General features: G+C 64.2%; 177 protein-coding genes, 1 tRNA gene and 1 pseudogene. 83 read left to right on the forward strand and 96 right to left on the reverse strand.

The features are described 5' to 3' along the window. Positions 1-44: 44 nt before the first annotated feature. The 3 genes from AAE027_RS16685 to AAE027_RS16695 form a co-directional block, all read right to left on the reverse strand. A complete protein-coding gene (locus AAE027_RS16685; protein ID WP_370987918.1) occupies positions 45-992 on the reverse strand; it encodes a fatty acid desaturase in 948 nt (315 codons plus the stop codon). Further along, positions 989-2023, reverse strand: coding sequence for an alpha/beta fold hydrolase (locus tag AAE027_RS16690; RefSeq protein ID WP_370987917.1), 1035 nt, complete (start codon positions 2021-2023; stop codon positions 989-991). Before AAE027_RS16690 ends, AAE027_RS16685 begins: the two co-directional genes overlap by 4 nt. A gap of 136 nt (positions 2024-2159) precedes the next feature. After that, positions 2160-2963, reverse strand: coding sequence for an MBL fold metallo-hydrolase (locus tag AAE027_RS16695; RefSeq protein WP_370987916.1), 804 nt, complete (start codon positions 2961-2963; stop codon positions 2160-2162). Between the two features lie 185 nt (positions 2964-3148). Between AAE027_RS16695 and AAE027_RS16700 the strand changes: the two genes are divergently transcribed. Beyond that, positions 3149-4345 carry an MFS transporter gene (locus AAE027_RS16700; protein ID WP_370988016.1) on the forward strand — a complete coding sequence of 399 codons (1197 nt, stop codon included), beginning with the start codon at positions 3149-3151 and terminating at the stop codon, positions 4343-4345. Positions 4346-4636: 291 nt separating this feature from the next. Here the strand turns inward: AAE027_RS16700 and AAE027_RS16705 are convergent, their stop codons facing one another. Beyond that, positions 4637-6250 (reverse strand): acyl-CoA synthetase, encoded by a 1614-nt coding sequence (locus AAE027_RS16705; RefSeq protein ID WP_370987915.1) that lies wholly within the window; start codon positions 6248-6250, stop codon positions 4637-4639. A 115-nt stretch (positions 6251-6365) separates the two neighbouring features. Beyond that, positions 6366-7133 carry a FadR/GntR family transcriptional regulator gene (locus tag AAE027_RS16710; protein ID WP_370987914.1) on the reverse strand — a complete coding sequence of 256 codons (768 nt, stop codon included), beginning with the start codon at positions 7131-7133 and terminating at the stop codon, positions 6366-6368. Between the two features lie 167 nt (positions 7134-7300). On the opposite strand from AAE027_RS16710, the gene AAE027_RS16715 reads away from it, so the two are divergent. The 4 genes from AAE027_RS16715 to AAE027_RS16730 all read left to right on the forward strand — a co-directional run bounded on the left by AAE027_RS16715 (position 7301) and on the right by AAE027_RS16730 (position 13709). Further along, positions 7301-8506: an ABC transporter substrate-binding protein gene (locus AAE027_RS16715; RefSeq protein WP_249758298.1), complete on the forward strand. Its 1206-nt coding sequence runs from the start codon at positions 7301-7303 to the stop codon at positions 8504-8506. Between the two features lie 249 nt (positions 8507-8755). Further along, the gene (locus AAE027_RS16720; protein ID WP_370987913.1) at positions 8756-9823 is read left to right on the forward strand and encodes an HlyD family secretion protein; all 1068 of its coding nucleotides are present in this window, start codon (positions 8756-8758) and stop codon (positions 9821-9823) included. Further along, entirely contained in the window at positions 9820-12594 is a 2775-nt protein-coding gene (rbbA, locus tag AAE027_RS16725; protein WP_370987912.1) for a ribosome-associated ATPase/putative transporter RbbA, read from the forward strand. Before AAE027_RS16720 ends, rbbA begins: the two co-directional genes overlap by 4 nt. A gap of 2 nt (positions 12595-12596) precedes the next feature. Further along, on the forward strand, positions 12597-13709 hold the full coding sequence (locus AAE027_RS16730) for an ABC transporter permease (protein WP_370987911.1): 1113 nt from the start codon (positions 12597-12599) through the stop codon (positions 13707-13709). Positions 13710-13725: 16 nt separating this feature from the next. Here AAE027_RS16730 and AAE027_RS16735 read toward each other — a convergent pair whose 3' ends face one another. The 3 genes from AAE027_RS16735 to AAE027_RS16745 form a co-directional block, all read right to left on the reverse strand. Then, positions 13726-14214: a DUF2059 domain-containing protein gene (locus AAE027_RS16735; protein WP_370987909.1), complete on the reverse strand. Its 489-nt coding sequence runs from the start codon at positions 14212-14214 to the stop codon at positions 13726-13728. A 36-nt stretch (positions 14215-14250) separates the two neighbouring features. After that, positions 14251-15468, reverse strand: a complete 1218-nt coding sequence (locus AAE027_RS16740) for an OpgC domain-containing protein (RefSeq protein ID WP_370987908.1) — start codon at positions 15466-15468, stop codon at positions 14251-14253. 326 nt (positions 15469-15794) lie between these two features. Next, positions 15795-18851 carry an ATP-binding protein gene (locus AAE027_RS16745; protein ID WP_370987907.1) on the reverse strand — a complete coding sequence of 1019 codons (3057 nt, stop codon included), beginning with the start codon at positions 18849-18851 and terminating at the stop codon, positions 15795-15797. Between the two features lie 266 nt (positions 18852-19117). On the opposite strand from AAE027_RS16745, the gene AAE027_RS16750 reads away from it, so the two are divergent. The 9 genes and pseudogenes from AAE027_RS16750 to copD all read left to right on the forward strand — a co-directional run bounded on the left by AAE027_RS16750 (position 19118) and on the right by copD (position 25750). After that, the gene (locus AAE027_RS16750; RefSeq protein WP_370987906.1) at positions 19118-19612 is read left to right on the forward strand and encodes a hypothetical protein; all 495 of its coding nucleotides are present in this window, start codon (positions 19118-19120) and stop codon (positions 19610-19612) included. Positions 19613-19918: 306 nt separating this feature from the next. Beyond that, positions 19919-20560, forward strand: a pseudogene (locus AAE027_RS16755) (thermonuclease family protein); the annotation flags it as partial. 781 nt (positions 20561-21341) lie between these two features. Continuing rightward, complete coding sequence (locus AAE027_RS16760) at positions 21342-22205, forward strand: DUF6662 family protein (protein ID WP_370987905.1); 864 nt, start codon at positions 21342-21344, stop codon at positions 22203-22205. A gap of 18 nt (positions 22206-22223) precedes the next feature. After that, positions 22224-22679 (forward strand): FMN-binding protein, encoded by a 456-nt coding sequence (locus AAE027_RS16765; RefSeq protein WP_370987904.1) that lies wholly within the window; start codon positions 22224-22226, stop codon positions 22677-22679. A gap of 2 nt (positions 22680-22681) precedes the next feature. Beyond that, on the forward strand, positions 22682-23497 hold the full coding sequence (locus AAE027_RS16770) for an FAD:protein FMN transferase (protein WP_370987903.1): 816 nt from the start codon (positions 22682-22684) through the stop codon (positions 23495-23497). A 3-nt stretch (positions 23498-23500) separates the two neighbouring features. Then, on the forward strand, positions 23501-24004 hold the full coding sequence (locus AAE027_RS16775; protein WP_370987902.1) for a cytochrome b/b6 domain-containing protein: 504 nt from the start codon (positions 23501-23503) through the stop codon (positions 24002-24004). Between the two features lie 132 nt (positions 24005-24136). Further along, positions 24137-24430 carry a hypothetical protein gene (locus tag AAE027_RS16780; RefSeq protein ID WP_370987901.1) on the forward strand — a complete coding sequence of 98 codons (294 nt, stop codon included), beginning with the start codon at positions 24137-24139 and terminating at the stop codon, positions 24428-24430. A gap of 31 nt (positions 24431-24461) precedes the next feature. Beyond that, a complete protein-coding gene (gene copC / locus AAE027_RS16785) occupies positions 24462-24836 on the forward strand; it encodes a copper homeostasis periplasmic binding protein CopC (protein WP_370987900.1) in 375 nt (124 codons plus the stop codon). A gap of 2 nt (positions 24837-24838) precedes the next feature. After that, positions 24839-25750 carry a copper homeostasis membrane protein CopD gene (gene copD, locus AAE027_RS16790; protein WP_370987899.1) on the forward strand — a complete coding sequence of 304 codons (912 nt, stop codon included), beginning with the start codon at positions 24839-24841 and terminating at the stop codon, positions 25748-25750. Between the two features lie 411 nt (positions 25751-26161). On the opposite strand, the gene AAE027_RS16795 is transcribed toward copD, so the two are convergent. Then, positions 26162-26238, reverse strand: a tRNA-Met gene (locus AAE027_RS16795). 311 nt (positions 26239-26549) lie between these two features. On the opposite strand from AAE027_RS16795, the gene AAE027_RS16800 reads away from it, so the two are divergent. Beyond that, positions 26550-28019 carry a coniferyl aldehyde dehydrogenase gene (locus AAE027_RS16800; protein ID WP_370987898.1) on the forward strand — a complete coding sequence of 490 codons (1470 nt, stop codon included), beginning with the start codon at positions 26550-26552 and terminating at the stop codon, positions 28017-28019. Between the two features lie 268 nt (positions 28020-28287). Here the strand turns inward: AAE027_RS16800 and AAE027_RS16805 are convergent, their stop codons facing one another. Next, complete coding sequence (locus AAE027_RS16805) at positions 28288-29049, reverse strand: SDR family oxidoreductase (RefSeq protein WP_128936733.1); 762 nt, start codon at positions 29047-29049, stop codon at positions 28288-28290. Positions 29050-29184: 135 nt separating this feature from the next. Here AAE027_RS16805 and AAE027_RS16810 point away from each other — a divergent pair, with 135 nt between their 5' ends. Both AAE027_RS16810 and AAE027_RS16815 read left to right on the forward strand, forming a co-directional pair. Then, entirely contained in the window at positions 29185-29697 is a 513-nt protein-coding gene (locus AAE027_RS16810) for a CvpA family protein (RefSeq protein WP_370987897.1), read from the forward strand. 127 nt (positions 29698-29824) lie between these two features. After that, entirely contained in the window at positions 29825-30607 is a 783-nt protein-coding gene (locus AAE027_RS16815; RefSeq protein ID WP_128955614.1) for an SDR family oxidoreductase, read from the forward strand. 207 nt (positions 30608-30814) lie between these two features. On the opposite strand, the gene AAE027_RS16820 is transcribed toward AAE027_RS16815, so the two are convergent. Further along, positions 30815-31291 carry a DUF3775 domain-containing protein gene (locus tag AAE027_RS16820; protein WP_370987896.1) on the reverse strand — a complete coding sequence of 159 codons (477 nt, stop codon included), beginning with the start codon at positions 31289-31291 and terminating at the stop codon, positions 30815-30817. A 126-nt stretch (positions 31292-31417) separates the two neighbouring features. On the opposite strand from AAE027_RS16820, the gene AAE027_RS16825 reads away from it, so the two are divergent. The 8 genes from AAE027_RS16825 (at position 31418) to AAE027_RS16860 (ending at position 39627) form a co-directional block, all read left to right on the forward strand. Then, on the forward strand, positions 31418-32269 hold the full coding sequence (locus AAE027_RS16825; protein ID WP_370988015.1) for an MBL fold metallo-hydrolase: 852 nt from the start codon (positions 31418-31420) through the stop codon (positions 32267-32269). A 188-nt stretch (positions 32270-32457) separates the two neighbouring features. Beyond that, positions 32458-33300: a fumarylacetoacetate hydrolase family protein gene (locus AAE027_RS16830; RefSeq protein WP_370987894.1), complete on the forward strand. Its 843-nt coding sequence runs from the start codon at positions 32458-32460 to the stop codon at positions 33298-33300. Between the two features lie 164 nt (positions 33301-33464). After that, positions 33465-34076 carry a glutathione S-transferase family protein gene (locus AAE027_RS16835; RefSeq protein WP_370987893.1) on the forward strand — a complete coding sequence of 204 codons (612 nt, stop codon included), beginning with the start codon at positions 33465-33467 and terminating at the stop codon, positions 34074-34076. A gap of 15 nt (positions 34077-34091) precedes the next feature. Further along, positions 34092-34961, forward strand: a complete 870-nt coding sequence (locus tag AAE027_RS16840) for an MBL fold metallo-hydrolase (protein ID WP_370987892.1) — start codon at positions 34092-34094, stop codon at positions 34959-34961. Between the two features lie 214 nt (positions 34962-35175). Next, positions 35176-36324 carry an alpha/beta hydrolase gene (locus AAE027_RS16845; protein WP_370987891.1) on the forward strand — a complete coding sequence of 383 codons (1149 nt, stop codon included), beginning with the start codon at positions 35176-35178 and terminating at the stop codon, positions 36322-36324. Between the two features lie 65 nt (positions 36325-36389). Continuing rightward, complete coding sequence (mbfA, locus tag AAE027_RS16850) at positions 36390-37361, forward strand: iron exporter MbfA (RefSeq protein ID WP_370987889.1); 972 nt, start codon at positions 36390-36392, stop codon at positions 37359-37361. A gap of 251 nt (positions 37362-37612) precedes the next feature. Continuing rightward, positions 37613-39085: an amidase gene (locus tag AAE027_RS16855; protein WP_370987888.1), complete on the forward strand. Its 1473-nt coding sequence runs from the start codon at positions 37613-37615 to the stop codon at positions 39083-39085. A gap of 188 nt (positions 39086-39273) precedes the next feature. After that, a complete protein-coding gene (locus AAE027_RS16860; RefSeq protein WP_370987887.1) occupies positions 39274-39627 on the forward strand; it encodes a nuclear transport factor 2 family protein in 354 nt (117 codons plus the stop codon). A gap of 214 nt (positions 39628-39841) precedes the next feature. On the opposite strand, the gene AAE027_RS16865 is transcribed toward AAE027_RS16860, so the two are convergent. After that, positions 39842-40930 (reverse strand): Zn-dependent alcohol dehydrogenase, encoded by a 1089-nt coding sequence (locus tag AAE027_RS16865; RefSeq protein WP_370987886.1) that lies wholly within the window; start codon positions 40928-40930, stop codon positions 39842-39844. Positions 40931-41086: 156 nt separating this feature from the next. Further along, positions 41087-42871, reverse strand: coding sequence for an acyl-CoA dehydrogenase family protein (locus tag AAE027_RS16870; RefSeq protein WP_370987885.1), 1785 nt, complete (start codon positions 42869-42871; stop codon positions 41087-41089). 222 nt (positions 42872-43093) lie between these two features. On the opposite strand from AAE027_RS16870, the gene AAE027_RS16875 reads away from it, so the two are divergent. Beyond that, the gene (locus AAE027_RS16875) at positions 43094-43795 is read left to right on the forward strand and encodes an SDR family oxidoreductase (protein ID WP_128936745.1); all 702 of its coding nucleotides are present in this window, start codon (positions 43094-43096) and stop codon (positions 43793-43795) included. A 167-nt stretch (positions 43796-43962) separates the two neighbouring features. Further along, positions 43963-44793, forward strand: coding sequence for an enoyl-CoA hydratase (locus AAE027_RS16880; RefSeq protein ID WP_370987884.1), 831 nt, complete (start codon positions 43963-43965; stop codon positions 44791-44793). A 45-nt stretch (positions 44794-44838) separates the two neighbouring features. Here AAE027_RS16880 and AAE027_RS16885 read toward each other — a convergent pair whose 3' ends face one another. Together AAE027_RS16885 and AAE027_RS16890 are read right to left on the reverse strand one after the other, a co-directional pair. Continuing rightward, positions 44839-45462 (reverse strand): GNAT family N-acetyltransferase, encoded by a 624-nt coding sequence (locus tag AAE027_RS16885; RefSeq protein ID WP_370987883.1) that lies wholly within the window; start codon positions 45460-45462, stop codon positions 44839-44841. Between the two features lie 68 nt (positions 45463-45530). Continuing rightward, a complete protein-coding gene (locus AAE027_RS16890) occupies positions 45531-45734 on the reverse strand; it encodes a DUF1127 domain-containing protein (protein WP_091890623.1) in 204 nt (67 codons plus the stop codon). A 110-nt stretch (positions 45735-45844) separates the two neighbouring features. Here AAE027_RS16890 and AAE027_RS16895 point away from each other — a divergent pair, with 110 nt between their 5' ends. Further along, a complete protein-coding gene (locus tag AAE027_RS16895) occupies positions 45845-46744 on the forward strand; it encodes a transcriptional regulator GcvA (protein ID WP_091890626.1) in 900 nt (299 codons plus the stop codon). A 142-nt stretch (positions 46745-46886) separates the two neighbouring features. After that, the gene (tcuC, locus tag AAE027_RS16900) at positions 46887-48215 is read left to right on the forward strand and encodes an MFS transporter (protein WP_370987882.1); all 1329 of its coding nucleotides are present in this window, start codon (positions 46887-46889) and stop codon (positions 48213-48215) included. Between the two features lie 199 nt (positions 48216-48414). On the opposite strand, the gene AAE027_RS16905 is transcribed toward tcuC, so the two are convergent. Genes AAE027_RS16905 through AAE027_RS16915 form a run of 3 tightly spaced genes read right to left on the reverse strand, consistent with a single transcriptional unit; the run spans position 48415 to position 51020 of the window. Then, a complete protein-coding gene (locus AAE027_RS16905) occupies positions 48415-48828 on the reverse strand; it encodes a Rieske (2Fe-2S) protein (protein WP_370987880.1) in 414 nt (137 codons plus the stop codon). Continuing rightward, positions 48828-49937 (reverse strand): amidohydrolase family protein, encoded by a 1110-nt coding sequence (locus tag AAE027_RS16910; RefSeq protein ID WP_370987879.1) that lies wholly within the window; start codon positions 49935-49937, stop codon positions 48828-48830. Before AAE027_RS16910 ends, AAE027_RS16905 begins: the two co-directional genes overlap by 1 nt. A 24-nt stretch (positions 49938-49961) precedes the next feature. After that, positions 49962-51020 carry an amidohydrolase family protein gene (locus AAE027_RS16915; protein ID WP_370987878.1) on the reverse strand — a complete coding sequence of 353 codons (1059 nt, stop codon included), beginning with the start codon at positions 51018-51020 and terminating at the stop codon, positions 49962-49964. Between the two features lie 174 nt (positions 51021-51194). Here AAE027_RS16915 and AAE027_RS16920 point away from each other — a divergent pair, with 174 nt between their 5' ends. Continuing rightward, positions 51195-51677, forward strand: a complete 483-nt coding sequence (locus AAE027_RS16920) for a CinA family protein (RefSeq protein ID WP_128942421.1) — start codon at positions 51195-51197, stop codon at positions 51675-51677. Positions 51678-51912: 235 nt separating this feature from the next. Here AAE027_RS16920 and AAE027_RS16925 read toward each other — a convergent pair whose 3' ends face one another. The 13 genes from AAE027_RS16925 to AAE027_RS16985 form a co-directional block, all read right to left on the reverse strand. Further along, entirely contained in the window at positions 51913-52179 is a 267-nt protein-coding gene (locus AAE027_RS16925; protein ID WP_244551202.1) for a DUF1488 family protein, read from the reverse strand. A gap of 177 nt (positions 52180-52356) precedes the next feature. Continuing rightward, the gene (locus tag AAE027_RS16930; RefSeq protein ID WP_370987877.1) at positions 52357-52965 is read right to left on the reverse strand and encodes a tetratricopeptide repeat protein; all 609 of its coding nucleotides are present in this window, start codon (positions 52963-52965) and stop codon (positions 52357-52359) included. A 154-nt stretch (positions 52966-53119) separates the two neighbouring features. Beyond that, on the reverse strand, positions 53120-54589 hold the full coding sequence (locus AAE027_RS16935) for an AMP nucleosidase (protein ID WP_370987876.1): 1470 nt from the start codon (positions 54587-54589) through the stop codon (positions 53120-53122). Positions 54590-54750: 161 nt separating this feature from the next. After that, positions 54751-56085 (reverse strand): HlyD family type I secretion periplasmic adaptor subunit, encoded by a 1335-nt coding sequence (locus AAE027_RS16940; protein WP_370987875.1) that lies wholly within the window; start codon positions 56083-56085, stop codon positions 54751-54753. Beyond that, positions 56082-57830: a type I secretion system permease/ATPase gene (locus tag AAE027_RS16945; protein WP_370987874.1), complete on the reverse strand. Its 1749-nt coding sequence runs from the start codon at positions 57828-57830 to the stop codon at positions 56082-56084. The genes AAE027_RS16940 and AAE027_RS16945 overlap by 4 nt, the downstream gene beginning before the upstream one ends. A gap of 254 nt (positions 57831-58084) precedes the next feature. After that, complete coding sequence (locus AAE027_RS16950; protein ID WP_091890659.1) at positions 58085-58354, reverse strand: GlsB/YeaQ/YmgE family stress response membrane protein; 270 nt, start codon at positions 58352-58354, stop codon at positions 58085-58087. Positions 58355-58514: 160 nt separating this feature from the next. Beyond that, positions 58515-59492 carry an ABC transporter ATP-binding protein gene (locus tag AAE027_RS16955; protein WP_370987873.1) on the reverse strand — a complete coding sequence of 326 codons (978 nt, stop codon included), beginning with the start codon at positions 59490-59492 and terminating at the stop codon, positions 58515-58517. Further along, a complete protein-coding gene (locus AAE027_RS16960) occupies positions 59489-60904 on the reverse strand; it encodes an amidase (RefSeq protein WP_370987872.1) in 1416 nt (471 codons plus the stop codon). The genes AAE027_RS16955 and AAE027_RS16960 overlap by 4 nt, the downstream gene beginning before the upstream one ends. Beyond that, entirely contained in the window at positions 60901-61098 is a 198-nt protein-coding gene (locus AAE027_RS16965) for a hypothetical protein (protein ID WP_091890669.1), read from the reverse strand. Before AAE027_RS16965 ends, AAE027_RS16960 begins: the two co-directional genes overlap by 4 nt. After that, positions 61095-62156 carry an ABC transporter ATP-binding protein gene (locus AAE027_RS16970; protein WP_370987871.1) on the reverse strand — a complete coding sequence of 354 codons (1062 nt, stop codon included), beginning with the start codon at positions 62154-62156 and terminating at the stop codon, positions 61095-61097. The genes AAE027_RS16965 and AAE027_RS16970 overlap by 4 nt, the downstream gene beginning before the upstream one ends. Positions 62157-62392: 236 nt before the next feature. Then, positions 62393-63295 carry an ABC transporter permease gene (locus tag AAE027_RS16975; RefSeq protein WP_370987870.1) on the reverse strand — a complete coding sequence of 301 codons (903 nt, stop codon included), beginning with the start codon at positions 63293-63295 and terminating at the stop codon, positions 62393-62395. A 210-nt stretch (positions 63296-63505) separates the two neighbouring features. Beyond that, positions 63506-64459: an ABC transporter permease gene (locus AAE027_RS16980; RefSeq protein WP_370987869.1), complete on the reverse strand. Its 954-nt coding sequence runs from the start codon at positions 64457-64459 to the stop codon at positions 63506-63508. A gap of 224 nt (positions 64460-64683) precedes the next feature. Next, complete coding sequence (locus AAE027_RS16985) at positions 64684-66345, reverse strand: ABC transporter substrate-binding protein (RefSeq protein ID WP_370987868.1); 1662 nt, start codon at positions 66343-66345, stop codon at positions 64684-64686. Between the two features lie 200 nt (positions 66346-66545). On the opposite strand from AAE027_RS16985, the gene AAE027_RS16990 reads away from it, so the two are divergent. After that, positions 66546-68141: an ABC transporter substrate-binding protein gene (locus tag AAE027_RS16990; RefSeq protein WP_370987867.1), complete on the forward strand. Its 1596-nt coding sequence runs from the start codon at positions 66546-66548 to the stop codon at positions 68139-68141. 207 nt (positions 68142-68348) lie between these two features. Here the strand turns inward: AAE027_RS16990 and AAE027_RS16995 are convergent, their stop codons facing one another. Together AAE027_RS16995 and AAE027_RS17000 are read right to left on the reverse strand one after the other, a co-directional pair. After that, positions 68349-70580, reverse strand: coding sequence for a CHASE2 domain-containing protein (locus AAE027_RS16995; RefSeq protein WP_370987866.1), 2232 nt, complete (start codon positions 70578-70580; stop codon positions 68349-68351). Positions 70581-70717: 137 nt separating this feature from the next. Further along, on the reverse strand, positions 70718-76606 hold the full coding sequence (locus AAE027_RS17000) for a VCBS domain-containing protein (protein ID WP_479714225.1): 5889 nt from the start codon (positions 76604-76606) through the stop codon (positions 70718-70720). A gap of 622 nt (positions 76607-77228) precedes the next feature. Between AAE027_RS17000 and AAE027_RS17005 the strand changes: the two genes are divergently transcribed. Both AAE027_RS17005 and AAE027_RS17010 read left to right on the forward strand, forming a co-directional pair. Next, positions 77229-77960 (forward strand): transglutaminase-like cysteine peptidase, encoded by a 732-nt coding sequence (locus AAE027_RS17005; RefSeq protein ID WP_370987864.1) that lies wholly within the window; start codon positions 77229-77231, stop codon positions 77958-77960. A 187-nt stretch (positions 77961-78147) separates the two neighbouring features. Next, a complete protein-coding gene (locus AAE027_RS17010) occupies positions 78148-79251 on the forward strand; it encodes a lysozyme inhibitor LprI family protein (protein ID WP_370987863.1) in 1104 nt (367 codons plus the stop codon). Between the two features lie 198 nt (positions 79252-79449). On the opposite strand, the gene AAE027_RS17015 is transcribed toward AAE027_RS17010, so the two are convergent. From AAE027_RS17015 to AAE027_RS17040, 6 genes are all read right to left on the reverse strand, one after another. Continuing rightward, positions 79450-80649, reverse strand: coding sequence for an ABC transporter substrate-binding protein (locus AAE027_RS17015; RefSeq protein ID WP_370987861.1), 1200 nt, complete (start codon positions 80647-80649; stop codon positions 79450-79452). Positions 80650-80749: 100 nt separating this feature from the next. Continuing rightward, a complete protein-coding gene (locus AAE027_RS17020; protein ID WP_370987860.1) occupies positions 80750-82588 on the reverse strand; it encodes an AMP-dependent synthetase/ligase in 1839 nt (612 codons plus the stop codon). 78 nt (positions 82589-82666) lie between these two features. After that, entirely contained in the window at positions 82667-83455 is a 789-nt protein-coding gene (locus tag AAE027_RS17025) for an ABC transporter ATP-binding protein (protein ID WP_370987859.1), read from the reverse strand. Positions 83456-83459: 4 nt separating this feature from the next. Continuing rightward, entirely contained in the window at positions 83460-84218 is a 759-nt protein-coding gene (locus tag AAE027_RS17030) for an ABC transporter ATP-binding protein (RefSeq protein ID WP_091885373.1), read from the reverse strand. Further along, a complete protein-coding gene (locus AAE027_RS17035) occupies positions 84215-85366 on the reverse strand; it encodes a branched-chain amino acid ABC transporter permease (protein ID WP_091885371.1) in 1152 nt (383 codons plus the stop codon). The genes AAE027_RS17030 and AAE027_RS17035 overlap by 4 nt, the downstream gene beginning before the upstream one ends. A gap of 5 nt (positions 85367-85371) precedes the next feature. Further along, entirely contained in the window at positions 85372-86247 is an 876-nt protein-coding gene (locus AAE027_RS17040) for a branched-chain amino acid ABC transporter permease (RefSeq protein WP_091885368.1), read from the reverse strand. Positions 86248-86498: 251 nt separating this feature from the next. Between AAE027_RS17040 and AAE027_RS17045 the strand changes: the two genes are divergently transcribed. The 5 genes from AAE027_RS17045 (at position 86499) to AAE027_RS17065 (ending at position 91654) form a co-directional block, all read left to right on the forward strand. After that, a complete protein-coding gene (locus AAE027_RS17045; RefSeq protein ID WP_370987858.1) occupies positions 86499-87248 on the forward strand; it encodes an ABC transporter ATP-binding protein in 750 nt (249 codons plus the stop codon). After that, entirely contained in the window at positions 87245-88771 is a 1527-nt protein-coding gene (locus AAE027_RS17050; protein ID WP_370987857.1) for a permease, read from the forward strand. Before AAE027_RS17045 ends, AAE027_RS17050 begins: the two co-directional genes overlap by 4 nt. Positions 88772-88877: 106 nt before the next feature. After that, positions 88878-89693, forward strand: coding sequence for an MBL fold metallo-hydrolase (locus AAE027_RS17055; protein ID WP_370987856.1), 816 nt, complete (start codon positions 88878-88880; stop codon positions 89691-89693). A gap of 65 nt (positions 89694-89758) precedes the next feature. Next, on the forward strand, positions 89759-90280 hold the full coding sequence (locus AAE027_RS17060; protein WP_370987854.1) for a hypothetical protein: 522 nt from the start codon (positions 89759-89761) through the stop codon (positions 90278-90280). Between the two features lie 321 nt (positions 90281-90601). After that, complete coding sequence (locus tag AAE027_RS17065) at positions 90602-91654, forward strand: amidohydrolase family protein (RefSeq protein ID WP_370987853.1); 1053 nt, start codon at positions 90602-90604, stop codon at positions 91652-91654. An 83-nt stretch (positions 91655-91737) separates the two neighbouring features. Here AAE027_RS17065 and AAE027_RS17070 read toward each other — a convergent pair whose 3' ends face one another. The 3 genes from AAE027_RS17070 to pcaB all read right to left on the reverse strand — a co-directional run bounded on the left by AAE027_RS17070 (position 91738) and on the right by pcaB (position 95285). After that, positions 91738-92193 carry a cupin domain-containing protein gene (locus AAE027_RS17070; RefSeq protein ID WP_370987852.1) on the reverse strand — a complete coding sequence of 152 codons (456 nt, stop codon included), beginning with the start codon at positions 92191-92193 and terminating at the stop codon, positions 91738-91740. 360 nt (positions 92194-92553) lie between these two features. Continuing rightward, positions 92554-93810, reverse strand: coding sequence for an aminopeptidase (locus AAE027_RS17075; protein WP_370987851.1), 1257 nt, complete (start codon positions 93808-93810; stop codon positions 92554-92556). A gap of 113 nt (positions 93811-93923) precedes the next feature. Further along, a complete protein-coding gene (gene pcaB, locus AAE027_RS17080; RefSeq protein WP_370987850.1) occupies positions 93924-95285 on the reverse strand; it encodes a 3-carboxy-cis,cis-muconate cycloisomerase in 1362 nt (453 codons plus the stop codon). Between the two features lie 445 nt (positions 95286-95730). On the opposite strand from pcaB, the gene AAE027_RS17085 reads away from it, so the two are divergent. Beyond that, positions 95731-97290 carry a winged helix-turn-helix domain-containing protein gene (locus AAE027_RS17085; protein WP_370987849.1) on the forward strand — a complete coding sequence of 520 codons (1560 nt, stop codon included), beginning with the start codon at positions 95731-95733 and terminating at the stop codon, positions 97288-97290. A 42-nt stretch (positions 97291-97332) separates the two neighbouring features. On the opposite strand, the gene AAE027_RS17090 is transcribed toward AAE027_RS17085, so the two are convergent. Further along, complete coding sequence (locus AAE027_RS17090; RefSeq protein WP_128956882.1) at positions 97333-97755, reverse strand: GFA family protein; 423 nt, start codon at positions 97753-97755, stop codon at positions 97333-97335. An 85-nt stretch (positions 97756-97840) separates the two neighbouring features. Continuing rightward, positions 97841-98626, reverse strand: a complete 786-nt coding sequence (gene mddA / locus AAE027_RS17095) for a methanethiol S-methyltransferase (RefSeq protein WP_370987848.1) — start codon at positions 98624-98626, stop codon at positions 97841-97843. A 133-nt stretch (positions 98627-98759) separates the two neighbouring features. Between mddA and AAE027_RS17100 the strand changes: the two genes are divergently transcribed. Then, on the forward strand, positions 98760-100322 hold the full coding sequence (locus tag AAE027_RS17100; protein ID WP_370987847.1) for a winged helix-turn-helix domain-containing protein: 1563 nt from the start codon (positions 98760-98762) through the stop codon (positions 100320-100322). Positions 100323-100378: 56 nt separating this feature from the next. Here the strand turns inward: AAE027_RS17100 and irr are convergent, their stop codons facing one another. The 4 genes from irr to AAE027_RS17120 all read right to left on the reverse strand — a co-directional run bounded on the left by irr (position 100379) and on the right by AAE027_RS17120 (position 103297). Beyond that, entirely contained in the window at positions 100379-100858 is a 480-nt protein-coding gene (gene irr / locus AAE027_RS17105; RefSeq protein ID WP_370987845.1) for a Fur family transcriptional regulator Irr, read from the reverse strand. A 273-nt stretch (positions 100859-101131) separates the two neighbouring features. Next, a complete protein-coding gene (locus AAE027_RS17110; protein WP_370987844.1) occupies positions 101132-101701 on the reverse strand; it encodes a DUF2147 domain-containing protein in 570 nt (189 codons plus the stop codon). Positions 101702-101733: 32 nt separating this feature from the next. Then, on the reverse strand, positions 101734-102396 hold the full coding sequence (locus AAE027_RS17115; protein WP_091885328.1) for a DUF3313 domain-containing protein: 663 nt from the start codon (positions 102394-102396) through the stop codon (positions 101734-101736). A 271-nt stretch (positions 102397-102667) separates the two neighbouring features. Then, entirely contained in the window at positions 102668-103297 is a 630-nt protein-coding gene (locus AAE027_RS17120) for a TetR/AcrR family transcriptional regulator (protein ID WP_370987843.1), read from the reverse strand. A 216-nt stretch (positions 103298-103513) separates the two neighbouring features. Here AAE027_RS17120 and AAE027_RS17125 point away from each other — a divergent pair, with 216 nt between their 5' ends. From AAE027_RS17125 to AAE027_RS17155, 7 genes are all read left to right on the forward strand, one after another. Continuing rightward, entirely contained in the window at positions 103514-105064 is a 1551-nt protein-coding gene (locus tag AAE027_RS17125) for an ABC transporter substrate-binding protein (protein ID WP_370987842.1), read from the forward strand. A 205-nt stretch (positions 105065-105269) separates the two neighbouring features. Further along, positions 105270-106241 carry an ABC transporter permease gene (locus tag AAE027_RS17130; RefSeq protein ID WP_370987841.1) on the forward strand — a complete coding sequence of 324 codons (972 nt, stop codon included), beginning with the start codon at positions 105270-105272 and terminating at the stop codon, positions 106239-106241. Next, positions 106238-107077 carry an ABC transporter permease gene (locus tag AAE027_RS17135; RefSeq protein ID WP_370987840.1) on the forward strand — a complete coding sequence of 280 codons (840 nt, stop codon included), beginning with the start codon at positions 106238-106240 and terminating at the stop codon, positions 107075-107077. The genes AAE027_RS17130 and AAE027_RS17135 overlap by 4 nt, the downstream gene beginning before the upstream one ends. A gap of 2 nt (positions 107078-107079) precedes the next feature. Beyond that, positions 107080-108699: an ABC transporter ATP-binding protein gene (locus tag AAE027_RS17140; protein ID WP_370987839.1), complete on the forward strand. Its 1620-nt coding sequence runs from the start codon at positions 107080-107082 to the stop codon at positions 108697-108699. A 357-nt stretch (positions 108700-109056) separates the two neighbouring features. Continuing rightward, positions 109057-109227, forward strand: a complete 171-nt coding sequence (locus tag AAE027_RS17145; protein ID WP_370987838.1) for a hypothetical protein — start codon at positions 109057-109059, stop codon at positions 109225-109227. Next, positions 109224-109433 (forward strand): hypothetical protein, encoded by a 210-nt coding sequence (locus tag AAE027_RS17150; protein ID WP_091885309.1) that lies wholly within the window; start codon positions 109224-109226, stop codon positions 109431-109433. The genes AAE027_RS17145 and AAE027_RS17150 overlap by 4 nt, the downstream gene beginning before the upstream one ends. Positions 109434-109558: 125 nt before the next feature. Beyond that, positions 109559-110515 carry an AEC family transporter gene (locus tag AAE027_RS17155; RefSeq protein WP_370987836.1) on the forward strand — a complete coding sequence of 319 codons (957 nt, stop codon included), beginning with the start codon at positions 109559-109561 and terminating at the stop codon, positions 110513-110515. An 11-nt stretch (positions 110516-110526) separates the two neighbouring features. On the opposite strand, the gene AAE027_RS17160 is transcribed toward AAE027_RS17155, so the two are convergent. Then, entirely contained in the window at positions 110527-110811 is a 285-nt protein-coding gene (locus tag AAE027_RS17160; protein ID WP_370987835.1) for a hypothetical protein, read from the reverse strand. Positions 110812-111000: 189 nt separating this feature from the next. On the opposite strand from AAE027_RS17160, the gene AAE027_RS17165 reads away from it, so the two are divergent. From AAE027_RS17165 to AAE027_RS17180, 4 genes are all read left to right on the forward strand, one after another. Next, positions 111001-111321, forward strand: a complete 321-nt coding sequence (locus tag AAE027_RS17165) for a helix-turn-helix domain-containing protein (RefSeq protein ID WP_128956889.1) — start codon at positions 111001-111003, stop codon at positions 111319-111321. Positions 111322-111545: 224 nt separating this feature from the next. Further along, positions 111546-112271, forward strand: a complete 726-nt coding sequence (locus AAE027_RS17170; protein WP_370987834.1) for an outer membrane protein — start codon at positions 111546-111548, stop codon at positions 112269-112271. Between the two features lie 164 nt (positions 112272-112435). Continuing rightward, a complete protein-coding gene (locus AAE027_RS17175) occupies positions 112436-114577 on the forward strand; it encodes a methyl-accepting chemotaxis protein (protein WP_370987833.1) in 2142 nt (713 codons plus the stop codon). Positions 114578-114864: 287 nt separating this feature from the next. Further along, a complete protein-coding gene (locus AAE027_RS17180) occupies positions 114865-115926 on the forward strand; it encodes an MBL fold metallo-hydrolase (protein ID WP_370987832.1) in 1062 nt (353 codons plus the stop codon). Between the two features lie 169 nt (positions 115927-116095). On the opposite strand, the gene aroQ is transcribed toward AAE027_RS17180, so the two are convergent. Then, a complete protein-coding gene (gene aroQ, locus AAE027_RS17185; RefSeq protein WP_091885287.1) occupies positions 116096-116527 on the reverse strand; it encodes a type II 3-dehydroquinate dehydratase in 432 nt (143 codons plus the stop codon). 335 nt (positions 116528-116862) lie between these two features. Here aroQ and hemA point away from each other — a divergent pair, with 335 nt between their 5' ends. Together hemA and AAE027_RS17195 are read left to right on the forward strand one after the other, a co-directional pair. Then, on the forward strand, positions 116863-118092 hold the full coding sequence (gene hemA / locus AAE027_RS17190) for a 5-aminolevulinate synthase (RefSeq protein ID WP_370987831.1): 1230 nt from the start codon (positions 116863-116865) through the stop codon (positions 118090-118092). 344 nt (positions 118093-118436) lie between these two features. Further along, positions 118437-121946, forward strand: coding sequence for a PAS domain-containing hybrid sensor histidine kinase/response regulator (locus AAE027_RS17195; protein WP_370987830.1), 3510 nt, complete (start codon positions 118437-118439; stop codon positions 121944-121946). Between the two features lie 36 nt (positions 121947-121982). On the opposite strand, the gene AAE027_RS17200 is transcribed toward AAE027_RS17195, so the two are convergent. From AAE027_RS17200 to AAE027_RS17210, 3 genes are all read right to left on the reverse strand, one after another. Further along, on the reverse strand, positions 121983-122546 hold the full coding sequence (locus AAE027_RS17200; RefSeq protein ID WP_370987829.1) for a cytochrome P460 family protein: 564 nt from the start codon (positions 122544-122546) through the stop codon (positions 121983-121985). Between the two features lie 73 nt (positions 122547-122619). Then, complete coding sequence (locus tag AAE027_RS17205; protein ID WP_370987828.1) at positions 122620-123648, reverse strand: alpha/beta fold hydrolase; 1029 nt, start codon at positions 123646-123648, stop codon at positions 122620-122622. Between the two features lie 33 nt (positions 123649-123681). Beyond that, complete coding sequence (locus AAE027_RS17210; protein WP_370987827.1) at positions 123682-124101, reverse strand: organic hydroperoxide resistance protein; 420 nt, start codon at positions 124099-124101, stop codon at positions 123682-123684. 199 nt (positions 124102-124300) lie between these two features. Here AAE027_RS17210 and AAE027_RS17215 point away from each other — a divergent pair, with 199 nt between their 5' ends. Next, positions 124301-127141 (forward strand): ATP-binding protein, encoded by a 2841-nt coding sequence (locus AAE027_RS17215; protein WP_370987826.1) that lies wholly within the window; start codon positions 124301-124303, stop codon positions 127139-127141. 122 nt (positions 127142-127263) lie between these two features. Here AAE027_RS17215 and AAE027_RS17220 read toward each other — a convergent pair whose 3' ends face one another. Together AAE027_RS17220 and AAE027_RS17225 are read right to left on the reverse strand one after the other, a co-directional pair. Further along, positions 127264-129294, reverse strand: coding sequence for a DUF3857 domain-containing transglutaminase family protein (locus AAE027_RS17220; protein ID WP_370987825.1), 2031 nt, complete (start codon positions 129292-129294; stop codon positions 127264-127266). A gap of 159 nt (positions 129295-129453) precedes the next feature. Further along, positions 129454-130125 (reverse strand): response regulator, encoded by a 672-nt coding sequence (locus tag AAE027_RS17225; RefSeq protein ID WP_091885267.1) that lies wholly within the window; start codon positions 130123-130125, stop codon positions 129454-129456. A gap of 339 nt (positions 130126-130464) precedes the next feature. On the opposite strand from AAE027_RS17225, the gene AAE027_RS17230 reads away from it, so the two are divergent. After that, positions 130465-132054, forward strand: coding sequence for an MFS transporter (locus AAE027_RS17230; protein ID WP_438110512.1), 1590 nt, complete (start codon positions 130465-130467; stop codon positions 132052-132054). A gap of 69 nt (positions 132055-132123) precedes the next feature. Here the strand turns inward: AAE027_RS17230 and AAE027_RS17235 are convergent, their stop codons facing one another. Beyond that, the gene (locus tag AAE027_RS17235) at positions 132124-132597 is read right to left on the reverse strand and encodes a secondary thiamine-phosphate synthase enzyme YjbQ (RefSeq protein WP_370987824.1); all 474 of its coding nucleotides are present in this window, start codon (positions 132595-132597) and stop codon (positions 132124-132126) included. A 154-nt stretch (positions 132598-132751) separates the two neighbouring features. Further along, positions 132752-133273 carry a hypothetical protein gene (locus AAE027_RS17240; protein WP_370987823.1) on the reverse strand — a complete coding sequence of 174 codons (522 nt, stop codon included), beginning with the start codon at positions 133271-133273 and terminating at the stop codon, positions 132752-132754. Positions 133274-133631: 358 nt separating this feature from the next. Between AAE027_RS17240 and AAE027_RS17245 the strand changes: the two genes are divergently transcribed. From AAE027_RS17245 to AAE027_RS17265, 5 genes are all read left to right on the forward strand, one after another. Next, positions 133632-134006: an AtpZ/AtpI family protein gene (locus AAE027_RS17245; RefSeq protein WP_370987822.1), complete on the forward strand. Its 375-nt coding sequence runs from the start codon at positions 133632-133634 to the stop codon at positions 134004-134006. Between the two features lie 108 nt (positions 134007-134114). Continuing rightward, positions 134115-134864 carry a F0F1 ATP synthase subunit A gene (locus tag AAE027_RS17250; RefSeq protein ID WP_091885258.1) on the forward strand — a complete coding sequence of 250 codons (750 nt, stop codon included), beginning with the start codon at positions 134115-134117 and terminating at the stop codon, positions 134862-134864. A gap of 53 nt (positions 134865-134917) precedes the next feature. Further along, positions 134918-135148, forward strand: a complete 231-nt coding sequence (locus AAE027_RS17255; protein WP_007599451.1) for a F0F1 ATP synthase subunit C — start codon at positions 134918-134920, stop codon at positions 135146-135148. A gap of 65 nt (positions 135149-135213) precedes the next feature. Next, positions 135214-135780 (forward strand): F0F1 ATP synthase subunit B family protein, encoded by a 567-nt coding sequence (locus AAE027_RS17260; RefSeq protein ID WP_091885256.1) that lies wholly within the window; start codon positions 135214-135216, stop codon positions 135778-135780. A 5-nt stretch (positions 135781-135785) separates the two neighbouring features. Then, positions 135786-136271, forward strand: a complete 486-nt coding sequence (locus AAE027_RS17265; RefSeq protein WP_370987820.1) for a F0F1 ATP synthase subunit B family protein — start codon at positions 135786-135788, stop codon at positions 136269-136271. 189 nt (positions 136272-136460) lie between these two features. On the opposite strand, the gene AAE027_RS17270 is transcribed toward AAE027_RS17265, so the two are convergent. The 5 genes from AAE027_RS17270 to AAE027_RS17290 all read right to left on the reverse strand — a co-directional run bounded on the left by AAE027_RS17270 (position 136461) and on the right by AAE027_RS17290 (position 141779). Continuing rightward, positions 136461-137111, reverse strand: a complete 651-nt coding sequence (locus AAE027_RS17270) for a hypothetical protein (protein WP_370988013.1) — start codon at positions 137109-137111, stop codon at positions 136461-136463. A gap of 146 nt (positions 137112-137257) precedes the next feature. Further along, positions 137258-137845, reverse strand: a complete 588-nt coding sequence (locus AAE027_RS17275) for a GNAT family N-acetyltransferase (protein WP_091885248.1) — start codon at positions 137843-137845, stop codon at positions 137258-137260. Between the two features lie 36 nt (positions 137846-137881). Next, positions 137882-139171: a M16 family metallopeptidase gene (locus tag AAE027_RS17280; protein ID WP_091885245.1), complete on the reverse strand. Its 1290-nt coding sequence runs from the start codon at positions 139169-139171 to the stop codon at positions 137882-137884. After that, positions 139168-140586 (reverse strand): threonine synthase, encoded by a 1419-nt coding sequence (gene thrC / locus AAE027_RS17285; protein ID WP_164935108.1) that lies wholly within the window; start codon positions 140584-140586, stop codon positions 139168-139170. Before thrC ends, AAE027_RS17280 begins: the two co-directional genes overlap by 4 nt. 548 nt (positions 140587-141134) lie before the next feature. Further along, complete coding sequence (locus tag AAE027_RS17290; RefSeq protein ID WP_091885239.1) at positions 141135-141779, reverse strand: response regulator transcription factor; 645 nt, start codon at positions 141777-141779, stop codon at positions 141135-141137. A gap of 86 nt (positions 141780-141865) precedes the next feature. On the opposite strand from AAE027_RS17290, the gene AAE027_RS17295 reads away from it, so the two are divergent. Beyond that, complete coding sequence (locus AAE027_RS17295; protein WP_370987819.1) at positions 141866-143206, forward strand: histidine kinase; 1341 nt, start codon at positions 141866-141868, stop codon at positions 143204-143206. 97 nt (positions 143207-143303) lie between these two features. Here AAE027_RS17295 and AAE027_RS17300 read toward each other — a convergent pair whose 3' ends face one another. The 9 genes from AAE027_RS17300 to coxB form a co-directional block, all read right to left on the reverse strand. Beyond that, on the reverse strand, positions 143304-143669 hold the full coding sequence (locus AAE027_RS17300) for a nuclear transport factor 2 family protein (RefSeq protein WP_370987818.1): 366 nt from the start codon (positions 143667-143669) through the stop codon (positions 143304-143306). A gap of 114 nt (positions 143670-143783) precedes the next feature. Continuing rightward, positions 143784-144536: an SURF1 family protein gene (locus AAE027_RS17305; RefSeq protein WP_370987817.1), complete on the reverse strand. Its 753-nt coding sequence runs from the start codon at positions 144534-144536 to the stop codon at positions 143784-143786. Continuing rightward, positions 144533-144934, reverse strand: coding sequence for a DUF983 domain-containing protein (locus AAE027_RS17310; RefSeq protein ID WP_370987816.1), 402 nt, complete (start codon positions 144932-144934; stop codon positions 144533-144535). Before AAE027_RS17310 ends, AAE027_RS17305 begins: the two co-directional genes overlap by 4 nt. Positions 144935-145033: 99 nt before the next feature. After that, positions 145034-145930 (reverse strand): cytochrome c oxidase subunit 3, encoded by an 897-nt coding sequence (locus AAE027_RS17315; protein ID WP_091885221.1) that lies wholly within the window; start codon positions 145928-145930, stop codon positions 145034-145036. A gap of 79 nt (positions 145931-146009) precedes the next feature. Further along, positions 146010-146648 carry a cytochrome c oxidase assembly protein gene (locus AAE027_RS17320; protein ID WP_370987815.1) on the reverse strand — a complete coding sequence of 213 codons (639 nt, stop codon included), beginning with the start codon at positions 146646-146648 and terminating at the stop codon, positions 146010-146012. Positions 146649-146653: 5 nt separating this feature from the next. After that, a complete protein-coding gene (locus tag AAE027_RS17325; protein ID WP_018644977.1) occupies positions 146654-146818 on the reverse strand; it encodes a hypothetical protein in 165 nt (54 codons plus the stop codon). Positions 146819-146825: 7 nt separating this feature from the next. Beyond that, positions 146826-147770, reverse strand: a complete 945-nt coding sequence (locus tag AAE027_RS17330) for a heme o synthase (protein WP_370987814.1) — start codon at positions 147768-147770, stop codon at positions 146826-146828. A 60-nt stretch (positions 147771-147830) separates the two neighbouring features. Next, positions 147831-149447, reverse strand: coding sequence for a cytochrome c oxidase subunit I (gene ctaD / locus AAE027_RS17335; protein WP_091885212.1), 1617 nt, complete (start codon positions 149445-149447; stop codon positions 147831-147833). Between the two features lie 87 nt (positions 149448-149534). Further along, positions 149535-150374 carry a cytochrome c oxidase subunit II gene (gene coxB, locus AAE027_RS17340; protein WP_370987813.1) on the reverse strand — a complete coding sequence of 280 codons (840 nt, stop codon included), beginning with the start codon at positions 150372-150374 and terminating at the stop codon, positions 149535-149537. Positions 150375-150822: 448 nt separating this feature from the next. Between coxB and AAE027_RS17345 the strand changes: the two genes are divergently transcribed. Beyond that, positions 150823-151356: an invasion associated locus B family protein gene (locus AAE027_RS17345; protein WP_370987811.1), complete on the forward strand. Its 534-nt coding sequence runs from the start codon at positions 150823-150825 to the stop codon at positions 151354-151356. A gap of 107 nt (positions 151357-151463) precedes the next feature. Here the strand turns inward: AAE027_RS17345 and AAE027_RS17350 are convergent, their stop codons facing one another. Continuing rightward, complete coding sequence (locus AAE027_RS17350; protein WP_370987809.1) at positions 151464-151751, reverse strand: hypothetical protein; 288 nt, start codon at positions 151749-151751, stop codon at positions 151464-151466. A 169-nt stretch (positions 151752-151920) separates the two neighbouring features. On the opposite strand from AAE027_RS17350, the gene tldD reads away from it, so the two are divergent. Genes tldD through AAE027_RS17365 form a run of 3 tightly spaced genes read left to right on the forward strand, consistent with a single transcriptional unit; the run spans position 151921 to position 154707 of the window. Next, a complete protein-coding gene (gene tldD, locus AAE027_RS17355; protein ID WP_370987808.1) occupies positions 151921-153348 on the forward strand; it encodes a metalloprotease TldD in 1428 nt (475 codons plus the stop codon). After that, positions 153345-154124, forward strand: coding sequence for a signal peptidase I (gene lepB / locus AAE027_RS17360; RefSeq protein ID WP_091885205.1), 780 nt, complete (start codon positions 153345-153347; stop codon positions 154122-154124). The genes tldD and lepB overlap by 4 nt, the downstream gene beginning before the upstream one ends. Before the next feature lie 16 nt (positions 154125-154140). Continuing rightward, positions 154141-154707, forward strand: coding sequence for a nucleotidyltransferase family protein (locus AAE027_RS17365; RefSeq protein ID WP_370987807.1), 567 nt, complete (start codon positions 154141-154143; stop codon positions 154705-154707). Positions 154708-154826: 119 nt separating this feature from the next. Here AAE027_RS17365 and AAE027_RS17370 read toward each other — a convergent pair whose 3' ends face one another. The 3 genes from AAE027_RS17370 to AAE027_RS17380 all read right to left on the reverse strand — a co-directional run bounded on the left by AAE027_RS17370 (position 154827) and on the right by AAE027_RS17380 (position 157472). Further along, the gene (locus AAE027_RS17370) at positions 154827-155393 is read right to left on the reverse strand and encodes a PAN domain-containing protein (protein WP_370987806.1); all 567 of its coding nucleotides are present in this window, start codon (positions 155391-155393) and stop codon (positions 154827-154829) included. 112 nt (positions 155394-155505) lie between these two features. Then, complete coding sequence (locus AAE027_RS17375) at positions 155506-156876, reverse strand: glutamate--cysteine ligase (RefSeq protein WP_091885199.1); 1371 nt, start codon at positions 156874-156876, stop codon at positions 155506-155508. 98 nt (positions 156877-156974) lie between these two features. After that, complete coding sequence (locus tag AAE027_RS17380; RefSeq protein ID WP_018644966.1) at positions 156975-157472, reverse strand: MarR family winged helix-turn-helix transcriptional regulator; 498 nt, start codon at positions 157470-157472, stop codon at positions 156975-156977. 126 nt (positions 157473-157598) lie between these two features. On the opposite strand from AAE027_RS17380, the gene gstA reads away from it, so the two are divergent. Both gstA and AAE027_RS17390 read left to right on the forward strand, forming a co-directional pair. Continuing rightward, entirely contained in the window at positions 157599-158213 is a 615-nt protein-coding gene (gene gstA / locus AAE027_RS17385; RefSeq protein WP_091885197.1) for a glutathione transferase GstA, read from the forward strand. Between the two features lie 241 nt (positions 158214-158454). Continuing rightward, positions 158455-158763 carry a hypothetical protein gene (locus AAE027_RS17390; protein ID WP_370987805.1) on the forward strand — a complete coding sequence of 103 codons (309 nt, stop codon included), beginning with the start codon at positions 158455-158457 and terminating at the stop codon, positions 158761-158763. A 421-nt stretch (positions 158764-159184) separates the two neighbouring features. On the opposite strand, the gene AAE027_RS17395 is transcribed toward AAE027_RS17390, so the two are convergent. The 4 genes from AAE027_RS17395 to AAE027_RS17410 form a co-directional block, all read right to left on the reverse strand. Then, positions 159185-161398 (reverse strand): FAD-dependent oxidoreductase, encoded by a 2214-nt coding sequence (locus AAE027_RS17395; protein ID WP_370987804.1) that lies wholly within the window; start codon positions 161396-161398, stop codon positions 159185-159187. A gap of 176 nt (positions 161399-161574) precedes the next feature. Further along, positions 161575-162783 carry an acetyl-CoA C-acetyltransferase gene (locus tag AAE027_RS17400; RefSeq protein WP_370987803.1) on the reverse strand — a complete coding sequence of 403 codons (1209 nt, stop codon included), beginning with the start codon at positions 162781-162783 and terminating at the stop codon, positions 161575-161577. Between the two features lie 57 nt (positions 162784-162840). Continuing rightward, the gene (locus tag AAE027_RS17405; protein WP_091885189.1) at positions 162841-164631 is read right to left on the reverse strand and encodes an acyl-CoA dehydrogenase C-terminal domain-containing protein; all 1791 of its coding nucleotides are present in this window, start codon (positions 164629-164631) and stop codon (positions 162841-162843) included. 101 nt (positions 164632-164732) lie between these two features. Further along, positions 164733-165116 (reverse strand): nuclear transport factor 2 family protein, encoded by a 384-nt coding sequence (locus tag AAE027_RS17410; protein WP_370987802.1) that lies wholly within the window; start codon positions 165114-165116, stop codon positions 164733-164735. A 195-nt stretch (positions 165117-165311) separates the two neighbouring features. On the opposite strand from AAE027_RS17410, the gene AAE027_RS17415 reads away from it, so the two are divergent. From AAE027_RS17415 to AAE027_RS17430, 4 genes are all read left to right on the forward strand, one after another. Further along, positions 165312-165899, forward strand: coding sequence for a PadR family transcriptional regulator (locus tag AAE027_RS17415; RefSeq protein ID WP_091885184.1), 588 nt, complete (start codon positions 165312-165314; stop codon positions 165897-165899). Between the two features lie 358 nt (positions 165900-166257). Continuing rightward, positions 166258-169653: a hypothetical protein gene (locus AAE027_RS17420; RefSeq protein ID WP_370987801.1), complete on the forward strand. Its 3396-nt coding sequence runs from the start codon at positions 166258-166260 to the stop codon at positions 169651-169653. A 335-nt stretch (positions 169654-169988) separates the two neighbouring features. After that, positions 169989-170906, forward strand: a complete 918-nt coding sequence (locus tag AAE027_RS17425) for a sulfite exporter TauE/SafE family protein (protein WP_370987800.1) — start codon at positions 169989-169991, stop codon at positions 170904-170906. Next, positions 170906-171673: a TIGR02186 family protein gene (locus AAE027_RS17430; protein WP_370987799.1), complete on the forward strand. Its 768-nt coding sequence runs from the start codon at positions 170906-170908 to the stop codon at positions 171671-171673. Before AAE027_RS17425 ends, AAE027_RS17430 begins: the two co-directional genes overlap by 1 nt. A 174-nt stretch (positions 171674-171847) precedes the next feature. Here AAE027_RS17430 and AAE027_RS17435 read toward each other — a convergent pair whose 3' ends face one another. Together AAE027_RS17435 and AAE027_RS17440 are read right to left on the reverse strand one after the other, a co-directional pair. Further along, positions 171848-172621, reverse strand: a complete 774-nt coding sequence (locus AAE027_RS17435) for an MBL fold metallo-hydrolase (protein WP_370987798.1) — start codon at positions 172619-172621, stop codon at positions 171848-171850. A 12-nt stretch (positions 172622-172633) separates the two neighbouring features. Continuing rightward, a complete protein-coding gene (locus AAE027_RS17440) occupies positions 172634-173545 on the reverse strand; it encodes a DMT family transporter (RefSeq protein WP_370987797.1) in 912 nt (303 codons plus the stop codon). A 100-nt stretch (positions 173546-173645) separates the two neighbouring features. Between AAE027_RS17440 and AAE027_RS17445 the strand changes: the two genes are divergently transcribed. Continuing rightward, positions 173646-174509: a LysR family transcriptional regulator gene (locus AAE027_RS17445; protein WP_164939629.1), complete on the forward strand. Its 864-nt coding sequence runs from the start codon at positions 173646-173648 to the stop codon at positions 174507-174509. 11 nt (positions 174510-174520) lie between these two features. On the opposite strand, the gene AAE027_RS17450 is transcribed toward AAE027_RS17445, so the two are convergent. The 5 genes from AAE027_RS17450 to AAE027_RS17470 form a co-directional block, all read right to left on the reverse strand. Then, a complete protein-coding gene (locus AAE027_RS17450; protein WP_370987796.1) occupies positions 174521-174928 on the reverse strand; it encodes a hypothetical protein in 408 nt (135 codons plus the stop codon). A 10-nt stretch (positions 174929-174938) separates the two neighbouring features. Beyond that, positions 174939-175637, reverse strand: coding sequence for a ligase-associated DNA damage response endonuclease PdeM (gene pdeM / locus AAE027_RS17455; RefSeq protein ID WP_370987795.1), 699 nt, complete (start codon positions 175635-175637; stop codon positions 174939-174941). Between the two features lie 116 nt (positions 175638-175753). Further along, entirely contained in the window at positions 175754-178339 is a 2586-nt protein-coding gene (locus AAE027_RS17460; protein WP_370987794.1) for a ligase-associated DNA damage response DEXH box helicase, read from the reverse strand. A 212-nt stretch (positions 178340-178551) separates the two neighbouring features. Continuing rightward, positions 178552-179781 (reverse strand): ABC transporter substrate-binding protein, encoded by a 1230-nt coding sequence (locus AAE027_RS17465; protein ID WP_370987793.1) that lies wholly within the window; start codon positions 179779-179781, stop codon positions 178552-178554. A gap of 116 nt (positions 179782-179897) precedes the next feature. Continuing rightward, positions 179898-180824, reverse strand: coding sequence for a class I SAM-dependent DNA methyltransferase (locus tag AAE027_RS17470; RefSeq protein ID WP_370988012.1), 927 nt, complete (start codon positions 180822-180824; stop codon positions 179898-179900). A gap of 138 nt (positions 180825-180962) precedes the next feature. Between AAE027_RS17470 and AAE027_RS17475 the strand changes: the two genes are divergently transcribed. The 5 genes from AAE027_RS17475 (at position 180963) to AAE027_RS17495 (ending at position 186463) form a co-directional block, all read left to right on the forward strand. Next, a complete protein-coding gene (locus AAE027_RS17475; protein ID WP_370988011.1) occupies positions 180963-182000 on the forward strand; it encodes a ligase-associated DNA damage response exonuclease in 1038 nt (345 codons plus the stop codon). Continuing rightward, positions 181997-183658, forward strand: a complete 1662-nt coding sequence (locus AAE027_RS17480) for a cisplatin damage response ATP-dependent DNA ligase (RefSeq protein WP_370987792.1) — start codon at positions 181997-181999, stop codon at positions 183656-183658. The genes AAE027_RS17475 and AAE027_RS17480 overlap by 4 nt, the downstream gene beginning before the upstream one ends. A 339-nt stretch (positions 183659-183997) precedes the next feature. Next, positions 183998-184303, forward strand: a complete 306-nt coding sequence (locus AAE027_RS17485; protein ID WP_091885415.1) for a DUF6460 domain-containing protein — start codon at positions 183998-184000, stop codon at positions 184301-184303. Between the two features lie 98 nt (positions 184304-184401). After that, entirely contained in the window at positions 184402-185136 is a 735-nt protein-coding gene (locus AAE027_RS17490; protein ID WP_370987791.1) for an MBL fold metallo-hydrolase, read from the forward strand. Between the two features lies 1 nt (position 185137). Continuing rightward, entirely contained in the window at positions 185138-186463 is a 1326-nt protein-coding gene (locus AAE027_RS17495) for an MATE family efflux transporter (protein ID WP_370987790.1), read from the forward strand. A 100-nt stretch (positions 186464-186563) separates the two neighbouring features. On the opposite strand, the gene AAE027_RS17500 is transcribed toward AAE027_RS17495, so the two are convergent. Together AAE027_RS17500 and AAE027_RS17505 are read right to left on the reverse strand one after the other, a co-directional pair. After that, a complete protein-coding gene (locus tag AAE027_RS17500) occupies positions 186564-187661 on the reverse strand; it encodes a quinone-dependent dihydroorotate dehydrogenase (protein WP_370987789.1) in 1098 nt (365 codons plus the stop codon). After that, positions 187658-188002: a DUF952 domain-containing protein gene (locus AAE027_RS17505; RefSeq protein WP_091885138.1), complete on the reverse strand. Its 345-nt coding sequence runs from the start codon at positions 188000-188002 to the stop codon at positions 187658-187660. Before AAE027_RS17505 ends, AAE027_RS17500 begins: the two co-directional genes overlap by 4 nt. A 295-nt stretch (positions 188003-188297) precedes the next feature. Here AAE027_RS17505 and AAE027_RS17510 point away from each other — a divergent pair, with 295 nt between their 5' ends. Then, on the forward strand, positions 188298-188951 hold the full coding sequence (locus tag AAE027_RS17510) for a S24 family peptidase (protein WP_370987788.1): 654 nt from the start codon (positions 188298-188300) through the stop codon (positions 188949-188951). A gap of 117 nt (positions 188952-189068) precedes the next feature. Beyond that, entirely contained in the window at positions 189069-189821 is a 753-nt protein-coding gene (locus tag AAE027_RS17515; RefSeq protein ID WP_370988010.1) for a carbonic anhydrase, read from the forward strand. Positions 189822-190094: 273 nt separating this feature from the next. Here the strand turns inward: AAE027_RS17515 and AAE027_RS17520 are convergent, their stop codons facing one another. From AAE027_RS17520 to AAE027_RS17540, 5 genes are all read right to left on the reverse strand, one after another. Further along, entirely contained in the window at positions 190095-191738 is a 1644-nt protein-coding gene (locus AAE027_RS17520) for a lysine--tRNA ligase (RefSeq protein ID WP_370987787.1), read from the reverse strand. Positions 191739-191968: 230 nt separating this feature from the next. Continuing rightward, on the reverse strand, positions 191969-192904 hold the full coding sequence (locus tag AAE027_RS17525) for a transporter substrate-binding domain-containing protein (protein WP_370987786.1): 936 nt from the start codon (positions 192902-192904) through the stop codon (positions 191969-191971). Between the two features lie 239 nt (positions 192905-193143). Next, positions 193144-193734: an SCO family protein gene (locus AAE027_RS17530; RefSeq protein WP_370987785.1), complete on the reverse strand. Its 591-nt coding sequence runs from the start codon at positions 193732-193734 to the stop codon at positions 193144-193146. 23 nt (positions 193735-193757) lie between these two features. Then, positions 193758-193952, reverse strand: a complete 195-nt coding sequence (locus tag AAE027_RS17535) for a hypothetical protein (RefSeq protein ID WP_370987784.1) — start codon at positions 193950-193952, stop codon at positions 193758-193760. A 110-nt stretch (positions 193953-194062) separates the two neighbouring features. Then, entirely contained in the window at positions 194063-194584 is a 522-nt protein-coding gene (locus AAE027_RS17540) for a Clp protease/crotonase-like domain-containing protein (RefSeq protein ID WP_370987783.1), read from the reverse strand. A gap of 264 nt (positions 194585-194848) precedes the next feature. Between AAE027_RS17540 and AAE027_RS17545 the strand changes: the two genes are divergently transcribed. After that, positions 194849-196507, forward strand: coding sequence for an FAD-binding dehydrogenase (locus tag AAE027_RS17545; protein ID WP_370987782.1), 1659 nt, complete (start codon positions 194849-194851; stop codon positions 196505-196507). Between the two features lie 37 nt (positions 196508-196544). On the opposite strand, the gene AAE027_RS17550 is transcribed toward AAE027_RS17545, so the two are convergent. From AAE027_RS17550 to AAE027_RS17560, 3 genes are all read right to left on the reverse strand, one after another. After that, on the reverse strand, positions 196545-196847 hold the full coding sequence (locus tag AAE027_RS17550) for a hypothetical protein (protein ID WP_370987781.1): 303 nt from the start codon (positions 196845-196847) through the stop codon (positions 196545-196547). Between the two features lie 45 nt (positions 196848-196892). Beyond that, positions 196893-198998, reverse strand: coding sequence for a methyl-accepting chemotaxis protein (locus AAE027_RS17555; RefSeq protein WP_370987780.1), 2106 nt, complete (start codon positions 198996-198998; stop codon positions 196893-196895). 514 nt (positions 198999-199512) lie between these two features. Then, positions 199513-200517, reverse strand: a complete 1005-nt coding sequence (locus AAE027_RS17560) for a PAS domain-containing protein (RefSeq protein WP_370987779.1) — start codon at positions 200515-200517, stop codon at positions 199513-199515. A 212-nt stretch (positions 200518-200729) separates the two neighbouring features. Here AAE027_RS17560 and AAE027_RS17565 point away from each other — a divergent pair, with 212 nt between their 5' ends. The 3 genes from AAE027_RS17565 (at position 200730) to AAE027_RS17575 (ending at position 202598) form a co-directional block, all read left to right on the forward strand. After that, entirely contained in the window at positions 200730-201653 is a 924-nt protein-coding gene (locus AAE027_RS17565; protein ID WP_370988009.1) for a CE1 family esterase, read from the forward strand. Positions 201654-201767: 114 nt separating this feature from the next. Next, complete coding sequence (locus AAE027_RS17570) at positions 201768-202118, forward strand: RidA family protein (RefSeq protein WP_027575148.1); 351 nt, start codon at positions 201768-201770, stop codon at positions 202116-202118. Positions 202119-202232: 114 nt separating this feature from the next. Further along, a complete protein-coding gene (locus AAE027_RS17575; RefSeq protein WP_370987777.1) occupies positions 202233-202598 on the forward strand; it encodes a nuclear transport factor 2 family protein in 366 nt (121 codons plus the stop codon). Positions 202599-202744 lie beyond the last annotated feature (146 nt).

The raw sequence follows: 202744 nt of genomic DNA on the forward strand, positions 1-202744 counted from the left end.
ACGACAAAGCTCCGGTCGCAGCGCGACCGGAGCTTTGCGTTGAGTTAGCCCTCTTGCCGCTGCCGCCGAAACCAGGCCCAGGTCTCGCGTGTCGTTCTGATGTAGCCGCGGCCGCGATGGACGATCTCGCCATCGACGAGCTCGTTCAGCTTCGGCAGCGCATGAAAGGGGATCGAGGGATAGGCGTGATGCTCGACATGATAGGGCATGTTCCACGCAAACCATTTGACGATCGCGCCGGTATAGGTCGTGCGGGTATTCTGGAAGGCGCTGCGGGTGCGGTCGCAGCCGGTATGCTCGGCGTAGAGATAGGGCCGCAGGAAGAACTGCCCGATCGCAAGCGGGACGATCCAGACCCAGAGCAGCAGCGCTGACGAGAGCCACAGCGACAGCGCAAGCAACAGCGCGTAGAGCGCGACATAGGCGCGCGCCTCGGTCACGATGATGGCGCGCTTGCTCTCGGGGATCCAGGGCACGACGACCTTGCCGCTGACGGCGTGGCCGAGCATCAGCCGCAGACGCCCGGCGACCTGGAGCAGACCGCTATAGGCGATCGCGAGCTGGGTGTCGGAGGTCGGCTTCACGCCAACGATCAGCTCAGGATCCTTGTCCGGATCCTGGGTGTAGCGGTGATGATCCCAGTGAAACAGGCAGTAATATTCGTAAGGCAATCCGATGATGAAGGCCGAGAGATAGCCCACAGTGAGATTGAGGCCGCGGCTTTTGAACGCGGTCTTGTGCGCGGTCTCGTGCACCGCCATGAACAGGAAGGCGACGACATAGCCCTGCACCGCCATCAACGGCAGCGCCCAGAGCACGCCATGGCGCGAGACGACCATCCAGATCAGCGCGCCCACCAGCACAATCGCGCCGTAATGGCCGAGGCTCTGCGCCGCGCCCCTGAGGTCGGAGCGGACCGACAATTGGCGCAGCATCGCCGGTGTCAGCGGTTTCAGGCGATGGCCGGGCTCTGAAACGGTTGTGTCAGTCATGACCGGATGCCTGCGTATCGGCTGAGAAGCGCTGCGATCTCGGCCTTGATGAAAGCCTGATCACGCGGATTGTTCACGGGGTTGCCGGCCCGATGGCCGTGCTGCGACGGGATCGGATGCAACAGCGCGGATTTTGCGCTGGTCAACCGGCCGAGCTCGTCCTCGTTGTCGCGGACGTCGAAATAGCGATCGGTCGCGCCCGGCATCAGCAGCATGTGGGCCTTGATCGCGGCAAGCGCGCGGTCGAAATCGCCACCGAATGCGGTGCAGCGGCTGACGTCACCATTCTGCCAGATCTCGATCTGCGCCAGGAGGTCATTGGCGTCGCGCCGCGCAAAGGCCGCATCCCAACCACGGACGAGATAATCCTCCAGCGAGGTGAAACCGGCTTCGCGCCAAATCTCGTCGCGATAGAAGCTGTGCGACATCGCCCAGCCGGCATAGACGCGTCCCATCGCGCGGTAGCCGGCAACGGGCTTTTCGACGAAGCGGCCATCGCGGAACGCGGGATCGGCGGTCAGGGCGGCCTTCACGCTTTCGAGAAAGACATGATTGTAAGGCGCGCAGCGCGCGCTGCCGCAGACGATCGCTGCGCGCTCGACCATATCGGGGTGCAGCGCCGCCCAATGATAGGCCTGCATGCCACCCATCGACCAGCCATAGACGAGCGCGAGCGTCGAGATGCCGAAACGTTCGGTGAGCAGCCGATGCTGGACCGCGATCGCGTCGTGATAGGTCACCTTCGGGAACGGCCCGGCGGTATTCGACGGCGATGACGACAGGCCGTTGCCGAACAGGTTCGGGATGATGATGAAGTAGCGGGTGGGATCGAGCACGCCGTCGGGCCCGATCAGCCATTCGGTGTCGACGTGCTGCGCGCTGAACGAGGTCGGATAGAGGATGACGTTGTCCCTGGCCGGGCTCAGCGTTCCATAGGTCTTGTAGGCGAGCTTCAGCGCGGGAAAGACGGTGCCGGACTGGAGCGCGACGTCGCCGGCCTCGAATATCTCGTAGTCGCGTTGCGCCGTCATGGCCCCAACTCCCGCTCACTGACCGCAATGCGCGCGGCGTTTGGCAATGCATCGATCATGCCGAAACTCGCGCTCAATAATGTACTTATAGTACAGTTATTCGGGCACATCAAGCGCTCCCAAACCGGCATGAGGCTCAGGCAATGGCCGCCAGATAACGCGCGACAGACGCCGCAAACGCGGCCTTGGCGCCTGCGCCGATGTTGCGGTCCCACCAAGCGCCATAGATGCGATCGAAGGCGAGCGGCTCCACCGCCGCCGCGATCCGCCGCACCGCGGCGGCGTTGAGCGGCATGTAGTTGGGGTAGGAATACATGAAGCTGACGAAGCGGCGATCCATCGTCACCTGCGCAATATCGCCGGTGAGCAGCGCGCCCCTGCCGTCCGCACCGTGCCGCCAGTGCAGCACGGTGGCGCCGGCGAAATGACCGCCAGTGCGCAGCAACAGCGCGTCGTCAGAGATGCGATGGTGATCGCCAGCCCAGTGCACGATCGATGCATGTGGCTGCGTCACCCATTGGCGATCATCTGCGTGCAGATAGACCGGCACGCCGCCGAACGCCTCGCTCCAGTCGGCGAGCGCACCATAATAATGCGGATGCGAGATTGCGATCGCCTTCAGTCCGCCGAGCGAACGCACATGCGCAATCGCCTCCGGCGTTGCCAGCGGTACGCAGTCCCACATCAAGCAGCCGTCGCCGAGCGGCACCAGCAGCGCGCGCTGGCCGATGGCGAAGCTCGGCTCGAGCGAGAGCCCTGTCAGGCCGAGATCGTCGCGCCAGACGACGCGGTGGCGCTCTGCCAGCGTCTCGCGCGTCAGAAAGATCTGCCCGTTCCAGCCCACATACTGCCGTTCGTCCTCGCAGATGGGACAGGATGCGGGCGGGTGTCCGCTGTCCGGAAATTGCGCGCCGCAGGTTTCGCAGGTCCAGAGTGGCATGGCCATGATCCTGATTGAGACTGTCGCAAGTATGACATGACGTCGCGGGCTCTGCGATCACAAGGGCGATCGGAACCAACGCGGTGAGCGCAGGTTAGGTTCTAGTCCGCCCCGGGCACCCATGGGCCCGCAGTCTCCGCCTCATGCGAGATCAGTCGATCGGCAGCATTGCGTTCAGCGTCTCGATGACATCGCGCCCTTCACCTCGTATCTGGCCCCTGTTCGCGCTCAACTTCTTCATGGCCGACATGCAGTCGGGCATCGGGCCGTTCGTCGGCGTCTTCCTGCAGGAGCGCGGCTGGGCGAGCGGATTGATCGGCACCGCGATGACGGTCGGCAATGTCGCGGGCATGCTGGTCACGACGCCGATCGGCGGCTTCATCGATTCCAGCCGCAACAAGCGCATGTGGGTCGTCATCCCCGGCATCTGCGTGGTGCTGGCATCCGCAATCATCCTGATCTCGCAAAATTTCTGGGCCGTCACCTTTTCCCAGGTCGCGCAATCGCTGGCGAGTGCCGCGATCGTGCCAGCGGTGACCGGCATCACGCTCGGCATCGCCAAGCAGAAGGGCTTCAACGCACTCAATGGTCGCAACCAGGCGTACAATCACGCCGGCAACATGGTCGGCGCCGCGCTGTCGGGCTATCTCGGCTACAGGCTTGGCTATTTTGCCGTTTTCGTGCTGGCCGCCATGTTCGGCGCCATCGCGATCGCCTGCGTGCTGATGATCCCCGCCAAGGCGATCGACGATCGAGCCTCGCGCGGCAGCAAGGAGGATGACTCCAAAGCTCCGCCGGATGCGATGACGATGTTGCTCAAGCACAAGCCGCTGCTCGTGCTGGCACTCGCGCTCGCCCTTTTCCATCTCGGCAATGCCGCGATCGTGCCGCTCTATGGACTTGCGGCGGTGGCCGACGCCCAGGCCAATGGCCCGAGCTTCGTCGCGACCACTATCGTGATCGCGCAGGGCGTGATGATCGTGACCTCGCTGATCGCGATGAAGGTCGCGAGCAAGCGCAATTACTGGCCAGTGATCCTGATCTCCTTCATGTTCCTGCCCATCCGCGGCGTGCTTTCCTTCTTCGTCACGGGATGGTGGGGCGTCGTACCGATGCAGGTGCTCGACGGCATCGGCACCGGGCTCCAGACGGTTGCCGTCCCCGGCATGGTCGCGCGCTCGCTCAACGGCACCGGCCGCATCAATCTCGGCCAGGGCGCCGTGATCACGGTGCAGGGCGTCGGCGCGAGCCTCAGTCCCGCGCTCGGCGGCTGGATCGCGCAATGGGTCGGCTACGGCCCGACCTTCCTGCTGCTCGGCGGTTTCGGGCTGGTCTCGATGACGCTGTGGCTAGCCTTCGGGGCGGCGGTGAAGAAATATTGAGTTCTTCCCCCTCTCCTTGCCCTGCACGGGGAGAGGGCCGGGGTGACGGGCCGCGTCCGTGGAAATGGTGCTAGAGGGACTCGCGCAGTTTCCTCCTCCCGTCATTGCGAGCGCAGCGAAGCAATCCAGACTGTCACCGCGGGAAGACTCTGGATTGCTTCGCTGCGCTCGCAATGACGATGTGGATGCCGACTTATTTCAAACCTACGGGAGGGACTCGCGGAGACCTCGCCCGCATCCGCCTTCGCTAAAGCTTCGGCGGGACAGGCGCGGGAGAGGCGAAAAGCGCGTTCACGTTCCAAAATTCTTCTGGATCGCCTTGTCGAGCGTCTCGCCGCCGACGAAGCGCTGACGCAATTCGCGCTTGAGCAGCTTGCCGCTCGGATTCTTCGGCAGACTATCAACAAAGATGACGCGCTTGGGCACCTTGAAATGCGCCATCTGGCCGGCGCAATGCTGGATGACGGATTCTTCGTCCAGCGTCTCGCCGCTCTTGACCACGACGATCGCGGTCACCGCCTCGATCCATCGCGGATCGGGCAGGCCGACCACGGCGACCTCGGAGACGGCGGGGATGCGGTAGACCATCTCCTCGACCTCGCGGCTTGCGACGTTTTCGCCGCCGGTCTTGATCATGTCCTTGACGCGATCGACCACGGTGATGTGGCCCTCGTCGTCCACGGTGGCGAGGTCGCCCGAGTGAAACCAGCCACCGGAAAACGCCGCCGCGGTCTTCACGGGATCGTTGTAATAGCCGGAGAGCAGATGCGGCGAGCGGTGCACGATCTCGCCGACCTCACCAACCTTGACGTCCTCCATCGCGGTGTTGACCACGCGCGTCTCGACGTTGAGCACCGGCTTGCCGGCCGACCCGGCCTTGCGCAGCTGGTCCTCGGGGCGCAGCACGGTCGCGAGCGGAGCGATCTCGGTCTGGCCGTAGAAATTCCAGAATTTGACGTTGGGCAGACGGCGTTGCAGCTCGAGCAACACCTCCACAGGCATGATCGAAGCGCCATAATAGCCTTTCTGCAAGGTCGACAGGTCGGTCTTGTCAAAATTCGGCGAGCGCAGCATCGCGATCCAGATCGTCGGCGGCGCGAAGAACGAGGTGATCCTGTGCGCCTGGATCAGCGCCAGGATGTTGTCGGCGGTCGGCTTGCCCGTGATCACGCCGGAAGCGCCGAGATAGATTTGCGGTCCCAGAAAGACGTCGAGCTGGGCGCAGTGATAGAGCGGCAATGCGTGCAGGAACCTGTCGTCCACGCTCATGCCGCCGTCGATGATGCAGCTGACATACTGCCACATCACGGCTTCATGGGTCAGCATCGCGCCCTTGGGCAGCGACTCCGTGCCGCTGGTGTAGACGATTTGTGCGAGATCGCGGCTGTCGACGGACGCCTCCAGGAACGAGCCGTCGGCATGCAGGAGATCATCGAAGGTGGTGAGGCCCGAAGGTGCCATGGCGGGATCCTCGCCCGGCAACCAGATCATCTTCTCGATGGCGCAATCCTTGCCGCTGGCCGCGCGCGCCGGCTCGACGAAATCGGGGCCGCTCGCAAGCAGCTTTGCCCCAGAGCTCTTCAGGATGAAATTGATCTCGTCCGGATTGAGCATGAAGTTGATCGGCACCAGCACCGCGCCGATCCGTGCCGCTGCAAAGCGCAGCGCCGCGAAGGCATGTGAATTGCGCGAGAGCACCGCAAGACGGTCGCCTTTCTTGACACCGAGGCCGAGCAGGCCGCGGCCGAGCCGGTTGCAGATCGCGTCCATCTCGGCAAAGCTCCAGCTGACATCGCCGCAGCTCACCGCGAGCTTGTTCGGCTCCCGGCTGCCTGCGCGGCGCAGGAGATCGCCGATGGAATGCTCGCGGGCTTTCGAGATGGTGGCTGCGGTGTCGCTGATCATGTGTCCCTCCGATGTGACGTCTTTGTTTGTTGAATCCGTTTGAATTCTTGAGGCTTGTCTTCATTTTGCGCATGATCTTCTCGGAAAACCGCTTCACACTTTTCCGGATCATGCACTACCTGCGCCGGGCCGCCTGCGCGTGCTCCATGTACATGTGCTCGACCGAGCGATCGAGCGAAGCGATTTTTTCGAAGCCGCGGCGCCAGTCCTGCAAGTGCCGGCGCGTCCACAGCACGCCGGCCTCGCGGTCGCGGCGACGGATCGCGTCGATCAGATGGCGATGCGCGGCGACGAGACGCGGCCCGCCTTCGGCCACGCCAGTCACGATCATCTCGGTGGTCGGATAGAACAATTGCGCGGCCGGCTCGCGCGCGAGCTGGAGCACGCGGTTCTGCGAGGCCTTGGCAACCAGCACGTGGAATTCGGCGTCGCATTCGGCGAGCATCGCGGGATCACCGACCACGGCCTCGCTGCGCGCGAGATTGTCGGTGAGCTCGGCGATGTTGTCTTCCGTCGCTCGCTCCACTGCGCCTTCGATGCTGGCGACTTCCAGCGTCATCGAGGCCTCGTAGAGCTCGCGGAAGGTGACCTCATGCAGGACGAGGGCGCGGCTGAGCCGGCTTGCCAGCTTGCTGTAGCGCGGCAGACAGGCGTGCAGGCGGCGCGAAGAGTCGCGCCGGATCAGCCCGCCCTCCTCCAGCACACGGATGCCCTCGCGAATGGTCGAGCGGTTGACGCCAAACTGGCGGACGAGATCATGCTCGGTGCCGATGGGATCGCCCGGCTTGATGCGGCCATTGACGATCTCGCGTTCGATGGCGTCGGCGACCTTCTGATAGGCCGGCGCGATATCGATCGGACGAAAGAGCGGCGCGACAGGCAAGACGGCCTCCAATGTCGATTGTCCGACAAACTATATGACTTCGCCCTGGGTGCGTCAAACTACATCACTGAAAGCCGCATCCGGAGCAAATTGACTCCGCAGGAACCCAGCTCTAACTTTGTCGGACAAAGGGACAGGATAGTCCCCATATAAGAGGAAACGTATCCATGAGACCTATCGCAGCCCTCATGTCTGCGGCCGGCCTGCTGTCGGCTGTGCTGATCTCTCCCACCTCCGCCCAGCAGGCACCGCTCAAGATCGGCGTGCTCTCCGACTTCTCCTCCGTTTATTCCGACATCGGCGGCATGGGGAATGTCGAGGCGACCAAGATGGCGATCGAGGATTTTGGTGGCCAGATGTTCGGCAAGCCGATCGACATGGTCTCGGCGGACGTGCTCAACAAGCCCGACGTTGCCTCCACCATCGCCCGCAAATGGTGGGAGACCGAGGGCGTCGACATGATCATCGACCTGCCGACCTCGGCCACCGCGCTCGCGGTGATGGAGCTGTCGAAGCAGTACGAGAAGATCATGATCGTGACGGACGCGGCCAGCTCCGACATCACCGGAAAATCCTGCTCGCCCTACACCGCGCACTGGACCTACGACACCTACGCCAACGCGCACACCGTCGGCAGCGCCATCGTCAAGAACGGCGGCGATACCTGGTTCTTCCTCACCGCCGACTACCTGTTCGGCCATTCGGTCGAGCGCGACACCGGCGACGTCGTCAAGTCGGCGGGCGGCAAGGTGCTCGGCAGCGTCAAGCACCCGCTCAACACGGCGGACTTCTCGTCATTTCTGCTCCAGGCCCAGGCCTCCAAGGCCAAGATCATCGGGCTCGCCAACGGCGGCGGCGACACCATCAACGCGATCAAGCAGGCCGGCGAGTTCGGCATCGTCGCCGGAGGCCAGAACCTGGCTGCGATCGTGATGTTCATCTCCGACGTGCACAGCCTTGGCCTCAAGCTCGCGCAGGGCTTGATCGTCACCGAGGCCTATTACTGGGACCTCAACGACAAGACCCGCGCCTTCGGCAAGCGCTTCCTGGAACGCGTCAAGCGCATGCCGACGATGAACCAGGCCGCGACCTACAGCGCCACGCTGCATTACCTCAAGGCCGTGCAGGCCGCGGGCACGAAGGACACCAAGACGGTGATGGCCAAGATGCGCGAGCTGCCGGTGCGCGACGCCTTCACCGACAACGGCGTGCTGCGTGAGGACGGCCGCATGGTGCACAGCATGTACCTGTTCCAGGTGAAGAAGCCCGAGGAATCGAAGGGGCCGTGGGACTACTACAAGCTGCTCGCCGAGGTATCCGCCGACCAGGCGTTCCGACCGTTGAAGGATGGTGGCTGTCCGCTGGTGAAGTGAGGCGGCACGGCTCACTTGTGGGCCGACGACATCTGTTCAGCTAGGCCTGCCTGTCCGCCTGATCAGCCAAGGCGGGCGGGCCGCGGCGACGAGCTGCCCAAAATAGCGACAGGCACACCTCGTTGCCGTCTGATCTACATCAAGTTGCGATGCAAAAATCGCTGCATGTTGAGCCGGCCCTTCTGCGTGATCAGCGGTGGGGCGTTCGTGTCTCAACATGTGGGCGCCGCTGCGCGGCGTTGTGGACCGATGAACTTCACTTCCGGCCGCGTCATTGCCGCGATCACCATCCTCCTTGCGGGCGGCGGCTATTTCTACTGGCAGCACCGCGATACCAATGCACTTCCCGCGGGTTTCGCCCGAGGCAACGGCCGTATCGAGGCGGTGGAGATCGACATCGCCACCAAGACGCCAGGACGAATCCGCGAGATCGTGGTCAACGAAGGCGACTTCGTGACCGCGGGCCAAGTTCTGGCGCGGATGGACACCGAGCAATTGCAGGCCCAGCGTCGCCAGGCCGAAGCGCAGCTCCAGCGCGCGTCAATCAATGTCGAGACCGCGAAGAGCCTCGTCAACCAGCGCGAGGCCGAACGCAAGGCTGCGGAGGCCATTGTCGACCAGCGCGTCGCGCAGCTCGACACCACGAGCCGCAAGCTCGATCGCTCCGAGCAGCTAATCAGGACAAGTGCAGTGTCGCAGCAGGTGCTGGACGACGACCGCTCTGCCAACGCCACGGCGAAGGCGGCGCTTGCCGCTTCGAGGGCCCAGGTCGCAGCATCCGAGGCCGCGATCAGCTCCGCCCGCGCCATGGTGATCGATGCGGGAGCCGCGGTCGACGCGGCAAAGGCCGCGATCGAGAGCATCAACGCCGATATCAATGATAGCGTGCTGAAGGCACCGCGCGACGGCCGCGTGCAGTATCGCGTCTCGCAGCCCGGCGAGGTGCTCGCGGCCGGCGGCCGCGTCCTCAACATGGTCGATCTCGGCGACGTCTACATGACGTTCTTCCTGCCTACGGCGCAGGCCGGCCGCGTCGCGATCGGCGCCGATGTTCGTCTCGTGCTCGATGCCATCCCGCAATATGTGATCCCCGCAAGAGCCACCTTCGTCGCAGACGTCGCGCAATTCACGCCCAAGACGGTCGAGACCGAGGAGGAGCGGCAGAAGCTGATGTTCCGGATCAAGGCGCATATCGCGCCCGAGCTGCTGCGCCAGCATATCGAGCATGTGAAGACCGGCCTGCCGGGGATGGCCTATGTGCAGTTCGATCCGGCAACGCAATGGCCCGACAATCTCAAGATCAAGCTGACCCGATGAGCGCGATTGCCACAGCCGATGCATTGGCTGCCGTCGGCAGCGTGGTGCATCTGGACGGCGTGGGCCTGAACTACGGCAAGACCCGGGCGCTCGATGCCATTACACTCGACCTGCCGTCCGGCTGCATGGTCGGACTGATCGGTCCCGACGGCGTCGGCAAATCGAGCCTGCTCACCCTGATCGCGGGCGCGCGTGCGATCCAGGAAGGACGCATCCATGTGCTCGGCGGCGACATGGCGAGCTCACGGCATCGCCGCACGGTCTGCCCCGACATCGCTTATATGCCGCAGGGCCTCGGCAAGAATCTTTATCCAACGCTGTCGGTGTTCGAGAACATCGACTTCTTCGGCCGCCTGTTCGGACACGACAAGGCGGAACGAAGTAGACGGATCGCGGGCCTGCTGCGCGATACCGGACTCACCGCCTTCGCCGACCGCCCCGCCGCAAAACTCTCCGGCGGCATGAAGCAGAAGGTGGGCCTGTGCTGCGCTCTGATTCACGATCCCGAGCTTCTGATCCTGGACGAGCCGACCACGGGCGTCGATCCCTTGTCTCGACGTCAATTCTGGGAACTGATCGCCTCGATCCGCAACAGCCGGCCTGGCATGAGCGTGATCGTCTCGACCGCCTATATGGAGGAAGCCGCGCAATTCGACGTCCTGGTCGCGATGAACGCCGGCCGTGTGCTGGCGACGGGAACCCCGGTCGCGCTGAAGCGACGGACCGGCGCCGACACGCTCGACGACGCGTTCATCCGTCTGTTGCCAGAGGCAGATCGCGACCATCACACCAGTGTCGTCATCCCTCCACGCAACGAGGACCATGACGAGATCGCGATCGAGGCCGACCACCTGACCCGGCGGTTCAACGACTTCGTCGCCGTGGACGACGTCAGCTTCCGCATCAGGAAGGGCGAGATCTTCGGCTTTCTCGGCTCGAACGGGTGCGGCAAGACCACGACCATGAAGATGCTCACCGGCCTCTTGCCCGTCAGCGAAGGCAACGCGCGCCTGTTCGGCAAGGCGATCGATGCCCGCGACATGTCGGTGCGGCGGCGCATCGGCTACATGTCGCAGGGCTTTTCGCTCTATTCGGAGCTGACGGTCACACAAAACCTCGACCTGCATGCGCGGCTGTTCGAGCTGCCGGCGGACACTATTGCCGCGCGCATCGACGAGATGATTATCCGGTTCGATCTCGCCGATGTCGCCGATACTCTGCCCGACGCGCTGCCCCTCGGCTTGCGGCAGCGGCTGTCACTGGCGGTCGCCATGATCCATGCGCCCGATATCCTCATCCTCGACGAGCCGACCTCTGGCGTCGATCCGGTTGCCCGCGACCGCTTCTGGAAGATCCTGGCCGAGCTCTCCCGCGAGGACAACGTCACGATTTTCGTCTCGACCCACTTCATGAACGAGGCCGAGCGCTGCGATCGAATCTCGCTGATGCATGCAGGCAAGGTGCTGACGTCGGACACGCCCGCTGCCATCGTGGCCGCGCGCGGCACCGACACGCTGGAGCAGGCTTTCATCGCCTGTCTGGAGGAAGCGATCGCCGAATCCCGGGACTCGGCCGGCCAGCCGGCACTCACATCGCCCGTGCCGGCGGCGACGACCAAGGCGCTCCCGCGCAAGCGCAGTGCGACATTCAATCCGACCCGCATGCTCGCCTATTCCCGGCGCGAAGCGCTCGAGCTGCGTCGCGATCCGATCCGCGCCACGCTCGCGATTCTCGGCAGCATGCTCTTGCTGTTCGTGCTCGGCTACGGCATCAGCTTGGACGTCGAGAACCTGACCTTCGCCGTGCTCGACCGCGACGACAGCGCCATCAGCCGCGACTACAGCCTCCAGATCGCGGGATCGCGCTACTTCACCGAAAAGCCACCGATCAGCGACTATACCGACCTCGACCGCCGCATGCGCGCCGGCGAGATTGGCCTCGCCATCGAATTGCCGCCCGGCTTCGGCCGCGACGTCAGCCGCGGCCACCGTGTCGAGATCGGCGCCTGGGTCGACGGCGCCAACCCCACCCGCGCCGAGACGCTGCGCTCCTACGCCCAAGCGATTCACGCCACCTGGCTGGCGCAGAAGGGCCGCGAACTCTATGGCGAGGCGGCGATCGCCGGCTCCTACCAGCTCCAGCTGCGCTATCGCTACAATCCAGACGTCAGAAGCGTCGTCGCCATGGCACCCGGGATCATCCCGCTGCTGCTGGTCATGATCCCGGCGGTGCTGGCGGCGCTCGCGGTCGTGCGCGAGAAGGAACTCGGCTCGATCGTCAATTTCTATGTGACGCCGGTGACGCGGCTGGAATTCCTGCTCGGCACGCAGCTGCCTTACGTGCTGCTGGCATTCGGCAACTTCCTCCTGCTCGTCGGCTTTGCGCTCGCCGTTTTCGGCGTGCCCTTCACCGGCAGCTTTGCGACCTATGCGCTCGCCGCCCTGCTCTACGTCACGGCCACAACAGGCCTGGGGCTCGTGATCTCGGCCTTCATGAAAAGCCAGATCGCGGCTCTGTTCGGCACGGTCCTGATCACGCTGATCCCGGCCATCCAATATTCCGGGCTGATCGATCCCGTTTCATCGCTCCAGGGCTTAGGCGCCCTGGTCGGGCGACTCTATCCTACTGCCTATTTCGTCACGATCTCGCGGGGCACCTTCTCCAAGGGCCTGGGGTTCGACACCCTTCACAACGATCTCCTGGCGCTCGCCGTCACGGTTCCGGTGCTGGTGGCGGCCGGGGCTGTGCTGCTGAAGAAACAGGCCCGCTGACCATGCGCTTTGACAACGTGCTCCAGCTCGGCATCAAGGAATTGCGCGGCCTGGTGCGTGACCCCATGCTGCTCGTACTCATCGTCTATTCCTTCACGCTGGCGGTCTATGCCGGAGCAAGAGCGCTGCCGGAGACCCTGAACCGCGCCGCGATCGCCATCGTCGACGAGGATCATTCGCCAGTCTCGACCCGCATCGAGATGGCGTTCACCGTGCCCTATTTCTCAAAGCCGCGCCTGATCTCGCAATACGAGATGGACCGGAGGATGGATGCCGGCCTCGACACCTTCGCGCTGGACATCCCGCCGGACTTCCAGCGCGATCTGCTGGCGCGGAAGTCGCCAGCCATCCAGCTCAACGTCGACGCCACGCGAATCTCGCAAGCGTTCAACGGCGGCGGCTATGTCGAACAGATCGTCAGCGCGGAGGTCGCGGAGTTTCTGGCACACACCCGTGATGCGCAGACGCCGCCGATCGAGCTGGCGCTGCGGGCGCGCTTCAACCCCGAGCTGAAGAAGTCATGGTTCGGCGCCATCGACCAGGTGATCACCTCGATCACCATGCTCTCGATCATCCTCACCGGCGCAGCGCTGATCCGCGAGCGCGAGCATGGCACGATCGAGCACCTCCTGGTGATGCCGGTTACCCCCTTGGAGATCATGGTGAGCAAGGTCTGGTCGATGGGAGCGGTGGTGTTGGTTGCCTCCGCCCTGTCGATCGGCTTCGTGGTGAAGGGATGGCTGGCGGTCACGATCGACGGCTCGCTGGCGCTGTTCCTGCTCGGCGCGGCGCTGCAGCTGTTCGCCACCACCAGCATGGGCATCTTCCTGGCCACGGTCGCCGGATCGATGCCGCAGTTCGGGCTGCTGCTGATCATGATCCTGCTGCCGCTACAGACGCTTTCAGGCAGCATGACGCCGCGGGAAAGCATGCCGCAATTCGTCCAGGACATCATGCTGGCGGCGCCCAACACGCATTTCGTGATGCTCGCGCAGGCGATCCTGTTCCGCGGCGCCGGCCTCGAGGCGGTGTGGCCGCAGCTCGTCGCGCTCACGCTGATCGGCGGCATCTTCTTCGTGATCGCGCTGCGGCGCTTCCGCGCGTTTCTGGCCTAGCCCGCAGTCGCGCGGTTCAGAGCTTGTGTCCCTTCTGGCGCAGCGCCTCGATCAGGCGCTGCTTCAATTCGTCGGCGGCCTTCAGGCTGACGTCCTGGCCGATCTGCGCGCCCGCCTGCGCCAGCGCGTCCGACTTCGCCAGGAATTTCTGCCCTGCCGGCTGGGCATAGAACGCCTCGATCTGGCGCAGCTCGTCCACCGTGAAGCTCGCAGCATAGAGCGCGGCGACCTGATCGACGATCGATGCCAGGAACGGGGCGTAGATCTCGGAGCCAGGGGCCGTCATCGCGTCATAGTCGCGCTCGATCTCCGGCCTGTCCTGGGCGACCACGGGCCTCAGCTTGAGCAGGAGCTGCGGCAGCAGCGTGCGATACTGATCCGCGATCTTCAAGGTGACCACGAGCTTGCGCGCTGCGGTCACCGCCTCGGGTGACGGCGCCTGGGCCGACGCCCCGCAGACGAGGAGCAGGAAGATGCCGGCAATTGTCGACAAACGTCTGGACATGGCCCCTCCGTGAGAATGCAAGGCGGCGCGGTGCGTTCAGCGGCTCGCAGGCGCGGCGGCAGCGCTCACGGCCGGCGCGTTGTCCAATGCGGTGTCGGCCTCCTCGACCTCCGTCACCTTCACGAACAGTTTCGGCACGCGTTCAGCCCGGCCGAGCAGCCAGGCCGCGCCGACCATGATGACGATGCCGACGGTGGAGACGGCGAGCTGCTCCCAGACGCCCTTGGTGTATTGCGTCAGGATCCAGTGCGCCGAGAACGACAGGAACACGCCGAGGCAGAAGATCGGCAGCGAATGCTGGCCGCAGAGGATGACGGGCCGCAGCCATGTTGAATGCAGCGCCCGCCATTTGCGCGAGAGGAAATGAGTCACCCAGATCGCCAGTGCCAGGAAATGCGTGAAGCGCAGCATGTCGAGATCGGTCTTGTCGATCGGGTAGATCGCCTTGATCATCGATTTCGGGATCAGCGCCTCGAGCGCAGGGACGTGCCAGGTCATCACGATCAGCAGCGCGAAGATCAGCCAGACTGCGGCCAGCCCCATCGCCGCCTTCGACCACACCCATGTCGCGATCTTGTCGATCTGGCCGATGCCGCACCAGGCCGCGAACACGAACATCAGTTGCCAGCAGAACGGATTGAAGTACCAGGTCGTGCCGGGCGGATAGGAGGCGATGTTCCAGTCGAACCAGCGCGACAGCACGTAGAGCACGACGGAGCCGGCGAGCGTCAAGTTCGGTCGGCGCACCAGGCACCACACGATGAAGGGCGAGGCGAGCACCAGCGTGATGTAGAGCGGCAGCACGTCGAGATTGACCGGCTTGTATTTCAGGAGGATCGCCTGCCCGATCAGCTCGTCCGGATGCGCCAGGAAATTGAACACGTTGAACTCGTGCTCGTACATCGGATTGTCGAAGCGACGCACGGTGCGCGCGATCTGCGCCGTGAACAGCAGGAACAGCATGATGTGGGCGACATACAGCTCGGCCGCGCGCCGCCACAGCCGCTTGGCCGCGGCGAGAAACCAGCCGCCCGCGACGATCGGTCCATAGATCCAGCCGACCAGATAGCCGGAGATGAAGACGAAGAACTCGGCGGCGTCGCTGAAGCCGTAGTTGCGCAGCGTCAGCCAGGCCACGACGTCGTGCGGGATGTGGTCGAGGAAGATCATCCACAGACCGATGCCGCGGAACAGATCGAGCCGCAGGTCGCGCTCGACCGGCGCCAAAAGTGCTGACTGGTCCCGTGTAATCATGGCCCGCCTCGTTCGGTGGGCGTCGCGCCATCGCGGCGCCGGAGAATCGGATGCTAGAAATTGAAAACCAAAAGTCACCTGGCCCTGCGGCTAGTGCCAACGGTAGCCGACCTTGCTGCGCGCGCAAGGGACTTTGTCATCAGGGGGGACACGGGCATGCCGCCCTCTGCACTGGACGATGACGGAGCCGCCAAAAATGTGAAAAAACAACCCCATGCACAGTAGAAGCGTCACGCTAAGCCTTTGTATCAGTTGCAATATTTAATTGACCCGTCGGGCAGAAAAACCGACACGACGGTACCATTGCACGCCCAACAGATGAGGGTTCAGGTGAGCTCATCGCCTTGGGCAAGCATCTCGCCTAGCATCGCCTCGGCCTTGTGCCGGAGCGGCAGCGCGCCGCTCTCGGAGGCGATCGCGATGGCGGCGCGCAAGGACGCGAGCATGGCCGCTCTGCTTTCGGTGCTGAACGCCGGCGTCACCACGGCTTCGCTAAACAGGGCCTCGGCCTCGAGGCCCGAAAACCCCTGCTGGCGCGCCGTGTTGCGCGCCTCGCGCAGCATGTTCTGCGCAGCCCTGGCGTCGCCGAGGCGGTAGGTAGCCAGCGCCAGGTAGATCGAGCTGCGCAGCACCGCCGACGTATAGCCGACCGCCTTCGCCTCCTCGCGCGCCTCGGTCAGCATGCCCCGCGCCCGATCGAACAGGCCCTGCTCCAGATAGGCCATGCCGAGATGGCAGGCGAGCACCGGCACGAACAGCCGGATGCCGTGCTTCTGCGCGAGGACGAAGCCGTCCTCGAGGATGGAAGCGGCCGCCGCCGGATCGTTCTGCCCCAGCTTCAGCCATCCGCCGCTATAGGCGGCCGCGACGCGGTCGTAGGGGCGGCCGGTCTCCTCCGCGATCGCAGCGGCCTCGCGCTGGAGCTGCTCGGCGACGTCGAGCTCGCCCATCACGGTGTGGGTGAGGCTCTTCATCATGCAACAGAGGAGAAGGGTATATTTCGGGGGCGTGCCGATCGGTGGGCGGGCATCCGGCCCCTGCAACTGGGTACGGACGCGCGCAAACGCCTGCTCGGCCCCCTGATAGCGCCCGGCGAGAAAATAAGCCTGCCCGAGACCGTATTCGGCGGCATTCAGCCAACCCAGATTGCCCCACTCCTTCGCAAGGACGATTACATCCTCGCTTATCGCAACCGCCTCGGCAGGGGTACCGTAGAAGTTTTGAGCGGCAGCAGCGACCGTCATCGCGGCAACTTTGCGCTCGATATCATCGATTGCGCTGGCCCGCCGCTCGGCCTCCTTTCCATGATCCAGCCAGTCGGATACCTGTCCGGATGCCATGAACGCCAAACGCGCCTCTAACCGGAGGTCGATGGCATTTGCCTCCCGTGAACGGGTGAGATCCGTTTTGTCCAGAGAGTTCATCGCGATCACGAAATAATTGGCGGCGTCGGTAAACGCCGAGCGCGCCAAACATTTTTGCGCGGCTTCCCTGCCGTGGCGAAACGCCTTCCGCCAATCCTTCGCCCGCGTCGCGTGATAGCAGAGCGTGTCCGGGCCATCGGCCCATGCCTGGTCGCTCTCAAGGGCGGCAAGTATGCTGGCATGGATGCTTTCGCGCACCTTTTCGACCATCGAATCGTAGGTCACCTGCCTGACCATCTCGTGGCGAAATTCGAGCGAATCCTCCAACTCACTGTCGATCTTGACCAGCAGTTCGGCCCGGTCGAGTGCGGCGAGGCAATCCTGCAGGACGTCTTCCGGCAAGGCTGCCACTTTCCGCAACATGGCCTGGTTGGCCCGGGATCCAAGCGCCGCGGCGATCTGAAGAAGTGACCTTTCCTGTCGAGACACGCGATCGAGCCGTGCCGCGATCACACCTTGAATGCTGCTGGGGATGCCGAGCTCGTCCACAGGACGCGCAAGGGAAAGGTCACCCCACTGGCCAAGAAGCAGGCCGCTGTCCTTCAGATTGCGGCAGACCTCCTCGATGAACAGCGGAACGTTGGCGGTATGAGAGATGATCCGATTCTTCAGGTCCGCATTCGAGGTGGCGGGGCCAAGCATCTCCGCAAGCATGGCCAGGCCCGAATCGTCGTCGAGAGGCCGCATCGCCACGATCTCCGCGTGACAACTTGAGATCCACACCGGCATTCCGTTGGGCCGCGTTGTCAGCAGCACAAGCAAATCGGGGCTTTGCAGTCCGGAAAGGGTGGCCACAATCGTGTCGCTGGCCCGATCGATCCAGTGCAGATCTTCGATCAGGAGGACCGTGCGCTGGCGACGAGCGATGCTCTCGACGATCGCGCAGCTCGCGTCTGCAATCGCGCGACCGCGCGCGTGAGGCTCCAATTCGTCCCACTGCGGATCGGATATCGGTAAGTCCAGGACCGCGTCGATGGCTCGTTGCTGCACCACCGGCAACGCGTCTCTGGGATCGACCGTTCTGGTCTGGTCCCTCGCAGCTGCATCAAAGACCGACAGCAACAGGCGCTTGAGGGCGCTGTAGGGGGCACCCTGGAGATTCGGGCTGCACTCGGTATCGATCAACCGCCAGCCACCGGCTCGAAGGTCCTGGGCGAACTCATGTGCGAGCCGCGACTTTCCAATGCCGGCGTCGCCCATCAGCAGAACGGTCTGTCGGCTTGTCGCAACCTTCTCCGCAGCGCGCCACAGCAGCGCCCGCTCCGTCGTGCGATCGACGAACCGCGAGACGCTGCGGGCGCGCCGCACTCGCCAGCTCGAAAGATCACTCGCGCCCAGAAGCCGGTAAACCGGAAGCGGCTCATTGAATCCGCGCAACGCCTTGCGACCGAGAAAGTCGAAACGGACGTGCCCTTCCGCAAGCTTCTGACAGGCCTCGGACACGAATATCTGGTTCGCCTCGGCTGCCGATTCCAGCCTCGCAGCGAGGTGCTGCGCGACGCCGCCGATCTCGTAAACCTTGGAAAACTCGCTCGCGACCATGTAGGTGACGACATGACCGGAGTGCAGACCGACCCGAACCTGAAGTCTGGGATCACCAAGGCCGACGACGCGCCGGACCAGTTCGATCGCGGCGTGGCAGGCGAGCGGAGCGTGATTGTCGTCGGCGATCGGTGCACCGAATACAGCGGCCAGCCCGTCCCCCAACTCCTTGCTGACGATGCCGCCGAACTGGCGCACCGCGCCTCGCATGGCTGCAAGTGCTGGCTCAAGCCGCGAGACGGCCTCTTCCGGCTCCAGCTCGGCGACCAAGCCTGTCGAATCGATCACATCGGCGCGGAGAATAGTTACGAACCTGCGCTCGCTCTCAGGATCTTCCCGCCGATGGACCATGGCACCGCATTTCGGACACCGACCATCATCCGAATCGATCGTCGACTGACACGTCAAACAGTGCATCCGAGTGCCTTCAATGTCCCGGGAAGATAGCCGGCCATCCCCGGCGAGCGTTTAGATTACCAGTCGAAGACTTGTTATCAATGAGCCCTAGGGCATTGCGACTCGGCTGCCTTGCTGGACGAAGCACAGCCCCCGATGGTACTTTGCCAGAGTCGATCAGTAATGAAGCAAGAGTTTTTGCTGCGCCAGGGCACCGCTGGAGCGGCGAGTATTGCAGCATCACATAATTTTCGCGGGGCAGCGACGTCATAAACGGGAATGGGGCGATGGGCACTAGAACCTACAACGACAAGCCGTTCAAAGATTTGATGAATGACAATTATTTCCCTCTGGAAAACATGCAGAGGAGCGTGGACCTTCTCAAGGCCTCGCCGGACATCCACCTGCCGACCCTTGAGTACGGCCAGTACCATTTGATCCTGACGCCGGCCGACAGATGGCCCGACGGGAGCGCAGCGTATTGGCACAAGGAGAAAGGCCGGGCCCGCGTCGATCTCAGTACCCAGCCGAATTGCACGCCGCTGTCCAACGACGAGCCCGGCGTCATCCCTCTGACCCGATGCGATCTGCTCGATGCCAGCGTCCGGAAATGCTTCAATTCCGAGCCGCCGATCCCGATGAAGACCGACATCATCACCCACGCGGCCAGCGACGCCTATGCCCACCGACACGAGATTCGGCTGGAGTGGGAATACGGCAATGGCGAGGACAAGGCGCCGACGCTGCTCTATCTGACGATGGTCTGTCCGTACAGATCGTGATCTTCAGAAGCGTTCTTAGTTCAAGAACCCATTGCCGCCCCCGCGCGACAGGCGCGGGGGCGACTTGTTGCGACCGATGCCATCCGCCTAAAGGCTGCCGTCCGTCGCTCTGCCGCTTCGAACTCATCCCCCGCGAGAACCGCGTTGTCAGCCTCGTGTAAGTCGAGAGCTGTCGCCGCGACCGCGTCGCGCCTGTCCCACCTGCCGCCATGGGACTGTCGCACGAAGATGATCTGTTGCTCCTCATTGTGCGCGCGAATCGCTTCCTCAGAAGTCGATGGTCGCGCGCGGTGACAGGAGCGGCCGATGCCCGTTGGACTGCTGGAGGTCGAAGGCACGATCGATGTCGGCCAGTTCTGGCCGGAAGGGCGGTCGGACGCCGACACCACCAAGGTGGTGGTGATCATCGCGCCGGACGCGATCCGCTTCCGCAAGAACGACTCTTCGCCATTCCAACCGACCCATGTCTTCGAGGGCGCCAAGGTCAAGGGCCGGACCGCAACGGCGCCGATCAAGAACGGCAAGCTCACCGTCCGCCTGCAGGGCATCGACGCGCCGGAGCTGCACTATCAGCCGTCGCCACTCTCGACCGCCGAGAAGAAGGGGCTGACGGAGGCCAAGAAGCAGGCCTATCACGAGGTCACGCATTCCTACCGGCAATTCCTCGGCGCCACCGCGAGCAAGGCGCTGCATGATTTCCTTGGCCGTGCCGGCGAAGCTACGCTCCCCTGCCGGGTGTTCACCCATGTCGATGCGCCGAACGAGGTATTCGACACCTATGGAAGGCTGGTCGGCGACATCGAGGTGACGGTCGGAGGCGAGACAATCGACATCAACCACTGGCTGGTCGAACAGGGCTTTGCCTATCCGACGTTCTACTCCTCGATGAACGACGACGAGATCAGGGCCATCCTCGCCCTCGCCAAGACGGCGCGAACGAAGAAGCTGCCGGTGTGGAGACATCTCGCCAAGACCATTGGCGCCTTCGACTTCGACTTGCGCGAGCCCAGGGCTGGCGAGACCGCCGTGCTCGCGACCGACAAGGGCCCAGTGATCCCGCCAAAACTCTACCGCCGCGACGCCAACTGGTCGGCGCGCAAGAAGGCCAAGGTGACGAGCCAGACCTTCCAGAAGTTTTTGAGCGAAGGCTCCGGCGGCAAGCCCGACACCTGCTACGAGATCGACGACTTCCTGGCCAACGGCGTGCACTCGGCAACGCCACGGAATTTTGCGGAGTTCGTCGAGGGCGGGAAGACGATCAAGTTTCAGCCGGAGGGGCTGGTGTTTGGGGAGGCACCGTCGACGTTGGTGGGGGCGGATGGGAAGGTGGTTACGAAATTCTGAGGCGCAGGAGCCACCAAACAGAAGTGGCCCGCTTCACGCGGCGTCTTGCGAAGACGTCGGCACGTCGTGCCCCCTGACGACAAGTACAACAGATCCGACCCTCGATTAGAATTTGTCAAAACTAGAATCGCTCCAACCAAAAATCGGGAAGAAAGCGCATAGAGAGTAAGCTGTTCTTACTGCTCACTTACTTATTCTTCCCGAAGCCTTGCGAAATGACGCCGAGCATCCCGCGAGTGAAGGCGCTGGACGAGTTTAGATCGATTCCGAGCTGAGGCGTATTGTCACACCTTCGTGTGTCACTGTAGGCCGAGTCCCACAGGCTTTTCTTTGAAGGGGACGACAGGTGAAGCGTTTGGTGGGACCGATATGCGCGGCAGCTGTGATGCTGACCGCTTTTCAGGCGCGTGCAGGGGAATCACCGTTCGGCTGGATCTACACCGCCGATGTGCATCCGCAGGGCACGTTTGAATACGAACACAAATCGTTCATGCAGGCCGGGCAGTCGCAGGGGCAGTATTTTTTCATGCAGAACAAGGAGGAGATCGAATACGGCCTCACCAACCAGCTGCAGATTTCCGGCTATTTCAACTGGAGTTATGCCAACGCCTTCCGCAACGGCTTCGACGGGACTACGGGCGGACCGGGCGTGACTCAGTTTCTCGATGCTTCCTTCGACCCGTACTCGCGTTACGAGAAGACGCGCTTCGATTCGGTTTCCTTCGAGGCGATCTACCAGGTTCTCAATCCCGTGACCGATCCGATCGGGCTTGCGCTCTACATCGAGCCGGAGATCGGGCCGAAAGAAAAGGAGCTGGAATGGCGGGTGATCTTGCAGAAGAACTTCCTGGACGATCGCCTTATTGCCGCGATCAATATCATGGGCAAGCATGAGCGCGAGGTCTACGCCGACGGCTCGATCGAAAGAGCTTCGCCGATCGACGTGACCTTCGGCATGTCCTATCTGGTGATGCCGAACTGGATGATCGGCTTCGAGACTCGCATCCACAACGAGTTCACCGGCTACTGGTTCAACAATCCCGAACATTCCGCGTTCTTTGCCGGACCCGTCATCCACTACGGCCAGAAGGAATTCTGGTGGACGCTGGCCTGGCGGCACCAACTGCCGATGGTGATCACCTACAACGAGGACCAGGCATCGGTGGTGAAGCACGGACGCATCTACGGCGACGAGCACGCGCGCGATGAGGTGATGTTCCGCCTCGGCGTGCCGTTCGCTGTGAAATGACGTTTCGAGGCAGGCAGTATGAAGTGGACACCACTCCTCACCGCGCCGGCAGCGATCGTTCTGATCGCGCCGGCTGGCGCCACCGTGTATATGAGTGAACAGCAGGCGATGCAGGCGATCTTTCCCGGCGCATCGTTCTCCCCCGGCGGCAGGGCGGGAGTCTTCCGCGCCTCCTCGGGCGGGATCGTCGTGATCGACCGCGTGCTCGGCAAGCACGAATACATTAAATATGCCGTCGGCATTACCGCCGGCGGCACGGTCAAGCACATCGAAATCCTCGAATACAACGAATCCTATGGATACGAGGTTCGCGAGGCCTCGTGGCGCTCGCAATTCATAGGCAAGAGCGCGAGCTCGCCGCTGCAGCTCAATATCGATATCAAGAACATCAGCGGCGCGACCTTGTCGTGCAAGCACATTACCGATGGCGTGAGACGTGTTGTCGGGCAGTACCAGAGTCTGAGGGGGCAGTAGCCATGAGGCGCGCACGACCGCTGCTGGGCACGATCGTGGAGATCGAGGTCGACGGCGTCGCGCAAGCCGACGCTGAACGAGCGATTGCCCGCGCCTTCGAGGCGGTATTGCTGGTTCAGCGTCTGATGAGCTTCCACGATGCAGGTAGCGACATCGGACGCATCAACCGCACGGCGTTCCGAAAGCCCGTGACAGTCCATCCCTGGACGGCGCGGGTTCTGAGTCACGCGGCAGCGTTTCATGCAGCAAGCAACGGCCTGTTCGACTGCGCGGTCGGCTTCGAGCTGATGCGCCGCGAGTTGCTGCCGTCCAACGACCTCGACCATGTCTGTAAGGGCGACTTCAGCGCAGTCCGCCTGTCGGAAGATCGGTCCGTGCGTCTGGCGGCAGCGGTGGCGATCGACCTTGGCGGAATCGCCAAGGGCTACGCGGTGGATCGCGCCGTCGCCTCGCTTCGCGCTGCGGGCGTCCGATGCGCGACTGTCAACGCCGGCGGCGATCTGCGCGTCATGGGCGAGATCGACCAGCCGATCCATGTGCACGTTCCAGGCCGGGGCTTGCTGCAGGCCGGACTTTTGCGCAACGGCGCCATCGCGACCTCCTCCTCCTTCGCCACTGTCGGCCGGAACGGAGCGCTGGAATCGCCGGACTCCACAACCGACAGACGAGCCTATTCGGTCGTCGCACCAAGCTGCATCGTCGCGGACGCTTTGACAAAGATTCTGGTCCAGAGCGGCGAGCCGCAGCATCCCTGCTTCGGTCGCTTCGGCGCGACGGCTTTCATCAGCGGCGATGATCTCCAGTCGATGGCGGCCTGATCCATGCGCCTCGGCTTTGTTCAAAAGAGCGCTGTCTGGACCGCAACCGCGGTGGTCGCGCTGACCGGCGCCGCCTGGTTCGTTCTGCACGACCTCATCGACGCCGAGCCCGGTGAATCCGAACGATTGCTATTGATGCTCCACGGCATCTCGGCCTATGCAGTTCTGATCGCAATCGGCTCGCTGCTGCCGTTGCACGTGCGGTCGGGCTGGCACCGGCGCCGCAAGCGATGGACCGGCGGCACCACGCTGGCCATGCTTGCCTTGCTCGCCATGACAGGTCTCGTGCTCTATTACGGGGGCGAACAAACGCGGGAGCCGGCCCGGTGGATCCACATCGCCATCGGGATTGCATGCATGGCGTTGTTTCCTATCCATGCACTACTTGCGGCAACGGTCAGGCGCAGCGCGGACAGCGCGATATCATCTCGGGATGGCGCGGCGGAGAGCGAGAGTCGCGTCGCATCCGCAACCACTGGCCGACCCACCGAAGCGCTTTCGCAGTGAATTCCACTCGATTTGGAACCCAGAACCCTGTCTCTTTCCCGTCAAACTTGGTTCAGCATTCATTCAAGCGCGAATGCCTATTTTTCCCGGAATAGGTTCCTCGTATCGCCTCTTAGAATCGGGAGAGTTGTCATGAAACTGAAGAGTGCACTTCTGGCCACTGCATTTTCCTTTACGGCACTTTCCACAGTACCGGCGCTTGCCCATGACGAGTGGTACAATGGACACCGCGCATTTCATGACGAGCTAGGCGAAGCCCATGAACGGGCCCACGAGGAAGGGTTTGAGAGCCGTGCCGAGCATCGCGCCTATCACCGCGCCCTCCGTGACTTGCACGGGGGCTATCATGAGGATCGCGGCGACTACAGCTATTATCGGCCGCGCTACAATTATTACTATCCCAATTACCGCAGTTGGGGATGGTAGCCACGTAGCTTCGAGGCGAGGAGAATGAAATATGCGCGCTAGACTTTTAGCCATCAGCGCGGGCATCGGCCTCGCCCTTGCTGCGACCGAAGCAATGGCTCATCCTAAGCTCACATCCTCTGCTCCACCGTCGGATGGCATAGAGCGCGCCGCGCCCACGACCAAGGAAATCTGCCTGAACTTCTCGGAAGGAGTTATTGCCAAATTTTCAGGCCTGGAGTTGCGGGACGAGAGTGGCAAGTCGATTGCTACAGGTACCCCGGCGGTCGACCTGAAGGACAAGAAGCAGCTTGTGGTGCCTCTCGATGCGCCATTGCCGGCGGGTAAGTACCGGGTGATATGGCACGCGGTCTCTGAGGACACCCACCGCGTCAAGGGCGAATACACCTTCACTATCGGCAACTAGTCGTGGAGCTATGGCTCGTCCTCGTCCGCTTCGTGCATTACGCGACGTCCCTCGTCCTATTTGGCTTAGTGCTGTTTCCTTTCTACGCCTATCCGCGAGCGGCAAGTCGCGACGGGGGCACCAGCGGGCTGGCAATCTCGCTGTCGGTTTCACTTCTCATCCTTGCCAGCGGCATTTTGTGGTTCATCGGCGTGACGATCAGCATGACTGGAGGGGGCGCGAATTGGGAAACGGCCCGGTTCGTGCTGACGGATACGTCCTTTGGAGCCGTCGCATTCTTGCGTCTCGGAGCGGCGATTGCGGCGATAGGTACTACCCTTACATTGCTCGTGAGAGGTCCGTCGAAGAAGCTTGAGCTGCTCCTCCTCGCAATATGCGCAATTCTGCTGGGCAGTTTGGCGGGCGTCGGGCACACGCAAATCGAAGATAGCGAAGCTAGAGCAGTGCACACCCTGTCGGACTCTCTCCATCTTGTTGGAGCAGGTGCATGGCTTGGCGGACTCGTTGGTTTGCTTGACCTCGTGGTCGCGTCCTTTCGCGGTAACAAAGAAGCCGAGCGCGATGCTTGCGAAGCTGCGTTGCGTTTTTCGGTTATGGGCTATGCCGCCGTCGCTATCTTGGTCGTATCCGGCCTAATCAACTCCTGGTTCCTTGTGGGCTCGTTCACGAACCTGATCACGACAACGTACGGCCAATTGCTTCTGCTAAAGCTTCTACTCTTTTCCGCCATGCTTGCGTTTGCCGGTTTCAATCGCTTCTTCGTCGTCCCCACCCTGCTGGAGTCAAGTACAGCGGACACGAAACGCGGCCTTCGCAAACTCCTGATCAACGCGGTTGCGGAACAGAGCCTTGGTCTAGCTATCATCCTGATCGTTAGCTTTCTGGGCGTCACTGAACCTGCTGCCACCTCATAGCCCTTCACGCACCGACGGCGTATGGCAGGCCCCCGATTCCGAGCGCGAAAGACAATGCACATTTGCTGCAGCACAAGAGTTGATCCCATTGTGAGGGTGCCGCCTTCCGCGATGCATCGGCATCTCGCTCGACCGACTCTTAAATCGATCGTGCGCGGCGGGCTTAGCCATCCTTTTCAAGGAACGGTTTGCCGGCCAAAGTCTGAATTACAGTGAGAGTGCACTTAATTGAGCCTGAGATCGAGATCGCCGCGAAGCCTCACCAAACCGGCCGAGTTCGGCACGGGCTCGTCGCCGCGCTGCTGAACGACCTGAGCGGGAGGTACTGGCCGTTGATGGCGATCGTCCCCAAAACAAAAATGGCCCGCATCAAGCGGGCCATCTTCGTATCGGATCCGGTCAATCCGAATTTGGTTGCGGGGATAGGATTTGAACCTATGACCTTCAGGTTATGAGCCTGACGAGCTACCGGGCTGCTCCACCCCGCGTTAAACACTTGCTTTGCCTTCGCCAAAATGCCGGGGACAGTGAGGTAAGGCCGACGCTGTTCGCGTGGCTTGCTCCGTCCGTCCCAAAGGCTTCCTTGGAAGGCAACCCCGGGCAACGCCCATCGGGTGCGGGGCGTATGTATCAAGGCGGGCTGCCTTTGGAAAGGGCTGCGGGAACGTTTTTTTCGACTTTATGACAGCGGATGGACCGATTTTGGGTCCGTTTGGCATGCACTTGCCAGGAGTTCCGCAAAGGGCCAGCTTGGCCGCAACAAAATCAGGGCCGGACGCCCATTTTAGGGAGGAACGCCATGGACCGTACTTTGGACCCTACCTTGGACCCTGCCTTGGACCAGTCCCTGACAGGCACCCCGCTGCGGGCGCTGCAGGATGCCTTCCATGCCATGGTCGCGCGGTCGCGGGCCGAGCCGGCGCCTGACCTGGCCGAGCGGCTCGACCGGCTGGCGCGGCTGCGCGCGGTGGTCGCGGACAATGAGGAGCGCTTCCGGCAGGCGATCTCGGCCGATTTCGGCCACCGCTCGGCGGTCGAGACCACGATTGCCGAGACCATGCTGGTGTTCTCCGAGATCCGGCATGCCACAAAACACCTGAAGAGCTGGATGACATCACAGCGGGTCGCGACCGCGCTGCAATTCCTGCCTGCGCGCAACCGGCTGATGCCGCAGCCGCTCGGCGTGGTCGGCATCATCGCGCCCTGGAATTATCCGCTGCAGCTCACGCTCGCGCCCGCGATCGGCGCCATCGCCGCCGGCAACCGTGTCATCATCAAGCCGAGCGAGCTCGTGCCGCACTTCTCGGCGCTGCTGAAGGAGACGGTCGGGCAGAGGTTCGATGCCACCGAAGTGCTCGTCACCGGCATCGAGGACGAGATCGCAAAGGGCTTTGCGCGCCTGCCATTCGATCATCTCGTCTTCACCGGCTCGACGCGGGTCGGGCGGCTGGTCGCGGAGGCCGCGGGACGCAATCTGACGCCTGTGACGCTCGAGCTCGGCGGCAAGTCGCCCGCGATCATCGACGCCTCGGCCGATCTCAATGAGGCGGCCGAGCGCATCGTTTATGGAAAGCTGCTCAATGCCGGGCAGACCTGCATCGCGCCGGATTATGTGCTGGTGCCGGAGAATTCGGTGCAATCCTTTGCCGAAAAGGTGCGCACGCAGATGCGGCGCATGTTCGGCACCGATCCCGCCAACAAGGACTACACCTCCGTCATCTCCGACCGGCACTATGCGCGGCTCGAAGGCCTCGTCGCGGATGCGGCCCAGCGCGGCGCCAGGATCCTGCAACCGGCCAAGCCCGACGATCCCAACTGGAAGGCGCACCGCAAATTCCCGCCGACGCTGATCCTCAGTGCGACCGAAGCGATGGCGGTGATGCAGGAGGAGATCTTTGGGCCCGTGCTGCCGGTGCTGGGCTATCGCGATCCGGCCGACGCCATCGCTTTCGTCAACGCCCGCGACCGGCCGCTGGCGCTGTACTGGTTCGGCAAGGACAGCAACGCGCGCGACGAGGTGCTGTCGCGCACCATCTCCGGCGGCGTCACAATCAACGACTGCCTGTTTCACTTCACGCAAGTCAACCAGCCGATGGGCGGCGTCGGCGCATCCGGCACCGGCGCCTATCACGGCGAATGGGGCTTTCGCACCTTCAGCAAGCTGAAGCCAGTGTTCTATCGCTCCAAGTTCAACCGCCTCGCCGACCTCTATCCGCCCTATGGCGGCAAGATCGCGCGGCTGGAGAAGTTGATGCGGTTCATGTCGTAGGCTGTCTCAACGCCTCGATCACGCCGATACTGATCGGCGGCAACGCCAATGCACCGACCATCATGATCGCGGAGAAGGCCGCGGACATGATCAGGGCGGAGATGCGGTAGCTCTCTCCCTCTCCCCGTTCTTACGGGGAGAGGGTTGGGGTGAGGGGCCTCTATCCGCGAACTCGGTGAGAGACGGACTCGCGGAGGCTCCCCCTCACCCGGAATTTGCTGCGCAAGTTCCGGCCTCTCCCCGCACGCGGGGAGAGGCGAAGACACGCTCAATTCAACAAGAACCCGCCGTCCACCGTGACCACACTGCCCGTCATGTAGCGCGAAGCATTCGACGCCAGTAGCAGGATCGCGCCGTCGAGATCGGACTCGGCGCCGACGCGGCGCTGCGGGATGCGTTTGGCCAGGCGCTCACCTGCGGGCGTCGACCAGAAGGCGTGGTTCATCTCGGTGTCGATGTAGCCGGGCGCGAGCGCGTTGATGCGGATGTTCTGCCCGGCAAGCTCCAGCGCCATCGCCCTGGTCGCCTGGATGATGCCGGCCTTGGAGATCGCATAGGGCGACACCGCCTTGAGCACGCCGGTGCCGAGCACGGAGGCGATGTTGACGATGTTGCCCGACTGCTTGCGCGCGATCATGCGCCGCGCCACTTCCGTCGCGAGGAAATAGGCGCCCTTGAGGTTGGCGCCGATCACGGCATCCCAATCGGCCTCGGTCTGCTCGGTCGCGAGTTTCTCGATGGCGATGCCGGCATTGTTGATCAGCACGGTGACGGGCCCGAGCGCGGCTTCCGCCGCATCGACCGCCCTGGCGATCGACGCGGTGTCGGTGACGTCGAGCGCGACGGCGGCAGCGCGGCCGCCCTTGCCGCGGATTTCTTCCTCCAGGCTTTTCAGCTTGTCGGTCTGCCGCGCGGCGAGCGCGACGGATGCGCCATGGGCCGCCAGCACCCGGGCAAATTGCCGCCCCAGCCCCTGGCTCGCGCCGGTCACGAGGATGGTTTCTTTACTGACGTCGAACAGGTCTGACATGACGATTTCCTTGGGCGTGATCCCTGAGCTTTTGCAGCCATCAATACAGACGATTTTAGCGATCTGAAACCGGAATGATCGGTTCGGCGTTCATTCGTTCCAGCGCAGCAATGTTCCCGAGGTGAGCTCGCACGCATGAACAGTTTCGATCTCGCGGTCTATGCGGCACTCGCCATCGCGGTCGGCCTCGGGTTCAGGATCGGGCTGCTGCGCAGCGCCATGACCATCCTCGCCTATCTCCTCGCCGCGCCGATGGCGGTGGCGCTGATGCCGCTGATCGCGCCGCAGATCGCAGCCAATCCGAATTCGCCGCTGCTCCAGAACTGGATCTGGTTCTTCGCCATCTTCGTGGTGGTCGGCATGCTGCTCGGGCATATCGGCCGCATCGCGCTGAACGACACCATCGGCGAGGCCGGCATCGGCGACCGGCTCGGCGGCGCCGCGCTCGGCGCCATCAGGGTCGGCCTCGTCGCCATCACGCTGGTAGCGGTGTTCGACCAGATCGTGCCGGCCAACCGCGAGCCGCCGTTCCTCGCCGGCTCGCATCTGCGGCCGTTGTTCTCGACGGTGGGGCGGATGGGATTCAAGTCGCTGCCGCCGGAAGCGGCTGCCGCGATCGACCGCCTCAAGCAGGAGCGGCGCATCTGATCCAGCGCATTTGCATCGCGGCGAGGACGCGCATGCATTTTGGTGCGAGCCCGTCCCTTATCAGCGGCATCGATGTTGGCTAGAGTGGCCGCATCCAAAACCTGCCTGACATTACGGGAGTGAAACAGTGGATCTTGGGATCAAAGGTCGCCGCGCCATCGTCTGCGCATCCAGCAAGGGCCTCGGGCGCGCCTGCGCCATCGCGCTGGCGGAGGCCGGCGTTCACGTCACGCTGACCGCGCGCGGTGCCGAAGCTCTGAAGAAGACCGCCGACGACATCCGCAAAGCCTATCCTGACGTGACCGTCACCGAGATCGTCGGCGACATTACGACGCCGGCGGGTCGCGAGGCCGTGCTGAAGGCCTGCCCCGAGCCGGATATCCTGGTCAACAATGCCGGCGGCCCGCCGCCCGGCGATTTCCGCAACTGGACCCGCGACGACTGGATCAAGGCGATCGACGCCAATATGCTGACGCCGATCGAGCTGATCAAGGCGACGGTGGACGGCATGATGGCGCGCAAGTTCGGCCGCATCGTCAACATCACCTCGGCCGCGGTGAAGGCGCCGATCGACATCCTCGGCCTTTCCAACGGCGCGCGCGCCGGCCTCACCGGCTTCATCGCCGGCCTGTCGCGCAAGACCGTGATCAACAACGTCACCATCAACGGCCTGTTGCCTGGCCCGTTCGAGACCGATCGTCTCACCGGCACCGCCAAGGCCGAAGCCGACAAGCGCGGCGTCACGCCGGAGCAGATCCTTGCCGACCGTGCCAAGCTCAACCCTGCGGGGCGCTTCGGCCAGCCCGACGAGTTCGGCTATGCCTGCGCCTTCCTGTGCGGCGCCAAGGCCGGCTTCATCACCGGGCAGAACATCTTGCTCGATGGCGGCGCGTTCCCGGGAACGCTGTAAGGCTCTCCGCTCTCTCCCCGTCATTGCGAGGAGCCCTCGCGACGAAGCAATCCAGACTGCCGCCGCGGAAAGATTCTGGATTGCTTCGCTGCGCTCGCAATGACGAGAATGGGGTGGCGACCTTCCGACACAACAGCCACAACACGCTGCCTCGCCCGGGCGCCCGCTCCCTCCCCGTGACTGCGGGGAGAGAGCGGTCTTATGAAGTTACCGCTGCTTCGTCGCTTCGTCCTCGTCGCGCTCGCTGGGATCGGAGGAATCGGCGGTGAGACGCTCACTGGTCCAGTCGATACCGAACTCGTCGAGTCCAGCGGCGAGCAGATCGCCCAGCATGGGCTCGCCGAGCAGATAGTGCACCGTTTCACGGCGCGGGCTGCCATAGGCGCCCCGCGCCTCCACGGCGCGCGCGCGCAAATCGTCCCAATCATCGATGGTGCCGTCGCCGCGACCGAGCCAGGTCAGCGCGACGAGATCGATCTGTTCGTCCTCGTTCAAGACGATCATGAAGCTGCCGAGCTCGTGGCCGACCGGATCGGAGCCGTTGTCCTCGAGGACGTCGATCGCGTCGTCATCGCTCGGGTTCGAGCCGGAATCCGGATCGGAAGCCGCCTCCTTGACGTCGAATTCGCGCGCCTTCTCGATGATGAAGGCGACCTTGTCCGCGGAAATCGCAAGCTCTGGCATGGCTCCCTCTCCGGCTTCTTTCCGGTTCCTCGCGATAACGCCACATCACCTCAGATGATCCATTGCGCTTGATGGCGGAAAGTGCGCATGTTCCAACGCAAGAGCAAGAACACGGGGATGCGCCGGATGCAGTGGAAGGTCGGCAAGGTCAGGATCACGAAATTCGTCGAAATGGAGACGGTGGGCTCGACCCGCTTCATCCTGCCGGCAGCGACCAACGACGAAATCCGCAAGCTGCCCTGGCTGATCCCGCAGTTCGCCACCGAAGAAGGCCGGCTGAAGATGTCGATCCACTCGCTTGTGGTGGAGACGCCTACGCACCGGATCGTGGTCGACACCGGCCTTGGCAACGACAAGCAGGGCCGCGGCGTCCCGACCTGGAACAACCGCACCACGCCGTTTCTGGAGACCATGACCGCGGCGGGTTTTCCGCCTGACAGCATCGACACCGTGCTGTGCACGCATCTTCACGTCGACCATGTCGGCTGGAACACGAGGCTGGTCGACGGCCGATGGGTGCCGACCTTTCCGAAGGCGCGCTACGTCTTCGGCAGGACCGAATATGAATACTGGCGCGATTACACGGCCGAGCCGGATAAGGTTGCGGTGTTCAACGATTCCGTGAAGCCGGTCGTCGATGCTGACCAGGCCGAGCTGATCCCGAGCGACCACCAGCTCTGCGAGGAAATCAAGCTGATCCCGACCCCGGGCCACAGTCCCGGGCACATGAGCGTCCTGATCGAGTCCGGTGGCGAGCAGGGGCTTCTGACCGGCGACGTCGCCCATCATCCCTGCCAGATGGCGCATCTCGACTGGTGCTCGGTCGTCGATTCCGATCAGACCCAGTCGGCCGCGACACGGCGCGAGATGTTCTCGCGTTTTGCCGACACGCCGACACTGGTGATCGGCGGGCATTATTCGGCGGGGCATATCAAGCGGGCGGGAGACGCGTTCAAATTTGTGGCGTTGCAATCGTAGGGTGGGCAAAGCGACGCGTGCCCACCGTCTCCGGACCACTAAAAAGAATGGTGGGCACGGCGCTCCGCGCCTTTGCCCACCCTTCAAAGATTGGCAGCAATGCGCTCCTCTCTAGGCGGTTGAATTTCCCGCCGCCCTGTTCCATGAAGCTGTTCAACCGATCGGTCCATTCCCAGGGAGAAACGAGAATGAAGCTTGTTCGTTACGGCGAGAAGGGTGCGGAAAAGCCCGGCCTGATCGATAGATCCGGCCAGTTGCGCGACCTGTCGGCGCAGGTGAAGGACCTGACCGGTGAAGCCTATTCGCCTGATACCCTGAAGAAGCTGGCAGGCCTCGACCCCGCCTCGCTGCCCGCCGTGTCGGGCAAGCCGCGGTTCGGCGCACCGGTCACCGGCATCTCGAAATTCGTCGCCATCGGCCTCAATTACAGCGACCACGCCAAGGAGACCGGCGCTGCGATCCCGAGCGAGCCGATCATCTTCATGAAGGCGAACACCTCACTGTCCGGCCCGAACGACGCGGTCGAGAAGCCGCGCGGCTCGACCAAGCTCGACTGGGAGGTTGAGATCGCCGCGATCATCGGCACCCGTGCCAAATATGTCTCGGAAGCCGACGCGCTGAACTACGTCGCCGGCTATTGCGTCTGCAACGACGTCTCCGAGCGCAACTTCCAGACCGAGCGCCTGGGCCAGTGGACCAAGGGCAAGTCGCACGACACGTTCGGCCCGCTCGGCCCGTGGCTCGCCACCAAGGACGAGATCAAGGATGTGCAGGACCTGTCGATGTGGCTCGACGTCAACGGCCAGCGTCGCCAGACCGGCTCGACCAAGACCATGATCTTCTCCATGGCGAAGTGCGTCTCCTACGTCTCGCAGTTCATGACGCTCCTGCCCGGCGACATCATCACCACCGGCACCCCGCCCGGCGTCGGCCTCGGCATGAAGCCGCCGACCTTCCTCAATGTCGGCGACGTCGTCACGCTCGGCATCGAAGGTCTCGGCGAGCAGCGCCAGGAGATCATCGCGGCGTAAGCTGCTGCCCTCTCCCGTCATTGCGAGCGAAGCGAAGCAATCCAGAGATCGTCCTACAGAGGCAGTCTGGATTGCTTCGTCGCTCCAGCGCAAAATTGCTTCGCAATTTTGTCGCTTCGCTCCTCGCAATGACGAACTACAACTTTCATTGTGGGATGTTCGCCATGAAGCTCACCTTCTCCCCCGCCTCGCCCTTCGCCCGCAAGGTGCGCATCGCCGCGATCGAGCTCGGGCTGATCGACAAGATCGAGCTCGTGCCCGCAACCGTCGCGCCGGGCACGGCCAACGAGGACTATTCACGCATCACGCCGCTGAAGAAGCTGCCGGTGCTGATCACCAATGACGGCGACGTGATTTTGGACTCCTACGTCATCGTCGAATATCTCAACGAGATCGTCGGCGGCAGCCTGATCCCCGGCTACGGTCCGCGGCGCTGGAAGGCCAAGACCAACCACTCGCTGCTCAACGGCATGCTCGATTCCATGCTGCTGTGCCGCTACGAGAAGATGGTGCGGCCGCAGGGCCTGCAATGGCAGGCCTGGTCGGACGACCATTGGAACAGGGCTTGGACCGGCATGGCGCGCTTCGAGAACATGCCGGAGGTGCTAAACGGCCCGTTCGACATCTCGCAGATCGGCCTCGTTTGCGTGCTCGGCTATGCCGACTTCCGCTTCGCCGATTGCGGCTGGCGCAAGGCCTATCCCAAGCTCGACGCCTTCCATCAGAAGATGCTGGAGCGGCCTTCCGTGAAAATCTCGGTGCCGCCTCCCGCGTAAATCGCAGGAGCTCTCATGAGCCTCAAATATTCGGTCGGCGATCTCACCATCCATCGCGTCATCGAGCAGGAAGTCTCCTTCTTCTCGGCGCTGGAGTTCATTCCCGGGCTGACAGCGGAGGTGCTGGCCGAGAATCGGGCCTGGATGCGGCAGGCCAAGGCACTGGACGAGCAGGACACGCTGATCCTGTGCTTCCAGTCCTACGTGGTGAAGACGCCGCATCACACCATCCTGATTGACGGCTGCATCGGCAACGACAAGCCGCGGCCGCAGCGACCGAAATGGCACTTGAAGACCGACGACACCTACATGCGCGGCCTTCACGCCGCCGGGGTTTCGGCGGGCGACATCGACTTCGTGATGTGTACGCATCTGCATGCCGATCACGTCGGCTGGAACACCCGGCTCGAGAACGGCCGCTGGGTGCCGACCTTCCCCAAGGCGCGCTATGTCTTCGCCAAGCGGGAGTTCGACTACTGGACCGAGCACAATGCGAAGGCGGAGGTCCCGCCCTTTGCCGACAGCGTGTTGCCGGTGGTGGAGGCGGGGCGCCACGAACTCGTCGGCGGCGACCATCAGATCGGCGATCACATCCGCATCCTGCCGACGCCCGGCCACACGCCGGGCCATGTCGCCTTCACCATCGGACGCGGCAAGGACGATGCGGTGTTCTCCGGCGATCTCATCCACTCGCCGCTACAGGCGCTCTATCCGGAGCTGTCGATGAAATTCGACGTCGATCAGGCCACAGCGGCGAAAACGCGCCGCAGCTTCCTGGAGCGCTATTGCGACACCGACACGCTTTGCTGCACCGCGCATTTCCCCTCGCCGTCGGTCGGGAAGATCAAGCGCAAGGGCAGCGGATTCGTCTGCGCGGCGGTTTGATCTAGGACGGCTCGCGCTGCGAACTCCATCCTCCCCTGGAGAGGGAGGATCGGTTCGCATGGAGCGAAGCGGAATGCGAACCGAGGTGGGGTGACGGTCTGTCCTCGTTGAACACTGCCCGTGGGGAGAGATCACCCCACCCCGCTCGCGCTGCGCGCGATCGACCCTCCCCCTCCAGGGGAGGGTAAGAGCTCCCGCCCTCACGGAGGAAACGATGACAACGCTCCCCGACATCCCGCTTCCCGCCGGCATTCGCTCGCGTTACGTCGAGGGCATCAACGGCTTGCGCATGCATGTGCTGGAAGCCGGCTTCGAGACCAAGGGCCGGCCCTGCATCCTCCTGCTGCACGGCTTTCCTGAGCTCGCCTTCTCCTGGCGCAAGGTGATGCCGGCGCTCGCCGCCGCCGGCTATCACGTGATCGCGCCGGACCAGCGCGGCTATGGACGCACGACGGGATGGAGCGCCGAGTACGACGACGATCTCGCGCCCTTCTCGCTCTTCAACCTGGTGCGTGACGCGCTCGCCCTGGTGTCGGCTTTCGGCTACAGACAGGTTGATGTGGTCGGGCATGATTTCGGCAGCCCGGTCGCGGCCTGGTGCGCGCTAGTGCGGCCCGACATATTCCGTTCGGTGACGATGATGAGCGCGCCGTTTGGCGGACCGCCGCCGCTGCCCTTCAACACAGTCGACACGCCGGCAAAGCCTGCGGCCGAAGATTCCGTGCATCGCGAGCTTGCCGCGCTGCCGCGCCCGCGAAAACACTATCAATGGTACTATTCGACTCGCGCGGCCAACGGCGACATGCACCGCGCGCCCCAGGGCGTGCATGATTTCCTGCGTGCCTACTATCATCACAAGAGCGCGGACTGGACCGGCAACAAGCCCTATCCGCTGGAATCGTGGTCGGCGAATGAGCTGGCAAAGCTGCCGACCTATTACGTGATGGACCTGAATGAGACCATGCCAGAGACGGTCGCGAAGGAGATGCCGTCGCCGGCCGCCATCGCCGCCAATCAATGGCTGCCCGATCGCGAGCTCGCGTACTACAGCGCCGAATATGGGCGCACCGGATTCCAGGGTGGGCTGCAATGGTATCGCTGCGGCACATCGGGCGCTTTCAATCACGAACTGCAACTGTTCTCTGGCCGCAGCATCGACGTGCCCTCCTGCTTCATCTCGGGCAAGCAGGATTGGGGCACCTATCAGCGCCCCGGCGTGTTCGAGGCGATGCAGGCGCGCGCCTGCACGAAGATGCTCGGCTGCCATCTCGTCGATGGCGCCGGTCATTGGGTGCAGCAGGAGCAGCCTGCCGAAGTCACCCGGTTGCTGCTGGACTTCCTCGCAAAGGCCGGCACCGGCTGATTTGACCGGGGAACGGCGGCGTCCTATATAGTTTAGAATAATTCTAAACTCGTGACAGGGCCGTCGTGAAGAATTTTGCCGATCTGACCGAGCGCGAGGTGCTTGCGGTCGCGATCTCCTCCGAGGAGGAGGACAGTCGCATTTACATGACCTTCGCCGAGGACCTGAAGGAGCGCTATCCGGATTCGGCAAAGCTGTTCGAGCAGATGGCTGAGGAGGAGCGCGGCCATCGGCACATGCTACTGGAAATGTACGAGCAGCGTTTCGGCCAGCACCTGCCGCCGATCCGCCGCGAGGACGTCAAGGGCTTTTTGCGCCGCCGCCCGATCTGGCTGACCAAGAACCTGGCGCTCGATACGATCCGCAGAGAAGTCGAGACCATGGAGCTCGAGGCCGAGCGCTTCTATGCGAAGGCCGCCGAGCAGGCCGAGGACGTCAACGTCCGCCGGCTGCTCGGCGACCTCGCCGAGGCCGAGAAGAGCCACGAGAACACTGCCGCCAGACTGACGGGCGAGATCCTCAAGCCCGACGTGCGCGCCGAGGAAGACCGGACGCGGCGACGGATGTTCGTGCTGCAATATGTTCAGCCGGGCCTCGCCGGGTTGATGGACGGATCGGTCTCGACGCTGGCGCCGCTGTTTGCGGCGGCCTTCGCCACGCACCAGAACTGGCAGACATTTCTGGTGGGCCTTGCCGCATCGATCGGCGCCGGCATCAGCATGGGCTTTGCGGAAGCGCTCTCCGACGACGGTTCGCTGACCGGGCGCGGCTCGCCCTGGCTGCGCGGCCTCACCTGCGGCGCAATGACGACGCTCGGCGGACTCGGCCACACCGCGCCCTATCTCGTGCCGGACAGCTGGGCCAACGCATTCTGGATCGCAACCGCAATCGCCTGCGTCGTCGTGTTCTTCGAATTGTGGGCGATCGCCTTCATCCGCGCGCGCTACATGGACACACCGTTCCTCCAGGCCGTATTCCAAATCGTGCTCGGCGGCGCCATCGTGCTGGCGGTGGGGATTGTGATCGGGGCGGCGTAGTAGCTTCACCCTCCGTTGTCATCGCCCGCGAAAGCGGGCGATGACAGTACGCCGCGCCAGATATGGTGAGAGCGAGCTCTCCAACGAAGGCCTCTGGAATACTGGATCGCCCGGTCAAGCCGGGCGATGACAGCGAGTTCTTGAACTCCGTCCGCTCCGTCCCGCCCGAATATCAATCGCGATCAAACAGCCGTTGCGGCATTCGGCCAAACTGCGCATCATCGTCCGACAATAAGAACAGGAGAGGTGCCGTGGCCAAATCGGAATGGAGTTTCAAGAGTGCGGTCGAGCTGTCGGCCGCATTGACCGCGAAGAAAGTCTCGGCGGTCGAGCTCACCCAGGACGCGATCGACCGCATCCAACGTCACGACGGCAAGATCAACGCGATCTGCGTCCGCGATTTCGATCGTGCGCTCGGCGCCGCGCGCGAGGCGGACGGGGCGCTGGCGCGCGGCGAAAGCAAAGCGCTGCTCGGCCTCCCCGTCACCGTGAAGGAGTCCTTCAACGTCGCCGGCCTGCCCACGACCTGGGGCTGGACACCGCAGAAGGATTTCAAGCCGGCGGAGGACGCACTGTCGATCACCCGGGTGAAGAACGCCGGCGGCATCATCCTCGGCAAGACCAACGTTCCCGTCGGCTTGGGCGATTGGCAGAGCTACAACGAGATCTACGGCACCACGAACAATCCGTTCGATCTCGACCGCACGCCTGGCGGCTCATCGGGCGGCTCGTCTGCGGCGCTCGCGGCCGGCTACGGACCGCTCTCGCTCGGCTCCGACATCGGCGGCTCGCTGCGGGTGCCCGCCTTCCATTGCGGGGTCTATGCGCACAAGCCGAGCTACAATCTCTGTCCGACGCGCGGCCATACGCCGCCGCCATTTCCGGCCATCCCGATGGAGCGCGACATGGCCGTTATCGGTCCGATGGCGCGGAGTGCGGCCGATCTGTCGCTGCTCCTGGAGGTGATGGCAGGTCCCGATCCGCTGGACCTCGGCATCGGATACAAGCTCGCGCTACCGGAGGCGCGACACCACGCGCTGAAGGATTTTCGGGTGCTAGTGATCGACAGCCACCCATTGCTGCCAGCGAATGCCGACATTCGCGGCGCGATCGAGAAGCTGGCGGGCCGATTGGCGAGCATGGGCACGCGTGTCGCACGCGAGAGCCCGCTGTTTCCGGATTTCACGGAAGCCTCGCGCCTCTACATGCGCATGCTGATGAGCTTTCTCGGCGCGTTCTTTCCGCCGGACATCCTCGCCGGCGCACGTGCGGGGGCGGCGCAACTCTCACCTGAGGACAAGAGCCTTGCAGCCGAGCGACTGCGCGGCATGACGTACACGCATCAGGCCTGGGTGTTCGACGAGGGCGCCCGCGCCGGGCTGCGCGCGCAATGGCGGCAATTGTTCAGGACATTCGATGCGGTGATCTGCCCGATCATGCCGACACCGGCCTATCCGCATGATCATTCGCCGCAGCAGGAGACGCGCCGGATCAACATCGACGGCAAGGACCATGTCTATCCGGACCAGCTTGCCTGGCCCGGCATCGCCACGCTGACGGGCCTGCCGGCAACGGCCATTCCTCTCGGTCTGTCGAAGGACGGCCTGCCGGTCGGCGTGCAGATCATCGGACCCTTCCTCGAGGACCGGACGCCGCTCAAGCTCGCCGAACTGATCGAGCGCGAGTTCGGCGGGTTCTTGCCGCCGAAGATGTTTGACGACTAGTCCTCCCCGTCATTGCGAGCCAACGGGTCCGCGCGAAGCGCGGCCCGATGACAGGCTCCGCGAAGCAATCCAGATTGTCACCGCGGAACGATTCTGGATTGCTTCGTCGCAAGGGCTCCTCGCAATGACGGGGTAAAAACAACGTCGAGATTTTGCGCTACGCACATCCCCGGGAGGGAGAAAATAGAATGAGCAACGACCTCGAACAGCTCACCGCGCTCAACCGCGACTATGTCGCCTCCGTGCAGAACTGCGACGTCAAGCGCTTCGACGAGATCCTTGCGCCGGAATTCTACTGCTCCAATCCCGACAAGACGCTGGTCGATCGCACAGCCTTCCTGGAGCAGACGGCGCGGCCGATCGCGATCCGCAATTTGCATGCGCATGACGTCATCATCCGCATCATGGGCGACTTCGCCATCATCCACGCCGCGACCAGCTACACCACGGCGGATGGCCAGCAGGCGACGGGGCGATATACCGATTGCTGGACGAAGACGAACGGGAAGTGGCTCGCTGTGTCCGCGCACGTGTCGCGGTGAGATCGTGATGCGGTGAGGTTGGGGAAGGGTGAGGCAGGCACGCTGCCGCTCCACCGCCAGCTGTCATGCCCCGGCTTGACCGGGGCATCCAGTACTCCGCGGCCGCAGTTCGTTCACACAACTTCTGCCGCGGAGTACTGGATCGCCCGGTCGAGCCGGGCGATGACACCTGAATTGGGGCGACAACGCCGGAGCAGCCGGCAAACGCCAGCGCTCAGCTATCGAACACGATCACGCTGCGCAGCGTCTTGCCGGCTTTCATGTTGGCAAAGCCCTCGTTGATCTCGTTTAGCTTCAGCTTGGCCGAGATCCAGTCCTCCAGGTGCAGCCGACCGCGCAGGTAGAAGTCAACCAGCCGCGGCATGTCCACGCGGAAATGGTTGGAGCCCATCGAGGAGCCCTGGATCTTGCGCTCGCGCAGGAAGTCGAAGCCGTGCAGCTCGATCTTCTGGCCGAACGGGATCATGCCGACGATGGTGGCCGTGCCGCCCGAAGCGAGCATGGCAAAGGCTTGCTCCGCGGTCTCCTTGCGGCCGAGCACCTCGAAGGAATGATGCACGCCGCCATTGGTGAGATCGCGTACCTGCTTCACAACGTCGCCGTCGGCGGGGTTGACGATGTCGGTCGCTCCCAGCTTGGTCGCGAGCTGGAGTTTTGCCGGATTGGTATCGATGGCGATGATGCGACCGGCGCCGGCGATCTGCGCGCCGTTGATCGCGGCCATGCCGACGCCGCCGCAGCCGATCACCGCCACGGTCTCGCCGGCCGTCACCTTGGCCGTGTTCACGACCGCGCCGTAGCCGGTGATGACGCCGCAACCGATCAGCGCGGCGAGATCCAGCGGCATTTCTTTGCGGATTTTGACGATCGCGTTCTCGTGCACCAGCATCTGCTCGGCGAAGGACGAGAGATTGAGAAACTGGTGCAGCTTCTCCGGTCTGGACCACTGCATCCGGTTGGAGACGCCCGGCAGCATCTTCACCGTGGTGTCGGTGCAGAGCACGGTGCGCCCCGTCGTGCAATTGTCGCAGGTGCCGCAGAAGACCGAAAGGCACGTGACGACGTGATCGCCGGGCTTGACGTAAGTGACGTCGGAGCCGACCTGCTCGACCACGCCGGCGGACTCGTGCCCAAGCACCGCGGGCAGCGGATGCGGATAGAGGCCCTCCATGAAGTGCAGATCGGAGTGACAGAGACCGGCGACCGCCGTGCGGACCAGGACCTCGCGCGGGCCCGGCTTCGGCAGGCTGATATCCTCGATGACGAGCGGCTGGTTGACTTCATAGAGGACGGCGGCCTTCATCGGTGTTTCCTCGGTGTTGTTGTTTCGTTTTGCCTCTCCCATGGGGAGAGGTCGGCGCGAAGCGCCGGGTGAGGGGTTACGCTCCCTCGTGGGACCTGGACCCCTCACCCGATTTGCTGCGCAAATCGACCTCTCCCTACGGGAGAGGTGAAGAGCCTACGCCGCCAGAACCAGTTCGCCAACCTCGCTCATGCCGGCGTCGCGATCGCCGAGCAGCAGCGCGGCGATCTTCTGCTTCACTGGATTTTCCGTCAGCCGGAACGGATCGCTCGGCAACACCCGGTGGTCGATCACGAGACGCGACAGCAACAGCCGGCGCGCGTCGCCGCGCATGTCGTGGATGCGGTGGCCTTCCCAAGCGAACGCGACGGCGCTGGCGACATGATAGAGCAGGCTGGTGGCGCGACGCGCGTCCGCCTCGTTGTCGGCCTTGCCCGCGACCTCGCGTGCGAAGCCGACGGCACGATCGACAAGACCGCGCAGATTATCACGCCAGGCCTGCGGCACGGACGCACTGTCGTCCAGCCGGGCGTGCAGATCGGCCGCGAGCGCGGATTCCGCACCATGACGACCGACCGCGCGCCGCAGCGCATCGATCGCGACGATGTTGCCGGTGCCTTCCCAGACCGAGCCGAGATGGGCATCCCGCAGCAGGCGGGCAGTGGCGAACTCCTCGATATAGCCAATGCCGCCGCGCATCTCGAGCGCATCGCCGCAGACCTTTCGCGCATCGCGCGTGGCGCGGAACTTCAGCGTTGGTGTGAGAATGCGCAACAGCGCCGCCGCATCCTGGCTGCCAGCCTCGGCGCGATCGAGCGCGTCGGCGGTGAGGAAGCTCATCGACAGCGCCTGCTCGACCGGCAGCATGATCTTCAGCATCTGCCGGCGACCGAGCGGCAGGTCGATGATGCGGTTGCCGAACACCACGCGGTTCTTCGCGACCGTCATTGCGTCGTGATAGGCCCGGCGCATCAGCGCGGCGGATTTGACGCCATTTGAGAGCCGCGACGAGTTCACCATCTCGGCCATCTGCACGAAGCCGCGGTCGAGCTTGCCGACGGCATAGGCGATCGCGCCTTCGAGCTTGATCTCGCCCGAGGCCATCGAGCGCGTGCCGAGCTTGTCCTTGAGGCGCACGATCCGGTAGTGGTTCTGCGCGCCGTCGTCGAGGAAGCGCGGCATCAGGAACAGACCGACGCCGCGGGTGCCTGGCCCGGCACCTTCGGGGCGCGCCAGCAGCATCACGACTTTGGCGTCCGCGTTCGAGCAGAACCATTTCTCGCCGTAGAGGCGCCAATGGTCGCCCTCCTGCACCGCGCGCGTGGTCAGCGTGCCGACGTCGGAGCCGCCTTCCTTCTCGGTCATGAACTGGCCGCCCTGGGTCAGCTTGCTCATGTCCGTCTGCGTGAGACCATCAAGATATTTGGCCTTCAGCGCATCGCTGCCGAAATTCGCCAGCAGCTTGGCGCAGCCGTCGGTGACGTTGATCGGGCAGCCCATGCCGAATTCGGTCTGATTGAACAGGAAGGTGAAGGCGTGTTTGGCCACCACGGGATATTTGTCTGGCCAGCCCATGATGCCCTTGCGGATCGAGAGCGCGTGGATGCCGAACTCACCGAAAGCAGCCTTCTCCAATTCGCGATAGGCCGGATGATATTCGATCCATTGCACGTCGCGGCCGAACTTGTCGCGCTGATGCAGGATGGGCGTATGCCGGTCGGCAAGCCGCGCGCATTCGTCGAGCGGGCCGCCGGCGAGTTCGCCGAGGCGATCGAGATGCGGCTCGATATGGCGGAACAGCGTGTCCGGCAGATGGATGCGCAAGAGGTCGGTCAGTGCGGGATCGGCGCGGTAGAAATTCATGCCTGAGGTGTCGGGCGCCAGCAGGCCGGACGGCTCGGCCGCGACACGTGCTGGCTGCGCTGGGACCGGCTTGTGCATGATCATCCTCTTCGTTTCCGCCCGACGGCAATTCTTTGCGCTTGCCGCTTGGAATGATGTCGATCATGCTCCAGAGGCGGATGCGGATAAAGCCGCAAATCGTCAGGGCGGCATGATCGCCGCGGGGGAGCAATTCGCCCTGCGGAATTGTGACCGCCCCGACTGGTTGTCCGCGCGGACCATGCATAGATCAACGGCTTCCTGTCTCCGAGAGATCACGCCATGGAACACCCAAAATACAAGATCGCGCTCATCGTCGGCGCCGGCGAAGGATTGAGCGCGTCGCTGGCGCGGCTGTTTGCCGCCCAGAACATCCGCGTCGCCCTTGCCGCGCGCAAGATCGAGAAGCTGGGCGCGCTCTGCACCGAGACCGGGGCCAAGGCCTATGCCTGCAACGCCACGGAGCCTGAGGAGGTCGAGCGGCTGTTCGGCCTGGTCGAGCGCGAGATCGGCACGCCCGACCTCGTCGTCTACAACGCCAGCGGCCGCACGCGCGGACCGTTCCTCGACCTGGTCCCTGCCGAAGTCGCGCAGGCGATCGCGGTCAGCGCCTATGGCGGCTTCCTGGTGGCGCAGCAGGCGGCCAAACGCATGCTGCCGAACAAGCACGGCGCGATCCTGTTCACCGGCGCCTCCGCCAGCGTCAAGGGCTATGCGCAGTCGACGCCCTTTGCGATGGGCAAGTTCGCGCTGCGCGGGCTCGCGCAGAGCATGGCGCGCGAATTGTCGCCGCAGGGCATCCATGTCGCGCATTTCGTCATCGATGGCGCGATCCGCAGCGCGGCGCGCACCGAGCCGGCCGACAAGCCGGACTCGATGCTCGACCCCGACGCCATCGCGCAGAGCTATTGGAACGTATTGCAGCAGCCGCGCAGCGCCTGGAGCTGGGAGCTGGAGTTGCGGCCGTGGGTGGAGAATTTTTGAAGTCGTGTTTTGAGGCAATAGCGTCACAACAATCGTCATTGCGAGCGAAGCGAAGCAATCCAGAGATATCTCCGCGGATACAGACTGGATTGTTTCGTCGCCAGCGCAAAATTGCTTTGCAATTTTGTCGCGGGCTCCTCGCAATGACGGAACAATAAGGGAGCGACATGAGCACGGAAACCACCATCGATACCGGTACCGATGAACTCCTCTGCGTGATCCGCGACCGCGTCGCCGTCATCACGCTGAATCGGCCCGAGGCGCGCAACTCGCTATCGGACACGCTGACGCCGGCGCTGCGCACGATGATCCGGAGCTGCGGCGAGAACCCTGATGTCGGCGCGCTGCTGCTTACCGGCGCGGGCGAAGCGTTCTGCGCCGGCGGCAACGTCAAGGGCATGGGCGCGCATCGTGATCCGAAGAAGCTGGAGATGTCGCTCGACGATCGCATCGCCGATCTCCAGGAGCGGCAGCGGCTGCTCACCGGCGCGCTGGTGTCGGTGCGCAAGCCGACGATCGCCGCCCTGCCCGGCCCCGCGGTCGGCGCCGGGCTTGCCATCGCCATGGCCTGCGACATTCGCATCGCCGCGCAATCTGCCTTTGTCGCCACTGGCTACGCCCGCATCGCGCTCAGCGGTGATTACGGCATCGCCTGGCTGCTGACCCGGCTGGTCGGCACCGCACGGGCGCGCGAATTGATGTTCACCGGCGACCGTGTCGACGCTGTCAGGTGCGAGGCCATCGGTCTCGTCAACCGTGTGGTGCCTGATGACAAACTGCAAACTGAAGCCTTCGCGCTGGCCAGATCTTTCGCCGAAGGCCCGCGCCTCGCGCTGCGCTACATGAAGGACAATCTCGACGAGGCCGTGCTGTTCGACTTCGAGACCGCCCGGGATCACGAAGCTGAACGGTTGATTCGCCTCACCACGACCGCCGATCACAAGGAGGCGGTGCAGGCCTTCATCGAGAAGCGCAAGGCGGTGTTCACGGGGAAGTAGGTGGCGCAAAAAAATGCCCGGCAGCAAGCCGGGCATCGAGTGGTGTCAGGCCGAGGCTGAGGGGCTGTCGGCCTGACGGGAAAGCGCGGCGAGCCGCCAGCTCGCACAGGGAATGTCTTTCGGTGCGACCGTGATCTCCTTGTCGAAGCGCACCAGCTTCCAATCGTCGGGATGGTTGACGAAGGCGAAGCCGGATTTGCGGGCGAGCGAGATCATGGTCTCGTTGGAGCGCAGCGTGTCGCCAAAGATGCGCTCGGCGCCGAGCGCGGCGGCGCGGCATTCGAGATTCTTCAGAAGCGCGGTGGCGATGCCGTGGCCGTGCCAGCGATCATCGACCGACAGGCCGAACTCGAGCGTCGATGTTTCCGCATGGAGCGCATAGCGCATTTCGGCGACGATGGTCTCGAAGCCGTCGACCATCATGGTCGCGACCGCGGTGAAGCGCTCGCGCTCACCGACCTCGAGGAAATCGTGCAGCAGCCCCTTCGGCAATTCGCTGATCGCGCCGAAGAAGCGGTTGTAGCGGGAGCGGGTCGAGAGCGAGCGGAAATAGTGCTGGAGCTCCTCGGTATCGCGCGGCTCGACGAAGCGAACGGTGACGGCCTCACCCTGCCGGGTGCGCAGCGTATCCGAATATTGCGTGAGATCTTCGAGGCGAAGCGTACTCATGACCGGCACCGTGCGAAAAGGGGACCGCCGGCGCCCCCGTGATCAGGCGGCGCCGGCCTGACGGCCTATCAGGCCCGCCAGAAGGGTTTGTCGGCCTCATAGGCAATGTCGGACCAGGACAGGCCGACGTCCTGTAGATCGCGCGCGGTCCAGTTGGTGAGCTCGCGCCTGTTACGGTAGCGCTCATGCCAGAGGTGGAGGGTGTCGCCGATCTGGTGGAGCAGACCTGGCGCATGATGATTTGTCATCGAATTCTGGGTCAACGTAGACATCTTCAGCTCCTGGAGCTAATTTGACCGCGAATATCTGCCTTCTGCTGCGCCGCGACAAACGACAATTTGTACCTTTTCGCATGAAATAACGTCATGTATCCTGCTGCCAAATGACTGCCAGATTGCCGTCCCTGAACGGATTGCGGGCGTTCGAGGCCGCTGCGCGCCATCTCAGCTTCACGCTGGCGGCGGCCGAGCTGAACGTGACCCAGACCGCGATCAGCCATCAGATCCGAAGGCTGGAGGAGGAGCTCGGCATCCGCCTGTTCGTCCGGCAGAACCGTGCGCTGGCGCTGACGCCGGAGGCGCGGGATTACCTCCCCGGCGTCCGCGCTGCCTTCAACGACCTGCGCCTCGCCACCGATCGGCTGCTGCGCAAGGACGACGACAAGGTGCTGACGGTGTCGACGCTGGCTTCGCTCGCCGCAAAATGGCTGCTGCCGCGGCTCACCGATTTCCAGGAACAGCATCCCGGCATCGACGTCCGCATCACCACCTCGACCAGTCTCGTCGACTTCCAGCGCGACGACGTCGATGCCGCGATCCGCTATGGCCGCGGCCAGTGGCCGGGCCTGCGTGCCGACTGGCTGATGGCAGACGAGCTGTTTCCGGTGTGCAGTCCGTCACTGCTGCGCGGCGACAAGCCGCTGCGCCGGCCGGAGGACCTGCGCAACCATCCGCTGCTGCACACCTCCAACGCCAATAGCGACGATTGGCGGCTGTGGCTGACGGCGGCGGGCCTGCCGGCCGATATCGCCAGGCAACCCGGCATCACCTTCGACATGATCTTCATGACCATCCAGGCCGCGATCGACGGCATCGGCGTCGCGATGGGCCGGACCTCCTACGTCCAGGACGACATCGCCAAGGGCCGGCTCGTGGTGCCTTTCAAGATCGCGCTGCCGGCCGATGCCGGCTTCTACCTGGTCTCGCCAGAGGGCCGCCGCGAAGCGCCGAAGCTGACCGCTTTCCGGAACTGGATGATCGCTGCAACGCAAAATAAAGCCTGAAAAATCATCAGCTTCCTCGGCAAAATCGATTGACTCGGCTCCCACCGTGCGGGAAGGGGTGAGGCAGATTGTCGCAGCATCAATCTGTCGGCTGGCCGAAGATGAATTCCGGCCGGCCACGCCTTTCCAAGGGGAGAACGCCATGGCTGGATCAGCCGCATCGAATCCACCCGCGATCAAGTCGCGCGTCGGCGCCATCCTGCGCGCCACGTCGGGCAATTTCCTCGAGCAGTTCGACTTCTTCCTGTTCGGTTTCTATGCCGCCGCGATCGGCAAGGCGTTCTTCCCCTCCACCAACGAGACGGCCTCGCTGCTCAACACGTTCGGCGTGTTCTGGCTCGGCGCCTTGATGCGACCGGTGGGCGCGATCGTGTTAGGGGCCTATATCGACCGTATCGGCCGCCGCAAGGGCCTGATCGTCACGCTCGGCATCATGGCCTTCGGCACCGTCGTCATCGCGTTCTGCCCGAGCTACGCAACCATCGGTATCGCGGCGCCCGTCATCGTGCTGATCGGCCGCCTGCTGCAAGGCTTCTCCGCCGGCGTCGAGCTCGGCGGCGTGTCGGTGTATCTTGCGGAAATCGCAACGCCCGGCAATCGCGGCTTCTATACCTCGTTCCAATCGTCGAGCCAGCAGGTCGCGATCTTCGTGGCCTCGATCCTCGGTTTCATTCTCTCCGAGGTGATGCCGGCCGACACCGTCGCCGCCTGGGGTTGGCGCATTCCCTTCTTCGTCGGCTGCCTGATCATTCCGCTGATCTTCCTGCTGCGGCGGACGCTGGAGGAGACGCCGGCCTTCCTCGCCATGAAGAAGCATCCGACCGCGAACGAGGTGTTCGCGTCCGCGCTCGCCAATTGGCGCATCGTCATCCTCGGCATGATGATCGCGATCCTGACCACGACGACGTTCTATTTCGTCACGGTGTACACGCCGACCTTCGGCAAGACCGTGCTGAAGCTGTCGACACAGGAAGCGCTGCTGGTCACGCTGCTCGTGGCGGTGACCAACTTCATCTGGAATCCGGTCGGCGGTGCGCTGTCCGATCGCATCGGCCGCAAGCCGGTGCTGCTCGCCATCGCCGGCCTCTCGCTCGTCACTGCCTATCCGGCGCTGCACTGGCTGGTGACGGCGCCGACCTTCGGCAAGCTGCTCGCGGTCGAGATGATGTTCTCGTTCTATTTCGGCGTCTACAGCGGCACCATGCTCGGTGCTCTCGTCGAGATCGTGCCGGCGCATGTGCGCACCACCTGCTTCTCGCTCGCCTTCGCGCTCGCCGCCGCTCTGTTCGGCACCTTCACGCCATTCGCCTCGACCTGGCTGATCGAGCGGAGCGGCGACAAGGCCTCGCCCGGTTTCTGGCTGATGTTCGCAGCTCTGCTCGGCATCATCGCGGCCTCGACGGTGTATCGCGGCGGCGGCAAGGCGGTGCCGGCCTATGACGTGGTGCCGGAGCCGGTGGCGGGGCATTGAGAGGGCGTCATTCCGGGGCGCCTCTTACCCTCCCCCTGGAGGGGGAGGGTCGGCTCACATTGAGCGCAGCGATAATGTGAGACGGGGTGGGGTGACGGTCTCTCCAAAACCAACAGTGCCCGAGTGGAGAGATCACCCCACCCCGCTCGCGCTGCGCGCGAACGACCCTCCCCCTCCAGGGGAGGGTGAAGAAGCGAGACTACAGCTCCACCACCACGTAGTCGCTCTCGATCCGGACCGGGATCGTCTCGGCGACATACGGCCCCTTCACCACGCTGGCGCCCGGTTCGACATTGGCCGGATACGCCTTCACACGAAACCGGCGGGGGTCGCAATAGGACTGGCCGGTGCGGATATCGAACTCCCAGCCGTGCCAGGGGCAGCGGATGATCTCGCCGAGTTTCGTATATTCGATCTCGCCGGGATCCTTCGATTGCGCGAGGCCGATCAGCGGGCCCTCGCACAACGCCGCGCCCTGATGCGGGCAGCGGTTCATCAGGCCGAAATATTCGCCCTTGATGTTGAAAACGGCGATCGGCCGTCCGTCGATCTCCAGGAATTTTCGCGTGCCCGGCGGAAGCTCGTCGACCGCGGCGATCACATGACGCGCCATCAAGCCAATCCGTAGAGCTTGCGCGCATTGCCGAGATAGAACGCCTCGCGATTGGTCTCGCTGACGCCGGCTGGCAGCACGCGCGACGGCTCGTCATAGTCCCAATGCGGATAGTCGGTCGCGAACAAGAGCCGGTCCCAACCGATCCAGTTGATGACGTCGAACAAATCCTCGCGCCGCTCCGGGTCTTCCATCGGCTGCGTGGTCCACCACACCTGCTCGCGGATATATTCCGACGGCGGCCGCTTCACATGCGGCACCTCGCTGCGCAGCCGCTGCCAGGCCTTGTCGAGCCGCCACGCCAGCGACGGCGCCCAGCCGAAGCCGGCTTCGATCATCACCATCTTCAGTTTCGGGAAGCGCGCGAACACGCCCTCCAACACGAGGCTCGCCAGCGCCGATTGCTGGCACTGCGAATGTCCCACCATCTCCTCGATGTAATAGGACGGCCAGCCCGACGGCGTGATTGGATTGCCGCCGAAGCCGAAGGCGTGCACGCCGACGGGAAGGCCGGCCTCTTCTGCGGCTTGATAGATCGGCCAATAACGACGCTGGCCGAGCGGCTCGACATTGCGGCTGAGCAGCAGCACCTGGACGAAGTTCTTGTCGCCGGCGCGCTCGCGGATCTCGGCGGCGGCCGAGAGCCCGTCCTCATTGCCGACGACGATGGACGCCTTCAGCCGCTTGTCCTTGCTGGTCCATTTGTCGATCTGCCAGTCGTTGATCGCCGAGCACAGTGCAGCCGAGAGCTCGTGATTACGGATACCCTGCCCGGCGTTGAGTGGATTGAGCACGCCGAGCTGCACGTTGTTGGGATCGAGCAGCTGCTTCTGCATGAAGGAGAGGGAGGAACCTTGCGGGCCGCCTTCCGGCGGATAGGCGTCGCGGCGCGAGGCGTTGGGCTGGGCTTTCGGATAGGGCGGGCCTTCCATCATGCCCTGATAGGCATGGACGCCGTAGATGTCGAGGTGATGCTGCCAGCGTTTGGCGAGGTAGGGATAGAGCTCGGTGCGGGTGGCGCGGGCCGGATGGATGTCGCAATCCGCGATCGCGGTTTTCGCAGTCAGTGGGGAAGCAGCTTCGGAGCTCTCGCGGAACTGGATATTCATCGCCTTGCCTCCTTTGGCAGCGGGCTAAGTCAGGCGGGGATAGGTCGCATGCGGATTGTCGATCATGATCTTGTGCACGAGATCGGGGGACAGACCTTCGGGCAGCGCGTCCTGGCCGTCGAACTGCCAGTGCGGATAGTCCGTGGAGAATAGGACCAATTCCTCCGACTGCATATGATCAAACAGGCGAATTAATGTCTCAGGTTCCGGCGGCGCATCAAATGGCTGTAACGAGAAGCGGATGTTGCTGCGCACAATCTCCAGCGGCGCGCGATCGACCCAGGGCGTCTCCATCCGCACCCCGCGCCAGAACTTGTGCAGGCGCCAGAGATAGGGCGCGATCCAGGAGACGCCGGACTCCAGCATCACCATTTTCAGCCGCGGATATTTGGCGAACACGCCCTCGACGATCAGGCTGGTGAGCTGGGTCTGGAACGCCTGGGCCTGACCGACATAATCCTCGATGTGATAAGAGCCCCATCCCACGGCGGTGGGCGGATTGTGGTAGGCGGAACCGGCATGGATGCCGATCGGTAATTCCAGACTTTCCGCGGCTGCATAGATCGGCCACAGCGCGCGCTTGCCGAGCGGCGTGTCGCCCATGACCAGCATGAGCACCTGCACGAAGCGGCGATCCTGCGCGCAGCGCTCGATCTCGGCGACGGCCTTCTCGACGCTTTGCGTGGGAATCACAATCGAGCCGCGCAGCCGCGGATCACGATCGAGCCATTCCTTCACGAGCCAGTCGTTCAGCGCGCGGCAGAAGGCCGCCTGCATGTCCTCGGAGAACACCATCTGCACGCCGTAGAGCGGATTGCAGATCGCGAGCTTGAGCTGGAAAGGATCGAGCACATGACGCTGCATGTCCTCCAGGCTTTCGCCGGGTTTGCCGTTCTCGGGGCGCCAATCGGGCCGCGCCACGATCGGCGAGTTCGGCGGATAGGATTGCGAGACGAGATCGACCATGCCGCGCGTCGTCACCTGATCGCGCCAATAATCGTTCAAGTACGGCAGCAGGCTGGTCAGATGCGGCACGGCCGGATGCAAATCGCAATCCACCCCGCCGGCGATCAGGGACGCCATGACGTCTCCTTCACGTTTCCCTTCAAAGCTTCTTGGTCTTCTCGCGGGCGGCACTGGCCGCTCCGCTTTGTCTCCGCCATTCAAGCAGGCCTGCCCGCCGCCCGCAACTCGGCCAAGGCTTTCGTCATATGCTAGGAAGGCTGAGCACAGTTGCGAGGATCAGAGGTGAAGGACATGAAAGAGCTCGTCGGCATTGCGGAACAGGTCGCGGCCAAGCTGATCGCGCGCAAACAGACCATTGCGGTGGCAGAATCCTCGGCCGGTGGCCTGATCTCGGCCAGCCTGCTCGCCGTGCCCGGCGCGTCCGCCTATTTCCTCGGTGGCGCCGTGGTCTACACCCGCGACGCCAGGCGCGTGCTGATGGATATTTCGGACGACGGCATGAAGGGCTTTCGCTCCTCCTCGGAGCCCTATGCGAAACTGCTTGCTGAGCGGATGCGAACGCGCTTCGGGTGCGACTGGGGCCTGTCCGAAACCGGAGCCGCCGGCCCCACCGGCAACCGCTACGGCGACGCCGCCGGCCATAGCTGCATGGCGGTGGCGGGCCCTGCGGCAGAGGTGATGACGCTGGAGACGGGCAGCAATGACCGGCTCGCTAACATGCAGGTGTTCGCGGCGACGGCGCTGAAATTGTTGCTGAAGAAGCTGGAGGAGTGAGCTGCTGCGCGATCAAGTGAGTCGGGGTAGTCTCGCACCAACACTGCTGTCATCGCCCGGCTTGACCGGGCGATCCAGTACTCCGAGGCGCGGTTGTGATTGAATCGATACGCTGCGGCGTACTGGATGCCCCGGTCCCGGCTCCGCCAAGGCTACGCCGGGGCCACAAGGGTACTCGGCCGCCGAAGCTTTAGCGAAGGCGGCAAGCCGGGGCATGACAGCGGAGTATGTAGGCTTACCGCCCCAAATGCCGCATAAAGATCCGCACCACATAGCCCTGAAACCTCGGCGCTTCGTCGTAAAGGTCTGACGCGATCCGCTCGATGGTCTCGCGCAGGGACAGGAACTGCGCCTGACGTGCGCTGCTTTCGGTGCCCTGCATGCCCGCGAGTTCGTCCATCGCGGCGTCGCTGATCTGACACTGTACCACATCGCCGTCGTTCAGCATGGTGAAGCGAAAGGCCAGCCGTTCGAGGTCATGGCCAATGATCTTGTCGCGCATGAGTGGCATCAAGTCGTCCCGGTCGAGCCCCCGCGCCGGACAATGCTGAAAATTTCTTCGCTTGTCACCATGTGTAGATGGGTTAGCCCAAGGCGTAACCCACCTATCGTCGCGATAGTGGACTACGCCGAGCGGACTGCGCTTCGTACAGCCGCGGGCCGGCCCCACCCTGCGTTCTCAGTAAACGAGGGCCGCGCCTGTGGGTTTCTCCAGCGCAGTCGCCAGGGACTTGTACTCCTCGCAATCGGGCCCGCAGATCGCAGCGATGCGGCTCAGGTGAAACATTGCCTGCTCGCGGTTGCCCTGCTCGAGCTGCCAAAGCCCATAATACTGCCAGGTCAGCACGTGATTCGGATCGGCCTTCAGCGCGCGCTCGTACCAAATCTGCGACTGCTTGTAGTCGCCGAGCTTGCGATATGAGTAACCGATGAGATTGGCGACGTTCGGATGATCGTCGTGGCCGAGCGCCTTCAATTGCTCGATCGCGACCGCATAGTCGTTGCGCTCGTAGATCGTGTCATAGGCCGCGCGGTAGCCGGCCGCGAATGCGGGATCACCGATGCTGGACTGGTTGTTCGGCTTCTTGCCTTTCTGGGTTGCCTTTGGGTTGGAGCGTTTCGGGTAGGTGGGCTGCGCTCTCTGATCCGAATAGGCGCCCGCATAGGGATCCGTGGAGCTGGTGCCACCTCCACCGCCTCCTCCACCGCCCGCAGCCAATACCGGCGAAGCGAACAGCGCCGCTGCGAACGTTCCCAGCACGACGACTCTGACCATTGCTGTGATCATTGCTGTCTCCTGCTTCTGACTACGCGGCCCCGGATGACGTGATAACCCTGCTATGGCGGCGATATTCCGGGATGATTGCGTTCTCACGGAGACGCCGGTCTCGGGCGTGCGACAGTCTTGCTGCCAGATCCTGCCGGCAAGCGGGAGGGACGCGCTACTGAAACGCGACCTCGGCAAAGCTCCTCAGCTTTCGCGAATGCAGCCGCTCCGATTCCTGCTGCTTCAGCCGCTCCAGCGCCTTCAGACCGATCTCGAGATGCTGTCCGACGCGGCGGCGATAGAACTCGCTGGCCATGCCGGCGAGCTTGATCTCGCCATGCAGCGGCTTGTCGGAGACGCAAAGCAGCGTGCCGTAGGGGACGCGGAAGCGGTAGCCGTTGGCGGCGATCGCGGCCGATTCCATGTCGAGCGCGACCGCACGGGATTGCGATAAGCGGCGGATCACGGCCGGCCCGGAGATCTCCCAGTTGCGGTTGTCGACGCTCGCGACGGTGCCGGTGCGCATCAGCCGCTTCAGCTCGAAGCCTTCCAGCCCGGTGACGTCCTCGACCGCCTCCTCAAGCGCAACCTGCATCTCGGCCAGTGCTGGGATCGGTACCCACGGCGGCAGCTCGCGGTCGAGCACGTGATCCTCGCGCACGTAGCCGTGGGCGAGCACGTAGTCGCCCAGCCGCTGCGTGTTGCGCAGGCCGGCGCAATGGCCGAGCATCAGCCAGGCATGCGGCCGCAGCACGGCGACATGGTCGGTGACGTTGCGCGCGTTGGATGGACCGGTGCCGATATTGATCAGGGTGATGCCGCGATAGTCGGGTGCGACCAGGTGGAAGGCCGGCATCTGCGGTGCGCGCACGGGCGCCATTCCGCTGATGGCGCCGCCATTGCACGTGATCACATTGCCGGGCGCGACGAAGGCATCGAGACCAGCCTCGCCGGATTGAAGCCGCTGCTGGCAGAGCTGCGCAAATGCGTCGACATAGAACTGATAGTTGGTGAAGATCACGAAGTTCTGGAAATATTCGGGATCCGTGCCGGTGTAGTGGTAAAGCCGACGCAGCGAGTAGTCGACGCGGGCCGCGCGGAACAAGGATAGCGGCTCGGGCGCGCCGGGGTGGAGCTCGAAGGTGCCGTCGGCGATCGAATCGTCCATCGTGGCGAGATCAGGCACGTCGAACGCATCGCGCAGCGATCGCGTGATGACGGAGTTCTCGCTGGTGGTAATGGCGGCCTCGATGTTGATGTCGCGGCGATAGGCGAAGTGGATCGGGATCGGTTCAGTGGACTCGCCGATCTCGACGGGCACCGCGTGGTTCTGGATCAGGAGTCCGATCTGCTCGGTGAGATAGGCGCGGAATAGATCCGGCCGCGTCACGCTGGTCTCGTGCACGCCGGGGCCATGGACGAAACCGTAGGACAGGCGCGAGTCCAGCCGCGCATGCGTCGCGGTGGTGAGACGGACGAAGGGATAGTAAGCGCGAACCCGCATCGTGACCGTTTCGCCGCCAACGTAAGCCTCGAACCGATCGCGCAGGAATTTTGTGTTGCGCTCATAGATCTCTTCGAGTCGTGCGACCGCGAGGCCGGCGTCGGAGAAGGATTCGGTGGCGATGGAGGGTGGGGATTGCATGGTCGACCGCCGGGTTGCTGTTTGCAATCGCAGTATAGCAAACTGACAGCCAAGTCGTCATTGCGAGCGCAGCGAAGCAATCCAGAAATCTCTCCGCTGAGGCAGACTGGATTGCTTCGCTGCGCTCGCAATGACGCTGGGAGATGCCGCGCTTTCGTGCGTCACTTCTCCCGGAACGCGCGCATCAGCTGGTCGTGCAGCGGCTTCATCAGATAGGACAGCATGGTGCGGTCGCCGGTCTGGACGAAGGCTTCCACGGGCATGCCGGGAATCATCTTGACGTCGCCGAGGCGGGCGACCTCTTCGGCCGGCATCGAGACGCGGATGGTGTAATAGCTCTGGCCGGTGCGCTGGTCGGTGGTGACGTCGGGCGACACGCGGCTGACGACGCCGTTGAGCTCGGGCGTGGTGCGCTGGTTGAAGGCGGACAGGCGCAACAACGTCTTCTGGCCGATCTGGAGCTTGTCGATATCGACCGGGTTGACCTTAGCCTCGACCTGGAGATCGTCGGCCTGCGGCACGATCAGCATCAGGGCATCGCCGGCGGTGACGACACCGCCGACGGTGTGCACCGTCGATTGCAGCACCATGCCGTCCTGCGGCGCGCGGATGTCGACGCGGCGGAGCTGGTCTTCGGCGGCAACCTTGCGCTCGATCAGTTCGCCGATCTTGTCGTTGGTCTCGCGCAGGTCCTTGGAGACCTCGCTGACCACGTCCTTGTCGATCTGGATGATCTGGAGCTCGGTCTCGGTGATCTTGCCCTTGGCCTGGGCGCGCGAAGCGATGTATTGAGCGCGCTCGCCGTTGAGACGCGCCGAGTCGCGTTCGAGCTGGGTCAGGCGCGAGATCTGCACCAGGCGCTTGTCGTAGAGCTCGCGCACGCCGGTGAGCTCGTTCTGCACCAGCGCGATCTCCTGGTCCTTGGCTTTCTCCTGGGCGCTGAGACCTGCGATTTCCTCGTTGAGCTGCGTGATGCGCTCGCGCAGCTGCGCTTTCTGCCCGGTGCGGCCGTTGACGCGGACGTCGAACAGCTTGGTTTCGGCGGAGAGCAGCACCCTGACGTCAGGATCGTCGACCCGCTCGAGGAGGCTCTGCGGGAATTCGATCTTGTCGACACCGCGCTGCTCGGCCTGGAGCCGCGCCGCGCGCGCCTGCGCGGCGTCGAGATTCTTGGTGACGATGGCAAGGTTGGCCTTGGTGACGGTATCGTCGAGCCGCACCACGACGTCGCCGGCCTTGACCACGTCGCCATCGCGGGCGCGCACCTCGCCGACCACGCCGCCGGTCGGATGCTGCACTTTCTTGACGTTGGATTCGACCACGATCTGCCCCGGCGCGATCAGCGCGCCCGAGATCAGCACCGTCGAGGCCCAGCCGCCGAAGCCGACGACCAGGACCAGCACGATCCCAAGCCCGAGCATCAGGTGAAACTTGATCGAATCGCGCACCGTCTTCTTCGCGGCAGGCTTCGGGCCGCCGATCGCCAACGTGCTCATGGCTTGGGTACTCCACCTTCGCTGACGATCTTGATCGGCGCCGGCGGCGTCACGCGCGGCTGGAGCACCTGGGCGAGCACCTGCTCCTTGGGACCGAAGGTCTGCATGCGGCCATCGCGCAGCACCAGGATCTGGTCGACCGCCTCGACGCCGATCGGCCGGTGCGCCACCACGACGACGATGGCGCCGCGCTCGCGCGCCGAGCGGATGGCGCGAGTCAGCGCCTCGTCGCCTTCAGTGTCCAAATTGGAGTTGGGCTCGTCGAGCACGATCAGGAACGGGTTGCCGTAGAGCGCGCGCGCCAGCGCCACGCGCTGCGCCTGCCCTGCGGAGAGCGCGGCGCCCTGCTCGCCGACTTGCGTGTTGTAGCCCTCGCGCATCTTGATGATCATCTCGTGCACGCCGGCCTCCTTGGCCGCGGCGATGATGGCGTCGGAGGTGGCCTCGGGATCGAACCGGCTGATGTTCTGCGCGATGGTGCCGCCGAACAATTCGACGTCCTGCGGCAGGTAGCCGATGTGACGGCCGAGCACGTCGGACGACCATTGGTCGAGCGCCGCGCCGTCGATCCGCACCTTGCCGCGCACCGGCTGCCAGACGCCGACCAGCGCGCGGATCAGCGACGACTTGCCGGAGCCGCTTGGCCCGATCACGCCGAGGCCGTTGCCGGCGGTGAGCGCGAAGGTGATGTCCTGTACGATGAGGCGCTGGTCGCCCGGCGGCACCATGGCGACGCCTTCGACCGAGAGCCGGCTGGTGGGTGCCTGCAACTGGGTCGGCATCGCCTGCGCCGGCATCTGCTCGAGGAGCCGCGTGAGACGCTGCCAGCTCTGGCGGGCCGCGACGAAGGACTTCCAGTGCGCAATCGCCAGATCGACCGGCGCGAGCGCGCGGGCGGAGAGGATCGAGCCGGCGATGATGATGCCGGCGGTCGCCTCCTGATGGATGACGAGATAGGCACCAACCGCGAGCACGGCCGATTGCAGCATCATGCGCAGCACCTTTGCGACCGCGCCGAGACCGCCGGCGACGTCGCTCGCGCGCTGATTGCCGGCCAGGTATTTTTCGTTGGCCTCGCTCCAGCGCTGGTTCATGCGGCTGGCCATGCCCATGGACACCATGACTTCGGCGTTGCGGCGGCTGGCCTGGGCGAGATCGTTGCGCTGGGCGGCAAGGCCCATCGCCTCCTTCGCCGGCTGGCGGGACATGAACTCGGTGACCAGCGTCAGACCGACCAGGATGATGGCGCCGACCAGCGCGGTGACGCCGATCAGGACGTGGAAGGCGAAGCAGATGGCGAGATAGAGCGGCAGCCAGGGCAGGTCGAAGAACGCGCTCGGGCCCATGCCACCGAGGAAGGAACGGACATTGTCGAGGTCCCGCAGCGGCTGCAGGCCCTCGTTGCGGCTGCCGACCAGCAGCGGCAGTCGCACGATGGTGTCGAACACGCGCTTGTTGAGCGCCTCGTCGAGCGAAGTGCCGATCCGCCCCAGAATGCGGTTGCGGATCATGTCGAGCACGCCCTGCGCCATGTAGAGGAAGCTGGCTAGGATGATCAGGCCGACCAGGGTCGGGATGCTGCGGCTCGGCAGCACCCGGTCGTAGACCTCCAGCATGAAGATCGACCCGGTCAGATAGAGCAGGTTGATCATGCAGCTCATCAAGCCGACGCCGATGAACGCCATGCGACAAGCGCGCAAGGCGTCACCGAGCTCTGAACGGCGGACGCCAGGGATGGCTGCCATCAGTCTGATCTCTTTCGGGTGAGGGGCAATGCCCCTGATTTCAAAGGCGATTCAGGGTACTCGCCTCGGATTAACATCTGTTTTCCGGCCGTCAACGCAGTCGAATTAATCCGGGGCCCTGATGGGCCACATCTACCCCTGATAGACTTCCGCGCAAGTCCGGAATTTCACAGGCTTGCGGCTTTTTCTTGCAGGCTTTCAGCCTCTTCCCCGGAAAAGGGAGAGGCCGCAAGCTCCGATCTGCCGAACGCCGGCTAGAACCGGCCCCCGCCACGCACCAGCCGCACCACCAGAAGCAGAATGACGGCGCCAATGGCGGAATAGACGATCTCGGAGACGAGCCCGGTGCCGAGACGAATGCCGAGCTTTGGGAACAAGAGGCTGGCCACCAGGGCCCCGGCGATGCCGATCACGATGTCGCCGATGATGCCGAACCCGGCGCCCCTCACGATCTTTCCGGCCAGCCAGCCGGCGACCAGGCCGACGAACAGGATGACGAGCAGGCCTTCGTTAGAAATGTACATAAGTGAGGTCCCTCTGGCGTGAATGGCCGCATGGAACCGGAATCGGGATGAATGGGGTCTGAATGGCGTTCGTGGCTGCCCGGTTGCGGCAGTGCAGACAAAAAATGTCGAAAACAACCCCATGCACAGTAGCGCAGGCCCTGGCCGGGTGCGCTCAGTATTACGACGGTGCGGTGACCTGCTCCGCCAGCACGCACCTCGCCGCCCGGCCCGGCCCGACCTCCACATTCGCAGGCAGCTGCTCCAGGCAGCGCGGCTCGGCGAACTTGCAGCGGGGGGCGAAGGAGCAATTGTGGGGTTTCTCGGCCAGCGAGGGCGGGGTGCCGGGAATGGTTTCGAGCCGCTGCCCGCGCTTGGCGCCGTGGATGGTGGAGGCAAGCAGCCCCTTGGCATAGGGATGCACCGGCGAACGCACGATGTCGCGCAGGTTCCCCTGCTCCACGATCTGGCCGGCATACATCACCGCGACGCGGTCGCAGATCTCGATGGCGACGCCGATGTCATGGGTGACGAAGATGACGGACATGCCGAACTCGCGCTGCAACTCGCGCAGCAGCAAGAGGATCTGGATCTGCACAGTGGCATCGAGCGCCGTGGTCGGCTCGTCCGCGAGCAAAATCTTGGGACGGCAGGCCAGTGCGAGCGCGATCATCGCTCGCTGGCGCATGCCGCCGGACATCTCGTGCGGATAGGCATCCAGCCGGCGTTTTGCCGAGGGGATGCGCACGACCTCGAGCATGTCGAGTGCCCTCGCCCGCCCTTCCGCAAAACTCTTGCCTTCGTGGCGCACCACGCTCTCGGCAATCTGCGCACCGATGGTGTAGACCGGATCGAGCGCGAGCGCGGGCTCCTGGAAGATCATCGAGACGGTCTGGCCGCGGAACGACGACAGCTCCTCGTCGTTCATGGCGAGCACGTCGCGGCCCATCACGTTGACCGTGCCCGAAATTTGCGTGCGCTTCTTCGGCAGCAGCCGCATCAGCGCACGCAACGTCACGCTCTTGCCCGAGCCGGACTCGCCGAGCAGGCCCAGCACCTCACTGTTGCCGAGCGAGAGGCTGAGATCGTTCACGGCATAGACCGTGCGCTCGCCGGTGAAGCGGATGTTGAGGCCTGAGATATCGACGAGCTTTGTCATGACGGCAGTTTCGGTATCCGGTCGTGATAGTCGGTGACGCGCTGGAACGCGGCGCCGATGGTGAGCAAGGTGGCTTCATCGAAGGAGCGGCCAATCAGCTGCATGCCTACAGGCAGGCCGCTTCTGGTGAAGCCGGACGGCACCGTGAGCGACGGCAGACCGAGGAAATTCACCGGGCGGGTGAACAGCGTCAGCCGCTGCAACAGTGCCGGCGCGTTCGGACCACCGCCGACATCGCTTTCCTCGATCGTCGGCGCCGGCACCGGGGAAGCCGGTGCGATCACCGCATCGACACCCGCGGTGGCCGCGTTGTGCGCGGCGAGTGCCGGGCCGCGCCAGCGCATCGCCTCCAGATAAGTGATGGCAGGAACGGCGAGGCCGTTCTGAAGCCGCATCAAGACTTGCGCGCTGTAATCCTGCGGACGCTCGATCATCCAGCGTTTGTGGAAGGCGGCGGCTTCGGCCGCGAGCACGAGCTGGCTCGCCGACGACAATTGCCGCTGATCCGGCAGCTCGACCGCGACGATGTCGGCGCCCTCGCGCTTGAGCACGGCGATGGTTTCGTCCAGCACGCGCGCGACCTCGCTGTCGAGATCGTCGACATAGAAGGACGCGGGCACCCCCACCTTCAGGCCCTTCAGCGAGCCCTTGGTCGCGGCGACATAGTCCGACAGCGGCTCATGGCTACAGGTCGAATCTGCGGGGTCCGCACCGGCCATCAGCGCCAGCAGCAGCGCGCAGTCCTCGACGGTGCGGGCGAGCGGGCCGACCGTGTCGAGCGATTGCGACAGCGGCATCGCGCCGGCGCGGCTGACCCGGCCGACGGTGGTCTTGAGGCCCGTGACACCGCAGAAATGCGCGGGCATGCGGATCGAGCCGCCGGTGTCCGAGCCGAGCGCCGCATAGGTCAGCCGCGCCGCAACCGCCGAGCCGGAGCCCGACGACGAGCCGCCGGTGATGTGCGCGACGTTCCAGGGATTGCGCACCGGGCCGTAATGAGCGTTGTGCCCGGTCGGGCCATAGGCGAATTCGGCGAGGTGCAGCGTGCCGAGCCGAACCTGACCGGCATCCTTCAGCCGCTGCAAGGCGGTGGAGGTCACGGTCGGGACGAAATCGCGGCGGATCAGCGAGCCGCAGGTCGCGACCTTGCCGGCGTCGTAATACATGTCCTTGTGCGCGAGCGGCACGCCGTGCAGCGGACCACGGACGTTGCCCCTGGCGAGCTCGGCGTCGGCGGCCTCGGCCGCCTTCAGCGCGGCCTCCGCTTCAATCGACATGAAGGCGTTGAGATGCGGCTGCCACTGCGCGATGCGCAGCAGCAGCATGCGCGTCGCCTCATGCGAGGACAGCTGCTTCATCGCGATCGCACGCGCGACCTCGGTGAGCGTCATCAAGGCAGGCTCGGTGCTCATTTCGACACCTTCTGCGTCTGCGCGATCGGATAGAGCGCTGGCTCGAGGTCGAACGGCAGCGTGCCGGCAATGGCCGCAAAGCCTTCGAACGCCGGCCCAATGGAATTGGAGATGCGGGTCGCGATCTCGTCGTCCACGGGGACGCCGGCGATCTGCGCCATCGGCTTGATCTCTTTCGGTGTCGGTCTCGTCATGCGGTCTTCTCCCTGGGCGCACGGCTATGGCCTGAACCCGGAATCGCCATGTAGCACGCGGCCTCGTGGCCCATATTATCCAGCGCAGTGAGCTTTGGTGTCGCATTTGCGCAGAGCGGCTCCGCAAACGGACATCGGGTGTGGAAGCGGCAGCCCGAGGGCGGATCGATCGGATTGGGCGGATCGCCCGTGATCGGCGGCGTCTCGGTGCGGTTATCAGGATCGGAGGACGGCATCGCCGCCAGCAGCGCGCGCGTATAGGGATGCGCCGGCTGGTCCCAGACCTGGTCGACCGGGCCGAGCTCGACCACCTCGCCGAGATACATCACCAGCACGCGGTCTGAGATGTAGCGCACGACGTTGAGGTCGTGGCTGATGAAGAGATAGGTCAGGCCGAACTCGCGCTTGAGATCGGCGAGCAGATTGAGCACCTGCGCCTCGACGGATTTGTCGAGCGCGGAGACGGCCTCGTCCAGGATCACCAGTCGCGGCGACAGCGCCAGGGCCCGCGCGATGTTGACGCGCTGGCGCTGGCCGCCGGAGATTTCGTGCGGATAGCGGCTGGCGAAGTTTTCCGGACGCAGGCCGACCTTGCCGAGCAGCTCGCGCGCCAGGGTGCGCGCCGCGCCGTCGGCCATGCCGTGGACCTTGGGACCGAACGCGATGGATTCCTCGATCGTGAGGCGCGGATTGAGCGAGGCGTAGGAATCCTGAAACACCATCTGCATGCCGCGGCGAAGCTCGCGTAAGCTTAGCGACTGGCCCACGGTCATGCCGTCATAGATGATGTCGCCGGTATCGCGCGGCATCAGATGCATCAAGAGCCGCGCGGTGGTCGACTTGCCGCAGCCGGATTCGCCGACGATGCCGACGGTCTCGCCCTTGGCGACGGCGAAGGAGACGTTGTCGACCGCGCGCACGGTGCGCTTCGCGGCGAACAGCCCGCCGCGCACGGGGAAATGTTTTGTCAGGCCGGAGACCTGAAGCAGCGGCTGCGCGACGCCGCCACGGTCTTCGACGGGCTCAAGCATGGCGATGGATGGATTGGTCTCGCTCATGGCCGCCGCCCTTCACCTCTCCCCATCGGGGAGAGGTCGGCGCGAAGCGCCGGGTGAGGGGGCGCGGCAAACTCGATGCAGCGTAACCCCTCACCCGGATTGCATCTTGCGATGCAACATAGCCGAAGCTTCGCTTCGGCGTTCTTAAGAACGGCCGCCAAGGGCGGCCTGTGCCTCTCCCTTCGGGAGAGGTGTACGGAGGATGCCGCGGCAGTTCGCTCTTGCATCACCATAGCTTAATTCCTGATGTCCATGGCGCTGCGCAGGCCGTCCGAGAGCAGGTTGAAGCAGATCGAGACCGCGAAGATCATCGCGCCGGGCAATGCGGCAACCCAGGGGTTGACGTAGATCGCGGTGCGCAAGGTGTTGAGCATCAGGCCCCATTCCGGCTCCGGCGGTTTGGTGCCAAGGCCGAGGAAAGAGAGGCCGGCCGCCAGGATCATCGAGACCGAGATCAGGCTGGTGGCATAGACGAAGATGGCGCCGAGCACGTTGCCGAGGATGTGCACGCGCATGATGGTGAAGGCCCCCGCGCCGGAGGCGCGCGCGGCTTCGACGAAGTCCATGTTGCGCACCCCGGTGGTGACGCTCTCGGCGACGCGGGTGATCTGCGGCACGAACACGACGGTCAACGACACGATGGAATTGAGGATGCCTGCCCCAAGCGCGCCGGAGATGGCGATCGCCAGCAGCACCGACGGGAACGCATAGAACACATCGACCGTCCTCATGATCGCGGTGTTGAGCCTGCCGCCGACATAGCCGGCAACAAGGCCGAGCGAGGTGCCGATGCAGAAGGCGAGGATCACCGGCAAAATGCCGATGACCAGCGACAGCCGCCCGCCATAGATCAGCCGCGCCAGCATGTCGCGGCCGAGCTCGTCGGTGCCGAGCGGATAGCCAGCGGTGCCGATGTGGCGCAGGCGGCGGATCATCGAGCCCTTGTAGGGATCTTCGAGACCGAGCCACGGCGCGAGGACCGCGGACAGGAAGATCAGCAGCAGCACGAGCGCACAGGCCATGCTGACCTTGTCGCGCATGATACGGCGGCCGACGGTCGCCCAATAGCCGCGCGCCCTGGTGGCGGGTGCGGCCTGCAGCGCGGCATCGCTGGTGGCGGACAACGGAAGCTCGCTCATCGGCTGGCTCCCGGGCGGTATTGATGCAATCGGTGCACGCCAAGGACGCGGTGCACCTCTCCCGCTTGCGGGAGAGGTCGCGCCGAAGGCGCGGGTGAGGGTTCTCTCCTCTTGGGGGTTCTCGATTGCGGAGACACCCTCTCCCCTACCCTCCCCCGCAGGCGGGGGAGGGAGCGCAGCTGGTGCGTGGCAGTAGCTAGACTCATCCCGCTAGCCCCGCTTGATGCGCGGGTCGATCGCGGCTTGCGCGATGTCGACCAAGAGATTGAGGAACACGAAAAACAGCGCCAGGATCAGGATCGTGCCTTGCAGCAGCGGCAGGTCGCGCTGGAAGATCGCCGAGTTGAGCAGGAAGCCCGAGCCCGGCCAGGAGAACACGGTCTCGATCAGGATCGAGCCGCCGAGCATATAGCCGAGCTGAAGCCCCATCACCGCGAGCGCAGTAGGCGCGGCGTTCTTGATGACATGGCGGAACACGCCGGTTTCACGCAGGCCCTTGGCGCGCAACGCCTCGACAAAATCCTGGCTGAGGATGTCGCCGGTGAGCGCGCGCACCGTGCGGGTGACGATGCCCATCGGGATCACCGAGGTCGTGATCGCCGGCAGCACCAGATATTTCAGGTGCGCCCAGTCCCAGGCCCAGGAGTTGGAGCCGCTCGGCCCAGCGCCGACCGCGGGCAGCCAGTTGAGCTGCACCGAGAAGATGATGACGAGCAGCATGCCGAGCCAGTAGTGCGGCACCGAGACGCCGGCGATCGCGAAGGAGGTCGCGACCTTGTCGATCCAGGTCTCGCGAAAATAGCCGGCGATCAGGCCGAACAGGATGCCCATGGTGAAGCCGATGATGGCCGCGGCAATCGCCAGCGTGACGGTGTTGCCGACCGCGCGCATGACCTCGGCCAGCACGGGACGTCCCGTGGCGATGGAATTGCCGAGATCGCCGTGCAGCGCGCGCAGCAGCCAAAGCCCGAACTGCACCGGCAGCGGCCGGTCGAAGCCATAGGCGGCGCGCAGCTGCGCGGCGAGCTCCTGCGAGGCGTCGGCCGGCAGCACGGCCACGAGCGGATCGCCCGGCGTGATGTGCACGAGCAGAAAACACACCAGCGCCACGCTGATGATGATCGGGACGACGTAGACGATGCGTCTGGCGATATAGCTAAGCACGTTGTTTCTTTTCTTTCCTTCTCCCCTTGTGGGAGAAGGTGGCGCGAAGCGCCGGATGAGGGGTTGTTTCCGCGGATGACATTGCAGCGATCGAGGGGTTCGCATCCGCGGAGAGAGACCCCTCACCCGGCTTCGCTAATGCGAAGCCACCCTCTCCCACATCCGCCTTCGCCAAGGCTTCGGCGGACAGGAGGGGAGAGGGTACACTGAGTACGCGGCGCGAATTACTGCGTCATCGACACCGGCGAGAAGTCGATGAACCAGCTCTTCGGCTGCACCACGCCTGTCACCTTCGGGCTCATGGCGCGAGGGCCGACGTCGTGGGCGACGTAGAGGAAGGCGGCGTCGTCGACGGAGGCTGCGTGCAGCTCCGCGAGCGCGGCGTCACGCGCAGCGGGATCGAAGGTCTGGCGCGCCTTCTTCACGAGGTCGTCGAACTTGGGGTTGTTGATGAAGCCCCAATTGTTCGACACCGGCGGCGCCATGCCCGATTGCAGGAAGCGCACCAGCGCGAAGAACGGGTCCATCGCCGCATAGGTGACGTTGGTCGCGTTCGCGCCGTTGGCTGAGGGATCCTTGGCGCCGCGGCGCCAGTTGGTGAACAGCGTATTCCATTCGATGACGTCGAGCTGCACGTCGAAATAGCATTCGGCCAGGGCCTGCTGGAGATATTCGTTCATCGGCAATGGCTGCATCTGGCCCGAGCCGGAGGCGGATGTCTGCGTCTTTACGGTCAGCTTCTTGTTCGGACCGAAGCCGGCCTCCTGCATCAGCTTTTGCGCAGCCGCCTTGTCGTACTTGATCTCGAAGCTCGGCTTGCCGCGCCAGGGATGGCCGGGCTCGAAAGTGCCGGTCGCCGGCACCATCAGGCCGGCAAGCAGGCCATCCTTCAGGCCCTCGCGGTCGACACAGAGGTTCGCGGCCTTGCGCACGCGGATGTCGTTCCAGGGCGAGCCTTCGACGCGCGAGAACTGCCAGGGCCAGACATGCGGCTGCTCGTTGGCGTAGAGCTTGAAGCCGCGCTGCTTGAGTTCGGGCAGCGCATCCGGCGCCGGGGCCTCGACCCAATCGACCTGCCCGGACAGCAGCGCCGCGGTGCGCGCGTTGGCCTCCGGCATCGGCAAGAGCACCATCTTGTCGACCTTGGGCACACGGGCCTTGTCCCAGTAGTTCGCGTTCTTGACCAACTCGAGCCGCTCACGCGGGGTGAAGCTCGCCATCTTCCACGGGCCGGTGCCCGAGGCGTCCCTGGCGAAGGCGGTCCAGGCGGCCTGCGACTTCGCCTTGGCGTCAGCGCCTTCGGCCTTGTCGTAGAAGGCCTGCCACTTCGTCGGGCTCGCCATGAACAAATTGGTGAGGTTGATCGGCAGGAAGCTGTCGGGCTCCTTGGTGGTGAGCTCGACCGTCATGTCGTCGATCTTCTTCGCCGACGCCAGCGTCGGCATGCGCGAGGCCGTGACGCCAACCTGGCTGGCGTCGAATTGCGGCGCGTCCTGCTTCAAGACCTTCTCGACATTCCATACCACGGCGTCCGCATTGAACGGCGAGCCGTCATGGAAGGTCACGCCCGGGCGCAGCTTGAAAACCCACTTGGTCTTGTCGGCGTCGTCAACCTTCCACTCGGTGGCAAGGCCCGGAATCACCACGCTTGCCTTGTCGGCCGAGGACAGGTCCCAGCCGGTGAGCCCATCATACATGGTGAGGCCGGTGAAGCGATTGCCTTCAAAACCCTGGTCGGGCTGGCCCAGCGTGCGCGGAATATCGGCGGCGGTCATGCCGATGCGCAGCACAGTTTCGGCGCTCGCGACGCGCGGGGATGCGGCCGCCGTGCCGAGCGCCAAGAGTGCGATCAGCGCGGCATGTGTCTTGTTCTTCTTGATAAGCATCGCCTCAATCCTTTTCCGGCTTCGATGACTATTTTTGATGCAATCGTATGCAATGGCTATGCCAAAGAGAAACTTATTCTGCCATTTGTCACTGCGACGACAAGTCCTTGTGGGGCGCGCGCGGGCGAACGCATCGCCCTGCCTATTCTGGCATCAAGATTGCAAGTTTGGTCCCGATATCTCCTGGGAGCTTTGGGCCAATGCGTATTCGACTGTCGACCTGTCTCGCCGTGCTTGCGCTGGCGGCCTCCGCAATCTCGGCGCGCGCCGAAAGTGTCGTGCGCTACGGCATCTCGATGGCGGACATTCCGCTGACGACGGGCCAGCCCGATCGCGGCGCCGGCGCTTATCAGTTCACCGCCTACACGATCTACGATCCGCTGGTGGCCTGGGAGATGGACGTCGCCGATCGCCCCGGCAAGCTGGTGCCGGGGCTCGCCACCGAATGGAAGGTCGACGATGCCGACAAGACCAAATGGCGCTTCACTTTGCGCAAAGGCGTGAAGTTTCACGACGGCAGCGAGTTCAATGCCGACGCGGTGATCTGGAATCTGGACAAGGTGCTCAACGACAAGGCGCCGCAATTCGACAAGCGGCAGAGCGCGCAGGTGAAGACCCGCCTGCCCTCGGTCGCGAGCTACGCCAAGATCGACGACTTTACCGTGGAGATCACAACCAAGACGGTCGATTCTTTCTTTCCATATCAGATGCTGTGGTTCCTGGTGTCGAGCCCGGCGCAGTACGACAAGCTCGGCAAGGACTGGGACAAGTTCGCCAGCCAGCCCTCGGGCACCGGTCCATTCAAACTGACGAAGCTGGTGCCGCGCGAGCTCGCGGAACTCACTAAGAATCCGGACTACTGGAACAAGAAGCGCATCCCGAAGGCCGATAAGATCGTGCTGGTGCCGATGCCGGAGGCGCTGACGCGCACCAACGCACTGCTTGCGGGGCAAGTCGACCTGATCGAAACGCCCGCGCCGGATGCCGTGCCGCAGCTGAAAGCCGCCGGCATGAAGCTCGTCGACAACATCACGCCGCATGTCTGGAATTATCACCTCAGCATGCTGCCGGGCTCGCCCTGGACCGACATCCGCCTGCGCAAGGCGTTGAACCTCGCGATCGATCGCGAGGCGGTGGTCGGCCTGATGAACGGGCTGGCAAAGCCAGCCAAGGGACAGGTCGATCCGTCCAGCCCGTGGTTCGGCAAGCCGAGCTTCGAGCTGAAATATGATCTTGCCGCAGCGAAGAAGCTGGTCGAAGAGGCAGGCTACTCCAAGGCGAAGCCGCTGAAGACCACCTTCATCATCGCGCAGGGCGGCACCGGCCAGATGCTGTCGCTGCCGATGAACGAATTCCTGCAGCAGAGTTTCAAGGAGATCGGCATCGAGATCGACTTCAAGGTCGTCGAGCTCGAGACATTATATACACACTGGCGCAAGGGCGCGGCCGACGAGATGAACGCCGGCATCACCGCCAACAACATCGCCTATGTCACCTCGGATCCGCTCTACGCCATTGTCCGCTTCTTCCATTCCGGGCAGATCGCGCCTGTTGGCGTCAACTGGGGCGGCTACAGGAACCCTGAGGTCGATGCGTTGATCGACGAGGCCAAGCAGACCTTCGATTCCGCCAAACAGGACGCACTGCTGGCGCAGGCGCATGCGCTGATCGTGAACGATGCTGCGCTGGTCTGGGTCGTCCACGACACAAATCCGCACGCGCTCTCGCCGAAGATCAAGCAGTTCGTGCAAGCGCAGCACTGGTTCCAGGATCTGACAACGATCGGGGTGGAGTGAGGCGGGCCCTCAGCTTCGGCAAATAACGCTGTCGTCCCGGCGCAGGCCGGGCCGAAACTCTTTGTTATGTGGCACATTCGCGCAAAACACTCAGTCTCGTAGGGTGGGCAAAGCGTAGCGTGCCCACCATTCGACCTCGGTGAGAGCGGATGGTGGGCACGGCGCTTCGCGCCTTTGCCCACCCTACGGGAGTGGTGACGAAGGCAACTACTTCGTCAGCAGCGCATAAGCCCCGGTCCATCCTTCCGGCGGCGGCGTGAGCTGGAAATCCCTGATCCGCGCTTCATAGAGCCTGAACAGCTTTTCCAGCGTGTCGGCGTCTTCGCTGCGGCGGCCGCGCTCGATGGCGTCCAGCGCGCCCTGCCAGTCGCGGCCGCGATAGCAGCCGAGCATTTCGATGGTGATGTTGCGCAGGCGCTGGAAGGCACCCGAATGCATCACGTCCTCGCGGCCGGCGATGGCGTAGATCACCTCCGGCTCGGTCTTCCCCTTGACCATGATGAAGTCGAGCTCGAGGATCGCGAACTTGTCCTTGGCGGCGACCGCGGTCCGGGAGCCGACGATGATCGGGAAGCCGTATTCCTTGGTCTGCCCTTCGAGGCGCGAGGCCAGGTTCACGCTGTCGCCGAGCACGGAATAGTTCTTCTTCAGGTCGGAGCCCATGTTGCCGACCACACCGATGCCGGTGTTGAGACCGATGCCGACATTGAGCGGAATGTAGACGTGGCCGCCGTCGGCGGCTTCCTGCTCGCGCTCCTTGTTGACCGCGTCGATCTGCTCCAGCATCTGGATCGCGGCCTCGCAGGCATTGACCTCGTGCTCGGCATCGTCGAGCGGCGCGTTCCAGAACGCCATGATGGCGTCGCCCATGTATTTGTCGATGTAGCCCTTGCGCTCGATGATGACGTCGGTCAGCGGCGTCAGGAAGCGGTTCATGAGCTCGATCAACCCTTGCGGATCGTCCTTGTAGCTCTCCGAGATCGTTGTGAACCCGCGCACGTCGGAGAACATGATCGTCATCTCGCGCTCCTCGCCGCCGAGCACGAGCTTCTCCGGCGACTGCACGAGCTGCTCGACCAGCACCGGCGACATGTATTGCGCGAATTGCCCGCGGATCTGCACGCGCTGGCGCTGCTCGCGCACGAAGCTGGCAAAAATCAGCGTTAGGTAGACCGCGGTGGTCGACAGCAGCGGATAGGTGAAATCGATGAGGTAGCGGTACTGCGAGTAGAAGAACCAGGACACGCCGACCAGGATGGCAGCGAACATCGCGCCCGCAAGCACCAAGCGCACGGGGCCGAGGTTTGGCGTAAAGACGATGACGAGCAGGCCGATGACCAGCGCGGCGATCAGTTCGACGCCGAGCGCATAGTTCGGCTGGGAGATCACCGCGCCGCTCAGTACGCTCTCCAGCACCTGGGCATGGATCTCGACCCCCGGCATGGTCGAGGACACCGGCGTGGTCTTGATGTCGTTGAGCCCGCCCGCCGAGGTGCCGATCAGCACCAGCTTGCCGGCGATCTTGCTCGGCGGCACGCTGTTGTCGAGCACGTCGGCCGCGGAGACGTAGATTGAAGGATCCCGGCGGGCGTAATGCACCCAGAGCTGGCCGTTCTTGTCGGTCGGAATCTCTACGCCCTTGAGGCGGATCGCCCTGATACCGGTCTTGTCGGTGCGAACCAGCAGCGTCGGCGTGCCCGTGACGACGCGCAGGATCTCGAGGCTGAGCGAGGGCATGATGTTGCCCTGGGCGCGCATGATCATCGGCACGCGGCGGATCAGACCGTCGCGCTCGGTCCTGATCGAGAACAGGCCGCGACCGGCTGCGACCTTCTCGATGATCGGCACGTTGCGCAACAAGCCCGGGAATTCAAACAGGAAGCGCTCGGCGCCCTCCTCGCCGACCGTCGCGACGCCAGTGAAGGGCAGCGACTTGTCGAGCTCGGACAACACGCCTGGAAGCCCGGTCTCGCCCAGCACCACGCGCGAGCGCTTGATCGCCTCGGCAAGGATCTGGTCGTTGGTCGGCAGCTCGCGCAGCTTGGCGCGGGTGACCTCGTCGAGATAGCGCATCTGGCTCGCGACCAGATCCGGATTGAGCCGGTCGGCTTCCGAGAACACCACGTCGAAGCCGATCGCCACCGCGCCGTTGTTGGTGAGGTTCTGGATCAGATCGGCGATTCGCGTCCGCGGCCACGGCCATTGGCCGAGCTTGCCGAGGCTCTTGTCGTCGATGTCGACGATGGTGACGGGCCGCGCCGTCTTGTGGCGCGGATCGATCAACTGGAACATGTCGAAGGTGCGCAGCCGCAATTCCTGGATCGGCGGCGGGTCCCAGAGACGGGCGCCGGCAAACAGGACCAGCAGCGCGAGGCACATCAGCCGCGCAAAGCCGAACTTGCGCGCAAACCACCGCCGCAGGATTTTTAGGCGTTTCATGCCGGTTGGGCTTCCTGTCCCGCCTGCTGCCGTGCGCACCGATCATGGAGCGTCCGCGCGCGATTTGCTATGCCCTGGCAGCTGAGGATTATGGATTTTTTGCCGCGGTCAAGCTGCCCGCTGGCTGGCGGGGCAGATCAGGTGATGTGGAAGATGAAATCGCTGGCCTTGAGATTTGCCGCGATCACGTTCTTCAGCAGCAGCGACTCGTTCTCCGTGAACGGCGCGCCCTCAGGCTGTGTGACCTGCTGATGCCAAGTGATCAGCGTGTCGCCGGAGCCCTGCTGGACGATGGTGAGATTGCTAATGGAGTTGACGTCCGAGAATTGCCGCAGGTCGATCTTGTCCAGCCCCGTCGTGAAATCGGTGATGGTGTGCGAGAGGTCGGTGACGGGTTGCCCGTTCTGGTCGTACAGCACGCCCGGCGAGAACACGAACTGATCCTTGCCGGCGCCGCCGGTCAGCGTGTCGCCCGTGTCGGTCGCGAAGATGACGTCCTTGCCGTCGGTGCCTTCCAAAGTGACGCCTTGGCCGGTGTCCCCCGCCTCGTTGAAGATGAAGTGGACGGTATCGAACAGGCCGGTGGTCTTGTTCGTCACCGTCAGCGTGATCTGATCGTTGTCCGGCGGCGTTTGGCCCGGATCATAGGTGACGCCATCCGCGAGGGCCAAGTTGATGTCGTCGAGAGAGCCGCACGCCGTCCCCGGGGCGACATTGCTGTCCGGATCATGTGCAGTTACGGCCGTGATCTTGAACTCATCCGTCGCAGCGCCGGGATCGGTGTCGATGACCGAGAGACCGGTTATGAAGTCGGTGTTGCTCTCGTTGGCGTGCCAGACGTAGAAGCTCGTGGTGTCGATGACCGGGCCGCTGGCGTCGTCGGCGCCGGTCACGTCTACCGTGAGCGTTGCCGTGCCGGTGGCACCATGCGCGTCCGTGGTCTGGACCGTGAAAATATCCGCGTAGGACCCGTCCGACAGCGCGTTGATGGCCGCTGCATTGGGAACATAGCTGTAGCTGCCGTCCGGGTTGACCGTCAGCGAACCGTACAGTCCCGCAACCGTCGTCGTGGCATGGTGATCCGCGTTCAGGACGGCATAGGTCAGCGTCGCCGTCTCGCCGCTATCCGCGTCAGTGCCGGCCAGTTGACCGGTAAGATCGGAGAAGGTGTCGGCAGCGGTCGTGTCCGAGAGCGGGCCGATGTGGAGATCGGCGAGCGTCGGCGCATCGTTGCTGCCGGCGATGTTGACGGTGACGATTGCGCCCGTACCAGCGCCCTCGGCGTCCGACGGAACGGTCGTGTATTGCAGCGACAGCGTCTCGCCGGCGGCGAGGAAGTCGAAGGCCTGGCTGCCCGAATTGAAATTCCAGGTGAACTGGGCGTAGCTGGCCGTGCCGTCGAGGATGTCGCCGGACGGCACGGTGAGATAGTTCAAAAGGTCCGCATGCGACAGCCCGCCGACGTCGCCGGTTTGCGGCACGCCGTCGAGAGAGACCTGCACCTGGCTGACCGAGACCGTGACGTGATCGATCGCGTCGACATCGGAGACCGCCAGCACGCCATGCGAAAGCTGGCCGGCATTGGTTTCCATCAGATCGGCGACGGTGCCGCCCGGCCCGGAGGTCCCGCTGGCCCAGTCTGCAGTGCCCTCGATTGCGAGGCTGTGGGCGGAGTTGACCATATTGGTGGCCGTGGTCCCGCTGCCGTCGCCCAGCTGATAATACGCGGCAAGATTCGCCTCGCTGCCGGCGAGGCCGGTGAAATCGATCGACTGGATCTGCGTCTGCGTGAGCGCGGTGGTCCAGACGCTGACATCGGCGATCGAGCCGAAGAAGCCCTCCGCCCCGAAGCCCGGTGCGCCTGGTTCGCTCGCGGCGCCGATCATCATGTAGGACGCCGACGGATTCGACGGACTGCCGTCGATCGGGTTGACCGTCCATGACTGCGAATATTCGAGGTGTCCGTCCAGATAGAGTTTGAAGGTGTCGTTGTCGCGGGTCAGCGCGATGTTGTGCCACTGCGACGCGGTGAGCGCCACACCGGTATCGGCGATCTGGACGCCGCCCGCGAGAATCTGCAGCTCCATAGTGCCATCGGCGTTGACGGTGCCAAGGAGACCGAAGCCGGTGGTCGAGGTGTTGCCGTTGTAGAACAGGACCTGGCCGTGGCCAGCATCCGCCGCCCCGCTCCAGTTCACCCAGCCGTCCAGCGTCACGTCATCGGTGGCGACCGTCGGCACGTCGCCGACCGCGATGGTGTGGCCGTCGAAGTTCATATAGTTCGATGTCACATAGGAGACGGCCGGCGCATCATTGGTGCCGGTGATCGTGACGGTGACGTCCTGCGAGACTTGCGCGCCGTGATCGTCGGTAAAGGTGACGGTGTAGACCTGGGTGATGGTCTGCCCCTCCGCCAGCGACTGCAGCACGGGATCGCTATTGTCCAGCGTGAAGTGCCAGCCCAGCGTCGCGCCGTTGCTGGTGTCGCTAGCGGATTCGGACACCGGATCGATCGTGAAGGTGCCGATATTCGTGCTGCCGTCCTCGAAGCCCGGCAGCGCCGAGCTGACGGACGACGATTTGAACGACCACTGCGCCGTATGGGTGTCGGTCAGGTCGACGTCCTGGATCGCCAACGTGCCGCATGCCGACAGCGACGAGCCCTCATCCTCGGTGACCGCGCCCGTCGCCGCGGCAGCATCGCTCGTGATCGTCGGCGCGTCGTTGACGCCGTTGATCGTGACGGTGACGTCCTGGCTGACCGTGCCGCCGTGGTGGTCATCGAACGTGACGGTGTAGACCTGGGTGATAGTCTGGCCCTGCGCGAGCGATTGCAGCATCGCGTCGTTGTTGTCGAGCGTGAAGTGCCAGCCCAGCGCAGCGCCGTTGTTGGTGTCTGTGCTGGATTCGAGCACCGACGGATCGATCGTGAACGTGCCGATGTTCGTGCTGTTGGCGTCGAACCCCGGCAGAGCCGAGCTGACGAACGACGACTTGAACACCGCCTGCGCGGTATGAGTGTCGATCAGGTCGAGGTCCTGGATCGCCAGTGTGCCGTCAATCGACAATGTCGGACCGGTGTCCTCGGTGACCTCGCCCGTTGCCGCCAAGGCATCGCTCGTGACGGTTGGCGCATCGTTGACGCCCGTGATGGTGACGGTGACGTCCTGCGTGACCGCCGCATTGTGATTGTCAGTGAAGGTGACGGTGTAGACCTGGGTGATAGTCTGCCCTTCCGCCAGCGACTGCAGCATCGCATTGCTGTTGTCGAGCGTGAAGTGCCAACCCAGCGTGGCGCCGTTGTTGGTGTCGGCGTTGGATTCGAGCACCGGATCGATCGTGAAGGTGCCGATATTCGTGGCGCCCTCAACAAAGCCCGGCAGATGCGCGCTCGAGGACGAGGACTTGAACACCGCCTGCGCCGTATGGGTGTCGATCAGGTCCAGATCCTGGATCGCCAGCGTGCCGTCGATCGACAGCGACAGAGCCGTGTCCTCGATGACTTTGCCCGTCGCCGCCGCGGCGCTGCTGGTCACGGTCGGCGCATCGTTGGTCCCGGTAATGGTGACCGTGACGTCCTGGGTGACGGTCCCGCCGTGATGATCGTCAACGGTAACGGTGTAGACCTGCGTGATGGTCTGGCCTTCGGCCAGCGACTGGAGCACCGGATCGTTATCGTCGAGCGTGAAGGTCCAGCCCACCGATCCTCGCGTGCTGACGCCGGGGCTCTCACTCACCGGCAGAAGCGCGAAAGTGCCGATATGCGAGCTGCCGTCGCTGAAGCCGGGCAGATGCGCGCTCGACGTCGTCGACTTCAGGGCGAAGCTCGCGCTGTGCGTATCCGTGAGATCAGGATCGTTGAAGGTAATGGTACCCTCGGCCGTCAGGCTCGCCGCATCCTCCGTCACCGCGCCGGTCGGGATCGTGGAGTCTTCGACGATCGTCGGCAGGTCGTTGGTGCCCTCGACATTGACGTCCGCTCCGTTGATGGACACGGTGATCGGCGTGCTGACCACACCGCCGTGGCCGTCATCGACCTGCACCACATAATTGAGGGTCAGCGTCTCGCCTTCGGCGAGGAAATCGAAGAGATGGTCGGGAACGCTGTAGGTCCAGGTGGCCGAGCCGTTGTTGCTGTTTCCCGCGCCCTGCACCACGGTCAGCGGCACCTCGACGGCTGCGATCGCGGCGCGTTGCTCCGGCGTCAGCGTCGCGGTGATATCGTTGCCTTCGGCATCGAGATATTTGAACGGCTGGGTCGACGAGAGCGCCGCGCTCACGATCGGCCGGTCCGTCAGATCGACGTCGGCAAACGTGACCGTGCCCGTGATGGTGTCCAGAGCCTCGTTGCCGGTCCCGACCTTCTCGATGACGGTGCCACCCGATGTCGCGACGGTGGGCTTGTCGTTCGTCCCCGTGATCGTGATGGTGATCGGGATGAACTTGGACTCCGGGTTCACCGCGAAATTGGTATCGACGCGAACCATGTAGGTCAGCGTCAGCGTTTCGCCGGCTGCGAGGAAGTCGAAGACGTGATCGGGGACCGTGTAGGTCCAGACCGCAGAGCCATTGTTGTTATTGCCGCCATCGGCAACGACGTTGATCTGGATCTGCGTCGCCGCGATGTCCTGCTTCTGCAGCGCGGAGAGCGAGCCGGTAACGTCCTGCTGGGTGGCGTTCTTGTAGATGTAGTTCGGCGCCTCGGCGAGGCTCACCGACACCGTCGGCAGGTCGCCGAGGTTTTGATCGACGAAGGTGATCCGGCCGGAGACCGTGTCGTTATGCGTCGTGTCGCCCGTGGTGTCCGCGCGCTCGGTCACCGAGAACGCCGTCTTCACGTTGCCGCTGGAATCGAGGCTTTGCACCAGCGGTTGGCCGGGAACACGGGTGGCCGTGGGCGTGGAGGTGTGGGGGGCCTCCTGTCCCTGCGGATTGAGATTGACGAATGTCGCCACCGCGATGGCGCCCGACCCCGACTTGAACACCACGTCCTGGCTGATCGGCGTGATCGTGTCGGTGAAGTTCGTGGTCAGCTTGGTGTTGGTGTTGTTGTCGGTGAACTTCAGCGTGAACACGTCCGTGATCAGCTTCTGCACGTCCGGTGACATCAGCGCATTGCTGATCGAGACGTTGCCGCCGCTGATCTGGATCATCTGGCCGGCCTGGTTGACCGTCGCGATCGGCAGCAGCGTGACCTTGTCGAACAGGATGTAGGAGCCCGTGGTGCCGTTCGGCTCGACCAGCACCTGGAAGCTCGCCTGCGGCTGCGGATCGCCGCCGCCGGCGGGAACGACGAAATTGATCTGGGTCAGCACGGCGGTGCCGCGGATGCCCATGGTGGCGACCGGCGTGTCGATCTTCATGTCGCCGTGCTTGGCGGTCTCGCCAGCGACGAAGGTGATGGTGCCCGCGACCAGGCTCAGCAGCGAGGAGTTGCTCGACCCGTTGGGGTCATAGACCATCTCGTTCAGCACCATCCGCGCATTGGAGGACAGGCCGAACACGGTGCCGTCGATGAAGGTGATGCCGAGCGTCGAATCGGCGCCGGTCGAGACCACGTCGCCCTTCTCGACATTGTCGCCGTTGTTCAGGATGACCGAAACGCCATTGCGGATCGCGGTCGCGCTGCCGGAGAGTTTTGTGACGTGACCGATGACCTGGGCCGCGGCAGCGCCGGGCGCGGCCTGCGCATATTGGACATGGCCGGTGAGCGCATTGACTATGTCGCCGGTGAGGTGGGCGCCATCGGGCGAGGCGATCGCTGCGCGCTTGTCGCCCCTAAAATAATCGTGAACGACGAACTCATGACCCTCATGGGACAGCACGAGGTCGAGACCTGCGCGCTTGAACTCGCCGTTGAAGATCAGGTTGGGATCGGGAACAACGAACGCGCCATCGGGCACGTGACCATGCGCCTTGGCGATAAAGGGCTTGGCAGCAGAGAAATCGACATGGCCATCAGCGAGCGAACGGGAATCCTGGCCGTCCAAGGACATCGCGGCGTCAAATTTGCCAGCGTAATTCAATCGGGCACCGTAAAAAGGGTTAAAATCTAAGTAAGTATCGACCGCCTAAGCTTGCATAGCATTACCAAGTCCTTAGCGAAACCATCTATTGCTTGTGTGATTTCGCGTCACCGAGCCATCGCCGGCTGCATCGGACCAAGTCTCCATGGAGGAAGCAGGGCAGTTCGAGAAATATTTCGAAGTATAATCTCGCTTGTTTGAGCCCATTTCCGGCACTCCCACGTATTCCATTGTATAGATCTGGCGACGAATACTTGTGTCATCTTTTGTTCGTGGTGCCCCGCAGCACACTGGGGCAAATACGGAACCAAATCTGTGACCCAACTAACAGAACCCGTGAAATATCGGGGTCGTTAGCCATGGGAGGCGGAATCAGCGAGCGCACAACCAATACCTGCAATTGGCTCCATTTCGCGGCAGGCGGCGCTTCCCCTAGCCCCCGATTCGTAAAATTTTATGCAATTTGGGCAGGCTCGTTTCAGCCTGTTCCCCGGTTTCGGGACCCCTGCCGGGCGCGTTAAGCAGAACAAAACGGCCCATCTCGCACTATTTCCGCGAAAGCAACAAAGCCCGGCACGTCGAGATCGAGGGGATCTCGCGAAGCTTGGGAAGGGGATGTCAGATGGAGACCGCTGCTCGCTCGCGCGCTTGGCGCGCAATCCTTGTCTTGTGCGCATTGATCCTGCTCGGATCGGTCGCCGAGCTTCGCGCCGGCACGCTGCTGTCGCCGGGCGCCGGCGTCCTCGTGCGCAAATCCGCCGAGCCGTTCGGCGTGTTCGCCTTCGCCATCTCATCGGGCAGCCTGCAACGGAAATGGCTCGCGCTGAAGGACAAGCTCGACGACGACATGGTGCAGCTCGCGCTGTGCGACGGCGACCGGGACCATTGCGCATCGCCCGCGGCCCTGAAACTACTCGCCATCGTCGACCAGGCCCGTGATCGCGACGGCCGCGCGCGGCTGGGCGAGGCCAACCGCGCCATCAACCTCGCCATCCGGGCCGCCAATGACGGCACCGACGACGTCTGGAGTTCGCCGCTTGCGACGTTCCAGCGCGGCGCCGGCGATTGCGAAGACTATGCCATTGCCAAGCTCGCCGCACTGCGGCTCGCCGGCATTGCCGCCGAAGACCTCCGCATCGTCGTGGTGCGCGACACCCGCGCCGGCGAGGCGCATGCGGTGGCCGCCGCACGGCTCGATGGCCAGTGGCTGATGCTCGACAACCGTCGCATGGCGATGGTCGAGGACGACGCTGCACAGATCTACCAACCGCTGTTCGTGCTCTTCCAATCGGCCGTGATGAAATATGTCGACGAACCCGTGCGGTTCTCGATGGTCGCCACCAAGACGCATTGATCCATCTCGTAGCCCGGATGGAGCGCAGCGAAATCCGGGACCGCTATCAGTCTGTTGCACGAATCCCGGATTGCGCTTCGCTCCATCCAGGCTACAGCACCTCGGGTTACATTCCCCCATCACAAAGCCATTTCGCCGCTCGATCCGGAACTGCTAGCATGGCCGCGGCTATGCGGGGGCAACTGGAATGCGGTTCATCGTGATGACTGTGCTTGCGCTGCTGGCGTTGCTTGCGGCACCAGCCTCCGCGCAATCCGACCGTTCCATCGCCGACAGGCTGCCGCTGTTCGCCAAGAACAACTGCCAGCAGATTCGCGATCCCGGCAACCAATTGTTCTGCGGTGATTCCGAGCTTGCCGCCGCCGCCGAGAAGCTGAGCACGGCGATCGAGGCACGGCTCGCCCGCCTGCCCGCGATCGAGGAGAATGCGATCTGGAACCGCCAGCGCAACCTCAGCTGCGGCATCGTCGGCCAGACCGCGATCCGCGCCGACGATTTCGACCGGGTGAAGGCGTGCCTGCTCAAGGTCACCGAGGAGCGCGCCGCGATCGTTCGCGATCCGGATTTCGACTGTCTCGCCGCCAACACCGCGGCGGGCGCGCTGATCTGCGCGGACCCGGCGCTGGCACTTGTCGAAACCGAGTTGAACAGCCAAGTGCTCGGCCTGATCGGCAAGCTGGACCCGACCGCAGCGCGCTTTGCCTTCGCCGAATATGGAAGGTGGACGCGAGAGCGCGACCGCAAATGCAATCTGGTCGGCAAGGAGAACGTGCCGCTCCTGGAGCTGGAGTCCGCGGAGGACTGTCTCGCCGACCATTTGAAGCGCAAGACCGATGAGATTCGCGCCGCGAAAGGCGACCCCAAGAAGGTGTTCGGCCGGCAGGTCGCGGCCCGCTCGCCCGACACCGACGCGATCGACTTCTGCGCCGCGCGGATTCACGCCGCCAATTCGTGTGGAAATTTCCTCCGCATCAACCGCGTCTACGCGCTCGACAGCCAGGTGACCGGGCAGGAGGCGCAGGTCACGGGCGAGATCGAGATGGCCGTGCTGGCGCCCTTCACCATGTGCAGCAAGATCGCCTCCACCTGCACCGGCACCTGCTGGGATGCCAGGACCGGTCGTCCGCAGCCGGGAGCCAGCAACAAGGAGCGCGCCGCAGAAGCCTTCAACGTCACGCGCCGCCTGCGGATCCAGCGGACTTTTGCTTTCGTGAAAGCCGCCGATGGCTGGCGGTGTCGCGAGGACGAGCTGGCCCCGGTGAACTCGGGGACAGCGGGTGGGGGATCGTAGGGCTCTTCTCCTCGCGCTGCGCTTTCTTCCTTCTCCCCTTGTGGGAGAAGGTGGCGCGAAGCGCCGGATGAGGGGTTCTCTCCATTCGCGAGACTGTCCGTGAGGAAAGATACCCCTCACCCGGCTTCGCTTTCGCGAAGCCACCCTCTCCCGCAAGGGGAGAGGGTTCACCGTTCACGCCGCGAGAGGCGCCCTGCATCAAAACATCAGATTGTCCTTCACCAGCACCCAGCGGCCGCCCTTGACCTGCTGTACCTGGGTGATGGTGTTGGCGAGGTGGTCGGTCTTGGAGAACTTGGTCGGGGGCGAGTTGAAGATGTCGAGGAATTTGTCGCCCGACTCCAGCGCATCCAGCATCTTCTGACCCGTGAGATCCTTGCCCGCCTTGTTCGCGTAGAACCCAAACGTCATCACCGCGTTGTAGCCGATGATGGCCTGCGTGTTGGCGTCGGTGCCAAACATCTTCTTGTAGTTGACCAGCCAGTCCTTGACCTTGCCCTTGGCGGTGTCTTCGTAAGGAATCTCGAAGCCGCTGGCGGCGTAGAGACCTTCGACGGCTTCCTTGCCGAGCATCGGCACCTCCATCACGTTGGTCGGTGTCGCACCGAGGAAGATGACGTCCCAGCCGAGCTTCTTGGCTTCGGTCATCGCCCCTATGGTCTCGCGGAGCACAGTGCCGAGCAGGACGAGGTCGCAGCCATCGGACTTCATCTTGGCAATCTGCGCGCTGAAATCGGAGGCGCCGCGCTTATAGCTCGTGATCGACGCCGGCTGCACCTTCATCGCGGTGAGCTGCTGGTTGAAGCCGTCGAGCACGTTCTTACCGTACTCGTCGTCTTGATGCATGATGCAGGGCTTCTTGAAGCCCTTCCACTCCATCATGTATTTCAGCGCGGCCCGCGTGCTCTCGACGTAAGGCAAGAGGTTGTTGAACTTCAGCCGCTCCTGCGGCTTGGCCGGATCGAACTTGAAGGTGAACTCGGCCGCCGTCAGCGGGAAGAGCTGCATGACGCCGGCATCGAACAGGATGTCCTGCGCGGCGAGCACTGTCGGTGATCCCATCGGTCCCACCATCGCGAAGATCTTGTCACGCTCGATCAGCTTTTGCGAAGCCAGCACAGCCTTTTTCGGATCATAGCCGCTGTCCTCGACGACCAGTCGAATCTTGCGGCCATTGATTCCGCCGGACGCATTGATCTCCTCGGTCGCCATTTTCATACCGTTTGCGACCGGGACGCCCCAACCCTTGATCGGACCCGACAGGTCCTGGTGAGTGCCGATGACGATCTCGGATGCCGAGATGCCTTCATTGGTGACCTTGGTCTGCGCCGCGGCCGGCAGATGCGTGAGCACCACTGCGCTCACCGCAAGGCCGAACGCCCTGAACGACTTCGACATTGATATCTCCTCTCCCTGGCCCGTGTTGCGCGAAGGGCGTGGCCATCGCTCCTTCGCTGATTTCAGCGTCGCCTGGCGCACGGCGTTCCTGCCATGCGCCTCACGCCACCGCACGCTGGCGATACATCGCCTCGATCTCCGCGGCGTAACGCTTGTTCACGAAGCCGCGCTTCAGCTTCATGGTCGGCGTCAGTTCCTCGTCCTCCGGGGTGAGCTGGCGCTCGATCAAATAGAACTTCTTGATGGTCTCGACCCGGGCGAAATTGCCGTTGACCTGTTCGATCTCGCGCCAGATCAGGTCCTGAATCTCCGTCGCCCGGCACAGGCTGGCATAATTGGTGAACGGAATGTCGTGGTCCTGCGCGAACTTCTCGACGTTCTCCTGGTCGATCATCACGAGGCAGGTCAGATACGGCCGCTTGTCACCGATCACCACGGCGTCCGAGATGTAGGGCGAGAATTTGAGCTGGTTCTCGATCTCGGAGGGCGTGATGTTCTTGCCGCCCGAGGTGATGATGATGTCCTTCATCCGGTCGGTGATGCGGACGAAGCCTTCATTGTCGATGGTGCCGACGTCGCCGGTGTGCAGCCAGCCGCGTTGATCGATGGTCTCGGCAGTCTTCTCCGGCTGGTTCAGGTAGCCCATGAACAGGAAGTCGCCCTTGATCAGGATCTCGCCGTCGGGCGACAGCGCGACCTCGCCCCAGGGCACGGCCGTGCCGACCGAGCCGAGCTTGATCCGCTCCGCCGGCATCATGGTGGCGACCCCGCAATTCTCGGTCTGGCCATAGACCTCGTGCATGTCGATGCCGAGCGCGAGATACCAGCGGATCAGCTCCGGGGCGATCGGCGCCGCGCCGGTGAAGGCGATGCGGCAGCGGTCGAGCCCGATCATGCGGCGGATGTTGCGGAATGCGATGCGATAGGCGAGGCGGTTGGCGAGGCGCAGCGACAGCGGCGGCGTCTTACCCTCGAGCCGGCAATCGACCATGCGGTGGCCGACACCGATGGCGCGGCGATAGACCCATTGCTGGAGCGGCGTCGCATCCTTCAGCGCGATGGTGATGGCGGAATAGAATTTTTCCCAGATGCGCGGCACTGCGAGGAAAACGGTCGGCTGCACCTCGCGCAAATTGTCCGGCACTGTCTCCGGGCTCTCGGCAAAGTTCATCACCGAGCCGAGCGCGACCGAGATGTAGTAGCCGCCGATGCGCTCGGCGACGTGGCAGAGCGGCAGAAAGATCAGCCGGTCCTCGGCTTCCTGCGCCGGGATGAAATCGTTGGCGTGGCGCATCTGATGCGTCACGCTGCGGTTGGCATGCATCGCCCCCTTGGGCGGCCCTGTCGTGCCCGACGTGTAGACGAGGATCGCGAGGTCGCCGGTGCTGCGGCTGTCGATCATCTCCTGCCACAGCGCCTCGCGGCCGACCATGTGGTTGCAGCCGAGCGCGCGGAACTCGTCGAGCGACATCACCATGTCGTCGGAGAAGCCGCGGAGACCCTCCATGTCGAACACGATGATCTTCTGCAAGGTAGGACAGCGGGCCCGGCAGGCGAGGACCTTGTCGAGCTGCTCCTCGTCCTCGACGAAGATCACCTTTGTTCTGGAGTCGTTGACGAGATATTCGACCTGGGAGGATGCGTCGGTGGGATAGATGCCGGAGGAGACGCCACCGGCGCACAGGATGCCCATGTCGGCATGGACCCATTCGGGCACGGCATTGGCGATGATGGAGCCGACGTCGCCGGGCATGAAGCCGATCGCGCGAAGCGCGTAGGCGACTTCCTTTGAGATCTCCAGCCATTGGCGCCAGCTCGTCGGCTGCCAGATGCCGAATTTCTTCTCGCGGATCGCCGGCCTGTCGCCCCGCGTCTCGACGGCGCGCAGAAAGCTCTTCGCGATCGTATCAGCGACCGTCAGCACCGCCGGTCGGGCCATGCGCCTCTCCTCCTTGTCGCTTTCCCTTCCGCTGCCTGCCTTGCCGGCGGTCTATGTCTTACGGAGGGGCTGTTCCATCTAACGCCACGTTTTCTTCTTTTTCCAGCGCCGTTCGCCTCTGGCGCCCGCTTCTTTGGCGCCAAGGTAAAATTCCTGGATGTCCTGGGAATGCATCAAGCGGTCGCAGGTGTCGTTCATCACGATCCGGCCGATCTCCAGCACATAGCCGTAATGCGCGGTCTCCAGCGCCACCTTGGCGTTCTGCTCGACCAGCAGGATCGACATGCCCTGCTCCTCGTTGACGCGGCGGATGATGGTGAAGATCTCCTTCACCAGCAGCGGCGACAGGCCGAGCGACGGCTCGTCGAGCAGCAACAACGTCGGCCGGTTCATCAGGGCGCGGCCGATCGCCAGCATCTGCTGCTCGCCGCCGGAGAGCTGACCGGCCGGTTGGTCGATGCGCTCCTTCAGCCGCGGAAAATAGCCGTAGACGCGCTCCAGATCTTCCGCGACGCCGTCGCGATCCCGGCGCGGATAGGCGCCCATCATCAGGTTCTCGCGCACCGAGAGGAACGGGAAGACCTCGCGCCCCTCCGGCACGTGGCTGAGGCCGAGTCGCACGATCCTGTCGGCTTCCATGCGCTGGATCGGCTTGCCCATGAACTCGATCGCGCCCTTCTGCGGATCGAGGATGCCCGAGATGGTCTTCAGCACCGTGGTCTTGCCGGCGCCATTGGCCCCGAGCAGCGTGACGATGCGGCCGCGCGGCACCTCCAGCGAGATGCCGCGGATTGCCATGATCGGCCCGTAATAGCTCTCGATGTTCGAGAGCTTCAGGATGGTCTCGGGTGTCGCGGTCACATCCATCGCCTCAGGCTCCCAGATACGCGGCGACGACGTCGGGGTGCTGCTGCACCTCGGCCGGCGAGCCCATCGCGAGCACCCGGCCGTAGTTCAGCGCGATGACGCGATCGGAGACGCGGTTGACCAGCGACATGTCGTGCTCGACCATCAGCACGGTGACACCGAGCTCGTTCTTCAAGTCGCGGATCCAGAACGACATGTCGTCGGTCTCCTCGACATTGAGGCCGGAGGACGGCTCGTCGAGCAGAATCAGCTTCGGCTCCGAGCACAGCGCGCGCGCCAGCTCGATCACCTTGCGCACGCCGTACGGCAGGCCCGAGATCAGCTTGTCGCGATAGGGTTCGAGATCGAGGAACTCGATGACCTGCTCGACCCGGCGCCGGTGCACCTTCTCGTTGGCCCGCACGCTCGGCAGGAACAGCAGATCCTGCCAGAGCTGCGTGGTGGAATGGCGGTGGCGGCCGACCAGGAGGTTGGAGAGCACGGTCGCGTTCTCGAACAGCTCGATGTTCTGGAAGGTGCGGGCGATGCCGAGCTTGGCGATGTCGTAGGGCGGCTGCTCCGTGATGTCCTGGTCCTCGAAGAAGATGCGGCCCGAGGTCGGCCGGTAGATCCGCGAGATCAGGTTGAAGATCGAGCTCTTGCCGGCGCCGTTGGGACCGATGATCGAGAGGATCTCGCCCTTCTCCACCGCGAACGAGACCGCATCGACGGCCTTGAGGCCCCCAAAATGCAGCGACAGGTTCTCGGCGCGAAAATAGCTCATCGGTTGCGCTCCGACTTCACGTAAATCTTCTGCCGCTTGAAGGTGGCGCGCTTGTAGAGCGGAAACAGCTGGAAGAAGAGCTTGATCTTGAGCCAGCGGCCGTAGAGCCCGAGCGGCTCGAACAGCACGAACAGCACGATGATGATGCCGTAGATCGCGCCTTTCAGGCCGTTGAGCGAGGCGAAGGCCGCGACTTTTGACTGGACGTTGCCCGCAGTCGTCGGGCTCGCACCAAATGTCGCGGTGATGCCGGCGATGATGCCGGGCATGTCGTCCTTGAGGTAAGTCAGGAACGGATCGATCATGACGATGAAGATCGCGCCCAGCACCGCGCCGTGCAGGCTGAAGGCGCCGCCGATCAGGATCACGATGATGAATTCGATCGAGAGCTGCAGCGTGAACATCTCCGGCGAGATGAAGGAGAGCTTATGCGCGAACAGCACGCCGGCAAGGCCGGTGATCGCTGCCGAGATCGCAAAGGACTTGACCTTGTAGAGCGCGACGTTGACGCCCATGCTGCGCGCCGCCGTCTCGGAGTCGCGGATCGCGACGAAGGCGCGCCCCGTCGGCGAACGCAACAGGTTGAGCGTGCCGACGATGGTCAGCACCAGCACGGCAAGACAGAGGAAATAGAAGGCCGGGCTGTCACGCGGGACCGTGACGCCGAGCAGCGACAACGTCTTGATCCGCATGCCCTCGTTGCCGTTGGTGACGCTCTCCCAGCGCGCCAGGACCTCCTCCACGATCAAGGCAAAGGAGATGGTGGCGATGACGAGGTAAATGCCGGTCAGGCGCAGGGCGGGAAAACCGACCATCGCGCCGATGATGCCGGTCAAGGCTCCCGCGGCGAGGAAGTAGACCGGGAACGGCACGTTGTATTTCTGCAAATAGGCCGCGGTATAGGCCCCGATCGCGAGGAACGCGGCGTGGCCGAGCGAGGCCTGGCCGGTGAACCCGGTGAGGATCAGCAGCGCCACGCCGACGGTCGCATAGATGCAGACGAAGACGAGCTGGCTCATCAGGTAGCTGGAGAGCACATAGGGCGCGATCAGCAGCAGCGCGACCAGGATGCCATAGGTGACGGCGTAGCCCGAATGCGGAAACAGCTTGATGTCGTCTTCATAGTCGGTCTTGAACAGGAAGCGCATGGCGTTCAGACCTTCTTGCGGACGTGGAGGCCGAACAGGCCTTCAGGCTTCAGGAGCAGCACGGTGAGCAGCACGATGTAGGGCGCGACGTCCTTCCAGCCTTCGGGCAAATAAAAGCCGGCCATGCTCTCGATGACGCCGATCAGCACGCCACCAACGACTGCGCCCGGGATCGAGCCGAAGCCACCGAGCACGGCGGCCGGAAACGCCTTCAGGCCGAGCACGAGGCCGACATTGGAGTGAATGAAGGTGATCGGCGCCAGCAGCACGCCGGCGCAGGTCGCGACCGCCGCGCTGATGGCCCAGACGATCGACACCACGCGCTTGACCGGAATGCCCATATAATAGGCCGCCAGCATGTTCTCGGAGCTGGCGCGCATCGCGGTGCCGAGCGTGGTCTTGTTGAAGAACAGCCAGAGCAGCGTGCACAGGATCATCGTCGCCGCGATCACCGAGAGCTTGTCGTAGGCGAGCACCAGCGAGCCCATGCGCAGCACGCCCTGGCTGAACGGCGTCTCGATCTTCAGATCGTCGGTGCCCCAGATCATGCCGGCGATCGAGCGCAGGAAATAGCCGAGCCCGATCGTCGCCATGATGATGGAGAACTGCGGATAGCCGAGGATCGGCCGGACCACCACGCGCTCGGCCAGCATGCCGAACAGTGCCATGGCGGCCACCGCACCGGCAAAGCCGATCCAGTAGTTCAGGCCCATCATGCCGATGAAGGTGAAGGCGAAGAAGCCGCCGAGCATCATCAGATCGCCCTGGGCGAAATTGACGACCTCGGTAGCCTTGTAGACGAGCACGAAGCCGAGCGCGATCAGGCCGTAGACGCAGCCGAGCGCAACACCGCTGACCAGCTGCTGAACGAAATCCAGCATCGCCGCGCATCCTCCCGATGCAACCGGCGGCTCTTCCTGACCGCCTTGTCGCATCTTGTGTCCAGTCGCTACGCAGTCGTTTCGCTGCGTCAGCGCCATTTGCCCAAGACCAATTCAGCCTGAACCGCCAAGCGCTGTCAACAAACGGTGACTTGCCTTTAGGATGACGGAATTTGTCGGCCGTAGATTCACGGTGCCGAAACATCTTCAAGTCATGGTCGCGGGCGGTGCAAAACCGGATGGTGGACGTCATGAAGCCAGGCAGCTCGGCGCTGGAAGTCCTGGGGTTAACCAAGCGTTTTGACCGTTTGGCGGTCGATGGCCTCGATCTCACCATTCATGCCGGCGAATTCTATGCCCTGGTCGGCCCCAACGGCGCCGGCAAGACCACCACCCTGCGCATGGTCGCGGGCCTGCTGCGGCCCGATGCCGGCAGCGTCTCGATCTTCGGCATCGATGCGCTCCAAAATCCTGTCGCTGCCAAGCAGATGATGGCGTGGGTGTCCGACGAGCCGATGATCTACGACAAGCTGACGCCGCTCGAATATCTCGAGTTCGTCGCCGGTCTCTGGGGCATCGCGCCGTCCAGCTCGGAACCGGTTGCGCAGGAGCTTCTCGGCTCGCTCGGCCTCGCGCAGCACCGGCACGAACGCTGTGAGGGCTTTTCCAAGGGCATGCGCCAGAAAGTGGCACTGGCCGGCGCGCTGGTGCACCATCCCCGCCTCATCATCCTCGACGAGCCGCTGACGGGGTTAGATGCCGTTTCCGCCCGCCACGTGAAGGGTCTCCTCAGCGAGCGCGTCCGCGCCGGCTGCACGGTCATCATGACCACGCATATTCTGGAGGTGGCCGAGCGCATGGCCGACCGCATCGGCGTGATCGCATCTGGGCATCTGGTCGCCGAAGGCACGCTCGACGAGCTGCGCCGGCAGAACGGCCATGCCGATACCAGCCTCGAAGACCTCTTCATCGCGCTGGTGACGCTTCCGGACGCCGCATGAGCTCGGCGACCGCGCTGTCCTGGTTCACCCGTCACGAGCTCCGGCTCGCCTGGCGCGAATGGTTCGCCATGATGACGGGCGGACGGCGCAAGCGGGCACGCGCCGCCATGATCGGCCTGCTGTTCTTCGCCGCACTCTTGCACGTGCCCGCCTGGGCCGTGATCGGCCGCTTCGCCGACCTGCAACTGCCGCTCGACAAATCCTCGTTGATCGTGATCTCGGCGACGATCTTTCTGGCCTGGACCTTGATGCTGTCGCAGGCGATCGAATCGGTGACGCGGGTGTTTTACGCCCGCGCCGATCTCGACCTCATCATGTCCTCGCCGGCCAGGCTGGCCAATCTGTTCTCGGTGCGCATTGCCGCGATCGCGCTCACCGTCACGACAATGGCGCTGCTGTTCTCGACGCCCTTCATCGACGTGCTGGTGATCGGCGGCGGTGCGCGATGGCTCAGCGCGTTCGGCGTCGTGGTCGCGATGGGCCTGTCGGCGGCGGCGATCGCGATTGCCGTCACCATTCTCCTGTTTCGGCTGATCGGCCCGGCGCGGACGCGCTTGATCGCCCAGATCCTCGCCGCGATCATCGGCGCGGGCTTCGTGATCGCGCTCCAGGTCGCCGCGATCATGTCGTACGGCACGCTGTCGCGCTTCACCATCCTGACCTCGGGTCGCGTGGCCGCCTACGCGCCCGATATCGACAGCATCTGGTGGTGGCCGGCGCGGGCGACCATGGGCGACAGCGAAGCGCTGCTGTTGCTCCTCGCGCTTGCGCTCGTGCTGCTCGGAAGCGTCATGGCGATCTTCTCACGCCGCTTTGCCGACACCGCCATCGACGCGGCGGCGAATGGCACAGCCGGCCGCGTGCGCGCCAAGGAGCGCCCGTTCCGCGGCGGATCGCGCCAGCAGGCGCTGCGGCGCAAGGAATTTTCGCTGCTCTGGCGCGATCCCTGGCTGATCTCGCAGACCCTGATGCAGCTGCTGTACCTGGTGCCACCGGCGCTGCTGCTCTGGCGAAATTTTGCCGACAGTTCGGCGGCGCTGACGCTGATCACGCCTGTCATCGTGATGGCGGCCGGACAACTCGCCGGCGGGCTTGCCTGGCTGACGATCTCAGGCGAGGACGCGCCCGACCTGGTCGCGACCGCGCCGCTGACGCCATCCAGCGTCATCCGCGCCAAGATCGAGGTGGTGCTGATCGCGACCGCCGTGATCTTCTGCCCGCTGGTGGCGGCACTGGCCTTCGCCTCGCCATTCCAGGCGGCAATCAGCGCCGGCACGATCATCATCAGCGCAGCTTCCGCCACCGCGATCCAGCTCTGGTTCCGGGTGCAGGCGCGGCGCAGCCAATTCCGCCGCCGCCAGACTTCCTCGCGGCTTGCAACGTTTGCCGAAGCCTTCTCCTCGATCGGCTGGGCCGCCAGCGCCGCGCTGCTGCTTGCTCTTCCCATCGCCGGCCTCATCAGCGGCCTGATCACAGCCAGCCTCATCGCCATCACCTGGAAGTTCAGCCCAAGGCGCGAATAAAAGACGCGGGCGAGAGGTGCGACACTGACGCGCTGTTGATCGCAGTCCATTGGCCATGTGCAGCATAGCACGCTAGACTTTCTCCGAAGTCATCGGGGACGGATGCATGTGGCGACTGGTTTCGGCGGCTCTGGCGCTGTTCGGCGTATCCCTCGCTCCTGCCCTCGCCCAGCAGCCGCCTCAGCGCAGCGAATGCCTGGCGATGGCGAACGCGGCGCCCCGCGCGCTGCCGGTCGCGTTCCGGCAGGCCGGCGGTTCAGCCGAGGTCGAGATCACCTATGCCGGCCACTCCACCTATTTCATCGATACGCCCGGGGGCCTGCGCATCGCCACCGACTATAGCGGCGCCTATCAGGTGGGACGGCGACCCGATGTCGTCACCATGAACCGGGCCCATAGCACCCACTACACGCTATTCCCGGACAAGCGCATTCCCCATGTGCTGCATGGCTGGGGCGAGGACGGCAAGCCCGCGGTGATCTCCGAGCGCATCAGCGACACCTTCATCCGCAACGTCACCACCGACATCCGCCGCTATTTCGGCGACGATTCCGGCGCCGACATGATCCGCGACGGCAACTCGATCTTCATCTTCGAGGTCGCCGGCCTCTGCATCGGTCATCTCGGCCATCTCCATCACAAGCTCGACGACAGCCATTTCGCCCAGATCGGGCGGCTCGACATCGTGATGGTGCCGATCGACGGCGCCTACACCATGTCGCTGGATGGCATCTCCGAGATCACCAAACGGCTGCGCTCCTCGGTGGTACTGCCGATGCACCGCTTCGCTACCCCGCTCGACGATTTCATGCGCCGGATCGGGCAGCAGTTCGAGATCGACCGGCGCATCGAGCGGTCGTTCCGGATCTCGCGGGATGCGCTGCCGTCGAAGCCGACGGTGATCATCCTCGACGGGGTGTGACGCGCAATTTTCTCCAAGTCCGCTGAGGCCCGCTCGTGCTGATCTCCTGGCAACAGGAGATCGACATGACAGATTTTGCGAGACTGTTGCACGCGGACGGACCGAACCCGGAGCACGCGGCGGCGCTGCAGCTTTACGGCCGTTTCGTCGGCGACTGGGACGCCGAAATCACCGCCCACGCGCCCGATGGAACCAAACACGCCGCGCCCGGCGAAATCCATTTCGGTTGGGTCCTGGAAGGGCGGGCCGTGCAGGACGTCTGGATCATCCCTCGTTCCCCAGGCAGCCCGGCCTTTCCGATCGCCGGCAATTGGTACGGCACGACGCTGCGGGTCTACGATCCCGCCATTTCCGCATGGCGGATTTCCTGGTTCGATCCCGGCCGCAGCGTGTTCCGGCAGCAGATCGGCCGTCCGCGCGGCGCGGACATCGTGCAGGAAGGCACGACCGAAGCCGGTGAGCTGACGCGCTGGAGCTTTACGGAGATCACCGGCGATTCCTTCCACTGGCTCGGCGAGGTCAAGCCTGCGACCGCAACCGATTGGCGGCTCGTCGTCGACGTGAAGGCGAAGCGGCGCAAGGCTTAAGATCGAATCGCTCTTGAATCAGTCAGCTCCGGGCGCGCTGCAACCTCTCCCGCTTGCGGGGGAGGTCGCGCCGAAGGCGCGGGTGGGGGCTCTCTCCACACTGGGAATCTCTCTGTGGCGGCACCCCCACCCCAGCCCTCCCCCGCAAGCGGGAGAGGGAGCGCACCTTCCGTGTGACGGCAATCGAGCTTCATCTAGTCGATATCGGTCACACCGCCGCTGTGCTCGCGATGACGGGTGCGGTTGCGCAACGTGCGCTGCTGCATGACGTGATGCGGTGCTAGGCTCCTCCCACAAAGAATGTGAAGGGAGCGAACGCCGATGGCCGCAAGCGGGTTGCCCGCCAACACGAGCGGGCTGTTTGTCGAGCCGCGCGAGGATTGGCTTGCGCAGCACCAGGAGGAGATCATCGATGCGGCCCGGCCGATCGTCGATCCTCACCACCATCTCTGGAATCGCGGGCATCGCTATCTGATCGAGGCGATGGCAGCCGACATCGCCTCCGGCCACAACGTCATCGCAACCGTCTATGTCGATTGCCGCTCGATGTATCGCGCGCATGGGCCAGAGGCATTCCGGCCCGTCGGCGAGGTCGAGTTCGCCAATGGCGTCGCCGCGATGAGCGCGAGCGGTGCTTACGGCAAGGCGGCGATCTGTGCGGGCATCGTCAGCCACGCCAATCTGCTGCTGGGTGACGCGGCCAAGCCGGTGCTGGAAGCGGAAATCGCGGCGGGCAACGGCCGCTTCCGCGGCATCAGGCATTCCTCGGCCTGGGACGAAGACCCCGTCGTCGCCGGCATGTATGCGAACCGGCCGAAGGGCCTGTTGCGGGATCCGACCTTCCGCAAGGGATTCGCCTGCCTCGCGCCACTGAACCTCAGCTTCGATGCCTGGCTGTTTCATCCGCAGATCGGCGAGCTCACCGAGCTTGCGCGCGCCTTCCCCGACACCAGGATCGTGCTCGACCATTGCGGCGGCCCAGTCGGCGTGGGACGCTTTGCAGGGCGGCGCGAGGAGGTGTTTGCACAGTGGCGCGCCTCGATCCGGGAGATTGCGAAATGCGAGAATGTGGTGGTTAAGCTCGGCGGGCTCGCAATGTGCCTGCTCGGCTACGACTTCCATTTGCGCGCGAGGCCGCCGTCATCCGAGGAGCTTGCCACGGCCTGGCGGCCTTATATCGAAACCTGCATCGAATCGTTCGGACCCAAACGCGCGATGTTCGAGAGCAACTTCCCGCCGGACAAAGGCCAGTGCAGCTATCAGGTGATCTTCAACGCCTTCAAGCGCATCGCATCGCCCCTGAGCGAGGCCGAGAAGACGGCGCTGTTCTCACAGACCGCGATTGATTTCTATCGGCTCGAACTGCCGTCGTGACAAGAAAAGGGGCCGGGATGTTGATCCCGACCCCTCTTCCGTCGTGGCCGCTGGGAAGCGTCCTTGAAACCTTATTGTGAGCTCTAGCCTGCACCCATGAGCGAGGCCGGACGGCGCTCGCCGCTGGAGGTGAACATCTTCTTGAGCTTGTTGACCACGCGGATCAGGAAGCCGATCATCACGGGATTGGTCTTGCGGCAGAACGCGATCTTCCTGACGTGCCCTTCGACATGCCATTTGGCATGCGCGCCGTCGCGGAAGAAAATGACGTCGCCGGGGCCGTAGCGCTTCGGCGGCATGCCGTCGCTTTCGAGCACGATCGATCCTTCCATGATCATGATCGTCTCGTCGATGTCGTAATACCAGTTGAAGCGCCCTTCGGTGCAGGCCCAGATGATGGTTTGGGCCGTGCCGTCGGCGCTGGTGGACAGGACGCGCGAGCGCGACACCGGATTACCCTCGATGATCCAGGACGGCTCGATCGGCCGCAGCTCGAGATCCACATTGCAACTACCGATTTCAATCATTGCGCGCGACATCTGTTTCCTCAGGGAATAAAATAGGTTTGGCCGGGTCGGAGCCCGGATTGTTTCCAATGATGGCCGCAACGCTAGTGACCGCCTTTTAATTCTTCCTTACGCAGGCACCGACAATCAGCCCTAAGTTGCAGGTGCGAAGCAGCTAACGTTGAGATTCCGCTGCGAATTCGCGCACATGAACCCCTCTTTTCCGGGGTGCGACAAAATGCGCGAAAGTGACCATGGAAGGAGCCAATGCCGATGCCCGTCACGCCCGAGGCTCTGACAGCCAACCGAGAAGTCGTCGCCTAGCTCGGCAGCCTCGACCTTGCGGGAGAGGTAAACCGCGCCCTGGGCCGCTATTGGATCAAATCTAGCTTGCTACTTCGCCCACTCGCCCTTGCGGAACACCGGCACCTTGCTGCCATCGGCGAGAATGCCGTCGATGTCGGTCTCGGCCGAGCCGATCATCCAGTCGATATGGATCAGGCTCTGGTTGCCGCCTTGCGCGGCGATCTGCTGCGGCGTGAGCTGCGCGCCGTTGACGAAGCATTTCGAGTAGCATTGGCCGAGCGCGATGTGGGACGCCGCATTCTCGTCGAATAGCGTGTTGTAGAACAACAGCCCGCTCTGCGAGATTGGCGAAGAATGCGGAACCAGCGCCACCTCGCCGAGGCGGCGCGCGCCCTCGTCGGTGTCGAGCACCTTGTTCAGCACCTCTGCGCCGCGCGAGGCCTTGGCATCGACGATCTTGCCGTCCTCGAAGCGCACCGCGATGTTGTCGATCAGGGTGCCCTGGTAGGACAGCGGCTTCGAGCTCACGACGTGGCCGTAGACGCGGCGGCAATGCGGCGTGGTGAAAACCTCTTCGGTCGGGATGTTGGCGTTGCAGCTGATGCCGTTCTTTGAGAGCGAGGCGCCGCCCTCCCATTCGTGGCCGTCGGCGAGGCCGATGGTGAGGTCGGTGCCGGGACCCGAATATTGCAACGCGCGAAAACGCTGACCGTTGAGCCAGTTGGTGCGCTCGCGCAGCACCGCATTGTGGCTCGCCCAATTGCTTATCGCGTCCTCGCGGTCGACGCGGGACGCGGCGAAGATCGCATCCGCGAGCTTGCCGATCGCGATGTCCTCGGGATCATTAGGAAACACCTGCTTGGCCCAGGACGGGCTCGGATAGGCGATGATGTTCCAGTTGGTATCGAAATTGACGATTTTTTCCAGCGCCGGCTGATAGGCCATGGAGTTGGCCTTGCTGGCGCGCGCCACCTTCGACGGATCCTCGCCCGACAGCAGCATCGGATTGTCGCCGACGATGGCGAGCCGCGCGGTGTTGTCCGAGAAGGCCTTCGCCATGCCCTCGTACAGCCAGCCGGCGGCACGATCGAAACTGTTGTCCTGGCCGTGGCGGTAGCGCGCCAGCGTCATCTCCTCGTCCGACAGGATCGGCGTCACGATGCCGGCACCGGCCTTGTAGGCGTGCACGGCAATCCGCCGCACCAGCGGCAGCGCGATCGCAGGCGCCGTCAGAAGAAGATCCTGCCCCGGCCGCAAGCCCAGGCCCACCTTCACCGCCACCTCGGCCAGCCGGTCGAGTTTCGCGGGATCGATGGGAGTAGCGGAATTGCGGTGATCAGTCATGCGGGGCCCTCTGCCGAAAGTCTCTCATTCAATCTAAGCCTAGCATCGCGAGGCGCAAGTGCGCGAGCACCTTACGACACCGATAAGATACGCAGTTTCACGCATATTGGTTTTCAACGCGTTGCCGATTTCAGCACCCGGTCGACCATGGCGGGGGCAAGCCCGAGGTAATTTTTCGGTGAGGTGAGCGCCTCGATCGTGGCGCGGTCGATGCGGCTCGAAACGCGGGAGTCGGATGAGAGCGCATCTGCCAGCGTCAAGCCTTTCTCATTGGCGAGCCGGCAGGCGTCATAGACCACGTCATGCGCCTCCTGCCGCCCGATCTGGGGGGCGAGCCCCATCATGACGGCTTCGGCCACGATCAGGCCGCGGCTGATGGCGAGATTGTCGTTCATCTTGGCCTCGTCCACGATGAGGCCTGCGAGCGCAAACTTCGCCTGGTGCAGCGCGCCGGCGCTCAGCACGAAGCTTTCGGGGATCGCCATCCATTCGGCGTGCCAGGGGCCGGTGGCGCGCTCGAAGTCCTGCACCATCGCGTCCAGCATCAGGCCGGCATGCTGGCGCACCGCCTTGGACGCCGCGAGCATCAGTTCGGAGGAGATCGGGTTGCGCTTCTGCGGCATGGTGGAGGAGGCGCCGCGGCCCTTGACGAAGGGCTCGTAGACTTCCGCGAATTCGGTCGAGGCCATGATCATGATGTCGAGCGCGATCTTGCCGAGCGAACCGGTGACGAGCGCCAGGAAGTTCACGGCCTCGGCAAAGCCGTCGCGCGCGACGTGCCAGGTCGAGGCGGGAACGCCGAGCTTCAGCTCGGCGCAGAGCGCCTCCTGCACCTCGAACCCCTTGTCGCCGAGCGAGGCCAGGGTGCCGGCGGCGCCGGCGAACTGGCCGACCAGGATGCGGGGCTTCAATTGCGCCAGACGCTCGGCATGGCGGTCGAACATCGCGAGCCAGATCGCGGTCTTGTAACCGAATGTCACCGGCAGCGCCTGCTGCAGATGGGTGCGGCCCGCCATCGGCGTGTCGCGATAGCGGTTGGAGAGGTCGGCGAGGATACGGCGGAGTTCGGCAATGTCCTTTTCGACGATCTCGATCGCGGCGCGCAGTTGCAAGACTACCGCGGTGTCCATGATGTCCTGTGTGGTCGCGCCCCAATGCACGTAACGGCCGGCCTCGCCGCATTGCTTCACCATCTGGTGCACTAGAGGGAGGATCGGATAGCCGACGACGTCGGTCTCCCGCCGCAATAGATCGAAATCAAGCGCGGTAACATTGGTGCGGGCCGCGATCTGGTCCGCAGCGTCCTGCGGGATCACGCCGCATCCGGCCTCCGCCTTCGCCAGCGCCACCTCGACCTCGGCATAGCGCGCCACCAGCGCAACATCGGAGAATACCTCCCGCATCTCAGGCGTGCCGAAGGCATCGCGGAACAGCATGGAGTCGAGCACGGTGGTCGAAGCGGGAAAAGCGGGCATGGGCGTTTCTTCGTGGCTGGGTGTTTTCTGTGAAGGCAGCTTACGCAGGTCGCGCTGTTCGGCAATGCCCGCCATATAGCCGATGTCGTCCTGGCGAAAGCCAGGACCCATTACCCCAAGGAGACGTTTGGCGAAGACACGCCGTCCGGTACTTCTACCGTCTGCAATCGAGAGATTCCGCGGTATGGGTCCTGGCTTTCGCCAGGACGACATCGGGGAGATGTTCGGCACTGCCGACTCCCTGCTCTTGCGGATTCAGCTGGCGGCAATCTGGCCCAAACCTCCGCATTCTATCGAGGTCGTATTCCCATCCGATACCGCATGACTGCCATCACGCGATCGTGGTGAACCTGACAGACCGTTCGGCGGACTCACAGACTTCAAGTCGTAATCCATTTTCGATTTTATTGTTGCCTGATGTCGTTGTGAGGACTGAGTTTTCGACGTGCAGTTTCTGTTCCGGGATCATCTCCTCGATACCGACCGGCGCGAGCTGAGCCGCGAGCAGGTTCCCGTTGCCGTGGAACCCCAGGTTTTCGACCTGGTCGTGCATCTCATGGAGAACCGCGACCGGGTGGTCAGCAAGGACGAGCTGATCGACAAGATCTGGCACGGCCGCAGCGTCTCCGAATCGACCTTGACCAGCCGGATCAACGCGGCGCGCAAGGCAATCGGCGACAATGGCGCGAACCAGGCGTTGATCCGCACCATCGCGCGCAAGGGCTTTCGCTTCGTCGGCGACGTCGAGGCGAAGCGTGGTGCAGCCGTTCCGGAACCCGGCCGCGGAGCACCGGCGCCGCAGACCACGCTCGCGCTGCCCGACCGGCCCGCGATCGCCGTGCTGCCCTTCACCAATATGAGCGGCGACCGCGAGCAGGATTATTTCTCGGACGGCATCAGCGAGGACATCATCACCGCGCTGTCGAAGCTGCGCTGGTTCTTCGTCGTCGCGCGCAACTCCTCCTTTGTCTACAAGGGTCGCGCCGTGCACCTCCATGAGGTCGCGCGCGAACTCGGTGTACGCTACGTGGTCGAAGGCAGCGTGCGGCGCAGCGGCGAGCGCCTGCGCATCTCGGCGCAGCTCAACGACGTCTCGACCGGCAGCCATCTTTGGGCCGAGCGCTACGACCGCGAGCTAGCCGACGTCTTCGCCGTGCAGGACGAGATCACCGAGGCGATCGTCGCGGCGATCGAGCCGCAGCTCTACGCCGCCGAGAGCTTTCGCGCTCAGCAGAAGCCGCCGGGCAGCCTGGATGCCTGGGATCTCGTGATGCGCGCATTGTCGCATTACTGGCGCATCACCCGCGAGGACAATGCCGCCGCGCAAGGGCTGCTGGAAATGGCGATCGCGATCGACCCTGCTTATGGCAAGGCGCTGGGCCTGCTCGCGACCAGCCATATCTTCGGCGCGCATATGGGCTGGGCGGACATGGCTGTAACCGTGCCGGTCGCCGAACGCGCGGCGCTGGCGGCGGTGGAGGCCGATCGCGACGACGCCTGGGCGCATCACGGCCTCGCCTATACTTATTTATTCCGCCGCCGCTTCGACGACGCACTGGCGGAGTTCGAGCTGGCTCTCAAGCTCAATCCGAATTTCGCGATGGCGTACGCCTTCTACGGCGTGACGCTGTGCTACGCGGGACGATGGCAGGACGGCGACGCCGCCGCCCGCCGCGCGCTGCGGCTGAGTCCGCGCGATCCGCTCGCCGCGATCTATTGCGGAGTTGCGGCCTATGCCCGGTTCATCGGTCGCAACTACGAAGGCGCCGTGCAGATGGCACGCGAGTCGCTGCGGCAACGCAGCGATTTCGTCGGCGCGCATCGTGTGCTGACCGCCGCCGCCGGCATGTCGGGAAGCTCGGCTCTCGCCGCGTCCGCCCTGGAAGGCCTGCGCCGCGCCCAGCCCGGCATTTCACTCGCATGGATCACGCGCGAGCTGCCGATGCTGCGCGAAGAGGATCGCGCGCATTATCTGGAAGGATTGCGGCGCGCGGGGATGGGGTGAGGACCTCTCCCTCGCACCGCTTGCGGGGAGAGGCGAAGCGACCTACTCCTGCATCATCTCACCGCTGCCGCCGAACTCGGCAGGAAAATCCTTCAGCTTGGGCAGACCGTCGCGCATCGGCAGCACCGTCTCGGCGTAATTGACGTGGACGCCGGGCGTGAACGCCAACGTCGGGATGGTGGCGGTGAAGACGTCGACAAGGCCAAGCGGCGGATGGTTGGTCATGAGATGACCGCCGCACTTCTTACAATATTTGCGCTGGCTGAGCGGCGTCTTGGCGAAGGTCTCAACGTTCTGGGCGCCTTCGGTGATGCGCACGGCTTCAGGCTTCCACAGGCTGAAGGCGTTCACCGGCCCGCCGGACCACGACCTGCAAGAGCGGCAATGGCAATAGCCCATCGCCTCCGGCGCGCCCGTGACCTCGACCGTGACCGCGCCACAGAAGCAGTTTCCGACATGTTTCATTGGTGTCTCCATGATGAAGGATCGTTATCGCGCGTCGGCGCCCCGCGCATCCTCCTTTCGGTGGACGCGCGGAACGAGGCCAAGACTATACCGATCTGCGCCAGGGAATAAGCATCGACACGCGTTGTTTGTACTGCCGGTAGTCGTCGCCGAAGAGAGCGACGAGGTCGCGCTCCTCCAGCGCAATGCCGACGAAGATGTAGAGCGTCGTCACGACGGCGAACAGCAGGTGGCCCGCGGTCATGACCGGCGCCGCCCAGAACGCGATGATGAAGCCGAGATAGATCGGATGGCGAACGAAATTGTAGAGCAGCGGCGTCTTGAACCGCGCAGGCGCCGCTTCCTTGCCGACGAGATGGTTGGCCACCTGATGCAGGCCGAACAATTCGAAATGGTTGATCATGTAGGTCGAGGTGAACACCAGCACCCAGCCTGCGAAGGACAATGTGACGAGCGTCACGGCAAGATCGGGATCCTGGGCCTCCCACATGACCGCAGGCAGCGGACGCCACTGCCAGAACAGGAGCAGCAACGACAGGCTCGCCAGCAGCACATAGGTGCTGCGCTCGACCGGTTTCGGGACGAACTGCGTCCACCAGGCCTTGAAGCTCTGACGCGCCATCACGCTGTGCTGGATGGCAAACAGCGACATCAGGAGGAGATTGACGATGACCGCCTCAACCGGCGGCGTGGCGCTTCCAGTGTCGATGGTCTTCGGCACGACCAGCCCCATGAGAAAGCCGATGGCGTAGAGAATGGTGACGAAAAACACGAGATATGCCGCAATTCCGTACAGAAAGGCGACGAACTTGAATATGCGTGAGCCCGCAACCGCCGGGCTGATCGAATGAACCTGATCAATCTGGGACATGGAAAGCTCCGTTGTGCCAAAACATCGGCACTTGTTGGTAGTCCCACCATGCACCTCGGACGGGCCTGAGACTTTAGCTGACAATTGATTTTCGCCTGAGACGCCTTTGAGTTTTGCTTGAGACGACGGAAACGTGCGATTTTGCTTTGAAAACAATGTGCTCGACGGCGACCTGCGGGAACTCACCTGCGCCGGGGTCGCCGTGCCGTTGCAGCCGCAAGTATTCGATTTGTTGCTCTATCTGGTCGCGCAACGCGCGCGTGTGGTCAGCAAGGGTGACCTGATCAGCCAGATCTGGAGCGACCGCATCGTCTCCGATTCCGCCCTGAACAGCCGAATCAACGCTGCGCGCAAGGCGATTGGCGATGACGGCGCGACCCAGCGGCTGATCAAGACCATTCCGCGCAAGGGTTTTCGTTTCGTCGGCGAAGTCCGGGAAGAAATCCGGAAAGGCCTGGCGGCTTCGTCTGCGCCCGCTGTATCCGTTCCTGCGCGGCCGCACACCGTGTCGGACCGCCCGGCGGTCGCGGTGCTCGCCTTCGAGAACATGAGCGGCGATCCCGCACAGGATTATTTCGGCGACGGAATCAGCGAGGACATCCTCACCGCGCTGTCGAAGCAGCGCTGGTTCATGGTGATCGCCCGCAACTCGTCCTTCACCTACAAGGGACGCGCGGTCCACGTCAGGCAAATCGCCGAGGAACTCGGCGTCCGCTACATCGTCGAAGGCAGCGTCCGCAAGGCGGACAACCGGGTGCGCATCACCGCGCAGCTCAACGACGCCACATCGGGCGGCCATCTCTGGGCCGAACGCTACGACCGCGAGCTCGTCGACGTCTTTGCCGTGCAGGACGAGATCACCAACGCGATCGTGGCGGCGATCGAGCCGCAGATCCATGCGGCGGAAAATTTTCGCGCTCACCGCAAGCCGCCTGCGAGCCTGGATGCCTGGGATCTGCTGATGCGGGCGCTGTCGCACTACTGGCGCGTGACGCGGCGGGATCACGAGACAGCGAAGGCGCTGCTGGAGCGCGCGATCGGGATTGATCCGAATTATGGTCAGGCGCTGTCGGTGCTGGCGGCAAACCATATGTTCGGCGTGCATCTCGGCTGGACCGAGCTTGCCACGGTGGCGCCGGTCGCGGAAGCCGCCGCACTCGCTGCCGTGCGCTGCGACCATGAGGATGCCTGGGCACATGCCGCGCTCGGGAGCGTCCTGTTCTCGACCCGTAGACTGGCCGACGCACTGTCCGAGTTCGAGCAGGCACTCGCGCTCAATCCGAACTTCTCGCTGGCGCAGGGCTATTACGCGCTGGCGCTGTCCTATGCCGGACGCTCGAAGGAGTCGTTCGAGGCGGCACAGAGGGCAATCCGGCTCTCGCCGCGCGATCCGTCGCTGGCGATCTATCACGGCATTGCCGGCTATGCGCGCTTTACCGAGCGGCACTATGACGAGGCGATCGCGCTCGCGCGCGAGGCGATCCGCCACCGCGGCGACCTCACCGGCGCCTACCGCGTGCTCGCGGTCGCCGCCGGCATGACCGGCGACGGAAAGCTTGCGGAGACCGCGCTGGGCGAGCTCCGCCGCACCCAGCCCGGCATCTCGCTGCACTGGATCGCGACGCAACTGCCGTGGGCCAATGAGGCCGACCGCGAGCACTATCTGGAGGGATTTCGGCGCGCAGGGTTGCGGTGATTCCTCTTACCCTGCCCTGGATGGACCCTCCAGGGGAGGGTAAGAGCACAGTGGTGCTACGCACGCTTCCGGCGCAAATGCACGATGACGTCGAGCCGCGCGATCTCGTGGCCGGGAAGCGCCTCGGGCACCCTGGTGAAAGTCAGGCCCTCGGCGACGTCGACCAGCACATCCTCGCCTTCGAGGTAGAAGTGCGGATGCACGGATGTGTCGGTATCGAAGAACGACTTGATGCCGTCGGCCGCGATCCGGCGCAACAGGCCGGCTTCGGTGAACTGGTTCAGCGTGTTGTAGACGGTCGCGAGCGACAGATACATGTTCGCCGCCATCGCCTCGTCATAGAGCTTCTCCGCGGTGACGTGACGATGGCCGTTCAGGAATAGCAGCTGGCCGAGCGCCAAGCGCTGGCGCGTCGGGCGGAGGCCAGCCTCGTTCAGCAGTTGAAGACAGCGCTGCACGCCCTCATCCGGCGGCGGCCCGACGACATCGGGCCCGCTGTCGTTAGCGGCAAGGATATTCGTGGCGTACATGTCCATCGATCGTCTCACGTCTGCAAGAACCAGGACGCGCAACACGCTATCCCAGTTGCTATTGGATCGCAGAAGCGACGACTTGGGTTTGATCCGGATCAAATTTGGGACTTCGATTGCCTCCACGCCGTCATTGCGAGGAGCGAAGCGACGAAGCAATCCAGACTGCCTCCTCGGTGGGACTCTGGATTGCTTCGCTACGCTCGCAATGACGGAGTTTGGCGCAACAGCGCCTGACACAATGCTGCTCGCGAACCTGGCCGCAGGACAATGCTACTCCTATTTTCCCTTGACCGGGATCGGCTTCGGTGCCGGCACTTGCGCCCATTCCTTGTCGGCGCGGGGACCATTGAGGTCGCCGGTCAGGCCAATGAGCTGACCGGGCAGCACGTCGAGGGTCTGTTGCCAGGTTTGGGTCTGGCACAGGATCTTGATCAGGCATCCCCTGAGCTTGAGGCGGTCGGGGGATTCGCGCCAGAGCGAGACCGAGTACGACTTGCCGTCTTCGGCATTGTAGATGTCGCCGGCAAACCGCCCCTCGGGTGTCGCCTGCAGGCCCATGATGAGCTGGTGGCCGAGCAGCATGCGGGCGCGCTTGTCGGGATCTGGATTCTGGCTGTCGCGATAAGGCTGGCCGCGTTTGTCGGCCGGCTCCTTCATCCAGACGATGAAGCCGCAAATGCGGTCGCGCGACGGACCGCAGCGCTCGAGCCGGATGCGGGCGCGGCCGTCCTCGACCAGCCAGGTGCCGCTCGGATCGGTGGACGCGGCGGCGCCGGCGCGGCCGCCAAACGCCAACATTACGATCGTGATCGCGATGCGCAGCACGAAGCGAAGGAATATGTTCATCGGCAACACCTTTCGTTGGATGGATCGCGGCGTCAGTTCAGTTGTGCCATCAGCGCGTCGGCGCCCTTGTCGAGCCCGGCGGTGGCGGCCGCGAGCGCGCCGACGCTGGCTTTGATGTCGTAGGCGCCCGGGTACTGCTTGGTGACGTAGGCCGAGAGCAGGCGCGAGGTCGTGGCGTCGAAGATCTCGACGCCGTAGACGACCGAGCCTGTCATGGTCCCCTCGCCGTCGCGCGCGGCCTGCACGCCGTTGTAGACGGCACCGGCAAGATCGAAGCGCGAGAGCGTGCCGAGCACCGGCGTGTTGGTGACGGCGCCGGTCAGCGTCAGCCTGATCCGCAGCGTATTCGGCCCGCGCTCGCGCACCAGCGCGAAGCGGCTGCGCAGCCGGTCGGCGAAACGGGTCTGCATGTAAGCGGCGAGCGTCGCCTTGTCCTTGTCGGACATGTCGCCGAACTGGTGATCCCTCCCCCGGTAGACGACGACGGGATCGAGGATCACTTTATTATAAGCGCGCCAGTCGACCTGCGTGGAATAGCGGTAGGGCACGCGGCCGGAGGCGTCCGACTTGTCCGGAGCCATGTAGGCCGAAGACGCCATCTCCGAATAGGGCACCGGCGCGACCGAGGCGCAGCCGGCCGCGGCCACGCAAAGCACCAGCGTTCCCAGACCGCGCAGGGCGATCGAGCGATTCATTCCAGACTCCTCTTGCGGCTGATTGGGAAGGCCAACCTTTAAAGTTGCGATGGCGACCGCAGCCGCGCTTCGGGACCAGACGCGGCTGCGGCGCTCACCATTGCCAGCCCAAGGCATCGTCCGGGGCCATTTCAGATGCCTTAGGCCGTCTCAGTGTTTGCATTTATAAAACCGACCAGTTGGTTTGTAAAGTGCCGAAATGATGATCTGCCACCTTTGGCCGCTGGCGTGACTTTAGGCGGTGTGACCGCCGGACATCGTTAACGATGAATCAGGCCCGCTTGCGCGGGCTGGCCGCCTTTGCTGCACCGGATTTTGCCGCGCGCTTTACGGCCGGCTGTTCGAGGCCGGTCCACTGCGCGTCGTCGAGCAGACGCGCGAACAATCGCTGGTGCTCGTCGTTGCTGAGCGGCGACATGCCAAATAGCGAGCTCAGCAGCAAGCCCATCGCTCCGGCCCAGCGCAGCATCGCAAGATCGGGGTCGGCGGCCTCTTCCCTGATCGCCGCAATCCTCTCCATCTCGCGCTCGCGCGGCAGCGCCATCAGGTTGGGATTCTCGACCATGGCTGCAACCAGCGCCAGCGCGGCAGAATTCGGCGAGGTCGCCGCTTCGCGCACGGTGGCGAGCTGGGTCGCCAGATTGGGATTGGCGGAGGTCGCGCTCACCTTTGCCATATAATCGTTCGAGAACTCCTCGAACCGCGCCATCTGTCGTTCGAGCAGCGCCTTCAGCACCGCCTCCTTGGTGCGGAATTGATGCATCACGCCGCCCTTGCTGAGGCCGCTCTCGCGCGCGATCGCATCGAGCGTCAACCGCCCCGGCCCGTCGCGCGCGATGATGGCGATGGCCGCTTCAAGCGCAGCGTTGCGGGAGCGTTCGGAGCGCGTGGCGTTGTCCATGGCGGACTTGTCTCCGTGACGGGAGAATGAATCAAGTGAAAACAGGACGCGCTGTACATTTTTTGTGCGAACACTGTCGCGACTTTCATCTTGCGGCGCCGAACGAGACTATGTGAGCCTCGATATTGGATGGGGACTGGGATGGGCCGGCCGTCGCTTTGCGCGCGAGGACGTTGCGAAGCGCTCACGGCTGGTCTTGGTTGAGAAAGATACGACATGCCAAAACGAGTGTTGCTTGGTCTCCTCCTGGCTTGCGGCCTCACGGCCCCGGCACTGGCGCAAGAGCCGAAAACGGGGGGTGTGATCAATGCCGTGATCCAGCCCGAGCCGCCCGGCCTGATGCTCGCGATGGTCCAGAACGGTCCGACCCAGATGGTGTCGGGCAACATCTTCGAGGGGCTGCTGCGCTACAGTCCCAAGCTCGAGCCGCAGCCGGAGCTCGCCGAGAGCTGGAGTGTCAGCGAGGACGCCAAGACCTACACCTTCAAGCTCAGGAAGGGCGTGACCTGGCATGACGGCAAGCCCTTCACCGCGGCGGACGTGCTGTTCTCGGTCGAAATGCTGAAGCAGACCCACGCGCGCGCCCGCAACAACCTCGCCCAAGTGGACAAGGTCGAGGCGCCCGACGACTACACGGTGGTGTTCATGCTGAAGCAGCCGTTCGGCCCGTTCCTCGGCATCTTCGAGGTTGGCTCGATGCCGATGGTGCCGAAGCATCTCTATGAAGGCACCGACTTCAAGACCAATCCCTACAACAACGCGCCGGTGGGCACCGGCCCCTTCATGTTCAAGGAGTGGCAGAAGGGCTCGTTCATCCGCCTGGTCAAGAATCCGAACTATTACGAGAAGGGCAAACCCTACATCGACGAGATCTACTGGCAGATCATTCCCGACGCCGCCGCGCGCTCGGTGGCGTATGAGACCGGCAAGGTCGACGTGCTACCCGGCGGCTCGGTCGAGAATTTCGATGTGCCGCGCCTGTCCAAGCTGAAGGACACTTGCGTCACCGGCGCCGGCTGGGAGTTCTTCTCGCCGCTGGCCTGGCTGTGGCTCAACAACCGCCAGGGTCCGCTCGCCGACAAGCGGGTACGGCAGGCGGTCATGTATGCAATCGACCGAGACTTCGCCAAGGACGTGATCTGGAACGGGCTCGGCAAGGTCGCGACGGGCCCCTCGGCCTCGACCATCAAATATTACACCGACGACGTGAAGAAATATCCATACGATCCGGCCAAGGCCAAGGCACTGCTGAAGGAAGCCGGCTACAAGGGTGAGAAGATTCGCCTGTTGCCGCTGGCCTATGGCGAAACCTGGCAGCGCTGGGGTGAAGCGGTGAAGCAGAACCTCCAGGACGTCGGCATCAACATCGAGACGATCGCCACCGACGTTGCCGGCGGCAACCAGAAGATCGGCGACTGGGACTACGACATCGCCTTCACCTATCTCTATCAGTACGGCGATCCCGCGCTCGGCGTGGGACGCAATTACGTCTCCAGCGCCATCGCCAAGGGCCAAGTCTTCAACAATGTCGAAGGCTATTCCAACCCGGAGATCGACAAGCTGTTCGCCGATGGCGCCGTCGCGACCCCTGATACCAAGCGCAAGGAGATCTACGAGAAGGCGCAGAAGATCCTGGTCGAGGACGTGCCGGTGGCCTGGATGCTCGAGCTGCAATTCCCGACCATCATGCGCTGCAAGGTCAAGAACCTGATCACCACGGGGATCGGGGTCAATGACGGCTTCAAGGACGCATGGCTCGACAAGTGAGAGGCCGATCCTTCACCTCTCCCCGCTTGCGGGGAGAGGTCGAATGTGCGCAAAGCGCACATTCGGGTGAGGGGGAGTCTCCGCGAGCCCAGCTGTCACCTCCCCCGCGGAGAGTCCCCCTCACCCCAACCCTCTCCCCGCAAGCGGGGCGAGGGAGCACTTCCGTCTCCGTGGCTGCAGATCATCCCACCGGTATGACCTTCTAATGCTCTCCTTCGTCGCTCAGCGTGTCCTGAAGGGCGTGATCGTCCTGCTCGCGATCGTTGTCCTCAATTTCTTCCTGATCCGGCTTGCGCCCGGCGACCCCGCGGTCGTGATGGCGGGCGAAGCCGGGGCCAGTGACCAGGTCTTCGTCAAGCAGCTCCGGGAAAAGTTCGGCCTCGACAAGCCGCTGCCCGAGCAGCTCTTCATCTACGTCAAGGGCGTCGTGACGTTCGACCTCGGCTTCTCCTTCCGCCAGCAGGCGCCGGTCGCAAAGCTGATTGGCGAACGGCTGCCGGCGACGCTGCTGCTGACACTGACGGCCTTTGCGATCTCGCTCATGCTCGGCATTCTCTTCGGCACCTTCGCCGCGCGCTTTGCCGGAACCTTCCTCGACACCGCCATCACCGTGTTCGCGCTGATCTTCTACGCCATGCCAATCTTCTGGGTGGCGCTGATGGGGATCCTGCTGTTCTCGGTCACCATGGATTGGCTGCCGAGCTTCGGCTACGAGACGGTCGGCGCCAATCTCACTGGCCTTGCCCACGCGATCGACGTCGCAACACACCTGATCATGCCGGCGATGACGCTCGGGCTGTTCTTCATGGCGACCTACACCCGCATGACGCGCGCCTCGATGCTGGAGGTGAAGCGGCTCGACTTCGTCAAAACCGCGCGTGCAAAGGGGCTGTCCGACGCCGTGATCCAGCGCCGCCACGTGCTGCGCAATGCGCTGCTCCCCGTCGTGACGCTCGCCGGCGTCCATTCCGGCACGCTGATCGGCGGCGCCGTCATCACCGAGACCGTGTTCGCCTGGCCCGGCATCGGACGGCTGATGTACGACGCGCTGCTCCAGCGCGACTACAACCTGCTGCTCGGCGTCTTCGTGATCTGCTCCGCCATGGTGCTGATCTTCAACCTCATCACCGACCTGGTCTATCGACTGGTCGATCCGCGCATCGAATTCGCCTCATGAAACAGTTCTGGAAATCGATGCTGAAGAGCCCGAGCGGCGTCATCGGGCTCGTCATCCTGCTGCTTGCGATCTCGGTCGCGGTGTTCGGGCCGATGCTGTTCCCGAACTCGCCCTGGCGCATGGTGCAGCGGCCGTTCCTGCCGCCGTTCACGCAGTCGACCGTGCCGCTCGGCACCGACGCGCTCGGCCGCGACGTATTCGCCGGCATGATCTTTGGCGCACGCGTCTCGCTGCTTGTCGGCCTGGTCTCCACGCTGGTCGCGCTGCTCGTCGGCGTGCCGATCGGCGCCATGGCCGGCTATTTCGGCGGCAAGGTCGACGACGCCCTGATGCGCTTCACCGAGTTCTTCCAGACCATTCCGAGCTTCGCGCTCGCGATCGTGCTGGTCGCGATCCTGCAGCCCTCGATCTATTCGATCGTGGCATCGATCGCGGTGGTGAGCTGGCCGCCGGTCGCACGCCTCGTGCGCGGCGAGGTGCTGTCGCTGCGAACACGGGAATATGTCCAGGCCGCCGTGGTCACCGGACAGAGCAACACCTGGATCATCCTGCGCGAGATCCTGCCGAACGCGCTGTCGCCGGTGATCGTGCTGGCTTCGCTGATGGTGGCGACCGCGATCCTGCTGGAATCCTCGCTGTCGTTCCTTGGTCTCGGCGATCCCAATCTGATCTCCTGGGGCTACATGGTTGGCGCCGGTCGCACCGTGATCCGCCAAGCCTGGTGGATCACCGTTTTTCCCGGCGTCGCTATCCTGATCTCGGTGCTCGGCCTCAATTTGATCGGCGAAGGCCTCAACGACGCGCTCAATCCACGCCTGTCGCGGGAGGGACGCTGACGATGACCGCACCGCCCGCCATCTCCATCAAGAACCTGAGAATCGCGCTGCCCAAGGGCGCCGAGCGTCCGTTCGCCGTCGATGGCGTGTCGCTCGATTTGCAGCCCGGCAAGATCGTCTGCGTCGTCGGCGAATCCGGCTCCGGCAAGTCGATGTGCGCGCATGCGCTGATGGGCCTGTTGCCGGACACGGTGTCGATCGCCTCCGGCGAAATCCAGTTCGAGGGCCGCGACCTGCTCAGGCTGGACGACGACGGCTGGCGCGACCTGCGCGGCCGCAGGCTCGCGATGATCTTCCAGGAGCCGATGACCGCGCTCAATCCGTTGATGCGGATCGGCGACCAGATGGCCGAGATGTTCGAGGCGCACGGCCTGCTCACACCCAAGGAACGGCGCGCGAAAGCGCTCGCATTGGCGCACGAGGTCGGCTTGCCCGACCCCGAACGCATCGTGCGCGCCTATCCGCACCAGCTCTCCGGCGGCCAGCGCCAGCGCGCCATGATCGCGATGGCACTCGCGCTGGAGCCTGCCGTGTTGGTCGCGGACGAGCCGACCACCGCGCTCGACGTCACCACGCAGGCGCAGATTCTCAAGCTGATCCGCAACCTCCAGCGCAATCGCAACATGGCGGTGATGTTCATCACCCATGATTTCGGCGTGGTCGCTGACATCGCCGACCAGGTCGTCGTGCTGCGCCATGGCAAGGTCGTGGAGGAAGGCTCGGCCTCAGCCGTCTTCAGCGATCCGCAGCACGACTACACCAAGGCGTTGCTCGCCGCCGTGCCATCGATGGACCCGCCGGTGCGCGAACCTCTCGACGACCTTGCCCGGGCTGTCGAGGTGATCGGGCTTGACAAGACCTATGTCACCTCGGGCGGCTGGTTTCGCGAGGACCACCGCGTCGATGCCGCGCGCGAAGTCAATTTCAACATCCTCAAGGGCGAGACGCTCGGTCTCGTCGGCGAATCCGGCTCCGGCAAATCGTCGGTCGCGCGGCTCGTGATGCGGCTGATCGAGGCCGACCGCGGCACGGTGCGAATCGGCGAGACCGATCTCACCTCTCTTTCGGGCAAGGCGCTGCGCGCCGAGCGCCATCGCATCCAGATGATCTTTCAGGACCCGTTCGCCTCGCTCAATCCGCGCCGCAAGATCGGCCACATCATTGCCGACGGCCCGATCGCGGCCGGCACTGATCCGAAGGTCGCATTCGACCGGGCCCGCGATCTCCTGAAGATGGTGGGCCTCGACGCCGGCGCGCTCGAGCGCTACCCGCATGAATTCTCCGGCGGCCAGCGCCAGCGCATCGGCATTGCGCGCGCGCTCGCACTCGAGCCCGAGATCATCGTCGCCGACGAAGCCGTCTCCGCGCTCGACGTCTCCGTGCAGGCGCAGGTGCTGAAGCTGCTCGAAGACCTCAAGGCGCGCCTGGGCCTCTCGATGCTGTTCATCACTCACGATCTGCGCGTCGCCGCCCAGATCTGCGACCGCATCGCCGTGATGCAGCGCGGCGTCATCGTCGAGCTCAAGCCAACCGCGCAATTGTTCGCCGCGCCCGAGCACGCCTATACGCGTGAACTGCTGGCGGCGGTGCCGGGGCGGAAGGAGCGCGCGCCGGCAGCGTGAGCGACGGTCGCCCAGTTCTTCGAACTACAAGATTGTTCCAAAAACTTGCACGCGACACGGGCGAAACATATTCGCTCGATCAGCATTTGCTTTGCGAGACTGCCTTGCCGGTGACGGCAAGAGTAAGCTGTCACCGACATTCGCTCGCGCGCTAGTTGCAGCCGCGCGATAGGAAGCGGTGAACAGCCCAAGAACCTGGCAAAGAACACCCGACGTTGGGACGCCGGCGCGGTCACGAGCTTTTTATTCCGTCGTGAACGGGCACGCCATTTCAAAGTCGAGGGCGACGCCATAGATGCTGATTGGATGATCTTCATCATCTCATGTCCTACTTGCTCACTGATATTCGGAGCCAACATGGGCGAAGTTATTCGATTTGTCTCGAGATCTGAGCGCGAGCGCGTGCGCCTCATTCAGGAGGCACGTGCAATCTACGACAGCATCTTCCCGCCATCCGATCCGGCCAGCGACGGGCAGGATGGAGACAACGGCCGCACGATCGGCGGCGATAGGAGTAAGCTCTCGTGATCAAGATCATCGCCGTGCTTTGCAGCCTCGCCACTCCGAGCAATTGTCACGAGCAGATCGTGACCACTTCCGATTTTGCTGAGGTCTCGGTGCAGTCCTGCCTGATGGGCGCGCCGCAGCTCGCCGACTGGATGAATCAGCATCCGGCTGAGCGCCTGGCGGCATGGCGTTGCGTGATCGGGAAGCAGGGCGGCAGGGGAATCTAGCGAGGAAGATTATCGTCCTTTGCGACTTGAAACGATCGCTCGGGACGGCTCCATCAAATCACACAGTGACGACAATCCATCGCCGGGCTAACCTCGTCGCCGTTTGGCCATGAGGGGGAAGTCGGATGGAGGTCGCCAGCCTCGTTCTTCCCGTATTCGCGATCATCGTCACCGGCTGGCTCGCCGGCGAGCTCGGCTACCTCTCCCGCTCGCTTGCCGATGCCCTGGTGCACTTTGCCTACAACGTGGCGATGCCGGCGCTGCTGATCGTCACGATCGCGCAGGAGCCCGCGCGCAATCTGCTGGAATGGCGGTTCCTGCTCGCATTCGGCGGCGGCTCGCTGATCTGCTTCGCGCTGGTGTTCCTGGCGGTTCGCGCGGGTGGCAAACACGATCTGGCCAGCAGTACCATCCATGGGATGGCGGCGGCGATGACCAACACCGGGTTCGTCGCGCTGCCGATCCTGCACGCAATTTACGGCCAGCCCGCCGTCCTGCCCGCCGCGGTGGCGACAGTGTTCGTGGCCGCCGTGATGTTTCCGATCACGGTCATCCTGCTGGAAGGACGCGACCCGCACGGGTCCGCGCATCCCACGGGACTGGCAAAGCAGATCCTGCTCAATCCGATGGTGCTGTCGACGCTCATCGGGCTGGTGTGGGCGATCACGGGCTTGCCGATTCCAGTGCCGGTCGCGACCTATCTGAACATGATCGCTGCCGCGCTCACGCCCTGCGCGCTGTTTGCCATCGGACTTGGTTTGTCCGTCGAGGGGCTGCGATCCAACCTGAAGGCATCGTTTGCGCTCGCGGCGGTCAAGCTGGTGGTGATGCCTCTGATCGTCTACGGGCTCTGTATGCTCTTCGGCCTCGATCCTCTCTACACGATCGTTGCCGTCGTCTGCGCGGCCGTGCCGACGGCGAAAACCGTGTACGTCCTCGCGCACGAGCACAAGGTCGAGGAGAAGCTGGTTGCGGCCACGGTGTCGATCACGACGATGCTGTCGGTCGCAACGTTGCTGTCGGTCGCAACGTTGCTGGTCGCGCTCTATCTGCTCTCCGGATTGGCGAGCGGCGCAGGCTGATCGGCATCGGTCTATCTGGTGGTGTTGCTCCACGTTGGCACCGAATTGGTCACGCCGACCGACGGCCAATTGTACGATCCGATCGACGGCGCGGTGACGGTGCCGACCGTCTGTCCGGATGACCCGTAGGACGCCCTCGGCTGCGCTGCCGGCGCTCCGGCACCGCCATAGGTCGGCGCCACCACACCGGTGCTGTAATGACGGCTCGATCGGACCTTCTTCGCTTCAGCCGCGAAAGGCGCGGCAAGCAGTCCGGTCGTGATGAGCGCGGCAATGGCGAGTTTGATGGTTTTCATGACGGTTCCTTTCGCCCCGTGCGCGCCCCGGTATGCCAACTGTTCATTCCTCAGAAAATTTCCATAGGTTCTCCGTTCATAACTCCGTGCGCACGCGAAGGTGCCGCAGCACGTGCGCCCGCCGCCTTCGGATGGACCCGAATCAGCGTTAGTTCATTGCTTTCATTGACTTCCCTGGACGCAAGCAGCATGACCGGCGCCGAACTGAAGCAACTCCGCAACGACCTCTCCGACGCGCTCGAGCGCAAGCTCACCGCGGCCGACATGGCCAGGCTGTGCGGATTGCCGGAGAAGGGCGGCGCCGACACCATCCGGCGCTGGGAGGTCAGCGGCCCGACACCATCGGCGACCAAGGTGCTGCGCGTGCTGGCGATGGCGAGCGAGCGCTATCCGATCCTGGAGAAGTTCGACATCTTCGATCGTCACGACGTACGCGAGGAAGACCGGCCGGCAAAGCGCGCAGCCTTTCGCGCGCAGATGCGCGACGAGGCGCGGCGGCGTCTTGGTTAACAAGAGGCGCGCGCAAGTTACCTGCGAGGCGCCACGTTAAGCCTTCCTTCAGCATTTCTTAAGCCAGCATTAAGCACGAAAATCATTTGCAGCCCAATAAGTTACGTGGGGCGCCGCTGTGCCATGCATGTGACAGCATTTTCGTCAAAAGCGAGCTATCTGCAAAACCAACGACGGCGCGGAATGCGCGCCTGCCGGGGACCTTACTGTTGGAGTTCAAGACGATGAAGAAGATTTTGTTTGCGACCGTTGCGCTGCTCGTGATGGGCATGGCCGCGCCGGCCGTCGGTGCCGATCTCGGCAATCGCAACTATTACAAGGCGCCCGCGCCTGCCTATGTCGCGCCGATCTACAACTGGACCGGCTTCTACATCGGTGGCCATGTCGGCGGCGCGTTCTCCAGCGACAACAATTTCAACGGCCTCTCCACCGGCAACAATGGCAACGGCCGTTTCCTCGGCGGCGTGCAGGTCGGTGCGGACTGGCAGCTCAACCCGAACTTCGTGGTCGGCGTCGAGGGCCAGTATTCCTGGCTCTCCGGCAGCGTCGGCGCGGTATTCCCGGGCGGCATCGCCTACACCAACGACCAGCGCGGGCTCGGCTCGATCACCGGCCGTGTCGGCTATACCTGGGGTCCGGGCCTCCTCTACGTGAAGGGCGGCTATGCCTATTCGGACAACAACGAGAAGGTGACAGTCGGCGGCGTGCCGACCGGCTTCATCATCGATGGCGATCACCGCAACGGTTACACCGTCGGCGCCGGCCTCGAATACATGTTCGCACCGAACTGGTCGGCCAAGGCCGAGTACCAGTACTACAACTTCGGCGACGCGCACTTCACCGCGGGCCCGCTGGTCGGCACCGGCAACTTCACCACCGACGACCACACCTTCAAGGCGGGCGTCAACTACCGCTTCAACTGGGCCAGCCCGGCCGTCGCGCGCTACTGAGCGGTTAGCAAAACCTTATCATCACGAAGGGCCGGCGATGTTGCCGGCCCTTCTTTTTTCGCTCTGCGGAACGCACGCAACCGATTGCACAAATTGCGATTTTTTAACCGGCGTGCCCGATACTCCCGGCCACAAAACAGAAGCAAGGGCGTGGGGGAATTTCGATGGCGATCCGTCTCAGTCTCGGCCGATTCAAGCCGCGTTTCAAACTGCCGAAATGGGGCGTGCGCGGCAGCCTGTTCGCGGCCTTCGCCGTGATCGCCGGCATGGGCCTCGTGATCTCGGCCGGCGCCGGCCTGGTGCTGCAGAATCTCGGTGGGCGCATGACCGAACTGAGCGGGCGGGACATTCCGCGCCTTGCCGCGAGCCTGCAATTGTCGGCATTGAGCGCGAGCCTTGCGGCACAGGGACCTGCCCTGCTTGCGGCCCAAACCGAAGACGCCCTAAACGAGCGCACCAAGAAGCTGAAGGAATTGCAGGAGCAGACACAGCAGAAACTCAACGAGATCATCGAGCTCGGCGCTGACAAGACAGTCGTCTCTGGGTTAAGCGAGACCATCAAGAGCATCAACGAGGCGGCCCAGAGTCTGGCCAAGGCCGCCCGCGAGCGGCTGGATATCGCCGCCCTGCATGACAAGCAATATGACGCCCTGCGCAGCGCGCAGAGCGCGTTCGTCGGCGCAGCCAGTCCGGCCATGCTGAACGCCCAGACCCAGGTCAACGCCATTCTCGGGTCGGCCAACCTCTCCGCCGAAGATGCCACCGAAGCCGCGCAGACCGTCGGGCAGCTCGGCAACGTCGTTGCCAGCGGCAATCTCGCAGCCGCCGACATGAGCGCGGCACTGTCGGCGAACACGGCCGACAAGCTCGACGACATCCAGAAGGAATTCAAGACGGCGCAGGGACGCCTGCGGTCCAACCTCGATTTGTTGCCGAACAATCAGGGCACCAAGATGCTGCGCGAGACGGCGGAAAAGCTACTCGCGCTCGGCACCGGCAAGACCGGCGTATTCAATTTGCGTGAGAAGGAGCTCGACTCCGTCGATTACGGCCAGACCATCCTGGACGAGACGCGCAAGCTCAATGTCGGCCTCGGCATCAGCGTGCAGCAGCTCGTCGACGGCGTGCAGAAGGAGACCAACGCATCGACCTTCCAGGCCCGCCAGGAGATTTCGCTTGCGACAACGGCGATGATCGCCCTTGGCGCTATGATGCTTGTCGGTTCGGCGCTGTTCGTCTGGCTCTATGTCGGCCGCAACATCCTGCGCCGCATCAGCGGCCTGCAGCGCGCCATGCAGCTGCTGTCGGCCGGCGATCTCGACACCGAGATCGCACGCGCGAAGCACAATGACGAGATCGGTGCGATGACCGACACGCTTCACGTGTTCCGCGACAGCATGATCGAAGCCCGGGCGCTCGCCAGCGAGCAGGACAAGGATCGTGTCGCGAAAGCCGAGCGTGCGGCGCGCATGGAAGCGAAGATCGCCGAGTTCGAAAGCACGGTGCGCTCCGCGCTCGACAATCTCGCGCAGTCGGCCAATTCGATGCAATCGACCGCACAGAGCATGTCGAACACCGCGGACCAGTCCAACGCGCTGGTGAACGCGGTCGCATCCGCCGCGGAGGAAACCTCGGTCAACGTGCAGACCGTCTCGGCCGGCACCGAGCAGCTGTCGTCCTCGATCGCCGAGATCAGCCGCCAGGTGGTGACCTCGGCGGAGATCGCCAAGAAGGCGGTCGACGAGGCCGGCGCCACCGACACCACGGTGCAGAGCCTCGCCGACAGCGCGAGCCGCATCAGCGTCGTGGTCGATTTGATCCAGACCATCGCCTCGCAGACCAATCTGCTCGCCCTCAACGCCACCATCGAGGCGGCACGCGCGGGCGAGGCCGGCCGCGGTTTCGCAGTGGTCGCCTCCGAGGTGAAGAGCCTCGCGAGCCAGACCGCCAGGGCGACGGAGGAGATCCGCACCCAGATCGCCAGCATGCAGGAGATCACGACCTCGGCGGTCGGCGCCATCCAGGGCATCGGCCGGATCATCGGCGAGATCAACGACGTCACCACGACGATTGCGGCGGCCGTCGAGCAACAGGGCGCCGCCACCCGCGAGATCGCCCGCAACATCCAGCACGCTGCCGGCGGCACCAGCGAGGTCTCCAGCAACATCGTCGGCGTCTCCACGGCATCCGCCGAAGCGGGCGCTGCGGCGAGCGAAGTGCTGGGCGCTTCCGACGCACTGCTCCGCGAGGCCGACATGCTGCGCGGGGAGATCGACGCGTTCCTCAACAACATGCGGGCGGCGTAAGGACGCCGGCCACATCGGGGCTGCACTCCCTCTCCCGCTTGCGGGAGAGGGCTGGGGTGAGGGTGCCTTCGCAATGGGACAGTTCGCAGCTCACTGGGAATGTCCCGCGAGGAGAGAGCCCCCACCCGGCGCTTCGCGCCGACCTCCCCCGCAAGCGGGAGAGGTAACCGAGCTCCGGGCGCGACTGTCCCACATCGCGGAAAACCATCGGAATGACCGCTATGCGGCGGCCGCCTCGCGTCCTTTTTCGGCTGGCGCCCCGCGCGCGGCGGGGTTAAGCCGGTAGCATGAACTCGAAAACCGACACCGCGCAGTCCTCGGCCGAGGCTCTGCGTTACCCCTGGGAACAGCATCCCGGCCCCGAAGAAGTGGTCGAGGTGCGGCCCGGCGTGCTGTGGGCGCGGCTGAAGCTGCCGTTCCGCCTCAACCATGTGAACATCTACCTGCTCGCCGATGGCGACGGCTATGCGATGATCGATGCCGGCTTCGGCAACGAGGAGACGGTCGAGGCCTGGACAAAACTGTTCGACGGGCCGCTGAAGGGCATCAACATCACGCGCCTGATCGTCACCCACTCGCACCCCGATCATGTCGGTCTCGCCGGGTGGATCGTCGAACGGTTCAACTGCCCGCTGGTGATGTCGCAGGTCGAATATCTGCAATCGGTCTATCATCAGAACCGCGGCACCGAAGAGCGGCGCGAGGCGCAGCGGCTGTTCTTCCGCCGTCATGGCATGGACGAGTCGCTCACCGAAAAACTGCTCGGACGCGGCCAGGATTATCTCAAGCGCGTCTCGGTGCTGCCGCCGTCCTACCGCCGCATCTCCCACGGCGACGACGTCGTGATCGGTTCGCGCCGCTTCAAGGTGATCACCGGCGGCGGGCACGCACTCGACCAGGTGATGCTCTATTGCGCCGATGACAAGCTGTTCCTCTCCGCCGATCAGGTGCTGAGCAAGATCTCGCCGAATGTCAGCGTCTGGGCGGTCGAGCCCGACCAGAACTCGCTCGGCGAATATCTGGCCTCGCTGGCCAGCCTCACCACGACGCTCCCCTATGACGTGCTGGTGCTGCCCGGCCACGGCGTGCCGTTCTACGGGCTCAAGACCCGCATCAAGCAGCTTGCCGATCACCACGAGGAGCGCTGCCGCCTGATCGCGGAGGCCTGCCGCGAGGTGCCGCAGACCTCGCGCGCCTTGGTGCCGGTCGTGTTCAACAAGCATGTGCTGGACGAGCACCAGATGGGCTTTGCCGCCGGCGAACTGGTCGCCCATGTCAACTACATGATCGTCGAGGGCCGGCTGACGGCGGAGACGCAAGACGGCGTTTTGCGGTTCAGGACGACGTGAGTTTTTCGCCTCTCCCCGCCTGCGGGGAGAGGCCGACACGCGAAGCGTGGCGGGTGAGGGGGAGTCTCCGCGAGTCCGACTCTCACCGTGATTGCGGAGCGGCCCCTCACCCCAACCCTCTCCCCATAAGAACGGGGCGAGGGAGCAGACCGTCGCCGCAGCAACAAACTCACTTCATATTCGCGATCGCGTGCAGCGCCGCGATATAACCGTATGGGCCCAACCCGCAGATCACGCCGGTCGCCACGAAGGAGATCTTCGAGTGCCGGTGATATTCGTCGCGGGCGTGGATGTTGGAGATGTGGACTTCCAGCACCGGGCCTTCGAATATCTTGATCGCGTCCATGATCGCCACCGAGGTGAAGGAAAAGCCGGCGGGATTGATGATGATGGCCTCGGCATCCTGCCGCGCCGATTGAATCCAATCGACGAGCACGCCCTCATGGTTGGACTGGTGGAAGGCCAACTTGAGCCCTAGCTCTGCGGCGGCCGCCTCGCAGCTCGCGTTGATCTGCGCCAGCGTCGTCGTGCCGTAGATGTGCGGCTCGCGCACGCCGAGCAGGTTCAGGTTGGGACCGTTGAGGATCATCACACGTTTCATCGGGGCGTCCTTTCGCATGAGCTGTCGGCACGACCGACCCGCGCCCCGCACCGGGGCGAGGCTATGACGTCGGCGCGACCGGCTCCGCAATCATGGACGGAGCCGCATCATGGACAAAATGTCCAAGGCAGCCCTTGCCCTCCCCCGGGTGCCAGTCCCGGCCGGCAGGCCTGTGCTAGACGGTTGATCCAAATCAACAATCGCCGCCGGACCGGCGTTATCAATTGGCACGCGCGCCTTGCCGCAAATGTGCGCAGGCGCATGGACATCGGAGCTGGAAAAGCTCTAAAAATTGGACGGCCGCCTTGGGCCGAGTTCCGCTGCAGGTTTTGCCGATGGATTACAACGAGTTCTTCAGTTCCGCCCTCGACCGTCTCCACACCGAGCGGCGCTACCGCGTGTTCGCCGACCTCGAGCGCACGGCCGGCCGGTTCCCGCACGCGGTCTGGCACTCGCCCAAGGGCAAGCGCGACGTCGTGATCTGGTGCTCCAACGATTATCTCGGCATGGGCCAGCACCCGAAGGTGGTCGGCGCCATGGTCGAGACCGCAACCCGCGTCGGCACCGGTGCCGGCGGCACCCGCAACATCGCCGGCACGCATCATCCGCTGGTGCAGCTCGAGGCCGAGCTCGCCGATCTCCACGGCAAGGAAGCCGCGCTGCTGTTCACCTCGGGCTATGTCTCGAACCAGACCGGCATCCCGACCATCGCAAAGCTCATTCCGAACTGCCTCATTCTGTCCGACGAGCTCAACCACAATTCGATGATCGAGGGCATCCGCCATTCCGGCTGCGAGCGGGTCGTGTTCCGCCACAACGATCTCGCTCATCTCGAAGAGCTGTTGAAGGCGGCCGACCCGAATCGGCCGAAGCTGATTGTCTGCGAGAGCCTCTATTCCATGGACGGCGACGTCGCTCCGCTCGCCAAGATCTGCGACCTCGCCGAGAAATATGGCGCGATGACCTATGTCGACGAGGTCCACGCGGTCGGCATGTATGGCCCGCGCGGCGGCGGCATTGCCGAGCGTGACGGCGTCATGCATCGCATCGACATCCTCGAGGGTACGCTGGCCAAGGCGTTCGGTTGCCTCGGCGGCTATATCGCCGCCAACGGCCAGATCATCGATGCCGTGCGCTCCTATGCGCCGGGCTTCATTTTCACCACCGCGCTGCCGCCGGCGATCTGCTCGGCCGCAACCGCCGCGATCAAGCATCTGAAGACTTCGAACTGGGAGCGCGAGCGCCACCAGGACCGCGCCGCCCGCGTCAAGGCGATCCTCAATGCCGCCGGCCTGCCGGTGATGTCGAGCGACACCCACATCGTGCCGCTGTTCGTCGGCGATCCCGAGAAGTGCAAGCAGGCCTCGGACCTGCTGCTCGAGCAGCACGGTATCTACATCCAGCCGATCAACTATCCGACCGTCGCCAAGGGCTCCGAGCGGCTGCGCATCACGCCCTCGCCCTATCACGATGACGGGCTGATCGATCAGCTGGCCGAGGCTCTGCTGCAAGTGTGGGATCGTCTCGGCCTGCCGCTGCGCCAGAAGTCGCTGGCGGCGGAGTAGGCGCTCCTTTCACCCTCCCCTGGAGGGGTCCGGGACGAGCGTAGCTCGCCCGTGGGTCGGCGCACATTGAGCGCAGCGAAATGTGAGACGGGGTGGGGTGACGGTCTCTCCACCTCGAACGCTGCCCGTGTGGAAAGATCACCCCACCCCGCTCGCGCTGCGCGCGATCGACCCTCCCCCTCCAGGGGAGGGTGAGGGCCGGACGCTGGCGCTAAGGCTTAACGACAACCCCAGTTCCCGGCCCCACCGGGCATTTCGCTGTCGCTTGCGACCTCTCAACGCGCTAGATTTGCTGGGAAAATGAGAGCGGGCGCTGCCAGCGCCCAGGGAGAAGCGCGCTCGCCATGCTGCACGACTGGGGCGTGATCGCCGCCGCCTTCGGCTACATCGGCTTTCTGTTCCTGGTGGCGAGCCACGGCGACCGCCGTTCGCCGGCCGGGCCTGGCCGCGCCTCCGGGCTGATCTACCCGCTGTCGCTGGCGATCTACTGCACCTCCTGGACCTTCTTCGGCTCGGTCGGCTTCGCCACCCGCACCTCGACCGACTTTCTGGCGATCTATCTCGGTCCGATCCTGATGATCGGGCTCGGCGCCGGTGTGCTCCGGCGCGTGATCCAGCTCGCCAAAGCCCACAACATCACCTCGATCGCCGATTTCATCGGCGCGCGCTACGGCAAGAGCCAGGCGGTGGCGGCCACCGTGGCGCTGATCGCCATCATCGGCTCGGTGCCCTATATCGCGCTCCAGCTCAAGGCGGTGGCCTCCTCGCTCGGCACGATCCTGAGCGAAGATCAGGCCTTCTCCCACATCCCGATCCTCGGCGACATGGCACTGATGGTGACGCTGGCGATGGCGGCCTTCGCGGTGTTGTTCGGTACCCGCCACACCGACGCCACCGAGCACCAGCACGGCCTGATGCTGGCGGTTGCGACCGAGTCCATCGTCAAGCTGGTCGCCTTCCTCGCCGCCGGCATCTTCGTCACTTTCTGGATGTTCTCGCCGCAGGAACTGATCGAGCGCGCCATGAAGACGCCGGAGGCGGTGCGCGCCATCAACTACTCGCCGTCGATCGGCAATTTCCTGACCATGACGCTGCTGTCGCTGTGCGCGATCATGATGCTGCCGCGCCAGTTCCACGTCAGCGTCGTGGAAAATTCATCCGACGCCGAGGTCGGCCGCGCGCGCTGGCTGTTCCCGCTCTATCTCGTCGCCATCAATCTGTTCGTGATCCCGATCGCGCTGGCCGGCCTCGTCAGCTTCCCGTTCGGCACGGCCGACCCCGATATGTACGTGCTGGCCTTGCCGATCGAGGGCGGCGCGAATCTGCTCAGCGTCGCCGTGTTCGTCGGCGGACTGTCGGCGGCGACCGCCATGGTGATCGTCGAATGCGTCGCGCTCTCCATCATGGTCTCGAACGACCTCGTGGTGCCCTTGGTGCTGCAACGACGGCCGGAGGGACGAACCGGCGGCGCCGATTTCAGCGATTTCCTGCTGCGCTCGCGGCGACTTGCGATCTTTGCCATCATGGTGATGGCCTATTTCTACTATCGCGCGCTCGGCAACACCCAGCTCGCAGCGATCGGTCTGCTGTCCTTTGCCGCCATCGCCCAGCTTGCACCAAGCTTCTTCGGCGGGCTGCTGTGGCGGCGGGCGACGGCGCGAGGTGCGATCGGCGGGATGCTGGTCGGCTTCGTGGTGTGGCTCTACACGCTGTTCATCCCGAGCTTCATGGATACCTCGACGACTGGCATCCTGCTGCTCCAGCACGGACCGTTCGGAATCGAGGCGCTGCGGCCACAGGCGCTGTTCGGCGCCGATCTGCCGCCGCTGATGCACGGCGTCATCTGGTCGCTGTCGCTCAACATCCTCACCTATGTGCTCCTCTCGCTGGCGCGCCGACCGTCTTCGATCGAGCTGGTGCAGGCCGATCTGTTTGTCCCCAACACGCTCGCGCCAATCTCCCCGAGCTTCCGCCGCTGGCGCACCACCGTCACCGTGCAGGATATCCAGACCACGGTGGCGCAATATCTCGGGCCCGACCGCGCCCGCCATTCGTTCGAGGCCTTCTCGGCGCGGCGCAATGTCCGGCTGGAGTCCGGGGCGCCCGCCGATTTCGAGCTGTTGCAGCACGCCGAGCACCTGATCGCGTCCTCGATCGGCGCAGCTTCCTCGCGGCTCGTGATGTCGCTGCTCCTGCGCAAACGAACCGTATCGGCGAAGGCCGCGCTGAAACTGCTCGACGATTCCCATGCGGCGCTGCATTTCAACCGCGAGATCCTCCAGACCGCGCTCAACCATGTGCGTCAAGGCATCGCGGTGTTCGATGCCGATCTGCAACTAATCTGCTCCAACCGGCAGTTCGGCGATCTGCTCAACGTCCCCCCGCATTTCATCCAGTTCGGTACGCCCTTGCGTGAGATCCTGGAATTCATGGGCGTGAGCGATCCGCCCGAGCCGGGCGACCGCGAGGCGATGATCGAACAGCGGCTGGTCGCCTATACCACCGACAGCGAGCCGTATCTCGAACGCCTGCCGGAGCGCCACATGGTGATCGAGGTGCTCACCAATCGCATGCCCGGCGGCGGTTTCGTCATCACCTTCACCGACGTCACGCCCACCTTCGAGGCGGCGGAAGCGCTGGAGCGTGCCAATGCGACGCTGGAAAAGCGCGTCCGCGACCGCACCGAGGAATTGACGCGGCTGAACTCGGAGCTGGCGCTGGCCAAGAGCGCGGCGGAGGATGCCAGCATCTCCAAGACGCGCTTCCTCGCCGCCGCCAGCCACGACATTCTGCAGCCGTTGAACGCGGCGCGGCTCTACATCACCAGCCTTGTCGAGCGCCAGCACAATGGCGAGGAGACCCGGCTGGTCGAGAACATCGACGAGTCACTGCAGGCCATCGAGGAAATCCTCGGTGCGCTGCTCGACATCTCCAGGCTCGATGCCGGTGCGATGACGACCTCGATCTCGAGCTTCAAGATGGCCGATTTGATGCGCTCGCTGGAGATCGAGTTCGCGCCGATCGCGCGCGCCAAGGGCCTTGAGCTCGCCTTCGTGCCCTGCTCGCTGCCTGTCGAGTCGGACCGGCTCCTGCTGCGGCGCCTGCTCCAGAACCTGATCTCCAACGCGATCAAGTATACCCCGCGGGGGCGCGTGCTGGTCGGCTGCCGCCGCCGCGGCGCCTCGCTCAAGATCTGCGTCTACGACACCGGCGTCGGCATCCCGTCGGTCAAGCGCGCCGAGATCTTCAAGGAATTCCACCGCCTGGAGCAGGGCGCTCGAATCGCGCGTGGCCTCGGGCTGGGGCTCTCGATCGTCGAGCGGCTGGCGCGCGTGCTCAAGCACGGCATTGCGATCGACGGCAATGCAAGCGGCGGCTCGGTATTTTCGGTGACGGTGCCGACGGCGAAGGCGATCACCCACACCGCGGCCGTGACCAGCGCGACGCCGCTGGCACACACGCCGATCTCGGGCGCGCTGATCGTGTGCATCGAGAACGATGCAGCGATACTCGACGGCATGCGCACGCTGTTGAAGGCCTGGGACGCCGAGGTGATCGCGGTCGCCGACCCCGAGGGCGCGATCGCCGCGATCGAGGCCGCCGGACGGCGCGTCACCGGCCTGCTCGTCGACTATCATCTCGACCGCGGCAATGGCATCGCCGCCATCCGCGACATCCGCCGCCGCTTCGGCGACGGCATCCCCGCCATCCTGATCACCGCCGATCGCAGCCCCGCCGTGCAAATAGCTGCGCGCGACGAGAAGATCGCCGTGCTCAACAAGCCGGTGAAGCCAGCCTCGCTCCGCGCCCTGCTCGGCCAGTGGCGCACGCAGCAGATGGTGGCGGCGGAGTGAAGCAGCCTTGCTTGCGATGGCCAGCAGGTCTTCCGGTTAGGGTGCCAGCCGCGTGAAGACGTAATCGCGTCCTTTGGCGCGCGCTTCATGGCAGGCGAAGCAGGTGCGATGCTGGGCGGCGTCGACCGGCTTGCCGTCGATGAAACGGCCAAACCCCCAGCCGCCGGTGGCGGCGTATTTTTTGGAGTCCTTGACCATCACCTGGACCGTGGTGGCAGCGCCGGGAATCGTCGCGGACGCAAACTCGGGGGACTGTTTGCGCTTCCAGGCGCGCTTGACCAGAATGGAGCCGTCCGGGAACGGAAGCTTTCCGGCCTGATAGGCGTCGATTGCGGTCTGGTTGCCGACCACGGCGCGAAGCTCGTCGAGCGGCGCCGCCTCTTCGGCCGGCGCGATCAGCTCCCACTGCTTGTAGCCCGGTGGAATCGTGACGCCGAAGATCGGCGAGGCGTCCGCCGCGCTGCGTTCCGCCGGCCCGTCCGCGGAGGCGATCGTGACGAGATACGGCGCGCAGGTCAGGAGAATAACGAGGACGACCACGGCGAGCGCGATCATCGTGGCGTAGGGAGATTTCTTCTTTTCAGGTTCGGATGGCGTCATGACGTTTCATCGAGCTGGGTGCAACGGGGCGATCCTCGGTCCAGCCTGGCTGGACCGAGGTCCTGGTAGATACTCAAGCGCCGTCGGCGTCGATCACCGCCTTGGCAAAGGCTTGTGGTGCTTCCTGCGGCAAATTGTGGCCGATGCCGCCGGTGATCAGGCGAAACTCGTATCGGCCTGAGAACTTCTTGGCATAGGCGCTCGGGTCGGGATGCGGCGCGCCGTTGGCGTCGCCTTCCATCGTGATCGTCGGCACGTCGATGATGGGAGCTGCCGCGAGCTTCTTTTCGAGATGCTCGTACTTCGCCTCGCCCTGGGCGAGCCCGAGCCGCCAGCGGTAATTATGGATCGTGATCGCGACATGATCCTTGTTGTCGAGCGCCGCCGCGCTTCGATCGAAGGTGGCGTCGTCGAACTTCCACTGCGGCGAGGCGAGCTTCCAGATCAGCCTGGCGAAATCGTGCGTGTACTTCTCGTATCCGGCGCGGCCGCGCTCGGTCGCGAAATAGAACTGATACCACCATTGCAGTTCAGCCTGCGGCGGCAATGGTGCATTGCCTGCGGCCTGGCTGGAGATCAGGTAGCCGCTGACCGACACCAGCGCGCGGCAGCGGTCCGGCCACAGCGCGGCGACGATGTCCGCGGTGCGCGCGCCCCAGTCGAAGCCAGCGACAACGGCCTTCTTGATATCGAGCTTGTCCATCAGCGCGATGATGTCCGCGGCCATCGCAGCCGGCTCGCCGTTGCGCGGCGTCTCGCTGGAGAGGAAATGCGTCGTGCCATAGCCGCGCAGATAAGGAATGATCACGCGATAGCCGGCCTTTGCCAGGATCGGCGCGACATCGACGAAGGCGTGAATGTCGTAGGGCCAGCCGTGCAGCAGGATCGCCACGGGACCGTTCGAGGGACCCGCCTCCGCATAGCCGACGCTGAGAACGCCGGCATCGATCTGCTTGATCGTGCCGAAGGACGCATTCGTTGCGGAAGATCGTGGCGCTTCCGTCTCGGCGCGGGCGAGGTCGATCACGCCAAGACCAATGGCAACGGTTCCCGCGGCAACGCCAAAGAACTGGCGGCGATGCCGGTCGATGATCTGCTTCATGGTGGTGCTCCCTTTGGGGTAGATGATGCTGCGTCAGATCAGCGCGACCGTGACGTCGATGTTGCCGCGGACGGCCTTGGAATAGGGGCAGGTTTGATGCGCTTCATCGATGATGCCGCGCGCAATCTCGCGATCGAGACCCGGCAGACTGACATTGAGGCGCGCCCTCAGCGAGTAGGCGCCCTCGTCGAGTACGAGATCGATCTCCGCATCGATCGCGCACTTCCTGGGAAGATCCATCTTGCGCTTGCGCGCGGCGATCTCCATCGCGCCTTCGAAACAGGCCGACCAGCCGGCCGCGAACAATTGTTCGGGATTGGTGCCGATGCCTGTACTGCCCGGCGGCGACAGCTTGACGTCGAGGCGACCGTCGGAACTGCGCGACATGCCGTCGTGTCGACCGCCGCTGGTGTGTGTCTTGGCCGTGTAAACCAATTTTGCCGCTTGCGTCATGACGCTCTCCTTGCCGTCGCGCAACTGACTAGCAGCGGCTGCGGCAGCACACCCGTTTGGAGTTGTGAGAAGTTGTGAGGCCTCAGTTCGCGCGCCTCACAAAGGCCTGCATCCAAGGTCTGATGCCGATGCAGGGAGACGCCTTGCCCGATCGCAACCATCTGCTATCGGGCCCCCTGGAAAGGATCAGGATTTCGCCATGACTGAACCGGCCGGGTCTGCGGTGGGAGCCCTATCGTTCGGGCCATTCACCGTGACGCCGCATGAACGGCTGGTGACGCGCGACGGCGTCGCGCTGCCGCTCGGCGCGAAAGCCTTCGACATGCTGATCGCGCTGATGTCGCGACCGAATGATGTCGTCAGCAAGTGGGATCTGATGGCGCTGGTGTGGCCCGGCCTGACCGTTGAAGAAGCCAGTTTGCGCTTTCACATCGCAGCCCTTCGCAAGGCGCTCGGCGACGGCAAGGACGGCGCACGCTACATCACCACGCTATCCGGCCGCGGTTATTGCTTCGTGGCGCCGATCTCGCAGACAATCATCCCGCCAGAGCGTCGCCCGGCACCGCAGGGCGGCCTGTCGCCGGTGAAGCTGCCCAACCGGCTGCAACGGATGGTCGGACGCGACGATGCGATCGCCGCCGTCTCGGACAAGCTCATCGCCTCGCGCTTCGTCACGATCGCCGGCCCCGGCGGCGTCGGCAAGACTGCCGTGGCGATCGCGATCGCGCACGACCTGCTCGAGACCTTCGCCGATGCCGCTCACTTCGTCGATCTTGCCGCGCTCAGCGATCCCGATCTCGTGATCACCTCGATCCTGCTGATGCTGGGCTTGCCGGCGCAGACCGACGATCCCTTGCCCGCGCTGCTCGCGCATCTCCACGACAAGAGGATGCTGCTGATCCTCGATAATTGCGAGCACGTCATCGCCGCTGTGGCGCCGCTGGCTGCGGAGATCTTCCACGCTGCGCCGCATGTCCATATTCTGGCCACAAGCCGCGAAGCCCTGCGCGTCGAGGGCGAGCAGGTCTATCGATTGGCGCCGCTCGCCGTTCCGCCGGACGGCTCCGAACTCACGGTCGCTGCAGCGCGGACCTATTCCGCACTTCAACTCTTCCTCGAACGCGCCACCGCCAGCGGCGCGCAGATCGCGCTCGACGATGCCAATGCCGCGATCATCGCAAGGATCTGCCGCAAGCTCGACGGCATGGCCCTGGCGATCGAGCTCGCCGCCGGCCGGGTCGAAGCCTATGGCCTGGAGCAGACGGCAATGCTGCTCGACGAGCGCCTCAATCTGCTCTGGCAGGGCCAGCGCACCGCGCCGCCGCGACAGAAGACGTTGCGGGCGACCTTGGACTGGAGCTACGGGCTCCTGTCCGACACCGAGCGCCTGGTGCTGCGCCGGCTTGCGGTGTTCGCCGGGCACTTCACCATCGACGCCGCGCTCGAGGTCGTCCCGGACGAATGCGTCGATCGCTCCCACTTGTTCGACGCCATCGACAGCCTCGTCGCCAAGTCCATGGTCGCGCCGCGACCGATCGGCGCAATGATGCGCTACCGCCTGCTCGACACCACGCGCGCCTATTTGCTCGAGATCGAACCGAACGACGCGGAACTCGCCGCACGTCATGCCATCTACTATCGGCAATGGCTGGAGCAGGCGGGCTCGACATGGGCCATGGCGCCGAGCGCCGACGAACGGGCGATCCACTTCTCCGCACTTCATAACGTGCGCGCAGCGCTGGACTGGTGCTTCGGCACGGACGGCAACGCCAGTATCGGCATTGCGCTCGTCGCGGCGGCGGCACCGATCTTCCTCGCAATGTCGCTCCTGATCGAATGCCGGCGTTGGTCGGAACGGGCGCTGCTTGCGATCGATCCCTCCTCGCGCGGCAACGCCGACGAAATGCACATCCAGGCTGCCCTCGGCCTCACTTTGATGTTCACGCGGGGCGGCAGCGAAGCGGCGCGCGCCGCCCTGAGTCGGAGCCTTGCGATCGCGAAGGCGCGCGGCGACGAGATCAACCGGCTTCAGCTGCTCGGCCGCATGCATATCTTCCACGAGCGGATGGGAGAGTTCGACGCCGCGCTCGGTTACGCCCGGCAGAGCCTTGCCGTCGCCGAGGCGCTCGGCGATGCGGCCTCGATCGCACTCGCCCATTCGCTTCTGGGCGTCTCGCTGCATCTGGCCGGCGAGCATCGCGATGCGCTGACGATGCTGGAGGCCGCCTGGCAGGGGCCTGGCACGGAACGGATCAGCACGGTCTACGGCTTCGATCATCGCAACCGGGCCGGCATTTCGCTCGCACGAGAGCTTTGGTTGCAGGGCCGGCCCGCGCAGGCGCAGCAGCTGGCGCGGCAGACGGTCACCGAAGCCGCGCAGATGGATCATCCCATCACGCTCTGCATCGCGCTGATCTGGGCGGTCTCGATCGACCTCTGGAACGGAGATCTCGACGGCGCGGAAGCGAACATCGACCGCTTCATCGCACACGCCGAATCGCGCTCGATGGGCCCGTACCTCGCGGTCGGCCGAGGTGTCAAAGGCGAGCTGGCAATCCGGCGGGGAAACGCCGCCGCCGGCGTCGAGACGATCAGGGCTTGTCTGCGCGAGCTCCACGATGCCGGCTACGAGCTGCTCACCACGACCTTCAACATCGCGATGGTTCAGGGCTTGTTGGCACTCGGACAGATCGAGCAGAGTGCGCGCCTGGTCGATGATGCGATCCGCCTCGTCGAGCAAAGCGGCGATCATCTCTACATGCCGGAGCTGCTGCGGATGAAGGGCAGGGTCCGCTTGCACCTGCCAGAGCCGCAGATCGGGGACGCAGAGGCCTGCCTCATGCAATCGCTGGAGCTCAGCCGCAGCAAGGGCGCGAAAGCCTGGGAACTGCGCGCGGCAATCGATCTTGCTGAATTCCTTGTCGAACGCGACCGGCGCGAGGAAGCAAGGCCATTGCTTCAATTGGCGCTCGAAGGCTTCGCCGAGGGCTCGGAGACCGCGGATATCACGGCGGCCAACAGCCTACTGCAGACTTCATAGAGGCGTACGGTGTCAAGCTCCGTCATCCTGAGGTACGAGGCATGGGACGCAATGCCTCCCATGGGGAGCCTCGAAGGATGGACGGCGAAGATGGCAACCGGACCGTGGATTGCATCCAATGATCACCGCCGGGAAAACAGGATACTGATCAGGAAGATCAGCACCCAACCACCCCATACGACATACCAAATCAGGCGAAGGGCGAACAGGAAACGCGCCTTTAGACTCAACCATTGTCGAATCCTGCCGAACTGCTCGCGGCCTGTGAGGATGAACAGGTTTTCCCGAAGCTTCTTCGCGATTTCGTTGTAGGCTTGGACTTCGGCGCCGGCGAGCGACCAAGCATCAATCACCAGTTCTTGCGATGCCGTTACCGTTCGCCCATTGACCAATGATCGGTCGATGAAACTCACAGCGGGTGCTTCGAGCCGATACAACCAACCGTCGCCACGCCAACGTCTCGGCATGTTCAGCTGGATGAATCCCGTCATCTTGCGAGGACGACCGAGCGCAATGTCGGCCTCGCGGCGCTCGCCCGGAAGAGGTTGCAGCTCGCCGCCCAATGCGCGGGAAACCACAAGCTTCAGCTGTGACCCGTCATCGGCGGGCTTCCAGCAATCACGAACCTCGTAGTTCAAACTCAACGTGATTGTATTGCGATCCTTGTCGTCCTGAATCTCCATCGGAGCGAGCTCGGTGGCGCCGGGCAAGACTTCCTGCAAATCTCGCAGCATGGCCTGGGCAAATGCGCTTGGGCCATCATTGGCGAAGCGATTCCGTATCGCGTCCGCGGCCCAGAAGGAATAGTCGATCTTGCGCCTGACGATGGCCGGAGAGGTCACCTTGGATCCAACCGTGATGTCGTCTTCCCAATGCAGGATGTGAAGAGCCGCACCGGCCCCGAGTTCTTCCAGCCCCACTGTCTCTTGCGACAGCGCGAGTCCCCATCCGATATGCGGCTGGAAGACGTTCTTGAGAGTACCCGACTGAACATTGGCTGTCGGGTCGAGCCAGTAGGTCCTCGCATCCAACCGCAGGCGAACGATGCAGTGATCGAACACGGCCGAACTCGGGAGAAACCGGTTCAGGGAGTTACCATGTGTCGTCGAAACCAGGGCCGCGCAGGCGTCCAGCCCCATCCGCCGGGCGCCGGCGACATAAAGGGTTGCCGCATCCTTGCAGTCACCGAAGCGCGTGCTCCAGATCGTGTCGAGGGCGCGCGGCGTCAGCCCGCCCTCACCCAACGAAAATGCAAAATAGCGCAGTTCCCGCTGCACGAAGCGCAACCACTCGACAGCACGTCGATCGGGCTCCGGATGCGCCGCCGCGAGGCGATCGACCTCCTCGGCAAGCGCAGGCGGAAGTTCGGCCCCCTCATAGAATGGTGCAAGAAGGCTTGCGACGTCGTTCCAGCTCTCGAACTCGCTGAACTGAAGCGTCGGCCGCAGCAGCTCCCAAGACGGCGTCAGCCCCTCAATGGCGCGACGCTCCTGCCCGATCATCATCTGCCAGCGGACATCCTCCGTCTGTCCATCCACGGCAACAGCCGGTGCGGGTGGATCGTTGAAGGTCTTAGCGGTGACATTCCGCTCCAGCGGCCGCAGAAGCCTGTGCCGGTGCTCGAACCAGGGATTGAAAGAATCGAAGACAACCCACGCGGCGTGGCGTCGCCCCAGGACCGGAACGTTGCCATAGACGGTGACCGCGAGGTCGACGATGTCGCCGATCCGCACATCCGGAATCAGCAACGATGCAGTCAAGCGCCCGTCGAAGATGAGCCGTTCCAAATTGGTTTCGCGCCGAAGCAATTGGAAAGCATCGGCCTTGGCATGATCGATAACCTCGGCACCACGCAAGACCCGCGCGAAGTGGACGTCGATGTGCTGGTAGCCGGGATCGAACTCGACGACCACATGGGCGGCGCGTTCTGCCCCCTCCCGCGTCAGAACCCGCTGGACGGTACGGTGATGCCAAGCCTGCTCGGAATGGCGCAGATCAACCTGCGAATCATAGAGCAACCGGCAGAGCCCGCCGACGACGCAGGAAACGTCCGTATCCGGAATCTCGCTTCGGTAAGGCTGGTGATCGATCCAGTCGGGAGGTGGAACACACTGGACAAGGTCTTGCGCAATCCGTTCCAGCCTCACATCCATGCCCCGAGAGTATCTTTGCAGCCAACAACGCCAAGGTTGTAGCAAAAGGATACGATCACGCAAACCGCGCCAAGATGATCTGATGTGCAGCTGGGCGGCGAATACAAATGCTTGATGTCGAGACGGCCTCGATGGCCGCTCAGCGCATGCCGCCGCGGCTCACCCCGTCGGAGTGCCCTGCTTCCATTGGCCGCCGGCGATCTTCGCGGCGGCAATGACGGCCTGGGTGCGGCTCTCGACGCCGAGCTTTTGCAGGATGGCCGAGACGTGCGCCTTGATGGTGGCCTCGGAGACGCCGAGCTCGTAGGCGATCTGCTTGTTGAGGAGGCCCTCCGAGAGCATCATCAGGACACGGACCTGTTGCGGCGTCAGCGTCACCAGGCGGTCGCGCAGGCGGGTCATGTCGGGGTCGGACGCGGCCGACAGATCGGTGTCGGCGGGAACCCAGACGTCGCCTTCCATCACCTTGAGGATGGCGTCGCGCAGCGTCTCGACGCCGAACCGCTTCGGGATGAAACCGGAGGCGCCGAAATCGAGCGAGCGGCGGATCGTGGCGCTGTCGTCGGAGGCCGAGACGATCACGACCGGGATCGCCGGATATTGCGCCCGCAGATAGATCAGGCCGGAAAAGCCGGAGATCCCGGGCATTGAGAGGTCGAGCAGGACCAGATCCACGTCGGAGGTCTGTTCCAGCAGCTTGGTCAGATCCTCGAACGATCCGGCCTCGTCGATCCTGGCCGAGGTCAGGACGCCCGCCACCGCCTGTCGCAACGCATCGCGGAACAGGGGATGATCATCGGCAATGACGAGATGGGTCGTGGGAGCGTTCATCGTTCTCTTGCTGTCGTTCGCGACCGGCCGGCGAGTCGATGCGGCGGCGGGTCAATTCTTCCCTGCCCGGCCGTGGCATGCAAGTGCACATTATCCCTTTGCTGCAAAGGGGTTAATCCACAATCTCGTCCGGCCGCGCCGCACCCGATACCAGCACCGTCAGCTGCGCGTCAGTGCGCAAGGCCAAAAGTCGTATTGGGGAGGGTTTCACGGCGATGTTACCTTAACGATCAGGTCGCCCGGCTTTCCGACAGCAGCCGGGTTGCGAAACAACCGTTTGGGGAGCGAAAACTGATGACCATGGCTGCGACCGCGGACGGGACCGTCCGCACCCGAGGGATGACTGGCGAAGAGCGAAAGGTCATTTTCGCCTCTTCACTTGGCACCGTCTTCGAGTGGTACGATTTCTACATCTACGGCACGCTCGGCGCCTTCCTGGCAAAATACTTCTTCTCAAACGTGCCACCGAATGTCGGCTTCATCTTCGCACTGCTCGCCTTCGCAGCCGGCTTTGCAGTCCGCCCCTTCGGCGCACTGATCTTCGGCCGGCTCGGCGACATGATCGGCCGCAAATACACGTTCCTCGTCACCATGACGCTGATGGGCGTCGGCACCTTCTTCATCGGTCTGCTACCGGGCTATGCGAGCTGGGGCCTCGCCGCGCCGATCGTGCTGATTGGTCTGCGCCTGATCCAGGGCCTGGCGCTCGGCGGTGAATATGGCGGTGCGGCGACTTACGTTGCCGAACATGCCCCGCAGAACCGGCGCGGCTATTACACGTCGTGGATTCAGACCACCGCGACGCTCGGTCTGTTTCTGGCGCTGCTGCTGATCCTCGGCATCCGCACCGCGATGGGCGAAGAGGCATTCGGCGATTGGGGTTGGCGCATTCCGTTCCTGCTCTCCGGCGTCCTGCTGGCGGTTTCGATCTGGATCCGCTTGAGCCTGAACGAGTCGCCGGTGTTCCAGCGCATGAAGGAAGAGGGCAAGACCTCGAAGCGCCCGCTCACCGAAGCCTTCGGCGAATGGAGCAATGCCAAGATCGCTATCTTGGCGCTGTTTGGCGCCACGGCCGGTGAAGCGGTGGTGTGGTATGGCGGACAGTTCTATGCCCTGTTCTTCCTCACCCAGACCCTGAAGGTACCGGCCGTGCCGGCGCAGATCATGATCGTGGTTGCGCTCGCCCTGGGTACGCCCTTCTTCATCATCTTCGGAATTTTGTCCGACAAGATCGGCCGCAAGCCGATCATCCTCGCCGGCTTCCTGCTTGCGATGGTGACCTACTTCCCGATCTTCAAGGGCATCACCCACTTCGCCAATCCGAAGCTCGAAGCCGCGCTGGCAGCCTCGCCAGTGACGGTGATCGCCGACCCCAGCGAGTGCTCATTCCAGTTCAAGGCAACCGGCACTGAGAAGTTCACCACCGGCTGCGACATCGCCAAGGCCGCACTGGTGAACTTGTCTGTGAACTACCAGAACCAGGATGCGCCGAAGGGCACGGCGGCGACGGTCAAGATCGGCGAGCAGACGCTTACGGCCACCTCGCCCGATTTCGCCAAGGCTTTGCCCGCAGCGATCAAGGCTCATGGCTATCCGGCTTCCGCCGATCCGAACGACATGAACTACGTCATGACGACGGTCCTGCTCTGGATTCTCGTGATTTACGTGACGCTGGTCTACGCGCCGATCGCCGCCTGGCTGGTTGAGCTGTTCCCGAGCCGAATCCGCTACAGCGGCATGTCGCTGCCCTACCACATCGGCAACGGCTGGTTCGGCGGCTTCCTGCCGGCGACGGTGTTTGCGATCGTGGCTGCTACCGGGAACATCTATTCCGGCCTGTGGTACCCAGTCGCCATTGCCGCGATGAGCCTGGTGATCGGTTTCCTGTTCCTGCCGGAAACCAAGGATGTCGACATCAAGCAGATCTAGTTGAGATCAGCCGGAACCAAGGCTCCGGCGATCAGACACGAACGGCCGCGGATTCCGCGGCCGTTTTGCTTATGACGTCGCGCCGACGAACTGCAGCACGACCTCGCGCCGATGCGGCCGGCTGCGATGTTCGATCAGATAGATCGCCTGCCAGGTGCCGAGCGCGAGCTTGCCGTTCAGGACCGGGACCTGAAGCGAGGCCCCCGTCAGCATCGTCTTGATATGCGCGGGCATGTCGTCGGGCCCCTCGGTGTCATGCGTCCATCCGACGTTCTCCGGCGCGAGCCGGGACAGCGCCGTGGCGAGGTCAGCGAGCACGGAAGGATCGGCGTTCTCCTGAATCGTCAGCGAGGCCGAGGTGTGGCGGATGAACAATGTCAACGCGCCGTCGCGCGCGTGGGCTTCGGCGATGAACTTGGCTACCTCGCTGGTCAGATCGGTGAAGCCGTGACCCGGCGTCCGCACGGTGAGCAGCGACGATGTGACGGCGGTGGCCTGCACCGACGAGGGCGCCGAACGCGTTACCGATTTGCCTGATGTCATCAAAAATCCCTCCGGAAGCGCCGTAGGGTGGGCAAAAGGCGCAAAGCACCGTGCCCACGTCTTGTCTCGTCATCGTGGAAACGTGGTGGGCACGGCGCAAGGCGCCTTTGCCCACCCTACAAGAGCTCAATGCTTTGGCCGCGCGAAGGGGTCCTCAAATCTTCCCCGACACGTCCTTCTGCACGCGGTTGGCCATGTCGATAAGCCGGCGCCAGGCTCTTTCCAGGAACGACATCACGCGGTCGACATCCTGGTCGCTCGGCAGGGGGATCTCGATCTTACGCTCGCCCTCGGCGGCTTTCGGCTCCGCCTTTTTGAGCGGATCGGATTTCGGCAGCGGCTCGTCGATCTTGCCCGATACCGTCGGCCCGGCCGCGAGCTGGCCCTTCAGCTTCTCGACTTCGGCCTGAAGCCGGCCGATCTCGGCATCGAGTGCGGACCGCTCGTCGGGCACCGCGTAGCAAGCCCAGCCGGCGCCGTTCTTGGTGCAGGTCGACATGGCGCCGGTGCGGGTGTCGAGCCGCAACACGCCCTCGGGGATCGGCGTCATGCTGTAGCGGCCGTTTTCACTGTCGGGAGCGGATTGCGCGGCGACGAAGCCGCCGCTGACGACCATCACCACGGCGAATGTCGCTCCCGCAAACCATGATGTTGTGGATGACGTCACAGGTCTCATCTTGCGCTCCGCCACGACGTGCAGGTGGCACTTTCGTAATTCTACACCCGCCGAGGCCATCCGCCGCCCAAAACGCATCACCGATATCAACAACCGCGACGGTCCCTTTGATCCCGGCAGCGCGGCGAAATGGCGGCTGCATCCGCCGATCATGCGGAGAGCTGCTGCGGTGCGGCGTCACGCTGTGTGCAGCGCTGCTGTGTGCGCCAATATCATTAATCAAATCAGATACATAACGGAAAGCGACGCAATCGTGACTTGGCTTGACTTGATTATAGGCCATCAGTATGGTCCGCGCGGCTTTTGAGGGTGGCGGGCGTAATTTCCATTCAGCCGCGGCGTTTCGGGTCTTCGTTGCATGACACAGGGCACGGGACACGGTGAGAATGGAGATCGCGATAGATCGTCCGAGGAAGCTGCGCTTTCCGAACGGCTCGGAAGTCTTGATCAGCGGTTGTCCGAACTTCGGGACCGGCGGAGCAAGACCGAGCAACCCGCAGGTAACGGTGAAGACGGAGCGGCCAGAGCCTCGGCGATGGCGCTTGGTTTCCGGTTATCCTCGGAGTTGGTCGCCGGCGTCGTTGTCGGAGCGGGGATTGGCTGGGGGTTCGACCGCTTGCTGTCGACGTCGCCTTTCGGATTTATCGTGTTCCTGCTGCTGGGCTTCGTCGCCGGCGTGGTGAATGTGGTGAGAACGGCGGGCGCGGGTCAAAACAGGCGCGGTGGTTCTTAAGCGATCCCCAAGAGAGGAATGATCGTGCCGGCTCGCCGGTACGGGCCGGCCTGGCCGGCAGACCGAGACCCGCCGGCATCGCCCGGCAGACCAAGAGATGCCGCGCTGATGAAAATCGACCCGATCCACCAGTTCAACATCGAGCCTCTCTTCACTCTGGGCCATATCGGCAATCATACGATCGCCTTCACCAATTCGTCGCTCTACATGTTGGTGGCCGTGGCGATCATCTCGATCCTGATGCTCGCCAGCGGCACGCAGCTGATTCCCGGGCGTCTGCAGTCCGTCGCAGAAATCTCCTACGAATTCGTCGCCTCGACCATCCGTTCGACGGCCGGCGCGGAAGGCATGAAGTTCTTCCCGCTGATCTTCTCGCTGTTCATGTTCATCTGCGTCTCGAATCTGGTGGGTATCATCCCCTACACCTTCACGGTGTCGAGCCACTTGATCGTCACCGCGGCGCTTGCGCTCCTGGTGTTCTTCACCGTCCTGATCTACGGCGTCTACAAGAACGGCCTGAAATTCTTCAAGATTTTCGTTCCCCACGGCGTCCCCATCTACATCCTGCCGCTGGTCATGTTCATCGAGGTCCTGTCGTTCTTCCTGCGGCCGGTCTCCCACAGCGTCCGTCTCTTCGCCAACATGCTGGCCGGCCACATCGCGCTGAAGGTGTTCGCAGGCTTCGTCGCCATGCTCGGCTTCTCGCTCGGCGCCATCGGCTGGGTCGGCGGCGTGCTGCCGCTGGCGCTCACGGTCGCGCTGACTTCGCTCGAGATCCTGGTCGCGTTCCTCCAGGCTTACGTGTTCGCGATCCTGACCTGCATCTACCTCAACGACGCCATTCATCCGGGACACTGAGCGGTCCGGGGAATTTCCACCCACAACGCAATCTTTCTTCCAAGGAGTCTAAAATGGATCCGGCAGCAGCAAAACTTATCGGCGCGGGCATCGCGTGCATCGGCATGGGCGGTGCGGGCGTCGGCGTGGGCGTGATCTTCGGCAACTACCTCGCCGCAGCCGTTCGCAATCCGTCGGCCGCTCAGGGCCAGTTCGGCAACCTGATCTTCGGCTTCGCCGTGACCGAAGCGCTCGGCATCTTCTCGCTGCTGATCGCGCTGCTGCTGCTGTTCGTTCCGCTCTGAGGACGAGGTTTTTCGCGCCGTTCCAGTCCATGGGACGGCGCGCGTGACAGCAACAGGAGAACTCCATGGCTGAGAGTCATGGCGACGCAAAAGGTCCGGCGGCGGGCGCTCACACCGAGGCTGACGGTGGTCACCACGGTGGCGGTTTTCCGCCGTTCGAGAGCAGCAGCTTTGCTTCACAGCTGGTGTCGCTCGCGATCTTCTTCGTCCTGCTTTACGTGATCGTGTCCAAGCTCGCTCTGCCGCGCATCGGCGGTGCGATCGAGGCGCGGCAGAACAAAATCGAGGGCGACCTCGCCGAAGCGCAGAAGCTGAAGGACCAGTCCGACGCGGCGCTGAAGGCCTATGAAAGCGAGCTCGCTTCGGCGCGCACGCGGGCACAGGCGATCGGCAACGAATCCCGCGACAAGGCGAATGCGCAGGCGGACGCCGCGCGCAAGGTTCTGGAAGAGCAATTGGCGGCCAAGCTCGCCGGGGCGGAGAAGACCATCGCCTCGACCCGCGCCGCCGCCATGAGCAACGTCCGCGGCATCGCGGCCGATGCGGCAGGCCAGATCGTGCAGCAGCTCACCGGCGTCGTTCCCGACGCAGCGTCGGTCAATGCCGCGGTAGATGCGTCCTTGAAGGGTTAGTCGAGATGTTCTTCGAACCTGAATTTTGGGTCGCCGTCGCCTTCGTGATCCTGATGGTCGTGTTCGGCTATCTCGGGATCTTCAAGACGGCGATGACCGCGCTCGATCATCGTGCCGACCGCATCAAGGCCGAGCTCGACGACGCCGCACGTCTCAAGCAGGAGGCAGCCAAGGTGCTCGCCGACTACAAGGCGCGCAGTGCCGCGGCCGAGCGCGAGGCTGCCGACATCATCGCCAATGCCAAGTCCGAAGCCGAGCGCATCGCGGCCGACGCCAAGGTGAAGATGGAAGACTTCGTCGCCCGCAGAACCAAGACTGCGGAGAGCAAGATCGCGCTCGCCGAGGCCCAGGCGCTGGCCGATGTCCGCGCCGCAGCCGCCGAAGCCGCCGTGCAGGCCGCCTCGACGATCCTGTCGCAGTCGGTCAAGGGCCAGGTCGCCGACGACCTGCTCGCCAAGGGCATCAACGAGGTTCGGCAGAAGCTGAACTGAGATTTTGCCTTCACCAACCAAAAAGCCGGCGCGATGAGCGCCGGCTTTTTTGTTTTCGACGCCACGACAACAAGTACGGTGTCATCACCCGCGCAGGCGGGTGATCCAGTACGCCGCGGCCCCTCGGTTCCGAGCGCTCGCAGAAGGCGAGATCCGGTGGCGGGCAATGACAGCTGAGGTCGTAGCCAATTACTTCCTCTTCCGCCCCTTCGGCTCGGGCGAGAGTGCCTGCGGGTCGAAGCCGACATAGAAGATGTAGGAATCGGCGACCGCGGCTGAGGGCATCGGGTAGGCCAGATCTTCGGCGACGAAGGTGAAGGGCACGCTGCCGCCCTCCGACATCTCGACCGTGGTCCGGTAGGCCTTCGACGCAATCACCTTCTCGCCGACGCCGCCCTGCACCACGGCGATACGCAAGGGGACCTCGACCGTCGCAGGCGCGCCGGCCGGGCCGGCGATAACACGGCCCTGGATTCCGATCCGGGCGGTGATATCGCCGCCGCTCCGGGCGCATTCGCGCGCCATCTTGGTAATCGTGGCCTGGAAGCGGATCTCATTGCCGACGGCCGGCTTGCCGCTGGCACCAACCGCATAGGTGGAGGCGCCGGCGCGCACGGTGACCTGCGGGCAATCGACGTCGTCATCGGCTGGCTGGCCGGGCGCGGGCGCCGGCTTGGGCTGCGCCGGCTCGTCGGACTTGCCGCCGAACAGGCTCTTGAAGCGGTCGCTCAAGGACTGGGCCGCCACCGGCGAGACGGACGCGAGCGCAATCGACAACGCCAGCGCGACCACCGTCCCCCGCCGCAACGCATTCCGCGATGACCGAAGCTCCTTCACCATCGACACCCATACTCCATGACAGCATTCCGGCCGATCGCAGGCCGGCCCGCGCCGTTATATCGCCAAAATCGGCGAACCCAAGGCAGGTAAATTACGGCAGCAAGCAAGGCGGGACGATCAAGACTTTGGCCGCAGGAGGTGGCGGCTCAGCCGCGAAAATCCTCATGCAGCAGGCCGAACAGCAGGTGATCCTGCCAGATCCCGTTGATGCAGAGATAGCGGCGCGCCAGCCCCTCGCGGGAGAAGCCGCACTTCTCCAGCACCCGGATCGACGGCGCATTGGTGGGGATGCAGGCGGCCTCGACCCGGTGCAGGTTGAGCTCGCCGAACAGCGTCGGCAGCAGCACCCGCAGTGCCGCGGTCATGTAGCCGCGATGGGCGTAGGGCTGCCCAATCCAGTAGCCGATAGTGCCGGCCTGCACGATGCCGCGCCGGACATTGGCCAGCGTGATGCCGCCGACCATGGCGCCGTCGAGCTCGCGAAAGATCAGAAAGGGATAGGAACGATCCGCGGCGATGTCCTCGGAATAGCGGCGCAGACGGCGGCGGAAGCCGGACCGGGTGAGATCGTCCGAGGGCCAGATCGGCTCCCAGGGCGTGAGGTAGTCGCGGCTGCTTTCGCGCAAGTGAGCCCATTGCAGGAAATCCGACATCTGCGGAGCGCGCAGCAGCAACCCGTTGCCGCGCGGCACGAGTGCGGCGGGTCCACTGGATGGCAGGCGAAAGAGGGCCATGGTGATGCTTCCGGGGGCGGCGCCCCTGCGCGGCTCCTAATGCAGCCGCGCCTTGGCGCGCGCCCGGGTCAATCCTTCCGCAAAAGACACCGCCGTGTCCAGCCCCCTGCCGCTGCCCAATGCGACGACCGCAGGGCGGCTGCGCGAAAGCAGCGCACGCGCGGCATCCCGGGTCGATTCGACGCTGACGGCGTCGATCCGGGCCACCAGCTCCTGCACGGTCTGCGGCCGGCCATAGGCCAGCACATGCCGGGCGAGCTGCTCGGCACGGGACGAGCAGCTCTCCAGCGCCATCAACAGGCCCGCCTTCATCTGCGCCTTGGCCCGCGCGATCTCGGCCTCGGTCAGGGTTTCCACCGAATCATTCATGATGTCGACCACGACCTCCATCATCTCCGGCGCGTCGGCGGGATCGGTGCCGGTGTAGAGGCCGAAGAAGCCGGTGTCGGTGTAGGGCGCGTGGAAGGTGTAGATGGAGTAGCAGAGGCCGCGCTTCTCGCGAACCTCCTGGAACAGCCGCGACGACATCCCGCCGCCGAGAATGTTGGTGAAGACCTGGAGCGAAAACAGCGACGGGTCGGTCTGCGGCACCCCCTCGAGCGCCAGCGTCAGATGCGCCTGCTCGAGCTCGCGGTGGACCACTTTGGCGCCGCCCTGGCCGAACTGGGCGGATTGCGGCTTCGGTCCCGGCGTCGCTTCAAAGCTCGCGAAACGCTTCTCGACCTCGGCGACAACCTGCTTGTGATCGACCGCGCCGGCGGCGGCCACCACCATGTCGGGCCCGCGATAATGCGTCGACAGATAGCCGCGGAGCATGTCGCGGTTGAAGCCGCGCAGCGTCTTGGCGGTGCCGAGCAGCGAACGGCCCATCGGCTGGTCGGGATAGCAGAGCTCGTTCAGATGCTCGAACACGACGTCGTCGGGGGTGTCCTGCGCAGCCCCGATCTCCTGCACGATGACGTTCTTCTCGCGCTCCAGCTCGTCCGACTCGAAAACGGGATTGGCGAGGATGTCGGCGAGCACGTCGAGCGCGAGCGGCACGTCGGCTTTCAGCACCCGCGCGTAATAGGACGTGGTTTCGGTCGAGGTGCCGGCATTGAGGTCGCCGCCGACCGCTTCGATCTCCTCGACGATCTCGCGCGAGGAGCGCGTGGTCGTGCCCTTGAACGCCATGTGCTCCAGAAGATGCGAGATGCCGTGCTCGTTCGGCTTCTCGTCGCGCCCGCCGACGCCAGCCCAGACGCCGAGCGCGGCAGTCTCGAGATGGGGCATCTTGTCGGTGACGATGGTCAGGCCGGAGGCAAGCTTGGAAATCTCGACGCTCATCCGGCAACTCCCTGCTTTGCGGCGCGGCTGACCGACAGCACGAACCGCTCGACCTCGGCCTGATCGTTCTTCATCACCTTCATGTGCTCGGATTTGGTCATCAATCCGTCGAGCCAGGCGGGCAGTTGCGGCCGCTGGCCGCAGGCTGCCTCGACCGCGTCGGGGAATTTGGCCGGATGGGCCGTGGAGAGCACGATGCTCGGGACCGTCGTGTCGGTGGTGTCGCGGTCGGCGACCGCGAGCGCCACTGCGGTATGCGGATCGACCAGCTCGCCCGCCTCGCGCCAGGCGGCGCGGATCGCAGCCGCGGTTTCGGTCTCGTCAGCGCGGCCTGCGTCGAACTCCCCGCGGATCGCGGCCAGCGTCGCATCGGGCAGCACGAAGCGTCCGGACTGTTTCAGAGAATCCATCAGGCGACGCACACCAGCCGCATCGCGCTGGCCGGCTTCGAACAGCAGCCGCTCGAAATTTGAGGAGATCTGGATGTCCATCGACGGCGACGCCGTGGCGTGCACCTCGCGCACCTCGTAGATCCCGGTCTTGAGCGTGCGGGCCAGGATGTCGTTGACGTTGGCGGCGATGCGCAGCGTGCGCACCGGCAGGCCCATGCGCTTGGCGACGTAGCCGGCAAAGATGTCGCCGAAATTGCCGGTCGGCACGACGAAATCCACCGCGCGCGCCGGTGCACCGACGGCGACGGCCGAGGTGAAATAGTAGACCACCTGGGCAACGATACGCGCCCAGTTGATCGAGTTGACGCCGGACAGCGAGGTCGCATCGCGGAAGCGATGGTTGTTGAACATCCCCTTCACGAGCGCCTGGCAGTCGTCGAAGGTGCCTTCGACGGCGAGCGCGTGCACATTGGCCGCACCCGTCGTCGTCATCATCCGCTGCTGGACCTCTGAGATGCGGCCATGCGGGAACAGCACGATGAGGTCGACATTCTCCAGACCCGCGAAGGCTTCGACCGCCGCGCCGCCGGTATCGCCGGAGGTCGCGACCACGATGGTGGTACGCTGGCCGCGCTTGGCGAGCACATGGTCCATCAGCCGCGAGATCAGCTGCATCGCCACGTCCTTGAAGGCGAGCGTCGGGCCGTGGAACAGCTCCAGCACGAACTGATGCGGCGACATCTGGCGCAGCGGCACCACCGCAGGATGTCGGAAGGTGGCATAGGCCTCGTTGGCCATGCGGCCAAGCTCAGCGTCCGTGATCTCGCCGCCGGCGAAGGGGCGAATCACGTCGACCGCGACTTCCCAATAGGGACGGCCGAAGAAGCCCGCGATGGCCTGCGCCGAAAGCTGCGGCCAAATGGCCGGCACATACAGGCCGCCATCGCGGGCGAGCCCGGTCAGCATAACGTCACAGAAGCCGAGTTCGGGGGCCTCGCCCCGGGTCGAGATATAACGAGTCAAACTGCCCTCCAAAGGCCGACCGAGCCTGAGCCCGCTCGTTAAGCCTTTGATTTTACGAAAATACTTGTTAACAGCCTGCGGCTTTCGGCCACCATAAAGTGTTTTGCGGCATCGGGAAACCGCTTCCGGTCGCCCTCGTTGCTGAATGAAAAAGGGCTGCGGCATTGCCGCAGCCCTTCTCTTGGAAGGTCTGTCGTTGTGTGCAGACCGGTTTGCCTCGTCGGGTCCCCCGACCCGCTAAAACTGTTCGCCCAAGCTTTCGTCAGCTGCAATCAAATCGTCAAGAGCCAAAACGGCAGGCGACGAACGACGTTCCTATTTTTCCCGGCGCGCTCAGGGCATTCTGTCGCAGTTACGTGCAATGACTCGCTTTGTATTGCCGTTTTCTCCCGAAACCATGGCCGACCTGAGGAACGAATGCCGTGGCGACCCATTGGGTCGGCGGAGGGTGCCAGCCATCGCCCATGCATTGCCCGGCCGATGGCGACGCCGATCCGTCGACCGAACCGCTGCATCCTGGAGCAGCCGGTTCGGTCGTTGGCGGGAGATCAATTCATCCCGATTTCCACGGCGATCCGGATCAGATCGGAATGGTTCTTGGCCCCGAGCTTCTGCTTGAGGAGGGACGTGGTGTTCGCGACGGTCTTGTAGGAGATGCCGAGCGCCTCGGCCACTTCGACGATTTTGTCGCCGCGTCCGAGCAGGCGGAGAATCTCGAGCTCGCGCGGTGTCATCTGCGAGGCTGGATTGGCCTTGATCGCCGCACCGGAAAACGTCACGGCTTCCGCGAGCTGCGGCGAGATGAAATTGTCGCCTGCGACCACCTTGCGCACCGCCTTCAGCAAGATCCTGGGATCGTCGCCCTTGGAGACATAACCCTGCGCCCCAAGCTCGACCGCCCGCACCACGAAGGCCGGATCGTCGTTCATGCTGAACATGATGATTTTGGCGCCCGGATCGTCCTTGCGGATGCGTCGCATCAGCTCGAATCCGGAGACATCAGGCAGGCTGATGTCGATCACGGTGACGTCGGGCCGCTTGCTGACATAGGCGCGATGCCCGGATTTGGCGTCGGTCGCCTCGTCGATACGGATCGAGTGGTCGGAGGCGAACAGGGTGCGACAACCGGACAGCACCACGGGATGGTCGTCGACGATCAGGACCCTGGTCGCCGGTCTGGCGGTATCTTGCATCGCGCGCTCTCTTGTTTTTCGACTCATAGACCGGCGGGAACAAATGGAAAGAGAGAATCCCACCAAAACACGTTAGAATTGACCTAATGTGGCAACGGCTCTCATTCCGGACGCAATTGTTTCTTCCGCTTGGCGCGAGCCTTCTCGCGGCACTGATCCTGGGCGGCATGCTGCTTCAGACCTTCGCAGGGGGCCAGCTCGCTGAGGAAAATGAGCCGCGCCAGCGTTCGGCCCGGGCAATCGCCACCGCGCTCAACAACACCCTGCGCGCGTCGGACAAGCCACGGCAGACACTCGATGCCTTTGTCCATTCATTGGGTACCTCCTCCGATATCCAATTCCGCGCCGCCGAGGAGGGTCCCGCGCCCTCCCCGAAAGGCGGCCTGCGCAGCCTGCATGGCGTGCCGCAATGGTTCATCGAGCTGCTTGTCATCCCGGAGATGGACGCGGCGTCCCCGGTCATCATCGACGGCAGGCGTGTAGGAGATCTCGTCTTCCTTCCGGACCTGTCGGCCGACTTGTTCGAGAAATGGATCGGCTTTCTCGCGCTGATCTGCCTCGTCCTCGCGCTCATGGTGCTCACGGGCACCATCGCCTATGTCTTCGCGGGATCGGCGCTGCGGCCCCTGCGAAATCTCGGCGCGGGGCTCACGCGGCTACGGCGCGGCGACTACGCAACGCCGATTCCCGTCGCCGGCCCGCCGGAGATCCGGCAGAGTTGCGAGGAGGCCAACGCGCTGGCCGCAACGCTGGCGCAATTGAGCGCGGACAATCGCGACCTCCTGCACCGCCTGGTGTCGCTCCAGGATGACGAGCGGCGCGACCTCGCCCGCGAGATGCATGACGAACTCGGACCGCTGTTGTTCAGTATCCGCGCCGGGACGATCGCCTTGATCGAGGCATCGCGACCTGCAGGAAATCTCGGCAATTCGGCGCAGGAGGTGCTGCAATCGGTCGAGGCGCTCCAGCAGACCAACCGCCGTATTCTCGACCGGCTGCGACCGCTCTATATCGAGGAGCTGGGCCTCGCGACCAGCGTGCAGACACTGCTGCAAAACTTTCGCAAGCAGTCACCGCATATCGACCTGACGGCCACGATCGATCCCCATCTCAACGGGATCGACGGACCGCTCGCCCAGACCGTCTATCGCGTGATCCAGGAGGCGCTGACCAACGTGCTGCGCCATGCCAAAGCCAGCAATGCCCATGTGCAGGCGACTGCCGCCGGCGAGACGCTCGTCATCGAGATCTCCGACGACGGCGGCGGCTTTCCCGCCGGCAACGTCTTCGGCCGGGGTCTGACCGGCATGCATGAGCGCGTGCGCGCGCTCAGCGGATCGCTGTCACTGCTGCGCGCGGATGACCGAACCTATGTGCGCTGCCGTCTTCCGGTCAAGACGACGCGGGATGCGCCATCATCAGGCTAAAGCGCGATGAGATTGGGGTGAATCGTCATCGCGCTTTAGGTTATTGCTTGAGCCTGATCTTTTCGGAAAACCGCTGCGCACTTTTCCGGATCATGCTTTAGCACGCGCAACCGGCATGCACGCTCTGCCGCGCCGGCTCGCACAGCGTGCTGCGGATCTTGCCTTCGGGGCTGAAGCGAAACGAAGCATGAATGTGCAGCGCGCCGGCGACGGAATATTCGAGTTCGACGCCATGAGGCGCGGGATGGATCTCCTCCAGTCCGAAACCCACCGACGCGAAGGCGCTGAGCCGCGGCTGCCAATAGGCTTCGAGCTCGCTCCGGCCGCAATATCGGTGCATGCCGTTGCACATGCATTCGAGCTGGGCGTCGTCGGCATAGAGATCGAGCAGCATCGTGAGGTCGCCCTTCCGACAGGCGTCCACCCAATCGACGACAATTCCCATCTGATCAAAATCACTCACGCTGCAATCCTCTGCCGGGGACAAGCACTGGCGGCTTAGGACTACACTCGTGAATATGCGCTGAATGGTAAAGCCCGGGCGATACCGGGTTCCCTCGTGGATCTACGGACAAAATCAGCTCGGCCGCCGCCCCCTCACCCACACCGCAAAAGCGATCAACAGGGCGCCTGCGAGCGTGAACCAAGTGATGGCGTATTGCAGGTGATCGTCTTTCAAATGCACGTCGAGCGGACCGGGACGTGGAATGCCGTTCTCGGGCATCGGCTGCTCCAGGTCGATATAAAACGGCGCGACCGTCCCCCAGCCGAGCGCGCTCGCGATTCCCAGATGATCGCGCACGAACCAGAGTCGCTTGTCGCGGTTCTCCGCCGGTGTCAGCCAGCCTGCTGGTTCCGGGAACCGGAGATAGCCGGTGAGCACGGCCGGCTGACCCGTGACGAGCTTCCTCACCGCGCGATCCTCGACGCTGCGATCCTGCATCGTGTTCTCGACGAAGCCGGCATCGATCACGACCATCTCGCCGCTCGGAAGCCGCGCCGGCAGGAACGCCCAGGTGCCGGGGCCGGCGGCGTCCTTGCGCACGGCCGAGCCGGAGGAATAGATCATCGCATCGGGCAGCGGGGCGTAGATTGCGGTGAAGCTGACGCGGCGAAATTCGTCGCGCGCGGGATTGAGCGCAGCCCATTGCGCGGGCGCAGGCAGCGCGACCGGCGCGGCCGCAAGCCGTTCGGTGAGAGCGGCGATCAGCTCGTGCTTGGCTGTCCGGCGCTGCAATTGCCAGATGCCGAGTGCGACGAAGACGGCCGTCAGGAGCAGCGTGAACAGCGCAAAGCCGGCCACGCGAGGCTTGCGCACACTCCCGTTCATTTCGCGCGGTCGATGAGCCGGCCCGGCGCTGCCTTGTGGTGGAATTGCAGCGCGATCAGCAGCGACTTCATCGCGCGCAGCGGCAATAGCGTGGTGGCGAGGATCAGCGGCAGCCAGAGCACCGCATGCAGCCAGAACGGCGGCTGATACTTGACCTCGACGACGAGCGCGCAGCCGACCACGATCGCTCCGGCCAGCATGATGATGAAGATCGCCGGACCATCACCGCTATCGATGAAAGCGTAGTCGAGCCCGCAGCGGTCGCAGCGAGGCGCGAGCGTCAGGAAGCCCGCATAGAGCTTGCCTTCGCCGCAGCGCGGACATTTGCAGGCGAGCCCGCGCAGCGCGCTTTGCAGGACGGTGGTTTCGGACTCGGATGGGCCGGTGGTGTCGTTCATGATGGCAAACTCTATCACAGTTTCCGCCGAAGCTTCCGGCGGCCGGAAAGCGAAAGGGCGGCCCAGCGGCCGCCCCTTCTGATCATCTGCCCCGCAGGCTCAGTGCGCACCGTGGGCCATGGTCTCGGCGCCGTGTCCCCAGACATAGATGCAGAGGAACAGGAACAGCCAGACCACGTCGACGAAGTGCCAGTACCAGGCGGCGAACTCGAAGCCGAGATGCTGCTTCGGCGTGAAGTGGCCGGCATAGGCGCGGAACAGGCAGACCAGCAGGAAGATGGTGCCGACCAGCACGTGGAAGCCATGGAAGCCGGTCGCCATGAAGAAGGTCGCACCGTAGACGTTGCCGCCGAACGAGAACGCCGCGTGGCTGTACTCATAGGCCTGCACGCAGGTGAAGAGCGCACCCAGCACAACGGTGAGGATCAGGCCGTATTTCAGGCCCTGACGATCGTTCTCGAGCAGCGCGTGGTGCGCCCAGGTCACGGTGGTGCCGGAGGTGAGCAGGATCAGCGTGTTCAGGAGCGGCAGATGCCAGGGATCGAAGGTCTCGATGCCCTTTGGCGGCCAGGTGCCGGGAACGGAGCAGGCGCCGGCCTGGGTGCCGAGGCCGCAGCCGAACACGGCATCGCGCGTGGCATGGACGGCGTCCGCGGGGAACAGCGCCGCGTTGAAATAGGCCCAGAACCAAGCCACGAAGAACATCACCTCGGAGGCGATGAACAGGATCATGCCGTAGCGATGATGGAGCTGCACGACGCGGGTGTGGTCGCCCTTGTACTGGGCTTCCTTGATCACGTCGCCCCACCAGCTCGCCATGGTGTAGAGCACGCCGACGGTGCCGACGCCGAACACGATCGGGGCAGCCGAGAACATGTGGTGCATCCAGGCGATCGCGCCGACCGCCATGATGAAGGCCGACAGCGAGCCGACGGCCGGCCAGGGAGAGGGATCGACCAGGTGATAGTCGTGATGCTTGGTGTGCGCCGTTGCCATTTGCGGTCTCTCTCCTCAATCCCGTGCCTATCAGGCACTTATCCCCTTGTGTCCAACCCCCGAGCCATGAGCCCAGCGATCAGAGATTTCCCTTGCGTTTGTCGCGTTCGCCGGATGCCAGCGGCTTCACCACGGGATCCTTCACCGGATAGAACGTGTAGGACAGCGTGATCGTGTTCAGCCCGTCATTCTCGTGGTCGTCGGCGATCGACGGATCGACGTAGAACACGACCGGCATCTCCCGTTTCTCGCCGGGCGCCATGGTCTGCTCGGTGAAGCAGAAGCAGTTGATCTTCTGGAAATATGACCCAACCGTCAGCGGCGCGACGTTATAGGCGGCCTGGCCCGCGGTGGTGCGCGCGGCCTGGTTGGTCACGGTGTAGTAGATGGTCGTGACCTGACCGATATTGACCTCGATCTCGCTCTGCTCGGGCTCGAACTTCCAGGGCAGGCCCGGCGCGACGTTGGAATCGAAACGCACCGAGATTTTTCGCGCGATCGGGCCGGTCGCTGGCGCGGAGGTCGCGACCTGGGTGGTGCCGTTGAAGCCGGTGGCGCGGCAGAACCAGTTGTAGAACGGCACTGCCGCGTAGGATGCCCCCACCATCAGCGCCACCACGCCGCCGCAGATCGAGGCGACCACCACATCGCGACCCAGCCCGCGGCGCTTGGCCGGCTTGGCGCTGACGTCCTGCGATATGGTCGGCTCGAGATCCATCTTTCCTACATCGGCCGCACTAGAACTGCCGGTCCCTTGACCATGGTGACGGCGAAGAACAGCACCACGAGCACGCCGAGCGCCAGCGCGATGGCGATCGAGCGCTGACGACGGCTCTTCTTCTGCGCCTCGGTGAGGACGATTCCATCTGGCTCGGGTTTGTCGGCCATCCCTGCCTCATGCGCCCCATGCCATCGGAGCAAACGCCCGGAACACGACCTCGGCCAGCAAGGTCGCGAATAGCGCGAACAGATAAAGGATGGAGAAGGCAAACAGCTTGCGGGTCGCGCGCAGCGACTGGCTGCGCTCGCGGCGCATGTAGACGTTGATGGCGAGCACCAGCATGCCGGCGCCGAGGATCAGCGAAACGATGCCGTAGACGGCGTCGAAATAGCCGAGCGCCCAGGGTGCGGCGGCGACCGCGATCAGCACGATGGTGTAGAGCAGGATCTGGAGGCGCGTTGCGTCGGGACCGGCGACGTTGGGCAGCATCGGAATGCCGGCGCGGGCGTAATCGTCCGAGCGGAACAGCGCCAGCGCCCAGAAATGCGGCGGCGTCCAGAAGAAGATGATGGCAAACAGCAGCAGCGGCTCGACGTCGACCGTGCCCGTCACGGCGGCCCAGGCCACCACCGGCGGCAGCGCGCCGGCGGCGCCGCCGATCACGATGTTCTGCGCGGTCCAGCGCTTCAGACACATCGTGTAGATCACGACGTAGAAGAAGATGGTGAAGGCGAGCAGCGCGCCCGCGATCCAGTTGACGAGGATGCCGAGCGTCATCACCGAGAAGAAAGCGAGCGTCATGCCGAACGCCATCGCCTCGGGACGGGTGATGCGGCCGCGCGGGATCGGCCGGTTCGCCGTGCGCGACATCTTGGCGTCGATGTCGCCTTCGAGCGCCATGTTGAGCGCGCCGGAGGCACCGGCACCGACGGCGATGCAGAGCAGCGAGGTGATCGCCAGCACCCAGTGGAAATGCCCGGGCGCCATCGCCATCCCGACCAGCGCGGTGAAGATCACCAGCGACATCACCCGCGGCTTGAGCAGCGCGATGTAGTCGCCGACCTCCGCTTCGGAGATGCGGGGATTGATGTCGATGGCGTTGTGGTCGAGGACGGACACTTAATTCAACTCGCTTCGTGAACAGCCGCGGCGCCCGTCTCGGGCGCCGCGGACGATGGCTTACTGCACGCGCGGCAGCACTTCGAACTGGTGGAAGGGCGGCGGCGAGGACAGCGTCCACTCCAGCGTGGTCGCCCCCGCACCCCAGGGATTGTTGCCCGCCGGCACCCTGCGCATGAAGGCGTCGAGCACGCAGTAGAGGAAGATCAAGACGCCGAAGCCGGAGATGTAGGAGCCGACCGAGGAGACCAGGTTCCAGCCTGCGAACGCATCGGGATAGTCGACGTAGCGGCGCGGCATGCCCGACAGACCCAGGAAGTGCTGCGGGAAGAACACCATGTTGACGCCGATGAAGGTGACCCAGAAGTGGGCTTTCGCCAGCGTCTCGTTGTACATGTAGCCCGACATCTTCGGGAACCAGTAGTACCAGCCCGCGAAGATCGCGAACACGGCGCCGAGCGACAGCACGTAGTGGAAGTGCGCGACGACGTAGTAGGTGTCCTGCAGCACGCGGTCGACGCCCGCGTTCGCCAGCACGACGCCGGTGACGCCGCCGACCGTGAACAGGAAGATGAAGCCCACGGCCCAGATCATCGGCGCGCGGAATTCGATCGAACCGCCCCACATCGTGGCGATCCAGGAGAAGATCTTCACGCCGGTCGGAACCGCGATGACCATCGTGGCGGCGACGAAATAGGCCTGCGTCGCCGAGGACATGCCGACCGTGTACATGTGGTGTGCCCACACTACGAAGCCGATGCCGCCGATCGCGACCATGGCGTAGGCCATGCCGAGATAGCCGAATACGGGCTTGCGCGAAAAGGTCGAGACGATCTGGCTGACCATGCCGAAGCCGGGCAGGATCAGGATGTACACCTCGGGGTGGCCGAAGAACCAGAACAGGTGCTGGAACAGCACGGGATCGCCGCCGCCGTCGGGCGCGAAGAACGTCGTGTGGAAATTGCGGTCGGTCAGCAGCATGGTGATCGCACCGGCGAGCACCGGCAGCGACAACAGCAGCAGGAACACCGTCACCAGAATCGACCACACGAACAGCGGCATCTTGTGCAGGGTCATGCCCGGCGCGCGCATGTTGAAGATCGTGGTGATGAAGTTGATGGCGCCGAGGATCGACGAGGCGCCCGCCAGATGCAGCGACAGGATCGCGAAGTCGACGGCCGGGCCCGGATGACCGGAGCTCGACAGCGGCACATACATGGTCCAGCCGGCGCCGACGCCGTTGGCGCCCGGCTCGCCCTCGACGAAGGTCGACATCAAGAGCAGCGCAAAGGAGGCCGGCAGCAGCCAGAACGAGATGTTGTTCATGCGCGGGAACGCCATGTCGGGCGCGCCGATCATCAGCGGCACGAACCAGTTGCCGAACCCGCCGATCATTGCGGGCATGACCATGAAGAAGATCATGATCAGGCCGTGCGAGGTCACGAAGACGTTGTAGGTGTGCGTCTCGTGGAAGATCTGCACGCCCGGATACATCAGCTCGGCCCGGATCGCGATCGACATCGTGGCGCCGATGACGCCGGCGATGACCGCGAAGATCAGGTACATCGTGCCGATGTCCTTGTGGTTGGTCGAATAAACGTAGCGCCGCCATCCGGTCGGATGGGCGTGCTCGTCATGATGCGCGTGATCGCCGTGTGCCGCTGCGCTCGTTGCCATTTTCAAATCCTGCCTTGCGTCCCATTCGGACCTTATGCGGTCCCGCCCTTCATGTCGCTTTCAGTCCCTCGAGCCTGCGCCCGGCGCTTACTGCGTCGGGCCGGCCGCGGAGGCGTAGGTGCTGGTGCCGCCGCTCGCAAATTTCTTCTTCGCGGTCTCGACCCAGGAGGCGAACTCCTGGTCGTCGACCACGCGGATCGCGATCGGCATGAAGGCATGATCCTTGCCGCACAGTTCCGAGCACTGGCCGTAATACATGCCGGTCTTGGTGGCCTTGAACCAAGTCTCGTTCAGCCGCCCCGGAATGGCGTCGATCTTGACGCCGAAAGCCGGCAGCGCGAAGGCGTGGATGACGTCCGCGCCCGTGGTCTGGACCCGAATCACCTTGTTGACCGGCACCACCATCTCGTTGTCGACGCCGAGCAAGCGGGGCTGCTTGTCCTGGGCCATCAGCGAGTCGAACTCGAACTTGCCGTTATCAGGATAGGCATAGGACCAGTACCACTGCTTGCCCGTCGCCTTGACGGTCAGATCCGCCTTCGGCACGTCGAGCTCGAGGAACAGGAGGCGGAACGACGGCACCGCGATGCCGACCAGGATCAGCACCGGAACCAGGGTCCACACCACCTCGATCAGCGTGTTGTGGGTGGTCCGCGACGGCACCGGATTGGCCCTCGCATTGAACTTGATGACCACGACCACGAGCAGCGCCAGGACGAACAGCGTGATCAGGGTGATCAGCACCAACAGGAAGTTGTGGAACCAGACGATGTTGTCCATCACCGGCGAGCCGGATTGCTGGAGCGCCCACTCCCACGGCGCCGGTTGCCCGAGCTCGGCGAAAGCCACACCGCCCGTCGCCAGCGTCAGACCCGCCACGGCCAATCCCAGCAACTGCCGGCCCATCCGGCCCATCGACATCCTCATGCCGTTCGCGCTCCCCTTACGAAATCACCCCACGTGCATTCCCCTGTTTCCGGGAAACGCTTATTCGATCCGCCCGTCTGACAAACCGCCGCGCAAGAATACCTCTAAGAGGAATTGGGGCCAGATCGCTAGAACGCCGTAATCAAGCCTCTCAAACCATAATTCTTGATCTATCGCAATGCAGTCTTGGGCCTCATCTGCCAGGCATCACCCGCAAGATATTTCCTAGTAACATCAGACAAAAATACCGTTTCCCGGTACGCTGCGACTTGACAGCGGAATTGCCCGCGGTAGGCACTGGCAAACAGCCGCGCAGGAACCTGATTCGTGCGGGCGATGGTGGTGCGCGGCGGCGCGGAATTTGCTTGGGAATTGCCTTCAAGACGCCGTCATTCCCGTATCAGTCCGTCAGGTGCGAGCGACCCAGGCGAGCAGAGGGACCGACCCGATGGGGCTTTCGAGATGCATGGCAAGGCAGGCTGGCGGCCTCACGATGCTGGCCGCCCTGCTGGCGGCGGTTGCCTTCCTGGCGCTGCCCGGCCTTGCCCATGCGCAGGGCGCGGTGCGCTCCGTCCATGGTGACTGGCAGATCCGCTGCGACACCCCGCCCGGCGCCCAGACCGAGCAATGCGCCCTGATCCAGAGCGTGGTGGCGGAAGACCGCTCCAATGCCGGCCTGACCGTGATCGTGCTCAAGACCGCCGACCAGAAGAGCCGCCTGATGCGGGTGGTCGCCCCGCTCGGCGTGCTCTTGCCCTCCGGCCTCGGCCTCAAGCTCGACAACCAGGACGTCGGCCGCGCCGGTTTCGTCAGATGCCTGCCTAACGGCTGCGTCGCGGAAGTGGTGATGGACGACAAGCTGCTGGGCCAGCTCCGCAGCGCCAAGACCGCGACCTTCATCATCTTCGAGACCCCTGAAGAAGGCATCGGCTTCCCGCTCAGCCTGAACGGGCTGGGTGAGGGCTACGACAAGCTGCCGTAAAGCGCGATGAGATTGGGACGAATCGTCTTCGCGCCTTAGGTCGTTGTTTAAGCATGATCTTATTGGAAAACAGCTTCGCACTTTTGCGGATCATGCTTTAGCGGCGCTCACGCCTTGACGACGCGATAAAGCTCCGTGTCGCACCAGCCGCAGCGATAGATGCGTCCTCTGCCGGCCACTGGCCCCACCAGCGCCTTTTGCTGACATGTCGCGCAGAGGATACCGTCAACCGTGTCGCAGCCCGGGTGAGCTGCGACATAGGCCTCGCGCGTGGGATAGGATGTCCAGCGGCGTCGATAGACGAACTGATTGAAGATCAGAACCAAAGCCAGCGCGGCAAAGCCGATGATCAGGCCGTGATACTGATCCCAGAACACAGTCAGGGAATTCCACATGCTCTGTCGGCGGCTCCGACTTCAGGTTCGCCAGTGATAGGCCGAAAATCCTGAAAGCCGGCTTAAGCCCGAGGCGCACCTATCGTTTCCGTAATGTGACGCCCCGCCCCTCGCGGAACCGGTCCGAAACCATTATCTTGCCCCACATCCCCCGATAATGGACGGACGCATGACCAACCCTGCCACTACCTCCCTGCTCGACCGCGCCAATCTCGACCGCGACCAGGTTCGCAACGAGGTCGCGCGCGGGCTGGCCGGCGCCGACGATGGCGAACTGTTCCTGGAATACAGCCAGACCGAAGCGCTGATGTTCGACAATGGGCGGCTGAAGCAGGCGACCTACGACACCTCGCAGGGCTTTGGCCTGCGCGCCGTCAAGGACGATGCGGTCGGCTATGCGCATTCCTCCGACGTGTCGCTGCCGGCGCTGATTCGCGCCGCTGATGCAGTCGCGGCCGTGCGCGGCGGCTACTCCGGCAGCTTTGCCGCCCCGCCAGCGCATACCAACGTGCGGCTTTACAGTGACGACAATCCGCTCGATGCCCCCGGCTTCGAGACCAAAGTAAAACTGCTCGCCGAGATCGACGCCTATCTGCGCGACCAGGATCCGCGGGTGCGGCAGGTCAGCGTCAGCTTAGGGGCGACCTGGCAGGTCGTCGAAATCCTGCGGCCCGACGGCGAGAGCTATCGCGACATCCGCCCGCTCGTGCGCGTCAACATCTCCGTCGTCGCCGGCCAGGGCGACCGCCAGGAGAGCGGCAGCAAGGGCTATGGCGGTCGCGCCGGCTACGGCGAGTTCATCGAGAGCAGGTCCTGGCGCGAAGCTGCCGACGGCGCGCTGCGTGAGGCGCTGGTCAATCTGGAATCGATTCCGGCTCCGGCCGGCGAAATGGACGTCGTGCTCGGCGCCGGCTGGCCCGGCGTGATGCTGCATGAAGCGGTCGGCCATGGCCTCGAGGGCGATTTCAACCGCAAGAAGACCTCGGCCTTTGCCGGCCTGATGGGCCAGCAGGTCGCTGCCAAGGGCGTCACCGTGGTCGACGACGGCACCATCGCCTCGCGCCGCGGCTCGCTCTCGATCGACGACGAGGGCACGCCGACCAATCGCACCGTGCTGATCGAGGACGGCATCCTGGTCGGCTACATGCAGGACCGCCAGAACGCGCGCCTGATGAACATGAAGCCGACCGGCAACGGCCGCCGCCAGGGCTACGCCCATGTGCCGATGCCGCGCATGACCAACACCTACATGCTCGCCGGCGAGCGCGATCCCGCCGAGATCCTCGCCTCCGTGAAGAACGGCGTGTTCGCCGCGAATTTCGGCGGCGGCCAGGTCGACATCACTTCGGGCAAGTACGTGTTCCAGTGCACCGAGGCCTACAAAATAGAAAACGGCAAGCTGGGCGCCCCCCTGAAGGGCGCCATGCTGATCGGCAACGGGCCGACCGACCTGCACCGCATCCGCATGGTCGGCAACGACCTCGCGCTCGACACCGGCATCGGCACCTGCGGCAAGAACGGCCAGGGCGTGCCTGTCGGCGTCGGCCAGCCATCGCTGTTGATGGAGCGCATTACAGTAGGTGGAACGGGCGCATGAGCGTGGAAGAAAAGGTGACTGTCACCACCAAGCGGAAGAGCAGCGGCTGGGGCGGGCAGCTGATGCAGCTGGCCGGCATCGTCGCCGCCGTGTTCATTGCCAAGGGCGCGCTGGCCGAACCGTTCTACGTGCCGTCGGGCTCGATGGAGCCGACGCTCTTGATCGGCGATGCGCTGCTTGCCTCGAAATTCCCCTATGGCTACGGCACCTCGTCGTTGCCGATCCAGATCAACCTGCCGGAGACCGGCCGCGTCTTCGCGGAGACGCCGAAGCGCGGCGACGTCGTCGTGTTCCGCTGGCCCGGTGATCGCTCGCAGGCCTGGGTCAAACGCGTCGTCGGCTTGCCTGGCGACCGCATCCAGATGCGGCAGGGCCAGCTCTTCATCAACGACCGCCCCGCCGAGTTGAAGCCCGATGGCGTCGGAGCTGCCGAGGATGACAATGGCGGTCGCGAGCCCGCCTACCGCTACATCGAGACGCTGCCGAACGGCGTGTCGCACCTGATCTTCAAGATGCGCGACAACGGCCCGCTCGACAACACGCCGGAAGTGACGGTGCCAGCAGGCCATCTGTTCGTGCTCGGCGACAACCGCGACAACTCCGCCGACAGCCGCGTGCCGCTGCGCTCCGGCGGCGTCGGCCTGTTGCCGATCGACAATCTGGTCGGCCGCGCGGACGCCGTGCTCGGCTCCTGGGATCTCGGCATCCGCGGCCAGCCGGTGTGGACCTGGCTCTCCGGCTTCAGGCTCGCGCGGTTCTTCACCGCCGTGCATTGAGACTCCTCATCTCACGATGAACCGTGACGAATTCCTCGCACTCGCGCTGAGAAATCCCGTCAACGTCGCGATCATCGATGAACTGCGTCGCCTCGCGCTGCCGGATGCATGGCTGGTCTCTGGATGCCTGGTGCAGACAGCGTGGAACGTCCTCACCGGCCGCGCGGTCGATCACGGGATCGCCGATTACGACGTGTTCTATTTCGACCCCGACACCTCATGGGAAGCGGAAGACGCGGTGATCCGGGATGTATCTGCGCGGCTCGGTCATCTCGGCGTCAAGGTCGAGACCCGCAACCAGGCGCGCGTGCATCTTTGGTATCCCGGCAAGCACGGCCTGCCCTATCCGCCCCTGATGCGCGCGTCCGATGGCATCGACCGCTTTCTCACGCAGAACACGCAAGTCGGCGTGAGACGCACAGGTGATGGCCATGAGGTCTACGCACCGCACGGCTTCGATGATGTGGCGGCGTTGATTACGCGTCCCAATCCGGGCGCGAATTTCTCTGCGACGAACTATGCGGTGAAGGCTGCGCGATGGAAGGCGCTGTGGCCGGAGATCACGGTGATCGCTGCGGAGTAAGATGCCCCGATGCACCCTCCTCGTCATTGCGAGCGCAGCAAAGCAATCCAGACTTGCTCCGCGGTGGGATTCTGGATTGCTTCGCTGCGCTCGCAATGACGACGGAAAGGACCAAGTCCTTATCGCACCACGCCCGACGTAAATCCCGCCTTCCGCCGCGGCGGCTTGATTTCCTTTTTCAGGAAGCAGCGTGCCTCGCGCCCAGTGTAGCCGGGACGGGCATAGGTGAAGGCGCGGCATTTGTTGTCGGCGGTACAGGCCGCCTTGCAGGCCTCCTCGCCTTCGCCGACCTTGAGCTCGAAATTGCGCAGGTCCCCGCCCGGACGATCGATCGAAGTTTCCACGCCCTCGATGCGCGGCTCGATCACGCCGGCGCCGCGGACGCCGGAGATGCAGCAATTGCCCGGCACGCGCGCCGGCACCGTGTTCTTGAGCCAGCACACCGCCGAGCCGCCTTCGACGTCGGGATAGTTGAAGCTCCAGGAGCGGCAACGGCGGTCACGCTCGCAGAGCAGCGCACAATCCTCGGGATCACCCGAGGTGACCGGCGTGTTGAAATAGTCGCCGCCCGGGCGGTCGAACGCCGTCTGCGCGGGCGCCGGCACGCTCGCAAACACGAGCGAAAGCAGCGTGGCGCATGCCACGACGCTTGCGATGACGCCCCCGGACAGGCGACCCTTCCCCATCGGAACAGCTTTCGAGTTATTGACGACGCTCAGGTTTTTTCAGCCGATCATTTGATGGCCGCAAACCTGTACGTGCGATGAACGCTCAGTTCCCGATCGTTAGCCTATTGGTCTAGAAAGCGTATTCCGCGTAGGCCGGTTCCACCGAACCCTTCCAGGGACCATTAAACTTGTCCAGCATCTCCTCGGCCGGCGTGCGGCCGGAATCGATGATGCGATCGAGCGGCTCCAGATGCCGGGTCTCGTCGCGGCCGAGCTGGTCGATCCGGCCGCGCCGGCGCAGGCCGGCATGTGCCAGGACGAGGCACTCCTTGGCGATCTCGAAGAGATAGCGGTCCCTGATCCGCGACTTGAAGCCGAAGCGCGGCACATCGTCGCGCAAGGCCTGACGTTCAGGCGCGCTCCAGTGCTTCACGATTTCCCAGGCGGCGTCGAGCGAGACGTCGTCGTAGAGCAGCCCGACCCAGAACGCCGGTAGCGCCGGCAACCGGCCCCACGGGCCGCCGTCGGAGCCGCGCATCTCGAGATAGCGCTTGAGCCGCACCTCGGGAAAGATCGTCGAGAGATGGTTGGCCCAGTCCGACAACGTCGGCCGCTCGCCGGGCAGATTGTTGTTGCGACCGTCGAAGAAGGCGCGGAACGATGAGCCCGACACGTCGATGTAGTCCTCGCCGCGCTTGACGAAATACATGGGCACGTCGAGCGCGTAGTCGACATAGCGCTCGAAACCCATGCCGTCCTCGAACGCCCACGGCATCATGCCCGAACGCGCATTGTCGGTGTCGCGCCAGATCTCGGAGCGGAAGGAGAGGAAGCCGTTCGGCTTGCCTTCGGTGAAAGGCGAGTTGGCGAACAGCGCCGTCGCGACCGGCTGAAGCGCGAGCGAGACCCGCAGCTTCTTGACCATGTCGGCTTCCGAGGAGAAGTCGAGATTGGTCTGCACCGTGCAGGTCCGGTACATCATGTCGAGGCCGTATTGACCGACCTTCGGCATATAATTGGTCATGATCTTGTAGCGGCCCTTGGGCATCACCGGGATGTCCGCGCGCGACCAGGACGGCGTCATGCCGAGCCCGAGGAAGCCGATGCCGAGCGGCGTTGCGATCTCGCGCACTTGCGCCAGATGCGCCATCAGCTCGCTCTGGGTCTGGTGCACGTTCTCGACCGGCGCGCCGGAGAGCTCGAACTGTCCGCCGGGCTCGAGCGAGATGGCACCGCCGCCGGTGACGTCGTAGAGGCCGATGATGTTGCCTCTCTCCATGATCGGCTCCCAGCCGAGCAGGAGCTTCATGCCCTCGAGCAGCGCGCCAATGCCGCGCGCGCCTTCGTAAGGCACGGGTCGATGGCCTTCGAGCGTGAACGGCGTCTTCTCGTGCTCGGTCCCCAGGCGGAATTCGGACGGATCCTTGCAGCCGGCCTCGAACCACGTGACGAGCTCGTCGCGCGATTGCAGTGGCGTCATATCGATCTGGTCTCGCGCCATATCAAACTCTAATCAAAAAGCGCTTCGACCGAACGCGCGGGTGACGGGGAGGGTCCGCGAACCCGCCGGGCGCGCGGACGTGCTGGTTTGCCGCGCGATCATCGCGACGGTGTGCTTTCGTTGACGTTGGCGACGGGCGGCAATTTCATCTCGCCGCACGAACAGCCTAGGCGATCAAGCAGACCACTGAGCTTGACGGCGTCGGCATCCGATAGTTTCGAACCGACATATTTCTCGATTGCGGCCGAATAAGCGCCCCACATCCGCTTCTGCAACTCGCGGCCGGCTTCCGTGATCTCGACGAACTGGCCGCGCTTGTCGATCTTGCATTCGCGCCGCGAGGCGAGGCCTTCGTCAACCAGGCGATCGATCAGCCGCGAGGTCGAGTATTGCGGGATCAGCATCTGGCGTTCGAGCTCCACCGGCCGCAGCTCGCCAGAGGGGGCGCGGGACAGTTCGAGCAGGGCATCATACCAGGCGAGCGGCGGGAACCCCGCTTTCTTCAGGTCTTGCTCGACGCAGTCGAGCACGCGGCTCTGCACCCGCATCAGGCGGATCCAGGCCGAAGTTGCCTCGGTCGATGGTTTGCGTTTCATGGTCGCGCTCAAGCTCGTCGCCCGCTCTTTACCTCACTCGATGCACCTGCATCAATCTTGACTATTTCATGCAAGCGCATGTAGTCGTTCTTTCGCCCCCACCAAGCGTCACGAGAAGGAAATTCCATGAAACTGTACTATTCGCCCGGCGCCTGCTCCCTGTCCCCCCATATCGCGCTCCTGGAAGCCGGCCTGCCCTATGAGCTGGTCAAGGTCGATATCCGAGCCAAGAAGCTCGAAAATGGCGAGGATTATCTGAAGCTGAACCCCAAGGGCCAGGTTCCTGCGCTGGGCCTCGATAGCGGTGAGATCGTGACCGAAGGCCCCGTGATTGTCCAGATGATCGCCGATCAGGCATCAAGCAAAGCGCTGGCCCCCGCCCGCGACAGTTCCGAGCGCTACAAGCTGCTCGAATGGCTCAACTTCCTCACCTCGGAGGTGCACAAGAGCTTTGGCCCGCTGTTCGCCCCGGCGCTGAACGACGAGGCCAAGGCCTTCTTCAGGGATCGCGTCATGGGCAAGCTGAAATATATCGACAGCCAGCTCGCCGGCCGCGACTACCTCATGGGCAAGCAGTTCACGGTTGCCGACGGCTATCTCTTCACGATGCTGACCTGGGGCGACCGGATGAAGTTCGACCTCTCGGCGATGCCCAACCTGACCGCCTACAAGGCCCGCGTCGCGGCGCGGCCGCAGGTGCAGGAAGCGCTGAAGAAGGAAGGATTGGTCCAGGCAGCGTAAGTCCAGACCACAGCAGGCGAGATGATAAAGAGCCGGATCGATGATCCGGCTCTTTTACTTGAACCGCTCGGGGAAACCCGGAGGTTCGAGATATCTCGATATCAATTTTACGAGCATTGTCGGAGTTAACAATAACTCCGCCTTGCGTGCTCGGCGGAGGTCACCATCCTTGTGAGAGCAATCCGGTTGGCTCTACTTCAGCTAGGGCCCGCGATGCGGGCCCCCGAACTGGGAAGCTCTCGTGACAACCGTACTCCTCCTCTTGCTCGCGAGTGCAATCACTGGATTAGCGACGGGGCTATTCTTCCGAGTCTGGGCTTTGTCGCTGGTCTCGCCGGCGACCGCGATCCTTGCCGCAACCGTCCTTCAGACCTCGGGCTTCGGATTTTGGACCGGCATTCCAATCGTCGTCGGCTGTCTTGTTACCGGCCAGCTTGCCTATCTGGCGGCAACGTTCCACCTGCACAGAGGGAAGCTCTCAGTGCAGGACGAGATCGACGGCGAACCAGGCGAGCATCGCCATCGCCATATCGAAGAAGAGAACGAGTAGGGCCAGGCCGGACCACGAGGGAATTTTTCTGCGCCGCCGCAGGAGCCCGCGGCGCGGCCACAGCCGACCCACCAGGGGCGCGTGTCTTATCGCAACGCCGGCTGCGCTGTCTTGGGACACCGTCGGGATCATTGCGGGACACCTTCAATGCTAATGGTCATCCGGTGATTCATTAGCAAGAGCGGTGCCAGGGCGGAGCGAGCGTGGCTGGGATTTGAAGCGGCGCCGGTGACCCGATATCGGGCCGCGCATTCTCGCCGTCGGCGACGGAAAATAAAAAAGGCCGGATCGATGATCCGGCCTTTTGTTTCTGCGCAGTCTGCGTAGCCCGGAAGGAGCGAAGCGCAATCCGGGTAACTCCAGCATCCGAGGAGATGCTGTCCCGGATTTCGCTTTCGCTCCATCCGGGCTACTGGCTGTCTTAGGCCGCCGCCTTCTTCGGCGCGAAGCGGCCGTAGAAAGTCTCGCCCTTCGCCGCCATCTCTTCCAGCAACTTCGGCGGGGTGAAGCGCGAGCCGTATTTGGCCTCTAACTTGTGGCAGAGCTCGACGAACTTCTTGGTGCCCATGAAGTCGATGTAGGACAGCGTACCGCCGGTGAATGGCGCGAAGCCGAAGCCGAGGATCGAGCCGACGTCGGCCTCGCGCGGATCGGTGATGACGTGGTCCTCGACCGTGCGCGCGGCTTCCACCGCCTGCACCACCAGGAAGCGCTGCTTCAGCTCCTCGACGTCGAGCGTATCAGGGTCGAGCTGCTTCGGCTGCAAGGCCGAGAGGCCCGGCCACAGGCTCTTCTGGCCCTTGCCCTTCTCGGGATAGTCGTAGAAGCCCTTGCTGTTCTTGCGGCCGAGCCGGCCCTGCTTCTCGACCATCTCGACCATCAGCTTCTTCTGGTCGGGGTTGATGGCGTTGGGGCCGAGATCGGCTTCCGTCGCCTTCATGATCTTGAGGCCGAGGTCGAGCGCGACTTCGTCCGACAGCGAGAGCGGGCCGACCGGCATGCCGGCCATCTTGGCACAGTTCTCGATCATCGCCGGCGGCACGCCTTCGAGGAACATCTCGTTGCCTTCGGCGACGTAGCGGCCGACGCAGCGGTTGGCGAAGAAGCCGCGGCTGTCGTTGACGACGATCGGCGTCTTGCCGATCTGCCGGACGTAATCGAGCGCGGTCGCGAGCGCGACATCGCCGGTGTTCTTGCCGAGGATGATCTCGACCAGCATCATCTTCTCGACGGGCGAGAAGAAGTGGATGCCGACGAACTTGCCCTGGTCCTTGAAGCTCTCGGCCAGCGAGGTGATCGGCAGCGTGGAGGTGTTGGACGCGAAGATCACGTCGGGCTTCAGGTATTCCTGCGCCTTGGCGAAGGTCTCCGCCTTGACCTTGCGGTCCTCGAACACGGCCTCGATGACGAGGTCGACGTCCCTCAGCGCGGCGTAGTCCGCGGTCGCCGTGATGCGCGCGAGCAGCGCTTCGGCATCGCCAGGCTTGGCGCGGCCTTTCTTGATCTGCTCCTCGATCACCTTCTGGGCGTGCGCCTTGCCCTTGTCGGCGCTCTCCTGGTCGCGGTCGATCAGAACGACGTCGAGGCCGGCACGGGCCGAGACGTAGCCGACGCTCGCGCCCATGAAGCCGGCGCCGATCACGGCGATCTTCTTCACCTTGGTGGGCGGCACGTTCTTCGGACGGCGGGCGCCCTTGTTCAATTCCTGCATCGACAGGAACAGGCTGCGGATCATTGCAGCCGCTTCCTTCGAACGCAGCACCGAGGTGAAATAGCGCGACTCGACGCGAAGCGCGGCGTCGATCGGCAGCTGCAGGCCTTCATAGACGCAGCTCATGATCGCGCGCGCGGCCGGATAATTGTCGTAGGTCTCGCGGCGATAGATGGCGTTGCCGGCGGGGAACATCATCATGCCGGCCTTGGAGAACACCGGGCCGCCGGGGAGCATGAAACCCTTCTCGTCCCAGGGCGCGACCGCTTTGCCACCGCCCTTGATCCAGTCCTTGGCCGCCTTGATGAGATCGGCGGCGGGAACGATGGCGTGGATCAGGTTCAGCGCCTTCGCTTTCTCCACCGTGACAGGATCGCCCTTGAGCAGGATCGTCATCGCGTCCTGCGGCGGCACCAGACGCGGCACTCGTTGCGTACCGCCGGCGCCGGGGAATAGGCCAACCTTGACCTCGGGCAGGCCCAGGCGGGTCTTGGGATTCTCCGCGGCCACGCGATAGTGGCAGCACAGCGTGATCTCGAAACCGCCGCCGAGCGCGAGGCCGTTGATCGCGGCCGCCCATGGCTTGCCGGAGGTTTCGATCGAGCGCAGCACCTGCGAGAAGCGGCGGCTCTGGTCGAACAGCATCTGGTTCGCCGCGGTCTCGCCCTGCTCCTTGAAGAGCTTTGCGTAGGCCTGGTTCATGCCTTCGAGCATCGAGAGGTCGGCGCCGGCGCAAAATGCTTCTTTCGCCGAGGTGATGACGACGCCCTTCACCGCAGCGTCTGCCGTGGTCGCCTTGACGATGGCGTCGAGCTCGTTGGTCGAAGTCTCGTCGAGCACGTTCATCGAACGGCCCGGGATGTCCCAGGTGACGAGCGCGATGCCGTCGGAATCGGTCTCAACCCTAAAGTTCTTGTACGACATGTTGGTTGCTCCTCGGTGCCGCAGCCGATGCCAGGCGCGGCGGTTGGTGGGGATCTCGTAGGGTGGGTTAGCCAGAGGCGTAACCCACCACTGTCTTCCTCCGCGGAAACAGAAGAGGTGGGTTACACCGAGCAGATGCGCTTCGCGCATCTGCTCGGCTAACCCACCCTACGCAGTTACACCCGCTCGATGATGGTCGCGGTGCCCATGCCGCCGCCGATGCACAGCGTCACCAGCGCGGTGGACTTGTTGGTGCGCTCGAGCTCGTCGAGCACGGTGCCGAGGATCATCGCGCCGGTCGCCCCGAGCGGATGGCCGAGCGCGATCGCGCCGCCGTTGACGTTGATCTTGGCGTTGTCGATGTCGAAGGCCTGGATGTAGCGCAGCACGACGGAGGCGAAGGCCTCGTTGAGCTCGAACAGGTCAATGTCCGACTTCTTCATGCCCGAGCGCGCAAACAGCTTCTCGGTGACGTCGACCGGACCGGTCAGCATCATCGCCGGCTCCGAGCCGATATTGGCGAAGGCGCGGATTTTTGCACGCGGCTTCATGCCGTATTTCGCGCCTGCCTCCTTGCTGCCGAGCAGAACGGCGCCGGCGCCGTCGACGATGCCCGAGGAGTTGCCGGCGTGGTGCACGTAGTTGACGCGCTCGATCTCGGGGTGCGACTGCAGCGCGACGCCGTCGAAGCCGCCCATCTGCGCCATCATCGTGAACGACGGCTGCAGCTGCGCCAGCGACTGCATCGTCGTCGAGGGACGCATGTGCTCGTCCTTGGCGAGGATGGTGAGGCCATTGATGTCCTTCACCGGCACAACAGACTTGTTGAAGCGGCCCTCCTCCCAGGCCTTGGCCGCGCGCTGCTGGCTCTGCACCGCGTAGGCATCGACGTCGTCACGCGAGAAACCGTATTTGGTGGCGATCAGATCGGCCGAAACGCCCTGCGGCATGAAGTAGGCCGGCACCGCCATCGAGGGATCCATCGGCCAGGCGCCGCCGGAGGCGCCGATACCGACGCGGCTCATCGATTCGGCGCCGCCGCCGATCACCAGCTCATGCTGGCCGCTCATCACCTGCGCGGCGGCGAAGTTCACGGCGTCGAGACCTGAGGCACAGAAGCGGCTGATCTGCACGCCGGGCACGGCGTCGCCGAGACCGGCCTTGAGCGCTGCGAAGCGCGCGATGTCGGAGCCCGCTTCGCCGACAGGATCGACCACGCCGAGCACGACGTCATCGACGGAATCCTCAGGCAGGTTGTTGCGATCCTTCAGCGCCTTCAGCGGCACGGTGGCGAGCGCAAGCGCCGTGACTTCGTGCAGCGCGCCGTCCGCCTTGCCGCGGCCGCGCGGGGTGCGAACGTGGTCGTAGATGAATGCCTCAGGCATGACGCCCTCCTGATGTGATGTTTCGAGAACGATTGGGAGCGGGCAGCGGTAGCAGGTTCAGAACGCTTCCGCCGGCAATTCCATGATGGTGGCGCAGCCGGCCTGGATGCGCGCGAGATTGGCGGCGGTCTCCGGCAGCATCCGCTCCATGAAGAAGCGGCCGGTGACGAGCTTGGTCGAGAGATAGGGCGTCGCCCCGCTCTCGGCAATCTTCGCCTGCGTCACCTTGGCCATCTTCGCCCACATGTAGCCGAGCGCGACGAAGCCGAAGAGATGCAGGTAATCGGTTGCGGCAGCGCCCGCATTGTCCGGCTTCGCCATCGCGTTCTGCATCAGCCAGGTGGTGGCCTGCTGGAGATGGCCGAGCGAGGTCGAGAGCGGGGTGATGAAGGGTTTGAGCGCCTCGTCGCCGCCGTTCTCCTTTGCGAAGGCCATGACCTCGCCGAAGAAGGCCATGATGGCGCGGCCGCCGTCGCGCGGCAGCTTGCGGCCGACCAGGTCGAGCGCCTGGATGCCGTTGGCGCCTTCATAGATCATCGCAATACGCGCATCGCGCACGAACTGCTCCATGCCCTGCTCGGCGATGTAGCCGTGGCCGCCATACATCTGCTGCGCCTGCACCGCATTGGCAAAGCCGTAATCGGTGAGGAAGCCCTTCAGCACCGGGGTCATCAGACCCATGTGATCGTCGGCGGCCTGGCGGTCCTTCGGGTCTTCCGAGCGGTGAGCGACATCGCTCTTCAGCGCGGTCCAGATCACGAAGGCGCGCGCGGCCTCGTTGAAGGCGCGGATCGAGAGCAGCGTGCGGCGCACGTCGGGATGCACGATGATCGGGTCGGCTTGCTTGTCCGGCGCCTTGGCGCCGGTGAGTGCGCGACCCTGGATGCGCTCGCGGGCATAGGCGACCGCGTTCTGATAGGCGACCTCGGACTGCGCGAGGCCCTGCACGGCGACGCCGAGCCGAGCCTCGTTCATCATCACGAACATTCCCTGCATGCCCTTGTTCTCTTCGCCGATCAGCCAGCCGGTGGCGTTGTCGTAGTTCATCACGCAGGTGGAATTGCCGTGGATGCCCATCTTGTGCTCGATCGAGCCGCAGACCACGCCATTGCGCTGCCCGACCGAACCATCGGCATTCACCAGGAATTTCGGCACCACGAACAGCGAGACGCCCTTGATGCCGGCGGGCGCGCCCTCGATGCGGGCAAGCACAAGGTGGATGATGTTGGAGGCGAGGTCATGCTCGCCGGCGGAGATGAAGATCTTGGTGCCCGTGATCTTGAAGCTGCCGTCGGCCTGGCGCACTGCCTTGGTGCGCAGCATGCCGAGATCGGTACCGCAATGCGGCTCGGTCAGGTTCATGGTGCCGGTCCATTCGCCGGCGACCATCTTCGGCACGTAGGTCTGCTTCTGTTCGGGCGTGCCGTGCACCAGCAATGCCGCGGTCGCGCCCATGGTGAGGCCGCCATACATCGAGAACGCCATGTTGGCGGAGATCTGGAATTCGTTGACTGCCTGGCTCAGCGTCACCGGCAAGCCCTGGCCGCCATATTCCGTCGGCGCCGACAGACCGAGCCAGCCGCCCTCGACGACCTGCTTGAAGGCGTCCTTAAAACCCTTCGGCGTGGTGACGCTGCCGTCCTCAGTGCGCTTGCAGCCTTCGAGATCGCCGACGCGATTGAGCGGCTGCAGAACCTCTTCGGCGAGCTTGGCGGCCTCGCCGAGGATCGCCTCGCGCACGTCGCTCGACGCGTCCGAGAAGCCCGGCAGATTGTCGTAGCGATCGATCTGGAAGACGTCGTTGAGCAGGAAATTCACGTCTTCGACGGGGGCTTTATAGATCGGCATGGCGTTCTCCCGGCATGGGGCTTGAAGTGGCGATGTTGACGTGATTCCTGCGGCGCAGCCTTGCCCGCGAGCTTAGCGGGTTCCGCAACCTCAGGGCAGTGTCATGATTGGGCGGCAAGCTGCTCCGCCATCAGGCGATGCAGCATGTTGATGGCCTTGAGCGGACGCACCATCACCTTGAAATGGGTGATGCGTCCTTCGCTGTCGAAGCTGATGATGTCGACACCGTTGATCTCGATGCCGTCGATGATGGTCTTGAATTCGAGCACGGCGCCATTGTCGCTGCGCCATTCGCCGACATAGGTGAAGCCGGGACCGCCAAGCACCTTCTCGGCGCTGGAGAGGTATTTGAAGGTGATGTCGCGCCCGCGCTGCGGCCAATGCACGACAGGGCTTTCGAACACGGCATCCGGGTGCAGAAGGTCCCAGAGCGCGGCGCGGTCGTGAGACTTCATGTAGGCGTACCAGGAATCGAGGCCGGTCATTCTCAGGTGCCTCCCTAGGGCAAGGGCATAAATGCGAAAACAACCCCATGCACAGTAGCGAGAAGGTTGATTCCGCTGGATTTTCAGTCGGGGTCTTGGGCCCCGTCTGCAAGCTGCCTCATATGCACATTGACGCATATGCGCCAATGCGCATAAAGTCAAGCAGGTTGTCAGACCTAAGAAGGGAGGCCGCTCATGGCGCTCGGCGACGCAATCCTCGCATGCCTGACGGAACGTCCGATGACGGGCTACGAGCTCGCCAAGACGTTCGATTCTTCGATCGGCTTCTTCTGGAAGGCCGACCACCAGCAGATCTACCGCGAGCTCTCCAAGCTGCGTGACCGCGGCCACATCCAGGGCCGCGAGGTCGTGCAGACAGGCAAGCCGAACAAGCTGGTTTATACGCTCACCCCCGAGGGCAGAACAGCGCTGCGGCACTGGGCCGCGCGACCCAGCACGCCGGCTTCGACCAAGGACGATCTGTTGGTCCGCCTCCATGCGCTCGACAGCATCGACATCGAGCCGCTGCGCACCGATCTGATGGCCCGCCTGGAGCACCACCGCGACCGCCACGCCAATTACGAGCGCATCCTGAAGAAGCGCTTTCCGGACGGAACGGCGGAGGGCCGGCTCGATCTCGGCAACCTGCTCCTGCTCCGCTTAGGGGCCCGGCACGAGCAGATGGTGGCCGATTTCTGCGAGGAGGCGCTGGAGGCGCTGTCGGCGATGAGCGGCAAGGCCACGGTGGTGCCGCTGGAGGACGGCAAACGCGAGAAGGGCTGAGGGCTGGCGAGCCTCGAACTCTCACCACCGTCTCCGCTGTCATCGCCCGCGAAAGCGGGCGATCCAGTATTCCAGAGGCGGCGCGGCTGGAATCGAGAAGCCGCGGTGTACTGGATGCCCCGCGTTCGCGGAGCATGACACCGGTTGTTTGGCGACCGGACGGGCGCCACAACCAACACCCCCGCCCAACTTTAAGACACCCGCGCCGGCGTTCCTTAACTCGTTATTTACCGTAACAGGAAAAAGTCGGTTTTCGAGGCAGACGACCTGCGCCAAATTCGGTTGTGTTTACAACCGGGCACGCGTGGGGAGGCTGGAGGCGCCGGGTGGGGCGCCGGAGTCGGAACCGGACAGAGTCATGAATTCGCGCGTATCGTGGAGTGTTGACGGCATCGATCCCTCCGTCCGGGAGCGGGCCGAGGCTGCTGCGCGCAGAGCCGGCATGTCACTCAACGATTGGCTGAACTCCACGCTCGGCGAGACAGCGCCACCGAACTTTCGCACGCCATACGACCAGCGTCCGCACCACATCCCGCAAGGACCGAGCCAGGAAAGCCGCGAAGTCGCCGACATCCACCAGCGGCTCGACGCGATCACCCAGCAGATCGAACGGATTTCAAAGCCCGCCCAGCGCCAGGATACTTCGCGGCAGGACATGTCGCGCGAGCAGGGCGTCGCGCGCCAGCTCAACGATGCGATCTCGCGGCTCGATGCGCGGCTGTCGCAGATCTCGAAGCCGCAGCAGCCTCAGGCCCAGCCGGCACCGTCACCGGTCGAGACGCGCCAGCGCCAGGCCGATGCAGTCGAGCGCGCGGCAGCCCAGGTCTATCGCAATTCGCCGCCCTTAAGCCCCGCGTCCTTCGACGTCGCGGTCGCCGAGATCACGGCGCGACAGAGCGAGCTCGACGGCTTTACGCCCAGGCAGATGCCGCCTCGCGCCGCGCCGTCGATTGCGCCGATGGCGGCGCCACCAGCCCCCGCCTACGCGCCGCCGCCCTCGCAGCCGGGGCCGGATTTCTCGTCGCTCGAGCGCCATCTGCTCAAGATCACGAGCCAGATCGAGTCGCTCCAGCGGCCTGACAATACCGAGCAGGCGATCACCGCCTTCCGCAGCGAGCTTGCCGAGATCCGCCACGCCATCACCGAGGCGATGCCGCGGCGCGCGATCGAATCGATCGAGAACGAGATCCGCTCGCTGCACCGTCGCATCGACGAGACCCGCTCCAACGGCACCGACGGCCAGGTTCTCTCCGGCATCGAGCGCGCGCTGTCCGACATCAAGCAGGTGCTGCGCACGCTGACCCCGGCCGAGCAGCTCACCGGCTATGACGAGGCGATCCGCAATCTCGGCGCCAAGCTCGATCTGATCCTGCGCGCCAATGACGATCCCTCGACGGTGCGCCAGCTCGAAGACGCGATCTCGGCGCTGCGCAGCATCGTCTCCAACGTCGCCTCCAACGAAGCGCTGGCGCGTCTGTCCGAAGACGTGCAGCTGCTGTCGTCCAAGGTCGACCAGATCACCCGCGCCTCCGGCCCCAGTGACAGCTTTGCGGTGCTGGAGCAGCGCATCGCGGCGCTCACCGCCGCGCTCGAGACGCGCGAGCGGCCGCAGCCGGCCGAGAGCACCGAGCATCTGGAAGCTGCGATCCGCGCGCTGTCGGACCGCTTCGACCGCATGCAGGTCGGCAACGACTCGGCCTCGACCTTCGCCCATCTCGAGCAGCGCGTCTCGTATCTGCTGGAGCGGATCGAGACCGCCTCCGATCCGCGCAGCGGCAATCTAAGCCGCGTCGAGGACGGGCTGCACGACATCCTCAGGCACCTGGAACGGCAGCAGGCGACCTATTCGGCGCTGGCCGAGAGCCGCAATTCGGCGCCGCCTGCCGATTCCGGCATGGTCGATCTCGTCAAGCGCGAGCTCTCCGACATCCGCTTCAGCCAGGCCGAGACCAACCGGCATACGCAGGATTCGCTCGAAGCCGTTCACAACACGCTCGGCCATGTCGTCGACCGCCTCTCCATGATCGAGGGCGATCTGCGCGCGGTGCGCACCGCCCCGCCCGCCCCTGCGCCGCGGATGCCCATGGCTGCCCCGATGGAGCCCGCTCCGATGGAGCCCGCGCCGATGGCGCGCGAGCCGCGGCCGCCGCAGCAACAGCAGCCGAAATACGATCCGAAGCCGGAGCTTCCGAATCCGGCCGCCGCGCAAGCCGCCTTCGTCGCCGCGCCGCGCGAATTCCATGCCGCTGCCCCTGCCGGGCCACCGCCGGTGCCGGCGACACCGCAAGTCACATCATCCTTGCCGCCGCGCGCGATCAGCGAAATCCTGGAGCCGCACACCGCGCCTGCGCGGGCTGCGCTGGCGCCGGAATTGCCGCCGGATCATCCGCTCGAGCCGGGTACACGGCCGGGTGGACGCGTCGCCACGCCATCGGAGCGCATCGCCGCCTCCGAGAGCGCGATCAGTGGAATTCCCGCTGCTCCGAAGGAGCCGGTGTCGTCGTCGAGCTTCATCGCCGCCGCGCGCCGCGCCGCCCAGGCCGCCGCCGCGCAGCCGGAAAAGACCGGCCGCGCCGCCAAGGCCGGGGCTGATCGCTCCAAGGACAAGGGCAAGGACGGCGGTTCGACCATCACCGCGAAGATCCGCTCGCTGCTGGTCGGCGCGAGCGTGGTCGTGATCGTGCTCGGCACCTTCAAGATGGCGATGAACCTGCTCGAAGGCGGCAGCGTGCCGCCAGCGCCGCAGGCCATGGAGAATACGTCGAGCCAGCCCACCCCGCTGGCTCCGCCGCCCCCGGTCGAGACCAAGCCCGCAACGCCCGAGCAGGTCACGCCGTCGATGACCTCGCCGACGCCGATCGGACGGCAATCCCAGAACAATGCCGCGCCAGCGCCGACCGCCAATCCGGGCAGCTCGGCCTCGGTCGAAATCCCGCCCGCGCCTACCGTGGCCCCGCCGCCGCCTGCCTCCAGCGACGTCACCGGCGCGCTGTCGGGCACGAGCCGCGTCAAGCTCGGCCTCATCCAGGTGCCGCCGAGCGAGAAGCTGCCTGACGGCATCGGCGGCCCGGGCCTGCGCACCGCCGCGATGAAGGGTGATGCGACCGCGGCCTACGAGATCGGCGTGCGCTTTGCCGAGGGCAAGGGCGTCGCTACCAATTACGATGAAGCGGCCAAATGGTACGACCGTGCGGCGCAGGCCGGCGTCGTGCCCGCGACCTTCCGCCTCGGCACGCTCTATGAGAAGGGCCTCGGCGTGAAGAAGGACGCCGACATCGCCCGCCGCTACTACACGCAGGCTGCCGAGCGCGGCAACGCCAAGGCGATGCACAATCTCGCGGTGCTCGACGCCGATGGCGGCGGACGCGGCGCCAATTACAAGAGCGCAGCGCAGTGGTTCCGCAAAGCCGCCGACCGCGGCGTCGCCGACAGCCAGTTCAACCTCGGCATCCTCTATGCCCGCGGCATCGGCGTCGAGCAGAACCTCGCCGAATCCTACAAATGGTTCAGCTTGGCCGCAGCCCAGGGCGATGCGGATGCGGCCGGCAAGCGCGACGACGTTGCCAAGCGGCTCGACCCGCAATCGCTCGCCGCCGCCAAGCTCGCGATCCAGACCTTCAGCGCCGAGCCGCAGCCCGACGATGCCGTCAACGTTGCGACGCCCGCCGGCGGCTGGGACAGTGCGCCGCAGGCGAGCGCCAAACCCGCGCCGAAGCCGGTCGCAACCAAGCGCTCGGCCTCAGCGGCGCATTGAGAGCGGTCGCTCAGCCGTTTCTGACGACAAATCTCTCCAGGTCGTCCTGGCGAAAGCCAGGACCCATTACCACAAGCAGTCGTTGTTGAAGCAGGCTGTGGCCACAGCTTGCCACGATAACAACCCGTCGGGGTAATGGGTCCTGGCTTTCGCCAGGACGACGTTTGAGAGCTAGGCGCCGCGATCACCCACGCCGCACCCGCACCCCTTCACCACGCCCAAAATTCCCGGTCCCGCTCGCCAGCGAATTCCGCTATTGAGGGGCGCGGCAATCGTTCCGACCTTCCCGCGAGCATTCCGCGTTAGTCGATCCGTCCCGCCCGGCGCGTGGTTCAATGCAGCTCTACCTTCCGATCGCCGATCTTCCGGTCAACGTCTTCCTGGTGCTCGCCATGGGCGCCGCGGTCGGCTTCGTGTCCGGCATGTTCGGGATCGGCGGCGGCTTCCTGATGACGCCGCTGTTGATCTTCATCGGCATCACGCCGGCGGTCGCAGTTGCCTCCGTCACGAGCCACATCGCGGCCTCGTCCTTTTCCGGCGCACTGTCCTATTGGCGGCGGCGCGCGATCGATCCGGCGCTGGCGAGCGTCCTGCTCTGCGGCGGCGTGACCGGCACGGCGCTGGGCGTGTGGACCTTCACCCAGCTCCGCGCGCTCGGCCAGCTCGACCTGATGATCGCGCTCTCTTACGTCGTGCTGCTCTCCACCGTCGGCAGCCTAATGTTCTCCGAAGGCCTGCGCGCCCTGATGCGGACGCGGCGCGGCGCGGTGCCGCCGCGCCGCACGCATAACTGGATCCACGGCCTGCCGCTGAAGATGCGGTTCAAGCGCTCCAAGATCTACCTGTCGGTGATTCCCGTGGTGGTCGTCGGCATCGTGATCGGCTTCATCGGCGCCATCATGGGCATCGGCGGCGGCTTCATCCTGGTGCCGATCATGATCTATCTGTTGCGGGTGCCGACCTCGACGGTGATCGGGACCTCCATGGTCCTCACCCTGGTCACGATGCTGTTTGCGACCATGCTGCACGCAGTGACCAATCACCTCGTCGACGCCGTGCTGGCGCTGATCCTGATGGTCGGCGGCGTCACCGGCGCGCAGTTCGGCGCCCGCGCCGGCCAGAAGATCCGCGGCGAGCAGCTGCGGCTGCTGCTGGGCCTGTTGATCCTCTCGGTCGGGGTCCGCTTCGCGATCGAGCTGGTGATCCGGCCCGAGGACCTCTTCACCATCCGTGAGCTGGGAGTGAGCACCTGATGCGCGCGCTTCTCGCCCTCCTTCTCGTCCTGCTGCTCGGCTCGGCCGCGCGCGCCGAGCGACTGATCGTGTCGGTCTCCAACCACCGCGTCACCGTGACGCCGAACTATTCCGGCGAGGAGCTGGTGCTGTTCGGCTCGGTCGAAAAGGATGCGACGACGCCGGCCGACCGCACGGCTTACGATCTCGTGGTCACCGTGATGGGCCCGCGCGCCGACATGGTGACACGGCGGAAAGAACGCACCTTCGGCATCTGGATCAACACCGATTACCGGCAATTCCTGCAGGTGCCGAGCTATCTGGCGCTGTTCGCCAACCGTCCCTTCGACGCCATCACCTCGCCCGAGATCGCGCGGCGGCAGCAGATCGGGCTCAACAACGTGCGGCTGACCCAACGGGTCAGCGGCGATTATGCCGATGTGGTGCCGAACGATGCGTTCCGCTCCGCCTTCGTCCGCCTGCGCACCCAGCGCGGCCTTTATCGCGAGGATGCGAGCGCGGTGACGTTCCTGACGCCGACGCTGTTCCGCACCGGCATTCCACTGCCGGCGGAGGTGCCGATCGGCACCTATGAGGTGGAGATCAAGCTGTTTGCGAACGGCGCGTTCATCGGCAAGACCGAGACCGCCTTCGAGATCGTCAAGGTCGGCTTCGAGCAGTTCGTCGCCACCACCGCGCGGCAGAACGGGCTGATCTACGGCCTCGCCACCGCGGCGATGGCGCTGATGACGGGATGGATGGCATCGATCGTGTTCCGGAAGGATTGAGCCACACACTCCGTCATTGCCAAGGCGCCCGACGATCTCTCCGAGTCGTCCTGGCGAAAGCCAGGACCCATTACCACCGGCAGTCGTGATTGCGGGGACTCGGGGTTACCGCGACGCGCCAAACTGCTCCCTGGGGTAATGGGTCCTGGCTTTCGCCAGGACGACGGTGGGAGGCTACGGCGCCTCGATCACCGTCGGCACGCCTGGCTCCAGCAGGCGTAGCCGCGTCCCGAAGCCGAGCATGTCGAAGGTCTTGCGCAGATCCTCGCTGTTCTGGCGGAAATGCGCCCAGCCTTCGGTGTGCACCGGCACGATCATCGCATCGGGAAAGGCACGCGCAGTCTCGATGGTATCGTTGGTGTCCATGGTGAGATGAAACGGCCCGCGCGTTTGCGCCGCGCCCGCGAAGGGCAGCACCACCCCGCATTTGAAGCGGCGCGCGACTTCGGCGACGCCGTCGAACCAGGTGGTGTCGCCGCTGATATAGACTGGACGCGTGTCCTTCCGGCTCGACGGCACCACGAAACCGATGACATCACCCGACAGCGGCTCGATGCCGGCCGGGCCGTGGCGCGCGGGCGTTGCGGTGATGGTCAGCGCGTTGCCGTCGCCGTCCCTCAGATGCGCGGCGCTCCAGGGCGCAAGGCCCTCGACATGGCCGCCGAGGCGCTTTGCGCCCGCCTCGGTCGTCAGCACGCGCTTGACCTTGAAGAGGTATTCGCGGCCGGAATTGTCGAGATTGTCGGAGTGCTGGTCGTGGCTGAGCAGCACCGCATCGACCGGGCCGATCGCGTCAGGCCTCACCGCAGGTCCGATCGTCTTCTCCAGCTTCACATGCGGCAGTTGATAGGCACCGGGCGCATCGAAGGTCGGGTCGGTGAGCAGGCGAAAGCCGTCGATCTCGATCAGCGCCGTGGGGCCGCCGATCAGGGTGATGGAAACGGGCATGATGAACTCCTGTTACGACACGGGCTTTGCCGGCCGTGTCACCAGATAAATGCCGAGCGCGACTGGAATGATCCCGAGCAAATCGCGGGCCTCGACGTGTTCGCCGAGCACGACGAAGGCGAACAGCATGCCGAGCGGCGGCATCAGGAAATGATAGCTGCTTGCCGCCGTCGCCCCGCACACTTTCAGGAGATGAAACCAGAGCAGGTAGGCGAGGATCGAACCGCCGAGCACGAGGAAGGCAAAGGCGCCGACCAGGCTCGGGGTGAGCACGATCGCGTGAACGTCGGCGAAGGTGAGCGCGATCGGCGCCAGCACGATACCGGCGGCGAGATTCTGGATGCCGTTGCCGATCCACAACGAACCCTTCGGCGCGAGCAGCTTGAACAGGATGGTGCCGGCAACGATCGAGGCCAGCGAAGCCAGCGTGAACAGGATGCCGTGCAGGCTGTCGGTACCCACCGACAGACGGTGCCAGACGATGAAGGTGACTCCGATGACGCCGAGCAGCAGGCCCGCCGCCTTGCGCCAGGTCATGCCTTCGCCGAGCAGCAGCGCGGCGAGCGCAGCCGTGAACACCGGATTGGCCGACACGATCAGCCCGCCGAGGCCGGCGGAGACCGATTGCAGGCCGGTATAGCCGAGCCCGAGATAGAGCGCGTTGTTGGCGATGCCGAGCACGGCGAAGATCGCGGCGTCGCGCCAGGACAGCGACCAGCCATCGCCGCGAATCCAGGTCGCGCCCAGGATCAGAATGCCGGCGAGCGAGAAGCGCGCGGCGAGCAGGATCAACGGCGGGCAATAGGTGACGCCGATCTTGCCGGCGACGAAGGCGTAGCTCCAGAGCAGACAGAACAGGCCGATAGTGAGCGGCAGCGCATTGAAACGGCTACGGGGGACGGCGATCGATGGGGCGAGCGACATGAGGGCATTCTCCTGGAGCCCTCGATCTAGGAAGAACGGCTTGTCATTTGGAAATTAAATGATTAACTTCTCTTCAGTGGATTTTCGAATGGAGGCGGCCATGCTCGATCTCGAGCTGCTGCGCAGCTTCGTCTCGGTGGTCGAGGCTGGCGGCTTCACCCGCGCCGGCGAGCGCGTCCACCGCACGCAATCGACCGTGAGCCAGCAGATCAAGCGGCTGGAGGAGGATGTCGGCCAGGTGCTGCTGCACCGCGACGGCAAGGACGTGCGCCCGACCGAAGCCGGCGAGCGGCTGCTGTTCTATGCGCGGCGGCTACTCTCGCTCGCCGAGGAGGCGCGCGACGTGCTGCGCCAGCCCGACGGCGAAGGCGCAATCCGGCTCGGTATTCCCGAGGATTTTGCCGCATACCGGCTGGCGAAACTGCTGGGTGCGTTCTCGCGCTCGCATCCGCGCCTGCGGCTCGACGTGCGCGCCGACCAGAGTAAGCATCTGGCCCGTGATCTCGAACGCGGCGAACTCGATCTTGCGCTCTACAAGCGCGAGGCCGGCGCGAAGGACGCCATCGCGGTGTGGCCCGAGCGGGTACACTGGGTCACCAGCAAGAGCCATCCGGTCGACGTCACCGTATCATCGGTGCCGCTGATCGGTTTTCCGCTCGGCTGCATCTATCGCGCCGGCGCCATCCACGCGCTGGAAAGCGCGGGCCGCGCCTGGCACACCGCCTACACCTCATCCAGTCTCGCCGGCATCCAGGCCGCGGTCGCCGCCGGCATGGGGCTGAGCATCCTGTCGGAGATGGCCATCCAGTCCGACCACCGCGTGCTGACCGCCAAGGACGGCTTTGCGCCGATCAACCGCACCGAAGTGGCGCTAATGGCCGCACCGGGCGCCAGCCCCGCGACGCTGCGGCTGGCCGATCGGCTCGCCGAGTTTTGCGATGATGTGCAGGCGAAGGCGGCGTAGCGAGCCTACTGTTATGTAGGTTCGACCAAAGCCTCTTTGGCCAGCACCCAACCCGAGAGGCCATACGAAGAACTTAGAACGAAGCCTTTGATGCCCCTTGCCGCGAGCACCTGCGCCGCAGCAGCCAAATCGGCCGCCCACGGCCCTGGGGCACCTGCCATACGATAAGACTCCGCGATCCTGGAACCATGGTCTGCGAACACCTGCTCAATGGAAACGGCCGCCAGTGAGGAGATGATGTTTCCGAATGCGTCGCCCTCGAATTGGTATCCCTCGACTCCATTGAGAACGATGGTGCGAGGTCGCCGTTCGCGCTTTGCAGCATCTCTGGGATCTCGCCTTGTGTGAAGTTTGATCTGGCGGCTCTCGCAGTTCACCTCATACGAAACGACGAAGTCATCATGAAGCGAGGGCAGCATGGTCACTTCCTCAATAGCACCGCGACGCGGCGATCGCGTGGACGCGGCGGTCGCCGAGCAGATGGGCGACAAAGCCGTTGGTCGGAAAGATTTTTGCGAAGGCTTCATCGCGGATGCTGAGGCCGCCGGCATAGGCGCCGAAGGCCGGCATCACGGCGCGCATCCCATCACTGGCGAAGCAGCGGCGCTCCATCGAGCGGCCGCGCGCGGAGACGCGGGCCTTGGGATGCAGATGGCCGGCGATCTCGCCGCTTGCGCCGGTCGGCTCGTGGCGGAAGTTGATCGGGCCGATCGCGACTTCATCGGCGACGGTGCCGCCGAGATCGCGCGGCAGCATCGGATCGTGATTGCCTGAGATCCAGATCCAGTCGCGGCCGGCCTGGAGTGCGGCGACGGCGTCGCGATCTTCCACCGACAAACGCTGATGCGCGGTGCGGTCGTGAAAACTGTCGCCGAGCGCGATGACGATGCGTGGATCATGGCGGGAGATGACAGCAGTGAGACGGCTCAGCGTCGCCAGCGTATCGTAGGGCGGCAGCAGCACGCCGCGGGTGGCGAAGCTGGACCCTTTTTCCAGATGCAGATCGGAGACGACGAGCAGGCGCTGCTCTTCCCAGAACAGCGCGCCGGAGAGATCGGCGTGAAACGACACGCCGGTGACATCGACGCTGCGCGTCGTCGTCACCGAAAATGCCACGTGCTCCGTCATGGCCGGGCCTGTCCCGGCCATCCACGTTCTTGCCGCAGAGACAAAGACGTGGATGCCCGGGTCAAGCCCGGGCATGACGATGTGGATGGATCAGCGCGCCTCACTGGCAAAATTTTCTATCCCATCGCCTCTTTGACCAGCTCATTGGCGGCTTCCGCCAACAGCTCGTCTGCAGCTTCGCCATAAACTGACTCGCGGCCGATTTCCAGCATCACGGGGACGGCGAGCGGGGAGACGTGGTCAAGTTCCCGATGGGTGATGCGGCCCTGGATGCGTATCAGCATGTCACTGAGGCGGCGCAGGTCGAGCAGGCCGGTGGCGGCATCGGCGCGCGCGGCGCGCAGCAGCACGTGATCGGCCTGGTGCTTGCGCAAGACGTCGTAGACGAGATCGGTCGAGAACAGCACCTGGCGGCGGCTCTTCTCTTCGCCGGTATGCCGCCGCGCGATCAGGCCGGAGATGATCGCGCAATTGCGGAAGGTGCGCTTCATGAGCGCGGATTCGGCGAGCCAGGCTTCGAGATCGTCGCCGAGCATATCGGGATCGAATAGCGCATCGAGATTGATCCGGCCGTCGCGGATCATGAAGGAGAGATCGCCAAGCCCCCAGATCGCCACGGCATATTCGTTGGCGACGAAGCCGAGCGGCCGGGCGCGGTCGCGCTCGAGGCGACGCGTCAGCAGCATGCCGAGCGTCTGATGCGCGAGACGGCCCTCGAAGGGATAACAGACGAGATAATGTTTGTTGGCGCGCGGAAAGCTCTCGACCAGGAGCTCGCGCACCGCCGGCACGCGGGAGACATCCTTTTGCAGCGACAGCCAGTCGCGCACCTGCTCCGGCAATCCGCCCCATGCGCTGAAATCATCGAGCAGCCGGCGCACGCGCTCGGCGAGATAGGTCGAGAGCGGGAATTTGCCGCCCATATAGGATGGCACCTTCGGGTCTTTGTCATGCGCGCGCGAGACATAGACCTGGTCCTCGACCAGGGTCTCGTAGCGTACCACCTCGCCGCTGAACACGAAGGTATCTCCGGGGCTCAAGCCCTCTATGAAGGCCTCCTCGATCTCGCCAAGCAACCTGCCGCCGCGCGCGATCACCCCTGTCGCTCCGCCTGCTTTTCCTTGGCCGCCGCGCGAGCGCACCAGCCGCACTTTCAGCATGTCATCCTCGACGATGGTGCCGACATTCATGCGGTAGCTCTGCCGCACTTTTGGGTTGGCGACGCGCCAGCGGCCCTCCTTGTCCTGCTTGATGCGGGCGAAGCGCTCATAGGTCTTCAGCGCGTAGCCGCCGGAGGCGACGAAATCGACGACGTCGTCAAAGTCCTGGCGCGACAGGTTTGCGTAGGGCGCGGCGGTGCGGACCTCCTCGTAGAGCTCGTCCGAGAGAAAGGGCTCGCCGCAGGCGCAGCCGAGCACGTGCTGAGCCAGCACGTCGAGCGCGCCAGTACGCAGCGGCGGCGTGTCCTGCGCATTCTCGGCGATGGCATCGATGGCGACGCGGCACTCCAGCACCTCGAAGCGATTGGCCGGCACCAGCACCGCGCGCGAGGCTTCATCGAGCCGGTGATTGGCGCGGCCGATGCGCTGCATCAGGCGCGAGGATCCCTTGGGCGCGCCGATATTGACGACGAGATCGACATCGCCCCAGTCGACGCCGAGGTCGAGCGAGGAGGTGCAGACTACGCCGCGCAGTCTGCCCGCCGCCATCGCGTCCTCGACTTTGCGGCGCTGGGCGACGTCGAGCGAGCCGTGGTGCAGCGCGATGGCGAGGCCGTCGTCGTTCATGCTCCAGAGATTCTGGAACAGCATCTCGGCCTGGCTGCGGGTGTTGACGAAAACCAGCGTGGTCTTGTTCGCCTTGATCAGCTCGTAGATTTCAGGGAGCGCGTGGCGCGCGCTGTGGCCGGCCCAGGGCAGGCTTTCGCGGGTGTCGAGCATCTCGACCTCAGGCGGCGCGGCGCCGCCTGCGATGACGATGTCCGCGGCGGTTTGCTTGCCTTCGGTCTGCGGCACCAGAAAGCGCGCGAGCTGGTCCGGCTCGGCCACCGTCGCCGACAAGCCGATGGCGCGCATCTGCGGCGCGAGGCGCCACAGCCGCGCCAGCCCGAGCGAGAGCAGATCGCCGCGCTTGGAGGTCACCAGCGCGTGCAGCTCGTCGAGCACGATGCGCCTCAAGGAGGAAAACAGGAACGGGGCATCGTCGGAGGACAGCAGCAGCGCAAGCTGCTCGGGCGTGGTCAGCAGAATATCCGGCGGATAGCGTCGCTGGCGCTGCCGGCGCGACACCGGCGTGTCGCCGGTGCGGGTCTCGACCTTGACCGGCAGCGCCATCTCGGCGACCGGCCGCTCCAGGTTGCGCGCGATGTCGACGGCGAGCGCTTTCAGCGGCGAGATGTAGAGCGTGTGCAGGCCGCCGGTGCGCTGCAAGCTACGGCCGGTGGAGACGAGGGTTTTCTTCGCGCCAGTCTCCCGCTGAGCTGCTTCAGAAGAGAGCTCGACCAGCGTCGGCAAGAATCCCGCCAGCGTCTTGCCAGCACCGGTGGGCGCGATCAGCAGCGCCGAGCGATCCTCGCGCGCCTTCTCCAGCAGCGCCAATTGATGCGCGCGCGGCGACCAGCCGCGGGCCGCGAACCACGCATTGAAGCGGTCGGGCAGCAGCGCAGGCGTCTCGGCCGGGGATTTGAGGATGCGGGGCGGCACGGCATAAGAGGTAAGCCGTGGCGGTGGGTTCGTCGAGGGGTGGGCTCTTCGCCTCTCCCCGCTCGCGGGGAGAGGCCGGAATTTGCGCGTCAGCGCGAATTCCGGGTGAGGGGGAGCCTCCGCGAGTCCAACTGCCTCCGTCCTCGCGGAGGCTCCCCCTCACCCTACCCTCTCCCCGCAAGCGGGGAGAGGGGAAGAGGCAGCGGGGCTCCTCACTCCGACATCGGCTTGTCGGAGATGTCCCAGTCCTTGCCGGTGAACGTCGAGATGAACAGCGTCTTCATCGGCGTGTAATCCGCGGGCGTGTAGCTGTAGGTGACGCCGTCGAGGAAATAGGGCGAGTGGAAACCGCTGAGGTTTGATGCCTGCTTCAGCACGTTGGCGCGGGTGAGATCGTCGCCGCAGCGGCGCAGGATCTCGCCCATGGTGACGGCCTGGCCGTAGCCGGCGAAGGCAATGGTGTTATCGGGATCGATCGCCGGCGTGTACTTCTTGCGCAGCTCCTCGAACGCCATCACGTCCGGATCCTTCTCCCATTTGGGCAGGCCGACTTCCTTGTTGTAGCGGATGGCGACGATGCCGGTGGCGTTCTCCAGGCCCGCGGCGCTGAGGATGGAGCGGCCGGTCGAACCGGCAGACAGCAGTTGCAGCGGCTTCCAGCCGAGCTCGGCCACTTTCCGGATCGACTGCGACGACGCCTTGCCGGTGGAGATGTTGTAGAAGACATCCGCGCCCGATTTCGAGAGGTTGATGAGCTGGGAATCGACCGTCGGCTCGGTGAGATCGTAGGTCTGCTCCATGATCACCTGCGCGGTGCCGCCGGCGTCAGTCAGCACCTTCTTGAAGGGACCGAGGAAGTCGCGGCCGAAATCGTCGTTCTGGTAGAGGATGCCGATCTTGGCGTTCGGCTTCACGCTGACCACGTGCCGCGCGAGAATGCGCGCCTCGGTCGGATAGAGCGGCAGGCCCGCCATCGTCCATTTGAACTCTTTCGGGTTATTCCACTTCGACGCGCCGGTGTTGAGCAGGAGCTGCGGCACGCCCTTGGAGTTCAGGTATTTGTGCACGGCGGTCTGCGGTGCGGTGCCGAGCGAGCCATAGAGCGCCAGCACCTCCTCCTGCTCGACCAGCCGCCGCGTCGCCTCGACGCATTTCGGCGCGCTGTAGGCGTCGTCCATGGTGAGAAACTTGATCTTGCGCCCGTTGATGCCGCCCTTCTCGTTCAGCATCTGGAAATAGGCTTCGCCGATGCGGCCGAGCACGCCATAGAGCGAGCCGGGGCCGGAATGCGGCACGGTCTGCCCGATCTTGATCTCGGTGTCGCTGGCGCCCGCATCGTATTTCTTCTCCGCGGCCCAGACATACGGCGCGGGCAAGGTGGATGCGGCGATGGTGGCGAGCGCGGCGGCGCTGAAATCGCGCCGCGATGGATTCTTGGTCATTATTATTTTCTCCCTGGTGCGCGCATTGTGCTGGCATCGCAGCACGGCTCGCAAGTGGGAAGTCGCAGCTTTGCGACGCAATGACGCTCAAATTACAGGTTGGCTAGCGCCTAGACTCAAGTTTTCTCGGCGACGACGACGAGGCCGCGTACCGGCTCGTTGTTTTCGTTGCGCGGCCAGGCCGACTCCAGCGTGAGAAGTTTGAGCCCGGCCTTCGCGATGGCGCCGCGCGCATATTCCGCGGAATGGGCATAACGCAGGCCTTCGCCGAGCATGATGCCGCCGCCGTCATGCGTCTCCAGCGTGAAGGCGAGCACGCCGCCTGATACGAGCACGCGCTTTATTTCGGTGAGCACCGGCGCGAGATCGGAGAGATAGACGAAGGCATCCGCGGCGACGACGAGGTTCGCGCTCGCATCAGCCTTGCCGCGCAGGCCATCGATCATGTCGGCGACTTCGAGCTCGGCATAGAGGTTGGTGGCGCGCGCCTGCTTGATCATGCCGGGCGACAGATCGATGCCGATGAAATGATCGACCTGCTTGGCGAAGGCGGCGGCTGCGAGCCCGGTGCCGCAGCCGAGATCGATGGCGTGCTTGAAGAAGGCGGGCTTCTTGGCGGCGACGCGTGAGGCCAGCACCGCCTTGAAGATCAGGCTCGGGGCGCGATAGCCGAGATCGTTGATCAGCGTGTGCTCGAAGCGTGGTGCATATTGATCGAACAGCGCCTGCACATAGGCCTTCGGCATCTCCGCGATCTCTGCCTCGCCGAGCCGCACCAGATGCAGGCCGGCGCCGTGCTGATCGCCCGGATCTGATCGGCGCGCTTCTCGAAACGCCGCGATGGCCTTGTCGCGTTCGCCGAGCTGCTGCCGGATTTCGCCAAGCGCGAACCAGGCCGAGGTGAAATCAGGCGCAAGCTCGATCGCCTGCTCCAGGAGGTTCGCGGCCGCCGGCAGATCGCCCTTGAGCTGGAGGTCGCGCGCGAACTCGAAGCGACGGTCGGCCATGAGATCGCCGGAGGTCAGAAACAGGCGCAGGGGCATCTTGGAACCAAAGACTGTCATTGCCGGGCTTGACCCGGCAATCCCATCAAAAAAAGGAACTGTTTAGGGAGATGGATGCGCGGGTCAAGCCCGCGCATGACCGGTGAATTCGGGGAGTCTGCTTCCTATATGGCGAAGATGCGCCCCCAAGACATCCTGCTGCCAGTTGCTGCCGGCCTGTGCTGCAAGCCCGGCGGCTTCCATATCGACCCTGTGCGCCCGGTCGAGCGGGCCGTGATCACCCACGGCCATTCCGATCATGCCCGCGCCGGCCACGGCGCGGTGCTGGCGACGCAGGAAACCCTGGACATGATGCGGCTGCGCTACGGCGAGAATTTTGCCGGCTCGACGCAAGCGATCCGCTATGGCGAGGAGATCCGGCTCGGCGACGTCACCATCAAGTTTCGCCCGGCCGGACACGTGCTGGGCTCGGCGCAGATCGCCGTGACCTGCAAGGACACCTGCATCGTTGCGTCCGGCGACTACAAGGACGCGCCCGATCCGACCTGCACGCCGTTCGAGCTCGTGCCCTGCGACGTCTTCATCACCGAGGCCACCTTTGGGCTGCCGGTGTTTCGTCATGGCGATGCCGCCGACGAGGTCAAGAAGCTGCTGGCCTCGGTCGCGCTGTTTCCGGAGCGTGCGCATCTCGTCGGCGCCTATTCGCTCGGCAAGGCGCAGCGCGTGATCGCGCTGCTGCGCCAGGCCGGCTACGACGCGCCGATCTACCTCCACGGCGCGATGGAGACGATCACGCATTACTATCAGAGCCGCGGCATTGAACTTGGCGATCTGAGGCCCGCGAAAGGCGTGAAGAAAGCGGCGCTCGCCGGCACCATCACGCTGGCACCGCCATCGGCGACATCCGATCTCTGGACACGGCGCTTTCCCGATCCCGTCACCGCCTTTGCCTCGGGGTGGATGCGCGTGCGCGCCCGCGCGCGGCAGCGCGGCATCGAGCTGCCGCTGGTGATCTCCGACCATGCCGATTGGGACGGCCTCACCGCCACCATCGCCGCGACCGGCGCCGGCGAGATCTGGGTCACCCACGGCCAGGAAGATGCGCTGGTGCATTGGTGTCAGAGCAAGGGCCTGAAAGCGCGGCCGCTCGACCTCGTCGGCTATGGCGACGAGGAGGAGAGCGAGACGCCAATTCAAGACGAGGCCGAAGCATGAACCGCTTCGCCGAGCTTCTGGACCGTCTCGCCTACGAGCCCGGCCGCAACAACAAGCTGCGGCTGATCATCGGCTATTTTCGCGAGGTCGGCGATCCCGATCGTGGCTATGCACTGGCCGCGCTCACCGGCGCGCTCAGCTTCAAGCACGCCAAGCCTGCGTTGATCCGCGACTTGATCGCGGCGCGCACCGATCCGGTGCTGTTTGGATTGTCGTACGATTATGTCGGCGATCTCTCGGAAACGGTGGCGCTGATGTGGCCGAAGGCGGCGATGACCGCTCACAACAACCCGCCGCCTCCGACCCTCACCGAAGTCGTCACCACGCTGCGCACGCTCGGCAAGATCGAGCTACCGAAGCAGCTCGAGCGCTGGCTGGACGAGCTCGATGAGACCGGCCGCTGGGCGCTGCTGAAGCTCGTCACCGGCGCGCTTCGCATCGGCATCTCCGCGCGTCTCGCCAAGACCGCGGCCGCCGCGCTCGGCGACAAGGACCCGCATGAGATCGAGCTGATCTGGCCGGGCCTCTCACCGCCATATCTCGACCTGTTCGCGTGGTTGGAAGGCCGCGGCGAAAAGCCGGTCAATCGCGATCCCGCGCCGTTCCGCCCGGTGATGCTGGCGCACGCAATCGAGGACATGGATTTCGCTGCACTCGATCCCGCTGACTACATCGCCGAATGGAAATGGGACGGCATCCGGGTGCAAGCCGTCGCAGGACGTGATGATCGCGGCCACATCACGACGCGACTCTATTCGCGCTCCGGTGAGGACATCACAGGCAGCTTTCCCGACCTCGTCCCCTCGCTGCACCTGCCCGGCGCGATCGACGGCGAGCTGCTGATCCTGCGCGAGGGCCGCGTGCAGAGCTTCAACGTGCTGCAACAGCGACTGAACCGCAAAGTCGTCTCGCCGAAGCTGATCAAGGAATTTCCGATCCACTTGCGCGCCTACGATTTGCTCGGCGACGACGAGAACGATTTGCGCGAGCTGCCGTTCGCGGAACGGCGCGAGCGGCTGGAGACCTTCATCGCAAAGCTTGACGATCCCCGCATCGATCTGTCGCCCACCGTCCCGTTCGCAAGCTGGGAGGCGCTGACCGCTGCGCGCGCCGATCCTGCCAGTGCCGGCGCCGGCAGGGATGCGGACGCGGTCGAGGGCGTGATGCTGAAGCGGCGCGATGCGCCTTATCTTCCGGGGCGGCCGAAGGGCCAATGGTGGAAGTGGAAGCGCGATCCGCACATCATCGACGCCGTGCTGATGTATGCGCAGCGCGGTCACGGCAAGCGCTCGTCCTATTATTCCGACTACACGTTTGGCGTCTGGACCGAGGGCGATGGCGGTGACGAGCTGGTGCCCGTCGGAAAAGCCTATTTCGGCTTCACCGACGAGGAGTTGTTGCAGATCGACCGCTTCGTTCGCCGCAACACCACGGAAAAATTCGGCCCCGTCCGCCATGTCGTGCACAAGCCGGACAAGGGGTTGGTGCTGGAGGTCGCTTTCGAAGGGCTCCAGCGCTCGCCGCGGCACAAATCCGGCGTCGCCATGCGCTTTCCCCGCATCAGCCGCCTGCGCTGGGACAAGCCGCCGCGCGAGGCCGACCGGCTGGAAACGTTGGCGAGGATGTTGAAGGCGGAACCAGCGGAGATTGAGGCGTGAGGTGTGCTGGACTGAGGCTCGCTTAGCGCCCAGGCGGAGGTGCGCCCCCTCTCCCGCTTGCGGGAGAGGGTTGGGGTGAGGGTGTCTCCGCATTGGGATTCCCCAAGAGGACAGAGCCCTCACCCGCGCGCGGGACGATGCTTCGCATCGCCCGGGGCGCGACCTCTCCCGCGAGCGGGAGAGGTCGCACCGAGCCCGAGGCCAGCCGCGCGCCACTATCGAAGCTCTGGCGTGCTCACCCGAATTAAAATGCGGTAAGCTGATTGACGCATGGTTGCGGGTTCCCCATGTGCCCCGCCGTGCCCTATAATGGGGTCGAATCCGCCCAAGGAGTTTGTGATGGCCCACGACGTCAGAGATTTGCCGGCCGGCCGCAGCGATGGCCTGAACCGCTTTCTCGGCGGCACGCCGCTGGCGGTCGCGTTTCGCCTGGTCCTGCTCTCGATCCTGGTCGGCGTCGTGCTGGCCGCGATCGGCTTCGACCCCTGGAATATCATCCACAGCATTCGCCTGTTGTTCCAGCGTCTCTGGGATCTCGGCTTCGATGCCGTGAACTGGCTGTGGCGCTACTTCCTGCTCGGCGCGGTCATCGTGATTCCGATCTGGCTGCTCTCGCGCGTGTTCGGCGCGCCGCGCGGCAGGTAACTTATTTTTTTGAGCATGATCTTGTCGGAAAACCGCTTCACACTTTGCGCTGACGCGGCCCTTCGGGTCCGGATCATGCTCTAGGGAGTCCGTAGCCGATGCAATTACGCTTTGTCGGCTGCGGCGACGCCTTCGGCTCAGGCGGCAGGCTCAATACCTGCTTCCACGTCTCGGGGCGTGAAGCCAACTTCCTGATCGATTGCGGCGCGTCGGCCCTGCCGGCGCTGAAGCGGCTCGAGATCGACCGCAACGACATCGACCTCATCCTCATCACGCATTTCCACGGCGACCACTTTGCGGGGCTGCCATTCTTCCTGCTCGACGCGCAATTCTCGCGGCGGACGCGGCCGCTGACGATTGCGGGCCCGCAAGGCATCGCGACGCGGCTGCGTGTGGTGATGGAGGCTCTGTTCGAGCATTCCTCAGAAACCAAGCAGCGCTTCGAACTCAATGTCGTGGAGCTCGCGCCTCAGCAAAGCCAAAGTTTTGGCGCGGTGACGGTGACGCCCTACCCGGTCGTGCACGGCGAATCCGGCGGACCCTTCCTCGCCTATCGCGTCGAGGCCGAGGGTCGCACGCTCGCCTACAGCGCCGATACCGAATGGACGGACACGCTCATTCCGCTGGCGAATGGCGCGGACCTTTTCATTGCGGAAGCCTACATGTACGAGAAGGTGATCAAGAACCATCTCAGCCTGAAGACCTTGGAACAACATCTGCCCGCGATCGGCGCCAAGCGGCTCGTGCTCACCCATATGAGCGACGACATGCTGTCGCGCCTGGATGACATCGAGCATCTCGCCGCCGAAGACGGCATGGTGCTCGTGTTCTGACATGCACGCGCCCGTTCATCCCAGGATAGGCTCCCGCCAGGTGTTCGCCATCGCCGGGCCCGCGATGGTCGCGAACCTTACCACGCCGCTGATCGGCGTGGTCTCGACCACGGCGATCGGACGGCTCGACGATGCCGCCCTGCTCGGCGGCGTCGCGATCGCGTCAGTGATCTTCGACTGCCTGTTCTGGCTGTTCGGCTTCCTGCGCATGAGCACGCTCGCCTTCACCGCGCAGTCGCTGGGCGCGGGTGACACGCGCGAGCCGACCGCGATCCTGGCGCGCGGCTTCATCGTTGCTGGCCTGATCGGCGCTGCGCTGATCGCACTGCAGCTGCCGCTGGCCGCAGTGCTGTTCGACCTCATGGGCGGCAGCGAGGGTGTGACACGGGCCGCGAAGACCTACTTCAAGATCCGGATCTGGTCGTCGCCGTTCGCGCTCGCCAATTACGTCGTCCTCGGCTGGCTGATCGGCCAGGCCCGCGCCAATTCAGCGCTGTTGCTTCAGGTGGTCATCAACCTCGTCAACATGGCGGCCACGATCCTGCTGGTGCTCATCTACGACACAGGCATCGCCGGCGCGGCGATCGCCGCGCTGTTGTCGGAAGCGGTCGGATTCGCTCTCGGCGTGATCGTCTGCCGCCATTATGCCGACGGCGGCTTCGCAGTGCCGTACGCTACTCTGCTCGACCGCGAGAAGCTCGTGCGGATGCTGGCGGTGAATTCCGACATCCTGATCCGCACCGCGGCGCTGATCGCCGCGTTCCTGTTCTTCACCGCCAAGGGCGCACAGGCCGGCGACGTGACGCTGGCCGCCAACTCCGTGCTCAACAACTTCCTGCTGGTCAGCGCCTTCTTCCTCGACGGTCTCGCCAACGCGGCCCAGCAGCTCTGCGGCCGCACCCTTGGCGCACGCGATGCAAAAGGATTTGCCGATTCGACCCGGCTGGTGCTGCTGTGGGGGCTCGGCTTTGCAGTCGTCGTCGCGGTGCTGTTCGCGCTGTTCGGGCCGGCCTTGATCGATTTCATGACGGCGAGTGACAACGTCCGCCGTACCGCGCGCGAATTCCTGCCGTTCGTCGTGCTCGCACCCATACCCGGCGTCTTCGCCTTCGGCTTCGACGGCATCTATATCGGCGCGACCTGGGCGCGCGAGATGCGCAATTTGATGCTGGCCTCGCTCGCAATCTTCCTCGGCACCTGGTGGGCGCTGCAATCGTTCGGCAATGCCGGACTGTGGATCGCGCTGATGGCGTCCTACGTCTCGCGCGGCGGCTTGCAGGCCGCGCGCTATCCGGCGCAGTTCAGGGCGACGTTCGCCAAGCGCTAGAAGAATCGTAGCCCGGATGGAGCGCAGCGCAATCCGGAGTCTTCGTGTAGGTGGGCCGATCCCGGATTGCGCTTCGCTCCATCCGGGCTACGCAGCTCGCTTACATCCCCGGCCAGTCTTCCGCCGTGAGCGTCGCGGCATCCGCGCCGACGATCTCGGAGAGCGAATCCCGCCCCGTGCGGAGCAACGTCGACGTCAGATCGCGCTTGATCTCGTCGACGAGACCGAGACCCTTGTAGACCAGCGACGAATAGAGCTGGATCAGGCTGGCACCGGCGCGAATCTTGGTCAGCGCGGCCCCGCCCGAATCGACGCCGCCGACACCGATCAGCGGGAAGGCGCCCTCGACGCGCACATAGGTCTCCGCGACCATGCGCGTCGACAGGCGGAATAGCGGCCGTCCGGACAGGCCGCCCTGCTCCCTGGCGCGCATCTCCTCGCGCAGCGTGCTCGGCCGCGCGATGGTCGTGTTCGACACGATCATGCCGTCGACCCGGCGCGAGCGCGCGACCTGCACGACGTCGTCGAGCTGAGCGAGGCTGAGGTCAGGCGCGATCTTGAGCAGCACGGGCGTGTCGCCGGCCTTCTGCCGCACCCGCTCGCGCGCGTCGATCACGCGTGCGAGGAGATCGTCGAGCAATGCGCCTTCCTGCAAATTGCGCAGGCCCGGCGTGTTCGGCGAGGAGACGTTGATGGTGAAATAGCTCGCGACCGGCGCAAAGGTCTCGATCAGCTTGACATAGTCGCCGACGCGATCGGGAGAATCCTTGTTGGCGCCGATATTGACGCCGACGATGCCGCCATGCTGCGCGCGCGCAGCTAACCGGCGCAGGGCGAGGTCCGCGCCGTCATTGTTGAAGCCCATGCGGTTAATGACGGCCTCGTCGCGCTCCAGACGGAACAGCCGCGGCCGCGGATTGCCGGCCTGGGGTTTCGGCGTCACCGAGCCGATCTCGACGAAGCCGAAGCCGAGCCGCAGCAGCGCATCCGGCACCTCGGCGCTCTTGTCGAAGCCCGCGGCCATGCCGATCGGATTGGGGAAGTTGAGCCCGAAGGCGCGCATCGCGAGCTTGGGATCGTCAGCGCGCGGCTTGACCGGGGGCAAAAAGCGCAGGCCCTGGATCGCGAGGCGATGCGCATCCTCCGGATCGAGCCAGCGCAGCACCGGTAGCGAAAAGGCGTCGAAAGCGCGGATCACGGCAGCAGCTCCGGAACATCGTGGCTACCGTCGGAGCGGATGTTGAGGTTCATCACCGCGATCACCGCGCCGAGATCGAGCTCGCCATAGAGATGCGGAAACAGTTCGTCATTGCGCGAGCGCTCCCAGCGCAATTCGCTGCCGAGCGCATCGCCGTCGACCTCGACCAGGAACAGCGCGCGCTGCCCGGCATAGTGCTTGCGCAAGGTCTCGGGAACCTGGGCGGCGGTCGAGAAATGGATGAAACCGTCGCGCGCATCGTCCGCGCTGCCGCGGTAGATGCCCTGCCGTTCCGCCTCGCGCCAGGCCGAGGCCGGACAGATTTTGTAGATCTTGACCACCGCTTACGCAGCCCTGTTTGCTCTTTGAGTCTTTTGGGTTTTTTCGTCTCTCGCGGGTCCTGAAAACCCGGGCGCGACCGTAAAGGCGGCCTCTGCCGAACTCAAGACCTAGAGCCTTTTCCGGTCCGATGAAATCGGAACGGGGCTCTGGATTCTCGTTTTGACGCGTTTTCTTGACGCGAACCGGTACCCCACTTCGCTTGAAAGCGCTTTTCACCGCCGCCTCTTGCACGGGAAACGGAAAACCGGTTGATTTGAGGACAGTTTTCCTGAGTTGCGACGGGCTGGACCTTCCATGGTCAAACAGGCCAAAGCGCAGAGGATGCTGACTCACGACCAGATCTGGGGCGCGCTGGATCGGCTGGCTGCGCGCGCCGGGCTGTCGCCGTCCGGCCTTGCCAAACGCGCCGGGCTCGATCCCACCACCTTCAACAAGTCCAAGCGCGTCACCTCCGACGGCCGCGAGCGCTGGCCCTCGACCGAATCGATCGCGAAGGCGCTGGCGGCGGCCGGCTCCTCGATCGACAGCTTTGCGAGACTGATCGACGACGATGCCGGCGACGATCGCTCGGTGCCGCTGCTCAGCTTCGCACTCGCTGGTGCCAGTGGCGCTTTCGACGAATCCGGCGTTCCATCCGGCAAGGGCTGGACCGAAATCGCCCTTCCCACCGCCGAGGACGGCCACGCCTTTGCGCTGGAGATTTCCGGCGATGCGCTACAGCCTGCCTATCGCAACGGCGACGTCATCCTGATCTCGCCCGGCACGCCGATCCGCAAAGGCGATCGCATGGTGGTGAAGACCAAAGCGGGCGAGGTGACGGTCGCGACGCTGAAGCGCCGCACGGCGAAGGCGCTGGACTTGCAGCCGCTCGATGCGTCACGGACGGAGCGGACGATCGCGATGAGCGACGTCGCCTGGATCGCGCGGATCGTCTGGGCGAGCCAGTGATTGCGTCCCGCCCGGCGTGGTGACCGGGCGATGCGCCGCGGGCGACCTTGCGACTCACCGGCCCTCTCGCATAGGTTGCGCACCGATTGCCGATCAAATTCATCTCGGGGGAATATGATGAATCGCCGTCACGCATTGAAGGCCCTGGCGGGTCTCGCGCTTTGTCCGCTCTGCAAGCCGGCCTTCGCCGCCGAAGGCGTGCATTGGAGCTATGAGGGCGCCGGCGGTCCGGCCAAATGGGGCGATCTCGACGCGGCCAACAAGGCCTGCGCGATCGGCCTGCAGCAATCGCCGATCGACATCGAGGGGGCGATCAAGTCGCAATTGCCCGTTCTGAAGCTGAACTGGGCCAAGAGCGCCGACACCATCGTCAACAACGGGCACACGATCCAGCTCAACTTCGGCGAAGGCAGCACGCTCATGCTCGGCAACGTCAAGTACAAGCTGCTTCAGGTGCACTTCCACCGGCCCAGCGAGCACATGATCGGCGGCAAGAATTTTCCGATGGAGGCACATTTCGTCCATCGCAACGATGCCGGCGGGCTCGCCGTGATCGGCGTGCTGATGGCCGAAGGCAGGCCGAACGCAGCCTTCAGCAAGATCGTCAAGACCATGCCGGCCGCCGAAGGTCCCGCGGTGAAGGCCGATGCGACCATCGATCCTCACGCCATGCTGCCGCAGCGGCTCAGCTATTTCCGCTATCCCGGCTCGCTGACGACGCCGCCCTGCTCGGAGGTGGTCGAATGGCTGCTGCTGACCGACCCGATCCAGGTGTCAGCCGCCGATGTCGCCGCGTTCGCAAAACTCTATCCGATGAACGCGCGCCCGGTGCAGAAGGACAACCGGCGTTACGTGCTGCGCTCGATCTGAGCGGAGGAAACTACTTATCGACGTCGTCCTGGCGAAAGCCAGGACCCATTACCCCAGGAAGAAGTCGCTGTGCAAGTTGGCAACTCCGAGTCCCCGTAACACACCCGATGGTGGTTATGGGTCCTGGCTTTCGCCAGGACGACGCTGGGAAAGTGAGTTGCGCCAATAACGCAAACGCGTAGCCCGGATGGAGCGGCAAGCGTAATCCAGGACCACTGGTGCCGCGCGTGAAGACCCCGGATTTCGCTGCGCTCCATCCGGGCTACAGTTTTCTCACGCGCTTCGCGCCAGCGCACCGTCGATCATGTTCACCGCATTCTGGATGCCGTACACCGCGACGAAGGAGCCGAAGCGCGGGCCCTTCTCCTGGCCGAGCAGCACCTGGTAGAGCATGTTGAACCAGTCGAGCGTGACGCCGGGACGGCCATCCTTGCCCTTCTTGACCTGATCGAGGAACGGCTCGCGGCGGCCGACCTCGTAGACGACGTTCTGGATGTCCTCGGCCGAGGCATCCTGCGGCAGTTGCGACAGCGCATCGCGCAGGTCCTGGAGCGCGGCGCGCTCTGTGTCCGTGGGCACGCGGAACTGCTTCGTTGGCGCGACGAAGTCGCGGTAATAGTTGATGGCGTAGCCGACCATCGCATCGAGCTTCGGATGCGTCTGCGGGCTCACGCCGGGGCGGTAGCGGCCAATAAAACCCCACAGCGTCTCGGCATTCTCCGCGTTCGACGACGACACCAGCGTGAGCAAGAGCTGGAACGTCACTGGCATGTCGCCCTTCGGCGGCTTGCCGTTGTGGATGTGCCAGACCGGATTGCCGAGCTGCTGCTTGCCGTCCTGCTTGGCAAAGCCGTCGATGAATTGCTGGTAATCGTCGACATTGCGCGGGATGACGTCGAAATACAGCCGCTTGGCCGCCTTCGGCTCGCGATACATGAACAGCGACAGCGATTCCGGCGAGGCGTAGCGTAGCCATTCGTCGATGGTGAGGCCATTGCCCTTCGACTTCGAGATCTTCTGGCCCTTCTCGTCGAGGAAGAGCTCGTAGTTGAAGCCTTCCGGCGGTGTGGCGCCAAGCGCCCTGGCGATCGCGCCGGACAGCTTCACCGAATCGATCAGGTCCTTTCCGGCCATCTCGTAGTCGACGCCGAGCGCGACCCAGCGCATCGCCCAATCCGCCTTCCATTGGCATTTGACGTTGCCGCCGGTCACGGACGTCTCGACTTCCTGGTTGGTATCGGGGTCGACATAGGTCACCGTGCCGGCTGCGACGTCGCGGCGGATCATCGGCACTTGCAGCACGACGCCGGTCGTCCTGCTGATCGGCAGGAACGGCGAATAGGTGGCGCGGCGATCGGGGCCGAGTGTCGGCAGGATGATGGCCATGATCTTGTCGTAGGCGGCCAGCATCTTGAGCAGCGTCGCATCGAAGCGGCCCGATGTGTAGTAGTCGGTCGAGCTGGCGAACTCGTAGTCGAAGCCGAAATGATCGAGGAAGGCACGCAGGCGCGCATTGTTGTGATGCCCGAACGACGGGTGTTCGTTGGAGAACGGATCCGGCACCCGCGTCAGCGGCTTGCCGAGATGCGCGGCCAGCATGTCCTTGTTGGGGACGTTGTCGGGCACCTTGCGGAAGCCGTCCATGTCGTCGGAGAAGGCGAGCAGGCGCGTCTTGATCTTGTCTTCGGTCAGCACGCGGAAGGCGTGCCGCACCATCGAGGTGCGCGCGACCTCGCCGAACGTGCCGATATGCGGCAGGCCGGAGGGACCGTAGCCAGTCTCGAACAGCACCTCGTCCTTCGGGCTTTTCTTCAGCCGCGCGACAATGGCCTTCGCCTGCTCGAACGGCCAGGCGTTGGATTGTTCGGCGAGCGCACGCAGGTCGCTCGGGTTCGCAGCAAGATCGATAACGGACATCAGGGGGCCTCCGGGCCGCGGAAAATAGCGATTTCCGGGCAGAATGCAAAAGTTCGTGCGGCTGTCGCCGCGCTTACTCCCTCTCCCCGTTCTTACGGGGAGAGGGTTGGGGTGAGGGGCTGCTTCCGCGATCACGGTGAGAATTGGACTCGCGGAGAGTCCCCCTCACCCGGAATTTGCTCTCGCAAATTCCGGCCTCTCCCCGCACGCGGGGAGAGGCGAACAAGGAGCTAAAACGGGCTCACCGAAAAATACCGCAGCCACAGATCGGTGTAGCGGCCTTTTTCCCAGACGCGGAACAGGGCCCAGTTCAGGGCCTGGCGCAGCACGTCGTTGCCCTTGCGCACGGCGATGCCGATGCCCTCGCCGAAGAAGCGGCTCTCGACGAAGGGGCCGCCGGAGAAGGCGCAGCAATCGCCGGAATCGGTGCCGTTGATCCAGAACGCGAGCGAGATGGCGTCGCCGAAGATGAAATCAACTTCGCCCTTGCGTAAAGCGCTGCGGAGCGCATCGTCATTGGGATAGGCATGCAGCTCGGCGTCGGTGAACATCGTCTTGAGATACGCCTCGTGCGCGGAGCCGGCGATGACGCCGACCTTCTTGCCTTCGAGATATTCGGGACGGATCTCCGGCATCACTGCGTCCTTGCGCGAGACGAAACGCGCCGGCACCCGGTAATAGGGATCGGTGAAATCGACGCGGGCGCGAAGCTGTGGGCTCACGGCCATCGAGGCGATGATGGCATCGCCGCGGTTGGAGGTGAGCGCGTCGACCAGCGTCTCGAAGCGGCGCATCTGCACCGTGCAGGTGACCTTGATCTCGTCGCATAGGCTGCGTGCGAGATCGACGTTGAAGCCGGCCGGATTGCCGTCGGCGCCGGTGAAGTTGAACGGCGGATAGTCGGTCTCGGTCAGGAAGCGGATCACGGTCAGGCGCGACAGGTCCGGCCGCTCCGGCCGGCGCCGTGGGTCCCAGAAGCCCGGCACGGCCTGTGGGGCGGCCTGGGGTGCGGTTTGCGACGTGGCCTGGGGCGCCGTGGGTGGCCGCTTGGCTGGTGTCTGGGCGTTCGTGGCGCCGAGCCCTGCGAGCAGGCAAGCACCGATGGCCAGCCCCATCAGCAAACCACGGGCAGATTTCGACGATTTCGCCTGTTGCGATGGAGCCATCGGCCGGAAATGAACGAATTGCGTTGAGATCGGAGGGCCTTATAGACCATTCGGCCCGGAACGCGAGCGCCGATTGTGGCTGGTTGCGCTCCCTCCCCCGCAAGCGGGGGAGGGTCGGGGAGAGGGTGCCTCCTCTGGGCGAGAACCCCCAAGAGGAGAGAACCCTCACCCGCGCCTTCGGCGCGACCTCCCGCAAGCGGGAGAGGTGCAGCGGAGTTCGCCGCTCGGTCGAGCTCTTCTCAGAGATACCGCTTCAGCTCGGTCGCGGCCTCTTCAGGCGTCCGCTTCAAATTGAACGGCGAGACGAAGCGGCCGTCGCGGTCCATTAGATAGACCAGCGCGGTGTGGTCCATGGTGTAATCGCCGTCCTTGGTCGGGACCTTCTTGGCGTAGACACGGTAGGACGTGATCACCTTGGCGACCTCGGCGGGATCGCCGGAGAGGCCCTCAAGATGCGGATCGAAGCTCGTCAGATAGTCCTTCATCGCCGCCGGCGTGTCGCGCTCGGGGTCGACCGAGATGAAGATGGCATTGACCTTGTCGGCCTCCTTGCCCATCGCACGCAGCACTTCCGAGATCTCGAACAACGAGGTCGGGCAGACGTCGGGACAATGGGTGTAGCCGAAGAAGATCAGGGTCGGCTTGCCCTTCAGGGTCTTGTCGGTGACGGCCTTGCCGTTCTGGTCGGTGAGCTGGAAGGGACCGCCGATCGCCGCCGGTTGCGCCACCTTGCTCACGCCACCCATGGCCCAGAACATGATCAGCAGCCCGACAATGAGGCTTACGGCGAAGGCAGTTGCGATCACCAGCGGACGGGCGATGGAGCTCATTGGCGGAACACTTCCTATCGGGATCAGAAGCAGGCGGCGAAGCCGGTCCTGATCATTTCGAAGAACACCTGGGTGCCGTAATGGAACCAGAGCGCGAGGGCGGCGACCACGACCAGCGCGCCGAGACCTGCGCCCGCCCACAGCAGCACGGACGGCATCCGGCCGGCATTGGGCGAATTGTCCTGTAACGGATGGACCGGATGCAGTGGTTGAGCCATGGCAATGATCGGGGCGAAGGCCCCGGTTCCCAGGCTTTCAGATAGGCTTTGGGCCGCCCGCGGACAAGACGCCCGCGTCGGCCCAAAACGATCCCATCATGCTGCGAAGATCAGTGAAGCAGTTGGCCCCGAGCGGATTCGAGTTGCTCCGCTTGTGGGAGAGATCGGCGCGACGGCCTGTTGCTCGAGGCTTGCGCGTCCAGGTAGCAGGGCTTGTACATGGCCTCGAGCTGCTTGCCCCTCAGGAAGAGCATGCGTGGGGTCAGCCCGCCCCGCTGGCCGATCCAGCGCCTCACTTGCGAGGGATACATCGCATAGAGCATCTGGGTCGCTTCGGGATTGGTGACGGCGCGGCCATTGCTGCCGAAATCCCAGGCGGCGTGGAAACCGAGCGTTGCATGCGAGGTCACGCAGATGCGGTCGCGTGGGATGGCGCCGAGGACGATGGTGCAGGCGGAGGCGCAGAGGCCGTCGATAATGACGGTTTCGCCTGACTGACGCAGGTCCTGGTACCTGTCGACGTAGGTTCCGATCCTGCCGCCGCGGTCATCCGCGATACGAACCACTGCGTGAGAAGCCCCCATGCCGGCGATCAGGAGAATCGCCGCAAGCAACCCCGTCAGAAACTTCATTGTTCCCCGCCCCAGTCGGATTCGAATCTGCGTGTCAGTGGTGATGCACGGCTAGCGTCTGTCGACTCTGCAATTTTGTCTAGGCGCGTCGGCTCAGTCAAAACAAATTCAAATACACTGTTGCGTCCGCGCTGCACTCGGCTGGTCTCTATCCCGAAGTGGAACAAGTTAATGTTGTCTTACGGGCCGCACCCTTGATCTCAGTTGCAACCGCTGGCTTCAATCCGGGTAACTACCGGGGGGAACCCGTGGAGGGGGAAATACATGGCGGAAGAAACTGACGTTATCGTGGTCGGCGCGGGACTATCGGGCCTCGTAGCCGCAACCGAGATCGCGGACGCAGGCAAGCGCGTGATCGTGGTCGACCAGGAGGGCGAGCAGTCGCTCGGCGGCCAGGCATTCTGGTCGTTCGGCGGATTGTTCCTGGTCGATTCGCCGGAGCAGCGCCGGCTCGGCATCAAGGATTCCTACGAGCTCGCGCTCCAGGACTGGATCGGCACCGCCGGCTTCGACCGCGACGAGGATTTCTGGCCGCGGCAATGGGCCGAGGCCTATGTGGCGTTCGCGGCCGGCGAGAAGCGCGATTGGCTGCGCGCCATGGGCCATCGCATCTTTCCCGTGGTGGGCTGGGCCGAGCGCGGCGGGTATGACGCGATGGGCCACGGTAATTCGGTGCCGCGCTTCCATGTGACCTGGGGCACCGGCCCCGGCATCGTCGAGCCATTCGCGCGCCGCGCGCGCGAAGCGGCCCGAAGCGGCCGACTGACCTTCAGGTTCCGCCATCGCGTCGATGCGCTCTCCATCACTAACGGCACCGTGGATGGCGTCAGCGGCGCCGTTCTCGCCCCCGACACTATCGAGCGGGGCAAGAGCTCGTCACGCAACGTCGTCGGCGAGTTTGCGTTGAAAGCGCAAGCCGTGATCGTCGCCTCCGGCGGCATCGGCGGCAATCATGAGCTGGTGCGGCAGAACTGGCCGAAGCGGCTCGGCGAGCCGCCGAAATTCATGATCTCGGGCGTGCCCGAGCATGTCGATGGCCGCATGATCGGCATCACGGAAAAGGCTGGCGCGCGACTGATCAATCGCGACCGCATGTGGCATTACGTCGAGGGCATTCAGAACTGGAATCCCATCTGGCCGCGCCACGGCATCCGCATCCTGCCCGGCCCGTCCTCGATGTGGTTCGACGCCACGGGCACGCGGCTGCCGGCGCCGCTATTCCCCGGCTCCGACACGCTCGGCCAGCTCAAATACATCATGTCGACGGGCTATGATTATTCCTGGTTCATCCTGACGCAGAGCATCATCAAGAAGGAGTTTGCGCTGTCGGGCTCGGAGCAGAACCCCGACCTCACCGGCAAGAGCTGGCGCATGACCTTGCGCCGCGCCACCAACAAGGGGGCGCCGGCGCCGGTAGAGGCGTTCAAAAGCCACGGTGTCGACTTCATCGTGCGCGACAAGCTCGATGAGCTCGTTGCAGCCATGAACGAGCTCGCCGGCAGCGATCTCCTCAGGCTCGAGCACATCAGGATGCAAATCGAAGCGCGCGACCGCGAGATCGCCAACCCCTACGTCAAGGACGCGCAGGTGATGAACATCCACAATGCGCGCCGCTATATCGGCGACAAGCTGATCCGCACCGCCTCCCCGCACAGAATCCTCGATCCCGCGCATGGGCCGCTGATCGCGGTGAAGCTCAACATCCTCACCCGCAAGACGCTGGGCGGCTTCGAGACCGATCTCGAATCGCGCGTGTTCGGGGAAGAGGGCAGCGTCATCCCCGGCCTCTATGCGGTCGGCGAAGCCGCCGGCTTCGGCGGCGGCGGCGTGCACGGCTACCGCTCACTGGAGGGCACTTTCCTCGGCGGCTGCCTGTTCTCGGGGCGCAATGCCGGCCGCTCCGCGGCGAAGGCGGTGGGGTGACCGACGAGGCTGGCGGGTGCGCGGCGGCGCACCCGCCTCAGCCGCGGCGAAGCAAGTCCTGCAACAAGCGTTCGGTCAGCGAGAGCTGATCGAGCCGCAGAGACAACAGCTCGTTCAGCTCGGCCATGTGGACTCGAAGTCTCTTGGCTTCCGGCCCGTCATCGAGATTTCGGACAAAGTCGCCGAGCGCCCTGAGACATTGCTGCATCGTCGCGATGCTTTGCTGCAGCGATTTGCGGTCTCTGCTGGTGTTGGCGACCAGGCTGGTTTGGTTGAGCGGCAACGCGATGACGTTATCGACCGCGCCCGCGAGCGATTCTTGTGTGGTTCGATCGGCCATCGCGTTCCCCCATGCGATACTCGTAGGGCACCTCGTCTCTTCGGGTCAGGCTGCGCGCACGGTGGTCAGGAACTGCTCGACCTCGGAGTGCAATCGCGCGCTGTCCTTCGACAGCATTTGCGCCGAGGCAAGCACCTGGGTTGAAGCCGAACCAGTCTCCGCCGCCCCGTGCTTCACATCGCTGATGTTGGCTGCGACCTGGTCGGTGCCTTGCGCCGCCTGCTGGATGTTGCGGGCAATCTCCTGCGTCGCCGCTCCTTGCTCTTCGACCGCCGAGGCGATCGCCGAAGAAATCTCCGAGATCCTGCCGATTGTTCCGCTGATCTCCTTGATCGCGATCACCGATTCCTGGGTGGCGGCCTGAATGTCGGCAATCTGGTGACCGATCTCTCCGGTTGCCTTCGCTGTCTGCTCGGCCAGCGCCTTGACCTCGGACGCAACCACGGCAAAGCCGCGCCCGGCTTCGCCGGCTCGCGCCGCTTCGATCGTGGCGTTCAGAGCGAGCAGATTGGTCTGCCCCGCGATCGTGTTGATGAGTTCGACGACGTCGCCGATGCGGGTGGCCGCCTGCGACAGCTTGTTGACCCGATCATTGGTCCTCTGCGCCTGCTCCACCGCCGCGCCGGCAATTCTTGCGGCGTCCTGCACTTGGCGGCCGATTTCGGTCACGGATGAGCTCATCTCTTCGGTGGCGGAGGCAACCGATTGAACATTGGTCGACGCTTCCTCGGACGCGGTAGAGACAACGCTCGAGAGCTCCTGGGTGTTCTCCGCGGTCTTGCTCAGGGTCCGGGCCGCCGCTTCGAGCTCGGTCGATGAGGACGACAGCGTCTTCACGATGTCGCCGACCGCGTCCTCGAACTGACCCGCGAGCCTGTGCATGTCGGCTTTGCGTTGAGCGGCCGCGCGAGCCTCCGTCTGTGCCTGCTCGGCGCGCAGACGATCGGCCTCGATCATATTGTCTTTGAACACCTGGACCGCATTGGCCATCTCGCCGACCTCGTCGGTGCGGCCCACGCAGGGAACGTTCGTGGAGGTGTCGCCGCCGGCGAGCTTGCCCATAGCAAAGGTCATTCCCCGGATCGGGGCGGCGATCGAGCGGGACGTGAACAATGCGATTGTCCCGCCGAGGCCGACTCCCGCGGCCAACAGAGTCCACAGGACCAGCTTCAGCAGCGAGATGCTGTCCTGCACGCCGCGCGTCTCCTCGACGAGCATCCGCTTCTGATTAGACTTGATGCCTCCCGAGCGGGTGCCGTCGACGCCCTTGGGCCCGTCGAGCAGGTCGAGAATCCTTGCGGCGCGTGGCGCGGCTTCGGTCACCAGCAGATAAACCGGCGCGTTCCAGTCCGGGGACTCGCGAAGCGCGAAGATCCTTTCATAGAGGGGCGCGAACTCGCTTTTCGCCTTTGCGATCTTGTCGAAGGACGCCTGTTGCGAAGGAGTGAGCAGGTCCTTTCGCGCATTGACTCCCGCATAGCCTTTCTCAAATGCCTCCCACGGCCTTCCGAATTTTTCCTTGTCGGTCTTTTCGCCCGAGAGCAGGTACATCCGGAGCAGGGCCGTGGCAGCGGCAAAATTACCCCGCGTGTCGGCCATCGCCTTAAGCAACTTCTTCCGTTCTGGCGTAGCTTCCTGTGCTTCCTCCTGATCGATCATCTTCGTGATCTCGGAGAAGATCACGTCTGCGCGCGGGCCGGCCTCGCCGACCATGAGCTTGGTCGCCGGATAGGCGTCAGGGGTGAAAGCGATCGCTTCGGCCTTGTCCTGCGCCGCACGAAACTCGGCGAGCAGCAGCTTGGCTTGCTCCCATTTTTGCCTGTTCTCGGGATTGGTGAATTGCGCCGCCTGCTCTTCGAACGCAGCTACAGTCCTATCCATCTCCTTCCACATTGACATGCGATCGAGCTTGCCTTGCGGATTCCCGCTCAGCAAATAGCCGCGCAGGGTCGCGAGCGTGGAATAGAGATTGCCGATCAGCTCGGTGCTCGCCAGCGCGACCGGCGTGCGCAGGTTCGTCATGCGATTGACCGTCGTTGAAATGCGCCCGACCTCGAACATGGTGTAGCCGGCGGAAAGGGCGATGATGGCGCAGACTGCAGCAAATCCGGCAATCAACCGGCCACCGATACGAAATTTGAAATAAGACATTGGCAAACACTCCGAAGCTATGGCCGCCATGGCCTAAGACGTCGCATAAAAATCCCTGCGCGGACGATGCCGCAGACGGATACGATCGTTTGACATGACCAGATCGGGCGATGCCCCATCATTCCGATCGTGGCGCATTGGCGCGCCCGGCTGGCAATGATCCCGGATCGGTCGAAGCGCGTGCCGCTAGAACAATCCGGACGATGATGCAGCGCCCCGTTACCCCGCTACTACCGTCAGTTTCACGTCCTGCCGACTCTGACTTGGACGTGTGCGGGTAAGGTGACCAAAAATTGCTTATCGCGGCATTAAGAAAAATTTGTTCGCGAGGTCTCTCAGCGAGCAAAAATTGCGCGCTACTTCTGCAGCCGGAATTAAAGTGCGAGGCCTTGCCAGGATTTTGTTGTCTCTCAATCGACAGAGCGCTGCGCCAACATCAAAACTGGTGCGAAGCGGACCCGATCTCACTCGATCTGCGCAAAAAAGATGGCTGCCGCGATTGGCTGCTTGACGATCATCTTGGCCTCACGCCAGGTTTTCCGGCTCCGAAGATAAGCTCAATGCCCGCAGACGAGAGTGCGTCGCAAACAATCGTCAATGTCTCGTCGGGCAGTCGCAAGAGACCGTTCTGCTCCTCAAGCCGGCGAATCACGGCAGCAGAAATCCCGGTCCGCGCGGCGAGCTGTTTCACCGACCAGTTCAGCATGCCGCGGGCCGCGCGCAATTGCGCCCCCGTCAATCTCGACGGCGCTGCCTGTTCGATCGAGAGTCGATCCTCGTGCACGTCCGTGGAGATTCCCAACCATTCCCGAATACCGCCATTCGCATCCGGGACCGGCACAGCCCTGCAATGATACCAGCGATAAGAGCCGTCGGACTGGCGTAGCCTATGCTCGACATCGTAGAGCTCTCCCGTTTGGGCAGCAGCCGCCCAGATCCGCAAAGCCGCTTCGCGTTCCTCTTCGGGGAGCAGATCGACCCAGCCCTTGCCGAAGAACCGGTGCGCGTCCGGCTTGTTCTCCGCATTCAAGAGCGCAGTAATCCGGCCGTCCTGACTGCCGACCCACAGCAATCCGCCGGCGACCTGCATCATCGCCGCGTAGCGACCTGCATCTGTCTTGAGAGGCTGCAGCGAGCTGCGTTGTTCGGTGATGTCGATGGCGACGCCGACCACGCATTCCGGCTCGCCGGCGGAGTTCAAAAAAGTCTCGGACTGGATACGGATCCAGCGCAGTGCACGATTCGGCCGGATGATGCGAAACTCGCCGTCGAGCAAAGACCGGTCGAAGGCCAATTCGCGTGGATCGCGCTGCGGACGGCGATCCTCCGGATGAATTCGTCTCTCGATTTCCGCATAGCTGGGCGCGACGGCTTGGGGATCGAGGCCCAGCAGGCCGTAGAAGCCACGCGACCACTGCATCCGGCCTTCGGCATCGCAGCGCCAGACGCCAGTCCCAAATTTTTCTTCAAAAAGACGAAGTATCTCTGAAGGGTCGAGGTAGTTTTCCAGGTGGCGCAATTCAGCCTCCTGTCGTGAAAATTAAATCTCATCTATTAATTGCAGTCTATCTCACTTCCGCTCGTTGACGCAGCTCAATTCGCGATTGCTGCAAGATATTTGTGCAATCCAGCGGTATATATACATGCGGTCGAAGGTCGCGCCGAGATCTTGAATTTGGTTACGTGCGTCGAAGCGGCTAGACGCTATCGATGGTACCGATCATGGCCTGGATGATACGACCCGCCTTGCACGTTGCCCCGTTCTGGCTGGCCGTGATCTGCTGCTTCTCTCCTGCGTCGGCCGAAACGATCGACGTCAACGGCGTGAAGCGCTCCTACACCGCGCAGCTGCCGGCGAAAAAGCCGGCACCGCTCGTCATCGTGCTGCATGGCAAGACCCAGCGCGGTGCCGACATGGTCGCGCGGACGGCGTGGCCGCAGCTTGCCAAGCGCGAGGGGCTTGCGGTCGTCTTTCCGGACGGGCTCAACCATGCCTGGGCCGATGCGAGGACCAAGGCGGGACCCGCGCTCCGCGGCCCACCCGATGACACCGATGACGTCGCGTTCATCGCAAAGCTGGTCGAGAAGCTGGTGGCCGACGGCACGGCCGATGCGAAGCGCGTTTATGTCACCGGCATCTCCAATGGCGGCGCCATGGTGATGACGCTGGTTTGTGCTCGCGCCGATTTGTTTGCGGCGGGCGCGAGCGTGATCATGAACCTCACTGAAGAGGCCGCCGTGACCTGCCATCCGTCGCGCCCGTTGCCGATGCTGCTCATGAACGGCACCGCCGATCCGCTGGTGCCCTATGAGGGCGGGCGCGGATCGAGCTATTATGCCGCAGACGGGTTCTGGTCGACGGACGAGACGCTGGCATTCTGGCGCAGCCTCAATGGCTGTGAGACCGATGACGCCGGGGTGACCGATATGCCCGACAGGGCGCCCGCAGACCAGTCCACCGTGACGCGGATCAGTTCGCGCTGTCCGACAGGGCACGACGTCGTGCTCTATCGCATCAACCATGGCGGCCACCGTATGCCCGGATTTGCACCGGACGCGCGTTTCCCGAAAGTCGCGACCAAACTGCTCGGCCCGCAGAACAGCGACATCGACGGCGCCGAGACGATCTGGGCTTTCTTCAGCCAATTTCGCTGAGCGGCGCATCGCGCGCAGGCAACGCATGCGTGCCTGGCAACGCATGCGTGCCTGGGGTGGCAGAGGGCGGGTCGCTGGGCTAGACAGGGCCGCCCTTCCACCAGGAGACCCCAAATGAGCATTCAGCGTTTTGAAACCGGCCCGCGCATGAGCCAGGTCGTCGTGCACGGCAACACCGTCTATCTCGCCGGCGTCGTCGCGAACAAGGCCGCCGGCGAAAGCGTGACGAAACAGACCCAGGACATCCTGGCAACCATCGACGGTCACCTCGCCAAGGCCGGCACCGACAAATCGAAGCTGCTCTCGGCCACGATCTACATCACCGACATGAAGACGTTCGGCGAGATGAACGCGGTGTGGGACGCCTGGGTCTCGCCAGGCAATACGCCGGCCCGCGCCACTGTCGAAGCCAAGCTGGCGGCGCCGCAATACACCGTCGAGATCATGGTGACCGCGGCGAAGTGACGCCCGCATGAGATTATGCGTGCGCCGATGACCTCCCAGGTAATCGATCGGCGCGCGCATTCCTTCGATAGTCGCGGTCAGCCGGACAACACGGCGCCATCGAAGGAGAGTACCATGACCGACCCCGTCACCATCGCCCGCCGCTACATCGAGCTCTGGAACGAACGCGCCGCCGGCCGCCGCCGCGAGCTGCTCCGCGCGAACTGGACGGCGGATGCGAACTATGTCGATCCCCTGATGAAGGGCGATGGCCAGGACGGCATCGACGCGCTGATCGCCGGTGTGCAGCAGCGCTTTCCCGATTTCAGATTCAAGCTGATCGGCGAGCCCAACGGCTACGGCGACCATGTGCGCTTCTCGTGGGGACTTGGTCCTGACGGCGTCGACAGCCCGATCAAGGGGACGGACTTCGCCGTGCTGAAGGACGGCCAGATCAGGAGCGTGACAGGATTCTTGGATCAAGTGCCCGCGGGGGCGTGAGGTCTCTTAGCCTCCCCTGGAGGGGGAGGGTCGGCTCACATTGAGCGCAGCGAAAATGTGAGACGGGGTGGGGTGACAGTCTCTCCACGGCAGCGGTGCCCGAGTGGAGAGATCACCCCACCCCGCTCGCGCTGCGCGCGATCGAC

The sequence above is a fragment of the Bradyrhizobium sp. DN3 genome, assembly GCF_041357655.1.
Classification (GTDB): Bacteria; Pseudomonadota; Alphaproteobacteria; order Rhizobiales; family Xanthobacteraceae; genus Bradyrhizobium.

Excerpts from the sequence above, each read along its gene's own strand:
- AAE027_RS16685 (WP_370987918.1), bottom strand. The coding sequence starts at position 992 with ATGACTGACACAACCGTTTCAGAGCCCGGCCATCGCCTGAAACCGCTG.
- AAE027_RS16690 (WP_370987917.1), bottom strand. The coding sequence starts at position 2,023 with ATGACGGCGCAACGCGACTACGAGATATTCGAGGCCGGCGACGTCGCG.
- AAE027_RS16695 (WP_370987916.1), bottom strand. The coding sequence starts at position 2,963 with ATGCCACTCTGGACCTGCGAAACCTGCGGCGCGCAATTTCCGGACAGC.
- AAE027_RS16700 (WP_370988016.1), top strand. The coding sequence starts at position 3,149 with ATGACATCGCGCCCTTCACCTCGTATCTGGCCCCTGTTCGCGCTCAAC.
- AAE027_RS16705 (WP_370987915.1), bottom strand. The coding sequence starts at position 6,250 with ATGATCAGCGACACCGCAGCCACCATCTCGAAAGCCCGCGAGCATTCC.
- AAE027_RS16715 (WP_249758298.1), top strand. The coding sequence starts at position 7,301 with ATGAGACCTATCGCAGCCCTCATGTCTGCGGCCGGCCTGCTGTCGGCT.
- AAE027_RS16720 (WP_370987913.1), top strand. The coding sequence starts at position 8,756 with ATGAACTTCACTTCCGGCCGCGTCATTGCCGCGATCACCATCCTCCTT.
- rbbA (WP_370987912.1), top strand. The coding sequence starts at position 9,820 with ATGAGCGCGATTGCCACAGCCGATGCATTGGCTGCCGTCGGCAGCGTG.
- AAE027_RS16730 (WP_370987911.1), top strand. The coding sequence starts at position 12,597 with ATGCGCTTTGACAACGTGCTCCAGCTCGGCATCAAGGAATTGCGCGGC.
- AAE027_RS16735 (WP_370987909.1), bottom strand. The coding sequence starts at position 14,214 with ATGTCCAGACGTTTGTCGACAATTGCCGGCATCTTCCTGCTCCTCGTC.
- AAE027_RS16740 (WP_370987908.1), bottom strand. The coding sequence starts at position 15,468 with ATGATTACACGGGACCAGTCAGCACTTTTGGCGCCGGTCGAGCGCGAC.
- AAE027_RS16745 (WP_370987907.1), bottom strand. The coding sequence starts at position 18,851 with ATGCACTGTTTGACGTGTCAGTCGACGATCGATTCGGATGATGGTCGG.
- AAE027_RS16750 (WP_370987906.1), top strand. The coding sequence starts at position 19,118 with ATGGGCACTAGAACCTACAACGACAAGCCGTTCAAAGATTTGATGAAT.
- AAE027_RS16760 (WP_370987905.1), top strand. The coding sequence starts at position 21,342 with ATGCTGACCGCTTTTCAGGCGCGTGCAGGGGAATCACCGTTCGGCTGG.
- AAE027_RS16765 (WP_370987904.1), top strand. The coding sequence starts at position 22,224 with ATGAAGTGGACACCACTCCTCACCGCGCCGGCAGCGATCGTTCTGATC.
- AAE027_RS16770 (WP_370987903.1), top strand. The coding sequence starts at position 22,682 with ATGAGGCGCGCACGACCGCTGCTGGGCACGATCGTGGAGATCGAGGTC.
- AAE027_RS16775 (WP_370987902.1), top strand. The coding sequence starts at position 23,501 with ATGCGCCTCGGCTTTGTTCAAAAGAGCGCTGTCTGGACCGCAACCGCG.
- AAE027_RS16780 (WP_370987901.1), top strand. The coding sequence starts at position 24,137 with ATGAAACTGAAGAGTGCACTTCTGGCCACTGCATTTTCCTTTACGGCA.
- copC (WP_370987900.1), top strand. The coding sequence starts at position 24,462 with ATGCGCGCTAGACTTTTAGCCATCAGCGCGGGCATCGGCCTCGCCCTT.
- AAE027_RS16800 (WP_370987898.1), top strand. The coding sequence starts at position 26,550 with ATGGACCGTACTTTGGACCCTACCTTGGACCCTGCCTTGGACCAGTCC.
- AAE027_RS16805 (WP_128936733.1), bottom strand. The coding sequence starts at position 29,049 with ATGTCAGACCTGTTCGACGTCAGTAAAGAAACCATCCTCGTGACCGGC.
- AAE027_RS16810 (WP_370987897.1), top strand. The coding sequence starts at position 29,185 with ATGAACAGTTTCGATCTCGCGGTCTATGCGGCACTCGCCATCGCGGTC.
- AAE027_RS16820 (WP_370987896.1), bottom strand. The coding sequence starts at position 31,291 with ATGCCAGAGCTTGCGATTTCCGCGGACAAGGTCGCCTTCATCATCGAG.
- AAE027_RS16825 (WP_370988015.1), top strand. The coding sequence starts at position 31,418 with ATGCAGTGGAAGGTCGGCAAGGTCAGGATCACGAAATTCGTCGAAATG.
- AAE027_RS16830 (WP_370987894.1), top strand. The coding sequence starts at position 32,458 with ATGAAGCTTGTTCGTTACGGCGAGAAGGGTGCGGAAAAGCCCGGCCTG.
- AAE027_RS16835 (WP_370987893.1), top strand. The coding sequence starts at position 33,465 with ATGAAGCTCACCTTCTCCCCCGCCTCGCCCTTCGCCCGCAAGGTGCGC.
- AAE027_RS16840 (WP_370987892.1), top strand. The coding sequence starts at position 34,092 with ATGAGCCTCAAATATTCGGTCGGCGATCTCACCATCCATCGCGTCATC.
- AAE027_RS16845 (WP_370987891.1), top strand. The coding sequence starts at position 35,176 with ATGACAACGCTCCCCGACATCCCGCTTCCCGCCGGCATTCGCTCGCGT.
- AAE027_RS16860 (WP_370987887.1), top strand. The coding sequence starts at position 39,274 with ATGAGCAACGACCTCGAACAGCTCACCGCGCTCAACCGCGACTATGTC.
- AAE027_RS16865 (WP_370987886.1), bottom strand. The coding sequence starts at position 40,930 with ATGAAGGCCGCCGTCCTCTATGAAGTCAACCAGCCGCTCGTCATCGAG.
- AAE027_RS16870 (WP_370987885.1), bottom strand. The coding sequence starts at position 42,871 with ATGCACAAGCCGGTCCCAGCGCAGCCAGCACGTGTCGCGGCCGAGCCG.
- AAE027_RS16875 (WP_128936745.1), top strand. The coding sequence starts at position 43,094 with ATGGAACACCCAAAATACAAGATCGCGCTCATCGTCGGCGCCGGCGAA.
- AAE027_RS16880 (WP_370987884.1), top strand. The coding sequence starts at position 43,963 with ATGAGCACGGAAACCACCATCGATACCGGTACCGATGAACTCCTCTGC.
- AAE027_RS16885 (WP_370987883.1), bottom strand. The coding sequence starts at position 45,462 with ATGAGTACGCTTCGCCTCGAAGATCTCACGCAATATTCGGATACGCTG.
- AAE027_RS16890 (WP_091890623.1), bottom strand. The coding sequence starts at position 45,734 with ATGTCTACGTTGACCCAGAATTCGATGACAAATCATCATGCGCCAGGT.
- AAE027_RS16895 (WP_091890626.1), top strand. The coding sequence starts at position 45,845 with ATGACTGCCAGATTGCCGTCCCTGAACGGATTGCGGGCGTTCGAGGCC.
- tcuC (WP_370987882.1), top strand. The coding sequence starts at position 46,887 with ATGGCTGGATCAGCCGCATCGAATCCACCCGCGATCAAGTCGCGCGTC.
- AAE027_RS16905 (WP_370987880.1), bottom strand. The coding sequence starts at position 48,828 with ATGGCGCGTCATGTGATCGCCGCGGTCGACGAGCTTCCGCCGGGCACG.
- AAE027_RS16910 (WP_370987879.1), bottom strand. The coding sequence starts at position 49,937 with ATGAATATCCAGTTCCGCGAGAGCTCCGAAGCTGCTTCCCCACTGACT.
- AAE027_RS16915 (WP_370987878.1), bottom strand. The coding sequence starts at position 51,020 with ATGGCGTCCCTGATCGCCGGCGGGGTGGATTGCGATTTGCATCCGGCC.
- AAE027_RS16920 (WP_128942421.1), top strand. The coding sequence starts at position 51,195 with ATGAAAGAGCTCGTCGGCATTGCGGAACAGGTCGCGGCCAAGCTGATC.
- AAE027_RS16925 (WP_244551202.1), bottom strand. The coding sequence starts at position 52,179 with ATGCGCGACAAGATCATTGGCCATGACCTCGAACGGCTGGCCTTTCGC.
- AAE027_RS16930 (WP_370987877.1), bottom strand. The coding sequence starts at position 52,965 with ATGATCACAGCAATGGTCAGAGTCGTCGTGCTGGGAACGTTCGCAGCG.
- AAE027_RS16935 (WP_370987876.1), bottom strand. The coding sequence starts at position 54,589 with ATGCAATCCCCACCCTCCATCGCCACCGAATCCTTCTCCGACGCCGGC.
- AAE027_RS16940 (WP_370987875.1), bottom strand. The coding sequence starts at position 56,085 with ATGAGCACGTTGGCGATCGGCGGCCCGAAGCCTGCCGCGAAGAAGACG.
- AAE027_RS16945 (WP_370987874.1), bottom strand. The coding sequence starts at position 57,830 with ATGGCAGCCATCCCTGGCGTCCGCCGTTCAGAGCTCGGTGACGCCTTG.
- AAE027_RS16950 (WP_091890659.1), bottom strand. The coding sequence starts at position 58,354 with ATGTACATTTCTAACGAAGGCCTGCTCGTCATCCTGTTCGTCGGCCTG.
- AAE027_RS16955 (WP_370987873.1), bottom strand. The coding sequence starts at position 59,492 with ATGACAAAGCTCGTCGATATCTCAGGCCTCAACATCCGCTTCACCGGC.
- AAE027_RS16960 (WP_370987872.1), bottom strand. The coding sequence starts at position 60,904 with ATGAGCACCGAGCCTGCCTTGATGACGCTCACCGAGGTCGCGCGTGCG.
- AAE027_RS16965 (WP_091890669.1), bottom strand. The coding sequence starts at position 61,098 with ATGACGAGACCGACACCGAAAGAGATCAAGCCGATGGCGCAGATCGCC.
- AAE027_RS16970 (WP_370987871.1), bottom strand. The coding sequence starts at position 62,156 with ATGAGCGAGACCAATCCATCCATCGCCATGCTTGAGCCCGTCGAAGAC.
- AAE027_RS16975 (WP_370987870.1), bottom strand. The coding sequence starts at position 63,295 with ATGAGCGAGCTTCCGTTGTCCGCCACCAGCGATGCCGCGCTGCAGGCC.
- AAE027_RS16985 (WP_370987868.1), bottom strand. The coding sequence starts at position 66,345 with ATGCTTATCAAGAAGAACAAGACACATGCCGCGCTGATCGCACTCTTG.
- AAE027_RS16990 (WP_370987867.1), top strand. The coding sequence starts at position 66,546 with ATGCGTATTCGACTGTCGACCTGTCTCGCCGTGCTTGCGCTGGCGGCC.
- AAE027_RS16995 (WP_370987866.1), bottom strand. The coding sequence starts at position 70,580 with ATGAAACGCCTAAAAATCCTGCGGCGGTGGTTTGCGCGCAAGTTCGGC.
- AAE027_RS17005 (WP_370987864.1), top strand. The coding sequence starts at position 77,229 with ATGGAGACCGCTGCTCGCTCGCGCGCTTGGCGCGCAATCCTTGTCTTG.
- AAE027_RS17010 (WP_370987863.1), top strand. The coding sequence starts at position 78,148 with ATGCGGTTCATCGTGATGACTGTGCTTGCGCTGCTGGCGTTGCTTGCG.
- AAE027_RS17015 (WP_370987861.1), bottom strand. The coding sequence starts at position 80,649 with ATGTCGAAGTCGTTCAGGGCGTTCGGCCTTGCGGTGAGCGCAGTGGTG.
- AAE027_RS17020 (WP_370987860.1), bottom strand. The coding sequence starts at position 82,588 with ATGGCCCGACCGGCGGTGCTGACGGTCGCTGATACGATCGCGAAGAGC.
- AAE027_RS17025 (WP_370987859.1), bottom strand. The coding sequence starts at position 83,455 with ATGGATGTGACCGCGACACCCGAGACCATCCTGAAGCTCTCGAACATC.
- AAE027_RS17030 (WP_091885373.1), bottom strand. The coding sequence starts at position 84,218 with ATGAGCTATTTTCGCGCCGAGAACCTGTCGCTGCATTTTGGGGGCCTC.
- AAE027_RS17035 (WP_091885371.1), bottom strand. The coding sequence starts at position 85,366 with ATGCGCTTCCTGTTCAAGACCGACTATGAAGACGACATCAAGCTGTTT.
- AAE027_RS17040 (WP_091885368.1), bottom strand. The coding sequence starts at position 86,247 with ATGCTGGATTTCGTTCAGCAGCTGGTCAGCGGTGTTGCGCTCGGCTGC.
- AAE027_RS17045 (WP_370987858.1), top strand. The coding sequence starts at position 86,499 with ATGAAGCCAGGCAGCTCGGCGCTGGAAGTCCTGGGGTTAACCAAGCGT.
- AAE027_RS17050 (WP_370987857.1), top strand. The coding sequence starts at position 87,245 with ATGAGCTCGGCGACCGCGCTGTCCTGGTTCACCCGTCACGAGCTCCGG.
- AAE027_RS17055 (WP_370987856.1), top strand. The coding sequence starts at position 88,878 with ATGTGGCGACTGGTTTCGGCGGCTCTGGCGCTGTTCGGCGTATCCCTC.
- AAE027_RS17060 (WP_370987854.1), top strand. The coding sequence starts at position 89,759 with ATGACAGATTTTGCGAGACTGTTGCACGCGGACGGACCGAACCCGGAG.
- AAE027_RS17065 (WP_370987853.1), top strand. The coding sequence starts at position 90,602 with ATGGCCGCAAGCGGGTTGCCCGCCAACACGAGCGGGCTGTTTGTCGAG.
- AAE027_RS17070 (WP_370987852.1), bottom strand. The coding sequence starts at position 92,193 with ATGTCGCGCGCAATGATTGAAATCGGTAGTTGCAATGTGGATCTCGAG.
- AAE027_RS17075 (WP_370987851.1), bottom strand. The coding sequence starts at position 93,810 with ATGACTGATCACCGCAATTCCGCTACTCCCATCGATCCCGCGAAACTC.
- pcaB (WP_370987850.1), bottom strand. The coding sequence starts at position 95,285 with ATGCCCGCTTTTCCCGCTTCGACCACCGTGCTCGACTCCATGCTGTTC.
- AAE027_RS17090 (WP_128956882.1), bottom strand. The coding sequence starts at position 97,755 with ATGAAACATGTCGGAAACTGCTTCTGTGGCGCGGTCACGGTCGAGGTC.
- mddA (WP_370987848.1), bottom strand. The coding sequence starts at position 98,626 with ATGTCCCAGATTGATCAGGTTCATTCGATCAGCCCGGCGGTTGCGGGC.
- irr (WP_370987845.1), bottom strand. The coding sequence starts at position 100,858 with ATGGACATGTACGCCACGAATATCCTTGCCGCTAACGACAGCGGGCCC.
- AAE027_RS17110 (WP_370987844.1), bottom strand. The coding sequence starts at position 101,701 with ATGAACATATTCCTTCGCTTCGTGCTGCGCATCGCGATCACGATCGTA.
- AAE027_RS17115 (WP_091885328.1), bottom strand. The coding sequence starts at position 102,396 with ATGAATCGCTCGATCGCCCTGCGCGGTCTGGGAACGCTGGTGCTTTGC.
- AAE027_RS17120 (WP_370987843.1), bottom strand. The coding sequence starts at position 103,297 with ATGGACAACGCCACGCGCTCCGAACGCTCCCGCAACGCTGCGCTTGAA.
- AAE027_RS17125 (WP_370987842.1), top strand. The coding sequence starts at position 103,514 with ATGCCAAAACGAGTGTTGCTTGGTCTCCTCCTGGCTTGCGGCCTCACG.
- AAE027_RS17130 (WP_370987841.1), top strand. The coding sequence starts at position 105,270 with ATGCTCTCCTTCGTCGCTCAGCGTGTCCTGAAGGGCGTGATCGTCCTG.
- AAE027_RS17135 (WP_370987840.1), top strand. The coding sequence starts at position 106,238 with ATGAAACAGTTCTGGAAATCGATGCTGAAGAGCCCGAGCGGCGTCATC.
- AAE027_RS17140 (WP_370987839.1), top strand. The coding sequence starts at position 107,080 with ATGACCGCACCGCCCGCCATCTCCATCAAGAACCTGAGAATCGCGCTG.
- AAE027_RS17145 (WP_370987838.1), top strand. The coding sequence starts at position 109,057 with ATGGGCGAAGTTATTCGATTTGTCTCGAGATCTGAGCGCGAGCGCGTG.
- AAE027_RS17155 (WP_370987836.1), top strand. The coding sequence starts at position 109,559 with ATGGAGGTCGCCAGCCTCGTTCTTCCCGTATTCGCGATCATCGTCACC.
- AAE027_RS17160 (WP_370987835.1), bottom strand. The coding sequence starts at position 110,811 with ATGAAAACCATCAAACTCGCCATTGCCGCGCTCATCACGACCGGACTG.
- AAE027_RS17165 (WP_128956889.1), top strand. The coding sequence starts at position 111,001 with ATGACCGGCGCCGAACTGAAGCAACTCCGCAACGACCTCTCCGACGCG.
- AAE027_RS17170 (WP_370987834.1), top strand. The coding sequence starts at position 111,546 with ATGAAGAAGATTTTGTTTGCGACCGTTGCGCTGCTCGTGATGGGCATG.
- AAE027_RS17175 (WP_370987833.1), top strand. The coding sequence starts at position 112,436 with ATGGCGATCCGTCTCAGTCTCGGCCGATTCAAGCCGCGTTTCAAACTG.
- AAE027_RS17180 (WP_370987832.1), top strand. The coding sequence starts at position 114,865 with ATGAACTCGAAAACCGACACCGCGCAGTCCTCGGCCGAGGCTCTGCGT.
- aroQ (WP_091885287.1), bottom strand. The coding sequence starts at position 116,527 with ATGAAACGTGTGATGATCCTCAACGGTCCCAACCTGAACCTGCTCGGC.
- hemA (WP_370987831.1), top strand. The coding sequence starts at position 116,863 with ATGGATTACAACGAGTTCTTCAGTTCCGCCCTCGACCGTCTCCACACC.
- AAE027_RS17195 (WP_370987830.1), top strand. The coding sequence starts at position 118,437 with ATGCTGCACGACTGGGGCGTGATCGCCGCCGCCTTCGGCTACATCGGC.
- AAE027_RS17200 (WP_370987829.1), bottom strand. The coding sequence starts at position 122,546 with ATGACGCCATCCGAACCTGAAAAGAAGAAATCTCCCTACGCCACGATG.
- AAE027_RS17205 (WP_370987828.1), bottom strand. The coding sequence starts at position 123,648 with ATGAAGCAGATCATCGACCGGCATCGCCGCCAGTTCTTTGGCGTTGCC.
- AAE027_RS17210 (WP_370987827.1), bottom strand. The coding sequence starts at position 124,101 with ATGACGCAAGCGGCAAAATTGGTTTACACGGCCAAGACACACACCAGC.
- AAE027_RS17215 (WP_370987826.1), top strand. The coding sequence starts at position 124,301 with ATGACTGAACCGGCCGGGTCTGCGGTGGGAGCCCTATCGTTCGGGCCA.
- AAE027_RS17220 (WP_370987825.1), bottom strand. The coding sequence starts at position 129,294 with ATGGATGTGAGGCTGGAACGGATTGCGCAAGACCTTGTCCAGTGTGTT.
- AAE027_RS17225 (WP_091885267.1), bottom strand. The coding sequence starts at position 130,125 with ATGAACGCTCCCACGACCCATCTCGTCATTGCCGATGATCATCCCCTG.
- AAE027_RS17230 (WP_438110512.1), top strand. The coding sequence starts at position 130,465 with ATGACTGGCGAAGAGCGAAAGGTCATTTTCGCCTCTTCACTTGGCACC.
- AAE027_RS17235 (WP_370987824.1), bottom strand. The coding sequence starts at position 132,597 with ATGACATCAGGCAAATCGGTAACGCGTTCGGCGCCCTCGTCGGTGCAG.
- AAE027_RS17240 (WP_370987823.1), bottom strand. The coding sequence starts at position 133,273 with ATGAGACCTGTGACGTCATCCACAACATCATGGTTTGCGGGAGCGACA.
- AAE027_RS17245 (WP_370987822.1), top strand. The coding sequence starts at position 133,632 with ATGACACAGGGCACGGGACACGGTGAGAATGGAGATCGCGATAGATCG.
- AAE027_RS17250 (WP_091885258.1), top strand. The coding sequence starts at position 134,115 with ATGAAAATCGACCCGATCCACCAGTTCAACATCGAGCCTCTCTTCACT.
- AAE027_RS17255 (WP_007599451.1), top strand. The coding sequence starts at position 134,918 with ATGGATCCGGCAGCAGCAAAACTTATCGGCGCGGGCATCGCGTGCATC.
- AAE027_RS17260 (WP_091885256.1), top strand. The coding sequence starts at position 135,214 with ATGGCTGAGAGTCATGGCGACGCAAAAGGTCCGGCGGCGGGCGCTCAC.
- AAE027_RS17265 (WP_370987820.1), top strand. The coding sequence starts at position 135,786 with ATGTTCTTCGAACCTGAATTTTGGGTCGCCGTCGCCTTCGTGATCCTG.
- AAE027_RS17270 (WP_370988013.1), bottom strand. The coding sequence starts at position 137,111 with ATGGTGAAGGAGCTTCGGTCATCGCGGAATGCGTTGCGGCGGGGGACG.
- AAE027_RS17275 (WP_091885248.1), bottom strand. The coding sequence starts at position 137,845 with ATGGCCCTCTTTCGCCTGCCATCCAGTGGACCCGCCGCACTCGTGCCG.
- AAE027_RS17280 (WP_091885245.1), bottom strand. The coding sequence starts at position 139,171 with ATGAGCGTCGAGATTTCCAAGCTTGCCTCCGGCCTGACCATCGTCACC.
- AAE027_RS17290 (WP_091885239.1), bottom strand. The coding sequence starts at position 141,779 with ATGCAAGATACCGCCAGACCGGCGACCAGGGTCCTGATCGTCGACGAC.
- AAE027_RS17295 (WP_370987819.1), top strand. The coding sequence starts at position 141,866 with ATGTGGCAACGGCTCTCATTCCGGACGCAATTGTTTCTTCCGCTTGGC.
- AAE027_RS17305 (WP_370987817.1), bottom strand. The coding sequence starts at position 144,536 with ATGAACGGGAGTGTGCGCAAGCCTCGCGTGGCCGGCTTTGCGCTGTTC.
- AAE027_RS17310 (WP_370987816.1), bottom strand. The coding sequence starts at position 144,934 with ATGAACGACACCACCGGCCCATCCGAGTCCGAAACCACCGTCCTGCAA.
- AAE027_RS17315 (WP_091885221.1), bottom strand. The coding sequence starts at position 145,930 with ATGGCAACGGCGCACACCAAGCATCACGACTATCACCTGGTCGATCCC.
- AAE027_RS17320 (WP_370987815.1), bottom strand. The coding sequence starts at position 146,648 with ATGGATCTCGAGCCGACCATATCGCAGGACGTCAGCGCCAAGCCGGCC.
- AAE027_RS17325 (WP_018644977.1), bottom strand. The coding sequence starts at position 146,818 with ATGGCCGACAAACCCGAGCCAGATGGAATCGTCCTCACCGAGGCGCAG.
- ctaD (WP_091885212.1), bottom strand. The coding sequence starts at position 149,447 with ATGGCAACGAGCGCAGCGGCACACGGCGATCACGCGCATCATGACGAG.
- coxB (WP_370987813.1), bottom strand. The coding sequence starts at position 150,374 with ATGAGGATGTCGATGGGCCGGATGGGCCGGCAGTTGCTGGGATTGGCC.
- AAE027_RS17345 (WP_370987811.1), top strand. The coding sequence starts at position 150,823 with ATGGGGCTTTCGAGATGCATGGCAAGGCAGGCTGGCGGCCTCACGATG.
- AAE027_RS17350 (WP_370987809.1), bottom strand. The coding sequence starts at position 151,751 with ATGTGGAATTCCCTGACTGTGTTCTGGGATCAGTATCACGGCCTGATC.
- tldD (WP_370987808.1), top strand. The coding sequence starts at position 151,921 with ATGACCAACCCTGCCACTACCTCCCTGCTCGACCGCGCCAATCTCGAC.
- lepB (WP_091885205.1), top strand. The coding sequence starts at position 153,345 with ATGAGCGTGGAAGAAAAGGTGACTGTCACCACCAAGCGGAAGAGCAGC.
- AAE027_RS17365 (WP_370987807.1), top strand. The coding sequence starts at position 154,141 with ATGAACCGTGACGAATTCCTCGCACTCGCGCTGAGAAATCCCGTCAAC.
- AAE027_RS17370 (WP_370987806.1), bottom strand. The coding sequence starts at position 155,393 with ATGGGGAAGGGTCGCCTGTCCGGGGGCGTCATCGCAAGCGTCGTGGCA.
- AAE027_RS17375 (WP_091885199.1), bottom strand. The coding sequence starts at position 156,876 with ATGGCGCGAGACCAGATCGATATGACGCCACTGCAATCGCGCGACGAG.
- AAE027_RS17380 (WP_018644966.1), bottom strand. The coding sequence starts at position 157,472 with ATGAAACGCAAACCATCGACCGAGGCAACTTCGGCCTGGATCCGCCTG.
- gstA (WP_091885197.1), top strand. The coding sequence starts at position 157,599 with ATGAAACTGTACTATTCGCCCGGCGCCTGCTCCCTGTCCCCCCATATC.
- AAE027_RS17395 (WP_370987804.1), bottom strand. The coding sequence starts at position 161,398 with ATGTCGTACAAGAACTTTAGGGTTGAGACCGATTCCGACGGCATCGCG.
- AAE027_RS17400 (WP_370987803.1), bottom strand. The coding sequence starts at position 162,783 with ATGCCTGAGGCATTCATCTACGACCACGTTCGCACCCCGCGCGGCCGC.
- AAE027_RS17405 (WP_091885189.1), bottom strand. The coding sequence starts at position 164,631 with ATGCCGATCTATAAAGCCCCCGTCGAAGACGTGAATTTCCTGCTCAAC.
- AAE027_RS17410 (WP_370987802.1), bottom strand. The coding sequence starts at position 165,116 with ATGACCGGCCTCGATTCCTGGTACGCCTACATGAAGTCTCACGACCGC.
- AAE027_RS17415 (WP_091885184.1), top strand. The coding sequence starts at position 165,312 with ATGGCGCTCGGCGACGCAATCCTCGCATGCCTGACGGAACGTCCGATG.
- AAE027_RS17420 (WP_370987801.1), top strand. The coding sequence starts at position 166,258 with ATGAATTCGCGCGTATCGTGGAGTGTTGACGGCATCGATCCCTCCGTC.
- AAE027_RS17425 (WP_370987800.1), top strand. The coding sequence starts at position 169,989 with ATGCAGCTCTACCTTCCGATCGCCGATCTTCCGGTCAACGTCTTCCTG.
- AAE027_RS17430 (WP_370987799.1), top strand. The coding sequence starts at position 170,906 with ATGCGCGCGCTTCTCGCCCTCCTTCTCGTCCTGCTGCTCGGCTCGGCC.
- AAE027_RS17435 (WP_370987798.1), bottom strand. The coding sequence starts at position 172,621 with ATGCCCGTTTCCATCACCCTGATCGGCGGCCCCACGGCGCTGATCGAG.
- AAE027_RS17440 (WP_370987797.1), bottom strand. The coding sequence starts at position 173,545 with ATGTCGCTCGCCCCATCGATCGCCGTCCCCCGTAGCCGTTTCAATGCG.
- AAE027_RS17445 (WP_164939629.1), top strand. The coding sequence starts at position 173,646 with ATGCTCGATCTCGAGCTGCTGCGCAGCTTCGTCTCGGTGGTCGAGGCT.
- AAE027_RS17450 (WP_370987796.1), bottom strand. The coding sequence starts at position 174,928 with ATGCTGCCCTCGCTTCATGATGACTTCGTCGTTTCGTATGAGGTGAAC.
- pdeM (WP_370987795.1), bottom strand. The coding sequence starts at position 175,637 with ATGACGGAGCACGTGGCATTTTCGGTGACGACGACGCGCAGCGTCGAT.
- AAE027_RS17465 (WP_370987793.1), bottom strand. The coding sequence starts at position 179,781 with ATGACCAAGAATCCATCGCGGCGCGATTTCAGCGCCGCCGCGCTCGCC.
- AAE027_RS17470 (WP_370988012.1), bottom strand. The coding sequence starts at position 180,824 with ATGCCCCTGCGCCTGTTTCTGACCTCCGGCGATCTCATGGCCGACCGT.
- AAE027_RS17475 (WP_370988011.1), top strand. The coding sequence starts at position 180,963 with ATGCGCCCCCAAGACATCCTGCTGCCAGTTGCTGCCGGCCTGTGCTGC.
- AAE027_RS17480 (WP_370987792.1), top strand. The coding sequence starts at position 181,997 with ATGAACCGCTTCGCCGAGCTTCTGGACCGTCTCGCCTACGAGCCCGGC.
- AAE027_RS17485 (WP_091885415.1), top strand. The coding sequence starts at position 183,998 with ATGGCCCACGACGTCAGAGATTTGCCGGCCGGCCGCAGCGATGGCCTG.
- AAE027_RS17490 (WP_370987791.1), top strand. The coding sequence starts at position 184,402 with ATGCAATTACGCTTTGTCGGCTGCGGCGACGCCTTCGGCTCAGGCGGC.
- AAE027_RS17495 (WP_370987790.1), top strand. The coding sequence starts at position 185,138 with ATGCACGCGCCCGTTCATCCCAGGATAGGCTCCCGCCAGGTGTTCGCC.
- AAE027_RS17510 (WP_370987788.1), top strand. The coding sequence starts at position 188,298 with ATGGTCAAACAGGCCAAAGCGCAGAGGATGCTGACTCACGACCAGATC.
- AAE027_RS17515 (WP_370988010.1), top strand. The coding sequence starts at position 189,069 with ATGAATCGCCGTCACGCATTGAAGGCCCTGGCGGGTCTCGCGCTTTGT.
- AAE027_RS17520 (WP_370987787.1), bottom strand. The coding sequence starts at position 191,738 with ATGTCCGTTATCGATCTTGCTGCGAACCCGAGCGACCTGCGTGCGCTC.
- AAE027_RS17525 (WP_370987786.1), bottom strand. The coding sequence starts at position 192,904 with ATGGCTCCATCGCAACAGGCGAAATCGTCGAAATCTGCCCGTGGTTTG.
- AAE027_RS17530 (WP_370987785.1), bottom strand. The coding sequence starts at position 193,734 with ATGAGCTCCATCGCCCGTCCGCTGGTGATCGCAACTGCCTTCGCCGTA.
- AAE027_RS17535 (WP_370987784.1), bottom strand. The coding sequence starts at position 193,952 with ATGGCTCAACCACTGCATCCGGTCCATCCGTTACAGGACAATTCGCCC.
- AAE027_RS17540 (WP_370987783.1), bottom strand. The coding sequence starts at position 194,584 with ATGAAGTTTCTGACGGGGTTGCTTGCGGCGATTCTCCTGATCGCCGGC.
- AAE027_RS17545 (WP_370987782.1), top strand. The coding sequence starts at position 194,849 with ATGGCGGAAGAAACTGACGTTATCGTGGTCGGCGCGGGACTATCGGGC.
- AAE027_RS17550 (WP_370987781.1), bottom strand. The coding sequence starts at position 196,847 with ATGGCCGATCGAACCACACAAGAATCGCTCGCGGGCGCGGTCGATAAC.
- AAE027_RS17555 (WP_370987780.1), bottom strand. The coding sequence starts at position 198,998 with ATGTCTTATTTCAAATTTCGTATCGGTGGCCGGTTGATTGCCGGATTT.
- AAE027_RS17565 (WP_370988009.1), top strand. The coding sequence starts at position 200,730 with ATGATACGACCCGCCTTGCACGTTGCCCCGTTCTGGCTGGCCGTGATC.
- AAE027_RS17570 (WP_027575148.1), top strand. The coding sequence starts at position 201,768 with ATGAGCATTCAGCGTTTTGAAACCGGCCCGCGCATGAGCCAGGTCGTC.
- AAE027_RS17575 (WP_370987777.1), top strand. The coding sequence starts at position 202,233 with ATGACCGACCCCGTCACCATCGCCCGCCGCTACATCGAGCTCTGGAAC.